The organism is Sphingomonas sp. SP2, assembly GCF_058313385.1.
Window position 1 is genome coordinate 218,033 of record NZ_JBZFLD010000001.1, and the last position, 224,487, is coordinate 442,519.

209 protein-coding genes, 3 tRNA genes and 1 pseudogene (2 of these 213 only partly in view) are annotated in these 224,487 nt (G+C 67.9%); 104 read left to right on the plus strand and 109 right to left on the minus strand.

Going from position 1 to position 224,487, the window contains the following annotated elements:
- From lpdA to mdh, 6 genes are all read right to left on the minus strand, one after another.
- A protein-coding gene (gene lpdA / locus AC4GYU_RS01235) for a dihydrolipoyl dehydrogenase (RefSeq protein WP_491085086.1) crosses the window boundary here: on the minus strand, positions 1-514 show its start. Its footprint begins 878 nt before the window's first position; only the first 514 of its 1,392 coding nucleotides appear in the window; its start codon is at positions 512-514; its stop codon lies off the left edge, out of view.
- Between the two features lie 9 nt (positions 515-523).
- Complete coding sequence (gene odhB / locus AC4GYU_RS01240; protein ID WP_491085087.1) at positions 524-1,762, minus strand: 2-oxoglutarate dehydrogenase complex dihydrolipoyllysine-residue succinyltransferase; 1,239 nt, start codon at positions 1,760-1,762, stop codon at positions 524-526.
- Positions 1,763-1,787: 25 nt separating this feature from the next.
- Positions 1,788-4,610, minus strand: coding sequence for a 2-oxoglutarate dehydrogenase E1 component (locus AC4GYU_RS01245; RefSeq protein WP_491085088.1), 2,823 nt, complete (start codon positions 4,608-4,610; stop codon positions 1,788-1,790).
- Positions 4,611-4,696: 86 nt separating this feature from the next.
- Positions 4,697-5,581, minus strand: a complete 885-nt coding sequence (gene sucD / locus AC4GYU_RS01250) for a succinate--CoA ligase subunit alpha (protein ID WP_491085089.1) — start codon at positions 5,579-5,581, stop codon at positions 4,697-4,699.
- Positions 5,581-6,051, minus strand: a complete 471-nt coding sequence (locus tag AC4GYU_RS01255) for a hypothetical protein (protein WP_491085090.1) — start codon at positions 6,049-6,051, stop codon at positions 5,581-5,583. Before AC4GYU_RS01255 ends, sucD begins: the two co-directional genes overlap by 1 nt.
- Complete coding sequence (mdh, locus tag AC4GYU_RS01260) at positions 6,048-7,013, minus strand: malate dehydrogenase (RefSeq protein ID WP_491085091.1); 966 nt, start codon at positions 7,011-7,013, stop codon at positions 6,048-6,050. Before mdh ends, AC4GYU_RS01255 begins: the two co-directional genes overlap by 4 nt.
- A gap of 167 nt (positions 7,014-7,180) precedes the next feature.
- Between mdh and AC4GYU_RS01265 the strand changes: the two genes are divergently transcribed.
- Positions 7,181-7,609, plus strand: a complete 429-nt coding sequence (locus AC4GYU_RS01265; protein ID WP_491085092.1) for a hypothetical protein — start codon at positions 7,181-7,183, stop codon at positions 7,607-7,609.
- Between the two features lie 63 nt (positions 7,610-7,672).
- Here the strand turns inward: AC4GYU_RS01265 and AC4GYU_RS01270 are convergent, their stop codons facing one another.
- Positions 7,673-9,103, minus strand: a complete 1,431-nt coding sequence (locus AC4GYU_RS01270) for a M20/M25/M40 family metallo-hydrolase (RefSeq protein ID WP_491085093.1) — start codon at positions 9,101-9,103, stop codon at positions 7,673-7,675.
- A gap of 71 nt (positions 9,104-9,174) precedes the next feature.
- On the opposite strand from AC4GYU_RS01270, the gene AC4GYU_RS01275 reads away from it, so the two are divergent.
- Positions 9,175-9,714: a phosphatase PAP2 family protein gene (locus AC4GYU_RS01275; protein ID WP_491085094.1), complete on the plus strand. Its 540-nt coding sequence runs from the start codon at positions 9,175-9,177 to the stop codon at positions 9,712-9,714.
- Positions 9,715-9,736: 22 nt separating this feature from the next.
- On the opposite strand, the gene AC4GYU_RS01280 is transcribed toward AC4GYU_RS01275, so the two are convergent.
- The 4 genes from AC4GYU_RS01280 to AC4GYU_RS01295 form a co-directional block, all read right to left on the minus strand.
- Complete coding sequence (locus tag AC4GYU_RS01280; protein ID WP_491085095.1) at positions 9,737-11,518, minus strand: methyl-accepting chemotaxis protein; 1,782 nt, start codon at positions 11,516-11,518, stop codon at positions 9,737-9,739.
- A 71-nt stretch (positions 11,519-11,589) separates the two neighbouring features.
- Complete coding sequence (gene zapE / locus AC4GYU_RS01285) at positions 11,590-12,699, minus strand: cell division protein ZapE (protein WP_491085096.1); 1,110 nt, start codon at positions 12,697-12,699, stop codon at positions 11,590-11,592.
- Entirely contained in the window at positions 12,696-13,163 is a 468-nt protein-coding gene (locus AC4GYU_RS01290; protein WP_491085097.1) for a PaaI family thioesterase, read from the minus strand. The genes zapE and AC4GYU_RS01290 overlap by 4 nt, the downstream gene beginning before the upstream one ends.
- 44 nt (positions 13,164-13,207) lie before the next feature.
- Positions 13,208-13,993, minus strand: a complete 786-nt coding sequence (locus tag AC4GYU_RS01295) for a succinate dehydrogenase iron-sulfur subunit (protein ID WP_491085098.1) — start codon at positions 13,991-13,993, stop codon at positions 13,208-13,210.
- Between the two features lie 150 nt (positions 13,994-14,143).
- Between AC4GYU_RS01295 and AC4GYU_RS01300 the strand changes: the two genes are divergently transcribed.
- A complete protein-coding gene (locus tag AC4GYU_RS01300) occupies positions 14,144-14,662 on the plus strand; it encodes a biliverdin-producing heme oxygenase (protein WP_491085099.1) in 519 nt (172 codons plus the stop codon).
- Between the two features lie 6 nt (positions 14,663-14,668).
- Here AC4GYU_RS01300 and AC4GYU_RS01305 read toward each other — a convergent pair whose 3' ends face one another.
- The 3 genes from AC4GYU_RS01305 to glnE form a co-directional block, all read right to left on the minus strand.
- Positions 14,669-17,278 carry an HWE histidine kinase domain-containing protein gene (locus AC4GYU_RS01305; protein WP_491085100.1) on the minus strand — a complete coding sequence of 870 codons (2,610 nt, stop codon included), beginning with the start codon at positions 17,276-17,278 and terminating at the stop codon, positions 14,669-14,671.
- 113 nt (positions 17,279-17,391) lie between these two features.
- Positions 17,392-17,847, minus strand: coding sequence for a peroxiredoxin (locus tag AC4GYU_RS01310; RefSeq protein ID WP_491085101.1), 456 nt, complete (start codon positions 17,845-17,847; stop codon positions 17,392-17,394).
- Entirely contained in the window at positions 17,844-20,528 is a 2,685-nt protein-coding gene (gene glnE / locus AC4GYU_RS01315) for a bifunctional [glutamate--ammonia ligase]-adenylyl-L-tyrosine phosphorylase/[glutamate--ammonia-ligase] adenylyltransferase (RefSeq protein WP_491085102.1), read from the minus strand. Before glnE ends, AC4GYU_RS01310 begins: the two co-directional genes overlap by 4 nt.
- A gap of 15 nt (positions 20,529-20,543) precedes the next feature.
- On the opposite strand from glnE, the gene AC4GYU_RS01320 reads away from it, so the two are divergent.
- Positions 20,544-20,783 carry a hypothetical protein gene (locus tag AC4GYU_RS01320; protein ID WP_491085103.1) on the plus strand — a complete coding sequence of 80 codons (240 nt, stop codon included), beginning with the start codon at positions 20,544-20,546 and terminating at the stop codon, positions 20,781-20,783.
- A 116-nt stretch (positions 20,784-20,899) separates the two neighbouring features.
- On the opposite strand, the gene AC4GYU_RS01325 is transcribed toward AC4GYU_RS01320, so the two are convergent.
- The 3 genes from AC4GYU_RS01325 to AC4GYU_RS01335 all read right to left on the minus strand — a co-directional run bounded on the left by AC4GYU_RS01325 (position 20,900) and on the right by AC4GYU_RS01335 (position 22,627).
- On the minus strand, positions 20,900-21,592 hold the full coding sequence (locus AC4GYU_RS01325) for a sigma-70 family RNA polymerase sigma factor (protein ID WP_491085104.1): 693 nt from the start codon (positions 21,590-21,592) through the stop codon (positions 20,900-20,902).
- A gap of 13 nt (positions 21,593-21,605) precedes the next feature.
- Positions 21,606-21,746 carry a hypothetical protein gene (locus AC4GYU_RS01330; RefSeq protein ID WP_491085105.1) on the minus strand — a complete coding sequence of 47 codons (141 nt, stop codon included), beginning with the start codon at positions 21,744-21,746 and terminating at the stop codon, positions 21,606-21,608.
- A 77-nt stretch (positions 21,747-21,823) separates the two neighbouring features.
- Positions 21,824-22,627, minus strand: coding sequence for a response regulator (locus AC4GYU_RS01335; protein ID WP_491085106.1), 804 nt, complete (start codon positions 22,625-22,627; stop codon positions 21,824-21,826).
- A gap of 248 nt (positions 22,628-22,875) precedes the next feature.
- Here AC4GYU_RS01335 and AC4GYU_RS01340 point away from each other — a divergent pair, with 248 nt between their 5' ends.
- Together AC4GYU_RS01340 and AC4GYU_RS01345 are read left to right on the plus strand one after the other, a co-directional pair.
- Positions 22,876-23,097: a NepR family anti-sigma factor gene (locus AC4GYU_RS01340; RefSeq protein ID WP_491085107.1), complete on the plus strand. Its 222-nt coding sequence runs from the start codon at positions 22,876-22,878 to the stop codon at positions 23,095-23,097.
- A 32-nt stretch (positions 23,098-23,129) separates the two neighbouring features.
- The gene (locus AC4GYU_RS01345; protein WP_491085108.1) at positions 23,130-24,683 is read left to right on the plus strand and encodes a sensor histidine kinase; all 1,554 of its coding nucleotides are present in this window, start codon (positions 23,130-23,132) and stop codon (positions 24,681-24,683) included.
- Positions 24,684-24,793: 110 nt separating this feature from the next.
- Here AC4GYU_RS01345 and tatC read toward each other — a convergent pair whose 3' ends face one another.
- The 9 genes from tatC to argS are packed head-to-tail and all read right to left on the minus strand — an operon-like array spanning position 24,794 to position 31,883.
- Positions 24,794-25,597 (minus strand): twin-arginine translocase subunit TatC, encoded by an 804-nt coding sequence (tatC, locus tag AC4GYU_RS01350; RefSeq protein ID WP_491085109.1) that lies wholly within the window; start codon positions 25,595-25,597, stop codon positions 24,794-24,796.
- The gene (locus AC4GYU_RS01355) at positions 25,594-26,022 is read right to left on the minus strand and encodes a Sec-independent protein translocase subunit TatA/TatB (protein ID WP_491085110.1); all 429 of its coding nucleotides are present in this window, start codon (positions 26,020-26,022) and stop codon (positions 25,594-25,596) included. Before AC4GYU_RS01355 ends, tatC begins: the two co-directional genes overlap by 4 nt.
- Before the next feature lie 22 nt (positions 26,023-26,044).
- Entirely contained in the window at positions 26,045-26,326 is a 282-nt protein-coding gene (locus AC4GYU_RS01360; RefSeq protein ID WP_491085111.1) for a twin-arginine translocase TatA/TatE family subunit, read from the minus strand.
- A gap of 30 nt (positions 26,327-26,356) precedes the next feature.
- Positions 26,357-26,926, minus strand: a complete 570-nt coding sequence (scpB, locus tag AC4GYU_RS01365; protein WP_491085112.1) for an SMC-Scp complex subunit ScpB — start codon at positions 26,924-26,926, stop codon at positions 26,357-26,359.
- Positions 26,923-27,678: a segregation and condensation protein A gene (locus AC4GYU_RS01370; protein ID WP_491085113.1), complete on the minus strand. Its 756-nt coding sequence runs from the start codon at positions 27,676-27,678 to the stop codon at positions 26,923-26,925. The genes scpB and AC4GYU_RS01370 overlap by 4 nt, the downstream gene beginning before the upstream one ends.
- Positions 27,679-27,692: 14 nt before the next feature.
- Entirely contained in the window at positions 27,693-28,703 is a 1,011-nt protein-coding gene (gene nagZ / locus AC4GYU_RS01375; protein WP_491085114.1) for a beta-N-acetylhexosaminidase, read from the minus strand.
- A gap of 10 nt (positions 28,704-28,713) precedes the next feature.
- Complete coding sequence (locus AC4GYU_RS01380) at positions 28,714-29,382, minus strand: SPOR domain-containing protein (protein ID WP_491085115.1); 669 nt, start codon at positions 29,380-29,382, stop codon at positions 28,714-28,716.
- A gap of 2 nt (positions 29,383-29,384) precedes the next feature.
- Positions 29,385-30,149, minus strand: coding sequence for an SPOR domain-containing protein (locus AC4GYU_RS01385; RefSeq protein ID WP_491085116.1), 765 nt, complete (start codon positions 30,147-30,149; stop codon positions 29,385-29,387).
- 3 nt (positions 30,150-30,152) lie between these two features.
- A complete protein-coding gene (argS, locus tag AC4GYU_RS01390; protein ID WP_491085117.1) occupies positions 30,153-31,883 on the minus strand; it encodes an arginine--tRNA ligase in 1,731 nt (576 codons plus the stop codon).
- Between the two features lie 105 nt (positions 31,884-31,988).
- Here argS and AC4GYU_RS01395 point away from each other — a divergent pair, with 105 nt between their 5' ends.
- Both AC4GYU_RS01395 and AC4GYU_RS01400 read left to right on the plus strand, forming a co-directional pair.
- Entirely contained in the window at positions 31,989-33,362 is a 1,374-nt protein-coding gene (locus AC4GYU_RS01395; protein WP_491085118.1) for a M48 family metalloprotease, read from the plus strand.
- Complete coding sequence (locus tag AC4GYU_RS01400) at positions 33,359-34,078, plus strand: DsbA family protein (protein ID WP_491085119.1); 720 nt, start codon at positions 33,359-33,361, stop codon at positions 34,076-34,078. Before AC4GYU_RS01395 ends, AC4GYU_RS01400 begins: the two co-directional genes overlap by 4 nt.
- A gap of 130 nt (positions 34,079-34,208) precedes the next feature.
- Here AC4GYU_RS01400 and AC4GYU_RS01405 read toward each other — a convergent pair whose 3' ends face one another.
- Positions 34,209-35,279 (minus strand): outer membrane protein, encoded by a 1,071-nt coding sequence (locus AC4GYU_RS01405; protein WP_491085120.1) that lies wholly within the window; start codon positions 35,277-35,279, stop codon positions 34,209-34,211.
- A 156-nt stretch (positions 35,280-35,435) separates the two neighbouring features.
- On the opposite strand from AC4GYU_RS01405, the gene AC4GYU_RS01410 reads away from it, so the two are divergent.
- From AC4GYU_RS01410 to AC4GYU_RS01420, 3 genes are all read left to right on the plus strand, one after another.
- On the plus strand, positions 35,436-35,693 hold the full coding sequence (locus AC4GYU_RS01410; RefSeq protein ID WP_491085121.1) for a hypothetical protein: 258 nt from the start codon (positions 35,436-35,438) through the stop codon (positions 35,691-35,693).
- A 99-nt stretch (positions 35,694-35,792) separates the two neighbouring features.
- Positions 35,793-36,740 (plus strand): ABC transporter ATP-binding protein, encoded by a 948-nt coding sequence (locus AC4GYU_RS01415; protein ID WP_491085122.1) that lies wholly within the window; start codon positions 35,793-35,795, stop codon positions 36,738-36,740.
- Positions 36,737-38,227 (plus strand): ABC transporter permease, encoded by a 1,491-nt coding sequence (locus AC4GYU_RS01420; protein WP_491085123.1) that lies wholly within the window; start codon positions 36,737-36,739, stop codon positions 38,225-38,227. Before AC4GYU_RS01415 ends, AC4GYU_RS01420 begins: the two co-directional genes overlap by 4 nt.
- A gap of 111 nt (positions 38,228-38,338) precedes the next feature.
- Here AC4GYU_RS01420 and AC4GYU_RS01425 read toward each other — a convergent pair whose 3' ends face one another.
- Positions 38,339-38,995, minus strand: coding sequence for an RlmE family RNA methyltransferase (locus AC4GYU_RS01425; RefSeq protein WP_491085124.1), 657 nt, complete (start codon positions 38,993-38,995; stop codon positions 38,339-38,341).
- On the minus strand, positions 38,992-40,047 hold the full coding sequence (locus tag AC4GYU_RS01430; protein WP_491085125.1) for a Ppx/GppA phosphatase family protein: 1,056 nt from the start codon (positions 40,045-40,047) through the stop codon (positions 38,992-38,994). Before AC4GYU_RS01430 ends, AC4GYU_RS01425 begins: the two co-directional genes overlap by 4 nt.
- Before the next feature lie 180 nt (positions 40,048-40,227).
- On the opposite strand from AC4GYU_RS01430, the gene AC4GYU_RS01435 reads away from it, so the two are divergent.
- Positions 40,228-40,301, plus strand: a tRNA-Gln gene (locus tag AC4GYU_RS01435).
- Between the two features lie 37 nt (positions 40,302-40,338).
- Here AC4GYU_RS01435 and AC4GYU_RS01440 read toward each other — a convergent pair.
- The 4 genes from AC4GYU_RS01440 to typA form a co-directional block, all read right to left on the minus strand.
- Positions 40,339-41,571 carry a L,D-transpeptidase family protein gene (locus tag AC4GYU_RS01440; protein ID WP_491085126.1) on the minus strand — a complete coding sequence of 411 codons (1,233 nt, stop codon included), beginning with the start codon at positions 41,569-41,571 and terminating at the stop codon, positions 40,339-40,341.
- 112 nt (positions 41,572-41,683) lie between these two features.
- A complete protein-coding gene (locus tag AC4GYU_RS01445) occupies positions 41,684-42,190 on the minus strand; it encodes a LytR/AlgR family response regulator transcription factor (RefSeq protein WP_491085127.1) in 507 nt (168 codons plus the stop codon).
- 132 nt (positions 42,191-42,322) lie between these two features.
- Positions 42,323-43,066: a cell wall hydrolase gene (locus AC4GYU_RS01450; RefSeq protein ID WP_491085128.1), complete on the minus strand. Its 744-nt coding sequence runs from the start codon at positions 43,064-43,066 to the stop codon at positions 42,323-42,325.
- Positions 43,067-43,402: 336 nt separating this feature from the next.
- Positions 43,403-45,235, minus strand: a complete 1,833-nt coding sequence (gene typA, locus AC4GYU_RS01455) for a translational GTPase TypA (RefSeq protein WP_491085129.1) — start codon at positions 45,233-45,235, stop codon at positions 43,403-43,405.
- A gap of 78 nt (positions 45,236-45,313) precedes the next feature.
- Between typA and AC4GYU_RS01460 the strand changes: the two genes are divergently transcribed.
- The 8 genes from AC4GYU_RS01460 (at position 45,314) to AC4GYU_RS01495 (ending at position 52,150) form a co-directional block, all read left to right on the plus strand.
- Entirely contained in the window at positions 45,314-45,550 is a 237-nt protein-coding gene (locus AC4GYU_RS01460) for a plasmid stabilization protein (RefSeq protein ID WP_491085130.1), read from the plus strand.
- 3 nt (positions 45,551-45,553) lie between these two features.
- Complete coding sequence (locus AC4GYU_RS01465; protein ID WP_491085131.1) at positions 45,554-46,747, plus strand: MFS transporter; 1,194 nt, start codon at positions 45,554-45,556, stop codon at positions 46,745-46,747.
- 69 nt (positions 46,748-46,816) lie between these two features.
- A complete protein-coding gene (locus tag AC4GYU_RS01470) occupies positions 46,817-47,251 on the plus strand; it encodes a hypothetical protein (protein ID WP_491085132.1) in 435 nt (144 codons plus the stop codon).
- Positions 47,248-48,117 (plus strand): 3-methyl-2-oxobutanoate hydroxymethyltransferase, encoded by an 870-nt coding sequence (gene panB, locus AC4GYU_RS01475; RefSeq protein WP_491085133.1) that lies wholly within the window; start codon positions 47,248-47,250, stop codon positions 48,115-48,117. Before AC4GYU_RS01470 ends, panB begins: the two co-directional genes overlap by 4 nt.
- A 99-nt stretch (positions 48,118-48,216) precedes the next feature.
- Positions 48,217-48,906 (plus strand): tetratricopeptide repeat protein, encoded by a 690-nt coding sequence (locus tag AC4GYU_RS01480; RefSeq protein ID WP_491085134.1) that lies wholly within the window; start codon positions 48,217-48,219, stop codon positions 48,904-48,906.
- Positions 48,907-48,920: 14 nt separating this feature from the next.
- Positions 48,921-50,240: an outer membrane protein assembly factor BamB family protein gene (locus AC4GYU_RS01485; protein ID WP_491085135.1), complete on the plus strand. Its 1,320-nt coding sequence runs from the start codon at positions 48,921-48,923 to the stop codon at positions 50,238-50,240.
- Positions 50,241-50,304: 64 nt separating this feature from the next.
- Positions 50,305-51,651: a ribosome biogenesis GTPase Der gene (gene der / locus AC4GYU_RS01490; RefSeq protein ID WP_491085136.1), complete on the plus strand. Its 1,347-nt coding sequence runs from the start codon at positions 50,305-50,307 to the stop codon at positions 51,649-51,651.
- 61 nt (positions 51,652-51,712) lie between these two features.
- The gene (locus AC4GYU_RS01495) at positions 51,713-52,150 is read left to right on the plus strand and encodes an Hpt domain-containing protein (RefSeq protein ID WP_491085137.1); all 438 of its coding nucleotides are present in this window, start codon (positions 51,713-51,715) and stop codon (positions 52,148-52,150) included.
- Between the two features lie 6 nt (positions 52,151-52,156).
- Here AC4GYU_RS01495 and AC4GYU_RS01500 read toward each other — a convergent pair whose 3' ends face one another.
- The 6 genes from AC4GYU_RS01500 to AC4GYU_RS01525 all read right to left on the minus strand — a co-directional run bounded on the left by AC4GYU_RS01500 (position 52,157) and on the right by AC4GYU_RS01525 (position 57,417).
- A complete protein-coding gene (locus AC4GYU_RS01500; RefSeq protein ID WP_491085138.1) occupies positions 52,157-53,416 on the minus strand; it encodes a DUF418 domain-containing protein in 1,260 nt (419 codons plus the stop codon).
- Positions 53,417-53,510: 94 nt separating this feature from the next.
- A complete protein-coding gene (bfr, locus tag AC4GYU_RS01505; protein ID WP_491085139.1) occupies positions 53,511-53,993 on the minus strand; it encodes a bacterioferritin in 483 nt (160 codons plus the stop codon).
- Positions 53,994-54,046: 53 nt separating this feature from the next.
- Positions 54,047-54,244 (minus strand): (2Fe-2S)-binding protein, encoded by a 198-nt coding sequence (locus AC4GYU_RS01510; protein WP_491085140.1) that lies wholly within the window; start codon positions 54,242-54,244, stop codon positions 54,047-54,049.
- A 143-nt stretch (positions 54,245-54,387) separates the two neighbouring features.
- On the minus strand, positions 54,388-55,515 hold the full coding sequence (locus tag AC4GYU_RS01515; RefSeq protein WP_491085141.1) for an acyl-CoA dehydrogenase family protein: 1,128 nt from the start codon (positions 55,513-55,515) through the stop codon (positions 54,388-54,390).
- Between the two features lie 103 nt (positions 55,516-55,618).
- Positions 55,619-56,773, minus strand: coding sequence for an acyl-CoA dehydrogenase family protein (locus tag AC4GYU_RS01520; protein WP_491085142.1), 1,155 nt, complete (start codon positions 56,771-56,773; stop codon positions 55,619-55,621).
- Positions 56,774-56,817: 44 nt separating this feature from the next.
- Positions 56,818-57,417 carry a hypothetical protein gene (locus AC4GYU_RS01525; protein ID WP_491085143.1) on the minus strand — a complete coding sequence of 200 codons (600 nt, stop codon included), beginning with the start codon at positions 57,415-57,417 and terminating at the stop codon, positions 56,818-56,820.
- 88 nt (positions 57,418-57,505) lie between these two features.
- On the opposite strand from AC4GYU_RS01525, the gene AC4GYU_RS01530 reads away from it, so the two are divergent.
- From AC4GYU_RS01530 to AC4GYU_RS01555, 6 genes are all read left to right on the plus strand, one after another.
- Positions 57,506-58,762 carry an acyl-CoA dehydrogenase family protein gene (locus AC4GYU_RS01530; protein ID WP_491085144.1) on the plus strand — a complete coding sequence of 419 codons (1,257 nt, stop codon included), beginning with the start codon at positions 57,506-57,508 and terminating at the stop codon, positions 58,760-58,762.
- Positions 58,763-58,852: 90 nt separating this feature from the next.
- A complete protein-coding gene (locus AC4GYU_RS01535) occupies positions 58,853-59,629 on the plus strand; it encodes an SDR family NAD(P)-dependent oxidoreductase (protein WP_491085145.1) in 777 nt (258 codons plus the stop codon).
- The gene (locus AC4GYU_RS01540; protein WP_491085146.1) at positions 59,629-60,402 is read left to right on the plus strand and encodes an SDR family NAD(P)-dependent oxidoreductase; all 774 of its coding nucleotides are present in this window, start codon (positions 59,629-59,631) and stop codon (positions 60,400-60,402) included. Before AC4GYU_RS01535 ends, AC4GYU_RS01540 begins: the two co-directional genes overlap by 1 nt.
- 73 nt (positions 60,403-60,475) lie before the next feature.
- Complete coding sequence (locus AC4GYU_RS01545; protein WP_491085147.1) at positions 60,476-62,539, plus strand: 3-hydroxyacyl-CoA dehydrogenase NAD-binding domain-containing protein; 2,064 nt, start codon at positions 60,476-60,478, stop codon at positions 62,537-62,539.
- A gap of 27 nt (positions 62,540-62,566) precedes the next feature.
- Positions 62,567-63,457, plus strand: coding sequence for a hypothetical protein (locus tag AC4GYU_RS01550; protein WP_491085148.1), 891 nt, complete (start codon positions 62,567-62,569; stop codon positions 63,455-63,457).
- 52 nt (positions 63,458-63,509) lie between these two features.
- Complete coding sequence (locus AC4GYU_RS01555; RefSeq protein ID WP_491085149.1) at positions 63,510-64,103, plus strand: cytochrome b; 594 nt, start codon at positions 63,510-63,512, stop codon at positions 64,101-64,103.
- Here AC4GYU_RS01555 and AC4GYU_RS01560 read toward each other — a convergent pair.
- From AC4GYU_RS01560 to AC4GYU_RS01580, 5 genes are all read right to left on the minus strand, one after another.
- Positions 64,100-64,669 (minus strand): L,D-transpeptidase family protein, encoded by a 570-nt coding sequence (locus tag AC4GYU_RS01560; RefSeq protein WP_491085150.1) that lies wholly within the window; start codon positions 64,667-64,669, stop codon positions 64,100-64,102. The genes AC4GYU_RS01555 and AC4GYU_RS01560 overlap by 4 nt on opposite strands.
- Before the next feature lie 54 nt (positions 64,670-64,723).
- The gene (locus AC4GYU_RS01565; protein WP_491085151.1) at positions 64,724-66,307 is read right to left on the minus strand and encodes an FAD-dependent oxidoreductase; all 1,584 of its coding nucleotides are present in this window, start codon (positions 66,305-66,307) and stop codon (positions 64,724-64,726) included.
- Between the two features lie 10 nt (positions 66,308-66,317).
- Positions 66,318-66,791: a hypothetical protein gene (locus tag AC4GYU_RS01570; RefSeq protein ID WP_491085152.1), complete on the minus strand. Its 474-nt coding sequence runs from the start codon at positions 66,789-66,791 to the stop codon at positions 66,318-66,320.
- A gap of 25 nt (positions 66,792-66,816) precedes the next feature.
- Positions 66,817-68,376, minus strand: a complete 1,560-nt coding sequence (guaA, locus tag AC4GYU_RS01575) for a glutamine-hydrolyzing GMP synthase (RefSeq protein WP_491085153.1) — start codon at positions 68,374-68,376, stop codon at positions 66,817-66,819.
- A gap of 81 nt (positions 68,377-68,457) precedes the next feature.
- Positions 68,458-69,030 carry a hypothetical protein gene (locus AC4GYU_RS01580; RefSeq protein WP_491085154.1) on the minus strand — a complete coding sequence of 191 codons (573 nt, stop codon included), beginning with the start codon at positions 69,028-69,030 and terminating at the stop codon, positions 68,458-68,460.
- Between the two features lie 266 nt (positions 69,031-69,296).
- On the opposite strand from AC4GYU_RS01580, the gene AC4GYU_RS01585 reads away from it, so the two are divergent.
- A complete protein-coding gene (locus AC4GYU_RS01585; RefSeq protein WP_491085155.1) occupies positions 69,297-69,845 on the plus strand; it encodes a L,D-transpeptidase family protein in 549 nt (182 codons plus the stop codon).
- Between the two features lie 54 nt (positions 69,846-69,899).
- Here AC4GYU_RS01585 and AC4GYU_RS01590 read toward each other — a convergent pair whose 3' ends face one another.
- Positions 69,900-72,071 (minus strand): prolyl oligopeptidase family serine peptidase, encoded by a 2,172-nt coding sequence (locus tag AC4GYU_RS01590; RefSeq protein WP_491085156.1) that lies wholly within the window; start codon positions 72,069-72,071, stop codon positions 69,900-69,902.
- 106 nt (positions 72,072-72,177) lie between these two features.
- Here AC4GYU_RS01590 and AC4GYU_RS01595 point away from each other — a divergent pair, with 106 nt between their 5' ends.
- Genes AC4GYU_RS01595 through sseA form a run of 4 tightly spaced genes read left to right on the plus strand, consistent with a single transcriptional unit; the run spans position 72,178 to position 76,656 of the window.
- The gene (locus AC4GYU_RS01595; protein ID WP_491085157.1) at positions 72,178-73,386 is read left to right on the plus strand and encodes a M20 metallopeptidase family protein; all 1,209 of its coding nucleotides are present in this window, start codon (positions 72,178-72,180) and stop codon (positions 73,384-73,386) included.
- Between the two features lie 5 nt (positions 73,387-73,391).
- On the plus strand, positions 73,392-75,386 hold the full coding sequence (locus AC4GYU_RS01600; protein WP_491085158.1) for an OPT family oligopeptide transporter: 1,995 nt from the start codon (positions 73,392-73,394) through the stop codon (positions 75,384-75,386).
- Positions 75,383-75,829, plus strand: a complete 447-nt coding sequence (queF, locus tag AC4GYU_RS01605) for a preQ(1) synthase (RefSeq protein ID WP_491085159.1) — start codon at positions 75,383-75,385, stop codon at positions 75,827-75,829. Before AC4GYU_RS01600 ends, queF begins: the two co-directional genes overlap by 4 nt.
- Positions 75,829-76,656, plus strand: coding sequence for a 3-mercaptopyruvate sulfurtransferase (gene sseA / locus AC4GYU_RS01610; RefSeq protein WP_491085160.1), 828 nt, complete (start codon positions 75,829-75,831; stop codon positions 76,654-76,656). The genes queF and sseA overlap by 1 nt, the downstream gene beginning before the upstream one ends.
- Here sseA and AC4GYU_RS01615 read toward each other — a convergent pair.
- The 6 genes from AC4GYU_RS01615 to AC4GYU_RS01640 all read right to left on the minus strand — a co-directional run bounded on the left by AC4GYU_RS01615 (position 76,653) and on the right by AC4GYU_RS01640 (position 82,414).
- Complete coding sequence (locus tag AC4GYU_RS01615; RefSeq protein ID WP_491085161.1) at positions 76,653-77,009, minus strand: hypothetical protein; 357 nt, start codon at positions 77,007-77,009, stop codon at positions 76,653-76,655. The two genes, sseA and AC4GYU_RS01615, sit on opposite strands and share 4 nt — an antisense overlap.
- A 73-nt stretch (positions 77,010-77,082) precedes the next feature.
- Positions 77,083-77,631: a winged helix-turn-helix domain-containing protein gene (locus AC4GYU_RS01620; protein ID WP_491085162.1), complete on the minus strand. Its 549-nt coding sequence runs from the start codon at positions 77,629-77,631 to the stop codon at positions 77,083-77,085.
- Between the two features lie 28 nt (positions 77,632-77,659).
- Positions 77,660-78,076: a DUF3035 domain-containing protein gene (locus AC4GYU_RS01625; protein WP_491085163.1), complete on the minus strand. Its 417-nt coding sequence runs from the start codon at positions 78,074-78,076 to the stop codon at positions 77,660-77,662.
- Complete coding sequence (gene lspA / locus AC4GYU_RS01630) at positions 78,069-78,569, minus strand: signal peptidase II (RefSeq protein ID WP_491085164.1); 501 nt, start codon at positions 78,567-78,569, stop codon at positions 78,069-78,071. The genes AC4GYU_RS01625 and lspA overlap by 8 nt, the downstream gene beginning before the upstream one ends.
- On the minus strand, positions 78,566-81,466 hold the full coding sequence (ileS, locus tag AC4GYU_RS01635; RefSeq protein ID WP_491085165.1) for an isoleucine--tRNA ligase: 2,901 nt from the start codon (positions 81,464-81,466) through the stop codon (positions 78,566-78,568). Before ileS ends, lspA begins: the two co-directional genes overlap by 4 nt.
- A 27-nt stretch (positions 81,467-81,493) precedes the next feature.
- Positions 81,494-82,414 carry a bifunctional riboflavin kinase/FAD synthetase gene (locus AC4GYU_RS01640; RefSeq protein ID WP_491085166.1) on the minus strand — a complete coding sequence of 307 codons (921 nt, stop codon included), beginning with the start codon at positions 82,412-82,414 and terminating at the stop codon, positions 81,494-81,496.
- A gap of 224 nt (positions 82,415-82,638) precedes the next feature.
- Here AC4GYU_RS01640 and rpsM point away from each other — a divergent pair, with 224 nt between their 5' ends.
- The 4 genes from rpsM to rplQ all read left to right on the plus strand — a co-directional run bounded on the left by rpsM (position 82,639) and on the right by rplQ (position 85,173).
- Positions 82,639-83,007: a 30S ribosomal protein S13 gene (gene rpsM / locus AC4GYU_RS01645; protein WP_491085167.1), complete on the plus strand. Its 369-nt coding sequence runs from the start codon at positions 82,639-82,641 to the stop codon at positions 83,005-83,007.
- Between the two features lie 71 nt (positions 83,008-83,078).
- Positions 83,079-83,468, plus strand: a complete 390-nt coding sequence (gene rpsK / locus AC4GYU_RS01650) for a 30S ribosomal protein S11 (protein WP_029941296.1) — start codon at positions 83,079-83,081, stop codon at positions 83,466-83,468.
- 80 nt (positions 83,469-83,548) lie between these two features.
- Positions 83,549-84,634 carry a DNA-directed RNA polymerase subunit alpha gene (locus tag AC4GYU_RS01655; RefSeq protein WP_491085168.1) on the plus strand — a complete coding sequence of 362 codons (1,086 nt, stop codon included), beginning with the start codon at positions 83,549-83,551 and terminating at the stop codon, positions 84,632-84,634.
- 113 nt (positions 84,635-84,747) lie between these two features.
- Positions 84,748-85,173, plus strand: a complete 426-nt coding sequence (rplQ, locus tag AC4GYU_RS01660) for a 50S ribosomal protein L17 (protein ID WP_491085169.1) — start codon at positions 84,748-84,750, stop codon at positions 85,171-85,173.
- Positions 85,174-85,249: 76 nt separating this feature from the next.
- On the opposite strand, the gene AC4GYU_RS01665 is transcribed toward rplQ, so the two are convergent.
- The 3 genes from AC4GYU_RS01665 to AC4GYU_RS01675 all read right to left on the minus strand — a co-directional run bounded on the left by AC4GYU_RS01665 (position 85,250) and on the right by AC4GYU_RS01675 (position 87,521).
- The gene (locus AC4GYU_RS01665; RefSeq protein ID WP_491085170.1) at positions 85,250-85,690 is read right to left on the minus strand and encodes a hypothetical protein; all 441 of its coding nucleotides are present in this window, start codon (positions 85,688-85,690) and stop codon (positions 85,250-85,252) included.
- A 73-nt stretch (positions 85,691-85,763) separates the two neighbouring features.
- Complete coding sequence (locus AC4GYU_RS01670) at positions 85,764-86,564, minus strand: undecaprenyl-diphosphate phosphatase (RefSeq protein ID WP_491085171.1); 801 nt, start codon at positions 86,562-86,564, stop codon at positions 85,764-85,766.
- Between the two features lie 3 nt (positions 86,565-86,567).
- On the minus strand, positions 86,568-87,521 hold the full coding sequence (locus AC4GYU_RS01675) for a complex I NDUFA9 subunit family protein (RefSeq protein WP_491085172.1): 954 nt from the start codon (positions 87,519-87,521) through the stop codon (positions 86,568-86,570).
- A 119-nt stretch (positions 87,522-87,640) separates the two neighbouring features.
- Here AC4GYU_RS01675 and AC4GYU_RS01680 point away from each other — a divergent pair.
- A tRNA-Leu gene (locus AC4GYU_RS01680) sits at positions 87,641-87,727 on the plus strand.
- Positions 87,728-87,834: 107 nt separating this feature from the next.
- On the opposite strand, the gene AC4GYU_RS01685 is transcribed toward AC4GYU_RS01680, so the two are convergent.
- The 3 genes from AC4GYU_RS01685 to AC4GYU_RS01695 all read right to left on the minus strand — a co-directional run bounded on the left by AC4GYU_RS01685 (position 87,835) and on the right by AC4GYU_RS01695 (position 93,904).
- Positions 87,835-90,234 (minus strand): glycoside hydrolase family 3 protein, encoded by a 2,400-nt coding sequence (locus AC4GYU_RS01685; protein WP_491085173.1) that lies wholly within the window; start codon positions 90,232-90,234, stop codon positions 87,835-87,837.
- 37 nt (positions 90,235-90,271) lie between these two features.
- Positions 90,272-91,123, minus strand: a complete 852-nt coding sequence (locus AC4GYU_RS01690) for a glycoside hydrolase family 16 protein (protein ID WP_491085174.1) — start codon at positions 91,121-91,123, stop codon at positions 90,272-90,274.
- Between the two features lie 63 nt (positions 91,124-91,186).
- Positions 91,187-93,904: a TonB-dependent receptor gene (locus tag AC4GYU_RS01695; RefSeq protein ID WP_491085175.1), complete on the minus strand. Its 2,718-nt coding sequence runs from the start codon at positions 93,902-93,904 to the stop codon at positions 91,187-91,189.
- A 124-nt stretch (positions 93,905-94,028) separates the two neighbouring features.
- Here AC4GYU_RS01695 and AC4GYU_RS01700 point away from each other — a divergent pair, with 124 nt between their 5' ends.
- The 3 genes from AC4GYU_RS01700 to pgl all read left to right on the plus strand — a co-directional run bounded on the left by AC4GYU_RS01700 (position 94,029) and on the right by pgl (position 97,098).
- Positions 94,029-95,090: a LacI family DNA-binding transcriptional regulator gene (locus AC4GYU_RS01700; protein ID WP_491085176.1), complete on the plus strand. Its 1,062-nt coding sequence runs from the start codon at positions 94,029-94,031 to the stop codon at positions 95,088-95,090.
- Complete coding sequence (locus AC4GYU_RS01705; protein WP_491085177.1) at positions 95,087-96,304, plus strand: MFS transporter; 1,218 nt, start codon at positions 95,087-95,089, stop codon at positions 96,302-96,304. Before AC4GYU_RS01700 ends, AC4GYU_RS01705 begins: the two co-directional genes overlap by 4 nt.
- Positions 96,305-96,396: 92 nt before the next feature.
- Positions 96,397-97,098, plus strand: a complete 702-nt coding sequence (pgl, locus tag AC4GYU_RS01710) for a 6-phosphogluconolactonase (protein WP_491085178.1) — start codon at positions 96,397-96,399, stop codon at positions 97,096-97,098.
- 106 nt (positions 97,099-97,204) lie between these two features.
- Here the strand turns inward: pgl and AC4GYU_RS01715 are convergent, their stop codons facing one another.
- The 4 genes from AC4GYU_RS01715 to AC4GYU_RS01730 all read right to left on the minus strand — a co-directional run bounded on the left by AC4GYU_RS01715 (position 97,205) and on the right by AC4GYU_RS01730 (position 103,943).
- Entirely contained in the window at positions 97,205-101,413 is a 4,209-nt protein-coding gene (locus AC4GYU_RS01715; RefSeq protein ID WP_491085179.1) for a beta strand repeat-containing protein, read from the minus strand.
- Between the two features lie 176 nt (positions 101,414-101,589).
- Complete coding sequence (gene fghA / locus AC4GYU_RS01720; protein ID WP_491085180.1) at positions 101,590-102,426, minus strand: S-formylglutathione hydrolase; 837 nt, start codon at positions 102,424-102,426, stop codon at positions 101,590-101,592.
- The gene (locus tag AC4GYU_RS01725) at positions 102,426-102,815 is read right to left on the minus strand and encodes a VOC family protein (RefSeq protein ID WP_491085181.1); all 390 of its coding nucleotides are present in this window, start codon (positions 102,813-102,815) and stop codon (positions 102,426-102,428) included. Before AC4GYU_RS01725 ends, fghA begins: the two co-directional genes overlap by 1 nt.
- Positions 102,816-102,830: 15 nt before the next feature.
- On the minus strand, positions 102,831-103,943 hold the full coding sequence (locus tag AC4GYU_RS01730) for an S-(hydroxymethyl)glutathione dehydrogenase/class III alcohol dehydrogenase (RefSeq protein WP_491085182.1): 1,113 nt from the start codon (positions 103,941-103,943) through the stop codon (positions 102,831-102,833).
- 296 nt (positions 103,944-104,239) lie between these two features.
- Here AC4GYU_RS01730 and AC4GYU_RS01735 point away from each other — a divergent pair, with 296 nt between their 5' ends.
- The 3 genes from AC4GYU_RS01735 (at position 104,240) to AC4GYU_RS01745 (ending at position 107,860) form a co-directional block, all read left to right on the plus strand.
- Positions 104,240-105,700, plus strand: coding sequence for a type II secretion system protein GspD (locus AC4GYU_RS01735; protein ID WP_491085183.1), 1,461 nt, complete (start codon positions 104,240-104,242; stop codon positions 105,698-105,700).
- Between the two features lie 208 nt (positions 105,701-105,908).
- Positions 105,909-107,018, plus strand: a complete 1,110-nt coding sequence (locus AC4GYU_RS01740) for a S8 family peptidase (RefSeq protein WP_491085184.1) — start codon at positions 105,909-105,911, stop codon at positions 107,016-107,018.
- Positions 107,019-107,101: 83 nt separating this feature from the next.
- Complete coding sequence (locus tag AC4GYU_RS01745; protein WP_491085185.1) at positions 107,102-107,860, plus strand: SDR family NAD(P)-dependent oxidoreductase; 759 nt, start codon at positions 107,102-107,104, stop codon at positions 107,858-107,860.
- Between the two features lie 3 nt (positions 107,861-107,863).
- Here AC4GYU_RS01745 and AC4GYU_RS01750 read toward each other — a convergent pair whose 3' ends face one another.
- The 3 genes from AC4GYU_RS01750 to scpA are packed head-to-tail and all read right to left on the minus strand — an operon-like array spanning position 107,864 to position 112,249.
- The gene (locus AC4GYU_RS01750; protein WP_491085186.1) at positions 107,864-109,891 is read right to left on the minus strand and encodes an ATP-binding protein; all 2,028 of its coding nucleotides are present in this window, start codon (positions 109,889-109,891) and stop codon (positions 107,864-107,866) included.
- Positions 109,881-110,120: a hypothetical protein gene (locus tag AC4GYU_RS01755; RefSeq protein WP_491085187.1), complete on the minus strand. Its 240-nt coding sequence runs from the start codon at positions 110,118-110,120 to the stop codon at positions 109,881-109,883. Before AC4GYU_RS01755 ends, AC4GYU_RS01750 begins: the two co-directional genes overlap by 11 nt.
- The gene (scpA, locus tag AC4GYU_RS01760; protein WP_491085188.1) at positions 110,117-112,249 is read right to left on the minus strand and encodes a methylmalonyl-CoA mutase; all 2,133 of its coding nucleotides are present in this window, start codon (positions 112,247-112,249) and stop codon (positions 110,117-110,119) included. The genes AC4GYU_RS01755 and scpA overlap by 4 nt, the downstream gene beginning before the upstream one ends.
- Positions 112,250-112,320: 71 nt before the next feature.
- Here scpA and AC4GYU_RS01765 point away from each other — a divergent pair, with 71 nt between their 5' ends.
- Positions 112,321-113,019, plus strand: coding sequence for a hypothetical protein (locus tag AC4GYU_RS01765; RefSeq protein ID WP_491085189.1), 699 nt, complete (start codon positions 112,321-112,323; stop codon positions 113,017-113,019).
- A 22-nt stretch (positions 113,020-113,041) separates the two neighbouring features.
- Here the strand turns inward: AC4GYU_RS01765 and mce are convergent, their stop codons facing one another.
- The 3 genes from mce to AC4GYU_RS01780 are packed head-to-tail and all read right to left on the minus strand — an operon-like array spanning position 113,042 to position 115,228.
- On the minus strand, positions 113,042-113,461 hold the full coding sequence (gene mce / locus AC4GYU_RS01770) for a methylmalonyl-CoA epimerase (RefSeq protein ID WP_491085190.1): 420 nt from the start codon (positions 113,459-113,461) through the stop codon (positions 113,042-113,044).
- Positions 113,462-113,471: 10 nt separating this feature from the next.
- Positions 113,472-113,699 (minus strand): hypothetical protein, encoded by a 228-nt coding sequence (locus AC4GYU_RS01775; protein WP_491085191.1) that lies wholly within the window; start codon positions 113,697-113,699, stop codon positions 113,472-113,474.
- The gene (locus AC4GYU_RS01780; RefSeq protein WP_491085192.1) at positions 113,696-115,228 is read right to left on the minus strand and encodes an acyl-CoA carboxylase subunit beta; all 1,533 of its coding nucleotides are present in this window, start codon (positions 115,226-115,228) and stop codon (positions 113,696-113,698) included. The genes AC4GYU_RS01775 and AC4GYU_RS01780 overlap by 4 nt, the downstream gene beginning before the upstream one ends.
- A 302-nt stretch (positions 115,229-115,530) precedes the next feature.
- Here AC4GYU_RS01780 and glf point away from each other — a divergent pair, with 302 nt between their 5' ends.
- Genes glf through AC4GYU_RS01800 form a run of 4 tightly spaced genes read left to right on the plus strand, consistent with a single transcriptional unit; the run spans position 115,531 to position 121,735 of the window.
- On the plus strand, positions 115,531-117,849 hold the full coding sequence (glf, locus tag AC4GYU_RS01785; RefSeq protein WP_491085193.1) for a UDP-galactopyranose mutase: 2,319 nt from the start codon (positions 115,531-115,533) through the stop codon (positions 117,847-117,849).
- Positions 117,850-117,864: 15 nt separating this feature from the next.
- Positions 117,865-120,021: a family 1 glycosylhydrolase gene (locus AC4GYU_RS01790; RefSeq protein WP_491085194.1), complete on the plus strand. Its 2,157-nt coding sequence runs from the start codon at positions 117,865-117,867 to the stop codon at positions 120,019-120,021.
- Positions 120,022-120,068: 47 nt separating this feature from the next.
- Positions 120,069-120,851 carry a histidine phosphatase family protein gene (locus AC4GYU_RS01795; protein WP_491085195.1) on the plus strand — a complete coding sequence of 261 codons (783 nt, stop codon included), beginning with the start codon at positions 120,069-120,071 and terminating at the stop codon, positions 120,849-120,851.
- Positions 120,851-121,735, plus strand: a complete 885-nt coding sequence (locus tag AC4GYU_RS01800; RefSeq protein WP_491085196.1) for an NAD(P)H-hydrate dehydratase — start codon at positions 120,851-120,853, stop codon at positions 121,733-121,735. Before AC4GYU_RS01795 ends, AC4GYU_RS01800 begins: the two co-directional genes overlap by 1 nt.
- Here AC4GYU_RS01800 and pyk read toward each other — a convergent pair.
- Positions 121,720-123,180 carry a pyruvate kinase gene (pyk, locus tag AC4GYU_RS01805; RefSeq protein ID WP_491085197.1) on the minus strand — a complete coding sequence of 487 codons (1,461 nt, stop codon included), beginning with the start codon at positions 123,178-123,180 and terminating at the stop codon, positions 121,720-121,722. The genes AC4GYU_RS01800 and pyk overlap by 16 nt on opposite strands.
- Before the next feature lie 123 nt (positions 123,181-123,303).
- Between pyk and AC4GYU_RS01810 the strand changes: the two genes are divergently transcribed.
- The 5 genes from AC4GYU_RS01810 to ruvC are packed head-to-tail and all read left to right on the plus strand — an operon-like array spanning position 123,304 to position 125,754.
- Positions 123,304-123,546, plus strand: a complete 243-nt coding sequence (locus AC4GYU_RS01810; RefSeq protein ID WP_344695465.1) for a DUF2312 domain-containing protein — start codon at positions 123,304-123,306, stop codon at positions 123,544-123,546.
- A gap of 30 nt (positions 123,547-123,576) precedes the next feature.
- Entirely contained in the window at positions 123,577-123,897 is a 321-nt protein-coding gene (locus AC4GYU_RS01815) for a YbjQ family protein (protein WP_491085198.1), read from the plus strand.
- A 4-nt stretch (positions 123,898-123,901) separates the two neighbouring features.
- Positions 123,902-124,459 (plus strand): DUF1003 domain-containing protein, encoded by a 558-nt coding sequence (locus AC4GYU_RS01820; RefSeq protein WP_491085199.1) that lies wholly within the window; start codon positions 123,902-123,904, stop codon positions 124,457-124,459.
- A gap of 55 nt (positions 124,460-124,514) precedes the next feature.
- On the plus strand, positions 124,515-125,258 hold the full coding sequence (locus AC4GYU_RS01825; RefSeq protein WP_491085200.1) for a YebC/PmpR family DNA-binding transcriptional regulator: 744 nt from the start codon (positions 124,515-124,517) through the stop codon (positions 125,256-125,258).
- 10 nt (positions 125,259-125,268) lie between these two features.
- A complete protein-coding gene (ruvC, locus tag AC4GYU_RS01830) occupies positions 125,269-125,754 on the plus strand; it encodes a crossover junction endodeoxyribonuclease RuvC (protein ID WP_491085201.1) in 486 nt (161 codons plus the stop codon).
- 3 nt (positions 125,755-125,757) lie between these two features.
- Here ruvC and AC4GYU_RS01835 read toward each other — a convergent pair whose 3' ends face one another.
- A complete protein-coding gene (locus AC4GYU_RS01835) occupies positions 125,758-126,633 on the minus strand; it encodes an alpha/beta fold hydrolase (RefSeq protein WP_491085202.1) in 876 nt (291 codons plus the stop codon).
- Between the two features lie 131 nt (positions 126,634-126,764).
- On the opposite strand from AC4GYU_RS01835, the gene ruvA reads away from it, so the two are divergent.
- The 10 genes from ruvA to pal are packed head-to-tail and all read left to right on the plus strand — an operon-like array spanning position 126,765 to position 134,279.
- Positions 126,765-127,358, plus strand: coding sequence for a Holliday junction branch migration protein RuvA (gene ruvA / locus AC4GYU_RS01840; protein ID WP_491085203.1), 594 nt, complete (start codon positions 126,765-126,767; stop codon positions 127,356-127,358).
- Entirely contained in the window at positions 127,355-127,768 is a 414-nt protein-coding gene (locus AC4GYU_RS01845) for a GFA family protein (protein ID WP_491085204.1), read from the plus strand. The genes ruvA and AC4GYU_RS01845 overlap by 4 nt, the downstream gene beginning before the upstream one ends.
- Entirely contained in the window at positions 127,768-128,793 is a 1,026-nt protein-coding gene (gene ruvB, locus AC4GYU_RS01850; protein ID WP_491085205.1) for a Holliday junction branch migration DNA helicase RuvB, read from the plus strand. The genes AC4GYU_RS01845 and ruvB overlap by 1 nt, the downstream gene beginning before the upstream one ends.
- A gap of 9 nt (positions 128,794-128,802) precedes the next feature.
- Positions 128,803-129,936: a DUF3089 domain-containing protein gene (locus AC4GYU_RS01855; RefSeq protein WP_491085206.1), complete on the plus strand. Its 1,134-nt coding sequence runs from the start codon at positions 128,803-128,805 to the stop codon at positions 129,934-129,936.
- Between the two features lie 57 nt (positions 129,937-129,993).
- The gene (locus AC4GYU_RS01860; protein ID WP_491085207.1) at positions 129,994-130,458 is read left to right on the plus strand and encodes a YbgC/FadM family acyl-CoA thioesterase; all 465 of its coding nucleotides are present in this window, start codon (positions 129,994-129,996) and stop codon (positions 130,456-130,458) included.
- Positions 130,455-131,144, plus strand: a complete 690-nt coding sequence (gene tolQ / locus AC4GYU_RS01865; protein ID WP_491085208.1) for a protein TolQ — start codon at positions 130,455-130,457, stop codon at positions 131,142-131,144. The genes AC4GYU_RS01860 and tolQ overlap by 4 nt, the downstream gene beginning before the upstream one ends.
- On the plus strand, positions 131,144-131,578 hold the full coding sequence (locus AC4GYU_RS01870) for an ExbD/TolR family protein (RefSeq protein ID WP_491085209.1): 435 nt from the start codon (positions 131,144-131,146) through the stop codon (positions 131,576-131,578). Before tolQ ends, AC4GYU_RS01870 begins: the two co-directional genes overlap by 1 nt.
- Positions 131,575-132,420, plus strand: coding sequence for a hypothetical protein (locus AC4GYU_RS01875; RefSeq protein WP_491085210.1), 846 nt, complete (start codon positions 131,575-131,577; stop codon positions 132,418-132,420). Before AC4GYU_RS01870 ends, AC4GYU_RS01875 begins: the two co-directional genes overlap by 4 nt.
- A 7-nt stretch (positions 132,421-132,427) precedes the next feature.
- On the plus strand, positions 132,428-133,738 hold the full coding sequence (tolB, locus tag AC4GYU_RS01880; protein WP_491085211.1) for a Tol-Pal system beta propeller repeat protein TolB: 1,311 nt from the start codon (positions 132,428-132,430) through the stop codon (positions 133,736-133,738).
- A gap of 16 nt (positions 133,739-133,754) precedes the next feature.
- Positions 133,755-134,279, plus strand: coding sequence for a peptidoglycan-associated lipoprotein Pal (gene pal, locus AC4GYU_RS01885; protein WP_491085212.1), 525 nt, complete (start codon positions 133,755-133,757; stop codon positions 134,277-134,279).
- A 37-nt stretch (positions 134,280-134,316) separates the two neighbouring features.
- On the opposite strand, the gene AC4GYU_RS01890 is transcribed toward pal, so the two are convergent.
- Positions 134,317-134,625 (minus strand): hypothetical protein, encoded by a 309-nt coding sequence (locus AC4GYU_RS01890; RefSeq protein ID WP_491085213.1) that lies wholly within the window; start codon positions 134,623-134,625, stop codon positions 134,317-134,319.
- 70 nt (positions 134,626-134,695) lie between these two features.
- Entirely contained in the window at positions 134,696-135,556 is an 861-nt protein-coding gene (gene panC, locus AC4GYU_RS01895; RefSeq protein WP_491085214.1) for a pantoate--beta-alanine ligase, read from the minus strand.
- Positions 135,557-135,624: 68 nt separating this feature from the next.
- Between panC and AC4GYU_RS01900 the strand changes: the two genes are divergently transcribed.
- Positions 135,625-136,407 (plus strand): division plane positioning ATPase MipZ, encoded by a 783-nt coding sequence (locus AC4GYU_RS01900; protein WP_491085215.1) that lies wholly within the window; start codon positions 135,625-135,627, stop codon positions 136,405-136,407.
- 117 nt (positions 136,408-136,524) lie between these two features.
- Entirely contained in the window at positions 136,525-137,904 is a 1,380-nt protein-coding gene (gene pgmG / locus AC4GYU_RS01905) for a phosphoglucomutase/phosphomannomutase PgmG (protein WP_491085216.1), read from the plus strand.
- 15 nt (positions 137,905-137,919) lie between these two features.
- Here the strand turns inward: pgmG and AC4GYU_RS01910 are convergent, their stop codons facing one another.
- Both AC4GYU_RS01910 and AC4GYU_RS01915 read right to left on the minus strand, forming a co-directional pair.
- Positions 137,920-138,384 (minus strand): DUF411 domain-containing protein, encoded by a 465-nt coding sequence (locus tag AC4GYU_RS01910; RefSeq protein ID WP_491085217.1) that lies wholly within the window; start codon positions 138,382-138,384, stop codon positions 137,920-137,922.
- Positions 138,385-138,452: 68 nt separating this feature from the next.
- Positions 138,453-139,457, minus strand: a complete 1,005-nt coding sequence (locus tag AC4GYU_RS01915) for a ligase-associated DNA damage response exonuclease (protein ID WP_491085218.1) — start codon at positions 139,455-139,457, stop codon at positions 138,453-138,455.
- Between the two features lie 67 nt (positions 139,458-139,524).
- On the opposite strand from AC4GYU_RS01915, the gene AC4GYU_RS01920 reads away from it, so the two are divergent.
- From AC4GYU_RS01920 to AC4GYU_RS01930, 3 genes are read left to right on the plus strand one after another with little or no spacing between them, the layout of a single operon-like run.
- Positions 139,525-139,722, plus strand: a complete 198-nt coding sequence (locus AC4GYU_RS01920; protein ID WP_491085219.1) for a hypothetical protein — start codon at positions 139,525-139,527, stop codon at positions 139,720-139,722.
- Complete coding sequence (locus AC4GYU_RS01925; RefSeq protein WP_491086863.1) at positions 139,719-142,145, plus strand: ligase-associated DNA damage response DEXH box helicase; 2,427 nt, start codon at positions 139,719-139,721, stop codon at positions 142,143-142,145. The genes AC4GYU_RS01920 and AC4GYU_RS01925 overlap by 4 nt, the downstream gene beginning before the upstream one ends.
- Positions 142,146-142,176: 31 nt before the next feature.
- A complete protein-coding gene (locus tag AC4GYU_RS01930) occupies positions 142,177-142,437 on the plus strand; it encodes a hypothetical protein (protein WP_491085220.1) in 261 nt (86 codons plus the stop codon).
- Here AC4GYU_RS01930 and AC4GYU_RS01935 read toward each other — a convergent pair.
- Positions 142,434-143,927 (minus strand): M20/M25/M40 family metallo-hydrolase, encoded by a 1,494-nt coding sequence (locus tag AC4GYU_RS01935; RefSeq protein WP_491085221.1) that lies wholly within the window; start codon positions 143,925-143,927, stop codon positions 142,434-142,436. The genes AC4GYU_RS01930 and AC4GYU_RS01935 overlap by 4 nt on opposite strands.
- A 74-nt stretch (positions 143,928-144,001) precedes the next feature.
- Between AC4GYU_RS01935 and AC4GYU_RS01940 the strand changes: the two genes are divergently transcribed.
- Together AC4GYU_RS01940 and pdeM are read left to right on the plus strand one after the other, a co-directional pair.
- On the plus strand, positions 144,002-144,457 hold the full coding sequence (locus AC4GYU_RS01940; RefSeq protein ID WP_491085222.1) for a 3'-5' exonuclease family protein: 456 nt from the start codon (positions 144,002-144,004) through the stop codon (positions 144,455-144,457).
- 42 nt (positions 144,458-144,499) lie between these two features.
- A complete protein-coding gene (gene pdeM / locus AC4GYU_RS01945; RefSeq protein ID WP_491085223.1) occupies positions 144,500-145,162 on the plus strand; it encodes a ligase-associated DNA damage response endonuclease PdeM in 663 nt (220 codons plus the stop codon).
- 1 nt (position 145,163) lies between these two features.
- Here the strand turns inward: pdeM and pabB are convergent, their stop codons facing one another.
- Entirely contained in the window at positions 145,164-146,876 is a 1,713-nt protein-coding gene (gene pabB, locus AC4GYU_RS01950) for an aminodeoxychorismate synthase component I (protein ID WP_491085224.1), read from the minus strand.
- A gap of 51 nt (positions 146,877-146,927) precedes the next feature.
- Here pabB and AC4GYU_RS01955 point away from each other — a divergent pair, with 51 nt between their 5' ends.
- The 8 genes from AC4GYU_RS01955 (at position 146,928) to AC4GYU_RS01990 (ending at position 153,989) form a co-directional block, all read left to right on the plus strand.
- Positions 146,928-148,187: a dipeptidase gene (locus AC4GYU_RS01955; protein ID WP_491085225.1), complete on the plus strand. Its 1,260-nt coding sequence runs from the start codon at positions 146,928-146,930 to the stop codon at positions 148,185-148,187.
- Between the two features lie 11 nt (positions 148,188-148,198).
- Entirely contained in the window at positions 148,199-150,130 is a 1,932-nt protein-coding gene (locus AC4GYU_RS01960; RefSeq protein WP_491085226.1) for a S9 family peptidase, read from the plus strand.
- Entirely contained in the window at positions 150,127-150,792 is a 666-nt protein-coding gene (locus tag AC4GYU_RS01965; RefSeq protein ID WP_491085227.1) for an MBL fold metallo-hydrolase, read from the plus strand. The genes AC4GYU_RS01960 and AC4GYU_RS01965 overlap by 4 nt, the downstream gene beginning before the upstream one ends.
- A 167-nt stretch (positions 150,793-150,959) precedes the next feature.
- The gene (gene rpmF, locus AC4GYU_RS01970; protein WP_029941941.1) at positions 150,960-151,139 is read left to right on the plus strand and encodes a 50S ribosomal protein L32; all 180 of its coding nucleotides are present in this window, start codon (positions 150,960-150,962) and stop codon (positions 151,137-151,139) included.
- Between the two features lie 44 nt (positions 151,140-151,183).
- Positions 151,184-152,227, plus strand: a complete 1,044-nt coding sequence (gene plsX, locus AC4GYU_RS01975) for a phosphate acyltransferase PlsX (protein ID WP_491085228.1) — start codon at positions 151,184-151,186, stop codon at positions 152,225-152,227.
- Positions 152,228-152,231: 4 nt separating this feature from the next.
- Positions 152,232-153,194, plus strand: coding sequence for a beta-ketoacyl-ACP synthase III (locus AC4GYU_RS01980; protein WP_491085229.1), 963 nt, complete (start codon positions 152,232-152,234; stop codon positions 153,192-153,194).
- Between the two features lie 116 nt (positions 153,195-153,310).
- Positions 153,311-153,646 carry an integration host factor subunit alpha gene (locus tag AC4GYU_RS01985; RefSeq protein WP_491085230.1) on the plus strand — a complete coding sequence of 112 codons (336 nt, stop codon included), beginning with the start codon at positions 153,311-153,313 and terminating at the stop codon, positions 153,644-153,646.
- 1 nt (position 153,647) lies between these two features.
- Complete coding sequence (locus AC4GYU_RS01990) at positions 153,648-153,989, plus strand: MerR family transcriptional regulator (protein ID WP_491085231.1); 342 nt, start codon at positions 153,648-153,650, stop codon at positions 153,987-153,989.
- Positions 153,990-154,017: 28 nt separating this feature from the next.
- Here the strand turns inward: AC4GYU_RS01990 and AC4GYU_RS01995 are convergent, their stop codons facing one another.
- Positions 154,018-156,762: an ATP-dependent DNA helicase gene (locus AC4GYU_RS01995; protein ID WP_491085232.1), complete on the minus strand. Its 2,745-nt coding sequence runs from the start codon at positions 156,760-156,762 to the stop codon at positions 154,018-154,020.
- Positions 156,763-156,839: 77 nt separating this feature from the next.
- Positions 156,840-157,181 (minus strand): GIY-YIG nuclease family protein, encoded by a 342-nt coding sequence (locus AC4GYU_RS02000; protein ID WP_491085233.1) that lies wholly within the window; start codon positions 157,179-157,181, stop codon positions 156,840-156,842.
- A 166-nt stretch (positions 157,182-157,347) separates the two neighbouring features.
- Here AC4GYU_RS02000 and AC4GYU_RS02005 point away from each other — a divergent pair, with 166 nt between their 5' ends.
- Entirely contained in the window at positions 157,348-158,931 is a 1,584-nt protein-coding gene (locus AC4GYU_RS02005; RefSeq protein WP_491085234.1) for a lysine--tRNA ligase, read from the plus strand.
- Here the strand turns inward: AC4GYU_RS02005 and AC4GYU_RS02010 are convergent.
- A complete protein-coding gene (locus AC4GYU_RS02010; RefSeq protein ID WP_491085235.1) occupies positions 158,928-159,095 on the minus strand; it encodes a hypothetical protein in 168 nt (55 codons plus the stop codon). The two genes, AC4GYU_RS02005 and AC4GYU_RS02010, sit on opposite strands and share 4 nt — an antisense overlap.
- Before the next feature lie 18 nt (positions 159,096-159,113).
- Positions 159,114-160,253, minus strand: a complete 1,140-nt coding sequence (locus tag AC4GYU_RS02015; RefSeq protein ID WP_491085236.1) for a S41 family peptidase — start codon at positions 160,251-160,253, stop codon at positions 159,114-159,116.
- Between the two features lie 117 nt (positions 160,254-160,370).
- On the opposite strand from AC4GYU_RS02015, the gene AC4GYU_RS02020 reads away from it, so the two are divergent.
- From AC4GYU_RS02020 to AC4GYU_RS02030, 3 genes are all read left to right on the plus strand, one after another.
- Entirely contained in the window at positions 160,371-160,862 is a 492-nt protein-coding gene (locus AC4GYU_RS02020) for an Lrp/AsnC family transcriptional regulator (RefSeq protein WP_491085237.1), read from the plus strand.
- 74 nt (positions 160,863-160,936) lie between these two features.
- On the plus strand, positions 160,937-161,395 hold the full coding sequence (locus AC4GYU_RS02025) for a hypothetical protein (protein ID WP_491085238.1): 459 nt from the start codon (positions 160,937-160,939) through the stop codon (positions 161,393-161,395).
- An 86-nt stretch (positions 161,396-161,481) separates the two neighbouring features.
- Positions 161,482-161,991, plus strand: a complete 510-nt coding sequence (locus AC4GYU_RS02030; protein WP_491085239.1) for an STM3941 family protein — start codon at positions 161,482-161,484, stop codon at positions 161,989-161,991.
- Between the two features lie 23 nt (positions 161,992-162,014).
- Here AC4GYU_RS02030 and AC4GYU_RS02035 read toward each other — a convergent pair whose 3' ends face one another.
- A complete protein-coding gene (locus AC4GYU_RS02035) occupies positions 162,015-162,452 on the minus strand; it encodes a GFA family protein (protein ID WP_491085240.1) in 438 nt (145 codons plus the stop codon).
- Positions 162,453-162,516: 64 nt separating this feature from the next.
- Positions 162,517-162,867 (minus strand): annotated as a pseudogene (locus AC4GYU_RS02040) (SMI1/KNR4 family protein); the annotation flags it as partial.
- 283 nt (positions 162,868-163,150) lie between these two features.
- Between AC4GYU_RS02040 and AC4GYU_RS02045 the strand changes: the two are divergent.
- The 3 genes from AC4GYU_RS02045 (at position 163,151) to AC4GYU_RS02055 (ending at position 164,337) form a co-directional block, all read left to right on the plus strand.
- A complete protein-coding gene (locus AC4GYU_RS02045) occupies positions 163,151-163,570 on the plus strand; it encodes a hypothetical protein (RefSeq protein ID WP_491085241.1) in 420 nt (139 codons plus the stop codon).
- Positions 163,567-163,752 (plus strand): hypothetical protein, encoded by a 186-nt coding sequence (locus tag AC4GYU_RS02050; RefSeq protein ID WP_491085242.1) that lies wholly within the window; start codon positions 163,567-163,569, stop codon positions 163,750-163,752. The genes AC4GYU_RS02045 and AC4GYU_RS02050 overlap by 4 nt, the downstream gene beginning before the upstream one ends.
- 66 nt (positions 163,753-163,818) lie before the next feature.
- The gene (locus tag AC4GYU_RS02055; protein ID WP_491085243.1) at positions 163,819-164,337 is read left to right on the plus strand and encodes a hypothetical protein; all 519 of its coding nucleotides are present in this window, start codon (positions 163,819-163,821) and stop codon (positions 164,335-164,337) included.
- Positions 164,338-164,371: 34 nt separating this feature from the next.
- Here AC4GYU_RS02055 and AC4GYU_RS02060 read toward each other — a convergent pair whose 3' ends face one another.
- The 5 genes from AC4GYU_RS02060 to AC4GYU_RS02080 form a co-directional block, all read right to left on the minus strand.
- The gene (locus tag AC4GYU_RS02060; RefSeq protein WP_491085244.1) at positions 164,372-164,731 is read right to left on the minus strand and encodes a hypothetical protein; all 360 of its coding nucleotides are present in this window, start codon (positions 164,729-164,731) and stop codon (positions 164,372-164,374) included.
- Positions 164,732-165,006: 275 nt separating this feature from the next.
- Entirely contained in the window at positions 165,007-166,446 is a 1,440-nt protein-coding gene (locus AC4GYU_RS02065) for a protoglobin domain-containing protein (protein WP_491085245.1), read from the minus strand.
- Between the two features lie 119 nt (positions 166,447-166,565).
- Positions 166,566-168,416, minus strand: coding sequence for a DUF885 domain-containing protein (locus AC4GYU_RS02070; protein WP_491085246.1), 1,851 nt, complete (start codon positions 168,414-168,416; stop codon positions 166,566-166,568).
- Between the two features lie 96 nt (positions 168,417-168,512).
- Positions 168,513-169,346 (minus strand): RcnB family protein, encoded by an 834-nt coding sequence (locus AC4GYU_RS02075; protein WP_491085247.1) that lies wholly within the window; start codon positions 169,344-169,346, stop codon positions 168,513-168,515.
- 61 nt (positions 169,347-169,407) lie between these two features.
- Positions 169,408-169,938, minus strand: coding sequence for a (2Fe-2S)-binding protein (locus AC4GYU_RS02080; protein ID WP_491085248.1), 531 nt, complete (start codon positions 169,936-169,938; stop codon positions 169,408-169,410).
- 48 nt (positions 169,939-169,986) lie between these two features.
- Here AC4GYU_RS02080 and AC4GYU_RS02085 point away from each other — a divergent pair, with 48 nt between their 5' ends.
- Entirely contained in the window at positions 169,987-170,772 is a 786-nt protein-coding gene (locus AC4GYU_RS02085) for an alpha/beta fold hydrolase (protein ID WP_491085249.1), read from the plus strand.
- A 65-nt stretch (positions 170,773-170,837) separates the two neighbouring features.
- Positions 170,838-171,788 (plus strand): transglutaminase-like cysteine peptidase, encoded by a 951-nt coding sequence (locus tag AC4GYU_RS02090; protein ID WP_491085250.1) that lies wholly within the window; start codon positions 170,838-170,840, stop codon positions 171,786-171,788.
- Between the two features lie 3 nt (positions 171,789-171,791).
- Here the strand turns inward: AC4GYU_RS02090 and AC4GYU_RS02095 are convergent, their stop codons facing one another.
- The 5 genes from AC4GYU_RS02095 to AC4GYU_RS02115 form a co-directional block, all read right to left on the minus strand.
- Complete coding sequence (locus AC4GYU_RS02095) at positions 171,792-173,072, minus strand: HlyD family type I secretion periplasmic adaptor subunit (protein WP_491085251.1); 1,281 nt, start codon at positions 173,070-173,072, stop codon at positions 171,792-171,794.
- A gap of 17 nt (positions 173,073-173,089) precedes the next feature.
- Positions 173,090-174,184, minus strand: coding sequence for a cell wall hydrolase (locus AC4GYU_RS02100; protein WP_491085252.1), 1,095 nt, complete (start codon positions 174,182-174,184; stop codon positions 173,090-173,092).
- Between the two features lie 4 nt (positions 174,185-174,188).
- Positions 174,189-176,351, minus strand: coding sequence for a type I secretion system permease/ATPase (locus AC4GYU_RS02105; protein ID WP_491085253.1), 2,163 nt, complete (start codon positions 176,349-176,351; stop codon positions 174,189-174,191).
- Between the two features lie 24 nt (positions 176,352-176,375).
- Complete coding sequence (locus tag AC4GYU_RS02110) at positions 176,376-177,857, minus strand: TolC family protein (protein WP_491085254.1); 1,482 nt, start codon at positions 177,855-177,857, stop codon at positions 176,376-176,378.
- Positions 177,858-177,928: 71 nt separating this feature from the next.
- Positions 177,929-189,694 (minus strand): cadherin-like domain-containing protein, encoded by an 11,766-nt coding sequence (locus tag AC4GYU_RS02115; protein ID WP_491085255.1) that lies wholly within the window; start codon positions 189,692-189,694, stop codon positions 177,929-177,931.
- A 586-nt stretch (positions 189,695-190,280) separates the two neighbouring features.
- On the opposite strand from AC4GYU_RS02115, the gene AC4GYU_RS02120 reads away from it, so the two are divergent.
- The 3 genes from AC4GYU_RS02120 to AC4GYU_RS02130 all read left to right on the plus strand — a co-directional run bounded on the left by AC4GYU_RS02120 (position 190,281) and on the right by AC4GYU_RS02130 (position 195,302).
- Positions 190,281-191,846: a tetratricopeptide repeat-containing sulfotransferase family protein gene (locus AC4GYU_RS02120; RefSeq protein WP_491085256.1), complete on the plus strand. Its 1,566-nt coding sequence runs from the start codon at positions 190,281-190,283 to the stop codon at positions 191,844-191,846.
- Between the two features lie 107 nt (positions 191,847-191,953).
- Positions 191,954-194,509, plus strand: a complete 2,556-nt coding sequence (locus AC4GYU_RS02125; RefSeq protein WP_491085257.1) for a TonB-dependent receptor — start codon at positions 191,954-191,956, stop codon at positions 194,507-194,509.
- Positions 194,510-194,612: 103 nt separating this feature from the next.
- Complete coding sequence (locus AC4GYU_RS02130; RefSeq protein ID WP_491085258.1) at positions 194,613-195,302, plus strand: energy transducer TonB; 690 nt, start codon at positions 194,613-194,615, stop codon at positions 195,300-195,302.
- On the opposite strand, the gene AC4GYU_RS02135 is transcribed toward AC4GYU_RS02130, so the two are convergent.
- A complete protein-coding gene (locus AC4GYU_RS02135) occupies positions 195,299-196,549 on the minus strand; it encodes a L,D-transpeptidase family protein (RefSeq protein ID WP_491085259.1) in 1,251 nt (416 codons plus the stop codon). The genes AC4GYU_RS02130 and AC4GYU_RS02135 overlap by 4 nt on opposite strands.
- 54 nt (positions 196,550-196,603) lie before the next feature.
- Positions 196,604-197,176 carry a YMGG-like glycine zipper-containing protein gene (locus AC4GYU_RS02140; RefSeq protein WP_491085260.1) on the minus strand — a complete coding sequence of 191 codons (573 nt, stop codon included), beginning with the start codon at positions 197,174-197,176 and terminating at the stop codon, positions 196,604-196,606.
- Positions 197,177-197,550: 374 nt separating this feature from the next.
- Here AC4GYU_RS02140 and AC4GYU_RS02145 point away from each other — a divergent pair, with 374 nt between their 5' ends.
- Both AC4GYU_RS02145 and AC4GYU_RS02150 read left to right on the plus strand, forming a co-directional pair.
- The gene (locus AC4GYU_RS02145) at positions 197,551-199,503 is read left to right on the plus strand and encodes a PAS domain-containing hybrid sensor histidine kinase/response regulator (protein WP_491085261.1); all 1,953 of its coding nucleotides are present in this window, start codon (positions 197,551-197,553) and stop codon (positions 199,501-199,503) included.
- A complete protein-coding gene (locus AC4GYU_RS02150) occupies positions 199,500-200,081 on the plus strand; it encodes a response regulator (RefSeq protein WP_491085262.1) in 582 nt (193 codons plus the stop codon). Before AC4GYU_RS02145 ends, AC4GYU_RS02150 begins: the two co-directional genes overlap by 4 nt.
- Positions 200,082-200,117: 36 nt before the next feature.
- Here the strand turns inward: AC4GYU_RS02150 and AC4GYU_RS02155 are convergent.
- Positions 200,118-200,210: transfer RNA gene (locus AC4GYU_RS02155), tRNA-Ser, on the minus strand.
- A 292-nt stretch (positions 200,211-200,502) separates the two neighbouring features.
- On the opposite strand from AC4GYU_RS02155, the gene AC4GYU_RS02160 reads away from it, so the two are divergent.
- Positions 200,503-201,261, plus strand: a complete 759-nt coding sequence (locus AC4GYU_RS02160) for a Crp/Fnr family transcriptional regulator (RefSeq protein ID WP_491085263.1) — start codon at positions 200,503-200,505, stop codon at positions 201,259-201,261.
- A 16-nt stretch (positions 201,262-201,277) separates the two neighbouring features.
- Here the strand turns inward: AC4GYU_RS02160 and pyrC are convergent, their stop codons facing one another.
- Complete coding sequence (gene pyrC, locus AC4GYU_RS02165) at positions 201,278-202,309, minus strand: dihydroorotase (RefSeq protein WP_491086864.1); 1,032 nt, start codon at positions 202,307-202,309, stop codon at positions 201,278-201,280.
- 121 nt (positions 202,310-202,430) lie between these two features.
- Between pyrC and ygfZ the strand changes: the two genes are divergently transcribed.
- Positions 202,431-203,141 carry a CAF17-like 4Fe-4S cluster assembly/insertion protein YgfZ gene (gene ygfZ / locus AC4GYU_RS02170; RefSeq protein WP_491085264.1) on the plus strand — a complete coding sequence of 237 codons (711 nt, stop codon included), beginning with the start codon at positions 202,431-202,433 and terminating at the stop codon, positions 203,139-203,141.
- Here the strand turns inward: ygfZ and AC4GYU_RS02175 are convergent.
- From AC4GYU_RS02175 to AC4GYU_RS02185, 3 genes are all read right to left on the minus strand, one after another.
- The gene (locus AC4GYU_RS02175; RefSeq protein WP_491085265.1) at positions 203,138-203,401 is read right to left on the minus strand and encodes a CBU_0592 family membrane protein; all 264 of its coding nucleotides are present in this window, start codon (positions 203,399-203,401) and stop codon (positions 203,138-203,140) included. The genes ygfZ and AC4GYU_RS02175 overlap by 4 nt on opposite strands.
- Positions 203,398-206,076: an aconitate hydratase AcnA gene (acnA, locus tag AC4GYU_RS02180; RefSeq protein WP_491085266.1), complete on the minus strand. Its 2,679-nt coding sequence runs from the start codon at positions 206,074-206,076 to the stop codon at positions 203,398-203,400. The genes AC4GYU_RS02175 and acnA overlap by 4 nt, the downstream gene beginning before the upstream one ends.
- 83 nt (positions 206,077-206,159) lie before the next feature.
- Entirely contained in the window at positions 206,160-206,612 is a 453-nt protein-coding gene (locus AC4GYU_RS02185; RefSeq protein ID WP_491085267.1) for a low affinity iron permease family protein, read from the minus strand.
- A gap of 165 nt (positions 206,613-206,777) precedes the next feature.
- On the opposite strand from AC4GYU_RS02185, the gene AC4GYU_RS02190 reads away from it, so the two are divergent.
- Positions 206,778-206,975: a hypothetical protein gene (locus AC4GYU_RS02190; protein WP_491085268.1), complete on the plus strand. Its 198-nt coding sequence runs from the start codon at positions 206,778-206,780 to the stop codon at positions 206,973-206,975.
- Here AC4GYU_RS02190 and AC4GYU_RS02195 read toward each other — a convergent pair.
- On the minus strand, positions 206,972-207,949 hold the full coding sequence (locus AC4GYU_RS02195; RefSeq protein ID WP_491085269.1) for a magnesium transporter CorA family protein: 978 nt from the start codon (positions 207,947-207,949) through the stop codon (positions 206,972-206,974). The genes AC4GYU_RS02190 and AC4GYU_RS02195 overlap by 4 nt on opposite strands.
- A gap of 65 nt (positions 207,950-208,014) precedes the next feature.
- Between AC4GYU_RS02195 and dmeF the strand changes: the two genes are divergently transcribed.
- The 3 genes from dmeF to AC4GYU_RS02210 are packed head-to-tail and all read left to right on the plus strand — an operon-like array spanning position 208,015 to position 210,028.
- On the plus strand, positions 208,015-208,911 hold the full coding sequence (dmeF, locus tag AC4GYU_RS02200; RefSeq protein WP_491085270.1) for a CDF family Co(II)/Ni(II) efflux transporter DmeF: 897 nt from the start codon (positions 208,015-208,017) through the stop codon (positions 208,909-208,911).
- Positions 208,908-209,462 (plus strand): DUF2585 family protein, encoded by a 555-nt coding sequence (locus AC4GYU_RS02205; RefSeq protein WP_491085271.1) that lies wholly within the window; start codon positions 208,908-208,910, stop codon positions 209,460-209,462. The genes dmeF and AC4GYU_RS02205 overlap by 4 nt, the downstream gene beginning before the upstream one ends.
- 53 nt (positions 209,463-209,515) lie before the next feature.
- Complete coding sequence (locus AC4GYU_RS02210; protein ID WP_491085272.1) at positions 209,516-210,028, plus strand: acyloxyacyl hydrolase; 513 nt, start codon at positions 209,516-209,518, stop codon at positions 210,026-210,028.
- Here the strand turns inward: AC4GYU_RS02210 and crcB are convergent.
- Positions 210,025-210,399: a fluoride efflux transporter CrcB gene (crcB, locus tag AC4GYU_RS02215; protein ID WP_491085273.1), complete on the minus strand. Its 375-nt coding sequence runs from the start codon at positions 210,397-210,399 to the stop codon at positions 210,025-210,027. The two genes, AC4GYU_RS02210 and crcB, sit on opposite strands and share 4 nt — an antisense overlap.
- Complete coding sequence (locus AC4GYU_RS02220; protein WP_491085274.1) at positions 210,396-211,364, minus strand: DUF808 domain-containing protein; 969 nt, start codon at positions 211,362-211,364, stop codon at positions 210,396-210,398. Before AC4GYU_RS02220 ends, crcB begins: the two co-directional genes overlap by 4 nt.
- Before the next feature lie 149 nt (positions 211,365-211,513).
- Here AC4GYU_RS02220 and serS point away from each other — a divergent pair, with 149 nt between their 5' ends.
- The 3 genes from serS to AC4GYU_RS02235 all read left to right on the plus strand — a co-directional run bounded on the left by serS (position 211,514) and on the right by AC4GYU_RS02235 (position 213,829).
- A complete protein-coding gene (gene serS, locus AC4GYU_RS02225) occupies positions 211,514-212,773 on the plus strand; it encodes a serine--tRNA ligase (RefSeq protein WP_491085275.1) in 1,260 nt (419 codons plus the stop codon).
- A gap of 7 nt (positions 212,774-212,780) precedes the next feature.
- Positions 212,781-213,485 carry an alpha/beta hydrolase gene (locus AC4GYU_RS02230; RefSeq protein ID WP_491085276.1) on the plus strand — a complete coding sequence of 235 codons (705 nt, stop codon included), beginning with the start codon at positions 212,781-212,783 and terminating at the stop codon, positions 213,483-213,485.
- A gap of 89 nt (positions 213,486-213,574) precedes the next feature.
- The gene (locus tag AC4GYU_RS02235) at positions 213,575-213,829 is read left to right on the plus strand and encodes a hypothetical protein (RefSeq protein ID WP_491085277.1); all 255 of its coding nucleotides are present in this window, start codon (positions 213,575-213,577) and stop codon (positions 213,827-213,829) included.
- 2 nt (positions 213,830-213,831) lie between these two features.
- On the opposite strand, the gene AC4GYU_RS02240 is transcribed toward AC4GYU_RS02235, so the two are convergent.
- Both AC4GYU_RS02240 and AC4GYU_RS02245 read right to left on the minus strand, forming a co-directional pair.
- A complete protein-coding gene (locus tag AC4GYU_RS02240) occupies positions 213,832-214,266 on the minus strand; it encodes a hotdog fold thioesterase (protein ID WP_491085278.1) in 435 nt (144 codons plus the stop codon).
- A gap of 27 nt (positions 214,267-214,293) precedes the next feature.
- Positions 214,294-215,049 (minus strand): phenylalanine 4-monooxygenase, encoded by a 756-nt coding sequence (locus AC4GYU_RS02245; RefSeq protein WP_491085279.1) that lies wholly within the window; start codon positions 215,047-215,049, stop codon positions 214,294-214,296.
- Positions 215,050-215,296: 247 nt separating this feature from the next.
- Here AC4GYU_RS02245 and AC4GYU_RS02250 point away from each other — a divergent pair, with 247 nt between their 5' ends.
- The gene (locus tag AC4GYU_RS02250) at positions 215,297-215,449 is read left to right on the plus strand and encodes a hypothetical protein (protein WP_491085280.1); all 153 of its coding nucleotides are present in this window, start codon (positions 215,297-215,299) and stop codon (positions 215,447-215,449) included.
- On the opposite strand, the gene AC4GYU_RS02255 is transcribed toward AC4GYU_RS02250, so the two are convergent.
- Positions 215,443-215,751 (minus strand): 4a-hydroxytetrahydrobiopterin dehydratase, encoded by a 309-nt coding sequence (locus AC4GYU_RS02255; RefSeq protein ID WP_491085281.1) that lies wholly within the window; start codon positions 215,749-215,751, stop codon positions 215,443-215,445. The two genes, AC4GYU_RS02250 and AC4GYU_RS02255, sit on opposite strands and share 7 nt — an antisense overlap.
- Between AC4GYU_RS02255 and hppD the strand changes: the two genes are divergently transcribed.
- The 3 genes from hppD (at position 215,750) to paaD (ending at position 218,775) form a co-directional block, all read left to right on the plus strand.
- Entirely contained in the window at positions 215,750-216,838 is a 1,089-nt protein-coding gene (hppD, locus tag AC4GYU_RS02260; protein WP_491085282.1) for a 4-hydroxyphenylpyruvate dioxygenase, read from the plus strand. The two genes, AC4GYU_RS02255 and hppD, sit on opposite strands and share 2 nt — an antisense overlap.
- Before the next feature lie 88 nt (positions 216,839-216,926).
- Positions 216,927-218,129, plus strand: coding sequence for a 3-oxoadipyl-CoA thiolase (gene pcaF, locus AC4GYU_RS02265; protein WP_491085283.1), 1,203 nt, complete (start codon positions 216,927-216,929; stop codon positions 218,127-218,129).
- A 205-nt stretch (positions 218,130-218,334) separates the two neighbouring features.
- Positions 218,335-218,775 carry a 1,2-phenylacetyl-CoA epoxidase subunit PaaD gene (paaD, locus tag AC4GYU_RS02270; protein ID WP_491085284.1) on the plus strand — a complete coding sequence of 147 codons (441 nt, stop codon included), beginning with the start codon at positions 218,335-218,337 and terminating at the stop codon, positions 218,773-218,775.
- Between the two features lie 22 nt (positions 218,776-218,797).
- Here paaD and AC4GYU_RS02275 read toward each other — a convergent pair whose 3' ends face one another.
- The 5 genes from AC4GYU_RS02275 to AC4GYU_RS02295 all read right to left on the minus strand — a co-directional run.
- A complete protein-coding gene (locus tag AC4GYU_RS02275) occupies positions 218,798-220,042 on the minus strand; it encodes a glycosyltransferase (RefSeq protein WP_491085285.1) in 1,245 nt (414 codons plus the stop codon).
- Positions 220,043-220,351: 309 nt separating this feature from the next.
- Positions 220,352-221,263, minus strand: a complete 912-nt coding sequence (locus tag AC4GYU_RS02280; protein ID WP_491085286.1) for a chorismate synthase — start codon at positions 221,261-221,263, stop codon at positions 220,352-220,354.
- The gene (aroA, locus tag AC4GYU_RS02285) at positions 221,260-222,537 is read right to left on the minus strand and encodes a 3-phosphoshikimate 1-carboxyvinyltransferase (protein WP_491085287.1); all 1,278 of its coding nucleotides are present in this window, start codon (positions 222,535-222,537) and stop codon (positions 221,260-221,262) included. Before aroA ends, AC4GYU_RS02280 begins: the two co-directional genes overlap by 4 nt.
- Before the next feature lie 5 nt (positions 222,538-222,542).
- Complete coding sequence (locus AC4GYU_RS02290; RefSeq protein ID WP_491085288.1) at positions 222,543-223,640, minus strand: 3-deoxy-7-phosphoheptulonate synthase; 1,098 nt, start codon at positions 223,638-223,640, stop codon at positions 222,543-222,545.
- A protein-coding gene (locus AC4GYU_RS02295; RefSeq protein WP_491085289.1) for an SDR family NAD(P)-dependent oxidoreductase crosses the window boundary here: on the minus strand, positions 223,633-224,487 show its 3' portion. 21 nt of this gene lie beyond the right edge of the window; only the last 855 of its 876 coding nucleotides appear in the window; its start codon lies beyond the right edge, outside the window; its stop codon occupies positions 223,633-223,635. Before AC4GYU_RS02295 ends, AC4GYU_RS02290 begins: the two co-directional genes overlap by 8 nt.

A 224,487-nucleotide genomic window follows, 5' to 3' on the forward strand; every position in this document is an offset into this window, starting at 1 on the left:
TCGGCACTTCGGGAAGCTCGAGCGCGCCGGTCGAATCGACGATCCGCTCCTGGTCGACGGTGACGCCCGGAAGCGGGGTGACCGAGGAGCCGGTGGCGATGACGATGTTCTTGGCCCGGACCTGCTGGCCGGCGATCTCGACGCTGTCCTTGCCGGTGAACTTGGCGAGGCCCTTGAGCCAGGTCACCTTGTTCTTCTTGAACAGGAACTCGATGCCCTTGGTCAGCCCGCCGACCGCTTCGAGGCGGCCCTTCTGCATGGTCGGGATGTCGATCCGGAACTCGCCCGTGATGCCCCACTTGGCCATGTGGCCATGGGCGGCTTCCTCGTAGAGCTCGGACGCGTGGAGCAGCGCCTTCGACGGGATGCAGCCGACGTTGAGGCAGGTTCCGCCGAGCGTCTCGCGGCTTTCGGCGCAGGCGGTCCTGAGGCCGAGCTGCGCGGCGCGGATCGCGGCCACGTAACCGCCGGGACCGGCGCCGATGACCAGGACGTCGTAATCGTAATCAGCCATGTTCAAATCCTAGAGATCGATGAGGAGCCGGGTCGGATCCTCGATCGCTTCCTTGATCCGCACCAGGAAGGTGACGGCTTCGCGGCCGTCGACCAGGCGGTGGTCGTAGGAGAGCGCCAGATACATCATCGGGCGGGCGACGATCTGCCCGTCCTTGACCACCGGCCGTTCCTCGATCCGGTGAAGGCCGAGCACCGCCGACTGCGGCGGGTTGATGATCGGGGTGCTCATCAGGCTCCCGAACACGCCGCCGTTCGAGATGGTGAAGGTGCCGCCCTTCATGTCGTCGGCGGTCAGCGTGCCGGCCTTGGCGCGGGCGCCGAAGTCGGCGATCGTGCGCTCGATCTCGGCGAAGCTCATCTGGTCGGCCGAGCGGATCACCGGCACCACCAGCCCCTTGGGAGCCGAGACCGCGACCGAGACGTCGAGATAGTTGTGGTAGACGATCTCGTCGCCCTCGATCCGGGCATTGACCGAGGGAACGTCGCGCGCGGCGAGCGCGGCGGCCTTGGTGAAGAAGCCCATGAAGCCGAGGCGGATGCCGTGCTTCTTCTCGAACAGGTCCTTGTAGCGGGCGCGCGCGGCGATCACCTCGGTCATGTCGACGTCATTGAACGTCGTCAGCAGCGCGGCGGTGTTCTGCGCGTCCTTGAGGCGGGTCGCGATGGTCTGGCGAAGGCGGGTCATCTTGACCCGTTCCTCCGACCTGTTCCCCTGCGCAGGCAGGGGCCCAGTGCCTTGCTGCGGCGCCGAAGACGACTGGGCCCCTGCTTGCGCAGGGGCGCTGCGCGCCTTGGCGACGTCTTCCTTGGTCAGGCGGCCGTCCTTGCCGGTGCCGGTCAGGCCCGACGGATCGACCCCGCTCTCCTGCACCGCGCGGCGGACGCTCGGGGAGAGGCGCAGCGCCTGGGCCTGCTCGTCGGTGACTTCGTGACCTGGGGCGGCGGCCGGAGCGGGCGCCGAAGCGGCCGGCTCGGCAGCCGTGGGCGCGGGCGACGCGGCGGCGGCACCGCCTTCGCTGATCGTCGCGATCACCGCGCCGACATTGACCGTGTCACCCTCGGCGACCAGCGCCTCGCCGAACACGCCGGCGACCGGCGACGGGACGTCGACCGAGACCTTGTCGGTTTCGAGACTGGCGACCGGCTCGTCCAGCGCGACCGCGTCGCCCGGCTTCTTGAGCCACGCGCCCAGCGTCGCTTCGGTGATGCTCTCGCCCAATGCCGGGACTTTGACTTCGCTGCCCATGCTTCTCCCTTAAGCCCGCAATCGCCTAGGCGTTCGCCTGGCCGGCCTTGCGGACGGTATCGACCGCCGCTTCCGCCGCTTCATCCCTTGCCGCGCCGGTGCCGAGTGCCTCGGCAATCAGCGCGCTTTGTTCGGCGACATGCCGCTTGGCAAGCCCGGTCGCCGGCGAGGCCGAGGCCGAGCGGCCCGCATAGCGCGGGCGGAAGCCCTTGCCGGCGGCGCGCAGCGCGTCCTCGATATAGCTTTCGACGAAGAACCAGCTGCCGTTGTTGCGCGGTTCTTCCTGGCACCAGATGACGTCCTGCAGCCCGTCCATCGCCGCCAGCCGCTTGACCAGCGGCTCCGACGGGAAGGGATAGAGCTGCTCGATCCGGAGGATCTCGACGTCGGCGAGCCCCGCGGCGTCGCGCGCCTCCATCAGCTCGTAGGCGATCTTGCCCGAGCAGAGGACGAGGCGGCGGGTGCCCGCGGCCGGCGGATTGAGGTCCGACAGGATCCGCTTGAAGTGCGATTCGCCGGTGAAGTCCGCAACCGCCGACACCGCCAGTTTGTGGCGAAGCAGCGACTTGGGCGTCATCACCACCAGAGGCTTGCGGAAATCGCGCAGCAGCTGGCGCCGAAGCAGGTGGAAATAATTGGCCGGCGTGGTGCAGTTGGCGACCTGGATATTATCCTCGGCGCAAAGCTGCAGGTAGCGCTCGAGCCGGGCCGAGCTATGCTCCGGCCCCTGCCCCTCGAAGCCGTGCGGAAGCAGCAGGACCAGCCCGCTCGCGCGCAGCCACTTGGCTTCGCCGCTGGCGATGAACTGGTCCATGATGACCTGCGCGCCGTTGGCGAAATCGCCGAACTGCGCTTCCCACAGCACCAAAGTCCGCGGATCGGCGAGGCTGTAACCATATTCGAAGCCGAGCACGCCGAATTCGCTCAGCGGACTGTCGCGGACCTCGAAGCGGCCGCCCTCGATCGTGGTCAGCGGCACGAACTTGTGGCCGTCCTTCTGGTCGGTCCAGACGGCGTGGCGCTGGCTGAAGGTGCCGCGGCCGCTGTCCTGACCCGACAGGCGGACATTGTGACCCTCGGCGATCAGCGCGCCGAACGCCAATGCCTCGCCGGTCGCCCAGTCGAAGCCCGCGCCGGTCTCGAACATCGCCTTTTTGGCGTCGAGGATGCGCTGCAGCGTCTTGTGGACGGTGAGGTCGGCGGGGACCCTGGTCAGCAGCTCGCCAAGGCGCTTCACTTCCGCGTCGCTGATCGCGGTGCCGATGTTGCGGCGGCCCTCGACCGGCTCGGCCGGACGGTTCAATCCGGCCCAGCGCCCCTCGAACCAGTCGGCCTTGTTCGGCAGATAGGTGGCGCCCGCCTCGAATTCGCGCTCGAGATGCGCGACGAATTCGTTGGTCCGCCCGTCGATCCAGGCATGGTCGACCACGCCCTCGGCGACGAGGCGGTCGCCGTAGAGCTTGCTGACCGGCGGATGCTTGCGGATCTCGTCGTACATCAGCGGCTGGGTGAAGCTCGGCTCGTCGCCTTCATTGTGGCCGAAGCGGCGATAGCACCACATGTCGATGACGATGTCGCGGTTGAACTCCTGGCGGAATTCGGTCGCGAGCTTGCAGGCGAAGGTGACCGCCTCGGGATCGTCGCCGTTGACGTGGAGGATCGGCGCCTGGATGCCCTTGGCGACGTCGCTCGGATAGGGCGACGAACGCGCGAATTGCGGACTGGTGGTGAAGCCCACCTGGTTGTTGATGACGAAGTGGATGCAGCCGCCGGTGCCGTAGCCCGGAAGCCCCGAGAAGCTGAGGCACTCCCAGACGATGCCTTGGCCGGCGAAGGCCGCGTCGCCGTGGAGCAGCACGGGAAGGACCTTGTCGCCCTCGGCGTCGGCCTTGATCACCTGGACCGCGCGCGCCTTGCCGAGCACGACCGGATTGACCGCCTCGAGGTGGCTGGGATTGGCCTGGAGCGAGAGGTGCACCTTGATCCCGTCGAACTCGCGGTCGCTCGACGTGCCGAGGTGATATTTGACGTCGCCCGAGCCGCCCACGTCCTGCGGGTTGGCGCTGCCGCCGGCGAACTCATTGAAGATCGCGCGATAGGGCTTGCCCATGACGTTGGCGAGGACGTTGAGGCGGCCGCGGTGGGCCATGCCGACGACGACTTCCTCGACCCCGGCCTGCCCGCCATATTTGATCACGGCTTCGAGCGCCGGGATCATGCTTTCGCCGCCGTCGAGCCCGAAGCGCTTGGTGCCCACATACTTGCGGGCGAGGAACTTCTCCCACTGCTCGCCGTGGATGACCTTCTCGAGGATCGCCTGCTTGCCCTCGGGGGTGAAGCTGACGCCCTTGTCGCGGCCTTCCATCCGATCCTGGAGGAAGCGGCGCTCCCCAAGATCGTTGATATGCATATATTCGAGGCCGATCTTGCCGCAGTAATTCTTGCGGAGGATCCCGACGATCTCACGGACCGTCGCCGTCTCGAGCCCGAGGTTGCCGCCGATGAAGATCGGGCGGTCCATGTCGGCGGCGGTGAAGCCGTGATATTCGGGCGTCAGGTCGGCCGGAAGGTCGCGCTTGGTGAGGCCGAGCGGATCGAGATCGGCGGCGAGGTGGCCGCGCACCCGGTAGGTGCGGATCAGCATCATCGCGCGGATCGAATCCTCGGCCGCGCGGCGGACGTCGGCGTCCGACGCACCGGCCGCGGCGGCCTTGTCCTTGGCACCCTTGGCGACCTTCTCCAGCGCCGCCGTGGTCGGATCGAGCCCGAGATTGAGGTCGTCCAGCTCCGCCAGCGGCCAGTTCGCCCGCTGCCAGCTCGGTCCTTGCTCGATCTCGTAGTCGTCCATCACATCCTCTTGTTCCCCGGCGCCAGGCCGGGGCCCAGTGTTCTTTAGCAGGAGCGAAGAACTGGGCTCCTGCTTTTGCAGGAGAACTAGCCCTGCAGCAGTTCCTTCAGCGTCTTGCCGAGCTCAGATGGGCTCGGCGACACGCGGATTCCAGCGGCTTCCATGGCGGCGATCTTCGATTCCGCATCGCCCTTGCCGCCCGAGACGATCGCCCCGGCGTGGCCCATGCGGCGGCCCGGAGGCGCGGTGCGGCCGGCGATGAAGCCGACGGTCGGCTTGGAACGCCCGCGCTTCGCCTCGTCGGCGAGGAACTGCGCGGCCTCTTCCTCGGCGCTGCCGCCGATCTCGCCGATCATGATGATCGACTTGGTCGCGTCGTCGGCAAGGAACATCTCGAGCATGTCGATGAATTCGGTGCCCTTGACCGGATCGCCGCCGATCCCGACCGCGGTGGTCTGGCCGAGACCCTCGTTCGAGGTCTGGAACACCGCCTCGTAGGTCAGCGTGCCCGAGCGCGAGACGACGCCGACGCTGCCCTTCTTGAAGATGTTGCCCGGCATGATGCCGATCTTGCACTCGTCCGGCGTGAGGACGCCCGGGCAGTTCGGCCCGATCAGCCGCGACTTCGACCCGTCGAGCGCGCGCTTCACCTTCACCATGTCGAGCACCGGAATGCCCTCGGTGATGCAGACGATCAGCGGCACTTCGGCGTCGATCGCCTCGAGGATCGAATCGGCCGCGAAGGGCGGCGGAACGTAGATGACGCTGGCGTCGGCGCCGGTCCGCTCGACCGCCTCGTGGACGGTGTCGAACACCGGCAGGTCGAGGTGGGTGGTGCCGCCCTTCCCCGGGGTCACGCCGCCGACCATCTGGGTCCCGTAGGCAATCGCCTGCTGCGTATGGAAGGTGCCAGTCTCACCAGTCATCCCCTGCGTGATGACCTTGGTGCTCTTGTTGACGAGGATGGACATTACTTCTCCAAAACCACTTCGATTTTCAGACCCATAGGATTGCTGGAGCTCGGCATCGGGCTCACGGCGATCCGATGATTGCCGACACGCCAGAGCGTAGGCGAGTTGGCTGCACTTGGGGCCGCCGAGCCAAATGCCTCGTACAAAGCGCTTCTGACGACATCTGCTCGTGACTGCCCATTGGTCGGCGTCATCACCATGCAGGACGGTGACTTGGCAATCGCCGTCGACGCCACCACAATCGTCATATCCTCTGCGCGAGAATATGAGGCCACAGGAAGAGGCGCGCCACTTTTCGCCCGCATATTCATCGAGTTCCAACCTCGACCTTCCAGCATCTGCAGGTCAGTCGCAGCTGGGCCGACGGCAGCGATGCAGTCATTTACATAGCGCACAACAGCCGACGGCGACGGGATGCCATCCGTGGTTTGCGCCTGTATGATCGCCAAACTGAGGGCAAGCAGGATCACTCGCCGAGGCTCGGGTCAATCTGCTTGCAGGCGTCGAGGAGCTCCTTGACCGCGTCGACGCTGACCTTGAGGTTCTGCTTGGCTTCGTCGTCGAGCGCGATCTCGATCACTTCCTCGGCGCCGCCGGCACCGATCACGACCGGAACGCCGACATAGAGACCGTCGAGGCCATATTTGCCGTCGACATAGACCGCGCAGGGGAGGATCCGCTTCTGGTCGCCGAGATAGGCCTCGGCCATCGCGATCGCGCTGGTCGCCGGGGCGTAATAGGCCGAGCCGGTCTTGAGCAGGGCGACGATCTCGCCGCCGCCGCCGCGGGTCCGCTTGACGATCTCGGCGATCTTTTCCTTCGATGACTTGCCCATGGCGACGAGGTCGTCGACCGGGATGCCGCTCACCGTTGTGTAGCTGGTCACCGGGACCATCGTGTCGCCGTGGCCGCCGAGCACGAAGGCGTTCACGTCCTTGACCGACACGCCGAATTCCTCGGCGAGGAAGTGGGCGAAGCGGGCCGAGTCGAGCACGCCGGCCATGCCGACGACCTTGTTGTGCGGAAGGCCTGAGAATTCGCGCAGCGCCCAGACCATCGCGTCCAAGGGATTGGTGATGCAGATGACGAAGGCGTCGGGCGCGTTCGCCTTGATGCCTTCACCGACCGCCTTCATCACCTTGAGGTTGATGCCGATGAGGTCGTCGCGGCTCATGCCCGGCTTGCGGGCGACACCGGCGGTAACGATGATCACGTCGGCGCCCTTGATGTCGGCATAGTCGTTCGAGCCGGTCACCTTGGCATCGAAGCCCTCGATCGGGCCGCACTGGCTGAGGTCCAGCGCCTTGCCCTGGGGCACGCCCTCGACCACGTCGAACAGGACGATGTCGCCCAGTTCCTTCTGCGCTGCGAGGTGGGCAAGGGTGCCGCCGATGTTGCCGGCGCCAATGAGGGCGATCTTCTTGCGGGCCATGGGTCTCCGTCGGGTCTGACTTGGGGGGCCGCCGGGAGACGGCCGGGTCGGTCCGGGCCTCTAGCCGGATGGACCGCATCCGGCAACCGCAAGAGGCCATTCGCGTTTGATCGCGATGAACGCAGGCGTCACCCCCGGTTCAGCGCGCCTGCCCTAGGAGGAATGCCATGAAACAGGCACTTATGCTCGCGAGCGCAGCGCTCGCCTTCGCGGTGGCGGTTCCGGCCGACGCCAAGCCCGGCAATGGCCATGGCCACGGCAATGGCGGCAAGCATGGCGGTTACAGCCAGGACTATCGTGGTGGCTACGGCTACCAGGAAGCCCGCGGCTGCCCGCCGGGCCTCGCCAAGAAGAACAATGGCTGTTTGCCGCCGGGCCAGGCAAAGAAGCTGCGCGTCGGCCAGCGCTACGTCGGCGACTATGGCTATCGCAGCTACAGCTACTACCAGCTTCCGAGTTATGTCCGCGACCGCTATTTCGACGGCCGTCCGGACTATTACGACAACTATAATTATTATTACGACCAGGGCTCGCTCTATCGCGTCGACCCCACCACCATGGTCGTCCAGCAGATCATTCAGGCGCTGATCCGCTAGGAGATCCGAAAGGAAATGAGGGCGCTCCGGTTTCGGCCGGGGCGCCCTCTTTCGTACGTCGGCTCAGCGCCCGGCGAGCTGGCGGATCATCGCTTCCCAGTGGAGCACGTCGTCATAGGCCGCGCGGACCGGAATTCGCTCGTCGAGGCCGTGCGCGCGCTCGTCGTCGGGGCTGATCCCCCAGCCGCCGTCGACGCCGTAGGTCGGGATCCCGGCCGAGCGGAAGAAGCTGGCGTCGGTGGTCCCGGTGGCCATGTTCGGAATCACCCGCATCGTCCGGCCCTGAAGCCCCTGCACCGCCCTGGTGTAGGCCGCGAGGACGTCGGGACGGATGGCGGGCACCGGGGTCGGCTTGCCGATGAAGCTCGGGTCCGGGGTGATCTCGACCCCGCTTCCGACCAGCCGCTGGAGCTCGGCCTGGATGGCGGTCGGCTCGACCCCGGGGAGGATCCGGCAATTGACCGTCGCCCGCGCCATCTGCGGCAGGGCATTGTCGGCATGGCCGCCGGCCAGCATCGTCGCGACGCAGCGGGTGCGGGTCTTGCCGACTTCCAGTTCGCTCGCCTCGATCGCGTCCGCCGCTTCGCCGTCGGCGGGATTGGCGAGCCAGCGCCGCATGGCATCGCCGAGTGCGCCCTTCTCGTCCTGCTGGCGGGCCTGGAAATAGGCGCGGGTGACGTCGTTGAGCCTGGGCTCGAAGCGATAGGCCTCGAGGTTCTTCAGCGCGTCGGCGAGCTGGTAGATGGCATTGTCGGGGCGCGGACGGCTGCTGTGCCCGCCGCGGTTGCGGACGGTCAGAAAATAGCTCTGATAGGTCTTTTCCGCCGCATCGAGCGCGAAGCCGAGCGGGCGGCCGGCGGTGTCGAAGGCCCCGCCCCCGCCATCGGCATTGAGGGCGAATTCGGCATCGAGCCTGCTCTTCCACTCGGTCGCGCCCTTGAGCGCGCCATTCTGCTGCGTTTCCTCGTCGCCGGTGAAGAAGAGGATGATGTCGCGACTGGGCTTGAAGCCCTCGGCCTTGAGCTTGGCCAGCGCGAGCGTGCTCGCGACGATCCCCGTCTTCATGTCGGACGCGCCGCGGCCGTAGAAATAGCCGTCCTTCTCGATGAAGGCGAAGGGGTCCTGCTTCCAGTCCTCGCGCTTGGCCTCGACCACGTCCATGTGGCCGATCACCATCATCGGCCTGGCGGTGGGCCGCTCGGCCTTCCAGCGGAACAGGAGCGCGGCGGTCTTGTCGCCGGGGAGCCCCTCATAAGGAAGGATCTCGATGTCGCTCGCGGGAAAGCCGGCGGCGCGCAGCTGGCCCGCGACCAGCTCGGCCATGCGCGGCACCTGCCCGCGCTGGACCACCGTCGGGATCTCGATCGCCTGCTGGAGGAAGGTCTTCACCTTGACCTGCCACGGGGCCGGCAGGCGCGAGGGCTGGTCGACCGGCCCGGCCGCCAGCGCGGGCGCGGCGACGGCGGCAAGCAGGAAAGCGAGACAGGGACGCATGGCCGGGTTCCTCGTGATTGCCCGGGCAGGCTAGGCTGCACCCAGCGTCCGACTCAAGAGGCATCTCCCTTATGCGCGCCCTGTTCCTCGCCAGCGTCTCCGCCACCCTCCTCGTCACCGCGACGCCCGCCGAGGCGAGCAAGCGCGGCTGGGCCAGGGCGAGCGACATCTCGCGCGACCTCGTCGTCGGCGCGAGCCTCGCGGTCCCCGCGATCCGCGGCGACTGGCGCGGCCTCGGCGGGACCGCGCTCGCGCTCGGCGCCACGGGAGCGACCACCGCCGCGCTCAAATATGCCATTCCCGAGACCCGCCCCGACGGCAGCGACCGCAAGAGCTTTCCTTCGGGCCATACCTCGATCAGCTTCGCCGCCGCCGCCAGCCTCCACAAGCGTTACGGCTGGCAGGCCGGCCTCCCGGCCTATGCGCTGGCGAGCTTCACCGGCCTCGCCCGGGTCGAGGCCGACAAGCATTATGTCCACGACGTGATGGCCGGCGCCGTCATCGGCACCGCCGGGGGCTGGCTCCTCAACCATCGCCATGACGAAAAGGTCGAGTGGCTGCCCTGGGCCGAGCATCACGGCGGCGGGGTCGAGATGACGATGCGCTTCTGAGTCCGCGCGGGAGGCCGGGCCCTCAGGCGGCGGCCTGGTAGAGACCCTCCGGTCCGGCCCCGCGCCGCTCGACCGTGATCGGCTGGTCGCGCTCGCGGCGGTTCCACTTGAAGCTGTCGGCGCGCTCAACAAGGTCCTGCGCGTCGCCGAGCAGATTGGCCGCTGCGGCACTGGTCTGCTCAACCATCGCGGCATTCTGCTGGGTCGAGACGTCCATCTGGCGCATCGCCGCCGAGATTTCCGCGATCGCCCCGGCCTGAGCCCTGGCATCCTCCGACAGGCGGTCGATCAGTTCGGTGACGGTGGCGACGTCGGTGACGATCCCGCTGAACTGCTCCTCGACCTCGCCGACGCTGGTCACCGCCTGGCTGATCCGCTCGCTGGTCGCGGTCAGCTGCTCGCGGGCGTTGCGGGCTTCCTGCTCGGCCCGGCTGGCGAGCTGCGAAACGAGGTCCGCGACCACCGCAAAGCCCTTGCCTGCCTCGCCCGCATGACCGGCCTCGACCGCCGCATTCATCGCGAGCACCCGGGTCTGGAAGGCGATTCGGTCGAGCGCCTCCATCACCCCGTCGACGCTGGCGGCGGCCTCGCGCACTTCCTCCATCGTCGCGGCGGCAGAGCGCGCCTTGTCGAGACCCATTTCGACCGCGTTCTTGGCGCGATCGGCGGACTCGGCCGTGCTCTGCGCCGCGTCCCTGGTAGAGGTGACCCGGCGATCGACATCGGTCAGCGCCGCGGTGGTCTGCTCGATCGCGGCAGCATTGGATTGGGTCCGGCTCGACAGGTCGGACGAGGCATCGGCGATCTCGCTCGCGGCGAGACGGATCGAGCCGGCGCTGGTCGAGACTTGCTGGACCATGTCGCGGAGCGACAGGATGGCGCGATTGAGGTTCTCGCCGAGCGCGCGATATTCGCCTTCGAACTCGGATTCGAGGATCTTGCGCAGGTCGCCCTCGGACATGCGCGTGAGCGTTCCGGCAAGGACGTCGACCATCGCCTTCTTCTGCTCGGCCTCGCGCCGTTCGGCGGCCTGGCGCTCGGCCGAGGTCTGCACGAAATGGTCGAAGGCGGCCGCGAGCTGGCCGAGCTCGTCGGCACGGCCGAGATGGGGGACGGGGACGTCGCGCCCTTCCGAAAGATCGCGCGCCGCGCCGGTCAGCTCGCCGAGTGGCGACACGACCCGCCGACGCAGCAGCGACCCAAACCACATGACACCGCCGAACAGCGCGAGGCCGAGTGCGACCAGCACCGCCGTCGTCACCTGCAGCGCGCTTCCCGCCGCCGCCACGGCGTCTTCCTTGTAACGATTGGATTGGGCGAGGCCGGCCGCGAGCGATGCCTGCTGGTTCTGATAGGCCTCGAACATCACCCGCAGCGCTGCGGCATCACCGCTTCGGTCGCCGCTTCGGAGCATCGGGATCGCGCGCTCCTCGACCACCTTCCAGAACAGGTCGGCATTGCGCACGATGCTGTCGAGATTGGCCCGGAGCGTCGGATCGAGCTCGGCCGATGCCCAACGCGCACGCCGCTCGTTGTAGGTCCGACGAAGCGTCTCGAGCTGCTTCAGCGCCTGGGCTCGATGCTCTTCCTGGGCGAGGCCTTCCATCACGACCGCATAGGGTTCGACGATGAACAAAGGCGGCGGCAGGATGTCGGCCTGGAGCTCGGAGGCGAGCGCGATCTCCTGCTCATATTCGCCGCCGACGCGGATCGCGTTGATGCCGAGCGAGAAGACGATCGCGCTCAGCGCGACCACGCCGAGCAGCGCACCGATCGCAATCCTGACCAGTCGGTTGATGGACATTGGAGAAAGGCCTTCGCTGAGGGTCTTTTCCCCATCATAGAGAGCCCTCGCCCGGCCCGGCCCGGCCGCGCCTAATCTTGGCCGAGGCCGTGTCCCGACGCGAGATAGTCGGCGCTGCGCATCTCCTCGAGCCGGCTCGCGGTGCGCTGGAATTCGAATGCCCCGGTGCCCGCGGGATAGAGCTGCTCGGGCTCGGCATCGGCGGCGGCGAGCAGCTTCACGCGATGCTCGTAGAGCGCGTCGACCAGGGTCACGAAGCGCGCCGCCTCGTTCCTTTTCTCAGGCCCCATCACCGGGATCCCGACGATGATCACCGTGTGGAAGCGCCGCGCAATGGCGAGATAGTCGGCAGCGCCCCGCGCCTCGCCGCACAGCCGCTTGAAGGAGAAGACCGCGACGCCCTTGAGGCTCTTGGGCACGTGCAGGGTCCGCCCGCCGCCAACGTCCAGTTCCTCGGAGGGCACGTTGGCGCGGTCCTCGGGGGGATAGTCGGTCAGCTGAAAGAAGGCCCGGCTGAGCGCCGCGGTAGCCTCGATGCCGTTCGGCACGTGCCACGTCTTCACGCCCTCGAGGCGGTCGAGGCGATAGTCTGTCGGCCCGTTCAGCGGCAGCACCTCGAGCCGCTTCTCGATCAGCGAGATGAAGGGCAGGAAGAGGTCGCGATTGAGCCCGTCCTTGTAGAGGTCATTGGGCGCCCGGTTGGAGGTGGTCACCACCGCCACCCCTTCCTCGAGCAAGGCGGTGAAGAGCCGGGACAGGATCATCGCGTCGGCGGGATTGTTCACCACCATCTCGTCGAAGCAGAGCAGGGTCGCGCCCTCGGCAATGGCTTCGGCGACCGCGGGAATGGGATCGCCCTCCCCCGTCGCGCGCTCGGCCCGGAGCCGCTCGTGGACCTCGATCATGAAGGCGTGGAAATGGACCCGCCTCTTGGGCTCGACCGGGATATGGTCGAAGGCGAGGTCCATCAGCATCGACTTGCCGCGTCCGACCCCGCCCCACAGGTAGAGCCCGCACACGTCGCGCTTGCGCCCGAGCAGGCGGGCGAAGAAGCCGCGGCGGAGGGCCAGTTCGTCGCCCAGCCGGTCAAGCGCCGCCGCCGCTTGCGCCTGGTCGGCGTCGGGCCTCAGTTCCCCGGCCGCGAGCAGCCGCTGGTAGGCTTCGGCAACCGGTCCGCTCACGAAATGTCGCGAAGCTTCTTCAGCGTGCCCGAGAAACTGTAGCAGGCCTCGTCGTCCTGCAGCACCACACCCTGGAGGAAGGCGAGGCTGCGGGTCTGGCGGATCAGCTCGACATGCGCGTCGAGCGGCTTGCCCGCCTGGCCGCGACCCATGAACTTGGTGGTGAGGTCGAGCGTCACATAATGCGCCCGCCGCATGCCCGCGCAGCGCCCGCCGCCGAACAAGGCCATGTCGATGAAGCTCATCACCATGCCGCCGTGCAAGGACCCGCCGAGGTTGAGGTGGCGTTCGGTCGGGAACATCCGGACCACCGCACGGCCGGGCCCGTCGGGACGGAAGATCATCTTCCCCGTCTGCGCCGCGAAGCTGTCGGGATCGAGGTCGATCCAGCTGTACCAGCCCGGATGATCCGGGTCCTCGCGGGCGCCCGACGGGCGATTGGGAACATCTTCGGGCGCGTCCATGCGCGCGGGGTTAGTCGGCGACGTGGGTAGGCGCAACGACAACCCTAGGCCGCGCGCTCGGCGATCAGCTTCTTGGTCTCGGCGATCGCCTTGGCCGGGTTCAGCCCCTTCGGGCAGACGTTGGCGCAGTTCATGATCGTGTGGCAGCGATAGAGGCGGAACGGATCCTCGAGCTGGTCGAGCCGCTCGCCGGTCATCTCGTCGCGGCTGTCGGCGAGCCAGCGATAGGCCTGGAGCAGGATCGCCGGGCCGAGGAAGCGGTCGCCGTTCCACCAGTAGCTCGGGCACGAGGTCGAGCAGCAGAAGCACAGGATGCACTCGTAGAGGCCGTTCAGATGCTCGCGGTCCTCCGGCGACTGCAACCGCTCCTTGCCGGAAGGCGCCGGGGTGGCGGTCTTCAGCCAGGGCTGGATCGAGGCATATTGCGCATAGAGGTGGCTGAAATCGGGGACGAGGTCCTTGATCACGTCGCAGTGCGGCAGCGGGGTGATCCGCACTTCGCCCTTCACGTCCTCGATCGCGGTGGTGCACGCGAGCCCGTTGCGGCCATCCATGTTCATCGAGCAGGATCCACAGATGCCCTCGCGGCACGAGCGGCGGAAGGTCAGCGTCGGATCGAGCTCGTTCTTGATCTTGATCAGCGCGTCGAGGACCATCGGCCCGCATTCGTCGAGATTGACCTCGTACGTGTCGTAGCGCGGGTTCTCGCCCGTCTCGGGATCGTACCGGTAGACCTTGAAGCTCTTGACCCGATTGGCGCCCGCCTCGGCCTTGTAGTGGCGGGGCTTGCCGGTGATCTTGCTGTTCTTGGGAAGCGTGAACTCAGCCATCTTGTTCCTCTAGCGCTGGCCGCGAAATAGGAGCGTCGGACGCGAAAGGCCAGCCCTTGGCGAAGGACCGTATCCCTTCGTGCGCGAGATGGTCATTGCCAGCCGCGTACGGCTTTGCGAAACGCCGTCGCCATGAGTGCGAGCCCCCGAATGCAGCTGCGCGCGGCGACCGCCGACGACCATGACCGGGTCGACCGGCTGTTCGCGCCGCTGAACCTCGGCGAGCGGGGCGACTATGCGCGCTTCCTTGCCGCCCAGGCCGCGGTCCTGCTGCCGCTCGAGGCATGGCTCGACGCGCATGGCGCCGCCGATCTCCTCGCCGACTGGCCTGAGCGGCGCCGTGCCGATCTGCTGCGCGACGATCTTGCCCTGCTGGGCGAGGACCTGTCCGAGCCCGAGCCGGTGACGTTGCCCGAGACGCCCGCCGCCGTGATCGGTGCGGCCTATGTCCTCGAAGGCTCGCGGCTGGGCGGCGCCCTCCTCGCCCGCGAGGTCGGCGCGGACCTCCCCAGGCGCTTCCTCGCCGGCGAGCGGTCGGCAAGCTGGCGCAGCTTCGTCGGCGAGCTCGACCGGCGGCTTTCCACTCCGGACGTACTCGCGCAGGCGATCGACAGCGCCCGGACGGTGTTTGCGGCCTTCGAACGGGCCGGGCGCCGGACGCTCGGCTGACGCGCCTTAGTCCATCATCTCGCGATAGGCGGCGATGACGTTGGCCGCGCTGTAGGGCTTGGTCAGGATCGGCCGGCGGCGGAAGCGCTCGTCGATCATCGAGGTGTCGCCATAGCCCGTCGCGAAGACGAACGGCACGCCCATCTCCTCGAGCATCTCGGCGATCGGCGTGCTCTGCTCGCGCCCGAGATTGTAGTCGAGCACCGCGAAGTCGGGCTTCTGGCTCGCCAGGAAATCGAGCGCGCTGGCGACATTGGACGCAACCTGCACGTCGCTCGCGCCAAGCGACTGGAGCATCGCCTCGGCCTCGAGCGCGATCAGCAGATTGTCCTCGACCAGCAGCACCGAACCGGTGATGCGATCGCGGATCGCCTTGGTCGCGAGGCCCATCGCCATCCGGTCCTGCATCTGGACGTCAAAGCTGTCGCCGGCGGTCACCAGGTGCGGCGGAAGGCGGAAATCGGCGCGCAGGCCATCGGGCTCGAAGGCGATGCTCGCCTCGCCGCCGAGCTCGTGCGGGATCGCCCGCTCGATGATGGTCGAGCCGAAGCCGCGGCGGGTCGGCGCAACCACCGGAGAGCCACCCTGCTCCTTCCAGTGGATCGAGAGCCCGCCGTCCGGCGCCTTCTCGAGCCGGATTCGGACGGTCCCGCTATTATCCTTGAACGCGCCATATTTGGCGGCGTTGGTGATCAGTTCGTGCATCACCAGCGCGACCGTGGCGAAGGCGTCGGGCTGGACCGCCATGTCCTCGCCGATCACTTCGACCCGGTCGGCCCCGCTGCCGAGATAGGCGCCCGCCTCGACCCGGATCATGTTGGTCAGCGAGCGCGCCCCCCAGCCGCTGCTGGTCAGCTGGTCGTGCGCCCGCGACAGGGCATGGACGCGGCTGTTCACGTCATTGGCGAAGACGGTGACGTCGGTCGCCCCTTCGGCGCACTGGCGGACCAGCCCGACGATGAGATTGAGGATGTTGCGGACCCGGTGGTTGAGCTCGGCGATCAGCAGGTCCTGCTGGTCGTTCGAGACCTTGCGCCTCTTCTCCGCCTGGTCGGTCAGCTGGAGGATGATCTCGAGCAAGGTGACGCGCAGCCCCTCGGCCAGCTCGAGGTCGATGTCGGACCAGTGGCGCGACTGGTCGCGGACGGTCTCGCGCCATTCCTCGAAGCTTTCGCGCGGGCTCAGGCGGAGCGTTCCATGCACGTCGCGCTTGACCGCCTTGGTCGGCTGCCCGCCCCAGCGTACGGTCGAAACCACCTCGGGACGGAAGAAAGCGACATAGTCGCGCGGCCGCCGCGACACGGGGATAGCAAGGATGCCCGAGACATTCGCCTCATAATCGGCCGCGGGCGGATGCACCGAGGAGAGCGCATTGGTGTGATAGACCCGGCTCGCCGCCGCGCCGTTGAGGAAGCGCATCAGGTCGAGCGTCTCGCGCTCGGTCGGTGTCTCCCCGCCGAGCCGCAGCCGGCCGTCGACATAGGTCGCAAGTCCGGTCGCGCCCAGTTCCTCGCCAAGCTCCATGAGCAGGCTGAAGAGGTCGTCGATCGACCCATTCTTCGTCGATACCTGCGACAGCATCCGGGCGTGGCGGTCGCGCGCCGCCTTCTGCCGTTCGACCACCTTCCCGCGCACCGCCGTCTCGAGCGTCATCGACAGGATGTTGGCGTAGAAGGCGAGCGACTGCTGGACCGGCGCCGGAAGCGAGCGCGCGGTCTGGTGGTGGCAGCTCAAGAGTCCCCAGAGGCGCCCCTCGACGATGATCGAAAGCGACATGGACGCGGCGACATCCATGTTCTTGAGATACTGAATATGGGTCGGCGACACGGCGCGGAGCATGCTCATCGACAGGTCGAGCGGCTCGCGGTTCGCCCCCATCCGCGGACTGACCGGCACCGTCCGCGCATGGACGTCGGCGATCTGCCGGATCGGATTGCGCAGGTAGAGCGCGCGCGCCTGGGCGGGAATGTCGCTCGCCGGATAATGGAGGCCGAGATAGGGATCGAGGTCGCGGCGGCGGACTTCGGCGATGACCTCGCCGCTGTCGTCGGCATGGAAGCGGTAGAACATCACCCGGTCGTAACCGGTCAGCGCGCGGACGTGGCGGACCGCGAGATTGGCGAGCATGTCGACCGTCGGAAGCTCGCGGATCTGGGTCAGCATCGCCTGGATGTTGAGCTGGAGCCGCTCGTCGCGCGGGGACGCGGGCACGCCCTCGATGATGACGCTGTCGTTGAGGCGATGGACGTTGAGGTCGAGGCGCTGCGCGCAGGCATCGACCTTGGCATCGGCGAGGATGTGCGGGCTCATCCCCTGGTTGATCTGGAGCTCGGAGCGCAGGTCGTGAAGCGCGCGGGCGCCGAGCAGGTCGGCGGCGCTCTTCCCGATCAGCGCCTCGCTCGGCTGGCCGAAATAGTCGATCACATTGTCCGAGGCGCGGCGGACCAGCCAGTCCGAGGCCAGCTCGATCAGGAAACCGTGCGGCTGGATCTCGCCGAGAAACTGGATCTGCTCGAGCGCGCAGAGCGCCGCGGCATCCGCCCCCATTCCGTCGAGGGCGGGCACTCCGGCTTCGGCATCGGCAGAGGTCCCGACACCGTCGTCATTCAAGTCCATCTGCGCCGAAAACTCCGTAGTGGAAGTGCGCCTATCCAGACGCATCCTTTATGGAGCCTGTCAGAAGCCTCTGCAATTTAACAAATATCAAGGCCGATGCTAGGCCCTTGGGCTCAGGCTTCGCGCGCCGCCTTCAACACCGCCGCCGCATGGCCCGGCACCTTCACCTTGCGCCACGTCTTCACCACCGATCCGTCGGCGCCGATCAGGAAGGTCGAGCGCTCCATGCCCATATATTTGCGGCCATACATGCTCTTCTCGACCCACGTGCCGAAGGCCTCGCTCAGGCTTCCGTCGTCGACCGCGAGCGGCACCTTCAAATCATATTTGGCGATGAACTTATCGTGGCTCTTGGCATCGTCGCGCGACACGCCGATCACGCGCGTCCCGGCCGCGGCGAAATCGTCGGCGAGCGCGGTAAATTCCTGCGCTTCCTTGGTGCAGCCTGACGTATCGTCCTTGGGATAGAAATAGACGACCAGCTTGCCGCCCGGCGCCTGGAGGTCGACGGTCTCGCCCCCCGTCGTCGCCAGCGTCAGTGCCGGTGCCTTGCTGCCCTCGTCGATCATGTCCCGCTCCTTACCTTTTCCCAGCGCCCGGCGATCCGCGCCCGGGCTTCGTCGATCGCCGCCAGAAGCGCATCCCAGTCCGCCTGTCCACACAGGCTTGCGACGAGGGGCCGGCTGGCCTCGGCGAGCGCGACCGCCCCCGGCGCAACCAGCCGCATCACCACGAGGAAGCGGCTGAGCAGGCGAAGGTCGGGATCGGTCGCCTCGTCGAGCAACCCGGCCGCGACCAGCGCCGCGATCGCGCTCTCGAGCCGGGGATCGAGCCCGATGCCGCTGGTCAACTGGAGCGTGTGGACGGTGAATTCGAGGTCGACCAGCCCGCCGGGGCCGAGCTTCACGTCGAGCGGCCCGACCGCGGGCTTGTGCTGCGCCATCTGCGCCCGCATCTCGGCCGCATCGGCCCGGACCGCCGCAGGGTCGCGCTCCATCGTCAGGATTGAATGGATCGCGTCGCGGAGCCGCGTCTGGAAAGCCGGGCTGCCGGTCAGTGGCCGCGCCCGGCACAAAGCGAGATGCTCCCAGGTCCAGGCGTCGCTTCGCTGGTAATGATCAAAGCCGGCAAGGCTGACCGCGAGCATCCCCTTCTCGCCCTGCGGCCGAAGCCGCGTATCGACGTCGTAGAGCGGCCCGGCGGCGGTCTGGACCGACAGCGCCGCGACGATCCGGCTCGCCAGGCGGTTGTAATAATCGGTGCCGGTCAGCGAACGCGCGCCGCTCGAGCGGCATTCGTCGGGACAGGACCAGAGAAAGATGAGGTCGAGGTCGCTGGCATCAGTCAGCGCCTGCCCGCCGAAGCGGCCGAGCGCGACGATCCCGAACTCGCCGCCCGGCATCGTCCCGTGCGCCGCGGCGAATTCCTCGGCGACCTTGTCCGACAGGGTCCGGACCGCCGCTTCGGCAAGGTCGCTGTAGCCCTTGGTAATGGCGATCGGATCGCGGTGCGCGGCGATCAACTGCACGCCGAGCGCGAAGCGGCGCTCGCCGACGAGGCGGCGGATGCGGTCGAGCGCCTGGTCGAGCCCGTCCCCCGCCACCGCCGCGGCGAAGCGGTCGGCCAGCGTGTCGGCGTCGGGCGGAAGCGCGAAGCTACTGTCGTCGATCAGCCCGTCGAGCAGGGTCGGCCGCCGCGCCAGCTGGTCAGCAAGGGCCGGCGCCTGGGCGAGGATCAGCGCCAGGATCTCGGCCAGCGCCGGGCGGGCCTCGAGCAGGCGGAAGAAATTGACCCCGCTCGACAGCCGCTCGACGATGTCGCTGAAACGGTTGAGCGCGCGCATCGGCTCGGGCGCGGCGGCGATCCGCGGCATCAGCCCCGGGAGCATCGCCTCGAACGCTTGCCGCGCCGCCGGAGATCGCAGCGAGCGGGCCTTGCCGGTGCGCCAGTCGGCGACTCTCCGCGCGGCCTCCTCGGGTTCGGGCCAGCCCTGCGCGGTCAGTTCGGCGCGGAGCCGGTCGGGATCGTTCGACAGCCGCGTTTCATCGCTGCTGACCAAGCCGTCGAAGGAGAGGCCGATCGCCTCGACATGCGGCGCAAGCGACCTCAGCAAGGCCTCGCCATCGGCTTCGCCCGCGAGCCTGGCGACGGCTTCGAGCGCTTCCCCTCGCGGCAGGCGATGCTCCTGCCGGTCGTCGATCATCTGGACCCGATGCTCGGCGGTGCGCAGCGCGCGATAGCCCTCGCCGATCGCGGCCGCGACATGGGGCTCCAGCCGGTCGGCGTCGGTCAGCGCGCGCAAGGCATCGAGCGTCGCGGGCGCCCGCAGCGCCGGTTCGCGCCCGCCATGGACCAGTTGCTGGACCTGGGTGAAGAATTCCGCCTCGCGGATCCCTCCGCGTCCGCGCTTGAGGTCGTAGCCCGGTCCGAACGCCTGGCCCTGCGCATAATGATCGCGGATGCGCAGCGAGATGGAGCGGATCTCGTCGATCGCGCCGAAGTCGAGCGCCCGGCGCCAGACGAAGGGCTGGATCTCGCGCAGAAAGCGCTGCCCGAGCGCCCTGTCGCCGGCGCAGCAGCGCGCGCGGATGAAGGCGGCCCGCTCCCACGGCAGCGCCGAACTTTCATAATAAGAGATGGCGGCATCGACCGGGAGCGCGATCGGGGTGACCTCGGGCGAGGGCCGAAGCCGCATGTCGACCCGCGCGACATAGCCATGCTCGTCGCGGGTCTGGAGCAGTTCGATCAGCCGCCGCCCGTAGCGCACTGCCGCCTCCCCGGCTTCCTCGCGCGCCCGCTTGGGCAAGGTCTCGGGATCGAACAGCAGGATGAGGTCGACGTCCGAACTATAGTTGAGCTCGCAGCTGCCAAGCTTGCCGAGCGCGAGCACGGTCATGTCGATCATCGGCGCGTCGGGCACGCGCTCGATGATGGCGGCGTGGAGGCTCTCGTCGATCGCCCGGTCGGCAAAGGCCGACAGCGCCGCGGTTACGTCCTCGAGCGACAATTCGCCGGCAAGGTCGCCGAGAGCGGTCGCGAGCGCGAGCTGCTGGCGCTCGCGCCGCAGGCGTTCGCCGACGCGGGTCCCGTCCTCGGTCCGGATCGCCGCAAGGGCCGCAAGACTGCCGTCGCTTTCGAAAATCCCGGCAATCTGCGGATGACGTTCGAGCAGCCCGCTCAGGAAGGGCGACCAGCGCCGCGCCCGCTCAATCGCCTCGGCGCGAACCTGTGTCCCGGAGGCCGCGCTCATGCCGACACCTCGGCTTTGGACCAGATTGATAGCAACGAAGCACTGGCTTCTGCGTTGACCAGCCAAATGAATTCCGCACCTTCCTCGAAGGCGGCGGCGGCAGCAAAGAGCGACTCCATGGATCGACGCATCATCCGGGTCGAGCTACCGCCTGCACACGCCGGTGTCACCGCCGCCCTGCGCCGCGCATTCGCGACGACGCAGGCGCCGACCGACGACCGCGCGTTCGACGATCTCCTCGCCCGCCTGGGCTGAGGATTTCGCCGGCAGGCCAAGGCCACCCACCACAAACAAGAAAAGGGCCGGACGACGGGTGATGTCCCGACCGTCCGGCCCTTTTCGATATGGCTGACTGGCGACGTGGCGCGGCCTCAGCCGCGGCCACCCGCCAGTTCGTCGACTTCGCCCATGATCTGGGCAAGCGCGCTGTGGTTGGGATCGGTCTTGTGCTGGCGCCGGCTGGGCAGCTTGCCGCCCGACAGGAGCTGCTCGAGCGCGACCCGGCCACGCGCGACGCGGCTCTTGATCGTGCCCACGGCGCAGCCGCAGATCTCGGCCGCTTCCTCGTAGGCGAACCCACCCGCGCCGACCAGGATCAGCGCCTCGCGCTGCGGCTGCGGTAGGTGCATCAGCGCCCGCTGCATGTCGCCGAGTTCGACGTGACGGTCCTGGCTCGCCGGCGCGGCAAGGATCTTCGACGCGGTCAGTTCGTCCCACTCGCCCTTGAAGCGGGCGCGCCGCATCTGGCTGAGGAACAGGTTGCGAAGGATGATGAAGGTCCAGGCCCGCATGTTGGTGCCCGCCTGGAAGCGCTTGCGCGCCGCCCACGCCTTGAGCAGCGTTTCCTGCACGAGGTCATCGGCAAGGTCCCGGCTGCCCGACAGCGAACGGCCGAAGGCGCGCAGGTGCGGAATGACCTGCGCCAGCTGGGTCTTGAATTCCGGGTCCGACAGCGGGACCGGTTCGGCCCGGGCCGCTTCGGCCGGTTGCTGATCCAGATCGTCGCTCAATCCATCCCGCCCCTCGGCGCTGCGCATCGTGGCAGCGCTCGTCATATGGTTCATGCGCCGTCCGCCCTCAGCCGGCAACGAAATAGATGATGGCGAACGCCAGGATGACAAGCACCAGTCCGCCGATCAGTGCCACTCGCGCGACGCCCGGGGTGGTCCCGGCGCGCGCTTCCGTCCCGGTCAAATGCTCCGGCTGGTTGTCGATCATCTACGTCGGCACTCCGATTAGGTTTGAAGCGCCAACGCAACGATGGGAACCGTTGTTCCCACCGTTCGTGGAGGGCTTCAGCCCGCCGGAACCGTCGCCGCGTCGAAGAAGAGCGCCTGCGCGATCGCCGCCTTCACCGTCGCCCGCTGGAAGGGCTTGGTGATGAGGAAGGTCGGTTCCGGACGGGTGCCGGTGAGCAGCCGCTCGGGGAAGGCGGTGATGAAGATCACCGGCACCGAGAATTCGGCGAGGATGTCGCGGACCGCGTCGATCCCGCTCGAATCGTCGGCGAGCTGGATGTCGGCCAGCACCAGGCCCGGCGGGTGCGCGCGGGCCTGCGCCACCGCCTCGTCACGGGTGACCGCAACGCCGGTGACATTGTGGCCGAGGTCGCGGACGATCGTCTCGATGTCCATCGCGATGATCGGCTCGTCCTCGATGATCAGCACGTCGGCGAGGGTCTGGCGCTCGATCTCGCTCAGCGCTTCCTGGACGAGATTGTCGACCTCGTTCGGCTGCGCGCCGATGAGATAGGCCGCGTCCGACGAGGAGAAGCCCTCGAGCGCGGTCAGCAACAGCGCCTGGCGCGATAGCGGGGTAATGCGGCTGAGGCGGGCCTGCGCAATCGCTTCCGGATTGCCGCTGTTCCCGTCATCATAGTCGCTGCCTTCCTCGATGTTGGCGGTCGACCAGATCGCGTGGAAGGTGCGGTAGAGGCCAAGCCGCGGCTCGACTTCGCGGGGGAAATTGTCCGGCGCGGCGACGATCGCTTCCAGCGTCGCCCGGACGAACGCGTCGCCATGGGTCTGGCTTCCGGTGAGCGCGCGGGCATAGCGCCGCAGGAATGGCAGATGCGGCGCGAGTTCCTGGCCTAGCGACATGAGGGTGCTTTGCTCCTAATCAGAATATTTGACGCCCCTATTGGGAGCCGCGTCGCGAAACTGCAACCCTGACGCGGGTGGGCCCGAAGCGCCACAGGCAACCTCCGAATGACTTTGTTACGGTTCGCGGAACAAAGATGTGTCGTTTTGGTTTCCACTGCGGGCAGCCTCTCGGTTGACGAGTCGGCTGCCTGACTTTTACGGGGGCCCATGGCGTTAAATTCGCCCGGTACATCGAGGAATAGGCATTGCGCCAAGCCACGCAGCGTCGCGAGGGGGATCAGGGGTTGAGTGCGGACAATAGCAATCAACAATCGTCCCCGGCCGACACGAAAGTGAAGAAGCCCGCGCCGAAGAAGCGGGGATCCGCGCCTGACGATGTCGGGCGCGCGCTTCGCAGTGCCTATGACGAGGCGCTGCGCGAGGACGTTCCCGACGACTTTCTTGACCTGCTCGGCAAGCTGAGTTGAGCCGGGCGCCTAGCGCTGCCCCTGACATCAAGATGTCTCGACTCCGGTCCTGGTTCCAGCAGCTCCCTACCGCAAGCAAGCTGCTGCTGCTGCTCACTGCCGCCATTCTCCCGCTCGGCCTGGTGCTGGTCGCCGCCGCCAACAACGGCATCGGCCAGGCCAACCAGGCGCTTTCCGCCCGCGCCCAGGACCAGGGTCGGCTCGCGCTCCGCGCGATCGACAGCCTCATTGCCCGCAACATCCTTGCCCTTCGGGTCGCCGCCAATGGCGCGATCGAGAATGGGACGCCCGATCCCTGCCAGCGGGTCGAGCGTTCGCTTCGCTCGGCGCCGGGCACGCCCTTCAATTTCATGCTCAGCGACGAGGTCGGGACCCGCCTTTGCACCCGCGGCGATGCCGACGACGGTGAGCGGCCGACCCTGCTCGTCGCTCCCGGCCAGGTCCGGGTCTGGCTCTCGCAAAGCCGCAACCGGCTCTACTATCGGGTCGGGGTGATCGGCGGCTCGGCCACCGCGTGGATCGACCGCGAGCAGTTCCGTTCGGCCCTCGTCTCGGCCCGGGTCGGGACCGGCACCGTGCTCCTGTCGGACGATCGCGCGGAGATCCAGGTCGGCTCCTCGGGCCCGAACGAGGGTGGCACCGGCCTCCAGCAGGCCATCTATACCGTCGAGCAGGCGATCGCGGGCGGCCAGCTGCGGGTGAAGGCCGACGTCGCGACCGAGCAGGTGGCGCAGGTCGATCAGCTCATCATCCTTCTTCCGCTCCTGATGTGGATCGTCGCCGCAGTGCTGAGCTGGGTGGTGGTGCGGGTCTTCCTGCTCGCGCCGCTCGGCCGGATCCAGCGCGCCATCACGCTTCACGAGCCTGGCAGCGGTGCCCTCGAGCTTCCTGACCGGCTCGGTTCGGCGGTCGAGATCCGCGAACTCGGCAACAGTTTCTCGCGCGCTGTCGCGCGGATCGAGAAGAGCGAGATGGAGATGGCCGAGGCCCTCGAGGGCCAGCGCAAGCTCGTCCGTGAGGTCCACCACAGGGTGAAGAACAATCTTCAGGTGGTCGCGTCCCTGCTCAATATCCACCGCCGCAGCGCCAAGTCGGACGATGCCAAGGACGCTTATTCCTCGATCGGCCGCCGGGTCGACGCGCTCGCCGTCGTCCACCGCAACCATTATGCCGAGCTCGAGGAAAATCGCGGCATTGCCCTGCGCCCGCTGCTGAGCGAGCTCGCCTCGAACCTCCGCGGCAGCGCGCCGCAGGGATCCCATTCGATCGACATCACCCTCGATCTCGAAAGCCTCAACGTCATTCAGGACGTGGCCGTGGCGACGGCATTCCTCACGACCGAGATTGTCGAGCATGCCATGCTGACCCAGCCCGAGGCGCTGGTCACGCTGACGCTCCATCGGACCTCGGACACGGTGGCGCGGTTCACGCTCGCCACTGGCACGTCATCGGCGCCGTCGGAAAGCGAGGCCGATCACCAGCAGTTCGAGCGGATCATCAGCGGGCTGGCGAAGCAGCTACGCTCGACTCTCGACCGCGAACCGGGCCGATACAGCGTCGACATCCCGGTATTTCCGCCACGTTGAAAAAATTTCTGGAGGAGTTGGAACCCCGGGGCGACAGCGCCGTTCTACACTTCGGATAGCGACCTTTTGCCCCCCCGCTCTCGCTGTCCGCTTACACGGGCCCGAAGTCGTCAACCCTCCCCCCCCCCCGGTGACGATTTCGGGCCCGCTTTGCGTCCAGCGTCGGAAGCTTCGCGACGGGCAGCCCGCCAGTGGGTCAGCCGGATGGCGATGATGGCGAATTCATAGAGCAGGTAGAGCGGCACCAGCAGCAGCAGCATCGACACCGCGTCGGGCGGGGTCAGCACTGCCGACACGGCCGCGCAGACGACGATCGCATAGCGGCGCTTCGCCGCGAGCTGCTCGCGGGTGACCAGCCCCGCCCGCTCGAGGATCATCAGCAATACCGGGGTCAGGAAGGCGACTCCGAAGCCGAACAGGAAACGGGTGACGAAGGCCAGATAATTGCCGACGCCCGGGAGCGCCTCCTGCTCGACGCCGCCGATATTGCCCTCGAACCCGAGCAGAAACTTGAGCGCCCAGGGCATGGCGACGAAATAAGCGAACATCGCGCCCGCGCCGAAGAAGAAGGGCGTCATCACCAGGAAGGGCAGGAAGGCCTTCTTCTCCTTGGCGTAGAGCCCCGGCGCGACGAACCGCCAGATCTGCGTCGCGATGATCGGGAAGCAGAGCATGAGGGCGGCGAACAAAGCGACCTTCACCTCGGTGAAGAAAGCCTCGAACACATCGGTGTAGATGAGCTTGCCTTGTCCAGCGGCGCGCAAGGGCTGGACCAGCCATGCCTGGATCGGCTTGGCGAAGTAGAGGCAGAGGAAGAAGGCGCCGACCAGCGCGGCGAGGCTCACCAGCAAACGCCGGCGAAGCTCGACCAGATGGTCGAACAAGGGCTGCTTGGTTTCGTCGAGGTCCTTCACGGCAGTTCGCGCTTGTGATGCTCGGGGACCGGCAGCGGCAGCGGCGGCTCGTCGGTCTCCGCGCTCTCGTTCGTGACGGGCGACGACGAGGCGCGGTCGCTTTGGGCCGGGGAGCTGTCCGCCAACGGTCCGTCCATCGGCCGCATCACCGCGCCATGCTCCTCGCTCGCGCCGGCATAGGGCAGCGCGACCGGATGCTCGCGCATGATCCGCTCATTCTCCTCGCGCCAGCGCTTCTCCATTTCCTCCAGCTCGGCCTCGCGCATCATATTCTCGATGCCCGCGGTGAAATGGCGCGCATGGGCGCGGGCACGGCCGACCCAGCGGCCCACCGTGCGCATCGTCGTCGGCAGTTCCTTGGGGCCGATGAAGATCAGCGCCAGCACCGCGACGATGAACAATTCCGTGCTGTCGACGCCGAACATGCGGCGATGGTCCCGCGGCCGCCTAGCGCGGCTGCTGGTCGGACGGCGGCGGGGGCGGCGGCGCGACCGGATCGGGCGCGGAGCGGTTCGGAGTCACGTCGATCGGCCGGTCGACGCTGCCCAGCCGGCGGCGCTCTTCCTCGGCCTTGCGCTTCTGCTCGTCGTCATCGTCGGCGAGGCCCTGCTTGAAGCTCTTCAGCCCCTTGGCCACGTCACCCATCATCGCCGAGAAGCGATTGCCGCCGAACAGCAGCAGGATCAGGACCCCCAAGATGATCCAGTGAATGAGGCTGAACCCGCCCATGCGTTCTACTCCGTTGAACTGGCGGGCTACTTAGTCGTCTTCGCCGCCGCTTTCCAGTTGCAGCATCAGGCTGGCCTCGTCGACCGGATCGAGCAGCCCGGCGGCGCGCAGGTCGTCGATCCCAGGAAGGTCGCGGCGGCTCGTGAGACCGAAGTGGGTCAGGAACTCGGCCGTGGTCGCATAGAGCAGCGGCCGCCCCGGCCCCTCGCGCCGTCCTGCCGGCCGGACCCAGCCCGCTTCCATCAGGACGTCGAGCGTGCCCTTGGCGGTCTGCACCCCGCGGATCGCCTCGATCTCGGCCCGGCTGACCGGCTCGTGATAGGCGATGATGCTGAGCGTTTCCGTCGCCGCCCGGCTCAGTCGTCGCGGCTCCTCGCGGGTCCGGCGAAGCAGATGCGCCAGGTCGCCCGCGGTCTGGAAATGCCACCGCCCGCCGCGCTCGACGAGGTTGATCCCGCGTCCGGCATAATGATCCGCGAGCGCCTCGAGCGTGGCGGCAAGGTCGCCTTCCCCGGCATAAGCCGCGATATCGGCGAGGCTCAAAGGTTCGGCGGCCGCGAACAGAACGGCTTCGACCGCGCGGGCAAAGTCCTCGCTCATCGCGCGGCGACCCGCAGTTCGAGCGGCGCGAAGGCTTCGTCCTGGCGAAGCTCGACCCGCCCCTGCTTGGCCAGCTCGAGCGCGGCGACGAAGGAGGAGGCGAGCGCCGATCTGGCGAATTCGGGATCCTGGCTCGGCATCACGAACGCCTCGAGCCGGGTCCAGTCGATCGCGCTCCCGACCAGCGCAGAGACGCGCTCGATCGCTTCCTCGAGCGTCAGCACCGCCCGCCGCGCGACCACGTGCATCACCGGCGCGGTCCGGGCCCGCACCCGGCCGTAGGCGGCGGCAAGCTCGAACAGCGACACTTCCCACTTGCTCCGCCGCATCTGGCGAAGCCCCTCGGGAGCGCCGCGCGCGAAGACGTCGCGGCCAAGCCGGTCGCGCGCCATCAGCCTTGCCCCCGCCTCGCGCATCGCGTCGAGCCGCTGCAGACGCAGCTGGAGCCGTGCCGCCAATTCCTCGGGGCTCGGATCCTGCTGTGGGTCCTTGGGCAGCAGGAGGCAGGATTTGAGATAGGCCAGCCACGCCGCCATCACGAGATAATCGGCCGCGATCTCGAGCTTCAGCGCCTCGGCATTGTCGAGGAAGGAAAGATATTGCTCGACCAGCGCGAGGATCGAGATGTGCTTGAGGTCGACCTTCTGCGCGCGGGCAAGGCTGAGCAAAAGGTCGAGCGGCCCTTCCCACGCCCCGAGGTGAAGCTGGAGGCTGTCGTCGGCGTCGGGAAGGAGGCTGGCCCTGTCCGTCACCCCCGCCCCCGGTCTCAGGCCAGCGCCAGCAGTTCGTCCCGGACCGCCACGGCCGCGGCGAAGTCGGGGCCGTCCGAGCCGCCGACCATCGCGCCGGCCATCGCCCGCGCCAGCCGCGCCTCGGCCTCGAGCGTCATGGGCCCGACGTGCCGCGCGACATCGACCATCTCGTCGAACTTGCCCGAGCAGTGGAGCGTGAGGTCGCAACCCGCCGCGATTGCCGCCGCCGAGCGTTCCCCGGCCGAGCCCGACAGCGCCTCCATCCCAATGTCGTCGGTCATCAGCAGCCCGGCAAAGCCGATCCGCTTGCGGATGATTTCCTCGATCACGAACGGCGACTGGCTCGACGGATGCACCGGGTCCCACGCCTCGAACAGGATGTGCGCGACCATCCCCATCGGGGCTTCGCGCAGCGTTTCGAACGGCTCGAGGTCGATCTCCAGCTCGGCCGCCGAGGCGCTCACGCGCGGCAGCTCCTTGTGGCTGTCGACCGTCGCCCGGCCGTGCCCGGGCATATGCTTGACCACCCCGATCACACCCGCGCTGGCGAGGCCCTCGAGCACCGCGCGGCCAATCGCCGCGACCTGCATCGGCTCGCTGCCATAGGCGCGGTCGCCCACGATCTGGTCGGCGTCGGGCTGGCGGACGTCGAGATTGGGCACGCAGTTCACGTTGACTCCATGGCCCGCGAGCATCAGCCCGATCGCGCGGGCGTTCATCCGCGCCGCCTCGATCGCCGAGGATGGCGCCGCCTGATAGAGCCGGTCGAACGCCCCGCCCGCGGGAAGCGCCGGCCAGGCCGGTGGCTTCATCCGCATCACCCGCCCGCCTTCCTGGTCGATCAGGATCGGCAGGTCGCCGCGCCCGTGCAGGTCCCGGAGCGAGGCGGTCAGCGCCTTCAGCTGCTCGGGATCGCCGCAGTTGCGCGCGAACAGGATGTAGCCCGCCGGGTCCACCTCGCGGAAGAAAGCCCGTTCGTCGTCGGTGAGCGAAAGCCCCGACATCCCATAGATTGCTGCCTGCATGACGGCGCCCCTAGCGTGCCACGAAGCAGGCGTCGCCTGCCGCCTTCAGCAGCTGGCAGGCCTGGCGGGCCTCGGCCGCACTGCCGAAGCTGGCGCGGAGCCTTTGTCCCTTCTGGTAGGGCACGATGATCTTGGTCGCCGCGCCGATCGACGGGAAGCGCCCGGCGAGCGTCGCCCAGGCCGCATTGGCCTGCGCCGGATTGTCGTAGAAGCCGAGCTGCACCGTGCTCCCGGCCGGACCCGCAGGCTCGGGCGCCGGGGCCGGCTCGGCCGCCGCGCTGTCGGCCTCGGCCGGGGCCGGGGTGGCGGGCTTGGGCTGCGGCTTGGCGATCGCTTCCTCGGGCACCGCGTCGAGATCGAGTTGGCCGTCGACCTGCTCGCCCGCGCCGGTCGCGAAGGCCGTCTCGCTGTCACCCGCGACATTGATCCCGCCCGGATCGGTCGGCTTGATCTTGTAGGGTCCGGGCTCGGCGCGGATCAGTTCGGGCGGTCCGCTGCCTTCCTCGGCCTGGCGCTTGCCGAGCCAGTAGAGCGTCCCCGCGACCACCGCCGCGGCCAGCAGCACCACCAGGATGGCGGCCAGCATCTTGCGCGCCGACAGCGAGGGCGGCTCGTCCTCGTCATCGACAGGCTCGAGCCACGGCAAGGGCTCGCCCGACACGCTCCGCGACGTTGCCATCTTCAGTACACCACCACGCAAGACTGTCCCGCTCGTTCGAGCTGCTGGCATATGACAACCGACTGGGCTTGCGAAGAGGTGCCGAGCTGCAACCGGTACATTCTTGTCGGCCGCCCGCCGCCCAGGCCCCGCACGTCGACCGTGTTCACCATCTTGGGCTTGGTCGCGAGATAGGGATAGCGGCGGGTCACCTTCTTCCACGCGCTCTCGGCCTGGGTCCGGCTCGGGAAGGCGCCGAGCTGGACGACGCGGCCGCGATCGGGATTGGGGCGATAGACGGCGATCGGCGAGGGCCCGGTCGGCGGCGGCGCGATCACCGGCTCGTCGGCGGGGAAGGTCGGGCGGCGGGCCCGGTCCTCGCTCCGCGCCGCGCTGCTGCGGCTGCGGACGTCGGCAGCCTCGCGGGCGATCCGCGACGACGGACGGGGGGCGGCCCGCTCGGCGACCGGAGCGCTGCCATTGCCCTCGACGCTGTTCGCCTCGGCGGTCGCCGGAGCGCCATCGACGGCAAGCGGCTCGGGTTCGTTGACCGGGATCGGCACGGTCGCCTCGGCGGGCAGTTCGGGCGGGGCGGCCTCGCGCTGGCGGGTCCCGAGCCACCAGGCCCCGACCCCGACGCCCACGATCACCAGGGCGAGCAGCAGATACCAGGGGAGAAGCGCACGGCCGGTGCGGATCCTCGCCGGAGCGGCGCGCGCCGTCGTCGGCGATCCGGCCGGGGCCGGTTCATCGTCGAGCCAGGGCAGGCGCTCGCTCGATACTGGCATCGCCTAACGCATCTCCTCCGCGGCCTCGACGCCCATCAGCCCCAAACCGTTCCCGATCACCTGCGCGACCGCGCTCGACAATGCGAGACGGGCAGCGCTGAGGCCCGGCTCGCCCTCGATCAGGAAGCGCCGGCTGGGATCGTCGTTGCCGCGGTTCCACAGCGCGTGGAAGGCGGCCGCCAGCTCGTAGAGGTAGAAAGCGATCCGGTGCGGCTCGTGCGCGGTGGCGGCGCTTTCGACGACGCGCGGATAGTGGCTCGCGAGCCGGACCAGCGCCAGTTCCTCGCTGTCGAGCAGCGACAGATCGGCATTGCCCGCATCGAGCCCCGCTTCGGCCGCCTTGCGCTTGAGGCTGGCGATCCGGGCATGGGCATATTGGACGTAGAAGACCGGATTGTCCTTCGACGCCTCGACCACCTTGGCGAAATCGAAGTCGAGCGGGGTGTCGGCGCGCTTGGTCAGCATGATGAAGCGGACCACGTCCTTGCCGACCTCGCGGACGACGTCGGCGAGCGTCACGAAATTGCCCGCCCGCTTGCTCATCTTCACGGGCTCGCCGGCACGCAGCAGCTGGACCATCTGGACCAGCTTCACGTCGAGGTCGACCTTGCCGTCGGTCAGCGCCTGCACCGCCGCCTTGATCCGCTTCACCGTCCCCGAATGGTCGGCGCCCCAGATGTTGACGAGATGGTCGGCGCTCTCGGCTTTCTGCAGGTGATAGGCCGCATCGGCACCGAAATAGGTCCAGCTGCCGTCCGACTTCTTCATCGGCCGGTCCTGGTCGTCCCCGAATTGCGTCGAGCGGAACAGGGTCAGCGACACGGGCTCCCAGGCGTCATGCTCGTCGATGCTCTTGGGCCGCTCGAGCTCGCCTTCGTAGACGAGGCCCTTGGCGCGGAGCGTCTCGAGCGCGCGTTCGGGCGCACCCGACGCCTGCAGCTCGGCTTCCGAGCTGAACTTGTCGTGGGTGATCCCGAGCAGCGACAGATCGTGGCGGATGAGGTCCATCATTGCGGCCACGGTCTTCTGCTTGAAGGCGGGCAGCCACTCGGCCTCGGGCGCCGCCACCATCGACGAGCCATATTCGGCCGCCAGCAGCGCACCGACCGGCTTCAGATAGTCGCCCGGGTAAAGCCCCTCGGGGATCTCGCCGATGTCCTCGCCGAGCGCCTCGCGGTAGCGCAGGTGCGCCGAGCGGGCGAGCGTGTCGACTTGGCTGCCGGCATCGTTGACATAATATTCGCGGGTGACCGCATAGCCCGCCGCCTCGAGCAGGCTGGCGAGCGCGTCGCCCACCACCGCGCCGCGGCAATGGCCCATGTGCATCGGCCCGGTCGGATTGGCCGAGACATATTCGACATTGACCCGCTCGCGCTTGCCGACGCTCGACAGGCCGTAGCGCCGACCCTCGGCGGCGATGCGGCCGAGCTCGGCCCGCCAGACGTCGTCGGTCAGCCGGATGTTGATGAAGCCGGGCCCGGCGATCTCGACCCCGGCGACTCCGGGCAATGCCTCGAGTTGCGGCACCAGCTGGCCAGCGAGCGCGCGCGGGTTGGTCCCGGCGGGCTTGGCGAGGACCATCGCGGCATTGGTCGCAAGGTCGCCGTGGCTCGCGTCGCGCGGAGGCTCGACGGTGACCGCCTTGCGCGGCAAGCCGGGCGGAAGCGAGCCGGCCGCGGCCAGCTGGTCGAGGGCCTGGTTCACATGGTCGGTGAAGGTCGCGAAGATGCTCAAGCGTTTGGCAATCGTATCAATTGTGTCAGGAAGGGACATGCCCTTACGCCAGAGATGCGGTGACAGTCACCCCCCGTTCAGCCGCTGTGCCGGAGGGGAACGCCCATGCGACGCCTGAAACCGGTCAGCCGTTGGCTGATGCTTTTCCTCGCGGCGGTCTTCGCCGCGGCCCAGCCTGCCGCTGCCCAGGAGATCCTGCGCGACAGCGAAACCGAGAAGCTCTTCGCCGACATGTCGAAGCCGCTGATCCAGGCGGCCCAGCTCGATCCCAAGAATGTCAAGATCGTCCTCATCAACGATCCCGAGATCAACGCCTTCGTCGCGACCGGCCAGGCGGTCTACATCCATACCGGCCTGCTGACCGCGGCCGACAATGCCAATCAGGTTCAGGGCGTCATCGCCCACGAGCTCGGCCACGTCGCCGGCGGCCATGCGATCCGTTCGGGCGAAGGGGCCAAGCAGGCGACCGGAATCACCATCCTCAGCCTCGTCCTCGGCGGCCTCGCCATGGCGGCCGGCGCGGGCGATGCGGCGATGGGCGCGCTGGCGATCGGCCAGCAGGCCGCGCTCGGCTCCTTCCTCGCCTTCACCCGCGCGCAAGAGACCAGCGCCGACCTCGCCGGCGCTTCCTACCTCACCAAGGCGGGCATTTCGGGCAAGGGTTCGCTCGAATTCTTCAAGAAGCTGCAGAACCAGGAATATCGCCTCGCGGTCTATGCGACCGACAGCTACAACCGGACCCACCCCCTGTCGTCCGAGCGCATCGCCTCGCTGACCACCATCTACCAGAAGGACCCGGCCTGGAACCGGCCGACCGACCCCGCGCTCGAAGCCCGCTTCCAGCGCGTCCGGGCGAAGCTCATCGGCTACATCAGTGACAAGGAAGCGGTGCTCCGCACCTATCCGGTCACCGACCAGAGCGTGCCGGCCCATTATGCCCGCGCCTATGCCTATCACCGCATGGGCGACCGCGACAAAGCGCTGGCCGAGGCCGACGCGCTCCTCGCTACCGCACCGGCGGACCCCTTCTACCTCGAACTGAAGGGCCAGATCCTGCTCGAGAGCGGGCGTCCGGCCGAGGCCATTCCGGCGCTCCGCGAAGCCGTCGCCAAGGCCCCCGACCAGCCGATGATCCAGGCGATGCTCGGCCACGCCCTCCTCTCGACCGAGAAGAGCGAGAACCTGACCGAGGCCGAGAAGGTGCTCAAGGCCTCGATCGGCCGCGACAACGAGCAGCCCTTCGCCTGGTACCAGCTCGGCATGATCTACGACCGCAAGGGCGACACCGCCCGCGCCGCCCTCGCCACCGCCGAGCGCTACAATCTCGAGGGCAATGCCAAGCTCGCGCTGTCGAGCGCCGAGGCCGCGCTCCGCGGGATCCCCGGCGGCACCCCCGATTACATTCGCGCCCAGGACATTGCGATGGTATCCAAGGCCGAAGTCGACAAGAAAAAGAAGAAGGGCAAGCGCGACCAGTGAGCGAGGGCAAGGGGGGAAGCGGCTGGACCTCGGTCCTCGCCGGGGCGGCCGGCGGCGCCATCGCGACCATCGGCCTCGCGCTCGTCGCGGTGCAGGGCGGCTGGGGCGACCGGCTCGTCCGCAAGGCGATGCTCGACAATCCCCAGATCCTGATGGAGACCGCCGACGCGCTGCGCGACCAGCAGCATCTCCCCGCGCTCACCGCCAACCGCCAGGCGCTCGAGACGCCCTTCGGCTCGTCCTGGGAGGGCGCCAAGGACGCCGACGTCACCCTGGTCGAGTTCTACGATTACGCCTGCGGCTATTGCAAAGCCTCGCTCCCGGTCATCGACCGGCTGCTGAAGGAAGACCCCAAGCTGCGCGTCGTCTACCGCGAATTCCCGATCCTCGGCCCCGACAGCGAGGCCGCCGCCCGGCTCGCGCTCGCCGCCAGCAAGGCCGGGCGCTTCATGACTTTCCACGATGCGCTCTACGCCGCCGGTCGGCCGAGCCAGGACACGCTGACCAGGGCCGCCGCGGCCGCGGGCCTTCCCGCCGCCATTCCCTCGAGCCCCGAATTCGATGCCGAGCTTCGCCGCAACTACCAGCTCGCCCAGCAGCTCGGCGCGACCGGCACCCCGCTGTTCGTGGTCGGCAACAAGGTGATGAATGGCGCGGTCGGCTACGAGGCGCTCAAGGCCGCGATCGCCGACGCCCGCACGGCCGCCAGCCGCTAGGCCCGCCGGGGCCGCCCCTTCCCCTTCGACATAAAGAAATGGCCCGACCTTTCGGTCGAGCCATTCCTTTTTTGCAATCCGCGAAATCCGCGGAGCGAGCCGGGGCGCGCTCCGTGGACTTCCCGTCCGCTTAGCCGCGCTCGGGAGCGGGCGGCGGCGGCGGCGGCGGGGGCGGCGGCACCGGGCAGACGTCGGTCGCCAGGACCACCGAACCGTCCGGGCAGGTCTGCGTCTGGGGCGGCGCAGGCGGCGGGGGCGGCGGGGGCGGCGGGGGCGGGGGCGGCGGCGGAGCCGGCTCCGAAGCACCACCGAAGTTGAACAGCAGGCTCAGCAGCAGGCTGTGCGACGAGAAACGGTCGTTGTAGTCGCCGACGAGGGTGCCGGTGCGCGTGAACGAGACGTTGGTCGTGCCGACCGCGGCCGGACCACCCGGAGCCGCAACGTTCGCCACGGCGGCGGTGCGGGTCGAGGTGAAGGCGGCGCCCGTCGGGACGAGATCGAGCTTGCCGGTGCGGAAGTAGCGATACTTCAGGCCGAGATCGATGTTGTCGCTGATCGGGAAGCGAACGCCGGCGATGCCCTGGTAGGCCCAGGCGCTGTCACGGTCGCCGAGCGCCTTGACGCGGGCACGACCGAAGCCGCCGCCGGCGTAGAAGGCCGGACCACCGTTGCCGCCGATGTCGAGCAGCGCGTTGACCATGCCCGAGAGGACGCTGACGTGGCTGCCGAGATCGAAGGTGTTGGTGTCACCGACCGGATAGACGAAGGTCGTGCCGGTGGTGCCAGCCGGGTTCAGCGCGGTCGCGACACCGTTGGTGAAGGTCGCGTCCTCATTGAACGACTTGAGCTTCGAGCGCTTGTAGCCGAGCTCGCCCTCGAGGCGGAACATGCCGAAGTCGTAGCCGGCGACGGCGTCGACGTCGTAGCCGCGCTTGTACTTCAGGCTGCTGTCACCGGTGATGGTGGTCGGAACCGTGGTGAGGGTGGTCGGCAGGGTGCCGACGACGCCAACGCCCGGAGCGGCGACGGTGGTGCCGGCGGCCGGCGACTGCGTCGTCTGGGTGAAGACGGCGGTCGTGTTCCCGTTGACGCGCTTCGGGAACAGGATGCCCCCTTCGATGCCGGCGTAGCCGCCGGTCTGCGCGAGCGCCGGAGCAGCCATCGCAGTTGCCGCTGTCGCGACAAGCAGTTTCAGTTTCATTGTGAGTCCTTTTTCATTCTGTCGCCTAGGCAACGTCCGTGGAAACCGGCGCCCGGCGCGAAGGTTGCCGCCGATCGCACCACCCTTCGGTCTTTCCCCCAAAACTGATGCACGAATGCCACAGTTCAAAAGGCCTGCCCTGCTAGAAGGCGGGCCGTGAACTTCGACGATCTCCTGCTCCGCTACTTCGACACCACCGACCTCGCCGCGGTGGGCCCTTCCATGCTTGAGGCCGGGATCGACCGCCTCCGGGTCGACTTCGGGCTGGAGCGGGACCGTCCCCGCCGCTTCGCGCTCTGGGCCCTGCTCTACATGCTCGGGGAAGCGCCCGACCTCGATGTCGCCTTTTCCGACCCGGCCGACCGCGACGCCGCGCGCAACCTCATGGACCTGCTCGCCTCGGGCGGTGCCTGACCCTCCGCTTCGACCAATGACCAGGCCCGTCCTGCCAACGACAAGCGGCACCGCTTCGGCTGATTGACCCGCCTTCCCCGCTCGGCTCCACTTCGCGCCATGAACCAGGGGGAAAAGGGCGGACACGCCGGCGACGCGCTTCGCCTCGACCATGTCACCAAGCGTTTCGGGGACGTCACCGCGGTCAACGACCTTAGCTTCTCGGTCCGCGAGGGCGAGGTGTTCGGCTTTCTCGGCGGCAATGGCGCGGGCAAGACGACCTCGCTGCGCATGGTGCTCGACATCATCCGCCCGACCTCGGGCAGCATCTCGGTGCTCGGCCGGGCCCCGGGCCGCGAGAATAGCGCCCTGCTCGGCTTCCTTCCCGAGGAACGCGGGCTCTACCGCTCGATGACCGCGATCGACACGATCGTCTATTTCGGGCGGCTGAAGGGCATGACCCCCGCCGACGCGCGTCGCGACGGCCTCGCCCTGCTCGACCGCTTCGGGCTCGGCGCCAATGCCAAATCGACCCTCGACAAATTGTCCAAGGGCATGGCGCAGAAGGTCCAGCTCGCCGCGGCGGTGGTGAACCAGCCTCGCCTGCTCATCCTCGACGAGCCCTTCTCGGGCCTCGACCCCGTCAACCAGGGCCTGCTCGAGGACGAGATCAAGCGCGCGGCCGCGGGCGGCGCGACCGTCGTCTTCTCGACCCATGTGATGCAGCATGCCGAGCGCCTCTGCGAACGGCTGCTTCTTCTCGCCAAGGGCAACAAGAGGTTCGAAGGGACGGTCGACGAGGCCCGCCGCCTGCTCCCGGCCCAGCTCAACGTCGTCGCCCAAGCCCCGCTGACCGATGTCCCGGGCGTCGCCAGCGCCGAACCGCTCGCCCCCGCGGGCGACGGCTGGCACGAATATCGCCTGACCCTCGATCATGGGGTCGAGCCGGGCGACGTCCTCGATCGCTGCTCGTCGGCGGGTCGCCGCCTGCGCCGCTTCGAGGAGCGCCGGCCGAGCCTCCACGACGTCTTCCTCCACCTTGTTGGTCCCCAGGAGGAACGGCCATGAACCAGATCTTGCTCATCGCCCGCCGCGAATATCGGCAGATCACCCGGATGCGCAGCTTCTGGCTGACGCTCCTGATCCTGCCGATCGCCTTCGGCCTCGCCCCGCTCACCCAGCGCTTCATGAGCCCCGACCGGACGGCGCGGGTGATGATCATCGACCAGGGCGGCGGCGCTTCGGCCGCGGCGGTCGCTGATCGTCTCCGGCTCGACGAGCAGCGCCGGACGTTGAACGAGCTCGCCCGCTACGTGCAGCGCTACAAGATTGCGGCCGATCCTGCCGCGCCCTGGGCGCAGACCGATCGCTGGTTCACCGACCCCGAGGTCGCCCGCTTCGCCGCCTCGGGCGGGGCCGATGCCGCGCTTCGCCAGCTCAAGCCCGCGATCCCCGCCGGGACCCCCGACTTCGATCCGCCCGAACCCTGGTTCGAGACCGTTCCCACCGCCCCGGCCCTCGCCGCCGCATCGGGCCCGACCCTCGACCGCGAGGTCGACCGGCTGCTCAAGCCCGCCGACGACGAAACCAGGCCGGTCGACTATGTCCTCCTCGTTCCCGCCGACTTCGCCGCCACCGGCGCGGTCCGGCTGTGGTCCGCGGGCCGGGTCAATCCGTCCTTCGTCGCCACCGTCCAGGACGTGCTCACCCGCAACCTTCGCCAGCAGTTGCTGACGACGCGCGGCGTTCCCTCCGACGTCGCCCTTGCCGCGGCGACCGTCACCCCGGCGATCGCGGTTACCCAGCCCAAGCCCGGCGGCGGCGCCAAGGAGGCCTTGCTGGTCCGCTCGATCCTTCCGCTCGCCGCTTCCTACCTGCTGATGATGGCGCTGATGCTGTCGGGCAGTTGGATGCTCCAGGGGACCATCGAGGAACGCTCGAACAAGTTGCTCGAGACCGTGCTCGCGACCGTCAGCCCCGAGCAGCTCATGTATGGCAAGCTCCTCGGCACCGTCGCGGTCGGGCTGACGATGATCGCGGCCTGGATCGGCTGCGGCATGGTCGCCGCCTTCGCGACCCAGGGCGCGATCGCCGACATGATCCGCCCCGCCCTGGCCCCGCTGACCGCGCCCGGGACCATCGCCGCGATGATCTACTTCTTCGTCATCGGCTATGTCGCCATCTCGATCTTCTTCCTCGCGATCGGCGCCTTCAGCGATTCGATGAACGATGCGCAGGGCTATCTGATGCCGGTGATCCTCATCATCCTCCTGCCCATCACCATCCTCATCCAGGGGATCGTCGCCGGCGGTGGGGGGATCGGGATCACCATCCTCACCTGGGTGCCGATCTGGACCCCGTTCGCGGTGCTCGCCCGGCTGGGCTCGGGGATCTCGGCGTGGGAGGTGATTGGCGCGGGGCTGCTGCTCGCCGCCTTCGTCGCGCTCGAACTGGTGCTGCTCGGCCGCCTGTTCCGCGCCAGCCTGCTCGCTACCGGCCAGCGCCCGACGCTCGCCGAGCTCGGCCGCCGGCTGCGCGGGAGCGCCCCCCTCTAACGCTTGCGCTGTAGGACAAAAGATGCTTGAACTAACCCACTAGATTCGTTCGGCTTTTCCGGCGGGGAAAGACAAGGGTAACGAACCCCGCCCTATGTTAACTTCGTCAACTTAGGCGGGGTCGGCGGGGCGGCCCTTGAAGCCCTGGGCAACCACATACCATTCACTCGAATCCTTGCGGCTGGCGGGCGGCTTGGCGTGCTTCACGGTCGCGAAATGCTTCTTGAGCTCGGCCAGAAGCTGGTTGTCGGTTCCGCCTGCCAGCACCTTGGCGACATAGGCGCCGCCGGGCTTCAGCACGTCCTTGGCGAATTCGAGGCCAAGCTCGACGAGGCCCATGGTCCGCAGGTGGTCCGTCTGCGGATGGCCGACCGTATTGGCCGCCATGTCGCTCAGCACCAGGTCCGCCGGCCCGCCAAGCGCCTCCTTGAGCCTCAGGTCGGCATCCTCGTCGGTGAAGTCCATGTGGAGGATCGTCACCCCGTCGAGCGGGTCCACCGGCAGGAAGTCGATCCCGACGACCGCCGCGCGGGGCGCCTTCTTGCGGACCACCTGGCTCCACCCGCCCGGCGCGATGCCGAGGTCGACCACCGCCCCCACGCCCTTCAGCAGCCCGAATTTCTCGTCGAGCTCGATCAGCTTGTAGGCCGCGCGGCTGCGGTAGCCCTCGGCCTTGGCCTTCTTGACGTAGGGGTCGTTAAGCTGCCGCTGCAGCCACTTGGTCGAGCCGACCTTCCGCCCCTTGGCGGTCTTCACCCTCGTGTTCACAGCAGATGTCCGTCGCGCGCCATCAGGCTTCTCAATATCCCTTCGCGGATGCCGCGGTCGGCGATCCCCAGTTGTTCGGCCGGCCAGATGTCGAGGATCGCCTCGAGGATGGCGCAGCCCGCCACCACCAGGTCGGCCCGCTCGGCCCCGATGCAGGGCAGGCCGGAGCGCTCCTCGAAATTCATCTCGGCGATCATGGTCGAAATGTCGCGCATTGCGCCGATCGGCACGTGCAGCCCGTCGACCGCCCGCCGGTCGTAGCTAGGCAGCGCGAGATGGACCGAGGCGAGCGTGGTCACCGTCCCGCTGGTCCCGAGAAGGCGGATATTCTCCTTCTTCTCGGGCAGCAGCTCGGTGAAGCGGGCAAAGGCGTGCCGCGCCCGCTCGCGCATCCGGCTGTAGGCGGCGACGCGATCGGGGCCTTCGATCGCAGTCCGGCCCTCACTTTCGGTCAGCGATACGACGCCCCAGGGCGCGCTCCACCAGGCCTTGATCCGCGGAGTCCCGTCCTCGCCGCCGGGCTCCACCAGCACCAGTTCGGTCGAGCCGCCGCCGATGTCGAAGATGATCGCCGGCCCATCGCCGGGCTCGAGCAGCTTGTGGCAGCCGAGCACGGCCAGGCGCGCTTCTTCCTGCGGCGGGATGATCTCGAGGACGATCCCGGTTTCCTTGCGCACCCGCTCGGCGAAATGACGGCCGTTGGCGGCGCGGCGGCAAGCTTCGGTCGCGACCGAGCGGGCCAGCCCGACCCGGCGGCGGCGGAGCTTGTCGGCGCAGACTCCCAGCGCATCGACCGCACGGTCCATGGCCGCATCGGTCAGCCGGCCGCTCGTCGCCAGCCCCTCGCCCAGCCGGACGATGCGCGAGAAGGCGTCGACGACGGTAAAGCCATCCTGGGTCGGCCGCGCGATCAGGAGTCGGCAATTGTTGGTGCCGAGGTCGATCGCCGCATAGGTCTGCTGCGGGGGCGCGCTCGCCTGCCGGCGAGGCGAAGATGGCTGGGGCCTTGCCGGATGACCCGGCGCAGGCGCGCTGGCTGAATGGGACGCCATGGCGCAAATGGTCCAATATACGGCACCGGGGGGCCAATACCGCCCGGCTGACTTGCCGACAGGCTTAAGCCAGATTGCCGAACCAGCGCAAGTTGGGCGGCTTGGCATTGACAGGCCGAAGCGCTGCCCCTAGCTGACCGCCCAGCCCCACGGCTCGGCCGTGCGAGCGCATTCGGTCCTTGCCCGATCGTCTAATGGTAAGACTACGGACTCTGACTCCGTCAATCGTGGTTCGAATCCACGTCGGGCATCCACCATTTTTTCCCAGCACCGGACCGAAGCAGCACGCGATCAGCGGGCGGCAACCTCGGCGCGCTGGTCGTCGAGGCCGTAGACGTCGGGGGCGTAGGCGAGCTTGCCGCCTTCTTCGGGACGCACGGTCAGGTAGGTGAGGTAGACCGGAATGCCGTCACCGAGCGCCACCTGCAGTTCGGGCTGGGCGCTGGCGGCGACCGGATCGCGGCCCATCAGCCAGCGGCCGAGCCGGGCCGCGTCCTCAAGCCGCACGCAGCCCGAGCTGAAGGTCCGCTCGGCTTCCGAGAAGAGTTCGCGGTTGGGCGTGTCGTGCAGGTAGATGCCGAGCTCGTTCGGAAACTCGAACTTCATCGCACCCATCATGTTGCCCGAGCCCGGCCGCTGGCGAACGCGCGCCTCGGCACGACCCTCGGCGACCGCCTTCCAGTCGACGGTCGCGGGATCGATCACCTGCGCGTCCGGGGTCCAGCCTGAGAGCACCTCGTAATTCTTGGCCTTGAGATAGCCGACGCCCTGACGGAGCACGTTGGGCGCGATGTTCTTGCGAGCAAGGTCGACCGGCACGTTCCAATAGGGATTGAACGTCACCTGGCGGAGCGTGCCTGCCATCAGCGGCGTGCGCATCTCCTGCTTGCCGACGACGACCTTCATCCGGTCGACGATCTGCCCGTCGCTGATCATCATCAGCTCCTGGCTGGCGATGTCGACCAGGACATAGCGGCCGTCGGACGGAAGCAGCCGCGAGCGATCAAGGCTACCCTTGAGAGCCCGGCCGGGTTCGCCAAGGAACGGCAGGTCGGCCGCGGCAGCCTTTCGGAGGGCCGCGTGGATGGGATTCACTTCGCTGGTCCGGCGGACAAGGCTCGCAAGGTCGGGCGTATTCGACGCTTCCGAGAGGACCTCGCTCGGCGTGGGGACGCGAGGCGCGAGCGAGGGATCGGCGAAGATCATCCGCGCCGATCCCGGCCAGCGCATCGCCTGCGCATAAAGCACAAAGGCATTGCTCATCAGCTTCTCGGCGCGCTCCGCTGCGCCGGGCTCGCCGGCGTCCGCCGCGGCAAGCTGCTGCTCGATTGCGCCGGCGAGGTCAGGCCCGTCGTTGAAGCCGTCGATCGGCGAGGTCTTCAGTGCCGCCAACAGGTTGCGGGTCGCCTCGGGCGACGACAGCCAAAGCGGGGCCTGGCGACTGGCATAGAATTGGCTGACCGCCATGGCCGGCGCAAGGCGCTCGACCTCGATGGCGGTGGAAGCCGAAGCGGCGGCGGGCAAAGCTCCGCCTAGGGCTGCCGCAAGGGCAGCCGCCATAAGACGACGATGAAGCACGGCAAAAACTCGCGAAACTGGTTCTTGCCGCGATTAACGTTCAACTAACCGTTGAGTTTCAGTGGGCTGCCCCGCCGATCCAGCGCTCGATGCGGGCCTTGAACCCGCGCCGCGGGGGAACGAACACCGGAGCCGCCTCGGGCTTAATCTCGGCGTCGGGATCGTAGAGCTCAAGATTGCGCGGAATCTTGGGGCGAAGAGTTTCGCGCCCGCGCATCACGTCCTCGGCGAGAGCGAGGGCGCGGTGGACGTCATTGCCGGTGAAGGGCTTGAGGAGGAGGCCAAGTGCGAGGTCGGGCATGGCGAAGCCCGGCGCCCGGCCCGTCACGAACAGGCAGGGCACGCCGGCATCGTTCAAGCGGACGGCGACCGAGAAACCGGTCGAGCCGCGCGCGAGATGGAGGTCGACGAGGGCAAGGTCGGGTTCGTCGCGCTCGAGCAATTCCATCGCGCTTCCGAAATCCTCGGCGATCCCGACGACCCGGTACCGCGGATTATCCTCGATCAGATAGCGCAATGTCTCGGCCAGCGGCCGCTCGTCCTCCACGATCAGGATCTTCAGCACTTCCAACCCTCCAGGCGGCGAGGCCGCACCTGTGGATAAGGTTGCAAAGCGCAAACCCGCTGCGAATCCCGGATTCAGCGGATTATCGGTGAAGCGACTCGTTTTGACGCCAAGACGCCAGATTAGTGGCGGTTAACTGCGTGCGCTGGCCCGGTAGAAGAGGTGCGCGCCGATCTTTTCGACCATCGACAGGCGCCGGCCCCAGCTCGGAGCGACATAGTCGGCATGGTACCAGAGGACGTCGGACGGCAGGGCGTCGGCGGCATTGGTCACCGCGATCCGGGTGATCGCCTGGGCATAGGACCAGGCGTTGCTGCTGCGGTCGACCTTGGGGAAGCGACCCCCGCGAACGAAGCTGAACTGCCACGGCTGCTTCACCACCTCGCACCAGGACGCAGGATAGCGGCCCGAGGCGGCGCGGTTCATGATTACTTCGGCAACCGCGAGCTGGCCGTCGAACGGCTCGCCCCGGGCCTCATGATAGACCGCAACGGCGATGCACTCTTCCTGCTCGTTCAAGGCGGCGCCAGTCATCCGGGCGTACATCAGCGGCCACAAAGCCGCATGGGTGATGGCGGGGCGAACCTCGAGCGCGCCGGCGGGCGGCGTGGTGCCGGTGACGGGGCGCGGTGTCGTCGACAGGACGGCGGCGCGGCCGGGGGCGGCGGGCTGGAGGACCGAGGCCGCGGTGGTCGCGGCATTGGGGGTGATGGCGGTGCTGCCGAAGGGAGCGGTGATGCTCGGCTTCACGGCGGCGGGGGCAACCGGGGTCGCGGCGATCGTCGCCAGCTGGGCCGATGCGGGGCTCGCCAGTCCGGCGAGAAGAAACAGAAAGGCATGCGTCGGCTTCGCGCCGAACGTCGGTCGGTTGATCAATCGATACTCTATCCTGGGCGGTCGAGCGGTCCAGCCACCTCCGGCCTATGGTGCCGTCCCGTGGGGATGTGGTGGCTAAAGCCCTCGTCCGACTTGCCTGCGGGCCGAAGGGTCGGCCTCGTCGCTCTCGTCTTACCGGGCCCAGATACGGCACATTGCCGGGTAAGGAAGGTCGGTACCGGCGAACGGAGCGAGTCCTGCGATGAAATGCAGGAACAATTCTCGTTCCGGGACAATGGCTTGGATGAAACGAGCTGCGGCGGCGACGGACCGAAATCCATCGCCGCCGCGGCGAAGTCAGCAATCGTGCGACTCGCTAACGGAGTCGCGGCAGCCTTACGCCGCTTCGGTCTTGCGGCTCTGGCGCTTGCGCTCGTGCGGATCAAGGAAGCGCTTGCGCAGGCGGATGACCTTGGGGGTCACCTCGACCAGCTCATCGTCCTGGATGTAGGCGATCGCCTGCTCGAGCGTCATCTTGCGCGGCGGAGTGAGGCGGATGCCTTCGTCCTTGCCGCTGGCGCGGAAGTTGGTGAGCTGCTTGCTCTTGAGCGGGTTGACCTCGAGGTCCTGGGGCTTGGCATTCTCGCCGATGATCATGCCCTCGTAGAGGTCATCGTTGGGCGAGATGAACATGATGCCGCGGTCTTCGAGCGCATTCAGCGCATAGGCCTGGGCCTTGCCCTTCTCCATCGAGATGAGGACGCCGTTCTGGCGGCCGCTGATGACGCCCTTGTGGGGGCCATACTTCTCGAACAGGCGGTTCATGATGCCGGTGCCGCGGGTGTCCGACAGGAACTCGCCGTGATAGCCGATGAGGCCGCGCGACGGAGCGCTGAAGGTCAGGCGGGTCTTGCCGGCGCCCGACGGACGCATGTCGGTCATCTCGGCCTTGCGGAGACTCATCTTCTCGACGACGGTGCCCGAGAATTCGTCATCGACGTCGATGACGACGGTCTCGTACGGCTCTTCCTTGCCGTTGGGGCCGTCCTGGAACAGCACGCGCGGGCGGCTGATCGACAGTTCGAAGCCCTCGCGGCGGAGCGTCTCGATGAGCACGCCGAGCTGGAGTTCGCCGCGGCCGGCGACTTCGTAGCTGTCGTTGTCATGGGCGACGGTGACGCGGATCGCGACGTTGGTCTCGGCTTCCCGCTCGAGGCGCTCGCGGATGACGCGGCTCTGGACCTTGTCGCCGTCACGGCCGGCATAGGGGCTGTCGTTGACCGCGAAGCTCATGGCGAGCGTCGGCGGATCGATCGGACGGGCCTTGATCGGGGTGGTGACCGCCGGAGTCGCGATGGTGTTCGAGACGGTGGCGTTCATCAGGCCGGCGATGGCGATGATGTCGCCCGCCTGCGCCTGCTCGACCGGCACGCGCTCGAGGCCATGGAAGGCGAAGATCTTGGTCGCGCGGCCGTCCTCGATCTTGTGACCGTCGACGTCCAGCGCGCGGATCGGCTGGTTGATGTGGAGCGTGCCCGATTCGACGCGGCCGGTGAGGATCCGGCCGAGGAAGGGATCGCGGTCGAGCAACGTCGCGAGCATCTGGAATTCGCCGTGGATCGGCAGGCCCGGCGCGGGGACGTGGCTGACGATGGTCTCGAACAGCGGGGTGAGGTCACCCTCGCGGACCGAATCGTCGCGGCCGGCATAGCCCGCGCGGCCCGAGGCGTAGAGCACCGGGAAGTCGAGCTGCTCGTCGTTGGCGTCGAGGCTGACGAACAGGTCGAACACCTCGTCGAGCACTTCGGCCGGGCGGCCGTCGGGACGGTCAATCTTGTTGACGACGACGATCGGCTTGAGGCCGAGGCCGAGCGCCTTGCCGGTGACGAACTTGGTCTGCGGCATCGGGCCTTCGGCGGCGTCGACGAGCAGGATCACGCCGTCGACCATCGAGAGGATACGCTCGACCTCGGCGCCGAAGTCGGCGTGGCCCGGCGTGTCGACGATGTTGATTCGCGTGTTGTTGCCCTCGGCATCGGCCCATTCGACCGACGTGCACTTGGCGAGAATGGTGATCCCGCGTTCTTTTTCGAGGTCGTTCGAATCCATCGCGCGCTCTTCGACGCGCTGGTTGTCACGGAAGGTGCCGGACTGGCGGAAGAGCTGGTCGACGAGGGTCGTCTTGCCATGATCGACGTGGGCGATGATCGCCACGTTGCGGAGTTCCATCGGTTTTCCTTGGGAGAGGTTCGCCGGCGCCCTTAGTCGAATTGGTGCGTTGCAGCAATGGGAAGCAGGAGAAATGCCATGCCGCAAGGAGACAAGGGGGCTTACACCGACAAGCAGAAGCGCAAGGCCGAGCATATCGAGGAGGGCTACGAGAAGCGCGGTTTGAGCGCCAAGGAAGCCGAACGGCGCGCTTGGGCGACGGTCAACAAGCAGGACGGCGGGGGCAAGGAGGCGGGCTCCGGCCGGTCGCGCGACCGGTCGGCGGCGGCGAAGAAGGGCTGGGAGACTCGGCGGAAACGCGCCGCTAAGAAATAAGGTGTGACCACCTCCACCGCGCGCCGCGCCCTCCCCCGCTCCGTCTGGGTCCTCGGCTTCGTCAGCCTGTTCATGGACCTGTCGAGCGAGATCATCCACGCCCTGCTGCCCTTGTTCATCACGGTGACCCTGGGTGCGAGCGTGGCGATCCTCGGTGCGATCGACGGGGTGGCGGAGGCGACCGCAAGCTTTGCCAAGCTCGCCGGCGGGCGCCTCAGCGACCGGCAGCAGAAGCGAAAGCCGTGGATCGTGCTGGGCTATGGTCTCGCCGCGGTGACCAAGCCGCTGATGGCATTGGCGACGGGTCCCTGGACGGTGCTCGGCGCGCGGCTGGTCGACCGGACGGCGAAGGGCCTGCGTGGTGCGCCGCGCGATGCGCTCATCGCCGACGACACCCCGCCCGACCAGCGCGGGGCGGCCTATGGCCTTCGCCAGAGCCTCGACACGATTGGCGCCCTCCTCGCACCGGTTGCTGCGGCGCTGCTGATGATCTGGCTGGCGGGCGACATCCGCACCATCTTCTGGATCGCGGTCATCCCCGCCTTCGTCGCGGTGGCGATCCTGTGGCTGTTCCTGAAGGAGCCCGAGCAGCGCGCAGCCGACTCCAAGCCGCAGCCGCTGCTGAGCGGCTTTCGCGAGGTCGACAAGGACTGCCGCCGGATCATCCTCGTCGCCTTCCTGTTCACGCTCGCCCGATTCTCCGAGAGCTTCCTCGTGCTGAAGGGCGCCGAGGCCGGGCTCACCCTTGCCACCGCGCCACTGGTGCTGGTGGTCTTCAACCTCTCCTACGTGCTCCTCTCCTATCCTGCCGGCGCGCTAGGCGACCGGCGCGACCCGCGGCTGATCCTGACCGCAGGGATCGCGCTCCTCGTGGTCGGCAACATCGTCCTCTCCTCCTCCACCGGGCTCGCCGGGCTGGTCGTCGGGGTCGGGCTGTGGGGCGCGCACATGGCGCTGACCCAGGGCCTGTTCGCCAAGCTCGTCGCCGACGCCGCGCCGACGCATTTGCGGGCGACCACCTTCGGCCTGTTCCATGTCGCGACCGGGATCGGCCTGCTGCTGGCCAGCCTTGGCGGTGGGATGCTGTGGGACCGCGACGGTTCGGCCGCGACCTTCCTCGCCTCGGCCGCCATCGCCGCCGCGGCCGGCGTGATGCTGTGGCTGCTCCCCAGGCACGGACCCGGCGAAGCGGCCTGACGGCGAGCGGCCTTTGTGCCCGCGCCGCAGGGCGCTATGGTTGGCAGCGAACAGGCGGGGAGAATGACCATGGCGGACTCGCGTTTCGCACCGCAGCCCTTCAGGGGCTGGTTCTGGGCCGGCGCCATCAGCGTATTGCTGTTCATGCTGGTCGGCGTGGCCGGCTATCTCGCGACCGTGATGACTCCGATCGACCAGGTCCCGGCGGACCAGCGCGCGCTGATGGAGGCGATGCCCCAGTGGCAGACGGCCGTCTACGCGGTCGCGGTCTGGTCGGGCCTCGTCGGGGCGATCGGCCTCCTGCTTCGGCGCCGCTGGGCGATTCCGCTGCTGCTGCTGTCGCTGATCGGCGCCATCGGCACCTTCCTTCCCTTCGCGGTGATCCCGCAGGTCCGCGAGCTCGCCAGCGAGAGCAATGGCGTCGCGGCGATCATCGTCATCGCCCTGTGCTGGACCAGCTTCTGGTTCGGCCGGCATAGTGCACAGCGAGGCTGGCTTAAGTGAGTACCTTTACCCTCGACACCGCGACCAGCCGGGCGACCCCCTCGCCCGTCCCGGGCAAACGGATGACCGTGCCCGGCCTCAAGGGGCGCAAGGTCGACGGCGCCACCGAGCGGCCGATCGTGATGCTGACGGCCTATACGATGCGGATGGCGCAGCTGCTCGATCCGCATTGCGACCTGCTGCTGGTCGGCGACAGCCTTGGCCAGGTAATCTATGGCCTGCCCTCGACCGTCCCGGTCACGCTCGAGATGATGTGCGCGCATGGCGCGGCGGTGGTGCGCGGCAGCTGGCACGCTTTGGTCGCGGTCGACATGCCGTTCGGAAGCTATGAAGCGAGCCCCGAGCAGGCCTTCGCAAGCGCGGCGCGGGTGATGAAGGAGACGGGCTGCGCGGCGGTGAAGCTCGAGGGCGGCGAGGCGATGGCGCCGACCGTCCGCTTCCTGGTCGAGCGCGGCATTCCGGTGATCGGCCATGTCGGCCTCACCCCGCAGGCGGTGAATGCGCTCGGCGGCTATGGTGCGCGCGGGCGGTCCGAGGCGGAAGCGGCGAAGATCAAGGCCGATGCGATTGCCATCGCAGATGCTGGCGCCTTCTGCATCGTGCTCGAAGGCGTGCTCGAAGGTCTCGCGACCGACATCACCCGGACGATCGCGGTGCCCAGCATCGGCATCGGCGCGTCGGCCGAATGCGACGGGCAGGTGCTGGTGACCGAGGACATGCTCGGCCTGTTCGAGCGCACGCCGCGCTTCGTGAAGCGCTACGACGACCTTGCGACCCGGATTGGCAGCGCGGTCGAAACCTATGCCGATGAGGTCCGCGCGCGCAGCTTCCCGACCGCCGACCAGACCTACCGGCCCAAGAGCTAGAAGCTTTGCGCAAAAGCCGTTAGGTACCCGCCCCACTCAAGCTTCCGTTCATCAATGCTCGGCGAGATGCCGACGCAAGATCATCACGAGGATTAGTTCTTGGCCCTGGCTCCCGGCGAAACCAGCGAAACATTCATCCGCGAGGTCGACGAGAACCTTCGCCGTGACCAGGCGGAAGCGGTGGTTCGCCGTTATGGCCGCTGGTTCATCGGCGCGGCCGTGCTCATCCTGGTCGCGGTCGGCGGCTATCTCTTCTGGCAGAACCGCCAGGCCGAAAAGGCTACCGCGAACAGCGAGGCGTTCAGCGCTATCCTCACCGACATCGGCAGCCAGAAGACCGGCAATGTCGGCCCGCGGCTCGACGCGATCGCAGCCGACGCCAACGGCAGCATGACCGGGGCCGCGCGCCTCACCCGCGCCGCGGTCGCGCTCGAGAGCGGCGATCGCAAGACCGCGATCGCGCAGTACAAGCAGGTCGCCGAGGACGGCGACGTGCCGCAGACCTATCGCGACGCCGCGACCATTCGCATGACTCAGCTCGAATATGACAGCCTCAAGCCCGAGGACGTCATCGCCCGGCTCCAGCCGCTCGCGGTCAAGGACAATGCCTGGTTCGGCTCGGCCGGCGAGATCACCGCCCTCGCCATGCTCAAGTCGAACCGCCGCCAGGAAGCCGCGAGCCTGCTCAACGCGATCGTCGCCGAGCGGACCGTGCCCGCCCCCATCCGCGCCCGTGCCGAGCAGCTCGCCTCGGGCCTCACCACGCCGGCCGCGCCCGCCGCCCGCTGAGGATTGAACAGACCATGATCCGCAACGTCGTCATCCTGTCGCTGACCGCTTCGCTGCTTGCCGGCTGCGGCATCGTCGGCAAGTCCCGTCCGAAGACCCCGGTCGTCGGCGAACGCGTCTCGGTCCTCGCGACCGATCCCGACGTGCAGGTCGATCCGACCACCGCCGCCTTGCCCTTCTCGATCCCCGCGCCAAGCGCCAACGACAGCTGGACGCAGCCGGGCGGCACTCCGTCCAAGTCGGCCGGCCACCCCGCGCTCGGGACCACGGTCAGCGAAGCCTTCAACGTCTCGATCGGCCAGGGCAGCACGCTCGACGCGCGCCTCGCCGCCGCGCCAGTGGTCGCCAACGGCACGGTCTATACGATCGACACCACGAGCACCGTGCGCGCCTTCGATGCGACCACCGGCGGCCAGCGCTGGGCGGTCCAGTTCGGTACCGAGCGCGGCAATTCGCCCTCGCTGTTCGGCGGCGGTGTCTCGGTCGAAGGCAATCGCGTCTACGCGACCAACGGGCTCGGTTTCGTCGCGGCGCTCGACACGTCGAACGGCGGCACGGTCTGGCAGGTTCGCCCGGGCGGCCCGCTGCGCGGTGCGCCGACCATCGTCGGCGACACCCTTTATGCGATGAGCCAGGACAACCAGCTCTACAGCCTCAAGACCGCCGACGGGACGCAGAACTGGTCCGCGACCGCAGCGGTCGAGATCGCCGGCGTGTTCGGCAGCGGCGCCCCGGCCTTTGCGCAGGGCACCGTCGTCGCCGGCTTCTCGTCGGGCGAGCTCAACGCCTATCGCTACGAGAATGGCCGCGTAGTCTGGCAGGACGCCTTGTCGCGGACCTCGATCTCGACCAGCGTCGCCGATCTGTCGGACATCGACGCCTCTCCCGTCATCGACAATGGCCAGGTGTTCGCGCTCGGCCAGGGCGGGCGGATGGTCGCGCTCGACCTCATCAGCGGCCAGCGCATCTGGGAACTGAACCTCGCCGGCATTGCCACCCCGTGGGTCGCCGGCGACTGGGTGTTCGCGGTGACCGACGACGCCAAGGTGATGGCGATCGCCCGCAACACCGGCAAGATCCGCTGGATCAACCAGCTTCCCGCCTACGAGAAGCCCAAGAACAAGCGCGGGCCGATCTCCTATGTGGGGCCGGTGCTGGCGGGTGGCCGACTGATCGTCGCGGGCGGCAATGGCGTGCTGATCAACATCGATCCGGCGACGGGTGCCTTCCAGAGCCAGACCAATGTCGGCGCTCCGGTCAGCCTCGATCCGGTGGTCGCCAATTCGACGCTCTACGTGCTCGACGACCGGGGCCGGCTGCACGCCTATCGCTAAGGCCGGAGGGGTCGGCGGCGGGCCTGCGCTCGCCATTGCCGGCATCTTCGTCTAGGCGGGCCGCATGCCCCAACCCATTGTCGCCATCGTCGGTCGTCCGAACGTTGGCAAGTCGACCCTCTTCAACCGGCTCGTCGGCAAGCGCCTGGCGCTGGTCGACGATCGCCCCGGCGTGACCCGCGACCGCCGCGTCGGCGAAGCCTCGCTGCTCGGCCTCGAATTCCAGATCATGGACACTGCCGGCTTCGAGGATGAGGATCCGGCGAGCCTGCCCGGCCGCATGCGGCGCCAGACCGAGGCCGCTGTCCGCGAGGCCGATGCCGCACTCTTCCTGATCGATGCGCGCGAGGGCGTGACCCCGCTCGACGAGGAGATTGCGCGCTGGCTCCGGGCCGAGGACACGCCCGTCATCGTCGCCGCCAACAAGGCCGAGGGACGGCAGGGCGAGTCGGGACGACTGGAAGCCTTCGCGCTCGGTCTTGGCGAACCGATCGCCCTTTCGGCCGAGCATGGCGAGGGGCTGGTCGACCTGTTCGAGAGCCTCCGCCCGTTCGTCGAGCGCGAGGAAGAGGAAGTCGAGGAGCTCGATCCCGAGGATCCGAGCCGCCCGCTGCACCTGGCCATCGTCGGCCGTCCCAATGCGGGCAAGTCGACGTTGGTGAACAAGATGCTCGGCGAGGAGCGGATGATCACCGGGCCCGAAGCCGGGATCACGCGCGACAGCATCAGCCTCGACTGGGAATGGCAGGGCCGCAAGGTCAAGCTCGTCGACACCGCCGGGCTCCGCAAGCGCGCGAAGGTCGAGGACAAGCTCGAGAAATTGTCGGCGATGGATACGCGCCGGGCGATCGACATGGCCGAGGTGGTCGTGCTGCTGCTCGATGCGACGCGAGGGCTCGAGGTGCAGGACCTCAAGATTGCGAGCCAGGTAATCGAGGAAGGCCGCGGGCTGCTGATCGCGCTCAACAAATGGGACGTCGCCGAACATGCCTCGTCGCTGTTCAACGGCGTGAAGGGCGCGCTCGAGGAAGGGCTCAGCCAGCTCAAGAACGTGCCGCTGCTGACCGTCTCGGCGGCGACCGGCAAGGGCATCGACCAGCTGCTCGGCGCCGCCTTCGTGCTTCGCGAGGGGTGGAACCGCCGCGTTTCGACGGGCGAGCTCAATCGCTGGTTCGAGGCGGCGGTCGAGCAGAACCCGCCCCCTGCCCCCGGCGGGAAGCGAATCAAGCTTCGCTACATCACACAGATCAAGACGCGCCCGCCGACGTTCGTGGTGTTCGGGACCCGCGTCGACCAGCTTCCGGAAAGCTATCGGCGCTATCTGCTCAACAGCCTGCGCAAAGCTTTCGATCTGGGAGCAATTCCGCTGCGCATGACGCTCCGCGCGCCCAAGAACCCGTTCGACCGCTAACCCGGCCTTTACCTCTCGCGCCTAACCTCTCCGGCCAAGTGGATCGGAAGGAACGTTGAGCGTGGACGAAACTGGCGGCGACGTCGTCGACTGGGGACATTTCGAGAAGAGCCGGGCCGAGCTTGGGCCGGGCTTCATCCGGATTCTGTCCTACTTCCGCGAAGACGGGGTGAAATCCGTGGCCGCGATCGAGCAGGCGATGCGCGAGCAGAACACGATCGCGCTCGTCATTCCGGCGCACACGATCAAGGGCGAGGCCCGCCAGTTCGGAGCCGAGCCGCTGGCGAAGGTCGCCGAGCTGATCGAGAATACCGCGCGGCTGTGCATCGAGACCCGCCGCTTCCCCGACGAACTGGTCGCCGACGTGGTCAACCTGCGCAAGCTGTTCGACCGCACGATCGAGCTGTTCGACCAGGCGACCAATCCGCTGAAAAGCCGCCCGGGTGCGTCCGCCGGCTTCGGCCGTCGCGCCAGCAACCAGAATTTCGGCCGGATCTAGTCCGGTCTAGGCGGTGGCTGCGACCGGCAGCGACCGCCGCATCGGCTGCCATTCGCCGCGGGCAAGGCTGCGCCACGCCCATTCGAGCGGGCCGTAGCGGAAGCGTTCGAGCCAGGGCTTAGACCAGAGCAGCATCAGCGCCCAGACGAGCGGGACGGCGATCGCCCACGCCTGCCAGCGCGATACGTCGCCATAGAGGCCTAGGCCCCAGCCGTAGAAGATGAAGGCGCCGATGATGCTGGTGCCAAGGTAGTTGCTGAAGGCGCAGCGGCCGGTCGCGGCGAGGCGCTGGGCGATTGGCCCCATGCCGTTCGCGAGGACGATGATCAGCGCGGCATAGCCGGCGGCCATGATCGGCCGGAAGGGCGCGCTTGCGATCATGAACGTGCCGAAGATCATGGGCACATAGAAACGCGAGGCGATGTCGGCGGCGACCACCCCGGCGAAGGCGATCGCGCCGATTGCGAGGCACCAGAAAGCAATCCTGCGATAGCGCGCGATCGGCCAGGCACCGGTGAGGAAGCCGCTCCGGTAGCCGGCCATCCCGAGCAGCATCAGGCCGAGCGTCTCGGGCCCGGTGACGATGCTGCTGACCAGCGGCTCGAAGGCACGCTGCGTCACCATATGGTGGAACCGGCCGAGGAAGCTTGCATGGACGGCCGCGTCCTTCGCCAGCGTGTCGGGCGTCGGATAGAGCATCAGGCCGAACTGGTTCCACTCGGCGATCTGGCGGGCAGTGGCGCCGACAGCGTGCGCCGCGCGATCGAGTTCGACCATGTTGGAGACGAGCGCGAAGAACAGCCCCATGTTGAGCGCCATGAACAGGCTGCCCCAGATCAGCAGGGTCCGGACCGAGCTTCGCCGGAAGAGGAAGGCGACCATCCCCATCAGCGCGTAGGCGGTGAGGATGTCGCCGAACCAGATGAGGTAGAAGTGGGCGAGGCCGAACAGCAGCAGAACCGCCATCCGGCGATAATGGACCGCCGCACCTGACCGCCCACCCGCTTCGGCGCGGTCGATCACCAGCAGCATCGAGGCGCCGAACAGCATCGAGAAGAGGCTGCGCATCTTGCCGTCGATGACGACCATGTTGGTCGCCCAGAGCGCGAGGTCGAGCCCGGTATGGCCGCCATAGGCCGTAGGGCTGAAATAAGCGCCCTCGATCATCGCGAAGGCGATGACGTTGACCGAGAAGATGCCCATCACCGCGACCCCGCGGATCACGTCGAGAGTGGCGATGCGCTCGCCGCCGGCCGCGTCAGTCATGGGAGCCCCCTCCGCCCTCCCGCGCCGAGCGAGAGACGGAAGCCTTCTAGCAAGCTTGCGGCCGGAGGGACACCGGTCGACCGACGCCTGAGGCTCAGTGCGCCTCGGCGGCGTTCGAATTGAGCTGGATGTAGTTCTGAAGACCCATGCGGGCGATCATCTCGAACTGGGTTTCGAGGAAGTCGATATGGCCTTCCTCGTCCTTCAGCACTTCGGCGAACAGGTCGCGCGAGCCATAGTCGCGGACCTCTTCGCAGAGCTGGACCGCCTCGCGGTACATCTTGGCGGCCTCATATTCGGCCTCGAGATCGGCCTTGAGGATTTCCTCCACAGTCTCGCCGACCCGGAGCCGGCCGAGCATCTGGAAGTTGGGCAGGCCTTCGAGGAACAGGATCCGCTCGGCGAAGCGGTCGGCATGCTTCATCTCGTCGATGCTCTCGTGCCGCTCATATTCGGCGAGCTTGTGCACGCCCCAATTGTCGAGCAGCCGATAATGCAGCCAATATTGGTTGATGGCGGTCAGTTCCGCCTTCAGCGCTTCGTTGAGAAGCTCGATGACCCGTGGTTCGCCCTTCATGGCGTGGCTTCTACCTTCAAGCGGAGTGGGAGCGAAGCGCTAACCGCTCGCAACTAGGCGGCGACGGCCGGCGGATTGGCGGCCAAGACGGTGCGTTCTTCCTCGAGGATCGCGCGGGCAAAGGGCAGGCAGCTGCCGCACTTCGCCCTCTTGCCGCAGCGGGCATAGGCCTGCGCCGGCGTGCACGCACCGGTGCGGGCGGCCTCCCGGACCTGCTCTTCGCGAATCGCATTGCAGACGCAGACGATCATGAGCTTCTTGCTAATGGTAATGCGAAGCGTTCGCAAGAGCTTTGCCGCCCTCCTTCAGGAGGGCAGCTTGGCGAAGCCAAGCGGGAGGTCTGTCACAAACCCCTCCGGCGCTGCGCGCCACCTCCCCTGAAGGGGAGGAGCGATCAGGCGCCCATCACCTGCACCATTCGGGCATGGTAGTTGGCATCGCCGAACAGCGCGTCGAGGACCTTTTCGCGTTTCATGTAGAAGCCGATGTCATGCTCGTCGGTCATGCCGATGCCGCCGTGCATCTGGACGCCTTCCTGTACCGCAAGGGCCGAGACGCGCCCGGCCTTGGCCTTGGCGACATGGCTCATGATCCCTGCCCGCTCGTCCCCCTTGTCGAGCAGTTCCGCAGCCTTCCATGTGGCGGCGCGGGCGATCTCGATCTCGCCGAACAGGTGCGCGGCGCGGTGCTGGAGCACCTGGAACTCGCCGATCAGCTTCCCGAACTGCTTGCGCTGCTTGAGATAGTCGAGGGTCATCGCCGAGGCGCCAGCCGCGACGCCGACCATCTCGGCGGCCGCACCGGTACGTCCTGCGCGCATCGCGCGGCGCAGCGGCTCCCAGCCGCCGTCGACCTCGCCCACCACCGCGTCGGCATCGACCGCGACATTGTCGAAGCGGATCCGCGCGACCTTGCTGGTGTCAGCAAGGGCCACATTCTCGATCTCCATGCCGGCCGCGTCACGGGGGACGGCGAAGAGCGTCAGGCCTTCGGGCTCGCCGGCCGAGCCGCCGGTCCGGGCCACCACCAGGATGACGTCGGCCGAGGCGCCGTGAACGACGAACTGCTTGGATCCATTGAGCGAGAAGCCGTTGCCCGAGCGCTTTGCCTCCATCGCGATCTGGCGCGGGCGGTGGCTGCGTCCCTCGTCGACCGCGATGGCCGCAACCGTGTCGCCCGAGAGGATGCCGGGAAACCAGCGTTCGCCCTGCGCGCTGCCCTTGAGCGCCTCGACCGCCACCAGCGCGGTGGTGAGGAAGGGCGACGGAGTCAGGTTGCGGCCGATTTCCTCCATCACCAGCGCGGCTTCAGTGACTCCGAGACCGAGGCCCCCGTCGCTTTCCGGAATGGCCAGGCCGGTGAGGCCGAGCTCGGCCATCTGCTTCCAAAGCGAATGGCCGAAGCCATCCTTGCAGTTGATGTCGCGCCAGTGGCGAAGCTGCTTCTTGATGGTGCCTTCCTCGGCGAGGAAGGAGCGGGTCATGTCGGCAAGCTGGCGCTGGTCGTCGGTGAGGAGGGTCATTCCGAAGCTTTCGTTCGTCCTGAGCGAAGTCGAAGGACGGGTGGATCAGGTGCGCAGGGGCCCTTCGACTTCGCTCAGGGCGAACGAGGGCTGCTTACGGGCGTCAGGCCCCCGGCAATTGCAGGATGTGCTTGGCGACGATCCCGAGCTGGACTTCGCTGGTGCCGCCCTCGATCGAATTGGCCTTGGTGCGGAGCCATTCGCGGGCCGACTTGCCGCCGCGCGAGCGGTCCGAATCCCATTCCAGCGCGTCCGAGCCGCCGGCGGCCATGATCAGTTCGTGGCGCTTCTTGTTCAGTTCTGTGCCGGCATATTTCATCATGCTCGGGAGGGCCGGATGGGCCTCCCCGGCCTTGAGCTGGTCGATGAAATGCTCGCTCATGGCCGCAAAGGCGAGGGAATCGACGTCGAACAGGGCGACTTCGGCGGCAAGCACCGGCTCGTCGATCGGGCCGAGCGATGCGGCGAGGGTCGACGAACCGCCGCCCAGCCCCATGCCGCTGATCATCTCGCGCTCGTGGCCGAGAAGGTACTTCGCGACGTCCCAGCCGCGGTTCACCTCGCCGACGAGCTGGTCCTTGGGGACCTTCACATTGTCGAAGAAGGTCTCGCAGAAGGGCGAATAGCCGCTGATCAGCAGGATCGGCTTGGTCGAGACTCCTTCGCTCTCCATGTCGAAGAGAAGGAAGCTGATCCCGCCATGCTTCGATTCGCTCGAAGTGCGGACGAGGCAGAAGATCCAGTCGGCCTTGTCGGCATAGCTGGTCCAGACCTTCTGGCCATTGACCAGATAGTGGTCGCCCTTGTCCTCGGCCTTGGTCTGAAGGCCGGCGAGGTCCGAGCCGGCGCCCGGTTCGGAATAGCCCTGGCACCAGCGGATTTCGCCGCGGGCGATTTCGGGAAGGAAGCGCTTCTTCTGCTCCTCCGTGCCGTACTTGAGCAGCGCCGGCCCGAGCATCGAGATGCCGAAGCTCGACAGCGGGTTGCGCGCGCCGATCGCCTTCATCTCCTCGCGGAGGATCTTGGTCTCGGCCGGGGACAAGCCGCCGCCGCCATAGGCTGCGGGCCAGTCGGGGACGGTCCAGCCCTTTTCCCCCATGAGCCGCATCCAGCGCTCCTGCGCCTCGGACTGGAAGTTGAAATGACGCCCGCCCCAGCAGGCGTCGTCCTCGGAGCGCATCGGGGTGCGCATCTCGGGCGGGCAGTTCGCCTCGAGCCACGCGCGGGTCTGTTGACGGAAACCTTCCAGATCGGCCATGGGATTCTCCTCGCGCCTGTCGATGCGACAAGCGCCGGGGAGCGTCAATTCTCGACTGGTGGCCGATCGATCTTGGTGATGTGCCAGCGGCGCTGCTCTGGCGTGGAACCGTCGACGTCATTGACCCGGCGAAGGGTCACGACCTGCGGCTCCTCGAATTTCTCGTTCTTGGCCGTCACGCCATAGGCCTTGACCGGGACGGTGACGTAGAGCGAGCCGGCCGCACCCTCGATCCGGCCGGGCTTGTACACCTCGGCATGATATTCGCGGTAGCTGGCGAGATTGGGCGCCTGGCCGACATTGGGACCCCACAGCGCCCTAGCCTGGACGAACTTCTTGGCTTCGACCAGCGCGAAATAGGTCTGGACCACATTGGCGGCGCCCTGCGCGCTTTGCGGGGTGAAGGGCGCTTCGCTGACGACCTCGCGCTCGGGCGGGGTCGCGGGCTTGGCCGGGGTGGCCGGCGTGGCCCCGTTGGCGGGCGCGGCGGGGGCCGGCGCCGGGGCGGGCGCGGCCGGGTCGGCGAGATTTTCCTCGACCGGTAGGTTGATGGCGGGCCCGGCCTCGTTGGCGGCCTCATTGGCGGCGGGCTGGTTGGAACAGGCGGCGAGCGCGCAGGTCGCGAGGAGTAGGAAGCGTTTCATCGCGCAGCGAACGGCCGGTGCGCGACGGGGGTTCCGTGGCCGCTTCCTTTCTGCAACAGCATGCCCCGAGCCAAACTCAAGGGGTGTCATGGACTTCAACCTCACCGACCGTCAGGCCCACTTCCGCGACCGGGTTCGCGCCTTCATCGAGCGTTACGTCCGCCCGGCGGTTCCCGAACTCGCCGCCGAGCTGAACACGGGCGACCGCTGGCACCATCTCGAGCGACTCGAGCCGCTGAAGGCCAAGGCCAAGGCGGAGGGCCTGTGGAACCTCTTCATGCCGCCGGGCGGTGCCTTGAAGCATGTGGACGAGAGCTTCCCGTTCGAGGGCGAGCAGCTCACCAACCTCGAATATGCGCTCTGCGCCGAGGAAATGGGTCGGGTCGGCTTCGCGAGCGAGGTTTTCAACTGCTCGGCCCCCGACACGGGCAACATGGAAGTGCTCCACCGCTACGGGACGAGGGCGCAGAAGGATCAATGGCTGGCACCGCTGATGCGGGGCGAGATCCGCTCGGCATTTCTGATGACCGAGCCGGCGGTGGCGAGCTCGGACGCGACCAACATCCAGTGCGAGATCAAGCGCGACGGCGACGATTATGTCATCAACGGGCGCAAATGGTGGTCGAGCGGCGCGGGCGACCCCCGCTGCAAGGTCGCGATCCTGATGGGCAAGACCAATCCCGAGGAGCGCCGCCATGCCCAGCAGTCGATGATCCTCGTGCCGATGGACGCGCCCGGGATCACGATCGAGCGCGCGCTCACCGTCTATGGCTATGACGACGCGCCGCACGGGCACATGGAGATCGAGCTGAAGGACGTGCGCGTTCCGGCCGAGAACCTCCTGCTTGGCGAGGGCCGCGGGTTCGAGATCGCGCAGGGACGGCTCGGGCCGGGCCGGATCCACCATTGCATGCGCACCATCGGCGCGGCCGAGGAAGCGCTCGAGCTGATGGTTCGCCGGCTGCAGAGCCGCACCGCCTTCGGCAAGAGGATCAGCGAACACAGCGTGTGGGAACAGCGCGTGGCAGAAGCGCGGATCGATATCGAATGCACCCGCCTCCTCTGCCTCAAGGCGGCGGACATGATGGACAAGGCCGGCAATAAGGCGGCCAAGGCCGAGATCGCGATGATCAAGGTCAAGGCGCCGCGCATGGCGCTCCAGATCATCGACGACGCGATCCAGGCGCATGGCGGCATGGGCGTCAGCCAGGACACCAGCCTTGCGCACAGCTGGGCCGGGATCCGCACGCTGCGGCTCGCCGACGGACCGGACGAGGTCCACAATCGCAGCATCGCGATGATCGAATATGGCAAGCACCCACCGATCGATCCGATGGTGGGCTGAACCCGATCCCTTCTCGTTCGTGCTGAGCGAAGTCGAAGCACGTTCGCGCCAGCGCCCTTCGACTTCGCTCAGGGCGAACGGAGTTTGTGAATGACCAATCTTTTCGACCTCACCGGCAAGACCGCCATCGTCACCGGTTCCTCGCGCGGGATCGGGCGGGCGATCGCCGAGGAGATGGCGGCGCATGGCGCCAATGTCGTCATCTCGAGCCGCAAGCAGGACGCCTGCGAGGAAGTCGCCGCGGCGATCAATGCGCGTGGGGCCGGCAAGGCGGTGGCGATTGCGGCCTCCATCTCGGACAAGGAAGCGCTGCGCGAGCTGGTCGAGCGGACCAAGGCCGAATTGGGCCAGATCGACGTCCTCGTCTGCAACGCCGCGTCCAACCCTTATTACGGGCCGATGGGCGGGATCACCGACGAGCAGTTCCGCAAGATCATGGACAATAATGTCCTCTCCAACCACTGGCTCACCAGCTTCGTCGCGCCCGAGATGGTGGAGCGCAAGGCGGGCTCGATCATCATCGTGTCGAGCGTCGGCGGGATCACCAGCTCGACCGTGATCGGCGCCTACAACATCTCCAAGGCGGCGGACCTGCAGCTCGTCCGCAACCTCGCCGCCGAATTCGGGCCGGCGGGCGTCCGGGTCAACGCCATCGCACCCGGCCTCGTCCGCACCGACTTCGCCAAAGCGCTGTGGGAGAATCCGGAAATCCTCAAGTCCGTGACCAAGGTCTCGGCGCTGAAGCGGATCGGCGAGCCGCGCGAGATCGCCGGCGCTGCGCTGTTCCTGGCGTCCGAGGCAGGAAGCTTCGTTACCGGCCAGACGCTGGTCGTCGACGGCGGCTCGACCTTCGGCGCGGGCTTCTGATGAGCAGCACGCCCAATCCCACCGGCCGCCTCGCCGGCAAGATCATCATCGTCACCGGCGCGGGCTCGGGGATCGGCAAGGCGACCACGACCCTGTTCCGCGAGCATGGCGCGACGGTCATCGCCGCCGATCTTCAAGGCGCCGACCACCGGGCCGATGCGGGCCGCGAGGAGGATGTCGTCCGCCTCGTCGAAATGGCCACCCAGGAGCATGGCGCGCTGCATGGCTTCTTTGCCAATGCCGGCATCTCGGGCGGTCTCGCTTCGATCTTCGAGCAGAGCGTCGAGGACTGGAACGAGATCCTGCGCGTGAACCTCATCGGCCCGTTCCTCGCGATCAAGCATGCCGCGCCGGTCATCAAGGCGCAGGGCGGCGGGTCGATCATCTGCACCGCGAGCGTGGCAGGGCTTCGCTCGGGCGCGGGCGGGCCGGCTTACAGCGCGTCCAAGGCGGGGGTGATCAGTCTTGTGAAGACCGCCGCCCAGCAACTTGCGACCTCGAACGTCCGCGTGAATGCGATCTGCCCGGGGCTGATCGAGACCGGCATGACCGAGTTCGTCTACGAGCGGGCGCGGGCCAAGGGGCAGGAGGAGCGCCTCGGCCACCTCAATCCGCTCCGCCGCGGCGGCGTGCCTGACGAGATCGCGCACGCGGCGCTGTTCCTCGCGTCCGACGAATCCTCCTACGTCAACGGCCACGCCCTCGTGGTCGATGGCGGGCTGTCGTCGAGCCATCCGTTCAACCGACAGGATTATGGCCGTACCGCGATCTGAGCGGCTGCCCCCTTCCCTTTCCGCAACCTCGGGCTAGGGACCTATTCACAACATTGTCAGCGAAGGACCGCTCATGACCTCGCCTATCTCGACCCAACGCCACGGCTCGGTGCTCATCATCGCGTCGAACAACCCGCCGGTGAACGCGCTCGGCCATGCCGTTCGCGAAGGGCTTGTGAAGGGGATCGAGGAGGCTGACGGCGACGAGAGCGTCAAGGCCGTCGTGATCATCGGCGAAGGGCAGACCTTCTTCGCCGGAGCCGACATCAGCGAATTCGGCACCCCCAAGGCCTTTGCCCAGCCGGTGCTGCCGCAGGTGGTCGACATCATCGAGAATTGCACCAAGCCGGTGGTCGCGGCGATCCACGGGACGGCGCTCGGTGGCGGGCTCGAGGTGGCGCTGTCCTGCCATTATCGCGTGGCGGTGCCGACCGCGAAGCTCGGCGTTCCCGAAGTGAAGCTCGGCCTGCTGCCGGGCGCGGGCGGGACCCAGCGCCTGCCGCGCGCGGCGGGTGTCCAGCATGCGCTCGAGATGACCACCAGCGGTACGCCGATCGGGGCCAAGCAGGCTGCCGAGATCGGGCTGGTCGACCGGCTGATCGAGGGCGACCTCCTGCAGCATGCGGTCGCCTATGCCGCCGAAGTCGCCGACGTACGGCCGCTGCCACGCACCAGCGAGCGGACCGACAAGATGGAAGGCACCGACCCGGCGATCTTCGACCAGTTCATCGCCGCCAACCCCCGCACCTTCCGCGGCTTCGAGGCACCGATGAAGAATCTCGAGGCGGTCCGCGCCGCGACCCAGCATCCCTATGCCGACGGCGTGCAGGTCGAGCGGAAATTGTTCATGGAGCTGATGGCCGGGACCCAGGCCAAGGCGCAGCAATATTTCTTCTTCGCCGAGCGCAAGGCCGCCAAGATCGAAGGCGTCGACGAGAGCGTGAAGCCGCGTGAGATCAAGAAAGTCGGCGTGATCGGCGCCGGCACGATGGGCGGCGGCATCTCGATGAACTTCCTCCAGGCAGGCATCCCCGTCACCATCGTCGAGACCAGCCAGGAAGCGCTCGACCGCGGCACCGGGGTCATGCTCCGCAACTATGAGGCGAGCGCCAAGAAGGGCCGCTTCACCGCCGAACAGGTCGGGCAGTTCATGGGTGCCTTGAATCCGACGCTCGATTTTGATTCGCTGGGCGACTGCGACCTCATCATCGAGGCCGTGTTCGAGCAGATGGAGATCAAGAAGGACATCTTCGGGCGACTGGACAAGGTCGCCAAGCCGGGTGCGATCCTCGCCAGCAACACCAGCTATCTCAACATCGACGAGATCGCCGCGGCGACCGGCCGTCCGCAGGACGTGGTGGGCCTGCACTTCTTCTCGCCCGCCAACGTCATGAAGCTCCTCGAGGTCGTTCGCGGCGCGAAGACCGCCGACGACGTGCTGGTCACCGCCATGGCGCTCGCCAAGAAGATCAAGAAGGTCGCGGTGGTCGCGGGCGTCTGTTACGGCTTCATCGGCAACCGCATGCTGATCCCTCGCCAGACCGAGGCGACCAAGCTGCTCCTCGAGGGCGCGACCCCGGCGCAGATCGACAAGGTCCACACCGACTTCGGCATGCCGATGGGCCCGTTCCAGATGGCCGATCTCGCCGGCGTCGACATCGGCTGGCACCGCGACCCGAACCGGATCGAGAACATCCGCGACGCGCTCTGCGCGGTCGACCGCTGGGGCCAGAAGAAGGGCGCCGGCTTCTACGATTATGACGAGAAGCGTCGCCCGAGCCCGTCGCCGACCGTACAGGGCATCATCGAGGACTTCCGCGCCAAGGCCGGGGTGACCCCGCGCGAGATCAGCGATCAGGAGATCGTCGAGCGCACGCTCTACACGATGGTCAACGAGGGCGCGAAGATCCTCGAGGAAGGCATGGCCCAGCGCGCATCGGACATCGATGTGGTATGGATCTATGGCTACGGTTGGCCGGTTTACCGCGGCGGCCCGATGCACTGGGCCGATACCGAGGGGCTCGGGAAGATCGTCGAAGGCCTGCGCCGGTCTGCAGAACATATGGGTGACGACTTCAGCTTTTCCCGTTTGCTGCTCGACAAGGCCGAGAAGGGCGAGAAGTTCACCTCGCGCTAGGCGCCGAGCCGAACGAAAAGGAGTTGCGTGTACTTCGATGCTGGCTTGAAGGAGGCGGAGCTCGCCTTCCTCAACGCGCCGTTCGACGCGGACGGCTGGCGATCGGCGATGCACGCCCTCTCTTCGGCGACCCGGACCACCTTCGCGCAATTCGTCGGGATCGGCGGGCCGTTGCTCGTGCCGTTCAACGTCCTCAACGTCTATCCCGACGACCCCAATGGGCACATGAGCAACATGGACCTTTTGGGGCCGGGCAATTGGCGGATCGGGACTACCGATGCGGCCATGACGATCCGCCACGAGCATCACTATGCCCAGTACCGGGCGGAGCGCGGCGTCACCGACTATGACGATGCGATGAGTGATCTCGACTTCGTGCACGGCTGCCATTCGGCGCTGATGCTCGAAAGCTCGGGGACGACTCGCCTCGCTTTGCTCCGGACCCGGCGCGACGGGCCGTGTGACGCCGACGTGCTCCAGCGGTTCGGCTGGCTCAGCCGCCAGGCCGAGCGGGCGATGCGCGTGCAGCTCGCGCTTGGCGAGGAATCCGCGCAGCTCATGCTCGGGGGCCTCGAGGGAATAGGCGAGGCCACTCTCCTGCTCGACCGGACCGGACAGATTTGCGGCGTCAGCGAGGCGGCCGAGACCCTGCTCGACCAGGCCGAGGAGATTGAGGAGGACGGCTTTGCGCTGCGCCTGTCGAATACGGCCGAGGACCGGGCGCTCGGGGCTGCGCTCAAGCGCTTGATGAGCGGCGAGGGTGCGCAGGGGCCGGTGCTCCACGACATGATCGTCGGCCGCTCCCCAACTTACCCCGACGGTCGCTGGCGCCTGCTCTGCGCACGACTGCCGGCGATGGAGCATGGCTTCGGCTTCCAGCCCGCCGTCGCCCTGACCTTTCGCCCGCATCACGCCTGACCGGGACCATTCTTCCGCCTAGGTCGTTACGGCTGGCGAAGGAGTGTCATCCATGGCCAGCACCGCCGCCGTCCCGCAGGAACCCGTTCGCCGCTATTCGACGGTGGCCGCAACCTTCCACTGGATCACCGCCGCCGCCGTAATCTTTCAGCTTTGGCTGGGCTTCAGCATGGGCGACGAGGGTCCTCCGGCCGAGCCGACCTTCAGCTGGCACAAGACCATCGGCGCGCTGATCCTGCTGCTGACCTTCGCCCGGCTGACCTATCGCCTGACCAATCCGCCCCCGCCCTTCCCGGCCGACCTGTCGCGCTGGGAGCGGCTCGCCGCGGTGTGGAACCACCGCATCTTCTACCTGCTCCTGATCGGCCTTCCGATCGGTGGCTATCTCGCCGTCTCGGCCTTCTCGCAGGGCCAGCCGACCAGGCTCATCGGAGGCATCATGCTTCCCACCATCCCGGGCATTCCGAAGGCCTGGGGCGAGGTGTTCGGCGGGATGCACGAGGCCGCCGCCTTCGCGCTGATCGCGCTTCTGCTCGTGCATGCCGGCGCGGCGATCAAGCATCGCTTCCTCTCGCCGACCCCGTCGAGCGGACGGATGCCGCCCTTCGCCCTCCCCGGCGAAGAGACGGTGGTCGGCCAGGGCTAGCCCTCGATGATCACCTCGGTGCCATTGGTGGTCAGCCCGTAGAGCTTCTTGGCGAATTCCACCGGGATCCGGACGCAGCCGTGGCTCGCCGGATAGCCGGGGAGCTTGCCGCCGTGAAAGGCGATGCCCTTCTCGTCGTACATCTGCATGTAGGGCATGGGGGCGTTGTCGTACTTGCGGCTGAAGCCCTTCACCTGCTTGCGGAAGACCTTCCAGTAGCCGAGCGGCGTCTCGCGCCCTTTCTTGCCGCTGGAGATCGTGGTCAGCCCGACCAGCTGGTCGCCCTTGTAGACGAACATCAGCTGCTGGAGCCGGTCGATCACCACCTTGGCCGGCGCATCGGGGATGGTCGGCGCCCAGCGATAATCGCCGGCGCTCAGCGCGACGGTGCCGAACATCGCCCGCGCTTCGCGGGTCGCCTTAGGCGCATGGCCGTGGGTCCACTCGTAGGGAAGCTGGACTTCGGCGACGGGCGCAGGTGGCGGCGGCGCCCGGTCGGGCGCGGTGGCGCAGGAGGCGAGCAGGGCGGCGGCACCGGCAACGGCGGCGAATCTCATCAGACGCATGCCATCGTCCTGCCGCAGCCACGCGGACCGTCAAGCATCTGGTAAACGGGAAGTTTAGCCGCCGATCCCGGTTTCCCGCGCAGGCGGTGCGTTGACGTGGCTCCAGATGGCGCTGACTACCACCGAGCCTTCGCCAACCGAGGACGCGACGCGCTTCACCGAACCCGAGCGCACGTCGCCGACCGCGAAAATCCCGGGGCAGGAGGTCGCATAGCTCGACCCCGCTCTCGCATCGCTGCCCGTCAGCACGAACCCCGCCCGGTCGAGCTCGACCAGGCCCGACAGCCAGTCGGTATTGGGCGCGGCGCCGATCATGATGAAGAGCGCACGGCAACCGACTGCCCAGCTCCCCGCCGGGCCGCGGACGGTGACCTGTTCGAGGTGCGTATCCCCCTCGAGCTGTGCGAGTTCGCTCTCGTAATGGACCGTCACCCGAGGATCATGCTCGATCCGTTCCCGAAGGTAGGCGCTCATGCTTTGCGCGAGGTCGGTGCCGCGGACGAGCAAGTGAACCCGGCTCGCTACCCGCGAAAGATACATTGCGGCCTGGCCCGCGCTGTTGCCGCCGCCGACGACGATCGCCTCGGTCTGCTTGCAGAAGCGCGATTCCATCTCGGTCGCGGCATAGAAGACCCCCGCGCCCTCGAAGTCGGCGAGCCGGTCGAGCGGAAGCCGCCGATACTGGACCCCGGTGGCGACCAGTACCGTCCGCGCGCAGACGCGGTCGCCTTCATCGAGCGTGGCGCAGAAACCGTCCTCGGTCCGCTCCAGCCTTTCGACCCGGCGCGGCATGGCGAAGCAGGTCCCGAACTTCATCGCCTGCACCTGCCCGCGGAAAGTCAGGTCGGCACCCGAGATGCCAGTCGGAAAGCCCATGTAATTCTCGATTCGGCTGCTGGTCCCCGCCTGCCCGCCGATCGCATTGTCCTCGACCACCAGCGCCGACAGTCCCTCAGCCCCGGCATAGACGGCGGCAGCGACCCCGGCGGGACCTGCGCCGACAATCAGCAGGTCGCGGACGCAATCCATGTCGGGGCTGAGGTCCAGGCCGTAGAGCTGCGCGAGCTTGCGCGGGCTGGGCTGCTCGATGGTCCGGTTGCCGAACCGGACGCCCGGCTCGCCGTCGACTTCCTTGAAGGGCAGGCGGTTGCGGCTGAGGAAGCTCGCCACGCGCTGGATTGCAGGGTCACCGCCGGGATTGGCGATGAAGACTCCCGACCGCCCTTCCTCGAAGATCATCCGCCTCCGCGCCGAGAAGACGGTCAGGACGTGGTCACCGATCTCGGGGATATCGCTCATCAACTGGAGCATGTCCTCTCGCGGAATCTCCAGCGTCCGGGTCGGCACCGCCGCGCGCATCGCCAGCGTCATGGGGCCGCCCGAGAGAAAGTTGAGTTCACCGAGAAACTGACCGGGACCGAGGCCGGACGGCATCAGCCGGCCGCCATCGAGCGGGTCGACGACCTCGATCTCGCCCTCGTCGACCAGCACGAAGCGGGTCATCGGTTCGCCCGCGTCGAGCACGATGGCGCCCGCGTCGTAGCGACATGGCATTGCGCGAGCACGAATGGCCTGAAGCTGGTCGCCCGCGAAGGGGCGCGGGGTCATGAAGGTGAGGTCGCCGCCAATCGAGTCCATGGCGCGAAAGCTAGCCCAATCGGACCTTCACACAAGCGTAGAGACCGAGCGCGCAGATCAGCACGGCACCGACCGACCCGAGCCAGAAATCCCGCCGGAGACGAGCATCGCCTACGAAGATGCCGGGATATTCATGACGAACGCGGGCATTGGCCTGACGCTTCCATTCGTCGAAGGCGGCGGTGCCAGGCTGCGGGTAGATGGGTCGGTCGCCAAGCTTGGCGAACATCTTCCACGACCCGGCGTCGCGGTAAGGCCTGAATTCTTCAGGCAGATCCTTTTGTGGCAAGCACCCAATCGCTTCGGCAAATCGCGGCTGCGACTTCATCCAGTCGAGGATGCCATATTCGTCGTGATTGGCCTCCTGGCGGCTGATCATCCAGCGCCAGACCTCGGGAGGCTTGTCCTTCAGCCATCTGGCCACCGCCGCTCGGGCAAGCCTTGCGTCACGGTCGCCTTCGTCCTCGATGTCCGGCCCGGTCATCAGTTCCCTCGCGAGCGTCGCGGCCTCATTCCCACTCGATCGTTCCCGGTGGCTTCGACGTATAGTCGTAGACGACGCGGTTAATGCCCTGCACCTCGTTGACGATGCGGGTCGCGACGCGGCTGAGGAATTCGGCGCTGAAGGGATAGACGTCGGCGGTCATGCCATCGACGCTGGTCACGGCGCGGAGGGCGCAGACGCTGTCATAGGTGCGCGCGTCGCCCATCACGCCGACCGTCCGGACCGGCAGCAGCACCGCGAACGCCTGCCAGATGGCGTCGTAGAGCCCGGCGTTGCGGATTTCTTCGAGGTAGATGAAATCCGCCTTGCGCAGGATGTCGCACTTCTCTTTGCTCACCTCGCCCGGGATACGGATGGCGAGGCCCGGCCCCGGGAAGGGGTGGCGACCGACGAAGGCCGCGGGCAGCCCGAGCTCGACGCCCAGCGCCCGGACCTCGTCCTTGAACAGTTCGCGAAGCGGCTCGACCAACTTCATGTTCATGCGCTCGGGCAGACCGCCGACATTGTGGTGGCTCTTGATCGTGACCGAGGGGCCGCCGGTGAAGCTGACGCTCTCGATCACGTCAGGGTAGAGCGTGCCCTGCGCGAGGAAGTCGGCGCCGCCGATCTTCTTTGCTTCCTCCTCGAACACCTCGATGAAGGTCTTGCCGATGAACTTGCGCTTGGCCTCCGGATCGCTGAGCCCGGCGAGACCCGACAGGAACAGCGCCTCGGCTTCGACGTGGACCAGCGGGATATTGTAATGGCCGCGGAACAGCGAGACGACCTGCTCGGCCTCGGCGCTGCGCATGAGGCCATGGTCGACGAAGACGCAAGTCAGCTGCTCGCCGATCGCCTCGTGGATCAGGACGGCCGCGACCGCGCTGTCGACGCCGCCCGACAGGCCGCAGATGACGCGGCCGGAACCGACCTGCGCGCGGATGTCGGCGATCTTCTGCTCGCGGTAAGCGGCCATGCTCCAGTCGCCCGAACAGCCGCAGATGTGGCGCGCGAAATTGGCGAGGAGCTTGCCGCCGTCGGGCGTGTGGACCACCTCGGGGTGGAACATCAGGCTGTAGCGCTTGTCCGCCTCGTTGGTGGCGATCGCATAGGGCGCGCCTTCCGAACGGGCGACGATGGAGAAGCCAGGCGCAAGGCTTTCGACGCGGTCCCCGTGGCTCATCCAGACCTGGTGCGTTTCGCCGACTTCCCACAGGCCGTCGAACAGCGCTGAGGGGGCGACCACCTCGATGAAGGCGCGGCCGAACTCCTTCTGGTCGGAGGTGACGACCTTGCCGCCGAGCTGCTGGTGGAGCGTCTGCTGACCGTAGCAGATGCCGAGCAGGGGCAGGCCGCTGTCGAACAGGACCTGCGGTGCGCGGGGCGAATCCTCCCAGGTCACCGACGAAGGACCGCCCGAAAAGATGATTCCCTTGGGCTTGAGGCGGTGGAAGGCCTCTTCGGCCGCGTTGAACGGGGCGATCTCGCAATAGACGCCGGCTTCGCGGATGCGGCGGGCGATGAGCTGGGTAACCTGGCTGCCGAAATCGACGATGAGCAGCGTGTCTGCCGGCTGGACGGTCAAGGCGGTCGGGCTCCGTGGCGCAAAGGAAAGGGCGCCGAAGCCCTATGACTCCGGCGCCCTCCTGTCCACTCGACGGACCGCTTAGTAGCGGTAGCCGTAGCGGTTGCGGTCGATGTCGAGGTTGGTGATCCGACCGTTGCGCTCGAACTTGCAGTTGAAGCGATATTCCGCGCCCGCCTGCTGATAGCCGCCATAAGGCTGGTTGTACCCGCCGTAGGGCTGGTTGTAGCCACCACGATTATAGCCGTAGCCATAATTGCCCTGGTAGGCTGCGTTGCTGGCCTGGCCGTAGACACGCATGTTGCCATTGCGGGTCCGCTCGACGCGGTCGATCTGGACCACGCGATACTGGCCATACCCATAGCCACGATTGTTGCCGTAGCCGCTCAGCCGCTGCTCGGTCGCCCGGGCACACTGGTCGACCGCAGCGCGCTCGAGGTTGTAGTTGTTGGTGCCGTAATAGCCATTGTAGCCATAAGGCGTCCCGCCGCGGAGGATCTGGTTTAGGATCGCGCCGGTGATCACGTCACCGAGGCCACCACCGCCATAGCCACCATAGCCGGGATAATATTGGGCCGCGGCCGGAGCCGCCGCACCCACGGTCACTGCTGCAACGGCAGCGGCGCCAGCGAGAAACTTCGAAACAGCCTTCATGGCCACGTCTCCTTATTGCGTCGAAGCGGGCCTCCCCGCTCGTGTAACGCTTCTGGACGATTCGCGCTGCATCGCGACTGAATGCGCGGTTTGCTGCCGTTCAGCATTCGGGCCGTGCACGAAACGACAGGGAAATCTGCCGACGGCTCGCCTTACGAATTTATTTTTGGCCCCGCTTGACATTGGTGCAAAGATCGTTTCGCCGGCGCGAAAATCGGAACCGCCGTTTGCCTAGCTCGTTTTCTGGTCAAACGGAGACCTTTGAAATGAAACGCTTAGCAACTCTTGCGGCGGCCCTTGCCGTCGCGGTGGCGAGCCCGTGCGTCGCTGCCGAACTGGCCCCCGACGAAAGCAGCAGCGCGCTGCTCGCCGCCTCGGTAGCGGTCGCCATGGCGCGCGACGAAGCTGCGCCCGTCCTCGGCGAAAAGAACCTGAAGCCCGGTGCCTACTGGTGGGCGAAGGATGCGCCGACGACCGGCAATGTGGAAGTGGTGGTCAGCCTCGAGGACCAGCGCGCCTATGTCTATCGCGCCAACGAGCTCATCGGTGTCACCACCATCTCGTCGGGCAAGCCCGGCAAGGACACGCCGCCGGGCATCTTCCCGATCCTCGAGAAGAAGACGATGCATCGCAGCCGCAAGTATGACGATGCGCCGATGCCCTACATGCAGCGGCTCGATCAGTATGGGATCGCGCTCCATGCCGGGCACAATCCGGGCAAGCCGGCCAGCCACGGCTGCATCCGCCTTCCCGCGGCCTTCGCGGCCAAGCTTTTCTCGCTGACCAAGGTCGGTGACCGGGTGGTCATCGGCTGACCAGTCAGGCCGGCGAGGGTCTTCCCCTGCCCTCGCCGGCCGCACTGGCGTCCGTTACTTGATCTCGAGCCCGGTATGTTTGGCCAGGAACGCGCTGACGTCGCTGGCTTCCTCGATGATCTTGTCGGTGGGCTTGCCCGACCCATGGCCTGCCCGGGTCTCGATCCGGATGAGATGCGGTTCGCCCGCCGGATCGGCATGCTGGAGCGCGGCGATATATTTGAAGCTGTGCCCCGGAACGACCCGGTCGTCGGTGTCGGCCGTCGTCACCAGCACCGCCGGATAACGAACCCCCACCTTGATATTATGGTAGGGCGAATAAGCTAGCAGGGTCCGGAAATCGGCTTCCTTGTTGGGATAGCCGTAATCGTCGACCCAGTAGCGACCGGCGGTGAACCGGTCGAAGCGGAGCATGTCCATCACGCCGACCGCGGGATTGGCGGCCGCGAACAGGTCCGGTCGCTGGTTGACCACCGCGCCGATCAAGAGGCCGCCGTTCGATCCGCCCTGCACCGCGAGCCCGCCCTTGGGCGTCACTCCTTGCGCGATCAGCGCCTCGCCAGCGCCGATGAAGTCGTCGAAGACATTCTGCTTGTTGGCGAGGCGGCCGGCGTCATGCCACGCCTTGCCATATTCGCCGCCGCCACGAATGTTGGCGAGCACCCAGGCCCCGCCCTGCTCGAGCCACGCGAGGCGCGTCGCCGAGAAACTCGGGGTCAGCGAGACGTTGAACCCGCCATAGCCGTAGAGGAGGGTCGGGACCGGCCCGGTCACGCCCTTCTTGCGGACAATGAACATCGGCACGCGGGTGCCGTCCTTCGACGCGAAGAAACGCTGCTCGACGGTAAAGTCGTCGGGATTGAACAGCAGCTTCGGCTCGAACCAGGTCTGGGTCGCGTTCGCGCGGACGTCATAGCGGTAGATCGTCGTCGGGCGGTTGAAGCTGGTGAAGGCAAAGAAGGTCTCGGGATCGTCGAGGTCACCCGAGAAGCCGCTGGCGGTGCCAAGACCCGGCAGGGTGATGACCCGTTCGCGTGCGCCGGTCAGGCTGTGCACCCGAACCTCGGTCGCCGCATCCTTCAGGTAGGACAGGACGAGTTTGCCCCCGATCAGGCTCGATCCGTTCAGCGTCTCGGCTTGCTCGTCGACGATGGTGCGCTGGTTGGCCCGCGGCGCATTGACGTCGATCGCCACGACCTTGAGGCGCGGCGCGCCGTCATTGGTCTGGAAATAGTAGGTCGAGCCACGATTGCCGATGTAGCTGTAGTCGCGGGTGAAGCCGGGGATCAGGGTCCGCGGCTTGGCGCCCTTGCGCTGCCAGTCGAGCAGGGTGACCTCGTAGCGCTCGTCGGTGCCGCTCGAGGAGGTGATCACCACCGTCGCGCCATCGTCGCTGACCTGCGCGCCATGATTGAGGTCGGGCCGGTCCGGAGTCGCATAGAGCAGCCGGTCGGCGGCCTGCTGCGTGCCGATGCGATGGAAATAGACCATCTGATTCTTGTTCAGCGACTGGAAGTCCTGTCCTTCGGCGGCTTCCGGATAGCGTGAGTAGACGAAGCCCTTGCTGTCCTTGGCCCAGCTGAGGCCGGAGAATTTCACCCACTTGATTTCGTCGCCGACTTCCTTGCCGGTCGCGACGTCGAGGACCTTGAGCGTGCGCCAGTCCGAACCGCCGTCCTGGATCGCGTAGAGGAGGTAGCGGCCGTCTTCGCTCGGCACCCATTCCGCAAGCGCGGTGGCGCCGTCCTTGCTGAAGCCATTGGGGTCGATCAGCAGCCGCTCAGGCCCGTTGACGCTGTCGCGCACATAGAGCGGCGACTGGTTCTGGAGCCCGCTGTTGCGCTGGTAGAAATAGCGGCTGCCCTTCTTCACCGGCACGCCGACACGCTCGTAATTGTAGAGCTCGGTCATCCTCTTCTTGAGGATGTCGCGGCCCGGAAGCGTGTCGAGGAAGCCGTCGGTGACCTTGTTCTGCTCGGCGACCCAGGCGGCGACGGCCGGATCCTTGCGCACGTCATTCTCGAGCCAGCGATAGGGGTCGGCGACCGCGGTTCCGAACTGCGTCTCCACCACATCGCCGCGCTGCGTCTGCGGATAGGCCAGCGCCGGCGTCGCCGGGGTCGCGGCTTCGGCGGCGGGGGGCGGGGTCAGGGACGCCTCGGGCGGCGGGGTGGTCGAACAGGCAGAGACAATCGGAAGGGTCATCAGAAGGAGGCTCTTACGCATGGAAGTCCCTGGAGATGGGGAGGGGGAAGGCGAAAGGCTAGCAGCAAGGTCGGGTGAGGCAAGCCGCGACTTGCGTCGCTGCCGGAACCGGCGCAATCGACGAGCCATGACCCTCGTCAACACCGACTTTAACGCCGCCGCCGAAGCCGAATATGAGGCGATGATCGCCCTTCGCCGTGCGATCCATGCCGATCCGGAGCTGGGGCTTCACTGCACCCGGACCAGCGCCAAGCTGAAGGCGTCGCTCGAGGGCCTCCCGCTCGAGATCCGCGACTCCACCAGCACCAGCGGCTTCGTGGCGATCTTGCGCGGCGCGCGGCCGGGGCGGACCGTGCTTCTTCGCGGCGACATGGACGCCCTCCCCATTCACGAGGATACCGGGCTCGACTTCTCCAGCCAGACCGACGGCAAGATGCATGCCTGCGGTCACGACACGCATTCGGCGATGCTCTCTGCCGCCGCCCGCATCCTCTGCGCGCAGCAAGCGAGCCTTGAGGGCACGATCGTCTTCATGTTCCAGCCGGGCGAAGAGGGGCATCACGGCGCGCGCTTCATGATTGAGGACGGGCTGCTCGACGACCCCGCCCCCGACGGCGCCTTCGCGCTCCACGTCTGGCCGACCCTGCCGGGCGGCGTGGTGACCAGCCGGGCCGGTGCGCTGCTCGCCTCGACCGACGCCCTCAACGCGACCATCCGCGGCCGCGGCGGCCATGCCGCCATGCCCTACGAGGCGATCGACCCGATCCCCGTCGCCTGCCAGGCGGTGACAGCTCTCCAGACCCATATCGCTCGGCGCATCGCCTTCTTCGACCCGGCGATCCTGACCATCACCCAGATCCACGCCGGGACGGCCTACAATGTCATCCCCGAGTGCGTCGAACTGAAGGGGACGCTTCGTACCCTGTCCGACGGCGTTCGCGCCAAGGGCAAGGCGGCGTTCGAGAAGATCGTCACCGACGTCGCGGCCTCGGCCGACTGCACCGCCGAGATCCGCATTGACCAGGGCTATCCCGCCTGCCGCAACGATCCGCGCGCGGTCGAACTTGCCGCGTCCGTCGCGCGCGACCTCTTTGGCGACGACGCCTTCGTCGAGATGCCGAGCCCGATCATGGGCGGTGAGGATTTTGCCTATGTGCTCCAGAAGGTGCCCGGCTGCATGGCCTTCGTCGGGGTTGCCCCCCCGGATGCCGAGGAGCCGGGCAGCCGGCCCGGCCTCCACCACGCCAAGATGACCATCCATGAGGAATGGCTGACCCGCGGGGTCGCGCTCCATTGCGCCTTCGCCACCCGCTTCCTCGCGCGCGGCTGGGAGTAAGCCAGATGAAGGAACTCACCCTCCGCGGGATCATCCTCGGCGCGCTGCTGACGATCCTCTTCACCGCGGCCAACGTCTATCTTGGCCTCAAGATCGGGATCACCTTCGCGACCTCGATCCCCGCCGCGGTCATCTCGATGGCGGTGCTGAAGCTCGTCCGCGATTCGACCATCCAGGAAAACAACATCGTCCAGACGATCGCCTCCTCGGCAGGAACGCTGAGCGCGATCATCTTCGTCCTGCCGGGCCTGATCATGGTCGGCTGGTGGACAGGCTTCCCCTACTGGCTGAGCGTCGCCGTGATCGGCATCGGCGGCGTCCTCGGCGTCATGTATTCGGTGCCGCTGCGGCGCGCGCTGGTGACCGGCAGTGACCTCCCCTACCCCGAGGGCGTCGCCGCGGCCGAAGTGCTCAAGGTCGGCGCGGGGGTCGGTGGGGCCGAGGAGAACAAGCGCGGCCTCACCGCCATCGTCATCTCTTCGGTCGTCTCGGCCTTCTACTTCATGTTCGCCAAGACGCGGATCGTGGCCGAAGCCGCGGAAAAGAGCTTCCGCCTCGGCGCGGGCGCGACGAGCGCCTCGGCCAGCCTGTCGATGGCGCTGATCGGCGTCGGCCATCTCGTCGGCCTCGGCGTCGGCATCGCGATGATCGTCGGCCTGCTCATTGCCCGGCTCGGCCTCCTGCCCTGGCTCACCGCTGACCAGGTGTCCGCCGGCGGCGCGATCGACGAGATCGTCTCGACCACCTTCCGCGAGAAGGTCCGCTTCATCGGCGCGGGCACGATCGGCATCGCCGCCATCTGGACCCTGCTCAAGATCATCGGGCCGATCGTGAAGGGCATCCGCGAGGCGCTCGCCGCCAACCGGGCCCGCCGCGGGGGCGAGGCGCTGGACCTCACCGAACGCGACCTTCCGATCACCATCGTCGGCGGCACCATTGTGGTGGCGATGATCCCGATCGCCCTGCTTCTCGCCGCCTTCGCCCAGTCGGGTCCGATCGCGACGATGGAAGGGACCACCCTCACCCTCTCGATCCTGTACATCCTCGGCGCGGGGATCGTGATCGCCTCGGTCTGCGGTTATATGGCGGGCCTGATCGGCGCGTCGAACAGCCCAATCTCAGGCGTCGGGATCCTTTCGGTGCTCGGCATCTCGCTGATCCTCGCAGCCTTGTTTGGGCAAGGTGCGGGCGACGGCGCGGACACCAAGGCGTTGGTCGCCTTCGCACTGTTCGTGACCGCGATCATCTTCGGCATCGCCACCATCTCGAACGACAATCTTCAGGACCTGAAGACCGGGCAGCTGGTCGGCGCGACCCCGTGGCGGCAGCAGGTCGCACTGGTGCTGGGCGTCGTCTTCGGCGCGCTGGTGATCCCGCCGATCCTCGAGCTCCTCAACAGCGCCTTCGGTTTCCAGGGTGCGCCGGGTGCCGGCCCGAACGCGCTTGCTGCCCCGCAGGCCGCGCTTATCTCCGCGATCGCGCAAGGCGTGCTCGGCGGCAATCTCGACTGGGGCCTGATCGGCACCGGCGCGATCATCGGTGTCGTCGTGATCATCATCGACGAAGTGCTTCGCGGTACGACCAGCAAGTACAGCCTGCCTGCGCTCGCGGTCGGCATGGGCATCTACCTGCCGATGGACCTGACCCTCCTGATCCCGATCGGCGCGCTTGCCGGCTGGCTCTACAATCGCTGGGCGCTGCGCCAGCGCAACGCGGGCTTTGCCGAGCGGATCGGGACCCTGATGGCGACTGGACTCATCGTCGGCGAAAGCCTGATGGGTGTCCTTTATGCCGCCATCGTCGCCGGCGCCGAGCGCGCCGGGAGCGAGAATGCCGGCGAAGTGCTGGCGCTCGTCGAGGACTTCCCGTGGGCGGTGCCGCTCGGAATCCTGCTTTTCACCGCCCTGGTGGTCGGCCTCTACGCCTGGACCAGCCGCGCGGCGCGAAGCGCTCCCCTGGTTGACGAACCGCTCCAGCCGTCCGAGGCGACCTACCGATGACCCCCAAGTTCCTCGGCCAGAACAGCCCCCTCCCCGCCTCGCCCGAGGAGGCAGCGCTCGATTATGTCCCCAACCCGCGTGCCGGGAGCCTGTATCTCGTGCGCTTCGCGGCGCCCGAGTTCACGTCGCTCTGCCCGGTGACGGGGCAGCCCGACTTCGCGCATCTCGTGCTCGACTATGCGCCAGGCGAGACGATCGTCGAATCGAAGAGCCTCAAGCTGTTCCTTGGCTCGTTCCGCAATCATTGCGGCTTCCACGAGGATGTGACGGTCGGGATCGGTCAGCGCCTGTTCGACGAAATGAAGCCAAGGTGGCTGCGGATCGGGGGCTACTGGTATCCGCGCGGCGGAATCCCGATCGACGTCTTCTGGCAATCCTCCGCCCCGCCCGAAGGGCTTTGGGTGCCCGACCAGGGCGTGGCGGGTTATCGCGGGAGAGGGTGATGAACGATCTCGTTTCGGCCGAATGGCTGGCCGCCAACCTCAAGGCGGCCGACCTCGTCGTGCTCGACGCGAGCTGGCACCTGCCCACCGTGAACCGCGACCCCAGGCAGGAATATGAAACGCGGCACATTCCGGGCGCGCGCTTCTTCGACATCGCGGCGCTGGCTGACCATGATGCCGCTACCTCGCACATGCTCCCGAGTGCGGACGAGTTCGCCAGCGGCATGGAAGCGCTCGGCGTTGGCAGCAACGACCGGATCGTCATCTATGACGACAGTGCCCTCCGCACCTCGGCGCGGGCCTGGTTCATGCTCCGCCATTATGGCGCGGAGAATGTCGCCATCCTGGATGGGGGACTCACGGCCTGGCTCGCGGAAGGCCATCCCGTTACCGACGCGCCGCCCCCTGCGCGCCGCGCCAGCTTCGCGGCCGCGGCACGACCTAACGAGGTCGTGAGCAAGAGCGACCTCCTGCACGGGGTGGGCGTGCCGATCGCTGATGCCCGTGCGGCCGCGCGTTTCGCCGGAAGCGAGCCCGAGCCGCGGCCGGGCCTCGAGGCCGGGCACATCCCCGGCTCACGCAACCTTCCCTTCAGCGCGCTCTATTCCGAGGACGGTCGGTTCCGCTCCGAAGGGGAGATCCGTCAGGCCTTTGCCGCAGCCGGAATCGATCCCGAGCGGCCGTTCGTCGCCAGCTGCGGGTCGGGCGTCACCGCCAACAGCCTGATCTTCGCGGCGCGCCTCCTCGGCAATCGCGACGCGCGACTTTACGACGGCAGCTGGAGCGAATGGGGGGCGGATCCCCACACCCCGAAAGAAAAGGGTTAGGCCCGCCCGACGAACAGGGCTTCGATCCCCGCGAGGTCCCGGCGAAGGCTTTCGCCAAGCACATCGAGCGCTGCGGGATGCGGGGTCTCGCCGGCGCTTTCCGCACCGAGCAGAGCCTCGATCCCGGCTGCCGCGGCCCCGGCGGCGCGGATCGTCCGTCCTTCGATGCAGCGCTGCATCGCTGGCGGGGCGAGCGGCATCAGTTCCTCGAACTCGATGGTCGCGGGATCACGCCGCGGGCGACCCTCGAACATCTCCACCAGCGCGAGCGCCTGTCGCACGCTGCGCAGCCGCGCCACCGCTTCGACATAGGGGGCCGGCTCGGCCGGCTGCTCGGGCTGGAAGTGGATCATGCGACTCACTGGTAAAGTCGCATGGTTGAGAAGAAGTGAAGTTTGCTCCCGAAGCGGTGTGATCCGCTTCGCTTCACGCGGCGGCCGACTCCAGGTCGCGCAGGATCCAGCCGCGCTGCGGGATCGTCTCGATGAATTCGGCCCCGCCGCTAGCGAGCCGGAGCTTCTTGCGCAGCTTGGAGATGAAGACGTCGATGATCTTGGGCTGCGGCTGGTCGTCGGCCCGGCGATAGAGATGCTTCAGCAGCATCGTGCGGGTGACGACGTTGTTGCGAGCGAAGGCCAGCAGCTCGAGCACGCGATATTCCATCTCGGTGATGGCGATCGGATGGCCGTCGATGCGGATCAGGCGCTGGACCTGGTCGACCGCCATGCGGCCACCGCACAGCGTCGGCGGAAGCTCGGACCCGGCGGCCTTGAGGCTGGCGAGCAGCTTCGAGGCGACGTCGTCGGCATCGTCGCGCGGCAGGCTGACCGGGGCACCGATCAGCTGCTGCTGCAGCTCGGACACGAGGGCGTGCGCTTCCTCGGCCATCTTCTGGCCTTCCTCGAACCGCTTGCGCGAGCGCTCGAGCAGCGCCTCGACTTCGACGAGGCGGGCGGAAATCGTGTCGTCTGCCATTGGTGGCCCTCCCCTGCTGCCGATGACCCTACGGAGTCTGGACCGAGGCTTCCTGGCCATCGCCAGCCGGCGCGGACAGGATCGTCTGGGTCAGCGGGCCCTTGTCGACCACCGCAGTGTCCGGGCTGCCGGCAACCGAGCGGGCACCGAGGGCGGCGCGGTCGGCACCGGCCTTCTCGAGCAGGCCAGTTTCGCTCGCCGGGCGCGGGGCCGGACCACCGAACAGGATCTGGACCGCCTGCTGCTGCGCGCCTTCGGCCGACAGCGAGGCCGTGCCGGGACGCGGCGGGGTCAGGCTGTAGTCGGGCGGGATCACCAGCGGCGCGTTGCGGGCGACGCGAAACTCATCGAGCTTGGAGCCGCTGCCCCCCACGCCGAACACGCCGCACCCGGAGGTGGCCAGCGCCGCAGCGGTGAGACTGAGGAAGGTCAGGGACTTACGCATCTTCAAGCTTCTCCGAAGGGTTCGGTTCGCGAACCAGTAGGGCCCGCAATATCAGGATAGCGACGCCGATGCTAATGCTGGCGTCGGCGACATTGAAGACCAGAAATGGCCGGAAGTCGCCGAAATGAAGGTCGGCGAAGTCGAATACATAGCCGAGCCGCGCGCGGTCGACGATATTGCCCAGCGCGCCGCCGAGCACCATGCCAAGCGCGATCTGGTCCCACTTCTTGTCCTCGCGGGTCAGCCACCAGGCGACGACACCCGCGATCACGCCGGTGAAGGCGACCAGGAGCCAGCGGCCATGGTCGGAACCGGCCGTCAGCAGGCCCAGCGAGATGCCATAATTATGCACTCGCGTCAGCGCGAAGAAGGACAGGATGTCGACGCTCTGGCCGAGCTCGGTCAGGCCGACGGGGCCGGCGACGAGCCATTTGCTCAGCTGGTCCGCGAGGAACAGCAGGAACGCGACGGCAAATCCGCTCCGGGCCTTCATGCCACCACCTCTTCGCAACGATTGCAGAGGTCGCCCTCTTCCTTGACCTCGGGCAGGTGCCGCCAGCACCGGCCGCACTTCTGATAGTCGACGCGGTGCGCGACGACCGCGGGCCCGTGCTCGACCGTGCCGGTATCGACCAGCACCTCGGAAACGATGAACAGCTCGGCGAGCTCGTCACCCGACAGCATCGGCCGGTCGGCGGTGTCGGGTAGGCCGATCGCCACCCGCGCCTCGAGGCTAGAGCCGATCACCTTCTCGCGCCGCATCGGCTCGATCTCGGCAGTGACGTGCTCGCGCAGGGCGCGGTAGCTGGCCCAGATCTCGAGCAGCCGCGCGTCCGCCGCGTCGGGCAGCTCGGGCCATTCGCTGAGGTGGACGCTCGGGCTGTCCGGATAGCGCGTCGCCCACACTTCCTCGGTGGTGAAGACGAGGATTGGCGCGAACCAGCGGACCAGCGACTGGAACAACGTGTCGAGCACGCTGCGATAGGCCATGCGCTTCGGATCCGTGGCCGCGTCGCAATAGAGGCAATCCTTGCGGATATCGAAGTAGAAGGCCGACAGGTCGTTGTTGCAGAAGTCGCCGAGCGCGCGGGCGTAGCCGTTGAAGTCGTAATTCGCGATCGCCTCGCGCAAGTCGGCGTCGTGCTTCGACAAGAGCGCCAGCATGTAGCGCTCAAGCTCGGGCATTTCGGCGAGGTCGGTGACTCGCTCGGATTCCTCAAAGCCTTCGAGCGCGCCCAGCAGGTAGCGGAAGGTGTTGCGGATCTTGCGATAGCTGTCCGAGACGCCGGCGAGGATTTCCTTGCCGATGCGGTGGTCCTCGGTGAAGTCGACGCTCGCCACCCACAGCCGGAGGATGTCGGCCCCGGTCTCCTTCATCAGGTCGAGCGGGTTGACCGTATTCCCCAAGCTCTTGGACATCTTCATGCCCTTGGAATCCATGGTGAAGCCGTGGGTCAGCACCGTGTCATAGGGCGCGCGGCCGCGGGTGCCGCAGCTCTCGAGCAGCGACGACTGGAACCAGCCGCGATGCTGGTCGGAGCCTTCGAGGTAAAGGTCGGCGGGCCAGCGCTGCTCGGGCCAGTGGCCGCTTTCCAGCGTAAAGACATGGGTGCAGCCGCTGTCGAACCAGACGTCGAGGATGTCGGTGACCTGCTCGAAATCGTCGGGGTTGCGGCCTTCGCCCAGGAAATGCTGGACGGCGCCTTCCTCGGTCCAGGCGTCGACGCCCTTCTCGCGGATGGCGGCGACGATGCGGGCGTTGACCTCCGCGTCGACCAGATATTTGCCGGTCTTGCGGTCGACGAACAGCGTGATCGGCACGCCCCAGGCGCGCTGGCGGCTCAGCACCCAGTCGGGGCGACCCTCGACCATCGAGCCGATGCGGTTGCGGCCCTTGTCGGGGACGAAGCGAACGCGGTCGATCTCGGACAGGGCGCGCTGGCGAAGCGTCGTGCCGCCCTCGATCGGCTGGTCCATGCCGACGAACCATTGCGGGGTGCAGCGGTAGATCACGCGGGCCTTGGAGCGCCACGAGTGGGGATAGCTGTGGCGGAAATCGCCCGCGCTCAGCAGCGCGCCGGCTTCGCGGAGGTCGGTGCAGATCGGGCCGTCGGGCCCGTTGAACTTGGTGTTGATGACCGAGCCCTGCCCGCCCAGCCACAGCCAGTCCTCGCGATACTTGCCGTCGCCCTCGACCGCGAAGACGGGGTCGATTCCGACCGCCTTGCACGCCTCGAAATCCTCCTCGCCATGGTCGGGCGCCATGTGGACGAGGCCGGTGCCGGCGTCTGTGGTGACGTGCGGCGCCGGGATCAGCGGGCGCGGCTTCGCGAAGAAGCCGCCGAGTTGGTGCATCGGATGGCGGGCGATGGTGCCGGCGAGCTGCTCGCCGCGCCATGTGGTTGGCGGAGGCGAGGGATTCTCGGCTTCGTATTTCTCCAATTCGGCAAGCAGCCGCAGATGATCCTCGGGCGGAACATCGATCGTGGGCGCGTCGTCGTCCTTGTCGAGCGTCTCGCTAAGCCGTTTGATGAGCGCGTTCTTGAGTTCGGAGGCGACAAGGTAGCGTCGGACGGGGAAGCCCCATTCGATCACTTCGTACTCAATACCCTCGCCGAACGCGACCGCCTGGTTGACCGGGATCGTCCACGGCGTGGTCGTCCACACCACCGCATGGGCGCCGACCAGCTCGGGGATCGGGCTTTCGACGATTTCGAAGGCGACGTCGATCTGGGTCGAAACGACGTCCTCATATTCGATCTCGGCTTCGGCCAGCGCGGTCTTTTCGACCGGGCTCCACATCACCGGCTTGGCGCCGCGGTAGAGTTGGCCGCTTTCGGCGAACTTGGTCAGCTCGGAGACGATGGTCGCTTCGGCCTCGAAGCTCATCGTGAGGTACGGCTTCTTCCAGTCGGCCAAGATGCCGAGGCGCTGGAACTGGCCGCTCTGCACGTCGACCCAATGCTGGGCATAGGCGCGGCACTCGGCGCGGAACTCAGGTGCGGGGACCTCGTCTTTGTTGCGCTTCTTCTTGCGATACTGCTCCTCGACCTTCCACTCGATCGGCAGGCCGTGGCAGTCCCAGCCGGGCACGAACGGCGCGTCCTTGCCGAGCAGCGACTGGGTGCGGACCGCGAGGTCCTTCAGCGTCTTGTTGAGGACGTGGCCGATGTGGATGTCGCCGTTGGCGTAGGGCGGGCCGTCGTGGAAGATGAACTTCTCGCGGCCGGCGCGGGCCTCGCGCAGCTTCGCGTAAAGGTCGCTCTCCTGCCACTTGGCGAGGATGGCCGGTTCCTTCTGCGGCAGGCCGGCCTTCATCGGGAAGTCGGTCTTGGGCAGGAAGACGGTGTCGCGCCAGTCGCGCTTTTCGGGGGGAGTCTCGTCGGACATGTCGCGCGCGGCTCTAGCGGTGCGCGCCTACAGCAGCAACCGCCGTGCCTCGGCCTCGTCGCGGTTCATCTGCTCGGCAAGCGCGTCCATGCCTTCGAACCGCTGCTCGGGGCGGAGGAAGTGGTGGAGCGCCACGTCTATCTCCTGGCCGTAGAGGTCGCCCGTCCAGTCGAAGAGAAAGGCCTCGAGCAGCTCTACGGGGGGCTCGAAGGTCGGACGGATCCCGACATTGGCCACGCCCGCATGCTCACTGTCGTCGGGAAGGCGCACCCGCACCGCATAGATGCCGTAGGCTGGGCGCTGATAGTCGCCGAGGACGAAATTGGCGGTCGGATAGCCAAGCTCGCGCCCGCGCTTGTCGCCATGCTGGACGGTGCCCCGGATCGCAAAGGGCCGGGTCAGCAGCCGGGTCGCGGTTGCGGTATCGCCCTCGGCCAGTGCACGGCGAATGCGGCTCGAGCTGATCGGCTCGCCTTCGAGCGACACGGGCCCGACCGCCTCGGCGTCGAGCCCAAGCATCGCCCCGGCCGAGCGCAGCAGCGCGGCATCGCCGCCGCGCCGCGCGCCGAAGGTGAAGTCCTCGCCGGTGACCACGGCGGCCGCGCCAAGCTCCTCGCGGAGCAGGCGGACGAAGTCCCCGGCGCTGGTCGCGGCCAGCGCGGCATCGAAGCCGAACACCAGCATGGCATCGGCTCCAGCTCCCGAGAAAAGTTCGGCCCGCTGGTCGAGGCTGGTCAGCCGGAAGGGCGCGGCGTCGGGCTTGAAGAAGCGCACCGGATGCGGATCGAAGGTGGCGACCAGCGCTGGCCGGCCTTCGTGCGCCGCCCGTGCCACCGCGCGCCCGACCACCGCCTGGTGGCCAAGGTGAAAGCCGTCGAAATTGCCAAGGGCCACCACCGCGTCCCGGAATGCTTCCGGAATGCCGTCGGCCAGGGTAAGGCGCTTCATCTTGCCGGCGGCTGTAGAAGAGGTTGCGCCGCGCCGCTAGTGAGCCCGTTGACTCATCGCCCCCCGCAGCATATCTGCGCGCCATCCCGTTCCTCCGGTCCCGGCGGCGCTTCGTTGCGTCCGCCGTTTTGGCGTTAGCCTTGGTCCGGAATGCGGGTGTGAGCGACGAGATGGGTCGGCACGGTGCCGTCCCGTGGAGCTAACTCGAAGGAAAACGACACCGTATGGCTCGTATTGCCGGGGTCAACATCCCCACCAACAAGCGCGTCGAGATTGCGCTGACCTACATCCACGGCATTGGTCGCACCAAGGCCAAGGAACTCACCGCCAAGCTGAACATCGCGCCCGAGCGCCGCGTCCAGGACCTGTCGGACCAGGAAGTCCTCCAGATCCGCGAAGCGATCGACGCCGATCACACGGTCGAGGGTGACCTCCGCCGTGAGACCGCGATGAACATCAAGCGGCTGATGGACCTCGCCTGCTACCGTGGCCTGCGCCACCGCAAGGGCCTCCCGGTCCGCGGCCAGCGCACGCACACCAATGCGCGCACCCGCAAGGGCAAGGCCAAGCCGATCGCTGGCAAGAAGAAGTAAGCTTCTTCGTCATCGCAGCTTCACGTCCTTCGAGCCTCGCGCTCAGGACGAACGGATAAGGATAGTAGGATATGGCACGCGAACCTCAGCGCCTTCGGCGCCGCGAGCGCAAGAACATCTCGGCTGGCGTGGCTCACGTCAACGCGAGCTTCAACAACACCATGATCACCATCACCGACGCGCAGGGCAATGCGATTGCCTGGTCGAGCGCCGGCATGATGGGCTTCAAGGGTAGCCGCAAGTCGACCCCGTACGCCGCGCAGGTCGCTGCCGAGGACGCGGGCCGCAAGGCTGCCGACCACGGCGTCCGCACCCTCGAGGTCGAGGTCAAGGGCCCGGGTTCGGGCCGCGAGAGCGCGCTCCGCGCCCTCCAGGCCGTCGGCTTCCAGATCACCTCGATCCGCGACGTGACCCCGATCCCGCACAACGGCGTCCGTCCGAGCAAGCGTCGTCGCGTCTAAGCGCGCGACGCCTCGCTCAAACGCACTGAACCGAACCTCCAGGGGACCGGACGCGGTCCCCGCACTGCCAAGGAAGCAAAATGGCCGTCAACGCAAAGAACTGGCAGGAACTGAAGAAGCCGAACGCGCTGGAGCGCAAGCCCGCGGGTGACGCGCGCCGCAAGGCCGTGTTCGTCGCCGAGCCGCTCGAGCGCGGCTTCGGCATGACCCTCGGCAACTCGCTCCGCCGGGTGCTTCTTTCCAGCCTCCAGGGCGCCGCGATCACTTCCATCAAGATCGAGGGCGTGCTGCACGAATTCTCGAGCCTCGCCGGTGTCCGCGAGGACGTCACCGACATCGTGCTCAACGTGAAGCAGATCGCCCTCAAGTTCGAAGGCGAAGGCCCCAAGCGTCTCCACCTGACCGCGACTGGTCCGGGTGAAGTCACCGCCGGCCAGATCCAGACCTCGGGCGACATCGAGATCACCAACCCCGATCTCGTCATCTGCCACCTCGACCAGGGCGCGACGCTCAACATGGAACTGACCGCGGACGTCGGTAAGGGCTATGTTGCCGCTGCCGCCAACCGCCCGGTCGATGCGCCGATCGGCCTCATCCCGGTCGACGCGCTCTACAGCCCAGTCCGCCAGGTCGCCTACAAGGTGGAGAACACCCGCGTCGGCCAGGAACTGGACTATGACAAGCTGACGCTCACCATCGAGACCGACGGCACGATCAGCCCCGAGGAAGCCGTCGGCTATGCCGCGCGCATCCTCCAGGACCAGCTCGCCCTGTTCGTCGGCTTCGACGACCAGAGCTACCGCGCGGCCTCGCCGATGATCGGCCAGGCAATTCCGTCGTCGGCTCCGATGGGCGGCGGCGCGGTGCCGGAGACCACCGACACCAATCAGCTCAACCGTTACCTTCTCAAGAAGGTCGACGAGCTCGAGCTGTCGGTCCGTTCGGCCAACTGCCTCAAGAACGACAACATCATCTACATCGGTGACCTCGTCCAGAAGACCGAGGCCGAGATGCTCCGCACGCCGAACTTCGGCCGCAAGAGCCTCAACGAGATCAAGGAAGTCCTTGCCTCGATGGGCCTGCGCCTCGGCATGGACATCCCGGGCTGGCCGCCGGAGAACATCGAAGAGATGGCCAAGAAGCTCGAGCAGGAAATGCTCGGCTGATCCGTTCGCCCCGGCCTCGTGCCGGGGCACAAGGGTGAAGGGCAGCCCCTCAAGTCTGCCTGGTCCGGGGTACCTCGTACGGCCCCCGAACGAACGTAAGAAGGAAGATACACATGCGACATCGTGTTGGCGGCCGTAAGCTGCAGCGCACCTCGGCCCACCGCGCGGCCCTGTTCCGGAACATGGCGGCGGCGCTGATCAAGCACGAGCAGATCACCACCACCCTCGCCAAGGCGAAGGAACTCCGTCCCTACACCGAGAAGCTGGTCACGCTCGCCAAGAAGGGCGGTCTCTCCAACCGTCGTCTGGCCCATGCCCGTCTCCTCGACGACGCCCAGCTGGTGAAGCTGTTCGACGTGCTGGCCGAGCGTTACGCCGGCCGCAATGGCGGCTACACCCGCGTCATCAAGGCCGGCATCCGCCAGTCGGACGCGGCGCCGATGGCGATCATCGAATTCGTCGACCGCGACGTCTCGGCCAAGGGCCAGGACTCGGGCCCGGTCATGACCGACGACGAGGACGATCAGCTGGCCGCCTGAGGCACCAGCCTGAAACGAATAAGGGCCGCCCCGGACATCTCCGGGGCGGCCCTTTTCTTTTGCCCTGCGTCAGTCCCTAGCGGCGCGGATAACCCGGCTGCGGGACATTGGCGGTCGCCCGCGCAATCTCGTCCCCAGCGCGGTTGAGCGCGTCACGAATGACCGGCAGCGAGCGGGCGATCGCCTGCCCACCGGACTTCACCGCAACCTTGCTTTCCTCGATCTGCTGATCGAGCTCGCGCTCGTTGGTGCCGGTGACCGAGCGCACCGTCTTGGCGCGGTCGGCACGGGTCGCAGGACGGTTCTCGACCGCCGCCTCGACCTCGCCCACCGGAATGTCGAGAAAGGCCTTGGTGAGCGCCCCGACCATGTTGCCGAGCTGGTCCAGCGTCCGCCCGTCGCTGATCTCCGGCGGCAGGCTCGCCGTCGGGGGGAGCGGATAGGGCTGCGGGTAGGTCTGCGCCGCGGCCGGCACCGCAATCGCGCCGAGCAGCGCGCCGATGATCATGCCTCGCATTTGTCTGTTCCTCGAATCAGCCAATGTGTCGAGGAGCTTAGCATGGCCACCTTGGCCTTGCCTGAACGAGGGTTCAGCGCACCGACAGCCAAGCCAGCGCCGCCGCGCCGGCGACGATGCGGTACCAGGCGAAGGGCGCGAAGCCATAGCGGGTGACGATGGCGATGAACGCCTTCACGACCACCACCGCGACCACGAACGACACCAACGCCCCCAGCGCGATCCACTGAACCATGCCGGTATCGAGCTGAGCATGATGCTTGGCGAGCTGGAGCACGGTCGCGCCGGTCAACGTCGGCACCGCGAGGAAGAAGCTGAACTCGGCCGCCGTCCGGCGGTCGACCCCGAAGCTCATCGCGCCGAGGATGGTCGCACCCGAGCGACTGACGCCCGGGATCATCGCGAGACACTGGACGACGCCGACGGCCACGGCCTGCTTGAGGCTGACCCCGCTGATACCGCCGGTCGGCTCGGTCTTGGCCCAGCGCTCCACCGCGAGGATCCCGAACCCGCCGATGATCAGCGCCCAGGCGACCACCTCGGCGTTGCCCAGCAGGCTCTCGATCACGTCATCGAGGAGCAGGCCGACGACCACCGCCGGGAAAAAGGCGACGAGGAGGTTGCGGGTGAAGATGACCGCCCCCTTCTCCCACCCGAGCAGGCCCCGCGCGACGGTCCAGAAGGTCCGCCAGTAGAGCACGACGATGGCGAGGATCGCGCCGGGCTGGATCGCGATGTTGAACAGCGCCCAGCGGTCGGCATCGAAGCCGAGCAATTCGGTGGCAAGGATCAGGTGCCCCGTCGAGGAAACCGGCAGATATTCGGTCAGGCCCTCGACGATGCCGAGGATGACGACGAGCCAGAGGATCGGCACCGGTCAGCCAGCGCTGACTTGCGAGCGACGGCTGGCGAAGCGGCCGCCGCTGTGGAAGCGGTCGAGCCATTCGGGGGCGACCGAGGCGAGCGGCGTTGGGGTGATACCGAAGGCCTCGAGGCCCGGTCCGGTCGCAACATTGTCGCGCTGGAGCATGATCCACTGGTCGCGCGTCAGCGGCGCGCCCGGGAGGAAGCCGATGCGGCTCATCGCGTCGCCGATGAAATCGGGAAGGTCGATGACCTCCGGAGAGCGCCCCGCAGCGGTGGCGATGGCGCGGTTGAGCTCGTGCATCGTCATGACATCCGGGCCGCCAAGCTCGAAGGTTTGGCCGGCATAACGCTCGGGGGCCTGCGCCGCCTTGGCGATCGCGGCGCCGAGGTCGCGCACGAAGATCGGCTGGAACTTCGTCCGGCCGCCAATGACCGGCAACACCGGAAGGCGGCTCATCGCGGCGAAACGGTTGGTGAACTGGTCTTCCTGGCCGAAGACGACGCTCGGCCGGACGATGGTCGCGGCCGGATAGGCGGCGCGCACCGCCGCTTCGCCCGCGGCCTTCGTCCGCGCGTACCGCGACGCACTGTCGGCGCTTACGCCAATCGCGGACACATGGACGAGGCTGTTGGCGCCCTTGGCGGCGGCAATCTCGGCGATCCGGCCCGGCGCCTGGCCGTGAACTTCCTCCAGCTTGCCATCGAAGGCACCGACGAGATTGATCACGCCCCAGGCCCCGTCGATCGCCGCTTCGAGGCTGTCGGGGCGGGTGAAGTCGGCCCGCACCAGGTCGAGCTGCCCGACCGCGGCCAGCGGCTGCAGGAAGAAGGCATTGCGCGGGGTTCGCTGGGCGACCCGCACCCGAACGCCGGTCTTGAACAGGACTTCGCAGACATAACGGCCGATAAAGCCGCCGCCTCCGAAAACGGTGATAATGCGCTCTCGCCAGTCCGACGCCGTCATGCGCAACGCCCTAGCGTCGCCGACCAAGAGCGACAAGGCGCTCAAGCAGGTTGACAGCCTATCCCCCCGCCCTCTAGTGGCCGCCGCCTACCAGCGAGAAATCGCAGACTTGCTCCTGTGCCCAGGTGGCGGAATTGGTAGACGCACCAGCTTCAGGTGCTGGCGCTCGCAAGGGCGTGGAGGTTCGAGTCCTCTCCTGGGCACCATGGAGACCAGGGTGGCGCGATGGCGCTGCCTTCCCCTGCATCAAAAGAGCAGTACAGCGCTGCAGGCGCCGCCGCCGGTGTCCGGCAGCGGCACCCTCACCGTTCTCCTAGAAAATGCCCTTGCAGTCCGCGGCACTGCCGGCGGTCGGCACGAGGCTGATGGCGGAAATCCGCATCGCCAGCGGGCCGCTCGCCTTCAGCGTCCAGGGTGCGGTGCCGAGGCAACGCAGCGGGAGCCGCATCTGCCGCCAGCCCTTGCCCTCGGCCACGCGGAGCGTCTGCTGCAGGTCGAGCGACGCGCCCAGCGTGACCGGGCCGCTCGGTCCGCGATCGACAGCATAATCGATTACCAGGTCTCGCTGGCCGGCCGCATCGCTGCGCAAGGTCAGGCTGGCGGGACCGGTCCAGGTGAGCAGGCGCGAATCTTCCTGCGCCGTGCGATCGACGCCCTTGATCGTCAGGAGGCCGCCCTGGCTGCTTCCGAGCCATTTGGGTAGCGCCACCGTGCCGCGCTCATCGACGGCGTCGATGGCCAGCTTGGTGAGGCGGCCCTTGCCGAACAATTGCTCTTCCTGCTGCTCGGCAACGAGAAGGGCGCAATCGGTCGCGAAGGTCCTCCGCGGGGCAGGCGCGGCATAGCCGTAGCCCTCGCCACGCCGGAACAGCGGCTGGCCGTCGGTCCCGTTGCCGGCGTCGGCATCGCAGCGCGCCGGCCAGCTGAATGAGAGGCGTCCCGAAAAATCGTGGCGCGGCCGTCCGCTATCGTCACCGATCAGGACATCGGCGACCCCCGCTCCTTCGCTCCCCGGAAGCCAGGCGGCGACGAAGGCGTCGGCTTCGGCCAGCATCGGGTTGACCCACATCGGCCGCCCCGAAAGGAACAGCGCCGTGACCGGAACGCCGGCTTGCTTCAGGCGGCGGACCAGCGCGAGGCTCTCCTCGTCCCGGACGGCGAGGTCCTTCCGGTCGCCGGAAAATTCGGCATAGGGTTCCTCGCCAAACACCACGATCGCGGCATCGGGCTTCTCGGCCGTCTTGCCATCCCGCGCGAGGATGGCACGGCCTCCGCCCTCGCGGAGCGCGGCGGCGATCCCCGCATAGATGCTGGTCGCGCCCGGAAAATCGGCGTTGATGAGGTCGCCCCCGCCCTGCCAGGTGATGGACCAGCCGCCCGCCTGCATCGGCACATTGTCAGCGCCCGCACCGGCGACGAGCACCGTTGCATTGGCGCGCAGCGGAAGCGCCCCGTCGTTCTTCAACAGCACCAGCGACTTGCGCACCGCTTCGCGCGCCACCGCCCGATGCTCCGCGCTGCCGAGCTGCTCGAGCTTTCCGCCGAGCACCCGCGACGAGGGCCGCGGCTTGTCGAACAGGCCATAGGCAAGCTTGACCCGAAGCACCCGGGCGACCGCCTCGTCGAGGCGTGCCATGGGGATGGTGCCGTCCTTCACCTGCGCGACCAGCCGGTCGTAGAGGCCGCGCCACTCCTCGGGCGCCATGTAGACGTCGAGCCCAGCTAGCAGCGCCTGCGGGCAGTCGGTGTTGGTGCAGCCCGGGATCTGCCCGTGGCCATTCCAGTCGCCGACGGTCAGGCCGCCGAACTTCATCTCGTCCCGCAGCACGCCGGTGAGAAGCGCGCGATTGCCGTGCATCTTCTCGCCGTTGATCGACGAGAAGCTTGCCATCACCGTCTCGACCCCGGCCGCGATGGCGGTTGGATAAGGCAAAGCATGAAGTGCCTTCAGCGCCGCGAGGTCGCCGCGCGTATTGCCTTGGTCGACCCCGCCCGTGCCGCCGTCACCGAAGAAGTGCTTGGCCGTGGCAAGGACGTGGCGCTGGTCGAGATGGGAGGAACTCCCGGGGCGACCCTGGAGCCCTTCGACCATCGCACCGCCGAGCGTGGAGACGAGCGCCGGATCCTCGGCGTAGCTTTCATAGGTGCGGCCCCAGCGGTCGTCGCGGGTGACGGCGATGGTCGGCGCGAAGGTCCAGTCGATGCCGGTGACCGCAATCTCGGCGGCGGTGACTTCACCGATCCGGCGGACGAGGTCCGCATCGCCGGTCGCGCCTAGACCGATATTGTGGGGGAAGACGGTCGCGCCGGGGACATTGTTGTGCCCGTGGACGGCATCGGTTCCCCAAAGCAGCGGGATGATCGGCCCGCCATCGTCCATCGGGGCGGTGGAGGCGTCCCACATCGCGTCCGCCAGCTTGATCCACTCGGCGGCGGGGGCCTTGTCATTGCCGCCCGGACCGCTGTTGCCACCGTTGAGGATCGTGCCGAAGCGGTAGCGCTTCACATCCTCGGGCGTGATCGTCGAAATATCGGGCATCACGATCTGCGCAACCTTGCGCTCGACGCTCATCCGACCGAGCAGGTCGGCGATCCTCGCCTCGTTCGAAGCGGCGGTTACCGCGGGGGCCGCAGTCGGACCCGCGGCCGGCGGGACAGTCGCACAGCCGGCAAGGAGCAGGGAAAGCGCAACAAGCGCCCGACGGGACTTCATAGACTGGCTCCGGCGAATAAGCGGGGAATGAGGCGCATCACTTGGCAGCAGCGGCACTGCCCTCGGGGCCGGGCTGGCGCTGGTAGACGCGGACATGGTCGATCTCCATCCGCGCCGGGAAGGCGGCGGCATCGATGCCCTGCTGTCCGCCCCAAGTGCCGCCGACCGCGACGTTGAGAAGGAGATGCATCGGCTTGTCGAACGGCCAGCGATCGCGGCCCGAGGCGACCTTCTTGAACATGAAGCGCGCTTCGTCGTCGACGCCCATCACCATGAATGTCGGGGTCCACATCAATTGATAGCGGTGGAAATCAGTGCAGGCCGTCGGGACATCGAACGCGGCGGTCTTCTGTGACCCGGAGGCGAAGTTGAACGCGCCCGTATGGATCGAGTGATGGATCTTCCCCGGCTGGAAGCCGACATGCTCTATGATGTCGATCTCGCCTCCCTGCGGCCATTTCACCGTGGGGTCCTCGGGCAGCATCCAGATGGCCGGCCAGGTGCCGCGGCCGCAGGGAAGCTTTGCCCGGACCTCGATGAAGCCATAGGTCCAGGCCGCGCGGCCCCGGGTCACGAGGCGTGCCGACGAATAGGCCTTGCCCGCGGCATCGGGCAGCTTCTCGGCCCGCGCCTCGATGATCAGCCGGCCATCCTCGACCCGGGCATTCTCGAGCCGGCGCGCGGTATAATGCTGCTTCTCCTGATTGCCCCAGGCGCTCGCATTGCCCTCGGTCGCAAAGTCCCAGCGGGCCGGATCGGGCAATCCCTTGCCGTCGAACTCGTCGGCGAAGACGAGAGTGTAGCCCGGTGGATTGGCGTGGGGCGTGGGTGCAGGCGGCGCGGCCGAGACCCCGGTCGCCGCTGCCGTCAGGAGAAGGGCTTCAAACATCCTGCGCCTCCCGCATCGTAGAAAAAGGGGCGGCCAGGTCACCCCGGCCGCCCCGCATGCTGACTAGAACTTCAACCGGACCCGGCCACCGAAGGTGCGCGGGCGGGTGAAGAAGCGGGTGTTGTCGAACTGCGTGATGATGATCGCGCTCTCGTGCACCGCATTGGTCAGGTTGTTGACGTACCCCTCGATCCGCAGCTTGCCATTGGCCCCGTGGCTGTAGCCGGCGCCGAAATCAAAGGTCCAGTAGCTTCCGACCTTGTCGTCGAGGCGCCGCTCCGGGGTCAGCGGGGTGAAGTCCTCGCCATTAAAGATCGTCATATATTGCGACGAGCGATAGCCCGCCGACAGGACATAATCGAACTTGCCCGGGCCGACGTCGAAGGTCTGCGAGAGCGAGGCGTTCATCTGCCACTTGGGCGTGCGCGGGAGCCGCTTGTTGTCGATGGACCGGAAGATCGCATCGTCCGGCGCCACGTCGGCCTGGTAGCGGAAGTCCTGGATCGGGTCCGCCTTGTCGACCTTCGCGTCGAGGTAGAGCAGGTTGTAGTTGAGGTTGAGATTGTACGGCAGGTCGAACCCGCCTTCGACGTTGAAGCCCGAGATGTGCGAGTCCGCGGCATTGTAGCTGTAGCTCACCACCAGGGCACCGCTGCTGTTCTCGGGCAGCTCGGCACCGGGCAGGTTGGACAGATCGAGCGCCTGCGCCACCGACAGCAACGAAGTCAGGACCTGGTCCTTGTAGTCGTTGTAGAAGACGGTCGCGTTGAGCTTGGTCCGGACGCTGCCGAGATAGAAGACGTTCTTCGAGCCGAGCTCGTAGAGGGTCACCTTCTCCGGCTTGTAGGTCGGCGCGACGCCAAGGTCGCCGAGGTTGTCGTTGAAGCCACCCGACTTGTGACCGGTGGTCACCAAGGCATAGAGCAGATTGTCCTTGGTGACGTCATATTCGCCGCGCAGGCGCCAGTCGAAGAACTTCTGGCGCATCTTTCCGCTCTGGCGGAAGATCTGCCCCTGGAACGGCACACCGTAGGTGAACTGGCCCGAGCCTTCGAAGCCGTTGCAGGTGAAGAAGTCGCCGGTGATCGTGTCCTGGCACGGGGGGTTGGCACCCGGCACATAGCCGAACGGGCCGTTGGCGAAGATGTTGTCGATATTGTCGCGAACGCCGAACCGCTTCACGCCATTGAAGTAGTAATTGACCACTTCGGCATCCGACACGACGCCGTCATTGTTCGTGTCGGGATTGAAGATGGTGCGATCCTTGATCGCGAACTGGAAGCCTTCGGTGCCGACGCGGACGCCGCCGCAGCAGTTGAAGTTGCCGTCGCCCAGCGCGAAGCCGTAGCGGGCCGCGGTTCCTTCACGGCTCTTGCGGTCGTCGGTCCAGCGGACACCGGCAGTGACCCGCGCCTTGGAGGTCACGGAGTAGGTCGTGTCGGCAAAGACGCCGTAGCTCTTCGCATTGACGTCGGGCATGTTGAATTCGATGCCCTGGAAGAACAGTCCGCGGTCGCCGGTCGAGCCGAGGAAGGCGTACTGGTTTTCCTTGAAGTAGTTGGCGCCGACACTCCAGATCAGCGGGCCGGTGTCCTTGTGCAGCCGGATCTCGTGATAGTGCGACTTGGAATCGTTGAACGATTCGAAGCGCGACCAATTGTCGAGCTCTTCCTCCAGCGTGCCCGGCAACTCGGCGAGATTCTCGAGGATGCCGTCATAGTAAGGCGCGATCGGTGTCGCGGCCATGTAGTCGGACGTGACGCGGCGGTAGCTGCCGACATAGTCGAGCTTGGCGACGCCGAAGTCGTAGCCGATCTCGCCGCGGATGCCGCGATGCTTGATGTCGAGGTCGGGCGTGAAGGCCCGGGCGACGACCGCGCGCGGATCCTTGATGTCATTGGGGTCGATGCCCTCGCCGAGTGGATTGGCATAGTTGCTGCCCGTCCAGCCGGTGCCGGTCTCGTGCATGTAGTCGCCGGCGACGAGGATCCGCAGATTGTCGGTCGGCTCCCACAGCAGCTGCGCGCGGCCCGCGACATTGTCCTCGGCTTCGGCGACGTCGATGTCCGAAACGGGACCGACATTCTTGTAATAGCTGTCGTGGCTGAGCGCGAGGCCGGAGAAGCGGAGGGCGATCTTGTCGCCCACCGGCACGTTGATCATGCCGCGCACGGTCTTCTGGTTGTAGTTGCCATACTCGCCCTCGATCTCGGCATCCCACACGCCGAGACCGGGCTTCCAGGTGATGACGTTGACCGAGCCGGCGGTCGCGTTGCGGCCACGAAGCGTGCCCTGCGGACCGACGTTCACTTCGACTCGCTGGATGTCGAAGAAGGCCGAGCCGATGCCCGACGGACGCGGCAGGTAAACGCCGTCCCAGTGGGTCGCGGCGGCGGGGTCGCCGAGTTCGGTGTTGTTCGACGAGCCGATGCCGCGGATCCAGACTTCGCGATTGATCCCGTTGTTGGCAACGGTCAGGCCGGGGAGGACATCATTCATGTCCGAGATGTTCTGGATGCCGCGCTTCTTCAGCGCGTCGCCGGTGAAGACGGCGGCAGTGCCGGCATAATCCTGAAGATTCTGCTGGCGGCGGTCGGCGGTCACGACGACGGTCGAATCCTTCTCGTCCGCAGCGTCGTCCTTGGTCGGTTGATCGACCGGCTTGTCCTCGGACGCGGTTGCCGTCTCGGCAACGGGCGCGTTCTGGGCGTGCGCCGCGACAGGAAAGAGGAAAGCGGCGAGCGCAGTGCTCGCGGCCAGGCTAAGCCGAACGTTCTTCATGATGTGCCCCTCCAAGCTGGGTCTCCGACTCTCAGCGTAGACATGGCTATCGCGAATTGTGAGCGCTCACAAGACACAAATATGAACGTTCACAAAACGCTCCGGGAGTGGCATTCCAGTCACCGTGGAAGGCACGAGCGAACCCAGGCACACGCGCAACGCGACGATCGAGGATGTCGCACGCCTGTCGGGCGTGTCGCGCCAGACGGTGTCGCGCGTGGTCAATCGCTCGCCCAACGTGAAGCCGCAGGTGCGCGAGCGCGTCGAGCAGGCGATCGAGGCGCTTGCCTACGTCCCCAACCTCAGCGCGCGGCGCATGGGCGGGGGTCGCTCCTACCTCATCCTTGCCGTCAACGACCGCGCGAGGACGATCGAGAACTGGTCCGCCGGACGCGGCAACGACTGGGTCGACCAGATGCTGTTCGGCGGCATGACCGAGTGCCAGCGCCACGGCTATCATATGCTGTTCGAACTGGTGGACACCGATCCCGCGCAAAGCCGCAAGCAACTCTCCGACGTTCTCGCCGCGCTTCGTCCCGATGGGGTCATCCTGACCCCGCCGCACAGCGACAATGACGATCTGCTCGAGCTCCTCGCCCGCCGGTCCATCCCCTGTGCGCGGATCGGCCGCCGCGACGGCGAGAGCTTCGTCGACGTCTTCATGGACGAGGAAGCCGCCGCCTTCGAGGCGACTGAGCATCTGCTGACGCTCGGTCATCGCCGGATCGCCTATCTCGCCGGCAACCCGGCCTATGCCAATTCGCGTTCCCGGATCGAGGGCTATCGGCGCGCCCTCGCGACCGTCGGTGAGGCACCGTCTATCGTCGGCTACGGCGACTTCCACTTCGCGACGGCGGAGGACGTCGTCGGCGGGTGGCTCGACCTCGATGACCGCCCGACCGCAATCATTGCCGACAATGACGAAATGGCCTTCGCCGCGCTTCATGTCGCGGGCCGGCGTGATCTCGCCATCCCCGCAGCGCTGTCGATCATCAGCTTCGAGGATACGCCGGGGGTCCGCTTCAGCGTCCCGCCCCTGACCGCAATCCGCCAGCCGACCGCCGAGATGATCGCAACAGCCTGCGAGCGCCTCATCGCCGCCAGCGCGGGCCAGGGGGGCCTCGGCTCCTATTCCATTCCCTTCAAGCTCGTCCTTCGCGAAACCACCGGCCCGGCCCCGCGATGAGCGGCGGCGCGCGGTCGAACGACGGCGCCTTCGCCTTTCTCTATCCCCTCGCCTTCCTCGGCGCGCACCTCGGCTTCATGCCGCTGCTCGTGCTGCTTCTACCCCGCCGCGTGGCGACTCTCGCGCCGGGCGACGAGATCCGTCAGCTCAGCATCGCCCTGCTCGTCGGCGGGATCACCGCCAGCATCGCGCATCTCGCCGCCGGACGCTGGAGCGATCATGTCTTCGACCGGCGGGGAAACCGCCGCCTCCCCATTGCCCTCGGGCTCGGCGCCCTGGCGGTAAGCTATGGCGCGCTTGCACTTGCGCACGATCTGCCGCTCCTCCTTGCCGCGGTCATCGCCTTCCAGCTCGCGCTCAACCTCATGTTCGCGCCGCTGGGCGCGCTCCTGGCCGATTACGTGCCGCACGAGCGCAAGGGCCGGGTGACCGCCTGGTTGACCCTCGCCCTCCCCGTCTCGACTGCGGCCTCGGGGCTGCTCGCTTTCTGGTGGCCGCGCGACAGCGATGCCGCCTTCGCAATAGTGGCGGTCGCCATCCTCGCCTGCGTACTTCCGCTGCTGATCTTCTGGCCGACCCGGCCGGCGTTTCCTGCCAGCCCGTCCCCAGACGCAGCCCGAGAAAGGGCCATCCCGTTGGGTGACTTCTGGCTCGCCTGGAGCGCGCGGCTCCTCGTCCAATGCGGTGCCGCGCTTGTCATCCATTATCTCTATGTCTTGCTCGCCGGCCTTCCCGCGAGTGCGCGCGTGCCGATGCCCATATCCTCGGCACTCTCTTGGCTGCTGACCGTCGCCGCAGTGGTCGCCGCCATCGCGACCCTCGCCGCGGGTTATCTGTCCGACCGGATCGCCCGACGACGACTGCCGATGATGGCGAGCGGGCTCGCGCTTGCGATCGGCCTCGTCATTCTCGCGGCGACCCCGTCCTGGCACTGGCTGGTCCTCGCTTATTGCCTGTTCAGCGGCGGCCTGACGATCTTCCTCTCGCTCGACGGCGCGCTCGTCGCGACCCTTCTCTCGCCGAGCCCCAGCCGCGGCAAATGGCTTGGCGTGATGAACCTCACCAACACCCTTCCGGCGATCATCACGCCCTCGCTGGCGCTTGCCGCCGCGGCGGCGCTGCCGGCGGCGGGCCTCGTCATCCTGCTGGTCGCAGCGGCCGGGGGCGCGATCGCCGCCTGTCTTCTCGTGAGCCGGATCCGGAGCGTCGCCTGACGTCGCAGCTGCCGTCCCGCCGAGCCCAAGGCAGTTGACCCCGCCCGGGGCAGACGCGAAGGCAGCCTCAAATTTCATTAGGGAGCGGAGCGATGATCGAGGCAGAATGGTGGGAGTATGACGATGTCGCCGAAATGGCCGATGCGGTAGCTGGCGACGTCGGTTTCATCATCGACAGCGCAATCGACGCGCGTGACGCATCGCTGGTGGCGCTGCCCGGCGGCAAGACTCCGCTTCCGATCTTCGACAAGCTGGTCGCCGCCAAGCTGCCGTGGAAGAAGGTCACCATCATCCCGACCGACGAGCGCCTCGTCGCGGTCGACCACGAACTCAGCAATGCCCGCATGCTGGCCCAGCGCTTCATGCGTGCCGGCGCCCGGGTTATCCCGATCGGCGGCGAGAATGACGACGTCGAAGCGGCTGGCAATATTGCCGACGCCCGGCTTCAGGACCTGCCCTGGCCGCCCGACCTCGTCTGGCTCGGCATGGGCGGCGACGGGCACACGGCGTCGATCTTCGCCGGCCCCGATATGCAGAATGCGCTGGACGCGCCCAAGGCCCGGCGTGCGGTGGGCGTGCGCCCCGATCCGCTTCCTGCCGAGGCGCCGGTCGCCCGCGTCACCCTGACCCGCTCGGCCCTCCTTTCGGCCCGGACCTTGATCATCACCATTCAGGGTGATGAGAAGCGCGCCCTGCTCGAGGGCGCGATCCGCGACGGCCAGTCGAGCCGCCTCCCGATTGGTCGCCTGCTGGCCGAGGCCGAACAGCCGATCGATATTCACTGGGCCCCCTGACCGGGCCACTTGCGGCGCCCCGTTCGGCGCCGCCTTTTCCATCGGGCAAAAGAAAAGGGCGCCGGGATTACTCCCGGCGCCCTCTCTTTTGGACTGGTGACCCCGCTTAGAAGCGGAAGCCGCCGCGAACGCCCCAGCCGCGGACATTGCCGACATCGACCCACGCCGACAGGAGCGGACCACCGCCCGCGCCGCCGCCGAGACCGGCCTCGACACGGCCCCAGGTGCCGCGCTTGCCGTCGTCGATCTCGCCGACCAGGTTGCCCGAGGATACCGTGATCGCGTTGTTGTCGCTGAACTCGTGGAAGATCTTGCCGTCCACGAACGGAGCGATCGCACCCGCGAAGGTGGCCCGGGCCTGCAGGCGGCCGCGAGTGCTCTTGTAGCCGGCGTCGTCGAAGTTGACGTTGCCGAAGCTGTAGTCGTCGATCTTGCTCTTCACGTAGCTCAGGCCAGCACCAACGTCGAAGTTGATCCCGCCCGGGTTGCCGAAGCGGAAGCCGACTTCACCATCGATACCCGTGCTGCGGCCGTCCGGACGAGCCGAGCCAAGCGCGATGGCATTGTTGGCGACGCGCAGGTCGTAGGTGTCACGCTTCAGGAGGACGCCCGCATAGAGGCCCTGCTTCGCGCCGAACTGCGCATAGGCACCGTAGTTGTAGCCCTCGGCGTCCAGCTCCGTGCCGAGCGACGAGTCGCCCTTGGCATGTTCGTAGCCGGCGGTGACGCCGACCAGGAAGTTGGAGGCACCGAAGTCGAGGCCAGCCTGCGCACCACGACGGTTGGTCTCGAAGCGGTTGTTCGAGGTCAGCGTCGTGTTGAACACGCTCACGCTACGGCTGCTGTCACCATACTTGTCACGCGAGCCATAGAGCTGCGCCCAGATGCCGAGCGGGTGCTTGCGCTCGTTGCCGTAGTCGATCCGGCGGCTCATGGCGTAGGCCTGATAGGCTTCGGCCGACTGATACCAGAGGTCGCTGCCGATACGGCCCACGAACAGCTGGTCCAGCGTCGAGGGATCGAGGTTGGAAACGAGGAACACGTCGCCCGAGCGGTTGACGAGGCTGTAGTTGATCAGCCCGTTCGCCGCATTGCCGAGGACGAAGGCACCGGCGCCGATGTTGTTGAGCGTCGAGTCGACGATCAGCGCACCGGTCGGGTCCACCACCGGGTTGATGATGTTGGCGAGGACCGTGGTGGTGCCGGTCGTGGTGCCACCGATGACCAGGCGGTCGGCGGTGAGCACGGTGCCGTTGCCGACGACGTCGATCCCGAGGCGAGCGCCCGAGGTCGCGACGTAGTTGCCGCTGATGGTCAGCGTGTCGTTGGCCGCCCCGTCGCGCAGGTCGATGAGACCGGTGGCGAGGTTGTTGAACGTCTCGAGGTTGGCGAGCGTCCGGGCCCCGTCACGCAGGTTCAGCGTACCGGCGTTGTTGAAGACGTCCACGTCGGCGCCGAAGTCGATCGCAGCCGCGGAGCTGGCGTTGAACGTGCCGTTGTTGTTGAGCACGTCAGCACCGGCGCCGAACTGGATGATCCCGCCGTGCGTGAATCCACCATTGTTGGTGAAGGTGTCGTTGCCGGCGAGGAAGTCGATCGTCCCCGTCTGAACATAGTTGGCGTTGTTGTTGATGAAGGTGTCGTTGCCGGCGGTGAAGGCCAGCGGACCGACGATCGAGCCGTTGGCGCCGAGGGTGAGCGTCAGCGGACCACCGACGACGGCATAGGCCGGAGCACCGGTGGTGGTGCTGCGGATCGTGCCGTTGACCGTCAGGCTGTTGCCGGTCGCACCACCGAGGGTGATCGCGGTCGGGCCCTGGACGGTGACGCCGCTGTTGACGACGACGGTCGAGGTCGAGGCCGACTGGGCCCAGATGCCCGAACCGGCGGCCGCCGAGACGTTGCCAGTGGCATTGACGGTGACCGGGCCGCCCGAGACGACGCGGACTGCCGCGAAGTCCGGTGCCGCCGCCGCATTGGTCGCGGTCGAGGTGACCACGCCCGTGTTGACGGTGACCGCGCCGGTGCCGGTGGTGGCGACGTCGATGCCGATCGAGCCCGCGCCCGAGACGGTGGTGGTGCCACCGGTCACGGTGGTGGTGCCGGCCGTGTTGACCACGTTGATGCCGTCGGCGCCCGCACCGGTGGTGCTGATGGTGCTGCCGGTGACGGTGGTGTTACCCGCAGCGGCCACGTCGCAGGCGGTCGAACCCGCACCCGAGGTGGTGATGTTGCCGCAGGCGATCGTGCCGGTGCCGGCCGAGATGGCGACGCCGCGCGAGGTCGCGCCGGTGGTGGTGATCGTGCCCGAGTTGGTGAAGGTCACCGCACCCGTGCCGGCGATCTGGACGCCGTCGGCGTTCGCACCGGTGGTGTTCGCACCGGCGACGGTCGCCGTGATGGCGCCCGCACCGCCGTTGATCTGGAGCGCATCGGCCCCGTTCGCGCGCTGCAGGCCGCCGTTGAAGGCGATCGCACCGGTCGAGTTGATCACGGTACCGGTCGCACCCAGCTCCGACGCGGTCACGGCACCGGTGGTGAGCGTGACGTTGTTGGTACCGGCGTTGACGGTCAGCGCGTTACCGGTGGTGGTGACGGTGCCGACGGTCAGGTTGACCGGAGCGGTCGAGGTGATCACCGCACCCGCCGAACCGGCGCCAGTGCTGACGACGTTGCCGAGGTTGCCGGTAACGCCCGCGCTGTTGATGACGGCGGCGGTGACGCCCGCGCCATCACTGCGCAGCGTGCCCGTGCCGTTCAGCGCGACCGTACCGGTCGAGTTGATCAGCAGCGCATTCGCAGCGCCGGTGCCAAGCGTGGTGATGTTGCCGTAGTTGGCAGTGATCGCGCCCGCGCCGCCGTTGATGACGAGGCCGGCGGCATCCGCACCGCGGATCAGCAGCGGACCGCTGGTCGAGGTGATGGTGCCCGTGCCGTTGAGAACGATACCGTCGGCATTGGCGCCGTCGGTGGTGACCGACGCAACGTTGGTGTTGATCGCACCCGCACCGCCGTTGACGAGAACGCCAAAGCTATTCGCGCCGGTCGTCTTCAGCGCACCGGTGGTGAGCGTGATCGGGCCGGTGCTGGTCAGGGTGATGACCGGAGCATCATCCTGCGAGGTGGTGCCGGTGCCGGTCACGAGGATGATGGCGTCCGCACCATTGTCGATGACCACGGCGTCATCGGTGGTGAGGAGGTTGCCGGTCGTCAGGTTGACGATCCCGCCGCCCGCGCCGTTCACGACGAGGCCGCGACCATTGTCGCCGACCATGGTGATGTTGCCGGTCGAACCGGTGATGGCGCCGCTGGTCGAGTTGAGCGCGATGCCGATCTGGTCGGTGCCGAAGGCTGCCACGCTGGTGCCGGTGACATTGATGTTGCCGCTGGTGGTGGTGATGAGCACCGGATAGCTGGCGCCGTTACCGCCTGTCGTTATGGTGCCGTAGCCCGCCTGGACGTTGCCAGCGCCGCCCTGGATGAGCAGGCCGACCGAATCGTCACCGGTGGTCTCGATGCTGGCGATGTTGGTGGTCACCGCACCCGGGGTCGTGATGTCCACGCCATCGGCGTCGAGGCCATTGGCCTTCACCGCACCGGCAGTGACCGAGACCGCACCCTGCGTGTTGACCAGGATTGCGTCGTAGCCATCGCCAACGGTGGTGACGCCCGCAGCGTTAATGGTCGTCGCGGCGGTGCTTCCGTTCGCAACAAGAATACCGTTGCCGGTCGTGACGACATTGCCGGTCGTGATGTTGGTCGTGCCGGTGTTGCCCGTGACCAAGACGCCGATCGCATTGTCGCCGCCGAAAGTGCCGATCGTGCCGGTGCTGATGCTGAGGTTGGTGCCGCCCGACGCGTTAACGGCGAAGGCGTTCGAACCGTAGGTGAAGATGTCGCCCAGCTGCGCATTCAGCGTGGTGGTCGGATTGAGGACGTAGGCGTCGCCCGCAGCCGAGATGCCGTCGGTCTTGATGACACCGTTGACGGTGAGGTTGATCGCGCCGCCAGAGGTCGCGCGCACCGCATTGTCGCCGTTGGTGATGTACTGGCCGGTGACGTTAAGCGTGGTGGTCTGGTCACCGGTCGAGGTGAGGCTCAGGCCCTGCGAATTGATCACACCGGGACCGGCGGTCGCATTGGTCGTGCCCGTCGCGACGACGACCGTGTTGTTGATGCAGGTGATCGCCGTGGTGGTGGTCGGCGGAGCAGCCTGGCAGACCGTCTGCGCGGCCGCGGCCGAGGGAAGGGCAAAGGCCGCCGCAGCGACCGACGCGGTGCTGAGCAGCGCGAGCTTGGTTGTCCGTGTTGTCACTATTTACTCCCCTGAAAAGGACGCGCGCGACGGCGCCCGCCCCCGTTTAATCGGCACTTTCCTAACGACGGTTACCGCCGCGAGTTTCCTTGCTTCATGACAAAGCAAAACACTGTGGCACTTTAGCTACAATACAGGTGAGGGTCAGCCGAAAACTTTCGGCTCCGATATGAAACTCATTTCAGACGATCGGCCATCCACTCGATATGCTCGGCCATGAAGGTCGAGATGAAGAAATAGCTGTGATCATAGCCACTTCGCCGCCGCAGCAGCAGCTCCTGGCCAGCCGCCCGTGCGGCCCGCTCGAGCAAGTCGGGGCGAAGCTCGCGTTCAAAGAACGGGTCGGCATCTCCGATATCGACCAAGATCTCGGCGGTCCGCGCCCCGCCGTCGAGGAGGGCCACCGAATCGTGGGCTGCCCAGGCGCGTCGGTCGGACCCGAGATAGGCGGAAAAGGCCTTCTCTCCCCATGGCACCCGAGACGGCGCGATGATGGGCGCGAAGGCCGTGACCGCCCGGAACCGGAGGGGATGGCGAAGCGCGATCGTGAGGGCGCCGTGCCCGCCCATGCTGTGCCCGCTAATCGCCTGCCGGCCCTGATCGATCATCGGGAACTCGGCCGCGACCAGCGCCGGCAGTTCCTCGGTGACATAGGACCACATGCGATAATGCGCCGACCAGGGCGCCTCGGTCGCATCGACATAGAATCCCGCGCCGAGACCGATGTCCCAGCCTTCCTGGTCGTGCACCCCGTCGCCCCGCGGCGAGGTGTCGGGCGCGAGAAAGGCGAGCCCGAGCCGGGCGCAGGCCGCCCGATACTCACCCTTGTCGGTGACATTGGCGTGGGTGCAGGTCAGCCCTGAAAGATAAGTGACCAGCGGGACCGTCCCGCTCTCCGCCTGCGGGGGCAGGAAGAGAGAGAAGGTCATCGAAGTGCCGGTCGCCCGGCTGTCGTGGCGAAGCACGAGCTGGCGCCCGCCATGGCTCCGCGCCTCGCTGACGATCTCGACCATCAGGCGGGCTGCGGCATCCGGTGCATGGCGCAGATCTTGTTGCCGTCGGGGTCGCGCAGATAGGCGAGGTAGAGGTCGACCCCCATGCCCGAACGGACTCCGGGATCATCCTCGATCGGGGTGCCGCCGGCGGCAATGCCCGCCTCGTGCCAGGCATGCGCCTGCTCGGGGTTCGCGACGGTGAAGCCAAGGGTGCAGCCGTTGCCGTGGGTCGCGGGCTGGCCGTCGATCGGCTTGGTGATGATGAAGATGCCGCCGTCCTTGAGGTACATGACGCGGCCCTTGGGATCGACGCGACCCTCGCGCCCACCGATCGCGGTGAAGAGGGCATCGTAGAACTTCTTGGACCGCTCGATGTCGTTCGAGCCGATCATGACGTGACTGAACATGGCTGTACCCCTCTCTTAATAGACGACGACGGCGCGGATGCTCTCGCCCGCATGCATCAGGTCGAAACCCTTGTTGATGTCCTCGAGGTCGAGGACATGCGTGATCATCGGATCGATCGCGATCTTTCCGTCCATGTACCAGTCGACGATCTTGGGAACGTCGGTCCGGCCCTTGGCGCCGCCGAAGGCGGTTCCGCGCCAGTTGCGCCCGGTGACCAGTTGGAACGGCCGCGTCGCGATCTCCTTGCCCGCTTCGGCGACGCCGATGATGATCGAGGTGCCCCAGCCGCGGTGGCAGCATTCGAGCGCGGTGCGCATGACTTCGGTATTGCCGGTGCAGTCGAAACTGTAGTCGGCACCGCCATCGGTCAGCTCGACGATCTTAGCGACGATTTCGTCGCGGCTCATGCCCTTGGTGTTCAGGAAGTGGGTCATGCCGAACTTGCGACCCCATTCCTCGCGGTCCGGATTGAGGTCGATGCCGATGATCCGGTTGGCCCCCGCGAGGCGCGCGCCCTGGATCACGTTGAGGCCGATCCCGCCCAGTCCGAACACCACGACATTGTCGCCGACCTGGACCTTGGCGGTGTTGACCACTGCGCCGACCCCGGTGGTGACCCCGCAACCGATGTAGCAACTTGTCTGGAAGGGCGCGTCCTCGCGGATCTTCGCGACCGCGATCTCGGGCAGGACCGTGAAGTTCGAGAAGGTCGAGCAGCCCATGTAATGGAAGATGGTCTGGCCCTTGTAGCTGAACCGGCTGGTTCCGTCGGGCATCAGTCCCTTGCCCTGGGTCGCGCGGATCGCGGTGCAGAGGTTGGTCTTGCCCGACAGGCACGACTTACACTGGCGGCATTCGGGAGTGTACAAGGGAATGACATGGTCGCCGGGCTTCACCGAAGTCACGCCGGCGCCGACCTCGCGAACGATCCCCGCCCCCTCGTGCCCGAGGACCGAGGGAAACAGCCCTTCGCTGTCCAGCCCGTCGAGCGTGTAGGCGTCGGTGTGACAGATTCCGGTCGCCTTGATCTCGACCAGTACTTCCCCCGCCTTGGGGCCTTCGAGGTCGAGCTCCACGATCTCGAGGGGCTGCTTGGGGGCGAAGGCAACGGCGGCTCGGGTCTTCATGGGAAATCGTCTCTCCTGATGCGAGCCCTCGTGGCACAGCCCGACCCCGCCGGTAAACCCGGTGCAGGTATCGTCAAAGCGTGCCAAAATGGCGCCCAGAATCCGCTTGCAACCGCCTTTTCCGTCCGTAAGTTACCGCGCTTCAACAGTTTTTCCGGGCGGGGGTCCGGACGGGGCGGGAGGCTTTTGCGCTGAACTATTTGCAACGCGCTTCGGCGCGGCTTGGCGTGACACTGGCCGTCGTGGCGTTCGGAACCAGCTTGCCTGCGCAGCCGGTGCCATCGGTTGTCGAGGAAGTGAAGGTCGTCACCGCAGACGACAATCGCGCGTCCTTCCTCGTGCGCTTCTCGCCCGCCGAGCCGCAGGCGGCGCCGCTCAACAATAATCCCACGCGGCCCGAGCTGCTGCTTCGCGCGACGCTGCGCTCCCCGCGGGTCAAGCCGCGCGACAATTATCGCGGCATCGTCCGCGCCACGAGCTTTGAAAGCACCGAGAGCGGCCTCCTCTGGCGCTTCGACACCGCAGCCCCCGCGCAGGTCAGCGTGCAGCCGGCTGGCGACAAGACCCTCCAGGTGATCGTCCAGCGCCTGTCCGGCGACGAAGCGATCGGGGCCCGTCCGATCGGGTCCGAAGGCGAGGCCGTTGCTCCTGCCACCGCGCTTCCGGCCTATGTCGAGCCCGGCATCGAAGGCGACAGCTATGAGCTCGTTCCGCTCAAATATGCCGACGTCAGCGAAGTCATCGGCCTGCTCGTCGAGGGCGAGACGATCCAGCCCAACAACGTCTTCATCCGGCGCGAACCCGGCTTCGGCTCGATCGCCAACGCCAACACCCAATATCAGTACAACAACAATCAGCAGCAGCAGCCCGCCAACCAGCAGCCGCTCGGACAGAGCTTCGCCGGCCGCGGGCTTGCGGTCGACCGCCGCCTCAACGCCATCTGGATCACCGGCACCCCCGACCGCATCGCACGAGTGAAAGCGCAGATCGCGGCGATCGACATCCCGGTCGATTCGGTCATCCTCGAGACCCAGTTCGTCGAGCTGACCGAGACCGGCGCCCGAAACCTCGGGCTCGACCTTGCCAATCGCGACGGCCAGATCGCGGTCGGCTCGATCTCGCTCGGCAGCAACACGCCCTTCGGCAACGATCCGCTCGAACCGTTCAAGTCGGGCGTCATCCAGGCCGCCATCTATGCCCAAGTGCAGAAGGGCGAGGGCCGGATCGTCTCGCGGCCGCGGATCGCGGCCCAATCGGGCTCGGCGGCCAAGATCATCACCGGCGATGCGCTTCCGATCCTCACCTCGATCACCTTGTCCGGCGTCAACGGCGTCAGCCAGCAGGTTCAGTACGTCAATGTCGGCGTGACGCTGCAGATCGCCCCGCGCGTCTCGAGCGACGGCTTCGTCACCTCACAGATCTATGGCGTGGTCTCTTCGGTTACCGGCTACAGCCAGGGCTATCCGACGATCAGCCAGCGCGAGGCCGAGACCTCGGCCAGCGTCCGCGACGGCGAGACGTTCGTCATTGGCGGGCTGACCCAGGAGAACAACCTCAAGACCAAGGGGCGCCTGCCGATCCTCGGCGACATCCCGATCGTCGGCACCGTCTTCCGCAACGAGCGGTCGACCCGCGCCAAGACCGAACTCTACATCGTGATCACGCCGAGGATCGTGCGGCATCGCCGCAATGAGGCGCCGCTCCAGCCGGCGCCCTCCCCTGCCGTGCCGGGTCTGACAGGAGGTGCGGGCCGCTAGGGCAGATCCTGCTTCAAAGGACCTGGCGCCTCCCCGACCGGACCACCGGTCGAGCACCCTCGATCTCGACCCTATTGATCGAGGTTAATGCGTTGTTTTTACCGGAAATTTCTTCTGGACTCGCGGTTTTTTGCGAATAGCTTCGTTCATGTCAGCGTCAGTTTTATGGCGTCGGCCGACATCGTTCGAACCGAGGGGGTGCCATCCCATGAAGAAGTTTTTCCTGACTGCCGCAGCCATCGTCCCGGCTGCCCTGATCGCCACGCCGGCCCTGGCCGAGCGCCCGGGCGACAAGATCGAGAACAGCTACATCTGCGTGTTCAAGGCGCGTGAAGTGAACCGCGGCCAGGCCGAGGCCGAAGCCAACCGCTCGGCCCAGGCCGTGGGTGCGCGCGTGAGCCACGTCTACAGCGTCGCCATCCGTGGCTTCGCCGCCGAGCTTCCGGCTCAGGCAGTCGAGCGGATGAAGGCCAACAATCCGAAGATCGAATATTGCGAGCAGGACCAGGTCGTCATGACCGGCCCGGTCTCGGCGCAGGGTCAGCCGACCTTCAATGCGCAGGCCGAGGAAACGCCGTGGGGGATCGCCCGCGTCAACGGCGGTGCCGCCGGCACCTTCGCCACCGCGTGGATCATCGACACCGGCCTCGACTTCTCGCATCCCGACCTCAATGCCGACCTCGCGCGCAGCAAGAGCTTTGTCCGCGACAATTCGCCGGCCGACCAGAACGGCCACGGCACGCACGTCGCCGGAACGATCGCCGCCAAGGCCAATGGCGTGGGCGTGATCGGCGTCGCCCCGGGTGCTCCGGTGGTCGCGGTCCGGGTCCTCGATCGTCGCGGATCGGGCTCGAACTCGGGCGTCATCGCGGGCGTCGATTATGTCGCCAAGAACGGCAAGCCCGGCGATGTCGCCAACATGAGCCTCGGCGGCGGCGTTTCGAGCGCCCTCGACACGGCGGTCATCAACGCCGCGCAGAGCGGCGTGCGTTTCGCCCTCGCCGCGGGCAATGAGAGCGACAACGCCAACAACCACTCGCCGGCCCGTGCCAATGGCCCGAACATCTACACGGTCTCGGCCTTCGCGGTCGGCGACAAGTGGGCGAGCTTCTCGAACTACGGCAACCCGCCGGTGGACTTCGCGGAGCCGGGCGTGAGCATCAAGTCGACTTGGCTCAATGGTGGCTACAACACCATTAGCGGGACCAGCATGGCGACCCCGCACCTCGCCGGCCTGCTGCTCCAGGGCGCAATCGGCAATGGCGGCGTGGTCTCGGGCGATCCCGACGGCAACCCCGACAAGATCGGCGTCCGCTAAGCGCCAGCCTTGGAGGAAACGGAGGCGGCCTGCGCGAGCGGGTCGCCCCTTTCCTTTGCCTGCGCCACGGCTAGGGTCGGGTGATGACCTTCGCGACTGGCAAGCATGCCCTCATCACTGGCGGCGGGACCGGCATCGGCGCCGGGATCGCCCGTGCCCTCGCCGCCGCCGGCGCCACCGTCACCCTGCTTGGCCGTCGACCCGAGCCGCTCGAAGCAGTCGCCACCGAGACCGGCGGACTTGCCATCGCGTGCGACGTCACCGACCCCGAGGCACAGGCCCGCGCCTTCGCCGAGGCACGCGCGAAGAATGGCCCGCTCGACTATGTCATCCTCAATGCCGGGATCGGCGACAGCCGGCCCTTCCTCCGGACGCGCCGCGAGACGTGGGACGCGATCATCGCGACCAACCTGACAGCGCTGTTCGACGGCGCGCAGCAGGCGCTCCCCGACCTTCAGGCGCCCGGCAAGCGGCTGGTGATCGTGGCCTCGGTCGCGGGCCTCAAGGGCGCTGCCATGGCGGTGCCCTACGTCGCCTCCAAGCATGGCGCGATCGGCCTCGCCAAGAGCCTTGCACTGGAGTTCGCCAAGACGGGGCTGACGGTCAACGCCATCTGCCCGAGCTTCGTCGATACGCCGATGGTCGACGACAGCGCCGAGCGCATCGCCGGCGCCACCGGCAAGTCGATCGACGAGGCCCGTGCCTGGCTCGCGAGGACCAATGCCAATGGCCGCCTCATCACCGTCGACGAGGTCACGCATGCCATCATGCAGTTGCTCGACCCCGCCGCCAGCGGCACCAACGGCGCCTGCGTGACGATCGACGGCGGGACCAGCGCCTGAGGCTTATTCGAACTCGACGATCACCTGGTCGACCGCGACGCTTTCGCCCGCGCCGACCGGGGTCGCCTTGACCGTCGCGCTCTTCTCGGCGCGCAGGATGTTCTCCATCTTCATGGCTTCCATGACCGCGATCGGCTGACCGGCCTCGACCTTGTCGCCAGGCTTGACGTCGAGCCGGGTCAGCAGCCCCGGCATCGGCGCGAGGAGCAGGCGGGAAAGGTCGGGCGGGACCTTCTCGATCATGTGCCGGGCAAGCTCGGCGACCTGGGGGGTCATCACCGTCACGCGGTGGGTCGCGCCGCGGGTCTTCATCTTCCACGACCGGCCGTCCTTCGCGACCAGCACGTTGCGCTGGCGCTTGCCGACGATGGCACGGACCAGCCGCTGCCCGGGCATATAGTCCGCGTCGAACAACAGCGGCTCGCCATCGTCGACCACCACCTTGTCGACATGGAAGCGAACCCGGTGCTCGGCGCCGCCGTCGAGCCGGACGACGTGATCGCGCGTCGCCGCCGCGGGACGGCTGAGCTGCTGGTCGATCTGCCCGGCCCGCGCCTCATGCACGGTGGCGATGAACGCGGCGATTGCCGACAGGTCGGCCGTGAGCTGTTCGTCGAGCGGCGCGCCGGCGAAGCCCTCGGGATATTCCTCGGCGATGAAGCCGGTGGTCAGCTCGCCCGAGCGGAAGCGCGGATGCTGCATGATGGCGGACAGGAAATCGACATTGTGGCCGAGCCCTTCGATCCGGAACCGGTCGAGCGCCTCGACCTGCTTGTCCGCCGCCTCGTCGCGGGTCGGAGCCCAGGTGACGAGCTTGGCGATCATCGGATCGTAGAACATCGACACTTCGCCGCCCTCGAAGACGCCGTCGTCGACCCGCACCCCGTCAAGGCCGCGGCGGCCGTTGGCGGCGCCGTCATCGGTCCAGCCCGGCACGGGCGGCTGGTAGTGGACGAGGCGCCCGGTCGACGGGAGGAAGCCGCGATAGGGGTCCTCCGCATAGACTCGGTTCTCGATCGCCCAGCCGTCGATGCCGATGTCGGCCTGCAAGAACGGCAGCTTCTCCCCCGCCGCGACACGGATCATCTGCTCGACGAGGTCGATGCCGGTGATGGCCTCGGTCACCGGATGCTCGACCTGGAGCCGGGTATTCATCTCGAGGAAGTAGAAGCTCTGTCCTGTCGGGTCCTTGCCCGAGACGATCAGCTCCACCGTTCCCGCGCTGTAATAGCCGACCGCGCGGGCCAGCGCGACGCACTGCTCGCCCATCGCCTTGCGCATCTCCGGAGTGACGAAGGGCGACGGCGCTTCCTCCACCACTTTCTGATGGCGGCGCTGGATCGAGCATTCGCGCTCGTTCAGATAGAGGATGTTGCCGTGCTGATCGCCGAGGATCTGGATCTCGATGTGGCGCGGGTCCTCGATGAACTTCTCGATGAAGACGCGGTCGTCGCCGAAGCTGTTGAGCCCCTCGCGCTTGGTCGCCTCGAACCCCTCGCGGACGTCCTGCTCGGAATAAGCGAGGCGCATGCCCTTGCCGCCGCCGCCGGCCGAGGCCTTCATCATCACTGGATAGCCAATGTCGCCGGCGATCCGCACCGCATGCTCGGTATCCTCGATCTCGCCGACGAAACCCGGGACGACGTTGACGCCGGCCGCCTTGGCGAGCTTCTTCGATTCGATCTTGTCACCCATCGCGGCGATCGCCTTCACCGGCGGTCCGATGAACGCGAGGCCCTCGGCCGCGAGCGCTTCGGCGAAGCTGGTGCGCTCCGACAGGAAGCCATAGCCCGGGTGCACGGCTTCGGCGCCGGTGGCCTTGCAGGCCTCGATGATCTTGTCCGCGAGCAGATAGCTCTGCGCCGCCGGCGGCGGACCGATGTGCACCGCCTCGTCGGCCATCTTCACGAAGGGCGCGCGGGCGTCGGCGTCCGAATAGACCGCGACGGTCTTGATGCCCATGCGGCGCGCGGTCTTGATCACCCGGCACGCGATTTCGCCGCGATTGGCGATGAGGATCTTACTGAACATCGTCGTCCTTGTAGAAGAAACGGAAGCCGAGGAAGGCCAGTATCAGAAGCAGCGCGACCGCCAAGCCACGCCAGAAGATGAAGCCCTCAACGTACCCGCGATAGAAAGTGCATGCGTCGTCAGGTGACGCACAGTCACCTAACGTCGTTGCAAAAAGCTCGAAGAGTACAAACCCCAACCACGCCAAGCCAACGATCACGAAGGCTCCGCAGCCGAGGCGATACTTCACTCAGCCGCCTCATCGATCGGCGGCTTGTTGTGGCCGAGCAACCGCAGCACCTCGTCCGCGGCGTCGGCGAGGTTGGTGCCGGGACCGAAGATCGCCTGGACGCCCGCGGCGCGAAGCTCGGCATAGTCCTGCGCCGGGATGACCCCGCCGGCGATGACCTTGATGTCGGCGCGGCCCATGTCCTTGAGATGGCCGATCAGCTCGGGAATGAGTGTCTTGTGGCCGGCCGCGAGGCTCGACGCGCCGACCACGTCGACCTCGCCGGTGACCGCAAGCTCGGCAGCTTCGCGCGGAGTCTGGAACAGCGGCCCCGCGATGATCTCGAAGCCAAGGTCGCCGAAGGCCGAGCTGACGAGGTTGGCACCGCGGTCGTGGCCGTCCTGCCCCATCTTGGCGACCAGCATGCGCGGCTTGCGGCCGAGGCGGTTTTCGACGGCGCGGGTCCCCTGCTTGGCCTCTTCCCAGCGCTGGTCCGCGCGCTGGCCATAGATGCCCGACACGGGCTCGGGCTTGGTCGCATAGCGGCCGAATGCCCGCTCGAGCGCATCCGAAATCTCGCCGAGCGTGGCGCGGGCTCGCGCCGCCTCGACACTCAGCGCGAGGAGGTTGGCGCCGCTCCGTGCGCCCTCTTCCAGCGCGTCGAGCGACGCCTGCACCCTGGCCGCGTCGCGGTCCGCTCGAAGCTGCGTCAGCCGCTCGATCTGCCCGGCGCGGACCTTGGCGTTGTCGACCTCGAGGATGTCGAGTTCGGCCTCTTCGGGCAGCCGGTAGCGGTTGACGCCGACGATCACCGTCTCGCCCGTGTCGACTTTGGCCTGACGCTCGGCCGCGGCTTCCTCGATCCGGCGCTTCGGCAAGCCCGCCTGGACCGCCTTGGTCATCCCGCCGAGGCGCTCCACTTCCTGGATCAGCGCCCAGGCCTTCTCCTCGAGCTCGCGGGTCAGCGCCTCGACATACCAGCTGCCGCCGAGCGGATCGGCGACCGCGGTCACCCCGCTCTCTTCGGCGAGGATCAGCTGGGTGTTGCGGGCGATGCGCGCCGAGAAATCGGTCGGAAGCGCGATCGCCTCGTCGAAGCTGTTGGTGTGGAGCGACTGCGTCCCGCCCAGCACCGCCGCCAGCGCCTCGATCGTGGTCCGGACGATGTTGTTGTAGGGGTCCTGCTCGGTGAGGCTGACGCCGCTGGTCTGGCAGTGGGTGCGGAGCAGCTTCGACTTCTCCGACTTGGCGCCGAGCTCGGTCATGATCCGGCCCCAAAGGGTCCGGGCCGCGCGCATCTTGGCGACCTCCATGAAGAGGTTCATCCCGATGCCCCAGAAGAAGGACAGCCGCGGCGCGAAAGCGTCGACGTCGAGCCCGTTCGCGACCGCCGCGCGGACATATTCCATCCCGTCGGCCAGCGTGAAGGCGAGTTCCTGCACCGCCGTCGCCCCGGCCTCGTGCATGTGATAGCCCGAGATGGAGATGCTGTTGAATTTGGGCATCTCGGCCGACGTATAGGCGATGATGTCCGAGACGATCCGCATCGAGGGCTCGGGCGGATAGATGTAGGTGTTGCGGACCGCGAACTCCTTGAGGATGTCGTTCTGGATGGTCCCGGTCAGCGCGGCCCGGTCAACGCCCTGCTCCTCGCCCGCGACGATGAAGAAGGCGAGCACCGGAAGCACCGCGCCGTTCATGGTCATCGAGACCGACATCTCGCCCAAGGGGATGCCGTCGAACAGCAGCTTCATGTCCTCGACGCTGTCGATCGCGACGCCCGCCTTGCCGACGTCGCCGGTGACGCGCGGATGGTCGCTGTCGTAGCCGCGGTGGGTTGCGAGGTCGAAGGCGACCGAGAGCCCCTTCTGCCCGGCCGCCAGGTTGCGGCGATAGAAGGCGTTCGATTCCTCGGCGGTCGAGAAACCCGCATATTGCCGGATGGTCCACGGGCGGCCGGCGTACATCGTGGCATAGGGGCCGCGGGTATAAGGCGCGACACCGGGATAGCCGGGATTGATCCCGGCCGAATCCTCGGGCCCGTAGACCGTCTTCAAGCGGATCCCTTCCGGCGTCGTCCGCGAGAGGTCGGCACCGCGCGCTTCCTTCGCGGCAAGGGTCTTCCAGGCGTCTTTGCTGTCGTTCGGCATGGCCGACGCCCTAGCGCCGGGGGCATCGCCTGCCAATGCGCGCAGCTCCGCGCACGCTGGGACGTTAGGGGATGATGCGCGGTCTCGACTTCAGTTCATGGCAGGCAATCGGCACGACCTTGCTCGGCCTGTCCCTCATCACGCTGATTGGGGTCGGCGTGCGGCTCCTCGCGATGATGACGATCCAGCAGCGCCGCGAGCGCGAGAACCGCCAGATCAACGAGCGGCTGCGGACGTTGATCGCCGCCTACAAGACCCTCGGCGGATCCTTTACCGGCGATTTGTCGGTCGACCCCACGCACCTTCGCGACCTTCGCCGCCGCGCGGCGGCCGAGGCCGACGAGGGCCTGAAACTCGAGGCGGAAAGCAGCGGCTCCGATCGCTCGCGGCGGATGCGGGACGCGGTCGAGGCGGCGCTTGCCGACATCATCCTGCTCGGCACCGACGAGCAGGTCGAACTCGCCACCCGCGCCGCTCAGGAGTTGGTCGCGGGCCGGCCAGTCCACACTGCGGAACTGGTCGTCGCGCTGCGCGACTTCATCCGCCGGGCACTCGGGCTCGACCCCGTTCCAGCCGGGATCGCCGTGCCAAGCCAGGGACCGAGCCGGACAGCGGGCAGCGGCGGACGGGGCCGGGCCGACGGCGGCAATGATCGTGGCGGTCGTGGTGGCGGCGGCGGCGGAATGGGCATGGGAATGGGAATGGGCGGTGCTGGGATCGGTGCCGGCCTCGCGGGCAGCCACGACGAGACCGCCGCGGACAAAGGCTGAAATCCCTGACCGCAGCCGCCGCTCAGTGCGCCTGGCGCGGGCTTTCCATGATCTCGGTCAGCATTCCGCCCATGTCCTTCGGATGAAGGAAAAAGATCGGAGTGCCATGCGCGCCGATTCGCGTGGGACCGAGGATCCGCGTGCCGAGCCCTTCGAAATGGGCGCGCGCGGCCTCGATGTCGGGAACCTCGAAGCAGACATGGTGCTGCCCGCCTTGGGGGGTTTTCTCGAGGAACTTGGCGATCGGGCTGTCGGCGCCGAGCGGCTCGATCAGCTCCACCTGCATGTTGGGCGCATCGACGAAACAGACCTTCACGCCCTGAGCGGGCAGGTCGAAGGCCGGGGACGAGGGCTCCGCGCCGAACAGGCGGCGGTACATGTCGAGACTCTTCTCGATCGACGAGGTCGCAACCCCGACATGGTTGAGGCGTCCAAGTTTCATTGCCTTGCCTTCAGCTCTTCCAGATGAATAGGCCGCCGAGCACGGTGGCCGCGAGCGCGGTGAACAATGTCGTCCACCAGCCGATGACGAAGAGACAGCCGTCCTGCCGGTCGGCACCGAAGGCCGAGCCGGTCGGATCGAGTGCCCACATCTTGCCGGTCCGGTGCCCCCGCCAGCACTGCCAGAAGCCGAGCGCCGCCAGCGTGAACAGGAAGACTGGGAGCCAGTAATATCTCACAGCGGGATATTGTCGTGCTTCTTCCACGGATTTTCGAGCTGCTTATCGCGCAGCTTGCGGAGGCCCAGCGCGACCTTGCGGCGGGTCTCGCGCGGCTGGATGACGTCGTCGATGAAGCCCATGCTCGCCGCCACGAAGGGGTTGGCGAAGCGCTCCTCATATTCCTTCGTGCGCTGGGCGATGGCGTCGGCGTCGCCGATGTCCTTGCGGAAGATGATCTCGACCGCGCCCTTGGCGCCCATCACGGCGATCTCGGCGGTCGGCCAGGCGTAGTTCAAATCCCCGCGCAAGTGCTTGGACGCCATGACGTCATAGGCGCCGCCATAGGCCTTTCGGGTGATGACGGTGATCTTGGGGACGGTCGCTTCGGCATAAGCGAAGAGCAGTTTCGCGCCATGCTTGATGATGCCGTTATGCTCCTGGCCGACGCCGGGAAGGAAGCCGGGCACGTCGACGAAAGTCAGGATCGGGATTTCGAACGCGTCGCAGAAGCGGACGAAGCGCGCGGCCTTCTTCGACGAATTGATGTCGAGCACGCCCGCCAGCACCATCGGCTGGTTGGCGACGACACCGACGGTGCGGCCCTCGATGCGGCAGAAGCCGATGATGATGTTGCCGGCATGCGCGGGCTGCAGCTCGAAGAAGTCGCCCTCGTCGGCGACCTTCCGGATCAGCTCGTGCATGTCGTAGGGCTGGTTGGCGCTGGGTGGGATCAAGGTGTCGAGGCTCTCCTCGACCCGGTCCCAGGCGTCCTCGGTCGGCCGCTCGGGCACGGGCACGCGGTTCGACAGCGGCAGGAAATCGAAGAAGTCGCGCGCGCCGAGCAGCGCATCGATGTCATTCTCGAATGCGAGATCGGCCACCGATGACTTGGTGGTGTGCGTGATCGCCCCGCCGAGCTCTTCCTGAGTCACCACCTCGTTGGTGACGGTCTTCACCACGTCAGGCCCGGTGACGAACATGTAGGAGCTGTCCTTCACCATGAAGATGAAGTCGGTCATCGCGGGCGAATAGACCGCGCCGCCCGCGCACGGGCCCATGATCAGGCTCAATTGCGGCACGACGCCGCTCGCCAGCACGTTGCGCTGGAACACCTCGGCATAGCCGGCGAGGCTGGCGACGCCTTCCTGGATTCGCGCGCCGCCCGAATCGTTGAGGCCGATCACCGGCGCGCCGACCTTCATCGCCGCATCCATGATCTTGCAGATCTTCTCCGCGTGCCGCTCCGACAGCGAGCCGCCGAACACGGTGAAGTCCTGCGCGAACACATAGACCAGCCGGCCGTTGATGGTGCCCGAGCCAGTGACCACGCCGTCGCCCGGGAAGCGCTGGTCGGCCATCCCGAACTCGGTCGCATTATGCTCGACGAAGGCGTCGACCTCCTCGAAGCTGCCCTCGTCGAGCAGCACGGTGAGGCGCTCGCGCGCGGTCAGACGGCCCTTGCTGTGCTGGGCATCGATGCGCTTCTGACCCCCGCCCATCTGGGCGGCGGCGCGGCGGCGTTCGAGTTCGGCGATGGTGCTGCTCATGGGGCGAAGCCTTTCGCGCTCGCATTGCAGCGCGTCAACTCGGGCAGCCCCCAACGCCATTTCCCTAACATTTGTTGCACCGCAGGAACCATTGCCAATGAACATCCGTTCAGCAGAGCGAGGTGAGGGGCAAATTCCGTTTGCTGCACCGCAATACCACTCCGCCGTGAGAGCCGCGTCCCAGCGGATCTCATCCCGGCAGACCGTTGTTGTTCCGTAATCAAATCCCTTTGAGAAGAGGTCTCAAGCGTATGTTCGAGGAAGTCGGCGTTCACGACACTGGTTCTTCTCAGGCCCCGACCGTGGCGAAGGGGACCACCCTCATCTGTTTCTCGCACCTCCGGTGGGACTTCGTGTTTCAGCGGCCGCAGCATCTGATGAGCCGGTTCGCCAAATCGATGCCGGTCGTCATCTGGGAAGAGCCCGTGCCCTCCGCCGCCGGCGAGGGTCCCTCGCTCGACGTCCGTCCGGCCCGGGACATGGCCGATGTCACGATTGTCACTCCGCACCTTCCCGACGGCCTCGACGTCGATGCGCAGCGGACCGTCCTCAAGGGTCTGCTCGACCAATATGCCGCGACGCTCTCGGGCCGCTTCGTCCGCTGGTACTACACCCCGATGATGTTGCCTTTCTCGCGGCATCTCGATGCGGTCGCGACGGTCTATGACTGCATGGACGAGCTGAGCGCCTTCCGCTTTGCGCCGGCCGAGCTGCTCGACCTCGAGCGCGAGCTGCTCGACGCCTCGGACATCGTCTTCACCGGCGGCTATTCGCTCTACGAGGCGAAGAAGAAGCGCCACGGCAGCGTCCACCCCTTCCCCTCGTCGGTCGACCGCGCCCACTTCGGCAAGGCCCGCGCCGGCATTGCCGACCCTGCCGACCAGCAGGCGATCGCCCGCCCGCGCTTCGGCTTCTACGGCGTGATTGACGAGCGCATCGACCTCGAGCTGCTCGAACAGGTCGCCACCGCCCGCCCCGACTGGCAGCTGGTCATGGTCGGCCCGGTCGTGAAGATCAGCGAGGACGACCTGCCCCGCCGCGAGAATATCCATTATCTCGGCGGCAAGAGCTACGATGAGCTGCCGGCCTATGTCGGCAACTGGGACGTGGCGATGATGCCCTTCGCCATCAACGAGGCGACCCGCTTCATCTCGCCGACCAAGACCCCCGAATATCTCGCGGCCGGCCGTCCGGTGGTCTCGACCCCGATCAAGGACGTCAAGCGTCACTACGAGAAGCTTTCGGGCGTGATGATCGCCGGCACCGCCGAGCAGTTCATCGACGCCTGCGAGCGGGCGCTCGACCTCACCCGCGGCAACGGCGAATGGCTTGCCGAAGTCGATCTCGCGCTCGCCGACATGAGCTGGGACACGACCCAGGCGCGGATGGCGGCGCTCGTCGCCGAAGTCACCGAGCAGGGCCAGAAGATCGAGCGTCCGGCCTTCGGCCAGGGCCATCTCACCCACAGCCGCAACCGCAAGTACGACTATCTGATCGTCGGCTGCGGCTTTGCCGGTTCGGTCCTCGCCGAGCGGCTTGCCACCCAGCATGGCGCGCGCGTGCTGATGATCGACAAGCGCGAGCATGTTGGCGGCAACGCCTATGACGAATATGACAAGAACGGCATCCTCTACCACAAGTACGGGCCGCACATCTTCCACGCCAACAGCGACGAGATCGTCAGCTATCTCTCGCAATTCACCCAGTGGCGTCCGTACGAGCATCGCGTGCTGGCGCATGTCCGCGACCAGCTGGTGCCGATCCCGATCAACCGCACGACGCTGAACAAGCTGTTCGACGCGGGGCTCAGGAACGACGAGGAGGCCGCGGCCTTTCTCGCCTCGCGCGCCGAGCCGGTGGCCGACATTCGCACCAGCGAGGACGTCGTCATCAACGCCGTCGGACGCGAGCTCTACGAGCTCTTCTTTCAGGGCTACACCCGCAAGCAATGGGGCCTCGATCCGTCGGAGCTCGACAAGCAGGTGACGAGCCGGATCCCGACCCGCACCAACACCGACGACCGCTACTTCACCGACACCCACCAGATCATGCCGCTGGAGGGCTACACCCGGATGTTCGAGCGGATGCTCGACCACCCGCTGATCGACAAGTCGCTCGGCACCGACTTCCGCGACGTCCGCAACGAGATCGACGCCGCGCACATCATCTACACCGGGCCGATCGACGAATATTTCGACTGGAAGTTCGGCAAGCTCCCCTATCGCTCGCTGCGCTTCGTCCACTCGACGATCGACAAGGAGCAGTTCCAGCCGGTCGCGGTGGTCAACTATCCCGACACCGAGACGCCTTACACCCGCATCAGCGAGTATAAGCACATGACCGGGCAGGAGCATCCGCGGACCACCATCACGCTCGAATATCCGAGCGCGGAGGGCGATCCTTATTATCCGATCCCGCGGCCCGAGAATCAGGCATTGTTCAAGAAGTATGAAGCGCTCGCCGATGCGACCCCGGGCGTGACCTTCGTCGGCCGCCTCGCGACCTACCGTTACTACAACATGGACCAGATCGTGGGTCAGGCCCTCGCCACCTTCAGGCGCATGGACGAAGCCCGCAGCAAGATCGGCGCTTCCAGCCGGGAGCTCCGCCTGGCCATCTAGGCCAGCGAGGCGCCCATGGCACAGGATCGAGAACGCATCACTCCGCCCCTCCAGTTATGGGGCGGAGTGGAGTGCACCGTCGTCCGGATCGGCGACGATTATCGCGACCAGGTCGTCGAGACCGGGCACGCCGTCCGGCTGGCCGACCTCGACGCCATCGCCGAGCTCGGCATCCGCACGGTCCGTTACCCGATCGTCTGGGAGCGGGTCGCGCCCGACGCGCCCGACCAGCTCGATTTCTCCTGGCATGACGAACGGCTGCGTCGCCTTCGCGACCTCGGGATCAAGGTCATCGGGGGGCTCGTCCACCATGGCTCGGGCCCGCGCTATACCGATCTCCTCGACCCCGAATTTCCGACCAAGCTCGCCCGCTATGCCGGCGAGGTCGCCCGGCGCTATCCGTGGATCGAGGACTGGACACCGGTCAACGAGCCGCTGACCACCGCGCGCTTTTCCTGCCTCTATGGCCACTGGTATCCGCACCGGAAGAATTACCCCGACTTTCTCCGAGCGCTCGCCAATGAATGCGACGGCATCGTCCAGGCGATGGCCGCGATCCGCACGGTCGTCCCCCATGCCCGGCACGTCCTCACCGAGGATCTGGGCAAGACCTTCGCGACCGAGAAGCTCGCCTACCAGGCCGAGCACGAGAATGTCCGCCGCTGGCTCAGCATCGACCTGCTGACCGGCCGCGTCGGCCCCCGTCACCCTTTCCGCCACCTCCTCCGTGAGGCCGGCGTCGGCGACGAGCAGCTCGCCCGGATTGCGAGCGGCGGCGGGACCCCCGACCTCATCGGCATCAATCACTACCTGACGAGCGAGCGCTATCTCGACGAGCGCACCAGCCTTTTCCCCGGCCAGCATATCGGGAGCAACGGCCGTGATCGCTACGTCGACGTCGAGGCGGTCCGCCTGCCCCATCTGGCCGGCAAGACCGGACCGCTCGCCCGCCTGCGCGAGGCATGGAAGCGCTACGGCATTCCCCTCGCGGTAACCGAGGTCCATCACGGCTGCAGCCGCGAGGAGCAGGTCCGCTGGCTGCACGAGGTATGGAATGCCGCCGAGCAGCTTCGCGCCGAGGGCGGCGATGTCCGCGCGGTTACCCTCTGGTCGCTGTTCGGCAACGTCGACTGGCGCTCGCTCCTCACCCGCCGCGAAGGCTTCTACGATGTCGGCGCCTTCGACACGCGCGGCGGCAAGCTCCGTCCGACGATGGTCGCCCGCGCCGCCCGGGCGCTTGCCCATGGCCAGCCACTCGTCCATCCCGCGCTCGACGGTCGCCCCTGGTGGCGGCGCAGCGAGCGCTTCTATTCTGGGGGCAAGCCTTGCATGGAGCGTCATCTCGGAACCGAGCCCCTGCTCATCACGGGCGCCACCGGCACCCTAGGCCAGGCCTTCGCGCGGCTCTGCCGCCACCGCGGGCTCCGCCATCGCCTGACCGACCGCGCCGCGCTCGACATCACCGATCCCGCGTCGATCGACCGCGCCCTCGACAGCATTCGCCCGTGGGCGGTGGTCAACACCGCGGGCTTCGTGCGGGTGCCCGAGGCCGAGCACCAGCCCGACGACTGCTTCCGCATCAACACCACCGGCGCCGAGCTCCTGGCCGCCGCCTGCCACCGCCGCGGCATCCCCTTCGTCACTTTCTCCTCGGACCTTGTGTTCGACGGCCAGCTCGGCCGCCCCTATGTCGAACCCGACCCGACCAGTCCGGCAACCGTCTATGGCGCGAGCAAGGCGCAGGCCGAGGACCGGGTCATGGCGATCGACCCGCAGGCCCTGATCATCCGCACCAGCGCCTTCTTCGGACCGTGGGACCGCTACAATTTCCTCTACAACACGCTCGAGCGGCTGCAGCGCGGCGAGGAAGTGGCCGCGAGCGACAATGCGGTCGTTACCCCGACCTACGTTCCCGACCTCGTCCACGCCACGCTCGACCTGTTGCTCGATGGCGAACAGGGCCTCTGGCACCTCGCCAACGAGGGCAGCATTAGCTGGCATGGCCTTGCCCACGAAGTCGCCGACCGGACCGGGGTCAGCGCGCGCCAGATCGTAGACAGCGGCGGCCCGCGCAGCGACACCAGCCTCGCCACCAGCCGCGGCCAGATCCTTCGCCCGCTCGACCACGCGCTCGACGATTTCGTCCGCTTCGCCGAGGACCTGCCGCGCTAGATGGCCGGAATTGGACCCCAGAAGGCGATCATGCTTTGAACCGGGGCATGGAACAGGTCGCGCCGCAAAGTCCGAGCCACTGGCCCCAGCGCCTCTATCTCGTCCGCCACGGGCAGAGCCAGGGCAATGTCGCCCGGGACCGCTCGGAGGCCCAGGGTCTCGCCACCATCGGCATCGACATGCGCGACGTTGACGTGCCTCTGTCCGAATTCGGCAAGTCGCAGGCCGAAGCCGCCGGTCGCTGGTTCGCCGGCCTTTCCGACTCCGAGAAGCCCGAGGTTATACTCTCTTCGCCCTATCTGCGCGCGCGCCAGACCGCCCATGCCATTTGCGAGGCCGGCGGCCTTGCGGGCGGCCGCGCCCGGACGGTCATCGACGAGCGCCTGCGCGAGCGCGAATTCGGTGTGTTCGACGGCCTCACCACGCTCGGCATCCGCCAGCGCTATCCCGAGGAAGCCGCCCACCGCGCGAGGCTCGGAAAATTCTACCATCGCCCGCCCGGCGGCGAGAGCTGGGCCGACGTCATCCTCCGTCTCCGCTCGGCGATGAACTCGATCAACCTCCACTACAGCGGCCGCCGCGTCCTGATCGTCTGTCACCAGGTCGTGGTGCTGTGCATGCGCTACATCCTCGAAGAGCTGGACGAGGGCCAGATCCTCGCCATCGACAAGGCCGCCGACGTCCTCAACTGCGGCATCTGCGCCTTCGACTTCGAGGTGCACGAGCTCGACTGCGCCCCGCGCCTTGCGCTGTGGAACCACGCCGCGCCGCTGGTCGAGGAAGGCGCTCCGGTCACCGCCGAGCCTGACCAGATGACCGGCAGCCGCTGATGCCCGTCCGCCCGCTCGATCGCGAGACGCTGAAGCAATATCCGCTTCCGCCGATCGCCAGCGGGGACAAGGACGAGCGCGGCAGCATCCTCATCATCGCCGGCAGCCGCGAAGTCGCAGGCGCCGCCCTCCTCACCGCCATGGCCGCGATGCGCGCCGGTGCCGGCCGGCTCCAGATCGCCACCGCCGGATGCGCCGCCACCGGCCTTTCGGTCTCGATGCCCGAAGCCATGGTCCGCGGGCTCGCCGAAGGCCGCAAGGGCGGCTTTGCCCCCTCCACGATCGACCCGCTGGCAGCGCTTGCCGCCAAGGCCGACGTCGTCGTCGCCGGGCCCGGCATGGAAGGGAATGAGGAGACCCCGAGGCTGGCCGCGGCGCTCGCCGCGCAATGCCCCAATCTCGTCCTCGACGCGGCTTTGCTTCACGCCCTGCCGAAGCGCCGTGACGACGTCGCAAAGTCCTCCGCGACCCCGATCCTCCTCCCCCATGCGGGCGAGATGGCGAGCCTCCTCGATTGCGAGGTCGAGAAGGTCGAGGCCGATCCGCTCGCCGCCGGCCGCGACTGCGCCGAACGCTACCAGGCCGTCACCTTGGTGAAGGGCATCGCGAGCCATGTCGTCAGCCCCGGCGGCGAGACCTTCCGCTTCGAAGGCGGCGGTCCCGGGCTCGGGGTCTCGGGCTCTGGCGACACGCTGGCCGGGATCGTCGGCGGCCTGCTCGCGCGCCGCGCCGATCCGCTTACCGCCCTGTTATGGGGCGTCTGGTGTCATGGCGAGGCGGGCCGCAGGCTAGGCCAGCGCATCGGCGCGCTCGGCTACCTTGCCCGCGAGATTCCCGATGAAGTCCCGGCGATCCTCGCCGAGGCGGGTCAGCTCACGCCGTAATCGTCGAGTTCGTCGCCGGCGACCTTGACCACGTGCAGCACGTTGGTCGAGCCCGCGGTCCCGAAGGGCACGCCCGCGAGGATGATGACCCGCTCCCCGCCGCTCGCCAGCTTGTGGCGAAGCACCATGCGCTTGGCCTTGCCGACCATTTCCTCGAAGCTCGACACGTCGCGGGTGTGGACGGCATGGACGCCCCAGACGAGGCCCATCCGCCGCGCCACCGTCTTGCTCGCGGTCATCACCAGCAGCGGCACCGGGCCGCGCTCGCGGGCGATCCGCCGCGCGGTCGACCCCGTCGAGGTGTAGCAGACGAGCGCGGCGACATTGACCGTATTGGCGATGTTGCCGGCGCTCTCGGCCAGCGCATCGGCGGTGGTCGGCTCGGCCGGGGTCGCGGTGAAATGCACCCGCGCGGCATAATTGGGATCGGCTTCGACCGACCGGCCGATCCGGTCCATCATCGCCACCGCCTCGACCGGGAAGTCGCCCGCGGCGCTCTCGGCCGAAAGCATCACCGCGTCGGCGCCGTCGTAGATCGCATTGGCGACGTCGCTCACCTCGGCCCGGGTCGGGGTCGGCGAGGTGATCATGCTCTCGAGCATCTGGGTGGCCACGACCACCGGCTTGCCGAGTTCGCGGGCACGGGCGACGATCATCTTCTGGAGCGGCGGCACCGCCTCGGCGGGAAGCTCGACCCCGAGGTCACCGCGCGCCACCATCACCGCGTCGGCATGCTCGAGGATCCCCTCGAGCCGCTCGATCGCCGCCGGCTTCTCGATCTTGACCATCAGCGCGGCCTTGTCGCCGATCAGCTGGCGAGCCTCGATCACGTCCTCGGCCCGCTGAACGAAGGAAAGCGCGATATAGTCTGCCCCCTGCGCCAGCGCGAACTGGAGGTCGTCGCGATCCTTCTCGGTCAGCGCCGGGATCGGGACAAGCACGTCGGGCACGTTGACGCCCTTGTTGTCACTGATCTTGCCGCCGACCTCGACGATCGTCTCGATCCGCGTCGCGCTCACCGCCGCCACGCGGAGCCGGACCTTGCCGTCGTCGATCAGCAGCTGGTCGCCCTCGCGCACCGCCTCGAACAGTTCGGGATGCGGAAGCTCGACCCGGCTCGAATCGCCGGGGGTCGTGTCGGCATCGAGAAGGAAGCGCGCACCGGTCTCGAGCTCGGCCCGGCCCGAGGCGAAGCGGCCGACGCGGAGCTTGGGCCCCTGAAGGTCGAACAGGATGGTGGTCGGCCGCTTATACTCTTCCTCGAGCGAGCGGATCATCTGAACCAGCCCGGCCTTGGTCGACTGGTCGCCATGGCTCATGTTGATGCGGAAGGCGTCGGCCCCGCACTTCATCAGCTTGGTGATCATCTCGCGATTGCCCGAAGCGGGGCCAAGCGTGGCCAGAATTCGGACCTTTCGCTCGCGCGGGCCAACGGACTTCGACACTTACCTTATTCTCCTGTTGCCCCATCGCCATAGCGGCCACCGCCCTTTCTTCAACCGCTTGGCGGGGTCGGTCCACTGGCCTAAGGGGCCCGCCGCATACCTATTCACCGGGGAGAGGGAATCATGTCCGACGGCAACGTCGCCGCCGACCAGCTGCGCCTGTTCATCGAGCGCATCGAGCGGCTCGAGGAAGAAAAGAAGGGCGTCGCCGACGACATCAAGGATGTCTACGCCGAAGCCAAGGCCAATGGCTACGACACCAAGACGATGCGTCAGGTGGTCCGTCTGCGGAAGATGGAGAAGCATGCGCGCGACGAAGCCGACGCCCTGCTCGAAACCTATCGCAATGCGCTGGGGCTGCACTAAGGTCGGCCCTGAAGCAGGGGAGCAGACGGCATGATCATCACCACCACCTCGACGCTCGAGAACCGGCCGGTCCGCGACTATCTCGGCCTCGTCGGCGGCGAGGTCATCGTCGGCGCCAATGTGATCAAGGACGTCTTCGCCTCGGTCAGCGACTTCTTCGGCGGCCGTTCGGGCGCTTACGAATCGTCGATCCAGGAAGCCCGCGCCCAGGCGATGCAGGAGATGGAGGCCTCGGCCCGCAAGCTCGGCGCCGATGCCATTCTGGCGGTCGACTTCGACTATGAGGTGATCGGCAAGTCGGGCTCGATGCTGATGGTCTGCGTCTGCGGCACTGCGGTGAAGCTCGGCTGAGGCGATGACGGGGGAAAGCTCTCCCGCCGCGGTCGCGCAGAGCCTGCTCGACCGGTCCGACATCGATCTTCGCGAAGAGGAACGCCGGGTCCTCGCCGCGATCGCCGCCGGCACCGCCAGCAGCCGCGACCTCAACCAGGAAGCGCGGGCGCAGGCCAGCTTCGGCGACCGCCTGTCCGACCGCGTCGCCGCGGTCGGGGGAAGCTGGACCTTCATCATCGCCTTCACCGCGGTGCTGCTCTTCTGGATGCTGCTCAACAGCGACATTCTCGAGCGCTTCGGGATGGCGTTCGACCCCTATCCCTACATCTTCCTCAACCTAATGCTCTCGACCGTCGCCGCCATCCAGGCGCCGATCATCATGATGAGCCAGAACCGGCAGGCCTCGAAGGACCGGCTCGCCGCGCAGCTCGACTATGAGACGAATTTGCGGGCCGAGCTCGAACTCCTTCGCCTCCACTACAAGGTCGACCAGCTCCTCGCCGCGCGCGCCGAGAGCGAGCTTCGGGCGCTACACGAGAAAGTCGACCGGCTGCTCGAGCCGAAATCGCCGCGAGATTGAGAAGAACGGCCAAGCTGGCTAGAGGCGTCCGCGACATTTTTTCAGCGGGACACCCATGGCCGGCCATTCCAAATTCAAGAATATCATGCATCGCAAGGGCGCGCAGGACAAAAAGCGCTCGGGCATGTTCTCCAAGCTCAGCCGCGAAATCACCGTCGCAGCCAAGATGGGCCTGCCCGATCCCGACATGAACCCGCGCCTGCGCGCCGCGGTCAACGCCGCCAAGGCGCAGTCGATGCCCAAGGACAATATCCAGCGCGCGATCGACAAGGCGAGCAAGGGCGACGCGGAGAATTACGAGGAAGTCCGCTACGAGGGCTATGGCCCCAACGGGGTCGCGATCATCGTCGAGGCGCTGACCGATAACCGCAACCGCACCGCCACCAACGTCCGCACCGCCTTCTCCAAGAATGGCGGCAACCTCGGCGCGAGCGGCAGCGTCGCTCACGGCTTCGAGCGCCTCGGCCTGATCGAATATCCGGCTAGCGTCGGTGACGAGGACAAGGTCATGGAAGCCGCGATCGAAGCGGGCGCCGACGACGTCCAGAGCGACGAGGACGGCCACCAGATCTGGACCCAGACCGACGGCATGCACGATGTCGCGAAAGCGCTCGAGGCAGCGCTGGGCGAAGCCTCGGCGGTCAAGCTCGCCTGGAAGCCGACCCTTACCACCGAGGTGTCGGGCGATGCGGTCGCCAGCCTGATGAAGCTGGTCGACGCGCTGGAGGACGATGACGACGTCCAGACCGTCTGGGGCAATTACGACATCTCGGACGACGAGCTGGCGAAGCTCGGCTGAGCGCCGCCGCATGATCATCCTCGGCCTCGACCCCAGCCTGTCCTCGACCGGCTGGGGCGTCGTCCGTGCCGAGGGCAATCGCCTGACGCATGTCGCTAACGGCCAGATCAAGACGAAGCCGGGCGCGCCCATGCCCGAGCGCCTGGCAATCCTCGCCGGCGCCATCGACGCGATCATTGCCGAGCATCGCCCCGCCGCCGGCGCGGCCGAGGAGGTGTTCGTCAACCAGAACCCCGCCTCGACCCTCAAGCTCGCGCAGGCCCGCGGCGTCGCGCTGATGTGCCTCGGCAGGGCCGGACTCGCCGTCGGCGAATATGCCCCGACCTTGGTCAAGAAGGCCGTGGTCGGGACCGGCGGCGCGTCGAAGGACCAGGTCCACGCGATGGTGAAGGTCCTGCTCCCCGGCGTGAAAGTCGCCGGCGAGGACGCCTCGGACGCCCTCGCCGTCGCCATCACCCACGCGCATCATCTCGCTTCCGCGAGGCGCCTCGGCTGATCCTCAGGCCTCGGCGTCGGCCAGTTGCGCTTGCCGCTCGCCCACCTCGCGGCCCTCGATGAAGGCGAGGAGGTCGGCGTTGATCACCTCGGCATGCGTCGTAGCCATGCCATGCGGGAAGCCCGGGTAGATCTTGATCCGCCCGTCCTTCAGCAGCTTGATCGAGCGCAGCGCCGAGATCCGGTAGGGGACGATCTGGTCATCGTCGCCATGCATGACGAAGACCGGCACCTCGATCTTCCGGAGGTCGTCCGAGAAATCGGTCTCGGAAAAGGCCTTGATGCAGTCATACTGGGCCTTGATCCCGCCCATCATGCCCTGCCGCCACCAGTTGCGGATGACGCCCTCGATCGGCGCCGTCCCGTCGCGATTGAACCCGTAGAAGGGCCCTGACGCGACATCGAGATAGGTTTGCGCGCGATTTACCGCGACGCCCGCGCGATAGCCATCGAACGCCTCCATCGGAATGCCCTCGGGATTGTCCTCGCCGACCAGCATCCGCGGCGGCACCGCGCCGAGGATCGCCGCCTTCGCCACCCGTCCCGGCTCTGCCCGGGCGACATAATGGACGACCTCCCCGCCGCCGGTCGAATGACCGACGTGGACGGCATTGCGCAGGTCGAGATGCGCGGCCAGCTCGATGAGGTCGGCGGCGTAGGTGTCCATCTCGTTGCCGTGGGTCGTTTCGTCCGAGCGACCGTGCCCGCGGCGGTCGTGGGCGATCACCCGATAACCCTTGTTCAGGAAGAACATGACCTGCGCGTCCCAGTCGTCGGCGCTGAGCGGCCAGCCGTGATGGAAGGCGATCGGCTGGGCGTCCCTCGGTCCCAGGTCCTTGAAGAAGATGCTGGTCCCGTCGCTGGTCGTGAACCTCGGCATGACACGCTCCTTTCGCTGGTCCCCACCCCGGCGACTCGTGACCTCGCATTCATACCATGTCGGGCGCCGAACATTGTGACAGCGACGCGGGGCCTCGACGGCATGGGGGGCAGCCCGCTACGAACCGCAGCATGATCGCCCGCCTCGTCGGCAACCTCGTGGAAACCTCGTCCGACAGCGCCGTCATCGACGTGCGCGGCGTCGGCTATCTCGTGCTCGCCAGCGGCAAGACGCTCGCCGCTTTGCCTGCGCCGGGCGGCGAGGTCATCCTGCTGACCGAACTTCAGGTGCGCGAGGACAGCATGACCCTCTTCGCCTTCGGCTCGGCCGCCGAGCGCGAGGCCTTTCGGCAGCTGACCAATGTCCAGGGCGTCGGCGGCAAGGTCGCGCTCGCGATCCTCACCATCCTCACCCCCGACGAACTCGCCCGCGCGGTCTCGGCGGCCGACAAGGCGATGATCGCGCGGGCGAGCGGGGTCGGACCCAAGCTCGCCCAGCGCATCGCGCTCGAACTCCAGGGCAAGCTCGGCCTCCCCGCCGCCCTCGCCCCCGGCGTGCCCGCGGCGTCCGGTGGCTTCACCAACGATGCCATGTCCGCGCTCGCCAACCTCGGCTTCAAGCCTGCCGAGGCGAGCGCCGCGGTCGCCAAGGCCGCCGAGGAACTCGGCCCCGACGCCACCCTCGACGCGCTCGTCCGGCTGGCGCTGCGCAAGGCCGCGAAATGAGCGAACATCGCGCCTCCTGCCGCTGCGGCCAACTGAGCGCCACCGCCTCGGGCGATCCCGTCCGCGTCTCGGTCTGCCACTGCCTCAACTGTCAGAAGCGCAGCGGCAGCGCCTTCGCAGTCCAGGCCCGCTGGCCGGCGGACAAGGTCGAGATAGCCGGCGATGCCCAGACCTTCCGCAAGGTCGGCGACAGCGGCAATTGGGCGACCTTCCATTTCTGCCCCACCTGCGGGTCGGATCTCTACTTCACAAATGGCGGACCCTCGGTCCATCCGGCCGTGGCCGACAGCGTCGCGATTCCGCTCGGCGCCTTCGACAACCCCCATTTCGCGACGCCGCAATTCTCGATCTTCGAAAGTCGGAAGCACGAGTGGCTTGAAGTCATCGGCGATGGGATCCACCACGACTGATGGCCACCGACCCCTCGCCCCTCACCACGCCCGAGCGCACTGCCGAGGACGTCGACGCGGCGCTCCGGCCAAAGCATCTGGACGAATTCGTCGGCCAGCAGGGCGCACGCGAGAATCTGCGCATCTTCATTGCCGCCGCCAAGGCGCGGGGCGAGGCGCTCGACCACGTCCTCTTCTTCGGGCCGCCCGGCCTCGGCAAGACCACGCTCGCGCAGATCGTCGCGCGCGAGATGGGTGTCGGCTTCCGCGCGACCTCGGGACCGGTCATCGCCAAGTCGGGCGACCTTGCCGCGCTCCTCACCAACCTTGAGGACGGCGACGTCCTGTTCATCGACGAGATCCACCGCCTCAATCCCGCGGTCGAGGAAGTCCTCTATCCGGCGATGGAGGATCGGGCGCTCGACCTCGTGATCGGCGAAGGGCCATCGGCGCGCTCGGTCCGGATCGACCTCCCCCGCTTCACCCTCGTCGGCGCAACCACCCGGCAGGGTCTTCTGACGACCCCGCTGCGCGACCGCTTCGGGATTCCGGTCCGCCTCAACTTCTACACCGTTGAGGAACTGGAAAAGGTGGTCGGCCGTGCCGCCAGCCTGCTCGGCGCCCCGGTCAGCCCCGACGGTGCGCACGAGATCGCACGCCGCAGCCGAGGCACCCCGCGCATCGCCGGCCGTCTGCTCCGCCGGGTCCGCGACTTCGCCCATGCCGCCGGCGCCGAGACGATCGACGCCGCCACCGCCGACCGCGCCCTCCGCCGGCTCGAGATCGACGCCCTCGGCCTCGATGCCATGGACCGCCGCTACCTCCACATGATCGCCGACCTCTATGGCGGCGGCCCGGTCGGGGTGGAGACGCTCGCCGCCGGCCTCAGCGAGCCCCGGGACACGATTGAGGACGTGATCGAGCCCTATCTGATCCAGCTCGGCCTCGTCGCCCGCACCGCACGCGGGCGTTGCCTCAACGGCAAGGCCTGGACCCACCTCGGCCTGACCCCGCCCTCAGGGACCGCCAACGGCCTGTTCGACTAGGAGAAAAGCGTGTCGCTTCTGCTTGCCCTCGCCGCCCAGGCCGCTGCCGCCTCGCCCGCCGTTCGCGCCACGCCGCCCGGCCCGCCAGAGGTGCGCTACAGCCAGGACAGCAACTGGATCTGCCTGCCCGGCCGCAAGGACCTCTGTTCGACGCCGCTCGCGACCACTGCGCTCAGCCCGCGCGGCTATCGCTCCAATGGCCCGAGCACGGTCGCGGCCAATCCGAAACTTGACTGCTTCTACGTCTATCCGACGGTCAGCCAGGATCGCGGCATGAACAGCGACCTCGTGGTTGCCGAGGAGAAAGGCGCGGTCCTCACCCAGTTCGCCCGTTTCGCCGGCATCTGCCGGACCTTCGCGCCCGTCTATCGCCAGATGACGACCGCCGCGATCGGTGCCGCCGCCCTCGGCCGCGACCTCACGCCCAATTTCGAGCTCGCCTATGGCGACGTCCGCTCGGCCTTCCGCAACTTCCTCGAAACCCGCAACAAGGGGCGGCCGTACGTCCTCATCGGCCACAGCCAGGGCAGCTGGCTGCTCCAGACGCTGATCGCCCGCGAGATCGAGGGCAAGCCGGCCGCGAAGAACATGGCTCTCGCCATCATCCCCGGCTTCAACGTCCTCGTACCGTCGGGCAAGCTGGTCGGCGGCACCTTCAAGTCGACCCCACTCTGCAGCCGCGCCGGCCAGAAGGGCTGCGTCGTCAGCTACGTCAGCTATCGCACCAACAACCCACCGCCGCAGGGCGCGCTGTTCGGCTATGCGCCCGGCGCGGGCATGACCGTCGGCTGCACCAATCCTGCGGCGCTCGGTTCTACCGCCTGGGCCAGGCTCGACAGCTACTGGTATACCCGCTCCGAGCTGCCCGTTCCCGGCGGTCCGATCCGCTGGTCTTCGGAAGGCAGTCCGCCGACCCCCTTCGTCCGCACCGAAGGCCTCGCCTCGGCCCGCTGCGTCAACGACGGGCCGCGCGGCTATCTCGAAATCCGCACCAACGTCACCCCCGGCGCAAAGTGGACCGACCGGATCGGCGGCGAAGTGGGCCTCGGCGGCTTCTTCATTCCTGGCTGGGGCATGCATCTCGCCGACGTTGCTGCGCCCCAGGGCGACCTCCTCCGCCTGGTCGAGGCCGTCGCCGACTAGCGAGGCCGGCCCCATTCGGGGTTCCGTCGCGAGTCCGGCACGGCTAGAGGCTGCGGCATGGCGTCACCCTACGACCGGCCCTATCGCGGCGGCTTCGACGGGCCGGAGCATCGCTTCGCGCTCACTGTCTATTTCGAAGACACGGACACGGCCGGCATCGTCTATTACGCCAACTATCTGAAGTTCATGGAGCGGGCGCGCTCGGACATGCTCCGCGCCGCCGAGATCGACCAGCGCGGCGCGCTCGAGGCCGGCACCGGCGTCTATGCCGTCGCCGAGGCCCATGTCCGCTACCTCCGCCCGGCCAAGCTCGGCGACGATCTCGTCATCGTTTCCAGTCTCGGCGAGGTCCGCGCCGCGTCGGTCCGCATTCACCAGCGAGTCATGCGCGGTACGGAAATCCTCGCCGAGGGGCGGATCACCGCGGCCTTCCTGACTCCCGACGGGCGCCCCACGCGCCAGCCGCGGGAGTGGGTCGCGCGGTTCGAAGCCATTCGTGACACAGCCAAGGAGCAAGCATGACGGGCGCAGCGCCCCCCGCCGACCTGATGAGCCCACTGGCCCTTTTCCTCCATGCCGACGTGGTGGTGAAGGCGGTCATGATCGGGCTGCTCCTCGCCTCGGTCTGGACGTGGGGGATCATCATCACCCATGCCGCCCGCCTGCGCCGGATCAACCGCGCCACCGATTCCTACGAACGCGATTTCTGGGATGCCAAGGACATCGACGCCTTTCACGAGAAGCGCGGCGGCGAGGCCATCCCTTCGGCCCGGATCGTCACCGCCGGGCTCGCCGAATGGCGCCGTTCCATCTCGCTCTCCTCGCCCGACCGCAGCGGTGCGCGCGAGCGCCTGACCACGGTGATGAGCGCCGAGGTCGAAGGGGAGCTCGACCGCCTGTCGGACCGGCTCAACATCCTCGCCACCGTTGCCAGCTCGGCGCCCTTCATCGGCCTGTTCGGGACCGTCTGGGGGATCATGCGCAGCTTCACCGCCATCGCGGGCGCCAACAACACTTCGCTTGCGGTGGTCGCGCCGGGCATTGCCGAGGCTCTCTTCGCGACCGCGATCGGCCTCTTCGCCGCCATCCCGGCGCTGATCGCCTATAACCGGCTGACCCACGGCCTTGACAGGCTTGAAGCCCGCCTCAACCGCTTCGCCGACCGCTTTCACGCGACATTGAGCCGCGAGCTCGAGCGAGAGGGCTGATGGGCGCCTCTGTCGGATCACGCCGCCGCGGCGGCCGCCGCGCGCCGATGGCGGAGATCAACGTCACGCCTTTGGTCGACGTGATGCTGGTGCTGCTGATCATCTTCATGGTCACCGCCCCGCTACTGGTCGCGGGCGTTCCGGTGGACCTTCCTGCCAATCGCGCGGCGCCGCTCGACCAGCAGGCCGAGCCGATCCAGGTCTCGCTCGACAAGTCGGGCGCCTTGTTCATCGACGACCAGCCCGTCGCCGAAGCCGCGCTGCCCCAGCGCCTTGGCGAAATCGCCGCCCAGCCCGCCCCGCCAGGGGGCCGCAGGATCTACCTCCGTGCCGACCGAAGCCTCGATTATGGCAAGGTCATGCGGGTGATGGGCGAGCTTAATCGCGCCGGCCTCAACCGCGTCGCTTTGGTCAGCGTGGGCGAGGGCCAGTGAAGGTCGACCGGGGCGAAGCGCAGGGGACGGGGCTTGCCCTGCTGCTGCACGTCGCCCTGGTGATCGCGCTGACCACCAGCCTCGCCAAGGTCCCGAGCCCGCCAGAACCACCCTCGGTCGAGGTCGAGTTCATCGACAGCGACGAGGTCGCGCTGACTGCCGCCGCGCCCCAGCCCGCGACTCCGCCGCCCGCGGCCCAGGCACCCGCTGAGGCCGAGCCCGCGCCGGCACCGCCCGAGCCGACAGTCGCTCCCACTCCGACGCCCGCGCCCGCGCCGCCCCTGCCGCAGCCGGTCGCCCGTCCGACCCCTGCCCCGCAGCCGCGCCCGGCCCCGCCGCGTCCGCAGGTCCAGCAGCCGCGCCCCGCGCCGCCGCGGCAGGTCCAGTCCAAGCCCGCGCCCCCGCGCCCGGCCCCGCCCCGCCAGTCGCGTCTCGGCGACGACTTCCTCAAGGGCATCCCCAACCCCAACGCCGACCTCGGTCCCCGTCCCGAACGGCAGGGCGCCGCGACTTTCAGCGCCGCGGCGAAGGCCAGCGTCGACAGCGCGATCAAGCGGCAGATCCAGCCCTGCGCCAGCCGCCAGCCGTCGCTCGGGCCCGGTGCCGACCGGATCCGGGTGACGGTCAATCTCCGCCTCGACCGCTCGGGTCGCCTGTCGCGCCCGCCGGCCCTCGTCCGCACCAGCGGCGTCGACGACGACAATGCCAAGTTCGAGGACCTCGCCTACGACCAGGCGGTGGCCGTGTTCCGCGCCTGCGCCCCCCTTCGCCTCCCGGCCGAGCTGTACAGCACGCCGCAAGGTGGCTGGGGTAACATCAACCTGACCTATGCCGCGAAATGAGGAATTGATGCTGCTGCGTACTGCCCTTCTCGGCCTTACCGCCCTCGCCGCGACCCCCGCGTTCGCCCAGCAGGACGATCCCCCGCCGGTCGACGTCGAAGTCACCAGCGGCGGCGTCAACCAGGCGATCAGCGTCGCCGTCCCGCCGATGCCGGTCGACAATGCCGAGCTGGCGCTGGGCCGCAACATCGCGGGCGTGATCGCGTCCGACCTCCGCGGCACCGGCCGCTTCAATCCGCTGGGGCCGGGCGGCCTGCCCAATTACAGCGTCGCCCAGGCCGACGCGCCCGCCTTCGGCGAATGGCGCGGGCTGGGCGCGCAGCAGCTCGTCACCGGCTTCGTCCGGGCGACCGGCCCCGGCCAGGTGACTGTCGGCTGCTACCTCTATGATGTCGGCGCCGGTCGCGAGCTGGTCCGCCAGGGCTTCGCCGTCAGCACCGACAATTGGCGCCGTGCCGCGCACAAGTGCGCCGACGCCATCTATGCCCGGCTGACCGGCGAGGGTGCCTTCCTCGACACCCGGGTGGTGTTCGTCGCCGAGACAGGCCCCAAGAACAACCGCCAGAAGCGCATCGCGATCATGGATTCGGACGGCGCGAACCTGCGCTACCTGACCGAGGGCGAAGCGACCGTCGTCACCCCGCGCTTCTCGCCCGACGGCCGCCGCCTCGCCTACGTCAGCTACGGTGGCCGCCGCGCCCGCGTCTGGGTGCTCGACATTGCGACCGGGCAGAAGCGCCTGCTGGTGCCGGGCCTCGCGCTCACCAGCGCCCCGCGCTTTTCGCCCGACGGCAACCGCATCGCCTATGCGCTCTCGGCCAACGGCAACACCGACATCTGGATCGCCAATGCCGACGGCTCGGGCACGCCGCAGCGCCTGACCAGCGCGCCCGGCATCGACACCGCGCCGAGCTTCTCGCCCGACGGCCGCCGGATCGTCTTCGAGAGCGATCGCTCGGGTTCGCAGCAGCTCTATCTGATGGACGCCGACGGCTCCAACCAGCGCCGGATCAGCTTCGGCGGACCCTCGGGCTCGCCCTCGTGGAGCCCGCGCGGCGACAAGATCGCCTTCGTCCGGGTCGGCGCCTTCCGCGTCGGCGTGATGAATGCCAGCGGCGGCGGCGAACAGCTGCTCACCGACGGCTGGCAGGACGAATCCCCGAGCTGGGCCCCGAACGGCCAGTTCGTCATGTTCAACCGCTTCACCCGCGACGGTCGCTCGAGCCTTTACGCCGTTCCCGTCGCCGGCGGCACCGCCCGCCGCCTTCCCACCCCGCAGGACGGCTCGGATCCGAGCTGGTCCCCGTTGCAGCGCTGACAAGGAGAAAAAATCCATGCGCACCACCGTCATGATCACCGGGCTGGCGCTGTCGCTCGCGCTTGCCGCGTGCGGCCGCAAGCCGGTCCCCGAGACCACCCCGCCGGCCCAGACCGACCCCAACGCTACCCCGGGCGCTGGCGCCGGCGCCAATGACGATGTCGGGCTGGTCGAACTTCCGGGCAGCCAGGCGGCCATGGTCGCGGCGGCGGGCTCGGACACCATCTATTTCGGGACCGACCAGTCGGACGTTTCGGCCGATGCCCAGGCGACCTTGCGCGCCCAGGCCAAGTGGCTGCTTGCCAATCCTACGGTCCGGGCGTCGGTCGAAGGGCATGCCGACGAGCGCGGCACGCGCGAATATAATCAGGCGCTGGGCGAACGCCGGGCCCAGGCCGCCAAGCTGTTCCTGATGGCGCAGGGCGTGCCGGAAAACCGGCTGCTGACAATCAGCTGGGGCAAGGAGCGCCCGGTCGCCAACGGGTCGGACGAGAGCGCCTGGGCGCAGAACCGCCGCGCCGTGACGGTCGTCGTCCGCTAGAAAGTAAATTCAGTCTCCCGCCTTGCGCGGGAGAAGTTCAGGCCGCGTAGCGGTTGGCGGTGCGCCCGGTCATCGCCAGCCACGCGCGGGCCGACTTCTGCGCCTCGGCGATCTCGCGCGCCGTCATTTCGACGCTGATCTCCGCCCGGCAGGCCTGGCCGCGGGTGCAGCCGTTCAGCGCCGCGAGATTGAACCACTTGTGCGCCTCGACCAGGTCGACGCAGGCGCCCCCGCGGCCGGTCGAATAGGTCACGCCAAGCTCGAACAAGGCATTCACGTCGCCGCGTTCCGCATCGGCAAGCCGGCTGCGAAGGAGGAAATCGGCACCCTGTTGACTGATCGCCATCGCAATTGAACTCCCCTGTGTGTGGAGGCAAGTTCGTCCGATGCTCGTCACCGAATGGTTAACGCGGTAATTACCAGCTTAACTGTTGCACCGAAGTGACATCTAAATTGTCGATCAGTCGGACCTTGCCGAGCTTCGCGGCGACGATCAGCCGCATGCCGGATGCCGCAGAATCGAGCGGCTCCAGGCTGTTGCCGTCGACCAACGCCAAATAATCCACTTCGGAGAAATTTGCCGCGAGCAACGCCGCCCGGCCATTTTCGAGCACCCCCGCCACCGGCGCACCCGCCAGGATCCGCCGCGCGGAATCGCGCAGCACCCGCGGGATCGCCAACGCCGCCTCGCGCTCATCCGCTTCGAGCAGGGCGTTGCGCGACGATAGCGCGAGGCCGTCCTCTTGCCGGATCGTCGGATGGCCCACGATCGCGACGCCGAGCCCGAGGTCCTGCTCCATCCGCCGGATCACCGCCAACTGCTGCCAGTCCTTCTCCCCGAAGATGGCGAGGTCGGGCCGGACCGCCAGCAGCAGCTTCGCCACCACCGTCGCCACCCCGTCGAAATGGCCGGGCCGGTGCTCGCCCTCCCACCGGTCGCTGACCCCGCTCACCGAAATGCTGGTCGCGAAGCCGTCCGGATAGAGCTGCGCCGGGGTCGGCAGCCAGACGAGGTCGCATCCCGCCGCCTCGAGCTTGGCGAGGTCGGCCTCCTCGGTCCGGGGATATCGCTCGAGATCCTTGGGGTCGTTGAACTGCAGCGGGTTGACGAAGATGGTCGCCGCGACCCGGTCGGCGCGCTTCCGGCCTTCGCCGATCAGCGCCAGATGCCCCTCGTGCAGCGCACCCATCGTCGGGACCAGCGCCAGTGTCGCCGCCCCGCCGCGAACTTCGGCCAGCGCTCCTCGCAGCAACGACACGTCACGGATGATTTGCACCGATGAATCCCCCGGTTTACCTTGGCGACAATCATCGGCGCTTACGCGCGACGCGGGGAAGAAACCAAGTGAGCCAGCCACATTTCATTGTCTTCGCCAACGAGAAGGGCGGGACCGGCAAGTCGACCACGGCGGTCCATACCGCCGTCGCCCTCGCCGCGGCCGGGCACCGGGTCGCGACGCTCGACCTCGACCATCGCCAGCGGACCACCACCCGCTACCTCGAAAATCGCGACGCCTTCGTCCGCCGCACCGGGACCGCGCTGCCCCAGCCCCTGTTCGAAGTGCTCGACGACCAGCGCGAAGAAGCGCTCGACGAAGCGATCGCCAAGCTTTCGGGCGAGGCCGACATCCTCGTCATCGACACGCCCGGCCGCGACGATGCCGTGGCTCGCGCCGCCATCCTCAAGGCCGACACGCTCGTCACCCCGATGAACGACAGCTTCGTCGACCTCGACCTCATCGGCCAGGTCAATCCCGACACCTTCAAGGTCACCCGCCCGAGCTTCTATGCCGAGCTCATCTGGAACAGCCGCACCGCCCGCGCGAAGACCGCGGGCAAGAGCGTCGACTGGGTCGTGCTGCGCAATCGCCTCCAGCATATCGGCAGCCACAACCAGCAGCGCGTCGGCGCGGCGATGGACGAGCTCGCCCGCCGGGTCGGCTTCCGGGTCATCCCCGGCCTGTCCGAGCGCGTCATCTACCGCGAGCTCTTCCCCAAGGGTCTCACCCTGCTCGACCTCAAGCAGATCGGCGACGCCGGCATCGCCCACATCGCCGCCCGCCAGGAATTGCGCGAAATGGTCGCCGGCCTCGGCCTCCCGGGTGCCGAGACCGCCAAGGCGGCCTGACTCGCTCCCCGCCAAAGGCAGGGGCCCAGTGCCTCGTTTGCAAGAAAAGCGGGCTCCTGCTCCTGCAGGAGGGCGGCCTACGCAACCATCCGCATCCCGCTCCGTTCAGGGACCGTAATGACCCACAGCTTCGACCCCACCATCCTTCGCGAATATGACATCCGCGGAATTGTCGGCCGCACCCTCCACGAGGAGGACGCCTATGCGCTCGGCCGGACCTTCGCCGCCGAGGCGCGCGACCAGGGCGCCAGGCGCCTCGCCGTCGGCCGCGATGGCCGCGAGCATAGCCCCCGCCTCGAGGCCGCGCTCGTCCGCGGCCTTACCGAAGGCGGGATCGACGTCGTCCGCGTCGGCCAGGGCCCCTCGCCGATGCTCTACTGGGCAGTCGCCGAACTCGACGTCGATGGCGGGATCCAGATCACCGGCAGCCACAACCCGTCCGACTATAACGGCTTCAAGATGCTGATGCCCGGCGGCTCGGTGTTCGGAAGCGCGATCCAGGACCTCGGCCGCCGCGCCGCCGAAGGCCGCTGGAGCGAAGGGCAAGGCAAGGTCGAGGACGTCGACATCATCGACCGCTACGTCGACCGGCTGGTCGAGGATTTCCGCGGCGGCGAATATCGAATCGGCTGGGACGCGGGCAACGGCGCCGCCGGCCCCGCGCTCGAGAAGCTGATCGCCAAGCTCCCGGGCGAACATCACACCCTCTTCACCGACGTGGACGGAAGCTTCCCCAACCATCATCCCGACCCCACCGTCGAGAAGAATCTCGAGCATCTGAAGGCTCTGGTCCGCGACAAGGGCCTCGACTTCGGAATTGCGTTCGACGGCGACGGCGACCGGATCGGCGCGGTCGACGGCGAAGGCCGGGTCATCTGGGGCGACCAGTTGCTGATGATCCTCGCCGGCCCCGTCCTCGAGGCCCAGCCCGGTGCGACCATCATCGCCGACGTCAAGGCGAGCCAGACCCTGTTCGACCTGATCGGCGACCTCGGCGGCACCCCGCTGATGTGGAAGACCGGCCACAGCCTCATCAAGTCGAAGATGAAGGAAACCGAGGCCCCACTCGCCGGCGAGATGAGCGGTCACATCTTCTTCAAGCACCGCTGGTACGGCTTCGACGACGCGCTTTACGCCTCGGTCCGGCTGATCGAGGCGGTCGCCGCCTCGGGCAAGAGCCTGACCGCGTTGCGCGACGCCATGCCCGAGAGCATCGCCACGCCCGAGATGCGCTTCCCCGTCGATGAAAGCCGCAAGTTCGCGGTGGTCGAGGAAGTCCGCGACCGGCTCGCGTCCGATGGCGCCAAGGTCGATGCGACCGATGGCGTGCGGGTCAGCACCGGCGACGGCTGGTGGCTGCTGCGCGCCTCGAACACGCAGGACGTGCTGGTCGCCCGCGCCGAGGCGAAGGATGCGATCGGGCTGGAACGGCTGGTCGACGACATCGACGCCCAGCTCGCCCACAGCGGGATCGAGCGCACCGACGCCGACCATTAGGGCCGGCTTGGGCGCCTAGCCGAACGCCCGGGTCCGCCCTGCGGCGTCGAATAAGGTGAGGTTGAGCGGGTCCTTCGACCCGTCGGGCATCTCCATCCCGGGCGAGCCGCGCGGCATCCCCGGGGCGGCGATCCCGATGACCCCCTTGGGACGCTTTGCCAGCAGGGCGCGGATCGCGCTCGCCGGCACATGGCCCTCGACCACCAGCCCGCCGACCAGCGTCGTGTGGCAGCTCGCCGCCGCGGCCGGGACCTTCAGCCGCTGCTTCACCGCGGCCATGTCGTCGGTTTCGCGCATCGTCACCGAGAAACCCGCCGCGCGCATCGCCGACACCCACTTAGTGCAGCAGCCGCAGCCGGGATCGCGCCACGTCACCATCGCCGGCAGGGCCGCGCTCGCGCGCGACGCTCCGACCAGGCCGCTCGCCGCGACCGCACCGAGGAACAGCCGCCGGCTGAGGTTCATGTCATGCTCGTCCATGCCCCCATCATGCCGCGCAAAAGCGTGCCCGTCGATGAACGGCGCGTGGGGCCACCGCCGAAGCCTGATCAGCCGTCGTCCTCGTCGTCGTCATAGCCGACGAGGTTGAGCTCGCGCGCCTTGATCTGGCGGGTCATGCACCAGTGCATGAGCGCATCCTCGCGCCCATGCGTGATCCACACTTCCTTGGGCTTGATCTCGAGGATCGTGTCGGTGAGCTCGCCCCAGTCGGCATGGTCGGAGATGATCAGTGGGAGCTCGACATTCTTCTGCCGCGCCCGCTGGCGGATCCGCATCCACCCGCTTGCCGCGGCGGTGATCGGGTCGGGCAGACGCCGGCTCCAGCGGTCGTTGAGCGCGCCCGGGGGGCAGAGGACGAGATGCCCTGCCATGTCGGCCTTGGCCGCGCCCGCCACCGGGCGCAATTCGCCAAGGTCGATCCCGAGCTCGACATAGAGGTTGCACAGGCGCTCGATCGCCCCGTGATAATAGATGGGCTGGTGATGCCCGCGCCGCCGCGCCTCGGCGATCACCCTCTGCGCCTTGCCCAGCGCATAGGCCCCGACCAGCACGCAGCGGTCGGGATTGTCCGCCAGCCGCCCGAGCAGCCGGTCGATCTCGCCCCCGGTCTCGGGATGGTGGAACACCGGCAGCCCGAAGGTCGCCTCGGTGATGAAGATGTCGCAGGGGACCGGCAGAAAGGGTTCGCAGGTCGGATCGGGCCGGCGCTTGTAGTCGCCCGACACCACCACCCGCTCCCCGTTCCAGTCGAGGATGATCTGCGCCGATCCCAGCACATGTCCGGCGGGGACGAAGCTGACCTCGACCTCGCCGACGGTCACGCTCTGGCCGTACTGGACCTCGCAGCCATTCTGGTCGCCATAGCGCACGCCCATGATCGCCAGGGTCTCGGGCGTCGCCCAGACCGTCCCGTGCCCGCCGCGCGCATGGTCGGCGTGGCCATGCGTCACCAACGCCCGATCCTTGGGTAGCGAGGGATCGACCCACGCATCGGCGGGGCGCACGTAGATCCCCTCGGGATGGGGTTCGATCCAGGAACCGAGGCGGGCCATGCGGGCTTATACCCCAGGAATGGGCGGACGGTTCCGCCCCGGTAACGACGAATGATAGGAATCGACCATGGCCGAAGGTAGCGACGTCAATTACTGGACCCTGGTCACCATCGTCGGGCCGATCATCCTGCTCGCGGTGCTGATCTGGGCCTTCTCCCGCAACAAGAAGAGCGATGTCGATCCCGAAGTGACCGAGCGTGCCACCCGTGACCTCTACCAGGAAGAGCAGCGCGCCCATGAGCGCGACGGCAACAGCGGCCTCTGAGCAGGACTGACCTTCCTGCGGTCGTCGCCGACTGGTTCGCGGCCCGCGGCTGGAGCCCGCGTCGGCACCAGCTCGACATGCTCGACCGCGCACGGGCGGGGCGCCACGCCTTGCTCGTGGCCGGGACCGGCGCGGGCAAGACACTCGCCGGCTTCCTGCCGACCATCTGCGACCTCGTCGAGCAGCCGGCCGAGGGCCTTCACACCCTCTACATCTCGCCGCTGAAGGCGCTGGCGGTCGACGTCCAGCGCAACCTCCTCGATCCGATCGGCGAGATGGACTTGCCCATCCGGGTCGAGACCCGCACCGGCGACACGCCCTCGGACCGCAAGGCCCGGCAGCGCGCCAGGCCGCCGCAGATCCTCCTGACAACGCCCGAAAGCCTGTCGCTCCTCCTCTCCTATCCCGACAGCTTCCTGATGTTCGCGGGGCTGAAGACCATCGTCCTCGACGAGATCCACGCCTTTGCTCGCGACAAGCGCGGCGACCTCCTCGCGCTTGCCCTTGCCCGCCTCCAGAAGATCGCGCCCGGCCTCAGCCGCGTCGGCCTTTCCGCCACCGTCGCCGATCCCGACGCCTATCGCAGCTGGCTCGCGCCCGACGCCGACATGGACGAAGTCGATGTCGTCCTCGGCGAGCCCGGCGCCGAGCCGCACCTTGGCATCCTCCTCCCCGAGAACCGCGTCCCCTGGTCGGGCCACTCGGGTCGCTATGCCGCCAAGCAGGTCATGGCGCAGATCGAGCAGCACAAGACGACCCTCGTCTTCTGCAACACCCGCGGCCTCGCCGAACTCATCTTCCAGGACCTGTGGAAGGTGAACGACCAGGGTCTCCCCATCGGCGTCCATCACGGCAGCCTTGCCCTCGAAGCGCGCCGCAAGGTCGAGGCGGCAATGGCGGCGGGCAAGCTCCGCGCTTTGGTCTGTACCTCGTCGCTCGACCTCGGGATCGACTGGGGCGACGTCGAGCTTGTCATCCAGATGGGCGCGCCCAAGGGCTCGTCCCGCCTGCTCCAGCGCATCGGCCGCGCCAACCACCGCCTCGACGAGCCAAGCCAGGGCATCATCGTCCCCGGCAACCGCTTCGAATATCTCGAGGCCCGGGCCGCGCTGGACGCGGTCGACGCCCGCGAACTCGACCCCGAGCAATTCCGTCCCGGCACCCTCGACACGCTCGCCCAGCACATCCTCGCCTGCGCCTGCGCCGCCCCGTTCGAACAGGCCGAGCTGCTCGATGAAATCCGCTCTGCAGCCCCTTATGCCGGCCTCACCGAGGAGCTGTTCGCGCTGGTCCTCGCCTATATCGCGACCGGCGGCTACGCGCTCCGCGCCTACGACAAGTTCCGGCGGCTGGTGGAGGAGCCCGCCGGCTCGGGCCACTGGCGGATCACCAAGCCCGCCGTCGCGGTCCAGCACCGCCTCAACGCCGGCATCATCGTCGACAATCCGATGCTCGACGTCCGTTTCAAGAATGGGCGGATGCTCGGCCGGGTCGAGGAAGGCTTCGCCTCCACCCTCACCGTCGGCGACCACATCTTCTTCGCCGGCCTCAGCCTCGAGGTGATGCAGTTCAAGGACAGCGACATCCTCGTCCGCGCCTCCGCCAAGGAAGCCCGCCTCGTCACTTACGGCGGCCAGCGGATGAGCATGACCACCCATCTCGCCGACCGGGTGAAGGGCTTCCTTGCCTCACCCGAAGAATGGCACCGTTTCCCCGACGACGTGCGCGAATGGCTCGAAGTCCAGCAGCGCCGCTCGCGCCTGCCACAGCCCGACGAACTGCTGGTCGAGACCTTTCCCCACGAGGGCCGCCACTTCCTCGTGATGTACAGCTTCGAGGGCTGGAACGCCCACCAGAGCCTCGGCATGCTGGTCACCAAGCGGATGGAGAAGTTGGGGCTGAAGCCGCTGGGCTTCGTCGCCAACGACTACGCCCTCTCGGTCTACGGCCTCGAGCCGATCACCGACCCCGCGCCCTTGCTCTCCCCCGACATCCTCGAGGGCGAGTTCGTCGAATGGGTCGAGCAGTCGATGCTGCTGAAGCGCGCTTTCCGCGAGGTGGCGGTGATCGGCGGACTCGTGGAGCGCCAGCATCCGGGCAAGCGCAAGACCGGCAAGCAGGTCAGTTTCTCGACCGACCTCATCTACGACGTGCTGCGCAAGTACGAGCCTGAGCATCTGCTGATGCGCGCCGCCTGGGACGACGCCCGCGCCCGGATGACCGAGCTCGGTCGCCTCGCCCGCCTGGTCGAGCGCGCCGCCGCGCAGATGGTCCATGTCGACCTCCCCCGCGTCACGCCCATGGCGGTCCCGCTGATGGTCGTCATCGGCCGCGAGGCGCTGCCCGCCGGCTCGGGCGCCGAGGATGCGCTGCTGATGGAAGCGGAAAGCGTCCTCGCCGAACTCGCGATGCGCGAGGACTGACGCCGGGCCGTTCGATGCGCTAGGATAGGGCATGCGTAGCCTGTTGCTTCTTGCCCTTCCGCTCCTCGCTGGCTGCACCGTCGCCAGCACCGCGGTCGATGTCGTCACCCTGCCGGTGAAGGCCGTCTCCAAAGGCGTCGACCTCGCCACCACCAGCCAGTCCGAGGCCGACGAGAAGCGCGGCCGCGCGATCCGCAAGGAAGAGGAGCGCCTTGGCCGCGAACGCCGCGAGCTCGAGGCGCGCTGCCGCAAGGGCAAGCCGCGCCCCGAGGACGTCTGCCCTGCCCGCTAGCGCCGGCCGAGCTTCGCCACCTCGTAGAGATAATCGACGTAGAGCATGGTCACTTCGTCGATCCCGCCGACCTTGGGATTGCTCGACCGGATCAGGAACCACTCGTCCGGGGCATGCGCGCCATTGCCGCGGCCGATCCCGAATTGCCCGGTCGGCAGATTCAGGGGCGCCCCGTTGAACACCACCCCCGGCCAGCTCCCCGCGTTGCGCGGCGCGATCGTGTAGGGGATGTTGTTGCGCTCGAAGACCTTCTTCTGCGCCTCGATGAACGGGCTCTTCTCATCGGTCTGGTTGGGCCCGTAGCCGCCCGACACCACCACCTTCACATCGTCGAACCCGCGCTTCGCGAGATGCGCCTTGAGCTTGGTGACGACCTCTTCCTTGGTCATGTTGGGGACCAGCCGGAATTCGAGCTTGGCCTCCGCCCGCCCGGGCAGGACCGTCTTTCCGCCGACCCCGGTATAGCCGCTCACCAGCCCCTGGATGTTGACCGTGGGCTGGCTGAGGAACCGCTCCGAGCTCGTCTGATAATCCTCGTTGTTGATCCACCGCCCGACGCCGAGCGAGCGCTTGACGTCGGCTTCCTTGGTCGCCGCGACGCGCTGCGCGATCAGCTCCTTCTGGCGCGCGGTGAGGGGCTGCACATTGTCCATGAAACCGTCGATCGCGGGGATATGCCCGTCGTCGGCGACGAGGCTGTCGAGCGCCTTCACCAGCCGCCAGGCCGGGCTTTCGACCCGGGCATAATTGCTCGAATGAATGTCGGTCCTGGGATATTTGTCGCTGGTCTCGCCGCCGACGATCAGCTGGAATTCCACCGCGCCCTTGGCGCCGAGCGTGATCCCCGCCTGCCCGTCGGCATCCTGACTCGCCGCGGGAATGAACACCCCAACGGTCTTCTTCAGCGCCGCCGCCACCTCGGGGTCGGCAACGATGGTCGGGAAATTGGGCGAGGCGATCTCCTCCTCGCCTTCCGCCACCAGCACGAGGTTCACCGGAAGCTTGCGCCCGCTCGCCTTGAACGCCTGAAGCGCGGCGAGGAAGGCCGTCTCGGGCCCCTTCTGGTTGACCGCCCCGCGGCCGCGGATCGCCTGCCCCTCGCCCGGCCGGTCGTAGAGTTGCCCGGCGAGCGGCGGGCTCGCCCATTCCGACGGCTCATACTGCTTCACGTCGTACATGAAGTAGATTCCGAGCGTCACCGGCGCGCCCGCGTCGAGGGTCGCGAACACCCCCGGCACGCCGCCCGACTGGACCACCCGCGCCTGCTGGAAGCCGGCGTCGAGCGCGAGCCGGCGCATATAGTCCGCGCCTTCGGCGACATTGCGCTTCTCGGCCGCGATGGTCGGAAGCGCGATCCAGTCCTGCAGCGCCTTCACCGTCCGCTCGTGCCGGCTCGCCACCACCTTCTCGAGCTGCGCCCGCCCCGGCGTCTGTGCACCCGCCGTGCTCGCCATCAGCGCCAGCACCAGTCCCGCTCCGATCTTCCGCATCACCTGCCCCCGGTTTGCCGTTTCTGAGGCGTCGAGACTGGCGCAGCCCGCCGTCCTCGTCCAGAGGATGGCCCATGCGCTACTTTCTCGACTGCGAATTCGACGGCTTCGGCGGAGCGCTGCTGAGCCTCGCCCTCGTGCCCGACGACAGCAGCGAGGAATTCTACGCCATTCTCGAACATGAGCGGCCCTGCACCGACTGGGTCGAGCGCCATGTCGTCCCCTATCTCGACACCGTGCCTCAGGCGCTCCGGGCCGAGCCCCAGCCCGCCGCCGACGTCGCCCGCGAACTGTCGCGCTGGCTTAGCCCATTCGAGGACGTCGAGATCGTCGCCGACTGGCCCGACGACATCGCCTATTTCTGCAAGGCGCTGCTGACCGGCAACGGGCAGATGGTGACCGTCCCGCCGCTCAACTTCCGCCTGCTCAACCTCGCCGGCTTCTCGACCGCGCGGAACAGCGCGGTCCCGCACAATGCGCTCCACGATGCGCGGGCGCTGCGCGACCATGTGGTGAATCGCGGCTACTAAGTCGTTGCACCTTTTCCGGAAGTCGGGCTAAGCGGCCTCGCGATGGTTCCCCTTCCGTTCGCCGGACATGCCTTTCACGCCGACCCCCAGGGTGCCCTGTGGTGGCCGCAGGAACGTGCCTTGCTGGTGGCCGACCTCCATCTCGAAAAGGCCAGCTGGTACGCCCGCCTCGGCCAATTCCTTCCGCCCTACGACAGCCAGGCGACGCTGACCGCGCTGACCGAGATCGTCGATCGCAGCGGTGCCGAGAAGCTCTACTGCCTGGGTGACAGCTTCCACGACAAGTTCGGCTGCGACCGTCTTCCCGACACCGCCCGGGCAATGCTCCTCGCCCTTACCGGCCGGCTCGACTGGACCTGGATCCTCGGCAACCACGATCCGGGCTTTGCCGACCATTGCGGCGGTACCCTGGTCGAGGAGGCTGTCGTCGCCGGGGTGGTCCTTCGCCACGAAGCCGACCCGGCCGATCCGCGACCCGAGATGTCGGGCCATTACCATCCCAAGCTCCGGATCCAGCTCCGCGGCAAGCAGGTCAGCCGCCGCTGCTTCGTCGCCAGCGGCTCGAAGCTCATCCTCCCCGCCTTCGGCGCCCTGACCGGCGGGCTCGACGCCGGCCACCGCGAGATCATGAAGAAGGTCGGCACTCCTGCGGCGGCGCTGGTCCCTGTCCAGGACCGCCTCCTCCGCTTCCCGCTCGCCGCCTAGCTCAGGCGAGCCGCGCCTTCATCAGGCCGCGCAGGACGTTGCCGACGAGGAATCCCTCCGCGAGGTCGGCCTCGGTGAGGTCACCCTCGACCGCCTTGCCCTCGGCGATCAGCTGGTCGCGCAGGATCCCCGGAAGCAGCCCGCGGCTGAGCGGCGGGGTCGCCAGCATTCCGTCGCGCTCGACGAAGATGGTGGTGAAGCTGCCCTCGGTGAGCCGCCCGTCGCCGGTCACGAATACCACCTCGTCCGCCCCGCTCGCCCGCCGCGCCTCGTCATAGAAGGCCCGGTCGGTGGTCTTGAAGCGCAGCCGGTAATCCTCCTCGTCGACCGGCAGCGGCACCACCTTCACCCGCAGCGGCTGGGCCACTTTCTCGGGCAGGGGCCGGACCTCGACCGCCATCATGCCGGTCGGGGAGAGGAGCAGCCGCGCCGCGCCGGGCGTGCGCCGTCCGAAGGTCGCTGCCTGAAGCTCGTTGCGCGCCGCATGCCGGTCGAACCGGAAGCCGAGTGTATTGGCGCTGGTCCTTAGCCGGTCGAGATGCCGGTCCAATTCCACGATCCCGTCGTGCGGGTCGAACCGCATCGTTTCCATCAGGTCGACTTGCGGCATGCTACGCGTCACGAACGCTCCCTTGGACAGGCACTCGGCCCATTCATCGTCCGCGTTCGAGTCGACGACAAGCCCAGAACCGAGACCGAGCGTCGTTTTGCCGACATTTCTTGTTTCGAGGGTTCGGATCAGCACGCTGAAGGCCGCATCGCCGCCCGGCTCGATCCACCCGGCCGCGCCGCAATAGGCCCCGCGCGGATCGGGCTCGAGCGCCCGCAGCGCGAGCATCGCCGCGACCTTGGGCGCGCCCGTCACCGAGCCGCAGGGGAAGATCGTCCGAAGCACGTCGACCGCGTCCAGTCCCGCCCGCAGCCTGGCGGTCACCCGGCTCACCATCTGCGTCACCGTCGGATAGCGCTCGATCGCGAACAGTTCTGGGACCGCCACGCTGCCCGTCTCAGCGACCCGGGCAAGGTCGTTGCGGAGAAGGTCGACGATCATCAGATTCTCGGCCCGGCTCTTGGGATCTTCGGTCAGCACCGCGGCCGGCGCCGTGGGGCCGGCGGTGCCCTTCATCGGCTTCGCTTCGAGGAGGCCGTCGCGGATGGTGAAGAATTGCTCGGGGCTGAGGCTGACGAGGGCGCCGTCGCCATGGTCGATGAGGGCGCCCCACCCCGCCGCCGACCCGCTCCGCAGCCGCGCATAAAGCGCCGCCGGGCTCCCCGCCATCTTGACCGTGCAGGGAAAGGTAAGGTTCGCCTGGTAGAAGTCGCCGGCGCGCAGATGTTCGTGGACGCGTCCCACCGCGGCCAGATATTCCTCGCGGGCGATCCGTGGCTCGGGCGCGGCGGCGAACGCGCCGGCGGGATCGGGCAGCCACTCCTCCGCTGCCACTTCCTCGAACCCGTCGAACAGGCCGAACCACAGCAGCGGCCCCTCCCCCTGCCGCGCCGCGGCGAGCAGCGCCGGGTCGAGCGCATAACCCGCCTCATAGGCGAGGAAGCCCGCCGCATGCGCCCCGTCGCGGACCGCCGCCTGGAGCCGCTCGAGCGCCGGGAGCACCTCGTCCATCCGGTCGGCGCGGATGATGTCGTGCGGCTGTGCATAGAGGCGCGCGCCACCGCCGGGCCTGGCGTCGTCGAACAGGAGAAAGGGTCGGGTCATCGGCGAAAGGCCGTTTGCCCCGGCGCGGCGGCCTTCGTAAAGCTACCCCTTATGCGCAGCCTCGCCCTCACCCTCGCCGCCGCCCTGCTCGCTTCTTCCGCGAGCGCCCAGACCATCGACCCCAAGGTCCAGCAGCGGATCGACCGGATCCTCAAGCGGACCCCGCTGATCGACGGCCACAACGATCTTCCCTGGGCTCTTCGCGAGGATCACGGGAGCAAGGTCGAGGGCCTCGCCAGCGGCACCGACAGCTGGAAGCCGCCGCTGATGACCGACATGGCGCGGCTCAAGGCCGGGCGTGTCGGCGGCCAGTTCTGGTCGGTCTATATCAACGGCACCACGCTCGGCGACGAAGCGATCCGGACCACCCTCGAACAGGTCGACACCGCCCATCGGATCATCGACGCCTATCCCGAGACCCTTCGCTTCGCCCGCTCCGCCGACGAGATGGAGGCCGCCCACCGCGCCGGCCGCATCGGCTCGATGATGGGCATCGAGGGCGGACGCCAGATCGGCGGCTCGATGGCTGCGCTGCGCCGCTTCTACGACCTTGGCGCGCGCTACATGACGCTGACCCACAACCAGACCACCGAATGGGCCGACGCAGGCACCGACGAGCCCAAGCATGATGGCCTGTCGCCCTTCGGCATCGAAGTGGTGAAGGAGATGAACCGGCTCGGCATGCTGGTTGATCTCAGCCACGTCGCCCCCGCAACCATGCGCGACGCAATCGCCGCGTCGAAGGCGCCGGTCATCTTTTCCCATTCTTCCGCGGCGGGCGTGAACCCCCATCCGCGCAACGTTCCCGACGACGTGCTGCGCATGCTCCCCGCCAACGGCGGCGTGGTCATGGTCACCTGGGTCCCGAGCTTTCTCAGCGCCGCCATGTGGAAATGGGACGGCGAATTCGCCGCGCAGGAAGCCCGGCTCAAGACCTACAACCGCGCCGATGCCGCCGCCGTCACGAGGGGGATGGAAGCCTGGGTCGCCGCCAACCCGCGCCCCGTGGTCGGGGTCAAGGACGTCGCTGATCATATCGACTATGTCGCCCGCATCGCCGGCCACGACCATGTCGGCATCGGCGGCGATCTCGATGGCATCCCGCGCACCCCGGTCGGGCTCGAGGGTGTGCAGAGCTATCCCCTGCTCTTCGCCGAGCTGATCCGCCGCGGCTGGTCGGACGCCAATCTCGCCAAGCTCGCCGGCGGCAACGTCCTCCGGGCCCTGCGCGGAGCCGAGGCCGCCGCCCGTTCGATGAAGGACCTTTCCCCGTCGATGGCGACGCTTGAGAAGCCCGTCACCCAGCCATAGGATCGCCCCATATGACGTCCCGCATCGCGCTGGCGCTTGCCGCCTCCTCCGCCCTCGTCGCCCTTCCGGCGCTCGCCCAGTCGCCCGCCGCGGTGCCCAAGCCCGCCGCGCTGACGGTCGACGGCGTGCCCCCCGTCCCGGCCGAGCTTGCCGCCCGCACCCGGCCCTACATGGAATTGCGCAGCGCGAGCTTCGCCGGCTGGAACGCCCGCGACCGCTCGATGCTGATCCGCACCCGTTTCGCCAACGTCCCCCAGCTGCACCGCGTCGCCGGGCCGCTCATGGACCGCCAGCAGATCAGCTTCGAGGCGGAGCCCGTCGGCGGCAGCTGGGCGCCGTCCGGTGACGTGCTTGCCGTCCAGAAGGACCGTGGCGGCGACGAATTCTTCCAGATCTATCGCCTCGACGGCGGCCGCCTGACCCTGCTCACCGACGGCAAGAGCCGCAACGAGCTCGGCGCCTGGAGCAAGGACGGCAAGCTGCTCAGCTATTCGAGCACCCGCCGCAACGGCGCCGACGCCGATCTCTACGTCATCGACCCGCGCGATCCCAGGTCCGAGCGCCGCGTCGCCGAGGTCAACGGCGGCGGCTGGGGCATCGCCGCCTTCGCCCCCGGCAATGCCCGCGCCCTGGTCTTCAACTACAAGCAGGTCACCAACAGCGACCCCTATCTCCTCGACCTCGCCTCGGGCCGCATGACCCCGATCGGCGACCTCAAGAAGGACATCGCCTACGGCGGCGCCGAATTCGCGCCCGACGGCACGCTCTGGGTCCTGTCCGACGAGGACAGCGACGTGCAACGCCTCGGCAAGCTCGACCCCGCGACCGGCCGCTTCACGCCCGTGGTCAATGCCGGGCGGTGGGACATCGACGGCTTCGACCTGTCCGACGACGGCAAGACCATCGCCTACTTCACCAACGAGGCCGGGATCAGCCGCCTCTACCTGCTCGACACCGCCAGCGGCCGCTCGCGCCGCGTCGACAGCCTCCCCGTGGGCGTCGCCGGCGGCCTCGAATGGGCGCCGTGGGGCGAACTCGGCTTCACCTTCAATTCGGCCAAGGGCACCGCCGACGCCTGGTCGCTCAACCCCAGGACCGGCAAGCTCACCCGCTGGACCAAGAGCGAGACCGGCGGCCTCGACTTCTCGGCCAACCCCGAAGCCCAGCTGGTCGAGGTGAAGAGCTTCGACGGCGAGCGCGTCTCGGGCTTCCTCTACCGCCCCGATCCGAAGCGCTTCCCCGGCAAGCGCCCGGTGATCGTCGACATCCACGGCGGCCCCGAGGGCCAGGAACGCCCCGGCTTCATGGGCCGCGACAATTACCTCATCAACGAACTTGGAATCGCGGTCTTCCTGCCCAACGTCCGCGGCTCGACCGGCTTCGGCAAGCGCTTCGTCAGCCTCGACAACGGCCCCTTCAAGCGCGAGGATTCGGTCAAGGACATCGGCGCCTTCCTGACCGCGCTCAAGGCCGATCCGGCGATCGACGCCGGCCGCATGGCGGTCACCGGCGGCTCCTACGGCGGCTACATGTGCTACGCCTCGGCGATCCGCTACGCCGCCGACTTCAAGGGCGCGCTGTGCAACGTCGCCATCTCCAACTTCGTCACCTTCCTCGAGAATACGCAGAGCTATCGCCGCGATCTGCGCCGGGTCGAATATGGCGACGAGCGCGACCCCGCCCAGCGCGCCAAGCTCGAGGAAATCTCCCCGCTCCGCCGGATCGCCGAGATCAAGGAGCCCTTGTTCGTCGTCCAGGGCGCCAACGACCCCCGGGTCCCCAAGTCCGAGGCCGACCAGCTGGTCGCCAAGGTCAAGGCGCAGGGCACCCCCGTCTGGTACATGGTCGGCGAGAATGAAGGCCACGGCTTCGGCAAGAAGGAGAATCAGGATTATCTCTTCTGGTCGACCCTGCAATTCTGGCAGCAGACCCTGCTCAAGTGACTGAGACAGCAACGCCCCCGCTGAAGGCGGTGGTCATCCCGGTGACCCCGCTGCAGCAGAATTGCACCCTCTTCTGGTGCACCGCGACCAACAAGGCCGCGCTGTGCGACCCGGGCGGCGACCTGCCGCGGATCCGCGACGCGGTGGCGCAGGCCGGGGTCGAGGTCGAGAAGATCATCCTCACCCACGGCCACATCGACCATTGCGGCCAGGCCGGGCAGCTCGCCGCCGAGCTGGGCGTGCCGATCGAAGGCCCGCACCTCGACGACCTGTTCTGGATCGCCCGCCTCGCCGACGACGGCGCTGCCTATGGCATCGACGCCTCGCCGTTCGAGCCCAGCCGCTGGCTTACCGACGGCGAGCAGGTGACGGTCGGCAACCTCGTCCTCGACGTCTACCATACGCCCGGCCACACTCCCGGCCACGTCATCTTCCACCATCGGCCGAGCCGCCTCGCGCTGGTCGGCGACGTCCTTTTCGCCGGTTCGATCGGCCGCACCGACTTTCCGCTGTCGGACCACCAGGCGCTGCTCGATTCGGTCCGGACCAAGCTCTGGCCGCTCGGGCCCGAAACCATCTTCATCCCCGGCCACGGCCCGATGAGCAGCTTCGAGCGCGAGCGGGCGAGCAATCCCTTCGTGGGAGACGCCGTGCTGGCATGAGGGCGGGCCGATCCTTGCGGCCCGCGCCCTTGCTTCCCCTGCGCTTTCCGCTATAGGCCCCATCCGTTCGCGACGATCCCTTCGCCGCCTCGGGCATCCGCCCGGTGAGCCCGGCAAAGGACCGTCGCCTTCTTTTTTGACCGCAACAATCGAGAACAGGTGCCGCAATGGCCGTCCCCAAGAGAAAAACGTCGCCCTCGAAGCGCAACATGCGTCGCAGCCATCACGCGCTGACCCCGGCGAGCTTCCAGGAGTGCCCGAATTGCGGTGAGCTCAAGCTTCCGCACAATCTCTGCCAGGCCTGCGGCCACTACAACGGCCGCGAGATCGTTTCGACCGAGGCCTGAAGAGCAGCCCTGACGTGAATCGCGGAAACGCCAGCGCCCAAGCCATGAGCGCTCCGCGGATTGCAGTGGATGCGATGGGGGGTGACGGCGGCCCGGCAGCGATGCTGGGCGGCATTGAACGCGCCCTCCGCGCAGACCGCTCGCTTCGCTTCCTGGTGTTCGGCGACGAGGCCATCCTCGCGCCCGAATTGCGGCGGATGAAGCTCGGCGCCGACGTCGCCGCCATCCACCACGCGCCCGACAGCATCGCCGGCGACGAGAAGCCGAGCCAAGCGCTTCGGCGCGCCCGCACGACCTCGATGGGCCTCGCGATCAACGCGGTGAAGGAAGGCGAGGCCGATGCGGCCCTCTCCGCCGGCAACACCGGCGCGCTGATGGCCATGAGCAAGCTCGCGCTTCGCACCATGCCCGGCATCGACCGCCCGGCCCTGACCGCGCTCCTTCCGACCATGGGCAGCCACGATTGCGTGATGCTCGACCTCGGCGCCAACACCGAGTGCGACGCCCAGAACCTCGTGCAGTTCGCCGTCATGGGCGCCGCTTACGCCCGCACCGCGCTCGGCCTGAAGCGCCCGCGGGTGAAGCTCCTCAACATCGGCACCGAGGAGCTGAAGGGCACCGACGAGCTCAAGGAAGCCGCCGCGATGCTTCGCGAGGCGACCTATCTCCCCCTCTCCTTCGACGGCTTCACCGAGGGCGACCAATTGTCGCGCGGCAAGGTCGACGTGGTGGTGACCGACGGCTTCTCGGGCAATATCGCACTCAAGACCGCCGAGGGCACCGCGCGCTTCGTCACCGACCTGCTGCGCCGCGCCTTCACCTCGTCGCTCCGCTCCAAGGCCGGCTTCGCGCTGTCCAAGCCCGCGCTGCACATGCTCAAGGTCCATCTCGACCCGAACAACCACAATGGCGCCGTATTCCTCGGGCTGAACGGGCTGGTGGTGAAGAGCCACGGCGGCGCCAATCCCAAGGGCATCGCAAATGCCATCGCCGTCGCGGCCCGGATGGTCCGCGGCGACATCGTCAACCAGGTGACCACGGACCTCGACGAGTTCCGCGCGCATGCCTTCGCCGGAACGAGTGCCTGAGATCATGCCCCTGCGTAGTGTCTTCCTCGGGGTCGGCTCCGCGCTTCCCGCCCGGCGCGTCGACAATGCCGAGCTTGCCGCGCAGGTCGACACCTCCGACGAGTGGATCGTCGAGCGCACCGGCATCCGCACGCGCTATATCGCGGGCGAAGGCGAGACCACCGCGACGCTCGCCACCGACGCCGCCCGCAAGGCGCTCGACAGCGCCGGCCTCGCCGCCAGCGACATCGACCTCATCGTCCTTGCCACCGCGACCCCGGACCAGACCTTCCCGAGCAGCGCGACCAAGGTCCAGCACGCGCTCGGAATCAAGGACGCGATCGCCTTCGACGTCCACGCCGTCTGCACCGGCTTCCTCTATGCCCTGACCACCGCCGACGCGATGCTCCGCGGCGGCAATGCGAAGACCGCGCTGGTGATCGGCGCCGAGACCTTCAGCCGGATCCTCGACTGGGAGGATCGCACCACCTGCGTGCTGTTCGGCGACGGCGCCGGCGCGATCGTGCTTCGCGCCGAGGAAACCGAGGATCGCGGAATCCTCGCCACCAAGCTCCATGCCGACGGCCAGTGGGGCGAAATGCTCTATGTCGACGGCGGGCCCTCGACCACGCAGACCGTCGGGAAGCTGCGAATGAAGGGGCGCGAGGTCTTCCGCCATGCGGTGGTCAACCTCGCCGACGTGCTTGGCGAAGTGCTCGAGGCCGCCGGCCTTACCTCGGCCGATGTCGACTGGGTCGTGCCGCACCAGGCCAATGCCCGGATCATCGACGCCACCGCGCGCAAGCTCGGCCTGTCGCCCGACAAGGTCGTGCTGACCGTCGACCGGCACGCCAACACTTCCGCTGCCTCGGTTCCGCTGGCACTGGACGTCGCGGTCAAGGACGGGCGGATCAAGCCCGGCGACACCATCGTCCTCGAGGCGATGGGCGGCGGATTCACCTGGGGAGCGGCCGTACTTTCCGTTTAACGAACGGAAAGGGAACGGAATTTCCTGAGATTGTCTGTTTGCCGACGAAGACCTTAGTTGGTATGCAATCACCATCGACGCACTCGGGGAGCGTCGCAACAGGGCGGGAGTAGAGGATGGCCGACGCAGGCGTCCCGCGTGGCGGGCAGAAGACGGAAATGCATGCGGGGACCCTCACCCGGGCCGACCTCGGTGACGTGGTCCATCGCAAGCTGGGCCTCAGCCGGGCGGAATCGGCCAGCATGGTCGAGCGCCTGCTTCACCACATGTGCGCCGCTCTGTCCGACGGGCAGAACGTCAAGATCTCCGGCTTCGGCAGCTTCATCCTGCGCGACAAGGGCCAGCGGATCGGCCGCAATCCCAAGACCGGGGTGGAAGTGCCGATCGCACCGCGCCGCGTCATGACCTTCCGCGCCAGTCAGACGATGCGCGACCGTATCGCCCGCGGCTAGAGTGCCCGCCGCCACCGGCGGGAAGGATCCCGACGCCTTCCGCACCATCGGCGAAGTGTCGGCCGAGCTTGGGATCGCCCAGCATATCCTGCGCTACTGGGAAACGCGCTTTCCCCAGCTCAAGCCGCTGCAGCGTGCCGGCAACCGCCGTTACTACCGACCCGAGGATGTCGCGCTGGTCCGCCAGATCGACCAGCTGCTCAACCGCCAGGGCTATACCGTCCGCGGCGTCCAGGCCCTGCTCAAAAGCAAGGACCCCCTCCCCGAACCGCTCCCGGTCGAGGAAGATCTCATCGACGCCCTCAAGCGCCTCCGCGCCGACTTGGAAGCGGCGATTTCCTAAGCTAAGCCGCTCCCCTTCAGGGGAGCTGTCACGAAGTGACTGAGGGGTTCTCGCGGCCCGCGTTGACCTCTCCGTCGACGCTCCGCGTCGCCACCTCCCCTGAAGGGAAGGAGCGTGACGCCGCCACCCGCGCCACCGCTTCCTCGAGCGGCACCCGGCTCACCGCCACGCCTTCGGGAAAGGCGCTCAAGAGCCGTGACGGGCAGGCGGCCGAGAGGATCACGAACGTGCCACGGTCGCCCTGCCGGCGGATGAGCCGCCCGAACGCCTGCGCCAGCCTCGCCTTCACCACCCGGTCGTCATAGGCCGAACCGCCCCCTGCCAGCCGCCGCGCGCCGTGAAGCACGGTCGGGCGCGGCCACGGCACCCGCTCCATCACCACCAGCCTTAAGGATTCGCCCGGCACGTCGACCCCGTCGCGCAGCGCGTCGGTCCCAAGCAGGCTCGCCCGCGGGTCGGCGCGGAACATGTCGACGAGCGTCCCCGTGTCGATCGGGTCGACATGCTGGGCGAGAAGCGGGAGCCGGTCGCGCGCCAGCCGGTCGGCGATCCGCGCCTGCACCGCCTTCAGCCGCTGGATCGCGGTGAACAGCCCGAGCGTGCCGCCCTCCGCCGCCGCGATCAGCCGGGCATAGGCATTGGCCAGCGCGGCGAGGTCGCCCTGCTTCACGTCGGTCACCACCAGCACTTCGGCGCTCGCGGCATAGTCGAACGGGCTGGCCGCATGGAAATGCTCGGGCGCGCCGGGAAGATGCGCCGCACCGGTCCGCGCGTCGGCGACGTCCCATCCTTCCTCGCCGCCCCGCAGCGTCGCGCTCGTCACCAGTACCCCCTGCGCCGGCTCGAGCACCGCCTTCGTCAGCGGCCTCGTCGGATCGAGCCAGCGGCGCTGGATTCCCATGTCGAGCTCGCGCCCCTCGACCCGGTCGAGGTTGAGCCAGTCGACGAAGTCGGGGTCGGCCGCGCCGCCGATCCGCGCCAGCAGCTGGACCCAGGCCGCGACCGCGCCGCCGCGCCAGGTCAGCCCCGCGATCGCTCCCTCGACCCGCGCCCGCGCCGCCCCGTCGAGCCAGTCGGGCGCGTCCTCGAGGACTGCTTCGAGACGCATCCGCAGCGCCGCCAGCGGCCGCTGCATCGCCTCGAGCGCGCTCAGCGCGCTCGCCGCCGCCTCGACCAGCCGCGCGTCGGGCTCGGCGAGCTCGGTCTCGAGCCCATAGCCCGCATCCTCGGCCCTGGCCCGCGCCAGCACCGTGTCGCGAACCGCCGCGAACAGGCCTTCGAGCGGTCCGATCGGCACCCCTTCGACCACCCGCCCGAGCCAGCCGTCGGCCGGCAACAGCCCCGCCGCCTGCACCGCCGCGTCGAGCGCCGCCGCCCCTTCGTCGTCATAGGAGCAGACGTCCATCAGCCGCGCCGCAAGCCCCCGCCGCCGCCCGCGCGTGCTCCGCTCGGGTCCCATGATCCAGCGCCGGAGCTCGATCGTCTCGGCCCCCGTCAGCGCGACCGAGAAGGTCGAATCCGCCGCGTCGAACAGATGGTGGCCCTCGTCGAACACGATCCGCTCGAGCCCTCCGCCCAGCCGCCCGCGCGCCGCCGAGACCATCACCAGCGCATGGTTGGCGATGACGAGGTCAGCCCTGCGGCTCGCCCGCTCGGCCTTTTCGATGAAGCACTTCCGATAATGCGGGCAGCCGGCATAGACGCACTCGCCGCGCCGGTCGGTAAGCGCGGTCGCGCCCGCCCGGCGGAACAAGCTCGGAAGCCAGCCCGGCAGGTCGCCGCCGACCATGTCGCCGTCCTTGCTGTAGGCCGCCCAGCGCCCGACCAGTTGCGCCAGCACCGCCGCCCGGCCGCTGAACGACCCCTGCAGCGCATCCTCGAGATTGAGCAGGCACAGGTAATTCTCGCGCCCCTTGCGGACCACGATCCGCCGCTTGCGCTCCGCCGCGTTGGGGATGATCCGCTGTCCTTCGGCATCGAGCTGCCGCTGCAGCGCCTTGGTATAGGTCGACACCCACACCGTCCCGCCCGCCTTCTCCGCCCACAGCGAGGCGGGCGCGAGATAGCCCAGTGTCTTTCCGATCCCCGTTCCCGCCTCGGCCAGCAGGAGATTGGGCGAATCACGCCGGTCGCGCGGGGCGAAGGCATGGGTCGCGGCGGCAGCGAAGGCGCGCTGGCCGTCGCGGCTCTCGGCTCCTTTGCCCGTCAGTTGCCGCAGCCGCGCCTCGGCCTCGCCGTCACCCAGCCGGATGATCCGCGTCGGCGGCCGCTCGGCCGCTTCCTCCCATTGCTCCAGCCGCGAAAAGAGCATCCGCTCGCCGCGCTCGGGCTTGCGCAGCCGCTGCCCGACCAGCCCGGCCCAGCCCCAGCCGAGCCGCTGCAGCGTGACATTGCTCGTCCATGCTCCCTCGCGCTCGGGCCAGTCGCTCGCCAGCACCGCCAGCAGCCGTTCGGCGATCTCGGGAAGCAATGCCGCCTGCCCCCCCTCGTCCGCCGGCACTTCGAGCCCCAGCGCGCCCGCGAAGCCCGCCACCGTGGGGACCACGAAGCGCGCCGGATGGACGAAGGCGAACAGTTCGAGGAGATCGAGCCCGCTGACCTCGGGATAGCCGAGCCTTTGCCCCGTCAGCGGCGCATTGAGGATCAGGTGCGGCGTCTCCGCCACCGCCCGGATCGCCTCCCCCCGCCCGACCGCGCGCACGCCGTCGGGCCCCACCAGCCAGATACCGGCGTGGCTCGCGTGGAGCGCAGGAAGGGAAAGGGAGGAGGACACGCCAGCCTATGTGGCGGCGGGAGAACGAAAGGGCAACGAGGAAGGTGGCGAGTGTTCGCCAACTTCCCCAATTCCCGTCACCCCGGGCTTGACCCGGGGTCTGCCTGCCTTCCTATCGGCAGCGGCTCGAAAGCGAAATCTTCGGCAAGGTCGCGCCACGTCGGATTGGCGGCGTTCACGAGGTCGTACTTCCACGCTCGCGCCCAGCGCTTGATCTGCTTCTCGCGGGTAATTGCCGCATGCATGGTGTCGTGCATCTCGAACCAGACGAGGCGCTTGATCCCGTAGCGAGCCGTGAAGCCCTTGATCGCTTCCGTTCGGTGCTGCCAGATCCGCGCGGCAAGGTGGCTGGTGACGCCGGTGTAGAAGGTCGAGTGCGAGCCTGCGGCCAGAAGATAGACACAGGGCTGCTTGTCCATGGACGGCAGGGAGAAGGAAGGCGGACCCCGGGTCAAGCCCGGGGTGACGGGGAGGTGCGACCCCAAAGTCTAAAATAAGTCAGAACCAGACATTCGGCCGCTCGCTCACGCCCCCCACCCCACCACCCCTTGCCTTCGCACCTGCAACATGTGCATGCGCGGGCGCATGACCGACGACGCGCTCCGAACCGCTGCCCTCACCTCCAAGGCCTGGCCGTTCGAGGAAGCGCGCAAGCTGCTCGCCCGCTATCCCAGCGGCAAGCCGAACGGCGAACCGGTCATCTTCGAGACGGGCTACGGTCCCTCGGGCCTGCCCCACATCGGCACCTTCACCGAGGTCCTCCGCACGACCTGGGTCCGCCGCGCCTATGAGACCCTGACCGGGGGCAGCGTGCCTACCCGCCTGATCGCCTTCAGCGACGACATGGACGGGCTGCGCAAGGTCCCCGACAACGTGCCCAATGGCGAGGTCCTCGCGGCCGCGCTGGGCAAGCCGCTGACGAAGGTCCCCGACCCGTTCGGCTGCCACGACAGCTTCGCGCATCACAATAATGCGCTGCTCCGCCAGTTCCTCGACCGCTTCGGCTTCGATTATGAGTTCGTGAGCGCGACCGACGCCTACACCTCGGGCCGCTTCGACGAAGCACTCCGGCAGGTCCTCCGCCACTTCGACGACATCCTCGCCGTCATGCTCCCGACCCTGCGCGAAGAGCGCCGCCAGACCTATTCGCCCGTCCTCCCCGTCTCGCCGACAACCGGCCGGGTCCTCCAGGTCCCCGTGCGCGTGATCGACGCCGAGGCCGGCACCATCGCCTTCACCGACGAGGACGGCAGCGAAGTCACCCAGTCGGCGCTCGGCGGCATGGCCAAGCTCCAGTGGAAGGTCGACTGGGCGATGCGCTGGGTCGCGCTCGGCGTCGATTACGAAATGGCCGGCAAGGACCTCATCGATTCGACCATGCAGTCGGGCAAGATCGCCCGCATCCTTGGGGCAAAGCCGCCCGAGGGCTTCAACTACGAGATGTTCCTCGACGAAAAGGGCGAGAAGATCTCCAAGTCGAAGGGCAATGGCCTGACCCTCGACGACTGGCTCAAGTATGGCGGCGAGCGGTCCTTGGAATTCTATCTCTGGCGCGAGCCGAAGAAGGCCAAGAACCTGCACCTCGCGTTGATCCCGCGCGCGATTGACGAATATTGGCAGTTCCGCGGCCGCTGGCCCGAGCAGCCGGTCGAGCAGCGCCTCGGCAATCCGGTGCACCATATTTATGGCGGCAAGGTGCCCGAGCCCGTCGCCCTGCCCGTCAGCTTCGGCCTGCTTCTCAACCTCGCCTCGCTCCCGGGCGTCGCCGACAAGGCGACCGCCTGGCGCTTCGTGCAGCGTTATGCCCCCGGCACGTCACCCGAGACCGACCCCGAGCTGGACGAGCTGATCGGCCTTGCGGTCACCTATGCCCGCGACTTCGTCGCCCCGGGCCTTGCCCGCCGCGCGCCGACCGAAAAGGAAGCCGCGGCGCTCCGCGACCTTGATGCCTTCCTTGCCGGGCTGGCCCCCGACACGCCCGGCGACGCAATCCAGAACGGCGTCTTCGAGGTCGGCAAGACCCATTATGGCAAGGAAGCGCTGCGCGACTGGTTCCAGGCCGCCTACGAGACTTTGCTCGGCTCTTCGCAGGGCCCGCGCCTCGGCAGCTTCATCGCGCTCTACGGGATCGACAACAGCCGCAAGCTGATCGCCGACGCCCTCGCCTAGGGAGCGAGCGCGCCGCCGATCGTGACCAGCGTCACGAGGGTGGCCGGCGCGGCAGGCACCGATGCCGGCCAAGCCTCGCAGCATTCGCCGCGCAGCGCCGCCGCGGGAGCCATGACGAGCAGGATCGCGCCCAGCGCCGCCACCGATGTCTTCCGCCGCGTCACGACCGTCGCCTCCCCCTGCTACCGCGCTTGGAGCTTGTCCGAGTGGACGGGTTCGGCCGGCACCTCGGTCGCGTTCAGTCGCTCGGCCTCGGCCTTGCTCAGCCCCGCCTTCTCGAGCGCGACGACGAGGGCCTGCGCAGGGTCGACCGCGATGTCGGGCGCGATCCCGTCGCCTTCCCAGTCCCTGCCGGTCTTGATGTCGTAGGTTCGCCCGATCGGCAGCCAGACCCCGAAATGCTCGTTGAGCGGCACCGGCCCACCGAAGTGATTGGCGCCCGCGGTCGCCTCGCCGATCAGCGTCGCCCGGCCCGTCGTCTTGAGCGCCAGCGCGAAATGCTCGGCCGCCGAGGCGCTCCGGTTCGAGGTCAGGAGATAGACCTTGGCGCTGCGCAGCGCCGTGTCGGCGCCGGGCAGCGCGCTGTGCGTGCCCACCATCTTGTCGCCCTCGGCCGCGAACTTGAGCGTCGCCGACGCCTCGAGCGGCGAGCCGCGCGTATCGTAGACATCCTTCGCAATCGCCATCTTCACCAGCGGTGTCGGCTTGGCGAAGAGGTAAGCGAAGATCGCATCCTGTTCGTCGAGCCCACCGCCATGGTGGTTACGAAGATCGAAGATCAGGGTCTCGGCGTCGCGATTGTCGGCGAGCCACTTCCTGATCGCCGCCATTTCCTCGTCGCGGCCCATGAAGGCGGTGAAGCGGATGTAGCCGATCCCTGGCGCGATGGTCTTCGCCGACTGGATCAGCGCCGGCCAGTTCTTCGGCGGGCCCCGGTCCGCGCCGCCGCTTGGTCCGCCGGGCGGTCCTTCGGGGGCAAGCATCACGTGGAGATGCCCGTCCTTGTGCACCGCGAGCAGGTCCTCGGTCATCAGCTTGGCGAGGTCGCCGCGATTGCCCTGGTCGTAGCGTCCGGCCGCGGCATTGCGGCGAAGCATCGCCGCATAATCCTCGGCCTTGTCCTTGAAGACGAACGACTTCACCAGTTCGTCCGCGAGCTTGGCGGCAACCGCCCGGCCCTCGCCCTGCTCGAGCGGCAGAGCGGCACCGGCCGGCTTGGCCCTTGCCGCCGCAGGCGCCGGCTGGACGGCGGCGCTGGCCGGGAGTGCGAGGGCCGCCATCCCCAGCGCGGCTCCGATCATCAGGCGGGTCTCGATACGCATGAATATATCCCCTTCGTTTGCTGTTCCCGAGGAAAAGCCGCCCGCTCGCTGTCCGCCAGATGAACGGCAGGAGGGACGCGCCGACTTTGCCAGCGCCGCGCAAAAGGGGTGCGCGCCGTGCCAATTTTTGGCACGAACGGCACCGCCATGCTCGACGCCTTCGATCACGCTTTGCTCAATCTCGCCCAGCGCGACGACAGCCTGACGGCGGACGAGATCGCTGCTCGTGTCGCGCTTTCCCCTTCCGCTATCGCTCGCCGCCTGCGCCGGCTCCGGGCCGAGGGCTGGATCGCCCGCACCATCGCCCTCCTCGGCGAGAAGCTGACCGAGCCGCGCCTGCGCGGCCTCGTCCTCGTCCAGCTCGCCGAGCATGGCGACCGCGCCGCCAAGGACGCGCTCCTCGCCCGCCTTGCCGCCGCCGACACGGTCCAGTTCGCCTACGAGATCAGCGGCGAGCGCGACCTCGCCCTCCTCCTCGACTGCGCCTCCATGGACGCCTTCGTCGCCGAGGCCGAGCGCCTGCTCGGCGCCGATCCCGCCATCCGCCGCTACGAGACCAGCTTCGTCAAGCGCTGCTGGAAATTCGCCCCCTTCGTCCGCCTCGCCTGACCCGCGCCCCGCTTACCCGATCTTTACCCACCCCCTTCAGGATCGCTCCCGCCGAAAGAGGGGGAAGAGCAACGATGATCCGTTTGTATCTGGCGGGGGGCGCGGTGGTGTTCGCCGGGGTCGCCATCATGGCCCAGAAGATCGACCACAGCACCAACTACACGCCGGTCATGGCCAGCATCACCGCGGTGAAGCTTGGCGACTGCTACCTCAAGAAGGTCGACCGCGGGGTCCTTACCAAGACCACCTCGACCACCGGCAACATGCCCTGCGACGAGGCCGAGGACCTGCGCCTCCACCATCCCGAATATGAGGGCATGGAGGCGCTCGGCTACATGGACGTCAGCTTCACCTACGTCTCGCCGGTCGACCATCGCCAGCACAGCGACAGCATGACCTATGCCTTCGACGATTATTCACGCCTCGCCCATGCCGAGGGCGCGCAGCTCCCGATCCTCGCGCACAAGAGCGACCCCGCCAAGACCGCGCACGACTACGACCACATGGCCGCCTTCGCTTCGCCCGAGGCGTGAAGATGCCGACGCCGCCCCTCGCCGCCGCGCTCCCCCGTGCGTCCGCCGCCGGTTGCAGCCGGCGGCACCGGCGCTAGGCTGAGACCATGGACCGCTTCGTCGCGCACAACAGCCGCTGGCGCGTCGCCGGCCTCATCCTCCTCTCGCTCGGCTTCATGGCCGCCGGCCTGTGGATGGCGGGCGCGTTCGGCGCGGTGCCCGAGAGCCGCAAATTCTCGCCCTCGGTCACCGTCGCCCTCGGCTGGTTCGCCTTTCTCTTCTTCGGCACCTGCGCCTGGTTCGGCGTCAAGAAGTTCCGCGACCAGGGCGCGCAGCTTGAGGTCGGTCCCGAGGGCATCCTCTACACACCCTGGTCCGACCGGCGGATGCCCTGGTCCGAGATCACCGACGTCACGACCTGGAGCATGCGCCAGCAGCAAATGATCGTCCTCCACCTCTCCCATCCCGAGCGTTTCCCGGGCAAGGGCCTCGCTGGCCGGATCGCCGGCGCGAACAAGGCGCTGACGGGCGGCGACATCACCATCTCGATGACCGGCACCGACCGCCGCTTCGACGAGACCCTCGCCGCCATCACCTATTTCCGCAATTCCCGCTGACGGTCCCGCGAGACCGGCGATCCTCAGCGCAACAAGCGCCTGGCACGACGCCAGAGCAGCGTCGGCAACCACTCGATCGCCATGCTCATCGTCGACCGTTTCTCGCTGTCGGCGACGAACCGATAATAAGGCGGTTTCGCGTCGCTGAAGATTTCACGGGCGATGTGGAATTGGTCCGATCGAAAGAGGCCGGACGAGACCGCCAGTTCCGGACCATCCTGCGGGCGATGAAAGATGTGCGTTCCGCATTTCTCGCAGAAGCCCCGCTCCGCTAACGCCGACGACCGGAAGATCGCCAGGCTGTCCCCGCTGACCACCGCCTCGGGCACCTGAAGCGACATCCAGGGCCCGCTCCCCCAGCGGCGGCACCGCTCGCAATGGCACACGCCCACGTCCGTGACCGGAAAAGGCAGGCGAACCCTCACGCCGCCGCACAGACACTGGCCTTCGATCCCGGACATTCGCAAACTCCCGAAAGGTCCTTGCTTCGCTTATGTGCGCTTTCGACCCCTTGCAGACAGTCGCTCAATTCGGAGCCAGGCGGCAAAAATCCTCAATCCAGCCGGAGAACGAGGGCGCGACCATGTTCACTTCCTTGCTGTCGTGGTCCCAATAGAAAACGGGCTGCACGGCGTCGTGTGGGTCCGAGGGAAAGCAGAACAGATTTCCCATGCAGTCCGTCGCGAAGGCGAAAAGCTCTTCAGGCAGGCCAAGGTCGCGCCAGTCGCCCGTCACCGCCACAATCTCGTCAGGGCCAAGGAAGTCACTCACATCGGGGACGTCGAGGTGGCGGTCGCAAATGGCAGTGAGCAATTCGATTGTTGGTCGCGGCAGCCCGAACTCCAGGATGGCTTCTTTATAGTCCGATGGCAGCTGTGTCTGGAGAGTTGTTCAACGCGCTCAAGCTCGTCCGAGCTAATCGGCGCAGGCGCATAGTCGGGATGTGTCCAGAGCGAGATGAAGCGGCGCATGCTCACGGTCGTTGGGTAGCGCCCCAGCAGACGGAAGGGAAAGAGCCGAATGCCCGCTTTCCACCCATTGCGGACGTTGCAGCTTCTCTACCCAGACCGCATCAGGCGGCATGGACTGGCTCCTTCCTCTCCTGCTCTTCCTCGGGCCTCCGGCAGCGCTTGGCTTGGCGATAGGGCAGCTGCGGGGGGTGCGGTCCCGTCGGGCGCTGCTGACCCTGCCTGCCGCCGCCATGGTGCTGTTCCTGCCTCCCACCCTCTGGGCGATCGGTTACGGCTGGCATCCCTTTCCGGCCGCGGCGCAAGTCCTGCTCGTCGCGTCCCTTGCCGGCCTGTTCGCGGTCGCTGCCTTCACGGCGCTGCCGCTCCTTGCGCCCTTGCCCCTCCTCGCCATGCTGCTCGTCGGGGTCGCGCTTGCCGTGCCGGTCACTTGGCCGGTGATGGTCGGGGATCAAGGATGGGGCTTCGCATGGTTCGCCATCGGCCTTGCCATCCCTGCGCTGGGCTGTCTCGTCCTGCGGCGCCTCCGGCTCGCCTCCGCCGCGCGCCGACCCATGGCGGGGCCGACCCTGCCGCCGCGACCATCCGGCATTGAGGATCGAGCCGCGTGAGTTACCGAGATCCCGACCGCGAGCCTTCCTTCGTCGAGGATTGGCTCGAAGCCTCGCCAGCCGACCGGTTCGACCGCGCCCAGCCCCTCGTCATGCTGGCCGGATGCATCGGCATGATCTTCGCCGTGCTCGCCCTGATGACCCTTGCCGCCACTTATTGTGGACCTCCGGGCCGCTGCTGACCTTCTACCCCGGCACGGCCAACCCCATTGCAAGCCTCGGCCCGAACGGGGCATCATCGCCAACTCATGGCCTCCCGCCTTCTTCGCTTGGCCGTCCCGGCGGCGGCCGTCCTTGCGCTTGCCGGCTGCATCTTCTTTCGGCCGGCCGAAGAGGTGGTGGTTCCCTTGCCCGTGCCCGGCGCGGCCGTGAATATTCAGATCTGGGCCGACACGATGAGCGACGGGCGGTTCGAAGCGGTCGTCTCCTCGCCGCACGGGTCGTCCCGGCGCCTGCTGTGGGAAGACTGGGGCCCGGCACAGCGCGCGAGCCTCTACTGGGCACGCGATGGCCGCCTGATCATCATCGGTGGCGGCGGCAACAGCGAGATGTTCGCCCTCTCCGGCAATACGGCGCCCCGGGCCATTCCCTTCGCGGACCAGCCGCGCGAGACGGGCGACGACGGGCGCTTTCGGGGCGCGGTCGATGGCGATGATCTCGCCTTCCTCCCGCCCTCCGCACAGCGCGAATGCATTCCGCTCTACGGCGCCGGATCAAGCCCCTACCGCAAGGCGCATCAGGATCAGCATTCGTGCAGCAACCCCTAGCGGCGGGCCTTCGACCGGACGTTCGCAGACGGTGTCAGGCGCCGAGCCTACCGATCAGCGTCAGGCTGCCGGCGATTGCGCCGACCAGCAGCGACCAGACGATGTAATTGCCGCGCGCCAGCGCCAGCTTGCGGTCCTTCCAGCCCATCGCTGCCGCGGCGAGAAGCGGCGGGGTCAGGATCCCGATGGCGAGCGTCGCCCCCTCGTTGAGCGCGGCCGCCTGCAATATCGCGAACAGCAGCATGAAGAGCATCGCCGAGCCGGGCGCGATGAAGATGGCGAGGATCATCAGCCATCCGATGAACTCGGCAGGGGCCCGCGCGCCCACCAGGAACGGCAGGCAGATGAGTTGCGCGAGCAGGGCCGCGCCGGTGCTTGCCAAAATGAGACCCATGGACGCGGGAATAGCGGGACAAGGTAAGCATTGTCTTGCCGTCCGGCATGGCGACGGGCAGCCTTGCAAAGTAGGATTTCGAATGCTCAACTAACCGATACAGTTCGCCAGCCGTCGCTCTTTCTCTTCGCTGACTATCGCCCCCGCCAGCCCCGCAGGTCACGGCACGTCACCTTCGGCCGACGTTTCCGGATGGCCGTTTTCTCCGCTTTGCGGCATCGGATGCCATCGCCGCCGACCACCCGTCCTGTGTCACCTTCGTGACCCTGCCTCCTTCAGGCCGCGCGACCGATCCGCGCTTCGACCTTCGCCAGCAGTCCCCGCGCCCCGGTCGCGCCGCCGCTTTTCGTCACCGCGAACTGGCCCGCTTTCTCGTTGAGCTTGGTCACCTCCGCCGCGAGGGTGCGCGCCGCGGCCGAGGTCTCCTCGACCATCGCCGCATTCTGCTGGGTCGAGCGGTCCATCAGCCCGACTGCGCTGCTGATCTCGGTGATCGCCAGCGCCTGCGCCTGGTTGTCGCTGGCGATCCCGCCGAGGAGGTCGTGGACCGCCTCGACGTCGGTCGCGATCCGCTGCAATTCGCTGTCGACCCGCTCGACCGCCTGGACCGTGGTCGCAATGCCCTCCTGGGTCCCGGTCAGTTCGTCGCGCGCCTTCTTGGCTTCCTCCTCGGCCCGCATGGCGAGCGCGCTGACGAGGTCGGCGACCACCGCGAAGCCGCGCCCCGCCTCGCCCGCGCGGCCCGCCTCGACCGCCGCGTTCATCGCCAGCACCCGGGTCTGGAAGGCGATCTTGTCGAGCCCTTCGATCACGCTGTCGATGCCCCGCGCGCTCTCGCTCACCCGCTGCATCGCCTCGACCGCTTCGCCTGCCACCTGCCGCCCGCTGGCGACCGCGGCGTTGGTCTGGTCAGCGCGCTTGACCGTCTGGTCGGCCGCCTGCGAGGTCGCCTGCAGCCGCTCGTTCATCTGGCTGACCGCGGCGCTCGTTTCCTCGAGGCTCGCGGCGGTGCTCTCGGTGCGGCGGGCGAGGTCCTCGGCGGCCTGGGCGATCTCGGTCGAGCCGCTCTCGATCGCGCCCGCCCCCTCGATCACGTCGCCGATCAGGCTGCGCAATTGCGCGAGCGCGGCATTGTAATCGTCCTGGATGGTCGAGAAGCTGCCCGGCAGATCGTCGAGGTCGTGGCTGAGGTCGCCCGCCGCCAGGGCCGACAGCGCCGCCTTCAGAGTCTCGATCGCCCGGTTGCGCTCGACCTGGCTCTGCTCGAAGTAGATCGACACCGACAATTCCATGTCGAGCAGCGCGGCCTTGACCAGTGCGATGGTCAGATCCTCCTGCGACGGCCCCGCGAAGCGCCGCTTGAGCCGGGCCAAGAGCCCATAATGGCGCTTCACCCCGTGCAGCACATGCTCGAGCACCAGCGCATAGGCCCCGATATACCAGCGCGGCTCGAGCCCGATCCTCGCATGGACCGAGCCGATCCGCCGGACGCTGTTCTCGAAGTCGGTGTCGAACCGCCCGCTGGCGAGGCGGGTCCAGTGGCTTTCCTGCGCCCGCTGCGCCCGGCTCATCTGCGGCTGGTCGCGGAAGAAGCGGGCGGTCGCGCCCGTCGCCCGGACCTTCTCGTAGAAGCCGTCGAGCGCGGGCGGGATCAGTCGCCCGAACAGGTCGCTGCTGCCGGCCAGCGTGGCGCGCTGCGCCGGCGTGAAATTCATGAATGTCAGTCGCGCAGACATATCGTCGGACATGGTCACTCCCGCTCCAGTCGCTTCCCCACCTCCATTCTAGGAAGGGAAGCGACCGGACCCGGAAGGTCCGCGCATATGACGGGGCGTCAGCTCGCCTTGGTGGCGGCGATCCAGCGATCGATCTTCTGCTCCAGCACCGCCAGCGGCAGCGCCCCGGTGCCGAGCACCTGATCGTGGAAGGCGCGGACGTCGAACTTCGGCCCGAGCTCGGCCTCGGCCCTGCGCCGCAGCCGCTGGATGGTCAGCGCCCCGATCTTGTAGGCGGTCGCTTGGCTGGGGATGGCGATATAGCGCTCGACCTCGGCGGTGGCGTCGGTCTTCCCCATGCTCGAATGGTCGAGCATGTACTTGATCGCCTGGTCGCGGGTCCAACCCTTGGAATGGATGCCCGTGTCGACCACCAGCCGCATCGCGCGGAGCATCTCGTCGTCGAGCGTGCCCATCCGCTGATACGGGTCCTGGTAGAAGCCCATGTCGTAGCCCAGCGTCTCGGCATAGAGCGCCCAGCCCTCGACATAAGCGGTGTTGCCGCCGAACCGCATGAACGCCGGCAGCGCCTCATTCTCCTGCGCCAGGCTGATCTGGAAGTGATGCCCCGGCGAACCTTCGTGAAGGTAGAGGGTGGTCATCCCCGGCGTGGTCCGGCTCGGCAGGTCATAGGCGTTGAAGTAGAAGACGCCCGGCCGCGAGCCGTCAGGGGTGCCGTTCTGGTAGGAGCCGCCGGCCTCGAACTTCTCGCGGAACGGCTCGTAGGGCCGGATCTCGAGCTTGGCCTTCGGCATGGTCGAGAAATAGCGCGGCAGCTGCGCGTCGACCTTCTTGCCGATGTCGTAATAGCCCTGCGTCAGCCCTTCGCGGCTCTTCGGCTTGAAGCGCTGATCGGTGCGCAGATAGTTGAAGAAGGCCGGGAGATCGCCCTTGAAGCCGACCTCGGTGCGGACCTTTTCCATCTCGGCGGTGATCCGCGCGACTTCGCTCAGGCCGAGGTCGTGGATCTGCTCGGGGGTCATGTCGAGCGTGGTCGTCGACTTGATCAAGTAGCGGTAGAGCTCGGGTCCGCCCTTCATGTACATCAGCCCGACACCGTCGCGCGCACGCGGCAGATATTCCGTCTTGAGGAAGTCGCGCACGCGGGTCAAAGCGGGGCGGATGCCGTCGGCATAGGCCGCCTGATATTCGGCCGTGAGGCGGGTCCGGTCGGCCGCCGCGATCGAATCCGGGAACTTGCGGATCGGGCCGAGATAGCTGTTCTCCGCCGGCTTCTGCTTGAGCTGATTGTCGAGCTGCTCGATCATGTTGCGGACGGTCAGCTTGGTATCGACCACGCCCGCCGCCATGCCCTCGCGCCAGCGCCCGATCGCGCGGTCGAGATAGATGACGAATTCGCGGTGGCGCTTGAGGTTGTTCTCATAATCCTCGAGCGTCTTGAACGGCGCCGCCCCTTCGCCACTGGCGAAGGTCGGGTAGAAGGTGTGGATGCCGAAGAAGTGGTTCATCGGCCGCACGCGGGTCAGCGACAGGAGGTCGTCCTGGTAGCCGCGCAGCGTGTCCTCGGTCTGGAACTTGAAGACGTCATAAGCGATCTGGTCGGTCGCGTTGAGCTTCGCCCGGTCGATCTGCGCGAGCCCGGCGAGGTCCTGCACCGAGGCCGCCTTCTCGCCCGCATAATAAGCGTCGGTGATGTTGTCGCCGAGCCGGTCGGCGTAGCGCATGTCGCCGCGGAACAGGGCGTTCAGTGGATTGCGCTTGAGATTAGCCTCGTCGCTCTGCTGGAAGAGCGCGAACAGCTTGTCGTGCTCGGCCTTGGCGAGTTCCTCCGCCGACGGCGCCGGGACCGGGGTGACGAGGATCGGCGGCGCCGCCGGCTCCTGCGGCGCGGTGGCACAAGCGGCGAGCGAGACGAGGCTCGTGCCGATCAGGAGCAGGCGATTGATCATGGACGTGCGGCTTTCCCCGGTGAAGACGATGCGGTCAGCACGGGGCGGCCCGGAGGCGCCCCGCAACCGTGTCTTCGATCAACCGCCCTGCCCTGTCTACCAGAAGAAGTCGGGGATCCGGTCGACCACCCGGCCGGTCCTCAGATCGACCAGCAGCACATCGTCGTAATAGCGGATCCAGCGGTAGGGCGGCGCGACCGGGGGGAGGCGATATTCCCACGGCTCGTTGATCCAGTAGCGGGTCGAATAGAAGCGCGAGGGGAGCGACCAGCCGAGCTGCCAGGGGCGGTAGCTCCAGCCGAACGGATCGATGTAGAGCCCGACGTGGAAGCGGCTGCGGTCGCGGTCGCGGTGCCGCCGCCAGTCGTAGCGCCGGTCGCGGCGCCAGTCCTGCCGCCAGCCCTCGGCCGCGACACGGTCCCGAAGCCGGTCGGCAGTGCGGCGGTCCGCGCCCTGCGGGCTGACGACGCGCGGCGTCAGCACCGGCGGGATGGCCTCGGCGGAACGCTCGCCCGGCAGCGGCGCGGCATCGCGGTCGCGGCGATCGCGGCGCGCCGCCTCGCGCTCCTGCCAGCGCCAGTTGGCGACCGAATCCTCGCGGTTCGCCTCGCTCGGCGCCGACCGGTCGCGGCGGGTGAATTGCGGGCGGCGGTCGCCATCCCGCGCGGCCGGCGCCTCAGCGGGACGGACGCGCTCAACCTCGGGCCGGGCCATCTGCGGCATCGGCTCGGGCCGCTCGGGGCGCGGCTCGGTGGCACGCTCGGGGCGGGTGAAACGCGGGCGCTCGCGCTCCTCGCCGCCAGCTGAAGCCCGCGCCTCGCGCCGCTCCTCCCGCTGCATCCGGCGTTCGTCGCGGGCTTCGCCGTCGGGTGCGGCAAGCGCGGGCGCGGCGGTGCCGAGAAGGAGAAGGGACAAGAGGGCAGTACGCATGGGCATCATCCACTGGGGTGTTTGTTCACCCGAATGTTTGCCTTTGCGGCTGAGCGGAGGATTAACGGTCCGCCGCGGCCTCGGGCGAGGGTGCTGGCGGCGTCGGGCCCGATGCCGGCGCGGCACCTGCCGGGGCCTGCGGCGCGGCCGGGACCATGGCGCCTGCCGCCCGTGCGATCGCCCGCCGGAGCCGCGGCTGGGCGCCACAGGAACAGAGGATCGGAAGCGCGTCGACCTGCTCGGGCGAGGGCCGCGGGCTCTGCTGGAGCAGGGCCGCCGCAGCGCAGACGAAGCCCGGGATGCAGAAGCCGCACTGGATCGCATTTTCCGTCACCAGCGCAGCCGTGACCGGATGGTTTGCCAGCCCCTCGATGGTGGTGACGTCCGCCCCTTCGAGGCTTCCGATCGGCATGGTGCAGCTCAAGGTCGCACTACCGTCGACGATGACCGTACAGGCCCCGCAGCGCCCGACCCCACCGCAACCCTGCTTGGTCCCGGTGAGGTTCGCCGCGTCGCGAAGCGCCCACAGCAAGGGGGTCGCCGGATCCATGGCAAATTCGATAGCCTGCCCGTTCACCCGCATCTTCGCCATGGCCCCCGTCTAGCCGCGGGCGCGCGATGCTGCCAAGCAGCCAGCATCATGACGATCCTTTCCACGTCTTTGGGGCCGATCGGGGTCGAGCGACACGGCGCCGGCGGAACGCCCCTCCTGTTCCTCCACGGGGTGGGCTCTGACCGGCACGCCTGGGAACGGCAGCTCGCCCGGTTCGGCCCTGACCGGCTGACGCTGGCAATCGATTATCCCGGCTATGGCGACAGCGCGTTCATTCCCGGCGCGACCCGCGACACCTTCGCCGAGGCGGCGCTCGCCGTGCTCGACGCGCTGGAAATCGCGCGGGCGCATGTCTGCGGCCTCAGCCTCGGCGGGGTGGTTGCGATCGCCATGGCCGCGCGCGCGCCGGGGCGCATTGCCTCGCTGGTCCTCGCCGACACCTTCGCCCGGCATCCCGAGGGACAGGCAATCTACGACCGCTCCCTCGCCGGTGCTGCACAGCTCGGCATGGCCGGGCTAGCCGACGCGCGCGCCGACGCCCTCCTCGCGCAGCCCGCCGATCCCGCGATCCGGGCCGAGGTCATCACGACGATGAGCGCGATCGACCCCGCCGCCTATCGCCTCGCCGCGGCCGCCGTCTGGCTGGCCGACCAGACCGAGGCCGCCGCCGCGATCCGGCAGCCGACGCTGATCCTGTGCGGGAGCGAGGACAAGATCACGCCGCCATCATTGTCGGAGGAGCTGAAGACGCTCATTCCCCATGCCGGGCTGGTCGAGATCGCGGGTGCGGGGCACCTCCCCAATCTCGAAAGGCCCGCGGTCTTCGATCGGGTGGTCGCGGCATTTCTAGCCGAAATGGACGAAAAAGCGTAGCCTTACCGGCCTCTTAACCAAAGGCGGAAAGCTGATCTTCGCCTTGCGCTGCGAAAAGCGGCGCCATGGACAAGAGCCTTTCCGCCGTCCTCGGCCTTACGGCCTTCGCGCTTCTGGCGCCGGCCCCCGCCGCTGCGCAGAGCGTCGCCACTCCTTACGCGACCAGCGCCAGCTTCGTCCGCAAGAGCGAGGCTTTGCTCGGCACCGGCAGCCGGCTCGCGGCGCTCATGGCGCAGCAGCAGGGTCAGGCGCTCGCTCCCGCGGCCAGCGCACCGATCGCCCAGCCGGCCGTGCTCCGCAGCCCACTGTCGGAGCGCCCGATCACGCTCCAGCGCGCGGCGGTCGCGACCGACCGTCCCGACGTCTTCGGCTCGACCGCTCTGTCGATCGATTCGACCCCGCTCGATCGCCGCTGGAAGGCGATCGCCGGCCGCGCGCTCGACCCGGTCTCCGCGCGCTGGGCCGCAAGCCTTCGCGCCCGCCCCGAGGCCGAGCGGATCGATGCGGTCAACCGGATGGTCAATGCCCGGATCAGCTTCGTCGACGACGACCGCCAGTTCGGCCGCAGCGACGTCTGGCAGAGCGCCGCGGAATCGCTTCGCCGCGGGCGCGGCGACTGCGAGGATTATGCGATCGCCAAGCTCCAGCTGCTTCGCGCCGCCGGCGTGTCGGAGCGCGACCTCTATCTGGTGATCGTCAAGGATCTCGTCCGCCGCAGCGACCATGCGGTGCTGACCGTTGCCAGCGGCGGTCGGCTGGTGGTGCTCGACAATGGCACCGACCGGATCGTCGATGCCGCCGATATTCGCGATTACCGCCCGATCTTCAGCTATGCCGCCGGCCGCCGCTGGACCCATGGCTACCGCCGCTCGGCCGAGCCGCCGATGATCATGGCCTCGCTCGAGCGCGGCGAAAGCGCGCTCCCGGTCCCGGCCGCGGCGCCGGCCGGCCTGGCCAGCGAAGCGCCGCGCTTCACCGTTTCGGCGAGCGACTTTTCCGCCAACCTGCTCGGCTAGGCCTCAGCGCTCGGTGAGCGCGTCGCTCTTGGCCTTGAGGACCGGCTTCAGAAGATAGGTGAGGATCGACTTGCGCCCGGTGATGATCTGGGTGTCGGTCATCATGCCCGGCGTGATCGGAAGCCGGCGCCCGGCAGTCATCAGATAGCTGCGCTCTGTTTCGACGATGACATTGAAATAGGCTTCGCGCGTGGTCTCGTCATAGATGGAGTCGGCGCTGACCTGCACGACCTTGCCGTCGAGCCCGCCATAGATGGAGAAGTCGTAGGCGGTGACCTTCACCAGCGCGCGGTCGCCGACCTTGATGAAGGCGATGTCGCTCGGACGGACCCGGGTTTCGACCAGCAGCTTGTCGCCCAGGGGCACCACTTCCATGATCTTCTGGCCGGCCTGGACGAAGCCGCCGCGGGTGGTGACCTGGACGTCGTTGACCACGCCGTCGACCGGCGACCGAAGCTCGGCGCGGCTGAGTCGGCCCTGCGCACCGCGCAGCGTCTGCTCGTTGACCGCGATCTTCTGCGTGACCTGGCTGCGTTCGTTGAGCGCGTCCTGGCGGAACTGGGCGCTGGCCTCGGCAGCCTGGGCGCGCGCTTCGTTGACCGCCGCCATCGCCCGCCCCTGCTGCTCGCGCGCGGCGGCGATCCGGCCCTGGAGGTCGACCACCTCGCGCTGCGCGTCGGCAAGCTCGGTCTGCGGCACGATATTCTTGGCGGCGAGCGGCGCCAGCCGGTTCACATTGTCCTGCGCGAGGCGGAGGCTCTGCCCGAGGCTGTTGATCGTCGCGGCGGCTTCGGCGGCCTCGCGGCGGCGCTGCTCGGCGGTAGCGTTGAGCGCGCCGAGGCGGCCCGACAGCGCACTCCGCCGCGCGGCGAGCAGGGCGCCTTCGTCACCGGCGACCGCGCCCGCGCCGACCCCGCCTTCGGCGCCGAGCCGCGAGGCGCGCTGCTGGAGCGCCTGGGTCTCGGCCTCGATCTGGCCGAGCTCGCTGCTCGACTGCGTGTCGTCGAGGCGAACCAGAAGCTGGCCCTGGCGGACCCGCTCGCCCGAGCGGACCATGATCTCGCGGACCGTCGCCGGTTCGGACGACTGGATCAGCTGCACCTTGCTCGACGGGATGACCTTGCCCTGCCCGTGGGTGACCTCGTCGACATGGGCGATGACCGACCAGGCGAGGAAGAGGAAGAAGCCGATCGCGCTGAAGAGGATGATCTTGCGCGAACCCGTCAGCGGCGCCCGCTGGCGGCTCCCCTGTCCGGCGGAGGGGGCGAAGGGAATGGAGGCCATGACGCGACGAGCCTGTTCTAGTTGGAGGCGAGCGCGGCGGAGCCGCTGCTGGCGGTGGTGACTGCCGCCACGGTGGCGGCGTCACGCGGAAGGGTCCGGACCGGCTCCTGCGAGGCGACCAGCGCCTTGGTCCGGCCGCCGGTTTCCTCGGGCGAGGGGATGGTCAGGCGCCAGCCCTTGCTGGTGTCGAGCAGCCCGCCGACGTCGTTGGAGGCGCGGCGGATCGTCTTGTCCTGTTCGTAGGTGAGCTGCGCCGGCGGAATGTCGGCGATGGCTCCCTCGCCGGCCTCAGCGAGGATTGCCGGGCGAAGGATTGGGCGAAGCGACGAGGGATCGTTCGGCTCGCCGATGTAGCGACCGGTGAAGGCCCCGCGCTGGCCCCAGGCCCCCGGCCAGCGATAGAAGATGTGCGCTCCGACCTTGGTGATCTTGGCCAGCATCGGCGCCCAGTAAGGCGCGACATAATCGGCGTGATAGTGCGTCGCCTGGCCGACCGCGCCATCGACATAGCCGGCCAGCGCCGCGGTCGCGACACGGCGCGCCTCGGCCCAGGCACCGGCGGCGGGCGCGCGATTGAGCGAGCCGTCGCAGACGAAGGTGAACTGGCAGATCGGCGTCGCATTGCGCTGGTAGACGACCCCGCAGACCGACTTGGGGAATGCCGGGTGGCGCATCCGGTTGAGCACCACCTGCGCCACCGCGCGGCGGCCCTCGATCGGCTCGAACCCGGCTTCGTAATAGACGGCCTGGGTCAGGCAGGTCAGCGCCCGGTCGTAGGCGGTCCCGCCGGTCGGGGCGGTGAAGGGCGCGGCGGCCTGCACCGGCGCCTTGCTGAACGGCAACGCGGCATTGATCTGCTCGGCTTCGGCCCCGGTCGCGCGAACCTCGACCGACTGCTCGCCGGTGGTCGCGGCGATGAGCGCCGCAGCCTTGGTCGGAGCGATCGTCGCGGCGACGGGCGATGCTTCGGCCGGGCTGCGCATCGACGAGACGAAGCCGAAGGCGAGCGCCGCGAGCGCGGCAAGTCCGGCGGCGCCGAGCAGCAGCATCTCCCAGCGGAGACCGGCGAAACGGATGGCGACGCGGCGCTGGATGAGGGCCAGGGATGTCATCAGCTCAACCCTCCTTCGCCACGCCGGCCGCAGCGGCCTCGCGCAGTCGTCCGAGCACATCGTTCACGGGCCCGTCGGCAATCACCCGTCCGCCGTCGATCACCAGCAGGCGGTCGACGATGTTCAGCATCTGATGGCGATGGGTCGCGACCACGAGCGTCTGCTCGGGGCGCAGCGCGGTCTTGAGCTTGTCGATGAAATAGGCCTCGGTCTGGCTGTCCATCGCGCCGGTCGGCTCGTCGAGGAACAGCATCCGGCTGTCGCTGACGAGCGCCCGCGCAAGCACCAGCAGCGCGCGCTGGCCACCCGACAGCAGCGCGCCGCGCTCGCCGACCGGAAGGTCGAAGCCGGCCGCGTCGCGCGACAGGAAGATGTCGGCGCCCGAACGGCGGACCGCGTCAATCAGCTGCTCGTCGGTCGCGCGCGCGCCGCCGAGGAGCAGGTTGTCGCGGACCGACCCCGAGAAGAGCTCGGCATCCTGGCCGACGAAGCGGAAGGCATCGCGCAGCTGGTGCGGATGATATTGGCGGCTGTCGAGGCCATCGACGGTCATCACGCCATCGGTCGGCGCATAGAGGCCGCAGAGCAGCCGGCCGAGGGTCGACTTGCCCGAAGCCACGCGGCCGATGATGCCGATCTTCTCGCCCGGGCGGATCACGAGGTTGATGTCGCTGAGGCTGTCGCGCGCTGCGGTCGGATAGCGGAAGCCGACATGCTCGAGCGCGACATGGCCGCTGCGGATCTCGGGCACGATCGAGCGGGCCGCGCTGACGCGCTCGTCGCCCGATTCCATCATCCGCTGGAGGCTGGCGAGCGTGGTGAAGGCCTGCTTGCCGCGGGTGATGAGGAAGGCGAACTGGCCGACCGGCGACAGCGCGCGGCCCGCCAGCATGACGATCGCGATGATCGCGCCCATGCTCATCTCGCCGGCGTTGAACAGGTAGAAGCCTCCGATCAGCAGGCCGATCGAGATGATCTGCTGCGACAGGCTGGCGAGATTCACGGCCACCGCGGTCAGCCGGCGCATCTTCTCCTGCGTGCCCGCGGTCATGTCCGCGAGCCGCCGCCAGCGGCCGAGCATCTGGCCTTCGGCGCGCTGCGCCTTGAGCGTCTCGAGGCCAGAGATGCTCTCAACCAGAACGCTGTGCTGCAGGCTCGAGTCCGCCTGCGCGTCGAGCGCCGCCTGGTTCATCCCGCGCTGCAGGCTCATGCCCGCGACGACCATCACCGCGATCCCGACGATCGGGACCAGCACCAGCCAGCCGGCCAGCACGGTGATCAGGATCAGGAACAGGAAGAGGAACATGATGTCGACCGCGAGCACGACCGTGGTCGAGGCAAAGAAGTCGCGGACCATCTCATATTCGCTGACCCGCCGGGCCATCGCGCCGGTGCTTCCCGCGCGCTCGGCGAGCGGGATGTTCATGATCTTCTCGAACAGTTTCTGGCTGAGCTTGGCGTCGAGCTTGCGGCCGACCTCGTCGATCAGCTGCGCCCGCGCGAGGCGGAGCACGAAGTCGAGCCCGAGCGCGAGCATCACGCCCAGCGCCAGCACCCACAGGGTCGGGATCGCCTTGTTCGGAATCACCCGGTCGTAGACGTGCATGGTGAAGAGGGGCACGGCGAAGGCGAGGAGGTTCACCACCAGCGCCGCGAGCAGCACCGGGCGAAGCTCGGAGCGGACCTTGTTGACCTCGCTCCAGAACCAGTGGACCCGCTTGGCCCGGTCCCACGGCCGCTCGCCGGCGCGTTCCTGGGTCGGGTCGGCCTCGACATGGACCGCGCCGCCCGTGAAGAGCGGCTCGATCTCGGCGGTCTCGACCCACATGGCGTCGGCCGCGCCGGGGACGAAGACCAGCGCCTCGCGTCCGTTCAGTTCATTGAGGACAATCGCCCGCCCGTCCTCGAGCTCGAGGATCGCGGGTAGCCGCGCCGACGGCCAACCCTTGAGCGTGCGGGTCAGCGGCTGGCCGCGCATCCCGACCTGCTCGAGCGCGGGCTCGACCTGGTGGAAGGGCAGCAGGCCGTTGGCGTTGAGCGCCAGTCCGGCGCGCAGCAGGACGGGCGACGAAGGCCGGTCCGCTGCGCGCGCGAGATAGGCGAGGCATTCGAGGACGGGGTCGAGTGCCTCGTTGTGCGAGGCCTCCACAAGATTGACGAAGCTCAACTGACCATCCCCTACGCGGTACGATTACTGGCCGGTCGCCACCGGCTCCACCGGAGCGGCGGTGCCGCTGGCCGGACGCGGCGTCGCGCCGACATCCTGCGGATTGGCCGGCGGACCCATGACCGGATAGCGCAGGCTGTTCTCCTGGCGGTCGGTCACGGGCACGGCCCGGACCTTGTAGCGGCCGCGAAGGTCGCTGTAGGCGCCCTGCGGCATCTGCACGCCGAGCGCCTCGACCAGCTTGTTCGACGCGGCCAGCACCCGATACTGGGCGAACAGGCGGCTCATCCGCGCGGTCTCGGCCTGGGCCTGGACGTTCTGGCGGGTGTTCTGCGCGTCGAGCACGTCGAGCAGCGAGCGGCGGCCGACGTTGAACTGCTCGCGATAGGAGAGCAGCAGGTCGTCGCTGATCCGGCTCTGGTTCTCGAGCTCGCCGACCAGGCGCTGCTGGTTCTGCAGGCGGCTCCAGGCCGAGCGGGCGTCTTCCTCGGCGCGGCGCTGGGTCTCGAACAGACGGGCATGGGCCTCGTCGGCGCGGCGCTGCTGCTCGCGGACATTGGCTTCCTTGATCCCGCCGTTGGTCAGCGTCCAGCGAAGCACCAGATTGGCTTGGAGGTCACGGGTGTTGCCGGCAAAGCCGTCGACGTCGTTGCCGACACGGGCGCGGCCCTCGGCATTGAGCCGCGGACCGACGTCGCTGCGGGCGGCGCGAACGACTTCACGCGCGCTGCTGAGGTCGGCGATGGCTTCCTGGACCCGCGGGTTGTTGTCGCGGGCCGCGGCCTCGGCGTCGGTCAGGCTGGCCGGGACCTGGGCGGTGAGGTCGGGCGGCACCGAGACGCTGTCGATCGGCATGCCGGTCAGCGTCTGGAAGGCGATCGCGGCGGTCTCGAGATCCTCGCGAGCCTCGGTGACCCGGGCGCGGGCCGCCTGCAGCCGCTCTTCGGCCTGCTGCTGGTCGGCGATCGAGATCGAGCCCTGCTGGACGCCCTGGCGGAGGTCACCGGCAAGCCGCTCGTGGAAGGCGACATTGTCCTCGGCGATCGCGACCAGCCGCTGCTGGAGCAGATAGTCGATATAGTTGCGCGAGACGTTGAGCGCGACGAACTCGCTGCGCTCCTCGATCCGCGCGGCGGCGGCGTCGGTGCGGCTCGCCTGGCGGCGGATCTCGGCGTTGCGGCCGCCCGCGTCGACCAGCAGCTGGTCGACCACCAGTTCGCCCTCGACCGGCTTCAGCAGCTCGTCGCCGAGCCCGATCCGGCGGCGGCTCGGATTACGCAGTTCGCGCAGCCCGGCCGAAGCGCGCAGGTCGATCCGCGGATGCCACTGGCCCCGCGCCTGGTTGAGCTCTTCCATGGTCGCTTCGCGGTTATGCACCGCCTGGCGGATCTCGGGATTGCTCTGCAGCGCGGACTGCACTGCCGAACGAAGGTCGACCGCATGCGCGGGCACCGCGCTCGCGAGCATCACGCCCGGAACGATCACCATCCAAGTCTTCAAGGTCATAACTCCCCCTTCTGGTCTAAAAAGCGGAGCAGAGCGCCCGTCCACTGGCGCCCTGCCCTGCCTCGGGTTTCCTAGCCGTTGGCTGCCGGCTGAACCGCGTCAGGATGAAGCGCCGGGGTCTCCATCGCGCTGGCGAGGGCCGTGAACAAGGGACCGAAATGGCCACCGTCCCAGGCCGGAACAGCCGCGTTGAGCTGGGTTGCCAGCTCCGCCAGATGCCCGCCCTCGCCGTTCATCGACACCTCGAAGCCCTGCTGGTGCGGGGCCGGTTCGGCGAGCTTCACCGCGACATCGATCAGCTGATTGATGTCGGGGCCCTGCATCCCGCCGCCGGCGAGCGCATCGGCGATCACCTGCTGCAGGCCTGCGTCATGGCTGACCGGACCCGAGTGGATGCCGGCAAGCGCCGCCATCTGCTCGGGGCTCGGAAGGTGAAGCTCGGCCGCGGTCGGGACCGGAGCCCCGCCGGTGACGAGCTCGGTGCCACGGTCGAGCGGCAGGCTGGCCGTCACGTCCTCGATCAGCTGCGGAGCCTCGAGGCCGCTGTGACCGGCTTCGGCGAAGTGCTGGACCGGCTCCGAGACCGGGGCCGGGGTGCCGCCGACGCTTGCGGCCGCGACCGCGAGGCCGTCCGCCGCCTGTTCCGGCGCGACGTCGCCAGCCGGGACATGGCCCGCGGCCGGCGCTGCCGCCGCGACCTCGTTCACGACCGGAGCCGTCGGCTCGGCGGCATTGGCATGCTCTGCCGCTGCCGGTGCCGCCGCCAGAGCCGCTGCCGCTGCCGCCGCCGCGACCAGCGCCACGCTGGTGTTGGCACCGGCCTCGCTGCCGCGGATCTGATCGTTGGCCGCCACCTTGAAGATGGTGTCCTGGGCCAGCTGGCTGACGCCGTTGCGGACGAAGCTCGTCGAGCCCACGACCACCACGTCACCGCCCGCCGCGACCGCGCTCTGACCGTCGCCGACCAGGTTGATCGCGCTGATCCCGAGGTCGGTCAGGCTCTTCACCTCGCCGGCATCGGCGACGCCGTTGCTGTTGGCATCCTGCCAGACCGCGAACTTGCCATAGTCGGCGTCATTCTGGTCGAGCACGTCGCCATATTGGGCGCGGAGCGCGGCAAGGTCGGTGGTCGACGCATTGCCGAACACGAACTCGCCCGAGCCGCTGACCGTGCCGTTGCCGTCGGAGTCGCGGACGAGGATCCCGTCCTGCGGCCCGACCCAGCCGGTGCTCTCGCTGCGGCCGTCGGCGTCATAGTCGTAGGCGACACCCGCCTCATGGCCGAGATAGGCGATCTGCCCGTCTCCGTTGAGGTCGAGAGTGACCGGCGTGGTCCCGGCCGGGTTGATCGTCGCGGTGATGGTCGAGGAGACGCTGTCCCCGTCGGCATCGGTGGCGATCACCGGGAGCACCTGCACGATCGGAGTTCCCGCCGAGAAGCTGCCGATCTTGAAGATGCCAAGGTCGAAGCTGCCGGTGGTATCCTGGACGACGACCGCGTTGAACTCGGACGTGCCCGTGCCGATCGCATAGCGGTCGCCTTCCTGGACCCCGCTGAAGGTGATCGAGCCGTCGCCGTTGACCGTGATGCTGATCCCGTAGGCGACCGCGATGGTCCCGCTCAGCGGCACGTTCACCGTGGTCGATGCGCCGCTCAGGTAATCGGTCACCGTCACCGTCTTGATCGCGATGATCGAGCTGTTGGTGAAGCCGCCGGTCGGATCGCTGTCCGGCACTTGGCTCGCCGTGGTGGTCGAGTTGAGCGCCCAGACCTTGAAGCTCACCACTTCATTCTGGTTGCCCTGCACCTGCGGGATGGTCTGGTCGAAGCTGGTGGTCCCGACATGGGCATCATAGTTGAAGCCCGTCGTCGTGCCCGCCCCGCTGGTGAGGTTCGACACGAGGTCGATCCGCAGCGTCTCGCCCGGGTCCATCGACTGGTTGGCGGTGCCGATCGAGTCGCTGTCGGTGTTGACCGTCTGGCTGGTCCCGCCGAGGCTGCCCGAGAGCAGGACGTCGATCTTGGTCGCGGCGTCATTGGCGCCGATCCCGCGATACAGCACGTTGCCCGCCGCCGAGCTCGTCAGGTTGGAGAAGGTGGTCTCCGTCCCGTTCGAGATGACGTTCTGGACGTCGAAGCTGTAGGTCCCGTTGGTGTTGAGGTTGACCACGTAGCCAACCACGCCGCCCGCGGTCTGCGCCGTCAGCGTGCTGCCGCTGACGACGTAGACCAGCGGCTGGCCGCCGACCGTCAGGGCATTGCCCGAACCGTCCTTGGCCGCGGTGCCGTTGATCGCGCTGTCGAAGACCAGGGTCCCGAAGCCGTCCGCGCCGATGCTGAGGTTGAGGTTGCCCGTCACCGGCGGCGTGTTGCCATTGGTGGTGGTTACCGCGCTCGGCGAGAAGGGGTTGGGCGTGTCGTCGTTGAACTCGATCGTCAGCTTGCCGGCGGTGGAGATGTCGCCATCGCCATCCTGTGCCCGATAGTTGAGGTCGACGAAGGCCGAGGTCTCGTTGGCGCCGGTGGCGTGGAGGATCGGCTTCAGCAGGTTCAGCGTGTAGTTGCCCGTCGCCGGGTCGACCACGATCGTGAAGATGCTGCCGCGGGCGCTGCTGGCGGTCAGCGTGTTGCCGCTCCAGCTGTAGTTGACCGTCTCCGTGCCGACCGTTCCGGTGGTGCCGTTCAGGTTGGCGAAGGTGATGGTCGAGCCGCTCGCGTCATTGCCCCAGTTGACGTTGATCTTGCCCGAGAAGATCGCCTCGCTGGTGTTGGGCCCGAGGTCCCCGACATTGGCATCGATGTCGCCGGTACCGCCGGCATTGCCGCCGGCGAGGCCGTCGTCGTCGACCTTGGCGATGGCGTCGCCCGGCTGCGGGAGCGAATCCGGCTTGAGGTTGATCGTCACCGTGGCGGTCGACTTGTCACCGTCGCCATCCTCGATGGTGTAGGTGAAGGTCGTGCTGCCTTCCTGGCCGGAAGCCGGGGTGAAGGTGAACTGCGCCGTCGCCGGATCGTAGGTGATGGTCCCCTGCGACGGCTGGGTGAAGGTCACCTTGGCGAGGCTGGACGTGTCGACATTGTCGGCGCCGAACACGTCGTTGCCGAAGACGCCGAAGGTCACCGGCTGGTTCTCGTTGACCTGGCCGACAATGTCATTGGCCGCGGTCGGCACGTCATCGACGATGTTGATGACGAGATTGCCCGCGCTGCTGTCGCCGTCGCTGTCGGTCACCACCAGGGCAAAGCTCTGGCTGGTGTCGCCGCTCGCCGGCGGAACCGCGCCGAGCGTATTGTCGGCCAGCGTGTAGGTGTAGTTGAGCGAGCCGATGCCGGTGCCGGCATTGTAGCTGTAGCCAGTCACGACCAGGGTACCGGTGGCGTTGCTGGCGACCGTCTGCGGGAAGGTCCCGGCAAGGTTGATCGTGGTCCCGTTCAGGGTGATCGAGCCGACCCCGTCCTGCGCGGTGAAGCCGATCGTCCCCGACACCGCTTCGCGCGGATCGCTGTTGTTGCCGGCATTGCCGTCGGCGATCTCGCCCGAGCCCGCCGGTTCACCCGGACGGGTGCCGAGCGCGGCCTCGTAGACGGTGGTGTTGGCGGCCGCCGTCGGGATCGTCGTGGTGACGCCGCGATCGGTGATCCCGATCGTCAGGGTCGCGGTCGCCGTGTCGCCGTCACCGTCACGCAGCGTGTAGGTGAAGACGTCGGTCGCATTGAGCGGCGACCCGTTGAAGCGGACGTAGCTGTAGCTGCCGTCGGCCTTGATCGTCAGCGTGCCATACTGGCCCGCGACGACGAGGTTGCCCGCCTCGAACACATTGTCGACATTCGCCGGCACATTGTTGCTGGCGATCTGGACGACGCTGGCGCCATCGGCACCCGGCACGTCCGCGACACCGTCGGTGGCGTTTGCGTCGCCGCCGGCGACATCGACGCCGGTGATGACGTTGCCCGTGGCCGGGCCGGTGGTCGCGCCGACGCTGTCGATGTCGTTCGCCGCGGTCGGCGCGTCATCCTTGATGGTGATGACGAGGTTGCCGGCCGGCGAGGTGTCGCCGTCCTTGTCGGTGACCACCACCGCGAAGCTCGCATTGGTGTCGCCGCCGTTCACCGCCTGATTGCCGATCGTGTTGTCGGTCAGCGTGTAGGTATAGGCGATCGACCCCTCGCCGGTGGTCGGGCTGTAGGTCACCCCGGTGACGACCAGGGTCTGGCCGCCGGCGGTGGTGATGGTCTGCGGGAAGGTCCCGCCGAGGTTGAGCGCAACCCCGCCGAGGCTGATCCCCTGCAGCCCGTCCTTCGAGATGAAGCCGATGGTCCCGCTCACCGCTTCGGACGGATCCGAATTGTTGGTGCCATTGCCATCGGCGATCTCGCCAGAGCCCGCCGGTTCGCCGCCGCGGACCGGGAGGCCCTTCTCGTAGACGGTCGTGGTCGCGCCGCCCGCGGGCGGGATGTCGATGGTGACCGGGGCGTCCTGGATGACGATGTTGAGCTGGGTGACGCTGAGGTCGCCGTCGCCGTCCTTGAGCGTGTAGCTGAAGGTGTCGGTGACGCCGCCCGGCGTGTTGGCGTTGCGGGTGTAGCTGTAGCTGCCGTCCGCATTCAGCGTCAGCACGCCATACTGGCCGTTGATGCTGGTCGCGACGCCGGTCGCAATGGCCGTATTGTCGGTCCCGGCCTTGACGCCGACCACCGCCGCACCGGCCGAGTCCGCGCCGAGCGTGTCGGCACCCGCCGCGCCCGAGGTCGTCCCCGCGCCGGTGATGACGTTGCCGAGCTCGGGCCCGAAGGTCCCCGCCGCGATCGTGTCGGTATCGACCCGAGCGGTCGGGACATCGTCGACGATGTTGATCGTGATGGTGCCCTGGACGCTGTTCCCGTTGGCGTCGGTCGCCGTGTAGGTGAAGACGTTGCTTCCGCTCACCACCGCGCCGTCATTGGCCTGCGGGACCGTCGAGAAGGGCGAGGTCAGCGTATAGGTGTAGCTGCCGTTGCTGTTCAGCTGGATGACGCCGTTGGCGCCGGTCGCCGACCCGTTCAGCACGTAGCTGGTCGCGCCCGCAACGCTGAGCTGGCCGCTGACCGTCTCCGCCGTCGAGGCCGGGGTCGAGCCCGTGACGGTGCCCGCCGCGAGGTCGGCGCCGTCCTTGGTGAGGTCGAGCGCGGCTTCGTTGACCGACTTGGTCTGGTTGTCGGCCGGCAGCGTGACGTTGTTGACCGTGATGGTCAGCGTGGTCGTGCTGAGGTCGCCGTCGGCGTCGCGGATCGTGTAGGTGAACACGTCCTGCTGGCCGGTGGTGACGCTGTTCGGATTGGCGACGTAGCTGTAGCTCCCGTCGGCATTGAGGGTCAGCTTGCCGTAGGTGCCGTTGATCTGGACCCCGACATTGGCGCTGGCCGCGACGCTGGTGTCGCCGCCGGTCTTGACCCCGACCACGACCGCGCCGTCGGCGCCGAGCGTGTCGGCCCCGGCGAGCCCGCTGTCGGTCCCGGTGCCGGCGATGACGTTTCCGCCCGTGGTCGCGCCTTCCGCGACGCTGTCGGTATCGGCCCGCGCGGTCGGCACGTCGTCGACGATGCTGATCACGAGGTTGCCGCCGCTGGTGTCGCCGTCGCTGTCGGTGACGACCAGGGCAAAGCTCTGGCTGGTGTCGCCGCTGGCGGGCGGAACCGCACCGATCGTGTTGTCGGCCAGCGTGTAGGTGTAGCTGATCGAGCCGATGCCGGTCGTCGCATTGTAGCTGACGCCCGTCACGACGAGGGTGCCGGTGGCATTGGTCGAGACCGTCTGCGGGAAGGTGCCGCCGAGGCTGATCACCGTTCCACCGAGGCTCACCGAACCGAGCCCGTCGGGCGCGGTGAAGGCGATGCTGCCTGAAACGGCTTCGCGCGGGTCGCTGTTGTTGCCGGCATTGCCGTCGGCGATCTCGCCCGAGCCCGCCGGTTCGCCCGGACGGGTGCCGAGGCCAGCTTCATAGACCGTGGTGGTCGCGCCGCCCGCCTGCGGAATGGTGGTGGTGACGCCATTGTCGGTGATGCCGATGGTCAGCGTCGCCGAGCTGAGGTCGCCGTCGCCGTCGCGCAGCGTGTAGGTGAAGACGTCGTTCGCGGTCAGCGGGGCGCCGTTGAAGCGGACGTAGCTGTAGCTGCCGTCGGCCTTGATCGTGAGCGTGCCATACTGGCCCGCGACGACGAGGTTGCCCGCCTCGAACACATTGTCGACATTCGCCGGCACGTTGTTGCTGGCGATCTGGACGACGCTGGCGCCATCGGCACCCTGGACGTCCGCGACACCGTCGGTCGCGTTCGCATCGCCGCCGGCGACATCGACGCCGGTGATGACATTGCCCGTGGCCGGGCCGGTGGTCGCGCCGACGCTGTCGACGTCGTTGCGCGCCGTCGGCACGTCGTCGACGATGCTGATGACAAGATTGCCGCCGCTATTGTCGCCGTCGCTGTCGGTCACCACCAGGGCGAAGCTCTGGCTGGTGTCGCCGCTCGCCGGCGGGACCGCGCCGAGCGTATTGTCGGCCAGCGTGTAGGTGTAGCTCAGCGAGCCGACGCCGGTGGTGGCGTTGAAGCTGTAGCCCGTGACCACCAGGGTCCCGGTGGCATTGGTCGAAACCGTCTGCGGGAAGCCGCCGGCAAGGTTGATCACCGTGCCGCCGAGGCTGATCGAGCCGAGCCCGTCAGGCGCGGTGAAGGCGATGCTGCCCGACACCGCCTCACGCGGATCGCTGTTGTTGCCGGCATTGCCGTCGGCGATCTCCCCCGACCCCGCCGGCTCACCCGGACGGGTGCCGAGCGCGGCTTCGAACACGGTCGTGGTCGCGCCGCCCGCGGCCGGGATGGTCGTGGTCACCCCCTGGTCGTTGATCCCGATGGTCAGCGTCGCGGTGGTCTCGTCGCCGTCGCCGTCGCGCAGCGTGTAGCGGAAGACGTCGCTCGCCGTGATCGGCGAACCGTCGAAGCGGACGTAGCTGTAGCTGCCGTCGGCCTTGATCGTCAGCGTGCCATACTGGCCGGTGACGACCAGGTTGCCTGCCTCGAAGCTGCTGTCGCTGTTCGCCGGAACGTTGACGCTCGCAACCGAGACCAGGCTGCCGCCGTCGGCGCCGGGCCGGTCGGCCACGCCGTCGGTGCTGTTGGCATCGCCGCCAGCAACGTCGATCCCGGTGAGGACGTTGCCCGTCGCCGGGCCGGTGCCGGCGCCGACGCTATCGACATCGTTGAAGGCGACCGGCGTGTCGTCATCGACCTTGATGAGCAACGAGCCGAAGGCGCTGTCGCCATCGACGTCGGCCACGCGGTAACCGAGCGAGAACTGGACGTCATTCTCGTCCCCGCCCGCCGGATGAGCGATCGGGGCATTCTGGACGACGGTATAGGCGCCCGTCTGATTGTTGATCGTGATGGTCAGCACCACGACCCCGCCCTGGCTGATCTGCAGCAGCGACGAGTTGACGAGGGTTGCAGTGAAATCGATGGGGCTGCTCAGCGAGACAATCGAGAAGCTGACCGGGCTGTCGCCGCCGCCGCCCGCGAGCGTGCCGGTGACATTGACCGAGTTGGGGTCGTCGCCGACGCCGCCCGGATTGCCGCCGGCCAGCGCATCGTCGTCGAGCTGGACCACCGGGTTCGGCGCGACGAACGGCTGCGCGTCGCCGATGTTGATGGTCAGCGTCGCCGTGTCCTGGTCGCCGTCGGCGTCACGGATGGTGTAGCTGAAGACGTCGCTGACGCCGCCCGGAGTATCGGCGTTGCGGACGTAGCTGTAGCTGCCATCCGCCTTGATCGTCAGCACGCCATACTGGCCGTTGACGACCAGGTTGCCGGCCTCGTCGAAGCTCGAGTCGCTGGTGACGCCCGCCGCCGCGACGACGGTCGAGCCGTCGGCGCCGAGCAGGTCCTTGCCCGCGTCGCCCGAGGTGGTGCCGACGCCCGTCAGGACGTTGCCGGTCTCGGGGCCATAGCTGCCCGCGGCCATCGCATCGGTGTCGTTGAGCGCGTCCGGCGCGTCGTCGACGATGGTGATGACGAGGGTGTCGCTGGCGGTCGAGCCATCCTGGTCGGTGATGGTGACGGCGATCCTGTCGGTGGTCGACGCGCCGCTCACGACCAGATTGTCCTTGAGCGTGTAGCTGTAGCCGATCGCCCCGGCCCCGATGCTGGTGATCGTCAGCAGGCCTTCACCCGTGTCGATGACCTGGCCGACGCTGGCCACCGCGACGCCCGCGATGGTGATGGTCGAGGGGCCATCGCCCGGCGTGTAGCTGATCGAGCCCGAGGTGCTCTCGCTCGGATCGCCGTTGACGCCCGCGGCGACGGCTTCGCCCGTGCCTTCGCTCTCGCCCGGGCCACGCGCCCCACTGAGGCCCTTCTCGAACACGATCGTGCCCGGGGCATCGGCGTTCGGCGCATCGATCGTCGGCACGTTGTTGCCGATGTTGATCGTCAGCGTGGCCGTGTCCTGGTCACCGTCGCCGTCGCGCAGCGTGTAGGTGAAGACGTCGGTGACACCGCCGGGGGTCCCGGCATTGCGGACGTAGCTGTAGCTGCCGTCGGCCTTGATCGTCAGCACGCCATACTGGCCGTTGACGACCAGGTTCCCGGCTTCGTCGAAGCTCGAGTCGCTGGTGACGCCCGACACGGCGACCACGCTCGCGCCGTCGGCGCCCTGCGTGTCCTTGCCGGCGTCGCCCGACACGGTGCCCGCGCCGCTGATGACGTTGCCGGTCTCGGGCCCGTAGCTGCCGGCCGCGATCGAGTCGGTGTCGTTGCGCGCGTCCGGTGCGTCGTCGATGATCTTGATGACCAGCGTGTCGGTAGCGGTCTGGCCGTCCTGATCGGTCACCGTCACGGCGATGCTGTCGTCGCTGCTGGTGCCCGGGACGAGAAGATTGTCCTTGAGCGTATAGCTGTAGCTGACCGAGGTGCCGGTCGTGGCGGTGATCGTCAGCAAGCCCTCGCCGGTGTCGATCACTTGGCCGACGCCGGTTACCGTGACGCCGGCGATGGTCACCACCGCCGGGCCGTCGCCCGGGGTGAAGCTGATGGTGCCGGTGGTCGTCTCGCGCGGATCGCCATTGGCACCCGGCGCGGCTTCCTCGCCCGAACCCTCGGGGGTCCCGGCGAGCGCGGCTTCGTAGACCACGGTGCCCGGCGCATCGGCGTCGGGCGCATTGACGGTCGGCGGGAGGTTGCCGATCGAGATCGTCAGCGTGGCGCTGCTGGTGTCGCCGTCGGTGTCACGCAGCGTGTAGACGAAGCTGTCGCTGACGCCGCCCGGGGTCCCGGCATTGCGGACGTAGCTGTAGCTGCCGTCGGCCTTGATCGTCAGCACGCCATACTGGCCGCTGATGACGAGGTTGCCGGCTTCATCGAAGCTCGAATCGCTGGCTTCGCCGGCGCTGACCGCGACCACCGTCGCTCCGTCGCGGCCGACCGTGTCGGCGCCCGAGGTGCTGGTCCCGGCGCCGGTGATGACGTTGCCGGTTTCCGGGCCATAGGTGCCCGCGGCGACCTGGTCGGCGTCGTTGCGCGCGACCGGGCCGTCGTCCTGCATCTGGAAGAAGCCCTTCGACACGTCGAGCGCGCTGCTGTCGCTGTCGCCGTCGCTGTCGACCACCGTCTGCTGGACCAGTAGGGCGCCGGTCGCGGCATTGAGGATCGCGGCCTCGTCATAGCTGGTGCCGCCGGTCGGGTTCCACACCGGCTGGAGCTGGGTGAAGGTCACCACGCCCGAGGCCGGGTCGATGGTGATGGTGAAATAGTTCACCCCGCCGGCCGAGCCGGTGATGGTGTTGCCGCTCTGGTTGAGCAGGATCTCGGCGCCGCGGCCGAGCGGGTCGCCGTCGGTGGTCGAGACGTCGCCGACCTGCAGGACGTACATGCCGCTTGCGACATTGGTGCCGTTGAGGACCAGCGCATAGCTGGTGCTGCCCGCGCCGTCGGCGCCATATTTCACGGCATTGAAGCTGCCGCTGAAGCCGGCCGAGACGCTGGCGAGGCCGCCCGGCGCGCCGGCACCGGCGGTGTCGCTGCCCGCGGGGAGGGTCTCGTCGAGCACCAGGGTTGGGCGCGCGCCCTCGACCGCCAGGCTGCTGTCGGGACCGTCGTCCTTGAAGACGATGAGGTTGCCGATCCCGGCCGAGGCGGTCGCGGTGTCGCCGTCGCCGTCGCGGATCGTCAGGGTGGCGTTGATGAGGCCCGACAGATCGAGGCTGTCGTCATAGGCCGCGGCGGTGCTGCCATCGACATTATGCTCGAGCGCGACCGACTGCTGGACCGTCAGCTTGCCGTCGGCGCCGATGGTCAGGGTGAAGGCGGTCTTGGTGCCGGTCCCGTCATTGTAGGTGCCGGTGATGACCGAGCCCGAGGTCTGGACGAGCGTGATCGCGAAGTCGCCCTGCGCGGTGCGGAGCGAGGTCGAGCCATTGCCGGCCAGCGCAAGGCCGTAGCTGTTCGCGCCCGAGGCCGCGGCGCCGTCGGCACCGAAGGAGACGCCCGTGCCGACAATGACGGCGGACGCGCTGGTGGCGCTGATCGGGAAGCCGGCCGGTGTGACGGCGGCGGATTCGTCGATCGTCACCCCGGCCCCGCCGGCGGCGCCGCCGAGGGTCGGCGTGTCGTCGTCGACATTGACCTGGAAGGTGCCGAGCGCCTGGTCGCCGTCGGCGTCGGTGACGCTGTAGCCGAAGGTGAAGACGACGTTGTTCTCGGCCTCGCCCGCCGGATGCGCGATCGGCGCATTCTGGGTGACGGTATAGGCACCGGTCTGGGCATTGACCGTGATGGTCATCACCGTGACGCCGTTCTGCTGGACCAGCAGCGAGCCGTTGGCGCCCGAGACATAGGAGAAGCCGGCCGGCGCGCCGGCGGTCGACAGGGCAAAGGTCAGCTGGCCGTCGCCGCCCGAACCCGACAGGGTACCGGTGGCATTGACGCTGTCGGGATCATCGCCGGTGCCGCCGGCATTGCCGCCCGGACGGGCGTCGTCGTCGAGCTGGATCAGCGGGTTCTCGCCCACTTCCGGCTCGCGATCCTCGACCAGGAAGACGTCCTGGAATTCGGGCGGGATGTAGCCGAGCTGGGTCGGCGGGAGCAGGTCACCGAGCGGCGTGCCCGGATCGAGCGGACCGACCGCCTCGATGAAGTTGCCGCCGCTCGACTGCGGCACGCCGCTCGCCGGACGGGGCTCCTGGTCGATCAGCAGCGCCGCGAGGTTGGTCGAGGGCACTTCGATGTCGTTGATGACGAGCTGCGGGACGAACACCGCGCCGTCGACGATCAGCATCTGCGTGCCATCGGGCAGCATGACCAGCAGGTCACGGCCGACGATCCGGATGTCGCTCAGTTCGACCCCGGCGGGGAGCACGACGACACCGTCGGGTCCGGGGATGATGCGCTGCGCGTCGGCCTTCACGACCGCCTGGGTCTTGCCGATCTCGATCGTCAGCCGGGCCTGGCTGCTCGCGCCCGAGGCGTCGGCCAGCGTGTAGGTGAAGGTGTCGCGGCTATTCTCGGGCACGCCCGCCTTGGCGGTGTAACTGTAGTCGCCCTTCGCCGTCAGGCTGAGGGTGCCATGCTCGCCCTCGACGCGAAGCCGTCCGCCGTCGAAGCTGGTGTCCGATCCGCCGGCCCCGGCCAGCGCGGTGATCTTGGCCCCGGCCGCGGCGTCGGCGCCCGCCGCTCCGCTTTCGGTGCCCGCGCCCGTGATCACATTGCCGGTAGCCGGCCCGCGTTCACCCGCGGCCAGCTGTTCCGAATCGTCCCGAGCGGTCGGCCCCTGGTCCTGAAACGACCCCGACAGCGATGCATCTTCGTAGCGCATTGTTCACCCTTCGATCGGCGGGTTCGGCGGTCCCCACCGCCTGTCCCCTTTGTCCCCGCATTAACTGGGTGGTGATCGGTTGCCGTTGAACGGCGAAGGTTAACGACCAGCCCCAGGAACGCGCGTAACGATGAAAACAACCACGAAGTTGATATGGATTGCAAGTTGGCAGGCCGTGACAGACCTGTGACAGAGAGTCTGTTCGGGCCAATGACAATAGTCTTCAAAGGTTAACTTCAATCACAACTGTAGAACATAGGTCAACATGCAGCCTCTATTTCTATTTACCTTGTCACATTGGTCTTTCCTGATGCTTAGGAATAACCAATCCGCGTCCTGTATCCGTGGGGTTTGATAACAGCCACTTCGTGGGCGACACGTCCGAAATGGGTGCATTTAGTTTTTGTTAAGGATGTTTGTTGAATGCGAGGATGCACGAGTCCTGTGATTCGACTGACTCGCGGAAAACCGGAAAAAACTTTTCGGTGGCGTCCCGAAACGGGAACAAAGCCCCGGCTTCTCAATCGACTCGATGGCGACTCGCCGACCGCTTGCGCGGTTCCGGCCCCCGCTCCATCCTGCCGGGGTGACTGCCGCCGCCCTTCCGAGCCACTGGCCCCGCGACCTCTTCACCGCCGCGCTGGCGATGAACGACAATCGCCTCGATATTGCCGAGCGGCTGCTCAAGGCGCGGCTGAGGACGACCCCCGACGATGCCCGCGCGCTGCGGATGCTGGCCGAGGTCGCCGGGCGGATCGGGCGGCTCCACGACAGCGAGACCCTGCTCCGCCACGCGCTCGACGTCGCGCCAGGATTTCAGGCGGCGCGCGCCAATCTCGCATTGGTGCTGGGGCGCCTCGGTCGTCCGCAGGAAGCGATGCCGCTCCTCGCCGACCTCCTTGAGGCTGACCCCGACAGCCCCGGCCATCGCAACCTCCAGGCGGCGACGCTCGGTCGGCTGGGCGAGTTCGAGCAGGCGATCGCCACCTACCGACAGGTTCTCGAGACCCTGCCCGACCAGCCGCGGGTCTGGCTCAGCCTCGGCCACATGCTCAAGACCGTCGGCCAGGTCGACGAGGGCATCGCCGCCTATCGCCGCGCCATCGCGCTTCGGCCCGATCTCGGCGAGGCCTGGTGGAGCCTCGCCAACCTCAAGACCCTCCGCTTTTCCGAAGACGATCTCGCCGCGATGCAGGCGGCGCTCGCGGGCGAGACCCTTACCCCCGAGGACCGCTTCCACCTCGAATTTGCGCTCGGCAAGGCCTTCCACGACCTCAAGCGCTTCGACGAAGCCTTCGCCTTCTACGCTGCCGCCAATCGCCGGCGCCGCGAGCACCAGCCCTATCGCGCCGCCGACACCAGCGCGATCGTCGACCGCAGCATCGCCACCTTCGATGCCGCCTTCTTCGAGCGCCGCAAGGGGCAGGGCTGCATGGCGCCCGATCCCATCTTCATCCTCGGCATGCCGCGGGCGGGCTCGACCCTCCTCGAGCAGATCTTGTCGAGCCACAGCCTCGTCGAAGGCACCACTGAACTTCCCGACCTCCCCGCCCTCGCCCGCCGCAAGCGCGGCTATCCCGAGGCGGTCCGCGACTGGTCAGCCGACGAACTGGCGGCGCTCGGCGCCGAATATCTCGAGCGCTCGGCGGTCCAGCGCCGGACAACGCGCCCCTATTTCATCGACAAGCTGCCCAACAACTGGCTGTTCACGCCCTTCATCCACCTGATCCTGCCCCGGGCCCGGATCATCGATGCGCGGCGCCATCCGCTCGGCTGCTGCCTCGCCAATTTCCGGCAGCATTTCGCGCGCGGCCAGGCCTTCACCTACGATCTCGGCGACATGGGCCGTTACTATGCCGACTATGTCCGGCTGATGGACCATGTCGACGCCGTCCTTCCGGGGCGGGTGGTGCGGATCCAGTATGAGGAGATGGTCGCCGATCCCGAGGCCGGGATCCGCCGCCTGCTCGACCGCCTGGAGCTGCCGTTCGAACAGGCCTGCCTCGACTTCCACCAGACCGAGCGCGCGGTCCGCACGCCGAGCAGCGAGCAGGTCCGCCAGCCCATCTACCGCGACGCGGCGGAGGAATGGCGGGCCTATGATCGCCACCTCGATCCCCTGCGTGAGGCGCTCGGCGCAGCACTCTACTGATCTGGCGCATGGCCGGCTCGCAACAGCCCCGTAACAATCGCGGGCGCGCCGATTGACTTCCGCTCCGGGCAAGGCAGCATTGCGTCGTCGAAACCGGGGGGTCCGTCATGTCGAATATCGCTGCGTCCGCGCGTCTTGCCATTGCCTTGCTCGCGGGGACGGCACTCAGCCAGCCCGCCTTCGCGCAGAGCGGTCCCAACGACACCCCGCCGACGCCGCAGGAGCAGGCCGCGAGCGACGGCCAGGATGCCGACCGGACCGAGATCGTCGTCACCGCGCAGAAGCGCGAGGAGAATCTCCAGAACGTCCCGATCTCGATCCAGGCGATCGGTACCCGCCGCCTCGACCAGCTCGGCATCTCGAACTTCGAGGAATATACCAAGCAGCTGCCGTCGGTCTCCTTCCAGACCGCCCAGCCGGGCGTCACCGTCGTCTACATGCGCGGCGTCGCGACCGGCGGCGACGGCAACCATTCGGGCTCGCTCCCCAGCGTCGGCACCTATCTCGACGAGCAGCCGGTCACGACCATCGGCGGAACGCTCGACGTCCACATCTACGATATCGCCCGGATCGAGAGCCTCGCCGGCCCGCAGGGCACGCTCTACGGCGCCTCGAGCCAGGCCGGCACCATTCGCATCATCACGAACAAGCCCCAGCTCGGGGTCACCGCCGGCCGCGTCGACGGCGAGCTCAGCAAGGTCGCGCACGGCGACTATGGCGGCAAGCTCGAGGGGATGATCAACCTCCCCGTCGCCGACCGGATCGCCTTCCGCGGGGTCGCCTTCTGGCAGCATGACCCGGGCTACATCGACAATATCCGCAATCCGCGGACCTATTACGAAAATGCCGCCGACCTCCTCGGCAGTCCGGTCCCGGTCGTCGTCGCCGACAACCAGCGCTTCATCGGCGAGGATCTCAACAAGCTCACCACTTACGGCGGCCGCGCGGCGCTCAAGGTCGACCTCGACGACAATTGGACCGTCACGCCGACCGTCCTCTACCAGAACATGAAGTCGGACGGCTATTTCGGCTATTATCCTGACCTCGGCGAGCTCAAGACCGACCGCTTCTACGACGAATATCGCAACGACAAGTTCGCCCAGGCCGCGCTCACCATCGAGGGCAAGATCGGCAACTGGGACCTGACCTATGCCGGCGCCTATCTCGACCGGAAGACGGCTAGCCTGACCGACTATACCGACTACGCCGACACCTACGACGACCTCTATTCGGACGCCGGTCTCGGCGGCCTCGCCTATTTCTACTTCCAGGACAGCGCCGGCAACTACATCGACCCGCGCCAGCGGATCGAGGCCAGCGACCATTTCAAGAAGATGAGCCAGGAAGTCCGGATCGCCTCGCCGACGACTTCGTCGACGCGGCTCCTCGTCGGCGCCTTCTTCCAGCGCCAGTCGAACCAGATCTTCCAGAATTACATCATCGACAATCTGGCGCCCAACCTGTCGGTCAACGGCCGCCCGGGCACGCTGTGGCTGACCCGCCAGGAGCGCATCGACAAGGACTATGCCCTATTCGGCGAAGTCAGCCAGGACATCGGCTCCAAGCTGACATTGACCGCGGGCGGGCGCCTGTTCCGCTACGACAACAGCCTGTTCGGCTTCTTCGGCTTCGGCCGCGACTTCAACGGCCCGCCCTACAATGGCGCGGGCAGCAGCCGGACCGGGGTCGCGGGCTGCTACACCACCAGCGGCGCCATCTTCCGCAACAATCCGGTGCCCTCGGCGATCATCACCGCGGGCGCCATCCCGGGCACGCCCTGCACCAACCTCGCCGAATATAAGAACGGCAAATTGGTGCCCAAGAGGGTCACCGGCAACGGCTTTACCCATCGCCTCAACGCCCAGTACAAGCCGTCCGAGGGCGTCATGTTCTACGGGACCTGGTCGCGCGGCTTCCGCCCCGGCGGCATCAACCGCCGCGCCACCGTGCCGCCCTACGATCCCGATTACCTGACCAACTTCGAAGCCGGCTGGAAGGTCAGCTTCGCCAATAATGCGGTGCGCTGGAACGGCGCGGTCTTCACCCAGAAGTGGAAGAAGTTCCAGTACAGCTTCCTCGGCGAAAACAGCTTCACCGAGATCCGCAACGGCTCCGACGCCCGCATCAAGGGGATCGAGACCGACATCAGCTATGTCGGCAACGGCCTCACCCTCAATGCGGCCGCGGCCTATACCGACGCCAAGACGCTGAAGAACATCTGCTCGGCCTTCGGCGACGACAAGGACTGCAGCGGAAGCTTCATCGCCGCGCCCAAAGGCACCCGCCTTCCGGTCACGCCGCGCTTCAAGGCCAGCGCCACCGCGCGCTATTCCTTCCCGCTCGACGCCTACAAGGGCCATGTCCAGGTCGGGGTCGCGCACCAGAGCTCGGCCGCGGCGACCCTTCGCCAGGCGATCCAGTTGGTCGGCACCGGGGATATCGTCAATCCGAACGACTATCTCGGGCGGATCGGCTCCTCGACCCTGGTCGACTTCACCGCCGGGATCGACTTCCGCAAATATGAGCTGGAATTCTTCGTCACCAACGTGTTCGACCAGCTCAACGACCTGACCATCGGTTCCAACTGCGGCAGCTGCCTCAGGCCGGTAATCACGCCGGGGACCCCGCGGACCGCGGGCATCAGGGTGGGCGCGCGCTTCTAGCCTGGTCGACGGCCATGCGACGCCGGATGGGGAGCCGCTTTTCCCATCCGGCGTTGCATGGCTGATGCCCTGGCAACCGCAACGCACCGATCGCAAGAAAGCCGTGGCCCTGGTGGCCCTGCTTCACCTTGCGCTCGGAACCGCGCTGATCGTCGGGCTGCGCGGCGAAGCCTTCCGCCGCGCCGCCGACAGCATGGCCACCTTCGACGTCGCGCCGCCCCCACCGCCGCCTTCGCCCCCGCCGCCGGAGCAGCAGGCCGACGCCGCCAGGGACGAAGCCGGCGAACCCGATCTTGCAGCCAAGCCTGCCCCCGTCGTGCTCCCGCCGCCGCCGGTCCGGCTGCCTGCGCCCAGCCCGCTGCCCACCGCCGACGACAGCGCGCCCGTCACCGGTGCGGCGCCGAGCGCGGGCGCGGGGCTGGTGGCAGGCGCGGGGCGCGGCGCTGGCGGACCGGGCGATGGCACGGGCGGCGGCGGCACCGGCGGGACGGGCGCGGGCAGCGGCGGCCTCATCGCGAGCCCGGCGCGCCTTCTGTCGGGCAACCTCACCCGCCGCGACTATCGCCGGATCCGCAGCTTCGGGGCGCAACGCGGGCAGGCGACCTTGGCGATCGAGGTCAGCGCCGCGGGCGCGCTCACCCGCTGCCTTCCGCTCAGTTCGTCAGGCGATGCCGCGCTCGACGGCGAACTCTGCCGCCTCCTCGCCCGCACGCGCTGGGCGCCGGCCCGCAATGACGCCGGCCAGCCCGTGCCGGTGGCGCTCCGCTATGTCGCGACCTGGGACCGAGACTAGCGCGTGGCCAGCCGCTTGCCCTTGACCGCCACCGGCGTGTCGCGGCGGTAGATGTCCTCGTAGAAGGCCAGCTCGCTGCCGCTCGGGACGGCGGTCAGATAGGTCAGGTAGACCGGCACCGGCCGGGCCAGCGGGACCTTCTGCTCGGGCGCGGCGCCCTTGGCCCTGAGCGGCTTGCCGTAGAGCCAGGCCGCCAGCCGATGCGCCGCTTCGAGCCGGACGCAGCCGCCGCTGAACAGCCGCGCGGCTTCGCCGAACAGTTCGTCCTGCGGCGTGTCGTGAAGGTAGATGCCTTGGGCGTTGGGGAACATGAACTTCATGTCGCCCATGCTGTTCGCGGGCCCGGGAAGCTGGCGCAGCCGCACTTCCTTCTTGCCCGCCGCGACCGCGGGCCAGTCAACGCTAGCGGGATTGATCACCCGCGCCTTGTCCGACCAGTCCGACAGGACCTGATAGCCCTTGGCCTTGAGATAGGGCAGCCCGCCCTTGACCACGTTCGGCGCGATCCGCTCGGCCGCGAGGTCGCTCGGCACGTTCCAATAGGGGCGAAGCGAGGTGTAGCGGATGTTCGCCGCCATCATCGGCGTCGGGTAGACGGGCTTGCCGACCACCACCCGCATCATGTCCACCGTGCGCCCGTCCTCGATCATGAAGAGGCGCTGCGCGGCGGCGTTGACGAGAACATAGCGACCGCGCGACGGAAGGCTGCGGACGCGCTGCATGTTGACCTGCACCAAGGACCGGGTGCGCTGGTCGAGCGCGCCGTCGGTCAGCTGGCGACGAAGCTGCGCATAATAAGGATGCATCCAGCCCATGTCGCGCATGTAGACGGCGGCATCGGGCGCCGAGCGGAGGCCGGCAAGGAGGATTGCGGCGTTCGGCGCCTGCGGCTTGAGATCATTGTCGACATAGATGATGCCGACGTTGGGCGCCCGACCGAGGTCCTGCGCATAGCGCACGAAGGCTTCGGACAGCGCGCGGTCGGCCCGCGCGACCGCCGCCGGATTGCCGCCATAGGCGGCTCGCGACAGCCGCGACAGGTCGCGGGTGCGGTAGCGCCTGGGGTCGAGCCCGTCGGCCCGCGCCGTGTCGAGCAGGCGGATCAATTCCCCTGCGGCCTGGCCGCTGCCCGGACGGAAGAACAGGCTTCCGTTGCTGGGGGCCGTCATCGCCGGTTGGGCACTCGCGCCCTGCGCAAGCGCGATCGGCGACAGGATCAGGGCCGCACAAACAAGTGCCGGGCGCATGACACGCCCGGCACCACGGCCACTCAGGTTACGCAAGTGGTTCATTCGGGCTCCTTAGCCGCGCTCGCCGCTCCGGGTCGGAGTCGAGGTCGGCTGGGTGTAGGTGCCGGTGCTGCTCTGCGCCGGGGCACCCGGGTAATACTGGCCGTTCTGGACGTAGCCGTCGACCCGGCCGTCACGGTCCTGGTCGGCCCAAATGGCGCCGGCGAGACCGCCGACCACCGCACCGGCGACCGCACCTTCGAGCAGGCTCACGCCCGGGATCAGCGCACCGGCGACGGCGCCGACACCCGCGCCGACGCCGGCACCGGTGGCCACGCGGCCGAGGGTCGAATCCCAGCCGCTCGGCTGACCCGAATAATACTGGCCGTTCTGGACATAGCCATCGGCATAGCCGTCATTGTTGTTGTCGGCCCAGACCGCGCCGGCGAGACCGCCGACCGCGGCGCCAACGGCGGCACCGGTGATGACGCTCACGCCCGGAACGACGGCACCGACGGCAGCGCCGCCAACGGCACCCACGGCGGCGCCGGTCGCGGCGTCGGCAAGGGTGTCATTCGAGGTGGTGGCGCAGGCGCCGAGCGACAGCGAGCTCGCGGCCGCCAAAGCGATCAGTGTCTTCTTCATATGCTTTCTCCCGATGGTGTTTCGGCGACCAGGCCACCACTGCCCCGTCGAAAAACGGGAAGTCCCCACTGCCGAGGCAGACGGACCATGGTCAGCGCGCCCCTAACGCGAGGGCGCTCCAACCGGTTCCGGGCGTGAAACAAGTCGTTTGGTTCCAACGGTTTAGAACTTTGCCATTACAGGATTCCGGCTGAGCCTCGGATGAACTTCCGGGTAAACGTCCGGCCTGCTTCGAAAGCTAATGCGGCCGCCCCGCCTGATGCGCCGTCGCAGCCTCTAAAATGGAATGACCAGAACCCTCTCCAACGTGAGCCGATCCTTTGACCGTCCACCAGAAGCTTGCCGCAATGCATCCCTTTGCTGCGGAATTGCCGGTGGCCGAGCTTGGATCGCACACGCCCCATTCCCTCTCCCACCTGATCGCGGAAACCTCGAAGGACGCCTTCGTCGCCATCGATCGCGACCACCGGATTCTCTATTGGAATTGTGGGGCCGAGCTGATGTTCGGCTGGTCCCGTGAGGAAGCGCTGGGCGAGACGATCGACATGATCGTGCCGCCCGACCTGCGCTTTGCCCATTCGCAGGGGATCGAGCGGCTGAAGAGCGGCGGCAAGCCGCGGCTAGTCGGCAAGGCGACCGAGATCGTCGCGCATCGCAAGGACGGCAGCGGCGTGCCGGTCGAACTGTCGCTGATCATGTGGAACGAACCGGGGACCGACCAGGTCGCGGGCTTCGCCGCCATCATCCGCGACATCAGCCAGCGCAAGAAGCTGGAAGAGGAGCGCAACGCCTACGCCAGCCGGCTCGAGGAACAGCTGGCGGCGATCGAGGCGAGCAGCGACGGCATCGCGATCACCGACAGCGAGGGCCGCTTCTCCTTCATGAACCCCGCCCACGCGCGGATGTTCGGCTATGCCGACGCGGCGGCCGCGCTCGGGGTCCACTGGCACGAGCTTTACGAACCCGGCGAGGCCCGCCGGCTCGAACAGGAGGCGATGCCCCAGATCCTCGCGCAGGGCTCGTGGCGGGGCGAGGCGACCGGTCGCCACATCGACGGCCACGCGATCGAGCAGGAAGTGACCCTCTCGGCCGGCGCCAATGGGGGCCTCGTCTGCACCACCCGCGACATCGGCGAACGCCAGCGTGCGCTGCGCGACCGGATCCGCACCCGCGAGCAATTGCTGCTGGCCGAACGGCAGGAGACGATCGGCCGGGTGATGTCGGGCATGGTTCACGACTTCAACAATCTGATGGCCGTCATCTCCGCCGCCGCCGCCGCGCTCGAGGAGCATGCCGACGTCGAGCAGGCGCAGGTCGCCCGGATCCACAATGCCGCCGCCGCAGCCTCGAAACTGCTCCACAAGATCCTCAAGCCCGAGCGCCGCGCGGCCGAACTCCAGTCGGTCGACCTTGCCGCGACCGTCCGGGAGGTCGCCGACCTCGTCGCGGTCAGCATGGCCCCGGGCCAGGTCATCGCGGTCGACGTCCCCGACCAGCATGTCTCGATCCACGCCGACGAGAGCGAGGTCATGCAAGTGCTGATGAACCTCTGCACCAATGCCCGCGACGCCCTTGTCGCCGATGCTCCGGGCGAGATCCGCCTGTCGGTCGAGTTGACCAACGGCGGCGACCTCGACGCCATCCCTGCGGTCGGCCACGCGCCGTCGGGCCGGATCGCGCTCGTCCGCGTCGCCGACACTGGCTGCGGAATCCCGCGCGGGGTGCTCGACCGCATCTTCGAACCCTTCGTCACCTCGCGCAAATCGGTGGGGACCGGGCTCGGCCTCGCGGTGGTCGCCCGCCTCATCAGCGAGGCCGGCGGCGCCATCTACGTCCGCACCAGCCCGGCCGGGAGCTGCTTCGAGATCGCATGGCCGCTCGAACGGCTCGAAACCGCGCCCGCCGAGCAGGATCCGGCCCTCGAACCCGTCAGCCTCGAGGGCCTCACCATCCTTTCGGTCGATGACAATCCCGCCCTCCTCGACCTCATCGCCCTTCACCTCGAGCGGGCCGGTGCCGAAGTCTGCCCCTGCCTCTCGCCCGGCGACGGCCTCGAGGTGCTGCGCGATGACAGCGTCACCTGGGACGCGATCGTGGTCGATTACGACATGCCCGAGATGAACGGGGTCGACTTCGCCGGCCTCGCCCACCAGCTCCGGCCCGAGATCCCGATCCTGCTCTGCTCCGCGGTCGCCGAGGATCTCGTCATTCCCGCAGCCGCGCGGGCCCATTTTGCCGCCATCCTCCCCAAGGCCGAACTCCACCGCCACCTGCCGCCGGCGATCGCCCGCATCGTCCGCGAGGCCCAGACCGGAGACGCGGCATGAAGCTGCTGATCGTCGACGACCATGAGATGCTGCGGGGCGCGGTTGCCGCCTACCTTCGCCACGAGCCCGACTTCCGGGTGCAGGAGGCCGAGGACGTCCCCACGGCGCTGCGCGCCCTGCGCAAGGATGGCCCCTTCGATGTCGTCCTGCTCGACTTCCAATTGCCAGGCATGGACGGCCTCGACGGGCTGCGCGAGATCGTCGCCAGCAACGGCGGCAAGCCGGTGGTGCTCTTTTCCGGGCTCGCCGACGCCTCGATCGCCAATGCCGCCATCCGCTGCGGCGCCGCGGCCTTCCTGTCGAAGACCATGCCGGTCGAGGAACTGAAGCGCGAGCTGCGCAACATCGTTGCGGCACGCGCGCCGACATGGGTCCCCGGCAATGCCGCTTTCGCCGGTCCCACGGTCCAGCTCACCCCGCGTCAGGAACAGGTGCTGCAGGGCATCCGCAGCGGCCAGTCGAGCCGCGAGATCGCGCGTGCGCTCAAGCTTCAGGAGATGACCGTGCGGATGACGATGAAATTGCTGTTCGCCAAGCTGCAGGTGCAGGAAGCGGGCGAAGCCGCGACGGGCGGGTGACCCGGATCGATGTTGGCGGTGGGATCGATCGAAGGCTGGCGGAGACGGAGGGATTCGAACCCTCGGTACGGTAATTCACCGTACGGCGGTTTAGCAAACCGCTGGTTTCAGCCACTCACCCACGTCTCCGGATGCATCGGCTGGCAGGCGCTTAGCCGACCGTTCCGCGACGCACAACTAGATTGGTTCGGCTCGGGCCAAGTCACGGCGCATCGCGCCCCCTGAGGGGCGGGGAAGGTGCTCACATTCCGTCAAGCGAAGTCGAGAAAACTCGATCAGAATGTCGGCAAGCCGACACTTTGGGCGTCCTAAGTGCTTATAAAATAAGCTATTGCCTAGAATTGAAACATCATCGTAATGCTTCGATGCCGGGGGGTAGGCGGGCGTTTCGCGCCGGTCGGCGTGTGGGAGTAGCGGGGCAATGGATCTTCCTAGCGACGTCATGACGGAGCCGACGCTCGACCAGGCCTTCGCCGGCAACAAGCTCCTCGCGACCCTGTCCGACGACGAGCGCGCCGTCTTCGAACCCCACGCCCGAATCATCAGCTTTGCCGGCGGCGACAGCCTGCTCCCGGCCGGCGACACGCCGAACCAGAGCGTCTTTCCGTTCGATGGCCTGATCGTCTCGCTCCAGTGCCAGCTCGCCGGCGGCCGCTCGGTCGAGGTTGCCGCGATCGGCCGCGAGGGAGCGGTCGGCGGGATCGTCAGCTGTGGTCAGGCGCCGGCCTTCACCCAGGCGCTGGTCCAGCTGCCCGGACCGGCACTCGTTGTGCCGATGAAGCTGCTCGAGCAGGCCAAGCAGGACAGCGCCCATATCCGCAACCTCTTCTGCCGCTATTCGGATGCCCTACTCTCGCAGGTGATGCAGTCGGTTGCCTGCAATGCCTTCCACCCGATCGAGGCGCGCGCCGCGCGCTGGCTGCTTCACGCGCAGGACCGGGCTTCGGGCAATCGCCTCGCGCTGACCCAGGAAGCGCTGGCCGGCCTGCTCGGGGTCCAGCGGACCACCGTCAATGCCGTCGCCCGCGTGCTCCAGGAGCAGGGCCTGATCGCCTATCGCCGGGGCATGATCCAGGTCATCGACCGGCCTGGCCTGCTGAAGGCGAGCTGCGACTGCTATCGCGCGGTCGAGGACCATTTCCAGGCCGTGCTCGGCCCCGACGGTCGCGGCGGTCACTGACCGCCTGGCGACGGGCTCAGTCGGCCAGTCGCCACCCCAGCGTTTCGCCCGCATGGAAGGGTACCAGGCTCGATCCGGCCGCGGGGACCGTATCCGGGACGACTGCCGCCGACCGCTCCAGCGTGATCGACCCTTCGTTCAGCGGAAGGCCGTAGAAACGCGGCCCGTGCTCGGACGCGAAACCCTCGAACCGGTCGAGCGCGCCTTCCGCCTCGAACACCGCCAGATAGCTTTCGAGCGCGTAGGGCGCGTTGAAGATGCCCGCGCAGCCGCAGCCGCTTTCCTTGGCTTCCCTGACGTGCGGGGCGCTGTCGGTCCCGAGGAAGAATTTGGGGCTCCCCGACACCGCCGCCGCGCGCACCGCCAGGCGGTGCCGCTCGCGCTTCACCACCGGCAGGCAGTAAGCGTGGGGGCGCAGTCCGCCCGCGAACAGCGCATTGCGGTTGAGGTGCAGGTGCTGCGGCGTAATCGTCGCCGCGAGGTTGGGCCCCGCCGCCATCACGAAGGCGGCGCTGTCGGCGGTGGTGATATGCTCGAGCACGACCTTGAGCGCGGGAAAGTCGCGCAGCACCGGGGTCAGCACCCGCTCGAGGAACGCCGCCTCGCGGTCGAAGATATCGATCTCGGGGTCGGTCACCTCGCCATGGACGCACAGGACCATGCCGATCGCCTCCATCCGCTCGAGCGCCGGATAGATGTTGCGTACGTCGGTGACGCCGCTGTGGCTGTTGGTGGTCGCGCCCGCCGGATAGAGCTTGGCCGCAACCCAGACGCCGCTTTCATGTCCCCGCGCCAGCTCGTCGGGATCGATCCCGTCGGTGAGATAGCAGGTCATCAGGGGCTCGAAGCCCTCGCCCGCCGCGGCCCGGATCCGATCGCGGTAGGCGCTCGCCGCCGCCACCGTCGTCACCGGGGGGACGAGGTTCGGCATGATGATCGCCCGGGCAAATTGCGCGGCGCTGTACGGGGCGACTGCCTCGAGCATCGCGCCATCGCGCAGGTGGAGGTGCCAGTCGTCGGGGCGGCGGATGGTGAGGCGGTCGGTCAACTTGGCTCCCATTCCCGTTCGCCCTGAGCGAAGTCGAAGGGCGCTCGCGCCACCGTGCTTCGACTTCGCTCAGCACGAACGAGGTCTGTTTTCTTGTCGGGTCAGTCCTTAGCTAAGCCCCATGCCCCAGACCACCCTCACCGACCGCGCCCTGATCCACCTCTCGGGAGAGGACGTCCGCGGCTTCCTCCAGGGGCTGGTCACCAACGACGTGACGGGGGCGCTTCCCGTCTGGTCCGGCCTTCTCTCCGCGCAGGGCAAGTGCCTGTTCGATTTCCTCGTCTGGGCGGACGGCGAGGACATCCTCCTCGATTGCGAGGCCGGGGCCGCCGACGACCTGGCCAAGCGCCTGCGCATGTATCGCCTCCGCCGCCCGATCACGATCGAGCGCGAGGAAACCCAGGCGGTCCACTGGTCCCCGACGGGCGAAGACGGCGTTCCCGATCCCCGCCTCCCCGCGCTCGGCCGCCGCTGGATCGGCCCTGCGGACGAGCCCGCGATCGGTTACCTCGCCCACCGTCTTGGCCAGGGCGTCGCCGAAGGCCGCGCCGAGCTCGCCGACCTTCTCTGGCTCGAATGCAATGCCGCCGAGCTTCACGGCGTCAGCTTCACCAAGGGCTGCTACGTCGGCCAGGAGAATACGGCGCGGATGAACTGGCGGCAGAAGGTCAACCGCCGCCTCGTCGTCGTTCCCGCGACCGAGCCGGGCCCGCGCACCAAGACCTTCTACCCCGACCTCGGCCTCGCGGTGGAGCACCGCCGGGTCGACGACCTTGCCGGCCTTACTCTCCCCGACTGGCTCCAGGCCTCGCTCGGCGGGCCCGAAGCCTAGGCTTCGGCCTTCTTCCGGTTCGCCATGATGCGGACCAGGGCGACGATCCCGATCAGCGCCCAGATCACGTTCAGCATCGCCGCTGGCCATGCCCTCAGCGCGGTGAGGTTGATGACGAAGGCGATCGCGCCCAGCACGTTCATCGACTGGTAGAGCGGCGACTTCGCATCGACCTTGCCCGCGGTCAGCAGGGCATAGGCGCCGAGGATCAGCAGGGCGGCGGCCCACCCTGCGATATCGACCAGCAGCTTTTCGGTCATGCCGCGAGCTTGCGCAGCACGTAGGGCAGGATCCCGCCGGCGTGGAAATATTCCAGCTCGTTGAACGTATCGATCCGGCAGCGCGCGACGATCGTGCGGCTGTGCCCGTCGGCCTCGGTCACCTCGACCTCGACGTCCTGGCGCGGCTTGATCCCGGCCACGTCGCGGATCGTGAAAGTCTCCGACCCGTCGAGCCCGAGGCTCGCCGCCGTCTCGCCCTCGGCGAACTGCAGCGGCAGCACGCCCATGCCGACGAGGTTCGAGCGGTGGATGCGTTCGAAGCTCTCGGCGATGACGGCGCGGACGCCGAGCAGCACCGTGCCCTTGGCCGCCCAGTCGCGCGACGAACCCGTGCCATATTCCTTGCCCGCGAGGATCACGAGCGGAACGCCGGCGTCCTTATAGGCCATGGCCGCGTCGTAGATCGCCTGCTCCTCGCCGTTGAGGAGGTTACGGGTGTAACCGCCCTCGACACCCGGGAGCATCTTGTTGCGGATGCGGATGTTGGCGAAGGTGCCGCGCATCATCACGTCATGATTGCCGCGGCGCGCGCCGTAGCTGTTGAATTCGGTCTTCGGCACCTGCCGCTCGAGCAGCCAGCGCCCGGCCGGGCTCTCGGCCTTGATCGAACCGGCGGGCGAGATGTGATCGGTGGTGATCGAATCGCCGAACACCGCCAGCGCGCGGGCGCCGTTGATATCCTCGATGCCCTTGGCCTGCATCGTCATGCCCTCGAAATAGGGGGGATTGGCGATGTAGGTGGAGGCCGCCGGCCACTGGTAGGTGTCGCCGCCCGACACGCTCACCGCCTGCCAGCGCTCGTCGCCGCGATAGACGTCGGCATAGCGGCTGCGGAACAGGTCCGAGTGGACGTGGGCGTCGATCAGCGCGCGGATTTCCTCGTTGGTGGGCCAGATGTCCTTGAGGAAAACCGGCTGGCCGTTCTGCGCGGTACCGATCGGCTCGCTGGTGATGTCGCTGCGGACCGTCCCGGCCAGCGCATAGGCGACGACCAGCGGCGGGCTGGCGAGATAGTTGGCGCGGCAGTCGGGGCTGACCCGGCCTTCGAAGTTGCGGTTGCCCGACAGGACCGAGACGGCGACCAGATCCTGCTCGTTGATCGCCTGGCTGATCGGCTCGGGCAGCGGGCCCGAATTGCCGATGCAGGTGGTGCAGCCGTAGCCGACCGTGTTGAAGCCGATCGCGTCGAGATGCTCCTGCAGCCCGCTCGCCGCGAGATAGTCGCTGACCACCTGGCTTCCCGGCGCGAGGCTGGTCTTGACCCACGGCTTGCGGGTCAGGCCCAGCTCGTGCGCCTTCTTGGCGACAAGGCCGGCGGCGATCAGCACGCTCGGGTTCGAGGTGTTGGTGCAGCTGGTGATCGCCGCGATCACGACGTCGCCATTGCCGAGGTCATGGTCCTCGCCCGCGACCGCGACGCGCGGGTCGCTCGCCTTCTTGTAGGTCTCGGCCAGCTCGGCGTTGAACTGGTCGTCGACCTCGCTGAGGATGACCCGGTCCTGCGGACGCTTGGGACCCGCAAGGCTGGGAACGACGCTGCCGAGGTCGAGCTCGAGCGTATCGGTGAAGACCGGCTCGGGGGTCGAGGCGTCGCGCCACATGCCCTGCGCCTTGGCATAGGACTCGACCAGAGCGATCCGCTCCTCGTCGCGGCCCGACAGGCGGAGGTAATCGATCGTGCGGTTGTCGATCGGGAAGAAGCCGCAGGTCGCGCCATATTCGGGCGCCATGTTGGCGATGGTCGCGCGGTCGGCGAGCGTCATCGCGTCGAGGCCCGGGCCGTAGAATTCGACGAAGCGGCCAACGACGCCCTTGGCGCGGAGCATCTGGGTGACCGTCAGCACGAGGTCGGTCGCGGTGATGCCTTCCTTGAGTTCGCCGGTCAGGCGGAAGCCGACGACTTCGGGGATCAGCATCGACACCGGCTGGCCGAGCATCGCCGCCTCGGCCTCGATCCCGCCGACGCCCCAGCCGAGCACGCCAAGGCCGTTGACCATCGTCGTGTGGCTGTCGGTGCCGACCAGCGTGTCCGGATAGGCGATCTCGTCGCCGGTCTGGTCCTTCGAGGTCCAGATCGTCTGGCTGATATATTCGAGATTGACCTGGTGGCAGATGCCGGTGCCCGGCGGGACCACCTTGAAGTTGTCAAACGCCGACGAACCCCACTTGAGGAATTCGTAGCGCTCGCGGTTGCGGGCATATTCATAGGCGACGTTGGCGTCGGCGGCCTTGGGCGTGCCGAACTCGTCGACCATGACCGAGTGGTCGATCACCAGATGCACCGGGACCAGCGGATTGATCTTCTGCGGGTCGCCGCCGAGATTCTTCATCGCGTCGCGCATCGCGGCAAGATCGACCACCGCCGGAACGCCGGTGAAGTCCTGCATCAGCACCCGGGCGGGGCGATACTGGATCTCGCGGCTGATCTTCTTTTCCTTCTGCCAGTCGGCCATCGCCTGGAGGTCGTCGCGAGTGACCGTGACGCCGTCCTCGAAGCGCAGGAGATTCTCGAGCAGCACCTTCATCGAGAAGGGCAGGCGACTGACGTCGCCGAGCGCCTTGCCGGCCTTCTGGAGGTCGTAATAAGCGTAGCTCTTGCCACCGACCTCAAGGGTCGAGCGGGTGCCGAGGCTGTCCTGGCCGGTCGGAATCATGCGGAAAATCTCGCTTCAGACTGTGGGATTGCGGCCGCCCTTAGCAAGGCTTTCGAAGGGCCGCAAAGGGCCGCGCAATAACGTCAGCGACCGTCGCCGACCCGTTCGATCGCGCGCTTGGCCTTCTCGCCGTCGGCAATGTCGTTGGTCCGCTTGGCCGCTTCCTCGACCAGCTGCTTGGCTTCCTGGCGAAGCTCGCGGATCTCCTCCTCGTCCAGTTCCTCCTCGATCCCGGCCAGCTCGTCGCGAGCCCGGTGGGTCGCCTTGATCAGTTCGTCGAGCTTGGCGTGCATCGCGACGTCGCGGCGGTGCGCCTCCTGCTCGCGGTCATATTGGCCGTTCAGCACCATCTGGGTCAGCGTGATCGCGAGGATCGACAAAGCGGCGGTCAGCCCGTCGGCATGGAAGCCGAGCAGGAACCAGCCGGCACAGAAGACGATCACCCCGATCTGCATTGCGGGGTGCGCGAACAGGCGGCTCATCGCGTCCGACACGCGGTCGCCGAGGCGAACGAGGATATTCTTCTGCTCCGCCATTGCGCGCCCACAACGATCCATGCGGCGCCATTGTTGCACGCTTCGGCTAAGCCCCTGCGCTGCAACGGAAAAAGATTCAAAGGTCACGGGAACCAGGCCTCGTCATGGTGGTTGAGTCGAGTCTGGCAGGCCGAAGCGGGCCCTGTCCGTCTGCGGGGAATGACGATGAGCTTCACGACCGCTGCCTTCGACCGCCGCCTCGCTGCCTTCGAGCGCGCCGAAGCCGGACGCTTCGGCCGTCCACTGGGCGACGACAGCTTCGCCCGGGTGGCCTTCGCGCGCCGGGTCGCGACCCCCGCCGGTCCACTCCCTGCCGACCCCGCCATCGTCTCGAGCGGGTCGGCCTTCCTCCTCCAACGCTAGATCCAGCCCCGCCGCTTGAGGATCAGCAGCGGTACGACCGCGCTCAGCAGCATCAGCACCAGCGACAGCGGATAGCCCCAGGTCTCGTTGAGCTCGGGCATATATTTGAAGTTCATCCCGAAGATGCCCGCGATCAGCGTCGGCGGCAGGAACACCACCGCCATCCAGCTGAACAATTTCATCGCCGCATTCTGCTCGATCGAGATCAGCCCGAGGCTCGCGTCGAGCTGGAAGGTAAGATCATCGCCGAGATAGCCGGCATGGTCGAGCAGCGCCGTCACGTCGGTCTGGAGGCTGAGAAGATGCGCCCGCGCGGCCTGGTTCTCGGGCTGCTGCATCCGCTCCGTCCCGCCGAGGAAGCTCAGCAACCGGAGCGTGCTGACATTGGTCTCGCGGACCCGCCCGAGCAGGCTCTGGGCCCGCCCGATCCGCGCCAGCAAGGCGGTCAGCGTCTTGGCCGGGATCCGCCGCTCGTCGACCGGCTGGTGGAAGATCCGGCGCGACAATTCCTCCATCTCCGCCCCCGACCGCTCGAGCTCGTCCGCGGTCCGGTCGACGATCGCGTCGAGCAGCCGGAGCAGCACCGTCACCGCGTCGCGCGCGAGGTCCGGGCGGCGGCGGACGTCCTGCGAGAAGGCCCGCACCGGCTTGGGGCTCGCATAGCGCACCGTCACCAGCTTGTTGCCCGCAAGCACGAAGGCGATGGGGTCGGTGGTCGGCATCCCGTCCTCGACCCCGCACAAGGTGCTCAGCGTCATGAACAGCGCGCCGCCTTCCTCGTAAAGGCGGCTCGACGGCTCGATCTCGGACAGATCGTCGCGGGTCGGGATGGCGATGCCGAGCAGTTTCTCGACCACCGCCTCCTCTTCCCGGGTCGGCTCCTCGAGATCGATCCAGGTCGCGCTGGCGGTGATGGGCTGGGCGGAAGCGTCGACGATGCTTCCGTCGCATTCGGGACCGTAGGTGCGTAGCATTTCCGCCAGCCTCGTTGCTCGGACACGCCTTGGCAAGCCCGGACCGCTCCCCTAGCCAAGGCCCCATGGCCGAACACAGCCACGACTTCCTTGGCGCGTCCCACGACCGCAACGCCCGGCGCACGCGCTGGGTGGTGGTGCTGAGCGCGGTCATGATGGTGGCCGAGATCGTCGCCGGTACGCTGACCGGCTCGATGGCACTGACCGCCGACGGCTGGCACATGGCCACCCACACGCTCGCGCTCGGCGTCAGCGCACTTGCCTACAGCTTCGCCCGCGCCCGCTCGAGCGACGTCCGCTACAGCTGGGGCACGGGCAAGGTTGGAAGCCTCGCCGGCTTCGCCTCCGCGCTCGGCCTTGCCGCGGTCGCGGTCGGCATCCTCTACGAGAGCGGCGCACGCTTCCTGACGCCCCATGCGGTCGACTATCGCGAGGCGCTGGCGGTCGCCGTCATCGGCCTCCTCGTGAACCTCGCCAGCGCGCTGCTGCTCGGGCACGGCCACGACCATGGGCATGACCACGATCACAGCCATGACCACCACGGCCATGACCACGCCCACGACCATAATTTCCGTTCGGCCTATCTCCACGTCCTCGCCGACGCGCTGACCAGCGTGCTCGCGATCGCGGCACTGCTCGCCGGCTGGCTCTACGGCTGGCGCTGGCTCGACCCGGCGGTCGCGGTCGTCGGCGCGCTCGTCATCCTCAACTGGAGCCGCGGCCTCCTGTCCGAGACCAGCAGCGTGCTCCTCGACCGAGTCCCCGACGACGCCCTGTGCGACGAGCTCAAGCGCAAGATCGAAGGCTCGGGCGACATCGTCGTTCACGACTGGCACCTGTGGACCGTCGGGCCCGGCCGCTATGCCGCGATCGTGTCGGCCTCGGGCGCCCCGGCCAGCGAGATCCGCCGCCGCCTCGGCGGTGACAAGCGAATTGCCCATCTCACCGTGGAGTGTGCGTGAAGAAGAGTGTCGGGCCGTATGCGACGGTCCTTGGTGTCATCCTCGCCACCGCCGCGATCCTCTGGCTGATGGGCCGGCCGCCGCTCTACAAGGGCGGCCTCATCCAGCTCTGGGGCCCGGTCGGTCCCAAGCAGAGCCAGATGCTGTTCGACTGGTACAGCGCCAGCCACATCGTCCACGGCTTCCTCTTCTACGGCCTGCTCCACCTCGTCGGGCGGCCAAAGGCGGTCGAGAGCCGGCTCCTACTCGCGACCATCGTCGAGGCCGCCTGGGAGCTGGTCGAGAACAGCCCGGTCATCATCAACCGCTACCGCGAGGCGACCATCGCGCTCGGCTATCGCGGCGATTCGATCCTCAACTCGGTCAGCGACATCGCGCTGATGGTGGTCGGCTTCCTCCTTGCCCGGCGGATCCCCGTCTGGGCGAGCGTGATGATCGTCCTGGTCCTGGAGCTCGTGCCCCTCGCGATCATCCGCGACAATCTCACCCTCAACGTCTGGATGCTGGTCGCGCCCAACGACGCCGTCCGCGCCTGGCAAGCGGGGGCTTGAGCCGCGGCGGGCGTTCACGGAACCGCAATCCGCGCCACTCGATTGAGCAGGTCATGCGTATCCTGATCCCGGCCGCGTGCGCCCTTGCCCTCCTCCCTTCCGCCGCCTCGGCGACCGAGATCTTCGCGGGCGTCCACGCCCATGCGGTGAAGACGCCTTTCAGCCTCGAGGCCGACCGCGAGGACGGGACCGATTTCAGCCTCGGCATCCGCGGCGCGCGGATCGGCAAGACCCCGCTCCAGCCCTACGCCTTCGGCTCGCTCAACAGTTCGGGCGGGACCAACTTCCTCGCCGCCGGCCTCTCCGCCAAATTCGGCAGCCGGGTCTATGTCCGTCCCGGCCTCGGCCTCGCGATCCACGACGGCTCGGCCTCCGACAACGACCGCCCCGACCGCCTCGCCTTCGGCAGCCGGGTCCTGTTCGAACCCGAGATCGCGGTCGGCGCGGCGCTCAACGACCGCGTCAGCGTCGAGGCGAGCTGGGTCCACTTCAGCCACGCCCAATTGTTCGGCCGGCAGAATCCGGGGATCGACAATATCGGCGTCCGCCTGAACTGGCGGCTCTAGCCCAGCCGGGTCGCCGCGAAGCCGAGCGCCACCGCGCCCAGCGACAGCAGTACCGAGCCCACCACATAAGCCACCGCAAGTCCTGGCTGCCCGCGCTCCCACAAGGTCAGCGCGTCGAGGCTGAAGGCCGAGAAGGTCGTGAACCCGCCGAGCACGCCGGTGGTGAGGAACAGCCGGAGATGCTGTGATGCCGCCGGCCCTTCCGCCAGCAGGCCGGCCAGCACGCCCATCAGCAGCGACCCCAGCACGTTCACCGCCAGGGTCGACACCGGAAAGCCCGTTCCCAGCCAGGCCGCGGCGAGCCGGTTCGCCCCATGGCGCAGGACAGCACCGATCCCGCCGCCCAGGAAGACCAGCAGCGCAGGCGTCACGCGGCCGCGGGCTCCGCCGCCTTCCTGCGCTTGGGCAGGAGGTGGAGGAGGCCGACGATCACCCCGCCGACGATGACCCCGACAATGGCCCCGAACAGGGCGTTGAGCAGCCAGGTCCAGGCACCCTGCCAGAAGCCCAGTGCCTCGCCGCCCTTCTTGGCCAGCTCATGGGTCAGGTGCGGCAATGCCTCGCCGATATGGAGCACTTCCATGCCGTGGAGCAGGATCTGCCCACCGACCCACAGCATCGCCGCGGTCCCGACCACCGACAGCGCCGCGAGCAGCTTGGGCACGCCGCGCACCAGCGCCCGGCCGAAGCCCGCGCTCGCCCCACCCTTCTTGGCCAAGTGAAGGCCGATGTCGTCGAGCTTCACGATCAGCCCGACCGTTCCGTAGACCATCACCGTGATCGCGATCCCGACCACCGCCAGCACCACCGCCTCCAGCCACAAGGCGTCGAGCTCGAGCGCCGCCAGCGCGATGACCATGATCTCGGCCGACAGGATGAAGTCGGTCCGGATCGCCCCCGCGACCTGCCTCTTTTCGAGTTCGGCCGGATCGTCGCATTCGAGCAGTTCGTCGGTGGCGTGATGATCGCCCGCGAACTTCTCCCACAATTTCTCGGCGCCTTCGAAACAAAGATAGGCGCCGCCGACCATCAGCAGCGGGGTGATGAGGTCGAACCCGATCTTCTGCCCCGCCCAGGACAGGAACAGGGCCACCGGAAGGATCACGATCAGCTTGTTCTTGAGGCTTCCGAGCGCGATCTTGCCGATGATCGGAAGCTCGCGGTCGGGCGACAGGCCGGTGACGTAGCGCGGGGTCACCGCGGTATCGTCGATCACCACCCCGGCCGCCTTCGAGCCGGCCTTGCCGACCGCGGCGCCGATGTCGTCCATGCTCGACGCCGCGAGCTTGGTCAGGGTGGCGACATCGTCGAGGAGCGCGATCAATCCGGAGGGCAAGTGTTCGGTCCTTTGCAATCGTCACCCCGGACCTGATCCGGGGTCTGCCTTTTCTCTGCGCAGTGAAAGAAGGAAGGCGGATGCCGGGTCAAGCCCGGCATGACGGCCAAGGTTGCATCCGAACGTCAACTAAAGCATCCCGCGCCCCCATGCTGGACCTCGCCTTCATCCGCCAGAACCGCGACGCGGTCGCCCTCGCCGCCGCCCAAAAGAATGTCGCGATCGACCTCGACACTCTCCTCGCGCTCGACGCCGAGGTGCGCGGCGCGAAGGCCGAGATCGACCGCCTCCGCGCCGAGCGCAACGCAATCTCCGCCGGCTTCAAGACCGCCGCCCCCGAGGAGAAGGCCGAACTCGGCCGCCGCGCCAAGGAAGCGGGCGCGCAGGCCTCCGAGCTCGAGGCGGGCATGGCCGAGAAGGAGCAGGCGCTGCGCGACTTGCTCCTCAAGCTCCCCAACATCCCCTATGCCGGCGCCCCCATCGGCCCCGACGAAGGCAGCAACGTCGTCGTCCGCACCGAGGGCCAGCTTCCCGACTTCGGCTTCACCCCGCGCGACCATGTCGACCTCATCGAGATGAATGGCTGGGCCGACCTCAGCCGCATCGTCCAAGTTGCCGGCAGCCGCCAATATTGCCTCAAGGGCCGGCTCGCGATCCTCGAGACCGTGCTGATGAGCTGGGCGCTCCAGAAGATCGCCAGCCACGGCTTTACCCCCATCACCGTCCCCGCGCTCGTCCGCGAGGACGCCTTCGTCCGCCAAGGCCAGTTCCCCGGCCACCGCGAGGAAACCTACCAGCTTCCCAATGACGACCTCTGGCTCGCCGGCACCGCCGAGGTCGCGCTAACCTCGCTCCACACCGGCGAGATCCTCGACCTCTCGGCCGGCCCCCTTCTCTACGCCGGCTACTCGCCCTGCTTCCGCCGCGAAGCCGGAAGCGCCGGCCGCGACGTCCGCGGCCTCCTGCGCGTCCACCAGTTCGTGAAGGTCGAGCAATATGTCATTTGCGAGGCCGACGAGGCGGTCTCGGCCGAATGGCACGCGAAGCTGCTCGCGCTGGCCGAAGAGCTGCTGACCGACCTCGAAATTCCCTATCAGGTGATCGAGACCTCGACCGGCGACATGGGCCTTGGCAAGTATCGCATGAATGACATCGAGAGCTGGGTCCCCAGCCTCGGCAAATATCGCGAGACCCACAGCTGCTCGACCCTGCACGACTGGCAGGCCCGCCGCGCCAACCTCCGCTACCGCGACAGCGAGGGCAAGGTCCGCTTCGCCCACACGCTCAACAACACCGCGCTCGCTTCCCCGCGGATCCTCGTGCCGCTGCTCGAGAACCACCAGCAGGAGGACGGCCGGGTCCGGCTCCCCAAGGCACTCCAGCCGTTGATGGGCGGTGAATTCCTCTGAGGCCCTCATGACCGATCCTGACTGCCGGCTGCCTTCGACCAGGCTCCGGCTGCGCGAGATCGCGACCATGCTGCCGGGCAGCTGGCGGCTGCTCCGGACCCCGACCCCGCTCGGTCCCCCACGCGGGCCCAAATGCCTCGTGGTGCCGGGCTTCCTCGCCCACGACCGCTCGACCCTCCTCCTCCGCCAGGGCCTCGCCGCCGCGGGCTTCCGGGTGCACGGCTGGAAGGCCGGGCTCAACACCGGTGCCAAGGCACACACGCTCGACGTGCTCGGCCGCCGCCTCGACGAGCTCTACCGCGAGAACAAGGGGCCCGTGCTGGTGGTGGGATGGAGCCTTGGCGGGCTGTTCGCGCGCGAGCTCGCCTTCCGCCATCCCGACAAGATCCGCGCGGTGGTGACCCTCGGCTCACCCTTTTCGGGCGATCCGCGCTGGAACAACGTCTGGCGGATGTACGAGCGGGTCGCCGGCCACAAGGTCGACCAGCCGCCCATCCCCCGCTCGCCCGGCAAGCCGCCGGTCCCGACCCTCGCGCTCTGGTCGCGCTGCGACGGGATCGTCGCGCCGCGCGCCGCCTACGGCCTTGCCGACGAGCGCGACCAGGCGGTGGAGCTCGGCTGTAACCACCTCGGCTTTGTCGTCACCCGGCCGGGTGTCCGCGAGGTGGTGGGCGCGATCACCCGCTTCCTCGACGAGTCCGCGCCGGCCTGAACCGCCCGCGGCCGTTGGTCGAAAGCCCTTTGCCGGCGGCACCCCTTCGGTCCTAGACTTCGCGCCTTCCACTTGCGGAGCATCGTCCCATGCCGCTGTTGCTGATGCTGCTGGCCCTCGACCCCGACGTGCCGATTTCGGTCGAGGCGCCCAAGAAGGATCCCGTCGTCTGTACTCGCCGGGCGGCGGCGACGCTCGGCTCCAACATCGCCCAGCCGCGGATCTGCAAGAAGAAGTCGGAATGGGACGCCGAGGCGAAGAACGCCCAGCGCAATCTCCAGAAATTCCGCGAACACCGCTCCGACCCGGCCAAGATCCCGGGCGGGCAGCCTATCCCGCAATAAGCTCAGGCCTGGTTGACGGGGATCACCGCCAGCGTGATCCGCGACAGGCAGACGAGCTTCTGGCGCTCGTCGGTGATGCGGATCGTCCACACCTGAGTCGTCCGCCCGATCGCCTCGGCGATGGCGCGCGCGGTGACCAGCCCCTCCCGCACCGGGCGGATGTGATTGGCGTTGATCTCCAGCCCGACCACCACCCGCTCGGCCGGATCGACCGTCATGAAGCCCGCGACCGAGGCGACCGTCTCGGCCAGCGCGACGCTGGCGCCGCCGTGCAGCCGGCCGAACGGCTGGTGGGTCCGCTGGTCGACCGGCATGGTCGCCTCGAGCCAGTCGTCACCGCGGGCGGTGATCCGGATCCCGATATGTCCCGGCATGCTGTTATCGCCGAAGGCGCTCGAAACGTCGGGGTCGAAGGCGTCGCTGTGCCAGATGCTCATGGGCGAAGGCCTAGGCACAAGCGCGGCTCACGGCAACGGCCCCTCGAGCGCGGCCACCACCGCCGCCATGTCGTCCGCCACCAGGTAGAGCGGCTGCATCGCATCATGCCGGTAGGGCGTCGCGACCGCGCCTTGCGGCGTGAAGCGGCGCCGCTCGATCGCGGGATCGGCAAGGCTCTTGGCCGCTTCGCCGAAGCTCGACGCCAGCCCCGCGCCGAGGATCCGCACCGCCCCGTCCTCGCGCACCAGCCCGAATTCGATCGTATGCCAGTAGAGCCGCGCGACCTTGTCGCCCTCGCCCCGCGCGATGGCATCGACGCCGGTCGCGCCGAACCGCTGCATCGCATCGGCGATGCCCTTGTCGGCCAGCATCGGCACATGGCCGTAGATGTCGTGGAAGCAGTCGGGCTCCTCGAGATAGTCGAGCTGCGCTCGGGTCCGGATGAAATTGCCGATCGGAAACACCCGCTCGCGCAGCATCGCGAAGAAGGCCTCGTCGGGGACGAGCCCGGCCACCGCGACGCAGCGCCAGCCGGTCAGCGGAAGCAGCCGCGCATTCAGCCGGCCAAGCTCGGGAATGCCCCCGTCGCCCAGCCCCAGCGCCGCCAGCCCGTCGAAGAAGCGTTCGACGATCAAGCCGTCGAGCAACGCGGTCTGCCGGGCGTGGAGCAGGTCCCACGTCTCATGCTCCTCGGCGGTGAAGCCCGCCCAGCCCTGGTCGACGACATGCGCCTCCCAGCCGCGCCCCGCGCCCCCGTCCCCACAGTCGAAACTCTTGAACATCCTTCTACTCCAGACACGAAAAACCCCGCCGGACCGTGGGTCTGGCGGGGTGGTGAAAGCTTGCCTTTGTCAGACGCGCGTCAGCCTATCCCCACCATGATGGGATAATAAGCAACGGCAGCGGCGACGCGGGCGATCATGGGGATCAGATAATGCACCCGCCGCCTGAATGGAAGCTTGCCCCTTCCAATCGGGCCGGCGCGCACCATCTTACTCGCCTAACACACCTGCGAGGAACCACAGAGACATGACGCAAGAAGGCAGGCGCATCGCCAAATATGCCGCCGTCGGCGCCCTTATCGCCATTCCGGTGCCGATCGTCGGCCCGATCGTGGGCGGGATCGTCGGCGCGGTCCTCGGCGCCAACAAGAACAAGAAGCTCTACGGCCGCCCCTACTGACCGGCCAGCCGGTCGATCTCCTGCGCCAGCGCATGGTCGCGGTCGGTCACCCCGCCCGCGTCATGGCTGGTCAGCCGGAAGTCGACCCGGTTCCAGACACTGGTGAATTCGGGATGGTGATTGACCTTCTCGGCGTGCAGCGCGACCCGCGTCAGGAAGCCGAAGGCCAGGCTGAAATCGGCGAAGCGGAAACTCTTCCATAGCGCGCCATCCCGTTCTTCCCAGCCCATCATCCGTCTCCTCGCATCTTGAAAAGCGCCTAGGGGCGGCGCAGTGGACAGGGCAAGAAGGAGATTTCCCATGGCCACCACCGCCACGCTCGAAAAGGGCCCGCTCGGGCTCGACAATCCGATGGGCACCGACGGCTTCGAGTTCGTCGAATATGCCGCGCCCGACCCCCAGCTGCTGCGCGACCTGTTCGCCAAGCTGGGCTTTCCGGCCATCGCGAAGCACCGCAGCCAGGACATCACCCTCCACCGCCAGGGCGACATCAACTTCCTGATCAACGCCCATGACGAAAGCCATGCCGCCGACTTCTCGGCCGCGCACGGCCCCTCGGCCGTCGCTATGGCCTTCCGCGTGAAGGACGCCGCCGCGGCCCACGCCCGCGCCCTTTCGCTCGGCGCCACCGACGTCACCGACAAGGGCCTCGGCTGGCCCGCGATCGAGGGCATCGGCGGATCGTTGCTCTATCTGGTCGATCAATATGGCGACCATGGCGACGCTTATGCCGACAGCTTCGACTATCTGCCCGGCCATGAGGAAGCGATGCAGGCCTCGGCCAGCTGCCTCACCTACCTCGACCACCTCACCCACAACGTCCGGCGCGGCCGCATGGTCGTCTGGGCCGACTTCTACGAGAAGCTCTTCAACTTCCGCGAGATCCGCTACTTCGACATCGAAGGAAAGGTCACCGGCCTCTTCTCGAAGGCGATGACGTCGCCCTGCAGCAAGATCCGCATTCCGCTCAACGAGAGCCAGGACGACAAGAGCCAGATCGAGGAATTCCTCCGCGAATATAAAGGCGAGGGCATCCAGCACATCGCGCTCGGCACCACCGACATCTACAAGAGCGTCGACATCCTCTCCGCCCGCGGCATCCCCTTCCAGGACACGATCGACACCTATTACGACCTGCTCGACGAGCGCGTGAAGGGCCATGGCGAGCCCTTGGACGAACTCAAGAAGCGCAAGATCCTCGTCGACGGCGCCCCGACCGAAGGCCAGGGCTTGCTGCTCCAGATCTTCACCCAGAACGTCATCGGCCCGATCTTCTACGAGCTCATCCAGCGCAAGGGGAACGAGGGCTTCGGCGAAGGCAACTTCAAGGCCCTGTTCGAGAGCATCGAGCTCGACCAGATCCGTCGCGGCGTGATCTCGGCCGACTAATTCGTGTTCCCCTGCGAATGCAGGGGCCCAGTTTTCTTTGACGAGGCGAAAGAAGGCCACTGGGCCCCGGCTTTCGCCGGGGAACAGCATGACCCAAGCCTTCATCTGCGACTACATCCGCACCCCGATCGGCCGCTACGGCGGGGCGCTCTCCCCGGTCCGCGCCGACGACCTCGCCGCCATTCCCATCCGCGCGCTCAAGGCGCGCAACGGCAGCGTCGAATGGGCCGCGCTCGACGACATCATCCTCGGCTGCGCCAACCAGGCGGGCGAGGACAATCGCAACCTCGCGCGCATGGCGGGGCTTCTCGCCGGCCTGCCGCAGGACAGCGGCGGCGTCACCCTCAATCGCCTGTGCGGCTCGGGCCTCGACGCGGTCGCCATGGCCGCGCGCACCATTCGCTCGGGCGAGGCCGACCTCATCATCGCCGGCGGCTCCGAAAGCATGAGCCGCGCGCCCTTCGTCATGCCCAAGGCGACGAGCGCCTTCGACCGCAACGCCGAAATCTACGACACCACCATCGGCTGGCGCTTCGTCAATCCCAAGCTCCGCGACGCCTATGGCGACGATACCATGCCCTCGACCGCCGAGAACGTCGCCGACGACTTCAAGGTCAACCGCGAGGACCAGGACGCCTTCGCCCACCGCAGCCAGGAAAAGGCCGCCGCGGCGCAGGTCAATGGCCGCCTCGCCGCCGAGATCGTCCCGGTCGCCATCCCCGGCCGCAAGGGCGAAGTGACCACGGTCGACCGCGACGAGCATCCCCGCCTCACCGGCCTCGACAAGCTCGCGGCGCTGAAGCCCATCGTGCGCAAGGACGGCACCGTCACCGCCGGCAATGCGAGCGGCGTCAACGACGGCGCCGCCGCCCTGCTGATCGCGTCCGAAGAGGCCGCGAGGCGCCACGGCCTGACCCCCATCGCCCGAGTCCTCGGGACCGCGGTCGCCGGCGTTCCCCCGCGCATCATGGGCATCGGCCCCGCGCCCGCGACGACGAAGCTCCTCGCCCGCCTCGGCCTTACCCTCGACCAGCTCGACGTCATCGAATTGAACGAGGCTTTCGCCGCGCAAGGCCTCGCCGTGCTGCGCGAACTCGGCCTTCCGGACAACGATGCCCGCGTGAACCCCAATGGCGGCGCCATCGCGCTCGGCCATCCGCTCGGCATGAGCGGCGCGCGCCTCGCCGGCACCGCCGCGCTCCAGCTGCGCGAGACCGGCGGCCGCTACGCCCTCGCCACCATGTGCATCGGCGTCGGCCAGGGCATCGCGATGGTCATCGAACGCGTCTGACCTTGCTCCTTCCCCGGGCACCTGGGGGAGGTGCCCCGAAGGGGCGGAGGGGGCTCGGCTTGTCGTGCCGAACGTCTTTCAGCACCCATGCTGCAAGCCTCGTCATGCTGAACTCGTTTCAGCATCGATGCCCCCACACGTACCGAAGGCGGGAGTGAAAAGATGGACCCTGAAACAAGTTCAGGGTGACGCTATATGAGGTGCGATGACCGACACCGCCCCCCTCTGGGCCGTTCTTCAGGAAGTCCCCGATCCCGAGATCCCCGCCGTCTCGGTGGTCGAGCTCGGGATCGTCCGCGCGGTTACGCCCGACAAGGTGACCATCACCCCGACCTATTCGGGCTGCCCTGCGACCCTCTTCATCGAGCAGTCGATCCGCGCCGCGCTCGACTCCGCCGGTTACCGGTCGACGGCGATCGAGACCGTCATCGCCCCGCCCTGGACAACCGAGTGGATCACCCCGGAAGGCCGCGAGAAACTCCGCCGCTACGGCATCGCTCCGCCCGAGCCGTCGGGCGAGGTCGCCTGCCCGCAATGCGGGTCGAGCCACGTCGAGGAAGTCAGCCGCTTCGGCTCCACCCCCTGCAAGAGCCAGTGGCGCTGCCGTGACTGCCTCGAGCCCTTCGACCGCTTCAAATGCCATTGAGCGCCGTGCGGCGCCCGTCGAGTCAGGCCGCCAGCGCCCGGTAGATAGTGTCGTAGCGCGCGACTCCCATCGACAGGTCGAACCAGCGCTTGAGCCCCTCGCGGCGCCGCTCGTCGCTGACCGTCAGCCCCGCGACCGCGGCAATGGCTTCGCCATAGGCCGTCTGGTCGAAAGCCCCGACCAGCACCCCGGCGCCCGTCTCGCGGACGATATGGTCGACATCGCCGACCCCGGCATTGGTCACGACCGGCAGCCCGACCGCCAGCAGCTCGCCGAGCTTCACCGGTGAGCTCGCCTGCTTGGAGAAGGTCGGGCGGATGAAGAACAGGCCATAATCCGCCGCCGCGAGATAGTGCGGCACGTCGCTCCGCCCCGCCGACTGGATCCGGATCGCGCTCGCCGGAATGCCGCGCGCCTGCGCCGCCGCCAGGATCGGCCCGGGCGCATCGCGGGTGACGAACAGCATCACCGCCGAGGGGTCCGCACGCCGCTGGACCGCGAAACAGTCGAGCATCTCGCCGAGCATGTACCAGGTGCCGATCGAGCCGAGATAGACCGCGACCTTTGAGTCCTCCGCGATGTCGAGCCGCCGCCGTGCCTCCGCCCGCTGCGCCGGAAGCGAGCGCGAGAAGGCCTCGAGATCGGCGCAGCAGGGGATGACCGTGATCGGCTTGTCCGCGCCGACATGCCAGTCGTCGCGCATGATCCCCCGCGCCCGCTCGGTCAGCACCACCGTATGGTCCGACGCGTCGAGCAGGCTCTTCTCCTGCTTCTTCATCCAGCGATAGATGGCGCCGTACACTGGGTGGCTGGTCGACCACAGGCCGCCCTCGACCCGCTCGTCGGCCCAGAAACCGCGCATGTCGAAGATGAGCTTGGCGCCCGTCAGTTTCTTGTACCGTGATCCGACGAGGGCCGGCATGTAGCTCCGGCAGTGGACGATATCGAAGGCGCGCGGCTTCGACAGGCGGGTGACCAATCGCCACATGGCGCGAAGGTCGCGCAGCTTGGCGATGACTGGCGGGCGCTTGGTATAGGTCAGCGGATGCCAGTCGATCCCGGCCGCCCGGCAGAAGGTCCGGACCGCCAGCATCTCCGCCGCCGACCGTTCGGGCTTCTCGAAGCTGATGAGGGTGATCCGGTGCCCCGCCTTCACCAGCTCGACCAGATAGGCGAGGACCTGGCTCGGCCCCAGCGGGTCGGTCATTCCGTCGTAGCTGAGATAGAGAACATTGGCCGCAGGCCGCGCCTTGAGGAAATTATCCATAAACGCAGGTTAAGAATATGCCCCTGCGCCTCAAAGCGGAACATCTTCCCGATATGCCAGCGGTGGCACCGGAATAGTTCTATTTACTTTGCGCCTCTACTTGCGACTATCAGAACAACTTAACGACGGCCCGCGCTTGCTCCCCTGCGAACGCAGGGGCCCAGTCCCTTTCCTGGCGCTTGCAACGTAGGAAAATAGCTGATTTAAGTACCGCAGCGGTTCGGGTCGGCCCTTTCGGATTCACCAGGAAAGGCTCGGCGCGAAGACCCCGTCCTATGTCAACTTCGTCAACTTCGTCCCTGATTTCGCTCAGCCGCACTGCCCCCGGTGGAGCATCTTGTGGTCGGCCAGGACCAGCGCCACCATCGCCTCGATGACGGGCGCGCCACGGATGCCGACGCAGGGGTCGTGGCGGCCGCCGATGCCGATGCTGCTGGTCGGCTTGAACGCCACCCGGACCCGGATCGGCTGTCCGGTCGAGATGCCGCCGTCGATCCCGCTTGCCAGCATCGCCTCGCGGCTGTCCTTGCCCCGCGCCCGGCCCGCGGCGAAACCCTCGCCGATCTCGACCCCCTTCACCGCATTCACGCCCATGCAGGCCGCGGCGAGGTCGGAATCGAGCTTGGCGTAGATCGGCGCGCCCCAGCCGGCGGGCACGCCCTCGGCGATGCATTCGATGATCGCGCCGAGGCTGTCCTGGTCGCCCCGCGCGGCGTCGAGCAGCGCCTCCCACTTCGCCGGTTCCGCCTCGCCGCCGATCTCGGCCACCCGCGCCTCGATCCGGACTTCGGGAATGACCAACCGCGCCACGGCGCTCGCCGCGACCCGCATGGCAGTCTCGCGCGCGCTCGCCCGGCCCCCGCCGCGCGGATCGCGGAAGCCATATTTGGCATCATAAGCCGCATCGGCATGGCCCGGCCGCGGCGGCAGGCCGGCATAGTCCTTCGACCGCGCATCGACATTCTCGATCATCATCGCGATCGGCGTGCCTGTCGTCCGGCCCTCGAACAGCCCCGACAGGATCCGCACCCGGTCGGGCTCCTGGCGCGGCGAGACGTTCCTGCCCGTCCCCGGCCGCCGTGCGTCGAGGAAGTGCTGGACCTGCTCCTCGCCGAGGGGCAGCCCCGGCGGGCAGCCGTCGACCACCACCCCGATCGCCGGCCCATGGCTCTCGCCCCACGTGGTGAAGCGGAAGAGCCGCCCGAAGCTGTTGACGCTCATGCCCGTTCCTCGATCCGCGCCCCGATCCCCCGCATCGCCTCGCGGAAGGTCGGGAAGCTGGTCGCGATCATCTCGCCCTCCTCGACCGCGACCGGCTCTGCCGCCGCGAGCCCGAGGACGAGGTGGCTCATCGCGATCCGGTGGTCGCCCTCGGTCCGGACCGTGGCCCCGCCCCGGATGGGGCCGCCCCGGATCACCAAGGCATCGCCCTCCGCCCGCGCCTCGACCCCGCAGGCTTTGAGCCCCTCGGCCATCAGCGCGAGCCGGTCGCTTTCCTTGTGGCGGAGCTCGTCCAGGCCCTCGATGCGGGTCTCGCCCCGCGCCCCGGCCGCGACCACGGCGAGGATGGGGATCTCGTCGACCATCGAGGGAATTTCCTCGGGCGTGAATTCGGCCCCGAACAGCGGACCGAAGCGAACCCGGACGTCGCCGATCGTCTCGCCATTCTGGCCGCGGATGTTGCTCATCGCGAGGTCGGCGCCCATCCGCTGCAGCGCCATGACGAAACCCGAGCGATGCGGATTGAGGAGCACGTTCTCGACCGTCACCTCGGATCCCGGCACGATCGCCGCCGCCCCCAGCGCGAAGGCGGCCGAGGAGGGATCGCCCGCGACACTGACCAGCCGTCCCTCAAGGCCGCGCCGCTCTCCGAGCCGGACGGTCCCGCCCTCGACGATAACCTCGACCCCGAATTCGGCGAGCATGATCTCGCTATGGTCTCTGCTCGGGACCGGTTCGCTCACCGCCACCTGTTGGTCGGTACCCAGCCCCGCCAGCAGCACCGCCGACTTGACCTGTGCGCTCGCCGGCACGTTGACGTGATCGATCCCGCGGGTGACCGGCCCGTGCACCGTCAGTGGCAGCGTGTCGCCGCCTTCAAAGCGGACGCCCATGGCCTCGAGCGGGGCCCGAACCCGGCGCATCGGTCGCTTCGACAGGCTCGCGTCGCCGGTGAAGGTCGCGCTGACGCCCTGCCCCGCCGCCGCGCCCATCAGCAGCCGCGCCGAAGTCCCACTATTGCCGCAGTCGATCAGGCCCTCGGGATCGCGCCACGGCCCCCCGATCACCCGCCAGCGCCCCGGCCCGAACCGCTCGACCCGGATCCCGAAGGCGCGGAGCGCAGCGGCGGTCGCAAGCACGTCCTCGCTTTCGAGGAGCCCGGCGATCACGGTCTCGCCGCTCGCCAGCGCGCCAAAGATCAGCGCCCGGTGCGACAGGCTCTTGTCGCCCGGTACCGCGAACCGTCCGGCCAGCGGCCCGCTCGGGGAAGCCACGAGTTTCAGGCGGCGTCTCGCTGCGCGCCCGCGGCGACGAAGGCCCGGACGACCCGGGCGGCCTGGCGCGGATTGAGACGCGGATCGCAGGCACTGGTCCAGCCCTCGCCCTCGTCCCCGCCGGTGCATTCGGCGACGTCTTCGGGCGTCATCTCGAGGTGGAGGCCGCCTGCGTGCACGCCCTCGCTCCGGGCAATGGCGACGAAGGCCGCGACCTCGTCGAGGATCGCCTCCATCCGCCGGACCTTGCGCGAGCCGCCCCGCTCGGTGTTGCCGTGGAGGGGATCGCTGACCCACAAAGGCATGCGCCCGTCCTGCCGGAGCGCCCGCATCAGCGCAGGCAGTCGCCCGCCGATCGCCTCGCCCATACGGACGATGAAGGTCAGCCGCCCGGGTAGCCGCTCGGGATCGAGCCGATCGGCCAGCGCCCGGAGGTCGTCGGCCTCGACCGAACCGAGCTTGACCCCGATCGGGTTGGCGAGGCCGGCGGCGAAGGTGACATGCGCGCCGCCCAGTTGCCGGGTCCGCTCGCCGATCCACAGCATGTGGCCCGACCCGCTCCACCAGCGACCATCCTCCGCCTGCCGGACGAAGGCCTGCTCGTAGGGCAGAAGCAGCGCCTCGTGGCTGAGGAAAAGACCCTCGGGCACGGCGGCGGCGGTCGCGGCGGCGTGCCGGTAGGCCCGCAGCATCCGCTCGGGATCGGGCTCAAGCGCCTCGCGACCGTTGACGATCTCGCCCCGCCAAACCCGGCCCTCGACGGTGCGCGGCTTGGCGAATTGCCCGGCAAGCCGCGCCACCGGCACCACCGGCAACGGAAGCTCGGCCGACAAGTCATCGAACAGGCGCTTCAGTCCCGCCACGTCGGCCGGCGCGAACGTCTCCGCGCAGTCACCGCCCTGGAGCAGCAGCGCCCGGCCCGACGCAGCGCCGGCAAGCCGCTCGCGCAGCGTGTCGATGGCGGAGAGCGTGACCAGCGGCGCGGCGGCGGCGAGGGTCTTCTCGGCTGCGGCAAGCGCCGCGGCATCGGCATAGACCGGCTGCTGCGCCGCGGGGCGCGTGCGCCACAGAGCGGGAGTCCAGCCGGTCGTCACTTCAGGCACCCAGCGCCTTGCCGAGTTCGATCTGCCCCTGCTCCAGCCCCGACGCGGGGATGGTCGCGGTGGCGGGGTCACCGATCTCGGCCAGCCGGTCGAGGATCGCCGAGGCCGCCTCGAGGTCGTCCATGCCCTTGATCGAAATGCCCTTGGTCAGCGTGACATGCGCCTGCTCCACCCCCTGCGCGCCGGCGGCGAGGATGGTCCGGCTCGGCGCATTGTCGGCGACCAGCGCGAGGAGCGCGGGGCTGACGTATTCGGGGCCCAGCAGCTCGAGCGCCTGCGGGGGCAGGAGGTTCTCGGTCATCGCGGTGCGCGCGGTCGGCGCCAGGCAATTGACCTTGATGTTGTTCTTGGCGCCCTCGATCGACAGCGTCTGCATGAGGCCGACGAGCGCCATCTTGGCCGCGCCATAATTGCTCTGGCCGAAATTGCCGTAGAGCCCGCTCGACGAGGTGGTCATGACGATCCGGCCGTAGTTGCGCTCGCGCATGCCGTCCCACACCGCCTTGGTGCAGATGACGCTGCCCATGAGGTGGACGTCTATGACGAGGCGGAACTCGTCGAGGCTCATCTTGGCGAAGCTCTTGTCGCGCAGGATGCCCGCATTGTTGACGAGGATGTCGACCGCACCGGCCTTGCCCACCATCTCGGCAACCGCGGCCTCGTCGGTGACGCTCGCGCCGAATGCTTCTGCAGTGCCGCCCGCGGCCCGGATCTCCTCGACCACGCTTTCGGCGTTGGCGAGCGACTGGGGAATGTCGTTGACGATCACCTTCGCTCCGGCGCGGCCGAGCAGAAGCGCGTGGGTCCGGCCAAGGCCACCCCCGGCGCCGGTGACGATGGCGGTGCG

Excerpts from the sequence above, each read along its gene's own strand:
- paaD (WP_491085284.1), top strand. The coding sequence starts at position 218,335 with ATGACCGACACCGCCCCCCTCTGGGCCGTTCTTCAGGAAGTCCCCGAT.
- AC4GYU_RS01745 (WP_491085185.1), top strand. The coding sequence starts at position 107,102 with ATGACCTTCGCGACTGGCAAGCATGCCCTCATCACTGGCGGCGGGACC.
- AC4GYU_RS01265 (WP_491085092.1), top strand. The coding sequence starts at position 7,181 with ATGAAACAGGCACTTATGCTCGCGAGCGCAGCGCTCGCCTTCGCGGTG.
- AC4GYU_RS01430 (WP_491085125.1), bottom strand. The coding sequence starts at position 40,047 with ATGGCGTCCCATTCAGCCAGCGCGCCTGCGCCGGGTCATCCGGCAAGG.
- AC4GYU_RS01590 (WP_491085156.1), bottom strand. The coding sequence starts at position 72,071 with ATGCGTAAGAGCCTCCTTCTGATGACCCTTCCGATTGTCTCTGCCTGT.
- AC4GYU_RS01930 (WP_491085220.1), top strand. The coding sequence starts at position 142,177 with ATGCGTAGCCTGTTGCTTCTTGCCCTTCCGCTCCTCGCTGGCTGCACC.
- AC4GYU_RS01665 (WP_491085170.1), bottom strand. The coding sequence starts at position 85,690 with ATGCGAGGCATGATCATCGGCGCGCTGCTCGGCGCGATTGCGGTGCCG.
- AC4GYU_RS01385 (WP_491085116.1), bottom strand. The coding sequence starts at position 30,149 with ATGCCAGTATCGAGCGAGCGCCTGCCCTGGCTCGACGATGAACCGGCC.
- AC4GYU_RS02135 (WP_491085259.1), bottom strand. The coding sequence starts at position 196,549 with ATGCGCCCGGCACTTGTTTGTGCGGCCCTGATCCTGTCGCCGATCGCG.
- AC4GYU_RS01305 (WP_491085100.1), bottom strand. The coding sequence starts at position 17,278 with ATGGACTTGAATGACGACGGTGTCGGGACCTCTGCCGATGCCGAAGCC.
- rpsK (WP_029941296.1), top strand. The coding sequence starts at position 83,079 with ATGGCACGCGAACCTCAGCGCCTTCGGCGCCGCGAGCGCAAGAACATC.
- AC4GYU_RS01330 (WP_491085105.1), bottom strand. The coding sequence starts at position 21,746 with ATGATCGACAACCAGCCGGAGCATTTGACCGGGACGGAAGCGCGCGCC.
- AC4GYU_RS01920 (WP_491085219.1), top strand. The coding sequence starts at position 139,525 with ATGGCCGAAGGTAGCGACGTCAATTACTGGACCCTGGTCACCATCGTC.
- AC4GYU_RS01380 (WP_491085115.1), bottom strand. The coding sequence starts at position 29,382 with ATGGCAACGTCGCGGAGCGTGTCGGGCGAGCCCTTGCCGTGGCTCGAG.
- AC4GYU_RS01500 (WP_491085138.1), bottom strand. The coding sequence starts at position 53,416 with ATGACTGACGCGGCCGGCGGCGAGCGCATCGCCACTCTCGACGTGATC.
- AC4GYU_RS01625 (WP_491085163.1), bottom strand. The coding sequence starts at position 78,076 with ATGCGTAAGTCCCTGACCTTCCTCAGTCTCACCGCTGCGGCGCTGGCC.
- AC4GYU_RS01525 (WP_491085143.1), bottom strand. The coding sequence starts at position 57,417 with ATGAAACGCTTCCTACTCCTCGCGACCTGCGCGCTCGCCGCCTGTTCC.
- odhB (WP_491085087.1), bottom strand. The coding sequence starts at position 1,762 with ATGGGCAGCGAAGTCAAAGTCCCGGCATTGGGCGAGAGCATCACCGAA.
- ruvB (WP_491085205.1), top strand. The coding sequence starts at position 127,768 with ATGGCCACCGACCCCTCGCCCCTCACCACGCCCGAGCGCACTGCCGAG.
- AC4GYU_RS01615 (WP_491085161.1), bottom strand. The coding sequence starts at position 77,009 with ATGATCCACTTCCAGCCCGAGCAGCCGGCCGAGCCGGCCCCCTATGTC.
- AC4GYU_RS02070 (WP_491085246.1), bottom strand. The coding sequence starts at position 168,416 with ATGATCAATCGCCTGCTCCTGATCGGCACGAGCCTCGTCTCGCTCGCC.
- serS (WP_491085275.1), top strand. The coding sequence starts at position 211,514 with ATGCTGGACCTCGCCTTCATCCGCCAGAACCGCGACGCGGTCGCCCTC.
- AC4GYU_RS01815 (WP_491085198.1), top strand. The coding sequence starts at position 123,577 with ATGATCATCACCACCACCTCGACGCTCGAGAACCGGCCGGTCCGCGAC.
- AC4GYU_RS01415 (WP_491085122.1), top strand. The coding sequence starts at position 35,793 with ATGAACCAGGGGGAAAAGGGCGGACACGCCGGCGACGCGCTTCGCCTC.
- scpA (WP_491085188.1), bottom strand. The coding sequence starts at position 112,249 with ATGCCGAACGACAGCAAAGACGCCTGGAAGACCCTTGCCGCGAAGGAA.
- glnE (WP_491085102.1), bottom strand. The coding sequence starts at position 20,528 with ATGAGCGCGGCCTCCGGGACACAGGTTCGCGCCGAGGCGATTGAGCGG.
- AC4GYU_RS02100 (WP_491085252.1), bottom strand. The coding sequence starts at position 174,184 with ATGACATCCCTGGCCCTCATCCAGCGCCGCGTCGCCATCCGTTTCGCC.
- AC4GYU_RS02035 (WP_491085240.1), bottom strand. The coding sequence starts at position 162,452 with ATGTCCGGGATCGAAGGCCAGTGTCTGTGCGGCGGCGTGAGGGTTCGC.
- AC4GYU_RS01795 (WP_491085195.1), top strand. The coding sequence starts at position 120,069 with ATGGAACAGGTCGCGCCGCAAAGTCCGAGCCACTGGCCCCAGCGCCTC.
- AC4GYU_RS01560 (WP_491085150.1), bottom strand. The coding sequence starts at position 64,669 with ATGCGTCTGATGAGATTCGCCGCCGTTGCCGGTGCCGCCGCCCTGCTC.
- AC4GYU_RS01515 (WP_491085141.1), bottom strand. The coding sequence starts at position 55,515 with ATGACCCTCCTCACCGACGACCAGCGCCAGCTTGCCGACATGACCCGC.
- AC4GYU_RS01870 (WP_491085209.1), top strand. The coding sequence starts at position 131,144 with ATGGGCGCCTCTGTCGGATCACGCCGCCGCGGCGGCCGCCGCGCGCCG.
- AC4GYU_RS01985 (WP_491085230.1), top strand. The coding sequence starts at position 153,311 with ATGGCCGACGCAGGCGTCCCGCGTGGCGGGCAGAAGACGGAAATGCAT.
- AC4GYU_RS01245 (WP_491085088.1), bottom strand. The coding sequence starts at position 4,610 with ATGGACGACTACGAGATCGAGCAAGGACCGAGCTGGCAGCGGGCGAAC.
- AC4GYU_RS01890 (WP_491085213.1), bottom strand. The coding sequence starts at position 134,625 with ATGGCGATCAGTCAACAGGGTGCCGATTTCCTCCTTCGCAGCCGGCTT.
- AC4GYU_RS01655 (WP_491085168.1), top strand. The coding sequence starts at position 83,549 with ATGGCCGTCAACGCAAAGAACTGGCAGGAACTGAAGAAGCCGAACGCG.
- AC4GYU_RS01540 (WP_491085146.1), top strand. The coding sequence starts at position 59,629 with ATGAGCAGCACGCCCAATCCCACCGGCCGCCTCGCCGGCAAGATCATC.
- pal (WP_491085212.1), top strand. The coding sequence starts at position 133,755 with ATGCGCACCACCGTCATGATCACCGGGCTGGCGCTGTCGCTCGCGCTT.
- AC4GYU_RS02175 (WP_491085265.1), bottom strand. The coding sequence starts at position 203,401 with ATGACCGAAAAGCTGCTGGTCGATATCGCAGGGTGGGCCGCCGCCCTG.
- lspA (WP_491085164.1), bottom strand. The coding sequence starts at position 78,569 with ATGAAGGCCCGGAGCGGATTTGCCGTCGCGTTCCTGCTGTTCCTCGCG.
- AC4GYU_RS02140 (WP_491085260.1), bottom strand. The coding sequence starts at position 197,176 with ATGAAGAAGACACTGATCGCTTTGGCGGCCGCGAGCTCGCTGTCGCTC.
- tolQ (WP_491085208.1), top strand. The coding sequence starts at position 130,455 with ATGACGGGCGCAGCGCCCCCCGCCGACCTGATGAGCCCACTGGCCCTT.
- mce (WP_491085190.1), bottom strand. The coding sequence starts at position 113,461 with ATGAAACTTGGACGCCTCAACCATGTCGGGGTTGCGACCTCGTCGATC.
- pabB (WP_491085224.1), bottom strand. The coding sequence starts at position 146,876 with ATGACCCGACCCTTTCTCCTGTTCGACGACGCCAGGCCCGGCGGTGGC.
- AC4GYU_RS01725 (WP_491085181.1), bottom strand. The coding sequence starts at position 102,815 with ATGTTCAGTCACGTCATGATCGGCTCGAACGACATCGAGCGGTCCAAG.
- AC4GYU_RS02210 (WP_491085272.1), top strand. The coding sequence starts at position 209,516 with ATGCGTATCCTGATCCCGGCCGCGTGCGCCCTTGCCCTCCTCCCTTCC.
- AC4GYU_RS02095 (WP_491085251.1), bottom strand. The coding sequence starts at position 173,072 with ATGGCCTCCATTCCCTTCGCCCCCTCCGCCGGACAGGGGAGCCGCCAG.
- AC4GYU_RS01780 (WP_491085192.1), bottom strand. The coding sequence starts at position 115,228 with ATGAGCAGCACCATCGCCGAACTCGAACGCCGCCGCGCCGCCGCCCAG.
- pcaF (WP_491085283.1), top strand. The coding sequence starts at position 216,927 with ATGACCCAAGCCTTCATCTGCGACTACATCCGCACCCCGATCGGCCGC.
- rplQ (WP_491085169.1), top strand. The coding sequence starts at position 84,748 with ATGCGACATCGTGTTGGCGGCCGTAAGCTGCAGCGCACCTCGGCCCAC.
- AC4GYU_RS01485 (WP_491085135.1), top strand. The coding sequence starts at position 48,921 with ATGATCCGCAACGTCGTCATCCTGTCGCTGACCGCTTCGCTGCTTGCC.
- AC4GYU_RS01915 (WP_491085218.1), bottom strand. The coding sequence starts at position 139,457 with ATGGCCCGCCTCGGTTCCTGGATCGAACCCCATCCCGAGGGGATCTAC.
- AC4GYU_RS01675 (WP_491085172.1), bottom strand. The coding sequence starts at position 87,521 with ATGACGGCGTCGGACTGGCGAGAGCGCATTATCACCGTTTTCGGAGGC.
- AC4GYU_RS01405 (WP_491085120.1), bottom strand. The coding sequence starts at position 35,279 with ATGAAACTGAAACTGCTTGTCGCGACAGCGGCAACTGCGATGGCTGCT.
- mdh (WP_491085091.1), bottom strand. The coding sequence starts at position 7,013 with ATGGCCCGCAAGAAGATCGCCCTCATTGGCGCCGGCAACATCGGCGGC.
- AC4GYU_RS02275 (WP_491085285.1), bottom strand. The coding sequence starts at position 220,042 with ATGGATAATTTCCTCAAGGCGCGGCCTGCGGCCAATGTTCTCTATCTC.
- sucD (WP_491085089.1), bottom strand. The coding sequence starts at position 5,581 with ATGTCCATCCTCGTCAACAAGAGCACCAAGGTCATCACGCAGGGGATG.
- AC4GYU_RS01545 (WP_491085147.1), top strand. The coding sequence starts at position 60,476 with ATGACCTCGCCTATCTCGACCCAACGCCACGGCTCGGTGCTCATCATC.
- AC4GYU_RS02055 (WP_491085243.1), top strand. The coding sequence starts at position 163,819 with ATGGCCTCCCGCCTTCTTCGCTTGGCCGTCCCGGCGGCGGCCGTCCTT.
- AC4GYU_RS01960 (WP_491085226.1), top strand. The coding sequence starts at position 148,199 with ATGACGTCCCGCATCGCGCTGGCGCTTGCCGCCTCCTCCGCCCTCGTC.
- AC4GYU_RS01620 (WP_491085162.1), bottom strand. The coding sequence starts at position 77,631 with ATGGCAGACGACACGATTTCCGCCCGCCTCGTCGAAGTCGAGGCGCTG.
- AC4GYU_RS01280 (WP_491085095.1), bottom strand. The coding sequence starts at position 11,518 with ATGTCCATCAACCGACTGGTCAGGATTGCGATCGGTGCGCTGCTCGGC.
- AC4GYU_RS02235 (WP_491085277.1), top strand. The coding sequence starts at position 213,575 with ATGCCGCTGTTGCTGATGCTGCTGGCCCTCGACCCCGACGTGCCGATT.
- AC4GYU_RS01290 (WP_491085097.1), bottom strand. The coding sequence starts at position 13,163 with ATGGACGCGCCCGAAGATGTTCCCAATCGCCCGTCGGGCGCCCGCGAG.
- bfr (WP_491085139.1), bottom strand. The coding sequence starts at position 53,993 with ATGAAGGGCGAACCACGGGTCATCGAGCTTCTCAACGAAGCGCTGAAG.
- tolB (WP_491085211.1), top strand. The coding sequence starts at position 132,428 with ATGCTGCTGCGTACTGCCCTTCTCGGCCTTACCGCCCTCGCCGCGACC.
- ygfZ (WP_491085264.1), top strand. The coding sequence starts at position 202,431 with ATGCCCCAGACCACCCTCACCGACCGCGCCCTGATCCACCTCTCGGGA.
- AC4GYU_RS01395 (WP_491085118.1), top strand. The coding sequence starts at position 31,989 with ATGCGACGCCTGAAACCGGTCAGCCGTTGGCTGATGCTTTTCCTCGCG.
- AC4GYU_RS01685 (WP_491085173.1), bottom strand. The coding sequence starts at position 90,234 with ATGAAGTCCCGTCGGGCGCTTGTTGCGCTTTCCCTGCTCCTTGCCGGC.
- AC4GYU_RS01695 (WP_491085175.1), bottom strand. The coding sequence starts at position 93,904 with ATGAAGAACGTTCGGCTTAGCCTGGCCGCGAGCACTGCGCTCGCCGCT.
- AC4GYU_RS02230 (WP_491085276.1), top strand. The coding sequence starts at position 212,781 with ATGACCGATCCTGACTGCCGGCTGCCTTCGACCAGGCTCCGGCTGCGC.
- pdeM (WP_491085223.1), top strand. The coding sequence starts at position 144,500 with ATGGTTCCCCTTCCGTTCGCCGGACATGCCTTTCACGCCGACCCCCAG.
- AC4GYU_RS01270 (WP_491085093.1), bottom strand. The coding sequence starts at position 9,103 with ATGCGTCCCTGTCTCGCTTTCCTGCTTGCCGCCGTCGCCGCGCCCGCG.
- AC4GYU_RS01520 (WP_491085142.1), bottom strand. The coding sequence starts at position 56,773 with ATGGCCGATCTGGAAGGTTTCCGTCAACAGACCCGCGCGTGGCTCGAG.
- AC4GYU_RS01860 (WP_491085207.1), top strand. The coding sequence starts at position 129,994 with ATGGCGTCACCCTACGACCGGCCCTATCGCGGCGGCTTCGACGGGCCG.
- AC4GYU_RS02090 (WP_491085250.1), top strand. The coding sequence starts at position 170,838 with ATGGACAAGAGCCTTTCCGCCGTCCTCGGCCTTACGGCCTTCGCGCTT.
- ileS (WP_491085165.1), bottom strand. The coding sequence starts at position 81,466 with ATGTCCGACGAGACTCCCCCCGAAAAGCGCGACTGGCGCGACACCGTC.
- AC4GYU_RS01295 (WP_491085098.1), bottom strand. The coding sequence starts at position 13,993 with ATGGCTGAGTTCACGCTTCCCAAGAACAGCAAGATCACCGGCAAGCCC.
- AC4GYU_RS02000 (WP_491085233.1), bottom strand. The coding sequence starts at position 157,181 with ATGGACAAGCAGCCCTGTGTCTATCTTCTGGCCGCAGGCTCGCACTCG.
- AC4GYU_RS01335 (WP_491085106.1), bottom strand. The coding sequence starts at position 22,627 with ATGTCGCTAGGCCAGGAACTCGCGCCGCATCTGCCATTCCTGCGGCGC.
- ruvA (WP_491085203.1), top strand. The coding sequence starts at position 126,765 with ATGATCGCCCGCCTCGTCGGCAACCTCGTGGAAACCTCGTCCGACAGC.
- AC4GYU_RS01820 (WP_491085199.1), top strand. The coding sequence starts at position 123,902 with ATGACGGGGGAAAGCTCTCCCGCCGCGGTCGCGCAGAGCCTGCTCGAC.
- typA (WP_491085129.1), bottom strand. The coding sequence starts at position 45,235 with ATGGAACTCCGCAACGTGGCGATCATCGCCCACGTCGATCATGGCAAG.
- AC4GYU_RS01730 (WP_491085182.1), bottom strand. The coding sequence starts at position 103,943 with ATGAAGACCCGAGCCGCCGTTGCCTTCGCCCCCAAGCAGCCCCTCGAG.
- pgl (WP_491085178.1), top strand. The coding sequence starts at position 96,397 with ATGATCGAGGCAGAATGGTGGGAGTATGACGATGTCGCCGAAATGGCC.
- AC4GYU_RS02125 (WP_491085257.1), top strand. The coding sequence starts at position 191,954 with ATGTCGAATATCGCTGCGTCCGCGCGTCTTGCCATTGCCTTGCTCGCG.
- AC4GYU_RS02250 (WP_491085280.1), top strand. The coding sequence starts at position 215,297 with ATGACGCAAGAAGGCAGGCGCATCGCCAAATATGCCGCCGTCGGCGCC.
- AC4GYU_RS01835 (WP_491085202.1), bottom strand. The coding sequence starts at position 126,633 with ATGCCGAGGTTCACGACCAGCGACGGGACCAGCATCTTCTTCAAGGAC.
- AC4GYU_RS01845 (WP_491085204.1), top strand. The coding sequence starts at position 127,355 with ATGAGCGAACATCGCGCCTCCTGCCGCTGCGGCCAACTGAGCGCCACC.
- AC4GYU_RS01580 (WP_491085154.1), bottom strand. The coding sequence starts at position 69,030 with ATGAAGGCTGTTTCGAAGTTTCTCGCTGGCGCCGCTGCCGTTGCAGCA.
- AC4GYU_RS01585 (WP_491085155.1), top strand. The coding sequence starts at position 69,297 with ATGAAACGCTTAGCAACTCTTGCGGCGGCCCTTGCCGTCGCGGTGGCG.
- AC4GYU_RS01535 (WP_491085145.1), top strand. The coding sequence starts at position 58,853 with ATGACCAATCTTTTCGACCTCACCGGCAAGACCGCCATCGTCACCGGT.
- AC4GYU_RS01595 (WP_491085157.1), top strand. The coding sequence starts at position 72,178 with ATGACCCTCGTCAACACCGACTTTAACGCCGCCGCCGAAGCCGAATAT.
- AC4GYU_RS02110 (WP_491085254.1), bottom strand. The coding sequence starts at position 177,857 with ATGACCTTGAAGACTTGGATGGTGATCGTTCCGGGCGTGATGCTCGCG.
- ruvC (WP_491085201.1), top strand. The coding sequence starts at position 125,269 with ATGATCATCCTCGGCCTCGACCCCAGCCTGTCCTCGACCGGCTGGGGC.
- AC4GYU_RS01300 (WP_491085099.1), top strand. The coding sequence starts at position 14,144 with ATGCAGCTGCGCGCGGCGACCGCCGACGACCATGACCGGGTCGACCGG.
- AC4GYU_RS01565 (WP_491085151.1), bottom strand. The coding sequence starts at position 66,307 with ATGGACTCGATTGGCGGCGACCTCACCTTCATGACCCCGCGCCCCTTC.
- dmeF (WP_491085270.1), top strand. The coding sequence starts at position 208,015 with ATGGCCGAACACAGCCACGACTTCCTTGGCGCGTCCCACGACCGCAAC.
- AC4GYU_RS01940 (WP_491085222.1), top strand. The coding sequence starts at position 144,002 with ATGCGCTACTTTCTCGACTGCGAATTCGACGGCTTCGGCGGAGCGCTG.
- der (WP_491085136.1), top strand. The coding sequence starts at position 50,305 with ATGCCCCAACCCATTGTCGCCATCGTCGGTCGTCCGAACGTTGGCAAG.
- AC4GYU_RS01765 (WP_491085189.1), top strand. The coding sequence starts at position 112,321 with ATGATGCGCGGTCTCGACTTCAGTTCATGGCAGGCAATCGGCACGACC.
- AC4GYU_RS01800 (WP_491085196.1), top strand. The coding sequence starts at position 120,851 with ATGCCCGTCCGCCCGCTCGATCGCGAGACGCTGAAGCAATATCCGCTT.
- AC4GYU_RS02085 (WP_491085249.1), top strand. The coding sequence starts at position 169,987 with ATGACGATCCTTTCCACGTCTTTGGGGCCGATCGGGGTCGAGCGACAC.
- AC4GYU_RS02240 (WP_491085278.1), bottom strand. The coding sequence starts at position 214,266 with ATGAGCATCTGGCACAGCGACGCCTTCGACCCCGACGTTTCGAGCGCC.
- AC4GYU_RS01705 (WP_491085177.1), top strand. The coding sequence starts at position 95,087 with ATGAGCGGCGGCGCGCGGTCGAACGACGGCGCCTTCGCCTTTCTCTAT.
- AC4GYU_RS01460 (WP_491085130.1), top strand. The coding sequence starts at position 45,314 with ATGCCGCAAGGAGACAAGGGGGCTTACACCGACAAGCAGAAGCGCAAG.
- AC4GYU_RS02080 (WP_491085248.1), bottom strand. The coding sequence starts at position 169,938 with ATGGCGAAGATGCGGGTGAACGGGCAGGCTATCGAATTTGCCATGGAT.
- AC4GYU_RS02185 (WP_491085267.1), bottom strand. The coding sequence starts at position 206,612 with ATGGCGGAGCAGAAGAATATCCTCGTTCGCCTCGGCGACCGCGTGTCG.
- hppD (WP_491085282.1), top strand. The coding sequence starts at position 215,750 with ATGGCCACCACCGCCACGCTCGAAAAGGGCCCGCTCGGGCTCGACAAT.
- AC4GYU_RS01935 (WP_491085221.1), bottom strand. The coding sequence starts at position 143,927 with ATGCGGAAGATCGGAGCGGGACTGGTGCTGGCGCTGATGGCGAGCACG.
- AC4GYU_RS01355 (WP_491085110.1), bottom strand. The coding sequence starts at position 26,022 with ATGTTCGGCGTCGACAGCACGGAATTGTTCATCGTCGCGGTGCTGGCG.
- acnA (WP_491085266.1), bottom strand. The coding sequence starts at position 206,076 with ATGATTCCGACCGGCCAGGACAGCCTCGGCACCCGCTCGACCCTTGAG.
- AC4GYU_RS02025 (WP_491085238.1), top strand. The coding sequence starts at position 160,937 with ATGATCCGTTTGTATCTGGCGGGGGGCGCGGTGGTGTTCGCCGGGGTC.
- AC4GYU_RS02245 (WP_491085279.1), bottom strand. The coding sequence starts at position 215,049 with ATGTTCAAGAGTTTCGACTGTGGGGACGGGGGCGCGGGGCGCGGCTGG.
- AC4GYU_RS02160 (WP_491085263.1), top strand. The coding sequence starts at position 200,503 with ATGGATCTTCCTAGCGACGTCATGACGGAGCCGACGCTCGACCAGGCC.
- AC4GYU_RS02015 (WP_491085236.1), bottom strand. The coding sequence starts at position 160,253 with ATGCGTATCGAGACCCGCCTGATGATCGGAGCCGCGCTGGGGATGGCG.
- scpB (WP_491085112.1), bottom strand. The coding sequence starts at position 26,926 with ATGAGCGAGGACTTTGCCCGCGCGGTCGAAGCCGTTCTGTTCGCGGCC.
- AC4GYU_RS02280 (WP_491085286.1), bottom strand. The coding sequence starts at position 221,263 with ATGAGCGTCAACAGCTTCGGGCGGCTCTTCCGCTTCACCACGTGGGGC.
- AC4GYU_RS01360 (WP_491085111.1), bottom strand. The coding sequence starts at position 26,326 with ATGGGCGGGTTCAGCCTCATTCACTGGATCATCTTGGGGGTCCTGATC.
- AC4GYU_RS01310 (WP_491085101.1), bottom strand. The coding sequence starts at position 17,847 with ATGATCGACGAGGGCAGCAAGGCACCGGCACTGACGCTGGCGACGACG.
- AC4GYU_RS02150 (WP_491085262.1), top strand. The coding sequence starts at position 199,500 with ATGAAGCTGCTGATCGTCGACGACCATGAGATGCTGCGGGGCGCGGTT.
- queF (WP_491085159.1), top strand. The coding sequence starts at position 75,383 with ATGACCCCCAAGTTCCTCGGCCAGAACAGCCCCCTCCCCGCCTCGCCC.
- AC4GYU_RS01570 (WP_491085152.1), bottom strand. The coding sequence starts at position 66,791 with ATGACCGGGCCGGACATCGAGGACGAAGGCGACCGTGACGCAAGGCTT.
- AC4GYU_RS02030 (WP_491085239.1), top strand. The coding sequence starts at position 161,482 with ATGGACCGCTTCGTCGCGCACAACAGCCGCTGGCGCGTCGCCGGCCTC.
- AC4GYU_RS01825 (WP_491085200.1), top strand. The coding sequence starts at position 124,515 with ATGGCCGGCCATTCCAAATTCAAGAATATCATGCATCGCAAGGGCGCG.
- AC4GYU_RS01530 (WP_491085144.1), top strand. The coding sequence starts at position 57,506 with ATGGACTTCAACCTCACCGACCGTCAGGCCCACTTCCGCGACCGGGTT.
- AC4GYU_RS01470 (WP_491085132.1), top strand. The coding sequence starts at position 46,817 with ATGGCGGACTCGCGTTTCGCACCGCAGCCCTTCAGGGGCTGGTTCTGG.
- rpmF (WP_029941941.1), top strand. The coding sequence starts at position 150,960 with ATGGCCGTCCCCAAGAGAAAAACGTCGCCCTCGAAGCGCAACATGCGT.
- AC4GYU_RS02005 (WP_491085234.1), top strand. The coding sequence starts at position 157,348 with ATGACCGACGACGCGCTCCGAACCGCTGCCCTCACCTCCAAGGCCTGG.
- plsX (WP_491085228.1), top strand. The coding sequence starts at position 151,184 with ATGAGCGCTCCGCGGATTGCAGTGGATGCGATGGGGGGTGACGGCGGC.
- AC4GYU_RS01600 (WP_491085158.1), top strand. The coding sequence starts at position 73,392 with ATGAAGGAACTCACCCTCCGCGGGATCATCCTCGGCGCGCTGCTGACG.
- AC4GYU_RS01955 (WP_491085225.1), top strand. The coding sequence starts at position 146,928 with ATGCGCAGCCTCGCCCTCACCCTCGCCGCCGCCCTGCTCGCTTCTTCC.
- rpsM (WP_491085167.1), top strand. The coding sequence starts at position 82,639 with ATGGCTCGTATTGCCGGGGTCAACATCCCCACCAACAAGCGCGTCGAG.
- AC4GYU_RS01810 (WP_344695465.1), top strand. The coding sequence starts at position 123,304 with ATGTCCGACGGCAACGTCGCCGCCGACCAGCTGCGCCTGTTCATCGAG.
- AC4GYU_RS01790 (WP_491085194.1), top strand. The coding sequence starts at position 117,865 with ATGGCACAGGATCGAGAACGCATCACTCCGCCCCTCCAGTTATGGGGC.
- AC4GYU_RS02060 (WP_491085244.1), bottom strand. The coding sequence starts at position 164,731 with ATGGGTCTCATTTTGGCAAGCACCGGCGCGGCCCTGCTCGCGCAACTC.
- AC4GYU_RS02115 (WP_491085255.1), bottom strand. The coding sequence starts at position 189,694 with ATGCGCTACGAAGATGCATCGCTGTCGGGGTCGTTTCAGGACCAGGGG.
- AC4GYU_RS01690 (WP_491085174.1), bottom strand. The coding sequence starts at position 91,123 with ATGTTTGAAGCCCTTCTCCTGACGGCAGCGGCGACCGGGGTCTCGGCC.
- AC4GYU_RS01510 (WP_491085140.1), bottom strand. The coding sequence starts at position 54,244 with ATGATCGTCTGCGTCTGCAATGCGATTCGCGAAGAGCAGGTCCGGGAG.
- AC4GYU_RS01345 (WP_491085108.1), top strand. The coding sequence starts at position 23,130 with ATGTCTCGACTCCGGTCCTGGTTCCAGCAGCTCCCTACCGCAAGCAAG.
- AC4GYU_RS01275 (WP_491085094.1), top strand. The coding sequence starts at position 9,175 with ATGCGCGCCCTGTTCCTCGCCAGCGTCTCCGCCACCCTCCTCGTCACC.
- AC4GYU_RS01980 (WP_491085229.1), top strand. The coding sequence starts at position 152,232 with ATGCCCCTGCGTAGTGTCTTCCTCGGGGTCGGCTCCGCGCTTCCCGCC.
- AC4GYU_RS01740 (WP_491085184.1), top strand. The coding sequence starts at position 105,909 with ATGAAGAAGTTTTTCCTGACTGCCGCAGCCATCGTCCCGGCTGCCCTG.
- AC4GYU_RS01555 (WP_491085149.1), top strand. The coding sequence starts at position 63,510 with ATGGCCAGCACCGCCGCCGTCCCGCAGGAACCCGTTCGCCGCTATTCG.
- AC4GYU_RS01420 (WP_491085123.1), top strand. The coding sequence starts at position 36,737 with ATGAACCAGATCTTGCTCATCGCCCGCCGCGAATATCGGCAGATCACC.
- pgmG (WP_491085216.1), top strand. The coding sequence starts at position 136,525 with ATGACCCACAGCTTCGACCCCACCATCCTTCGCGAATATGACATCCGC.
- fghA (WP_491085180.1), bottom strand. The coding sequence starts at position 102,426 with ATGGTCGAGATCGTCAGCGAGGCGCGGAGCCATGGCGGGCGCCAGCTC.
- AC4GYU_RS02195 (WP_491085269.1), bottom strand. The coding sequence starts at position 207,949 with ATGCTACGCACCTACGGTCCCGAATGCGACGGAAGCATCGTCGACGCT.
- nagZ (WP_491085114.1), bottom strand. The coding sequence starts at position 28,703 with ATGCAGGCAGCAATCTATGGGATGTCGGGGCTTTCGCTCACCGACGAC.
- AC4GYU_RS01750 (WP_491085186.1), bottom strand. The coding sequence starts at position 109,891 with ATGTTCAGTAAGATCCTCATCGCCAATCGCGGCGAAATCGCGTGCCGG.
- AC4GYU_RS01910 (WP_491085217.1), bottom strand. The coding sequence starts at position 138,384 with ATGGACGAGCATGACATGAACCTCAGCCGGCGGCTGTTCCTCGGTGCG.
- sseA (WP_491085160.1), top strand. The coding sequence starts at position 75,829 with ATGAACGATCTCGTTTCGGCCGAATGGCTGGCCGCCAACCTCAAGGCG.
- AC4GYU_RS02190 (WP_491085268.1), top strand. The coding sequence starts at position 206,778 with ATGAGCTTCACGACCGCTGCCTTCGACCGCCGCCTCGCTGCCTTCGAG.
- AC4GYU_RS02255 (WP_491085281.1), bottom strand. The coding sequence starts at position 215,751 with ATGGGAAATCTCCTTCTTGCCCTGTCCACTGCGCCGCCCCTAGGCGCT.
- AC4GYU_RS01325 (WP_491085104.1), bottom strand. The coding sequence starts at position 21,592 with ATGAACCATATGACGAGCGCTGCCACGATGCGCAGCGCCGAGGGGCGG.
- AC4GYU_RS02075 (WP_491085247.1), bottom strand. The coding sequence starts at position 169,346 with ATGCGTACTGCCCTCTTGTCCCTTCTCCTTCTCGGCACCGCCGCGCCC.
- AC4GYU_RS02065 (WP_491085245.1), bottom strand. The coding sequence starts at position 166,446 with ATGAATTTCACGCCGGCGCAGCGCGCCACGCTGGCCGGCAGCAGCGAC.
- AC4GYU_RS01640 (WP_491085166.1), bottom strand. The coding sequence starts at position 82,414 with ATGAAGCGCCTTACCCTGGCCGACGGCATTCCGGAAGCATTCCGGGAC.